At 63.1% G+C, this 230686-nt stretch carries 187 protein-coding genes, 1 other RNA gene and 1 pseudogene (2 of these 189 cut by a window edge); 118 read left to right on the top strand and 71 right to left on the bottom strand.

Annotated elements, in window-relative coordinates; genetic code table 11:
* From KOL99_RS06265 to KOL99_RS06255, 3 genes are all read right to left on the bottom strand, one after another.
* Positions 1 to 1764 carry the beginning of a nitrate reductase subunit alpha gene (locus KOL99_RS06265; RefSeq protein WP_216509625.1) on the bottom strand. Its footprint begins 1845 nt before the window's first position, so the window shows 1764 of its 3609 coding nt (coding positions 1-1764); its start codon is at positions 1762 to 1764; its stop codon lies off the left edge, out of view.
* Positions 1764 to 2588 carry a c-type cytochrome gene (locus tag KOL99_RS06260; RefSeq protein ID WP_216509624.1) on the bottom strand — a complete coding sequence of 275 codons (825 nt, stop codon included), beginning with the start codon at positions 2586 to 2588 and terminating at the stop codon, positions 1764 to 1766. The genes KOL99_RS06265 and KOL99_RS06260 overlap by 1 nt, the downstream gene beginning before the upstream one ends.
* A gap of 355 nt (positions 2589 to 2943) precedes the next feature.
* Positions 2944 to 4158 carry a molybdopterin molybdotransferase MoeA gene (locus tag KOL99_RS06255; protein ID WP_216509623.1) on the bottom strand — a complete coding sequence of 405 codons (1215 nt, stop codon included), beginning with the start codon at positions 4156 to 4158 and terminating at the stop codon, positions 2944 to 2946.
* Positions 4159 to 4339: 181 nt separating this feature from the next.
* Between KOL99_RS06255 and KOL99_RS06250 the strand changes: the two genes are divergently transcribed.
* Positions 4340 to 4846: a hypothetical protein gene (locus KOL99_RS06250; protein WP_216509622.1), complete on the top strand. Its 507-nt coding sequence runs from the start codon at positions 4340 to 4342 to the stop codon at positions 4844 to 4846.
* Positions 4847 to 5013: 167 nt separating this feature from the next.
* Here KOL99_RS06250 and KOL99_RS06245 read toward each other — a convergent pair whose 3' ends face one another.
* From KOL99_RS06245 to KOL99_RS06160, 18 genes are all read right to left on the bottom strand, one after another.
* Positions 5014 to 6366 (bottom strand): ATP-binding protein, encoded by a 1353-nt coding sequence (locus KOL99_RS06245; RefSeq protein ID WP_216509621.1) that lies wholly within the window; start codon positions 6364 to 6366, stop codon positions 5014 to 5016.
* Positions 6353 to 6982: a hypothetical protein gene (locus KOL99_RS06240; protein ID WP_216509620.1), complete on the bottom strand. Its 630-nt coding sequence runs from the start codon at positions 6980 to 6982 to the stop codon at positions 6353 to 6355. Before KOL99_RS06240 ends, KOL99_RS06245 begins: the two co-directional genes overlap by 14 nt.
* Positions 6979 to 10587, bottom strand: a complete 3609-nt coding sequence (locus KOL99_RS06235) for an eCIS core domain-containing protein (RefSeq protein WP_216509619.1) — start codon at positions 10585 to 10587, stop codon at positions 6979 to 6981. Before KOL99_RS06235 ends, KOL99_RS06240 begins: the two co-directional genes overlap by 4 nt.
* Before the next feature lie 10 nt (positions 10588 to 10597).
* Positions 10598 to 11986, bottom strand: coding sequence for a contractile injection system tape measure protein (locus KOL99_RS06230; RefSeq protein WP_216509618.1), 1389 nt, complete (start codon positions 11984 to 11986; stop codon positions 10598 to 10600).
* Between the two features lie 214 nt (positions 11987 to 12200).
* A complete protein-coding gene (locus tag KOL99_RS06225; protein ID WP_216509617.1) occupies positions 12201 to 16598 on the bottom strand; it encodes a hypothetical protein in 4398 nt (1465 codons plus the stop codon).
* A gap of 15 nt (positions 16599 to 16613) precedes the next feature.
* The gene (locus KOL99_RS06220; RefSeq protein WP_216509616.1) at positions 16614 to 20036 is read right to left on the bottom strand and encodes a hypothetical protein; all 3423 of its coding nucleotides are present in this window, start codon (positions 20034 to 20036) and stop codon (positions 16614 to 16616) included.
* A complete protein-coding gene (locus KOL99_RS06215) occupies positions 20033 to 23749 on the bottom strand; it encodes a baseplate J/gp47 family protein (protein ID WP_216509615.1) in 3717 nt (1238 codons plus the stop codon). The genes KOL99_RS06220 and KOL99_RS06215 overlap by 4 nt, the downstream gene beginning before the upstream one ends.
* 5 nt (positions 23750 to 23754) lie before the next feature.
* Positions 23755 to 24198, bottom strand: coding sequence for a GPW/gp25 family protein (locus KOL99_RS06210; protein ID WP_216509614.1), 444 nt, complete (start codon positions 24196 to 24198; stop codon positions 23755 to 23757).
* A gap of 3 nt (positions 24199 to 24201) precedes the next feature.
* Entirely contained in the window at positions 24202 to 24471 is a 270-nt protein-coding gene (locus KOL99_RS06205; RefSeq protein ID WP_216509613.1) for a PAAR domain-containing protein, read from the bottom strand.
* 197 nt (positions 24472 to 24668) lie between these two features.
* Positions 24669 to 26438, bottom strand: a complete 1770-nt coding sequence (gene vgrG, locus KOL99_RS06200) for a type VI secretion system tip protein VgrG (protein ID WP_216509612.1) — start codon at positions 26436 to 26438, stop codon at positions 24669 to 24671.
* A complete protein-coding gene (locus KOL99_RS06195) occupies positions 26435 to 27142 on the bottom strand; it encodes a CIS tube protein (protein WP_216509611.1) in 708 nt (235 codons plus the stop codon). The genes vgrG and KOL99_RS06195 overlap by 4 nt, the downstream gene beginning before the upstream one ends.
* On the bottom strand, positions 27142 to 27297 hold the full coding sequence (locus KOL99_RS06190; RefSeq protein WP_216509610.1) for a DUF5908 family protein: 156 nt from the start codon (positions 27295 to 27297) through the stop codon (positions 27142 to 27144). The genes KOL99_RS06195 and KOL99_RS06190 overlap by 1 nt, the downstream gene beginning before the upstream one ends.
* A 212-nt stretch (positions 27298 to 27509) precedes the next feature.
* The gene (locus KOL99_RS06185; RefSeq protein WP_216509609.1) at positions 27510 to 27947 is read right to left on the bottom strand and encodes a phage tail protein; all 438 of its coding nucleotides are present in this window, start codon (positions 27945 to 27947) and stop codon (positions 27510 to 27512) included.
* An 8-nt stretch (positions 27948 to 27955) separates the two neighbouring features.
* Positions 27956 to 28393, bottom strand: coding sequence for a phage tail protein (locus KOL99_RS06180; RefSeq protein WP_216509608.1), 438 nt, complete (start codon positions 28391 to 28393; stop codon positions 27956 to 27958).
* Positions 28394 to 28517: 124 nt separating this feature from the next.
* Positions 28518 to 29954, bottom strand: a complete 1437-nt coding sequence (locus tag KOL99_RS06175) for a phage tail sheath family protein (RefSeq protein ID WP_216509607.1) — start codon at positions 29952 to 29954, stop codon at positions 28518 to 28520.
* Positions 29955 to 30002: 48 nt separating this feature from the next.
* Positions 30003 to 30638, bottom strand: coding sequence for a DUF4255 domain-containing protein (locus KOL99_RS06170; RefSeq protein ID WP_216509606.1), 636 nt, complete (start codon positions 30636 to 30638; stop codon positions 30003 to 30005).
* Between the two features lie 550 nt (positions 30639 to 31188).
* The gene (locus KOL99_RS06165; RefSeq protein ID WP_216509605.1) at positions 31189 to 31386 is read right to left on the bottom strand and encodes a GSU3473 family protein; all 198 of its coding nucleotides are present in this window, start codon (positions 31384 to 31386) and stop codon (positions 31189 to 31191) included.
* A gap of 175 nt (positions 31387 to 31561) precedes the next feature.
* Entirely contained in the window at positions 31562 to 32971 is a 1410-nt protein-coding gene (locus KOL99_RS06160) for an ATP-binding protein (RefSeq protein WP_216509604.1), read from the bottom strand.
* Between the two features lie 187 nt (positions 32972 to 33158).
* On the opposite strand from KOL99_RS06160, the gene KOL99_RS06155 reads away from it, so the two are divergent.
* From KOL99_RS06155 to KOL99_RS06060, 20 genes are all read left to right on the top strand, one after another.
* The gene (locus tag KOL99_RS06155) at positions 33159 to 34631 is read left to right on the top strand and encodes a sigma-54 interaction domain-containing protein (protein WP_216509603.1); all 1473 of its coding nucleotides are present in this window, start codon (positions 33159 to 33161) and stop codon (positions 34629 to 34631) included.
* A gap of 639 nt (positions 34632 to 35270) precedes the next feature.
* Positions 35271 to 35465, top strand: coding sequence for a Flp family type IVb pilin (locus KOL99_RS06150; protein ID WP_236025852.1), 195 nt, complete (start codon positions 35271 to 35273; stop codon positions 35463 to 35465).
* Between the two features lie 200 nt (positions 35466 to 35665).
* A complete protein-coding gene (locus KOL99_RS06145) occupies positions 35666 to 36142 on the top strand; it encodes a TadE family protein (protein WP_216509602.1) in 477 nt (158 codons plus the stop codon).
* Between the two features lie 23 nt (positions 36143 to 36165).
* Positions 36166 to 37086 carry a Flp pilus assembly protein CpaB gene (cpaB, locus tag KOL99_RS06140; protein WP_216509601.1) on the top strand — a complete coding sequence of 307 codons (921 nt, stop codon included), beginning with the start codon at positions 36166 to 36168 and terminating at the stop codon, positions 37084 to 37086.
* A 35-nt stretch (positions 37087 to 37121) separates the two neighbouring features.
* The gene (locus KOL99_RS06135) at positions 37122 to 38567 is read left to right on the top strand and encodes a type II and III secretion system protein family protein (RefSeq protein WP_216509600.1); all 1446 of its coding nucleotides are present in this window, start codon (positions 37122 to 37124) and stop codon (positions 38565 to 38567) included.
* Positions 38546 to 39580 carry a pilus assembly protein TadG-related protein gene (locus KOL99_RS06130; protein WP_216509599.1) on the top strand — a complete coding sequence of 345 codons (1035 nt, stop codon included), beginning with the start codon at positions 38546 to 38548 and terminating at the stop codon, positions 39578 to 39580. The genes KOL99_RS06135 and KOL99_RS06130 overlap by 22 nt, the downstream gene beginning before the upstream one ends.
* Positions 39581 to 39616: 36 nt before the next feature.
* Positions 39617 to 40741: an AAA family ATPase gene (locus KOL99_RS06125; protein ID WP_216509598.1), complete on the top strand. Its 1125-nt coding sequence runs from the start codon at positions 39617 to 39619 to the stop codon at positions 40739 to 40741.
* A 26-nt stretch (positions 40742 to 40767) separates the two neighbouring features.
* The gene (locus tag KOL99_RS06120; RefSeq protein ID WP_216509597.1) at positions 40768 to 42072 is read left to right on the top strand and encodes a CpaF family protein; all 1305 of its coding nucleotides are present in this window, start codon (positions 40768 to 40770) and stop codon (positions 42070 to 42072) included.
* A gap of 11 nt (positions 42073 to 42083) precedes the next feature.
* Positions 42084 to 43049: a type II secretion system F family protein gene (locus KOL99_RS06115; RefSeq protein ID WP_216509596.1), complete on the top strand. Its 966-nt coding sequence runs from the start codon at positions 42084 to 42086 to the stop codon at positions 43047 to 43049.
* 9 nt (positions 43050 to 43058) lie between these two features.
* Entirely contained in the window at positions 43059 to 43970 is a 912-nt protein-coding gene (locus tag KOL99_RS06110; RefSeq protein ID WP_216509595.1) for a type II secretion system F family protein, read from the top strand.
* 287 nt (positions 43971 to 44257) lie between these two features.
* On the top strand, positions 44258 to 46120 hold the full coding sequence (locus KOL99_RS06105) for an Ig-like domain-containing protein (protein ID WP_216509594.1): 1863 nt from the start codon (positions 44258 to 44260) through the stop codon (positions 46118 to 46120).
* Positions 46121 to 46220: 100 nt separating this feature from the next.
* Entirely contained in the window at positions 46221 to 46826 is a 606-nt protein-coding gene (locus KOL99_RS06100; protein WP_216509593.1) for a porin family protein, read from the top strand.
* A 2-nt stretch (positions 46827 to 46828) separates the two neighbouring features.
* Positions 46829 to 47170 carry a DUF192 domain-containing protein gene (locus KOL99_RS06095; RefSeq protein WP_216509592.1) on the top strand — a complete coding sequence of 114 codons (342 nt, stop codon included), beginning with the start codon at positions 46829 to 46831 and terminating at the stop codon, positions 47168 to 47170.
* A gap of 85 nt (positions 47171 to 47255) precedes the next feature.
* On the top strand, positions 47256 to 48836 hold the full coding sequence (locus KOL99_RS06090) for a hypothetical protein (protein ID WP_236025850.1): 1581 nt from the start codon (positions 47256 to 47258) through the stop codon (positions 48834 to 48836).
* A 73-nt stretch (positions 48837 to 48909) separates the two neighbouring features.
* Positions 48910 to 51534, top strand: a complete 2625-nt coding sequence (locus tag KOL99_RS06085; RefSeq protein ID WP_216509591.1) for a hypothetical protein — start codon at positions 48910 to 48912, stop codon at positions 51532 to 51534.
* 20 nt (positions 51535 to 51554) lie between these two features.
* Positions 51555 to 53189 (top strand): DUF2079 domain-containing protein, encoded by a 1635-nt coding sequence (locus KOL99_RS06080; RefSeq protein ID WP_216509590.1) that lies wholly within the window; start codon positions 51555 to 51557, stop codon positions 53187 to 53189.
* Between the two features lie 18 nt (positions 53190 to 53207).
* Positions 53208 to 54089 (top strand): glycosyltransferase family 2 protein, encoded by an 882-nt coding sequence (locus tag KOL99_RS06075; protein ID WP_216509589.1) that lies wholly within the window; start codon positions 53208 to 53210, stop codon positions 54087 to 54089.
* 325 nt (positions 54090 to 54414) lie between these two features.
* The gene (locus KOL99_RS06070) at positions 54415 to 55077 is read left to right on the top strand and encodes a class I SAM-dependent methyltransferase (RefSeq protein ID WP_216509588.1); all 663 of its coding nucleotides are present in this window, start codon (positions 54415 to 54417) and stop codon (positions 55075 to 55077) included.
* On the top strand, positions 55070 to 55675 hold the full coding sequence (locus KOL99_RS06065; protein ID WP_216509587.1) for a class I SAM-dependent methyltransferase: 606 nt from the start codon (positions 55070 to 55072) through the stop codon (positions 55673 to 55675). Before KOL99_RS06070 ends, KOL99_RS06065 begins: the two co-directional genes overlap by 8 nt.
* A gap of 65 nt (positions 55676 to 55740) precedes the next feature.
* Positions 55741 to 56778, top strand: coding sequence for a glycosyltransferase family 2 protein (locus KOL99_RS06060; protein WP_216509586.1), 1038 nt, complete (start codon positions 55741 to 55743; stop codon positions 56776 to 56778).
* Here the strand turns inward: KOL99_RS06060 and KOL99_RS06055 are convergent.
* The gene (locus KOL99_RS06055) at positions 56762 to 57196 is read right to left on the bottom strand and encodes a PaaI family thioesterase (protein WP_216509585.1); all 435 of its coding nucleotides are present in this window, start codon (positions 57194 to 57196) and stop codon (positions 56762 to 56764) included. The genes KOL99_RS06060 and KOL99_RS06055 overlap by 17 nt on opposite strands.
* 465 nt (positions 57197 to 57661) lie before the next feature.
* Here KOL99_RS06055 and KOL99_RS06050 point away from each other — a divergent pair, with 465 nt between their 5' ends.
* From KOL99_RS06050 to KOL99_RS06035, 4 genes are all read left to right on the top strand, one after another.
* The gene (locus KOL99_RS06050; RefSeq protein WP_216509584.1) at positions 57662 to 59371 is read left to right on the top strand and encodes a 6-pyruvoyl-tetrahydropterin synthase-related protein; all 1710 of its coding nucleotides are present in this window, start codon (positions 57662 to 57664) and stop codon (positions 59369 to 59371) included.
* Complete coding sequence (locus KOL99_RS06045) at positions 59364 to 61139, top strand: hypothetical protein (RefSeq protein WP_216509583.1); 1776 nt, start codon at positions 59364 to 59366, stop codon at positions 61137 to 61139. Before KOL99_RS06050 ends, KOL99_RS06045 begins: the two co-directional genes overlap by 8 nt.
* A gap of 168 nt (positions 61140 to 61307) precedes the next feature.
* Positions 61308 to 61628, top strand: a complete 321-nt coding sequence (locus tag KOL99_RS06040; protein WP_216509582.1) for a hypothetical protein — start codon at positions 61308 to 61310, stop codon at positions 61626 to 61628.
* 157 nt (positions 61629 to 61785) lie between these two features.
* A complete protein-coding gene (locus tag KOL99_RS06035) occupies positions 61786 to 62439 on the top strand; it encodes a hypothetical protein (RefSeq protein ID WP_236025848.1) in 654 nt (217 codons plus the stop codon).
* 162 nt (positions 62440 to 62601) lie between these two features.
* Here the strand turns inward: KOL99_RS06035 and KOL99_RS06030 are convergent, their stop codons facing one another.
* The 3 genes from KOL99_RS06030 to KOL99_RS06020 all read right to left on the bottom strand — a co-directional run bounded on the left by KOL99_RS06030 (position 62602) and on the right by KOL99_RS06020 (position 63860).
* Entirely contained in the window at positions 62602 to 63030 is a 429-nt protein-coding gene (locus tag KOL99_RS06030) for a hypothetical protein (protein WP_216509581.1), read from the bottom strand.
* 70 nt (positions 63031 to 63100) lie between these two features.
* Positions 63101 to 63631: a GNAT family N-acetyltransferase gene (locus KOL99_RS06025; protein ID WP_236025847.1), complete on the bottom strand. Its 531-nt coding sequence runs from the start codon at positions 63629 to 63631 to the stop codon at positions 63101 to 63103.
* A gap of 88 nt (positions 63632 to 63719) precedes the next feature.
* Positions 63720 to 63860, bottom strand: coding sequence for an addiction module protein (locus KOL99_RS06020; protein ID WP_216510273.1), 141 nt, complete (start codon positions 63858 to 63860; stop codon positions 63720 to 63722).
* 310 nt (positions 63861 to 64170) lie between these two features.
* Here KOL99_RS06020 and KOL99_RS06015 point away from each other — a divergent pair, with 310 nt between their 5' ends.
* Complete coding sequence (locus KOL99_RS06015; protein ID WP_216509579.1) at positions 64171 to 64452, top strand: hypothetical protein; 282 nt, start codon at positions 64171 to 64173, stop codon at positions 64450 to 64452.
* Between the two features lie 280 nt (positions 64453 to 64732).
* Here KOL99_RS06015 and KOL99_RS06010 read toward each other — a convergent pair whose 3' ends face one another.
* The 3 genes from KOL99_RS06010 to KOL99_RS06000 all read right to left on the bottom strand — a co-directional run bounded on the left by KOL99_RS06010 (position 64733) and on the right by KOL99_RS06000 (position 66944).
* Positions 64733 to 65044: a nucleotidyltransferase domain-containing protein gene (locus tag KOL99_RS06010; RefSeq protein WP_216509578.1), complete on the bottom strand. Its 312-nt coding sequence runs from the start codon at positions 65042 to 65044 to the stop codon at positions 64733 to 64735.
* On the bottom strand, positions 65044 to 65466 hold the full coding sequence (locus KOL99_RS06005) for a nucleotidyltransferase substrate binding protein (protein WP_216509577.1): 423 nt from the start codon (positions 65464 to 65466) through the stop codon (positions 65044 to 65046). Before KOL99_RS06005 ends, KOL99_RS06010 begins: the two co-directional genes overlap by 1 nt.
* Before the next feature lie 101 nt (positions 65467 to 65567).
* Positions 65568 to 66944, bottom strand: coding sequence for a sigma-54-dependent transcriptional regulator (locus KOL99_RS06000; RefSeq protein ID WP_216509576.1), 1377 nt, complete (start codon positions 66942 to 66944; stop codon positions 65568 to 65570).
* 143 nt (positions 66945 to 67087) lie between these two features.
* On the opposite strand from KOL99_RS06000, the gene KOL99_RS05995 reads away from it, so the two are divergent.
* The 4 genes and pseudogenes from KOL99_RS05995 to KOL99_RS05980 all read left to right on the top strand — a co-directional run bounded on the left by KOL99_RS05995 (position 67088) and on the right by KOL99_RS05980 (position 70156).
* Positions 67088 to 67849, top strand: a complete 762-nt coding sequence (locus tag KOL99_RS05995; protein WP_216509575.1) for a slipin family protein — start codon at positions 67088 to 67090, stop codon at positions 67847 to 67849.
* 146 nt (positions 67850 to 67995) lie between these two features.
* Positions 67996 to 68490: pseudogene (locus tag KOL99_RS05990) on the top strand (class I SAM-dependent methyltransferase); the annotation flags it as partial.
* Between the two features lie 224 nt (positions 68491 to 68714).
* Entirely contained in the window at positions 68715 to 69518 is an 804-nt protein-coding gene (locus KOL99_RS05985; RefSeq protein ID WP_216509573.1) for a glycosyltransferase, read from the top strand.
* Positions 69519 to 69640: 122 nt separating this feature from the next.
* Positions 69641 to 70156: a ferritin gene (locus KOL99_RS05980; RefSeq protein ID WP_216509572.1), complete on the top strand. Its 516-nt coding sequence runs from the start codon at positions 69641 to 69643 to the stop codon at positions 70154 to 70156.
* Between the two features lie 184 nt (positions 70157 to 70340).
* Here the strand turns inward: KOL99_RS05980 and KOL99_RS05975 are convergent, their stop codons facing one another.
* On the bottom strand, positions 70341 to 71438 hold the full coding sequence (locus KOL99_RS05975) for a peptidylprolyl isomerase (protein ID WP_216509571.1): 1098 nt from the start codon (positions 71436 to 71438) through the stop codon (positions 70341 to 70343).
* Positions 71439 to 71630: 192 nt separating this feature from the next.
* Here KOL99_RS05975 and KOL99_RS05970 point away from each other — a divergent pair, with 192 nt between their 5' ends.
* On the top strand, positions 71631 to 71867 hold the full coding sequence (locus tag KOL99_RS05970; RefSeq protein WP_216509570.1) for a YtxH domain-containing protein: 237 nt from the start codon (positions 71631 to 71633) through the stop codon (positions 71865 to 71867).
* 43 nt (positions 71868 to 71910) lie between these two features.
* On the opposite strand, the gene ptsP is transcribed toward KOL99_RS05970, so the two are convergent.
* On the bottom strand, positions 71911 to 74253 hold the full coding sequence (gene ptsP / locus KOL99_RS05965; RefSeq protein ID WP_216509569.1) for a phosphoenolpyruvate--protein phosphotransferase: 2343 nt from the start codon (positions 74251 to 74253) through the stop codon (positions 71911 to 71913).
* A 162-nt stretch (positions 74254 to 74415) separates the two neighbouring features.
* On the opposite strand from ptsP, the gene KOL99_RS05960 reads away from it, so the two are divergent.
* The 10 genes from KOL99_RS05960 (at position 74416) to KOL99_RS05915 (ending at position 90160) form a co-directional block, all read left to right on the top strand.
* Positions 74416 to 75207 carry a tetratricopeptide repeat protein gene (locus tag KOL99_RS05960; protein ID WP_216509568.1) on the top strand — a complete coding sequence of 264 codons (792 nt, stop codon included), beginning with the start codon at positions 74416 to 74418 and terminating at the stop codon, positions 75205 to 75207.
* Between the two features lie 514 nt (positions 75208 to 75721).
* Positions 75722 to 76711, top strand: a complete 990-nt coding sequence (locus tag KOL99_RS05955; RefSeq protein ID WP_216509567.1) for a transporter — start codon at positions 75722 to 75724, stop codon at positions 76709 to 76711.
* 105 nt (positions 76712 to 76816) lie between these two features.
* Positions 76817 to 78391, top strand: coding sequence for a sigma-54 interaction domain-containing protein (locus tag KOL99_RS05950; RefSeq protein WP_216509566.1), 1575 nt, complete (start codon positions 76817 to 76819; stop codon positions 78389 to 78391).
* Between the two features lie 250 nt (positions 78392 to 78641).
* Positions 78642 to 78983: a hypothetical protein gene (locus tag KOL99_RS05945; RefSeq protein WP_216509565.1), complete on the top strand. Its 342-nt coding sequence runs from the start codon at positions 78642 to 78644 to the stop codon at positions 78981 to 78983.
* A 113-nt stretch (positions 78984 to 79096) separates the two neighbouring features.
* A complete protein-coding gene (locus KOL99_RS05940) occupies positions 79097 to 80116 on the top strand; it encodes a hypothetical protein (protein ID WP_216509564.1) in 1020 nt (339 codons plus the stop codon).
* A 105-nt stretch (positions 80117 to 80221) separates the two neighbouring features.
* Entirely contained in the window at positions 80222 to 80575 is a 354-nt protein-coding gene (locus tag KOL99_RS05935; RefSeq protein WP_216509563.1) for a hypothetical protein, read from the top strand.
* Between the two features lie 11 nt (positions 80576 to 80586).
* Entirely contained in the window at positions 80587 to 81288 is a 702-nt protein-coding gene (locus KOL99_RS05930) for a C39 family peptidase (protein ID WP_216509562.1), read from the top strand.
* Between the two features lie 29 nt (positions 81289 to 81317).
* A complete protein-coding gene (locus tag KOL99_RS05925) occupies positions 81318 to 81800 on the top strand; it encodes a hypothetical protein (protein ID WP_216509561.1) in 483 nt (160 codons plus the stop codon).
* Between the two features lie 218 nt (positions 81801 to 82018).
* The gene (locus KOL99_RS05920) at positions 82019 to 88891 is read left to right on the top strand and encodes a PKD domain-containing protein (protein WP_216509560.1); all 6873 of its coding nucleotides are present in this window, start codon (positions 82019 to 82021) and stop codon (positions 88889 to 88891) included.
* Positions 88892 to 88942: 51 nt separating this feature from the next.
* A complete protein-coding gene (locus tag KOL99_RS05915) occupies positions 88943 to 90160 on the top strand; it encodes a hypothetical protein (RefSeq protein ID WP_216509559.1) in 1218 nt (405 codons plus the stop codon).
* Between the two features lie 57 nt (positions 90161 to 90217).
* Here KOL99_RS05915 and KOL99_RS05910 read toward each other — a convergent pair whose 3' ends face one another.
* Positions 90218 to 91321 (bottom strand): NAD(P)-binding domain-containing protein, encoded by a 1104-nt coding sequence (locus KOL99_RS05910; RefSeq protein WP_216509558.1) that lies wholly within the window; start codon positions 91319 to 91321, stop codon positions 90218 to 90220.
* 167 nt (positions 91322 to 91488) lie between these two features.
* On the opposite strand from KOL99_RS05910, the gene KOL99_RS05905 reads away from it, so the two are divergent.
* Positions 91489 to 91845, top strand: coding sequence for a YtxH domain-containing protein (locus tag KOL99_RS05905; protein ID WP_216509557.1), 357 nt, complete (start codon positions 91489 to 91491; stop codon positions 91843 to 91845).
* Positions 91846 to 91939: 94 nt separating this feature from the next.
* Here KOL99_RS05905 and KOL99_RS05900 read toward each other — a convergent pair whose 3' ends face one another.
* Positions 91940 to 92830: a phosphoribosylaminoimidazolesuccinocarboxamide synthase gene (locus tag KOL99_RS05900; protein WP_216509556.1), complete on the bottom strand. Its 891-nt coding sequence runs from the start codon at positions 92828 to 92830 to the stop codon at positions 91940 to 91942.
* A 110-nt stretch (positions 92831 to 92940) separates the two neighbouring features.
* Positions 92941 to 94518, bottom strand: a complete 1578-nt coding sequence (locus KOL99_RS05895; RefSeq protein ID WP_216509555.1) for a peptidylprolyl isomerase — start codon at positions 94516 to 94518, stop codon at positions 92941 to 92943.
* A gap of 242 nt (positions 94519 to 94760) precedes the next feature.
* Here KOL99_RS05895 and KOL99_RS05890 point away from each other — a divergent pair, with 242 nt between their 5' ends.
* From KOL99_RS05890 to KOL99_RS05865, 6 genes are all read left to right on the top strand, one after another.
* Positions 94761 to 95804, top strand: a complete 1044-nt coding sequence (locus tag KOL99_RS05890; RefSeq protein ID WP_015720676.1) for a rod shape-determining protein — start codon at positions 94761 to 94763, stop codon at positions 95802 to 95804.
* A 42-nt stretch (positions 95805 to 95846) separates the two neighbouring features.
* The gene (locus KOL99_RS05885) at positions 95847 to 96860 is read left to right on the top strand and encodes a glycosyltransferase family 2 protein (protein ID WP_216509554.1); all 1014 of its coding nucleotides are present in this window, start codon (positions 95847 to 95849) and stop codon (positions 96858 to 96860) included.
* A gap of 37 nt (positions 96861 to 96897) precedes the next feature.
* Positions 96898 to 97467 (top strand): D-sedoheptulose 7-phosphate isomerase, encoded by a 570-nt coding sequence (locus KOL99_RS05880; RefSeq protein WP_216509553.1) that lies wholly within the window; start codon positions 96898 to 96900, stop codon positions 97465 to 97467.
* 42 nt (positions 97468 to 97509) lie between these two features.
* On the top strand, positions 97510 to 98094 hold the full coding sequence (gene gmhB / locus KOL99_RS05875) for a D-glycero-beta-D-manno-heptose 1,7-bisphosphate 7-phosphatase (protein WP_216509552.1): 585 nt from the start codon (positions 97510 to 97512) through the stop codon (positions 98092 to 98094).
* Between the two features lie 96 nt (positions 98095 to 98190).
* Positions 98191 to 100365, top strand: a complete 2175-nt coding sequence (locus KOL99_RS05870; protein ID WP_216509551.1) for a hypothetical protein — start codon at positions 98191 to 98193, stop codon at positions 100363 to 100365.
* Positions 100366 to 100368: 3 nt separating this feature from the next.
* The gene (locus KOL99_RS05865) at positions 100369 to 101127 is read left to right on the top strand and encodes a TSUP family transporter (protein WP_216509550.1); all 759 of its coding nucleotides are present in this window, start codon (positions 100369 to 100371) and stop codon (positions 101125 to 101127) included.
* Between the two features lie 333 nt (positions 101128 to 101460).
* On the opposite strand, the gene KOL99_RS05860 is transcribed toward KOL99_RS05865, so the two are convergent.
* Positions 101461 to 102129, bottom strand: a complete 669-nt coding sequence (locus tag KOL99_RS05860; protein ID WP_216509549.1) for a hypothetical protein — start codon at positions 102127 to 102129, stop codon at positions 101461 to 101463.
* 153 nt (positions 102130 to 102282) lie between these two features.
* On the opposite strand from KOL99_RS05860, the gene KOL99_RS05855 reads away from it, so the two are divergent.
* The 11 genes from KOL99_RS05855 (at position 102283) to KOL99_RS05805 (ending at position 118380) form a co-directional block, all read left to right on the top strand.
* The gene (locus tag KOL99_RS05855) at positions 102283 to 102486 is read left to right on the top strand and encodes a SlyX family protein (protein WP_216509548.1); all 204 of its coding nucleotides are present in this window, start codon (positions 102283 to 102285) and stop codon (positions 102484 to 102486) included.
* Positions 102487 to 102504: 18 nt separating this feature from the next.
* Positions 102505 to 103455, top strand: coding sequence for an aldo/keto reductase (locus KOL99_RS05850; protein ID WP_216509547.1), 951 nt, complete (start codon positions 102505 to 102507; stop codon positions 103453 to 103455).
* 52 nt (positions 103456 to 103507) lie between these two features.
* Positions 103508 to 104398, top strand: a complete 891-nt coding sequence (locus tag KOL99_RS05845; RefSeq protein ID WP_216509546.1) for a glycyl-radical enzyme activating protein — start codon at positions 103508 to 103510, stop codon at positions 104396 to 104398.
* A complete protein-coding gene (gene hypD / locus KOL99_RS05840; protein WP_216509545.1) occupies positions 104399 to 106759 on the top strand; it encodes a trans-4-hydroxy-L-proline dehydratase in 2361 nt (786 codons plus the stop codon).
* Positions 106760 to 106778: 19 nt separating this feature from the next.
* Positions 106779 to 106994, top strand: a complete 216-nt coding sequence (locus KOL99_RS05835; RefSeq protein ID WP_216509544.1) for a DUF1653 domain-containing protein — start codon at positions 106779 to 106781, stop codon at positions 106992 to 106994.
* A gap of 368 nt (positions 106995 to 107362) precedes the next feature.
* Positions 107363 to 108196, top strand: coding sequence for a CheR family methyltransferase (locus KOL99_RS05830; protein ID WP_216509543.1), 834 nt, complete (start codon positions 107363 to 107365; stop codon positions 108194 to 108196).
* Positions 108196 to 109326 (top strand): NrtA/SsuA/CpmA family ABC transporter substrate-binding protein, encoded by a 1131-nt coding sequence (locus tag KOL99_RS05825; RefSeq protein WP_216509542.1) that lies wholly within the window; start codon positions 108196 to 108198, stop codon positions 109324 to 109326. Before KOL99_RS05830 ends, KOL99_RS05825 begins: the two co-directional genes overlap by 1 nt.
* Entirely contained in the window at positions 109323 to 113429 is a 4107-nt protein-coding gene (locus tag KOL99_RS05820; RefSeq protein ID WP_216509541.1) for a response regulator, read from the top strand. The genes KOL99_RS05825 and KOL99_RS05820 overlap by 4 nt, the downstream gene beginning before the upstream one ends.
* 39 nt (positions 113430 to 113468) lie before the next feature.
* Entirely contained in the window at positions 113469 to 115457 is a 1989-nt protein-coding gene (locus KOL99_RS05815; protein WP_216509540.1) for a response regulator, read from the top strand.
* Positions 115458 to 115886: 429 nt separating this feature from the next.
* Positions 115887 to 117704, top strand: coding sequence for a chitobiase/beta-hexosaminidase C-terminal domain-containing protein (locus tag KOL99_RS05810; protein ID WP_216509539.1), 1818 nt, complete (start codon positions 115887 to 115889; stop codon positions 117702 to 117704).
* A 151-nt stretch (positions 117705 to 117855) separates the two neighbouring features.
* Positions 117856 to 118380, top strand: coding sequence for a hypothetical protein (locus KOL99_RS05805; RefSeq protein ID WP_216509538.1), 525 nt, complete (start codon positions 117856 to 117858; stop codon positions 118378 to 118380).
* A gap of 86 nt (positions 118381 to 118466) precedes the next feature.
* Here KOL99_RS05805 and KOL99_RS05800 read toward each other — a convergent pair whose 3' ends face one another.
* The 5 genes from KOL99_RS05800 to KOL99_RS05780 all read right to left on the bottom strand — a co-directional run bounded on the left by KOL99_RS05800 (position 118467) and on the right by KOL99_RS05780 (position 125846).
* On the bottom strand, positions 118467 to 119069 hold the full coding sequence (locus KOL99_RS05800; RefSeq protein ID WP_216509537.1) for a short chain dehydrogenase: 603 nt from the start codon (positions 119067 to 119069) through the stop codon (positions 118467 to 118469).
* A gap of 58 nt (positions 119070 to 119127) precedes the next feature.
* Entirely contained in the window at positions 119128 to 122124 is a 2997-nt protein-coding gene (locus KOL99_RS05795) for a BamA/TamA family outer membrane protein (protein WP_216509536.1), read from the bottom strand.
* 43 nt (positions 122125 to 122167) lie between these two features.
* Positions 122168 to 123832, bottom strand: coding sequence for a mucoidy inhibitor MuiA family protein (locus KOL99_RS05790; RefSeq protein WP_216509535.1), 1665 nt, complete (start codon positions 123830 to 123832; stop codon positions 122168 to 122170).
* 226 nt (positions 123833 to 124058) lie between these two features.
* Positions 124059 to 125378, bottom strand: a complete 1320-nt coding sequence (locus KOL99_RS05785; RefSeq protein ID WP_216509534.1) for a putative sensor domain DACNV-containing protein — start codon at positions 125376 to 125378, stop codon at positions 124059 to 124061.
* A gap of 30 nt (positions 125379 to 125408) precedes the next feature.
* On the bottom strand, positions 125409 to 125846 hold the full coding sequence (locus tag KOL99_RS05780) for a VOC family protein (protein WP_216509533.1): 438 nt from the start codon (positions 125844 to 125846) through the stop codon (positions 125409 to 125411).
* A 402-nt stretch (positions 125847 to 126248) separates the two neighbouring features.
* Here KOL99_RS05780 and KOL99_RS05775 point away from each other — a divergent pair, with 402 nt between their 5' ends.
* The 3 genes from KOL99_RS05775 (at position 126249) to KOL99_RS05765 (ending at position 129574) form a co-directional block, all read left to right on the top strand.
* Positions 126249 to 127052: a hypothetical protein gene (locus tag KOL99_RS05775; RefSeq protein ID WP_216509532.1), complete on the top strand. Its 804-nt coding sequence runs from the start codon at positions 126249 to 126251 to the stop codon at positions 127050 to 127052.
* A 48-nt stretch (positions 127053 to 127100) separates the two neighbouring features.
* The gene (locus tag KOL99_RS05770; protein WP_216509531.1) at positions 127101 to 128552 is read left to right on the top strand and encodes a DASS family sodium-coupled anion symporter; all 1452 of its coding nucleotides are present in this window, start codon (positions 127101 to 127103) and stop codon (positions 128550 to 128552) included.
* A gap of 107 nt (positions 128553 to 128659) precedes the next feature.
* Positions 128660 to 129574 carry a carbohydrate kinase family protein gene (locus tag KOL99_RS05765; RefSeq protein WP_216509530.1) on the top strand — a complete coding sequence of 305 codons (915 nt, stop codon included), beginning with the start codon at positions 128660 to 128662 and terminating at the stop codon, positions 129572 to 129574.
* Here KOL99_RS05765 and KOL99_RS05760 read toward each other — a convergent pair.
* From KOL99_RS05760 to KOL99_RS05725, 8 genes are all read right to left on the bottom strand, one after another.
* A complete protein-coding gene (locus KOL99_RS05760) occupies positions 129571 to 130446 on the bottom strand; it encodes an EamA family transporter (protein ID WP_216509529.1) in 876 nt (291 codons plus the stop codon). The genes KOL99_RS05765 and KOL99_RS05760 overlap by 4 nt on opposite strands.
* A 2-nt stretch (positions 130447 to 130448) precedes the next feature.
* Entirely contained in the window at positions 130449 to 131639 is a 1191-nt protein-coding gene (locus KOL99_RS05755) for an MFS transporter (RefSeq protein WP_328760078.1), read from the bottom strand.
* Positions 131640 to 131674: 35 nt separating this feature from the next.
* Entirely contained in the window at positions 131675 to 132922 is a 1248-nt protein-coding gene (locus tag KOL99_RS05750) for an MFS transporter (protein ID WP_216509528.1), read from the bottom strand.
* Positions 132923 to 132943: 21 nt separating this feature from the next.
* Entirely contained in the window at positions 132944 to 133327 is a 384-nt protein-coding gene (locus KOL99_RS05745; RefSeq protein WP_216509527.1) for a hypothetical protein, read from the bottom strand.
* Positions 133328 to 133480: 153 nt separating this feature from the next.
* The gene (locus tag KOL99_RS05740) at positions 133481 to 135169 is read right to left on the bottom strand and encodes a diguanylate cyclase (RefSeq protein ID WP_216509526.1); all 1689 of its coding nucleotides are present in this window, start codon (positions 135167 to 135169) and stop codon (positions 133481 to 133483) included.
* 116 nt (positions 135170 to 135285) lie between these two features.
* On the bottom strand, positions 135286 to 139410 hold the full coding sequence (locus KOL99_RS05735) for a DEAD/DEAH box helicase (protein ID WP_216509525.1): 4125 nt from the start codon (positions 139408 to 139410) through the stop codon (positions 135286 to 135288).
* A 98-nt stretch (positions 139411 to 139508) separates the two neighbouring features.
* The gene (locus tag KOL99_RS05730) at positions 139509 to 140390 is read right to left on the bottom strand and encodes a carbon-nitrogen hydrolase (protein ID WP_216509524.1); all 882 of its coding nucleotides are present in this window, start codon (positions 140388 to 140390) and stop codon (positions 139509 to 139511) included.
* Positions 140391 to 140523: 133 nt separating this feature from the next.
* Positions 140524 to 141552, bottom strand: a complete 1029-nt coding sequence (locus tag KOL99_RS05725) for an agmatine deiminase family protein (protein ID WP_328759825.1) — start codon at positions 141550 to 141552, stop codon at positions 140524 to 140526.
* Positions 141553 to 141724: 172 nt separating this feature from the next.
* Here KOL99_RS05725 and nudC point away from each other — a divergent pair, with 172 nt between their 5' ends.
* Positions 141725 to 142576, top strand: a complete 852-nt coding sequence (nudC, locus tag KOL99_RS05720) for an NAD(+) diphosphatase (RefSeq protein ID WP_216509522.1) — start codon at positions 141725 to 141727, stop codon at positions 142574 to 142576.
* Positions 142577 to 142963: 387 nt separating this feature from the next.
* The gene (locus KOL99_RS05715; RefSeq protein WP_236025841.1) at positions 142964 to 146347 is read left to right on the top strand and encodes a DEAD/DEAH box helicase; all 3384 of its coding nucleotides are present in this window, start codon (positions 142964 to 142966) and stop codon (positions 146345 to 146347) included.
* 119 nt (positions 146348 to 146466) lie between these two features.
* Here KOL99_RS05715 and KOL99_RS05710 read toward each other — a convergent pair whose 3' ends face one another.
* From KOL99_RS05710 to sfsA, 3 genes are all read right to left on the bottom strand, one after another.
* Positions 146467 to 146910, bottom strand: coding sequence for an ATP-binding protein (locus KOL99_RS05710; RefSeq protein WP_216509521.1), 444 nt, complete (start codon positions 146908 to 146910; stop codon positions 146467 to 146469).
* 96 nt (positions 146911 to 147006) lie between these two features.
* Entirely contained in the window at positions 147007 to 147462 is a 456-nt protein-coding gene (locus tag KOL99_RS05705) for a hypothetical protein (RefSeq protein WP_216509520.1), read from the bottom strand.
* Between the two features lie 56 nt (positions 147463 to 147518).
* Positions 147519 to 148214, bottom strand: a complete 696-nt coding sequence (sfsA, locus tag KOL99_RS05700; protein ID WP_216509519.1) for a DNA/RNA nuclease SfsA — start codon at positions 148212 to 148214, stop codon at positions 147519 to 147521.
* 198 nt (positions 148215 to 148412) lie between these two features.
* On the opposite strand from sfsA, the gene KOL99_RS05695 reads away from it, so the two are divergent.
* The 8 genes from KOL99_RS05695 (at position 148413) to KOL99_RS05660 (ending at position 155943) form a co-directional block, all read left to right on the top strand.
* Positions 148413 to 148787: a hypothetical protein gene (locus tag KOL99_RS05695; protein WP_216509518.1), complete on the top strand. Its 375-nt coding sequence runs from the start codon at positions 148413 to 148415 to the stop codon at positions 148785 to 148787.
* Positions 148788 to 148902: 115 nt separating this feature from the next.
* Complete coding sequence (rfbA, locus tag KOL99_RS05690; RefSeq protein ID WP_216509517.1) at positions 148903 to 149808, top strand: glucose-1-phosphate thymidylyltransferase RfbA; 906 nt, start codon at positions 148903 to 148905, stop codon at positions 149806 to 149808.
* Positions 149805 to 150293, top strand: coding sequence for a dTDP-4-dehydrorhamnose 3,5-epimerase family protein (locus tag KOL99_RS05685; RefSeq protein WP_216509516.1), 489 nt, complete (start codon positions 149805 to 149807; stop codon positions 150291 to 150293). The genes rfbA and KOL99_RS05685 overlap by 4 nt, the downstream gene beginning before the upstream one ends.
* Before the next feature lie 86 nt (positions 150294 to 150379).
* Positions 150380 to 151204 carry a rod shape-determining protein MreC gene (mreC, locus tag KOL99_RS05680; RefSeq protein WP_216509515.1) on the top strand — a complete coding sequence of 275 codons (825 nt, stop codon included), beginning with the start codon at positions 150380 to 150382 and terminating at the stop codon, positions 151202 to 151204.
* A 24-nt stretch (positions 151205 to 151228) separates the two neighbouring features.
* Complete coding sequence (mreD, locus tag KOL99_RS05675) at positions 151229 to 151711, top strand: rod shape-determining protein MreD (RefSeq protein WP_216510270.1); 483 nt, start codon at positions 151229 to 151231, stop codon at positions 151709 to 151711.
* Positions 151708 to 153675 (top strand): penicillin-binding protein 2, encoded by a 1968-nt coding sequence (mrdA, locus tag KOL99_RS05670; RefSeq protein WP_236025837.1) that lies wholly within the window; start codon positions 151708 to 151710, stop codon positions 153673 to 153675. The genes mreD and mrdA overlap by 4 nt, the downstream gene beginning before the upstream one ends.
* Complete coding sequence (gene rodA, locus KOL99_RS05665; protein ID WP_216509514.1) at positions 153665 to 154765, top strand: rod shape-determining protein RodA; 1101 nt, start codon at positions 153665 to 153667, stop codon at positions 154763 to 154765. Before mrdA ends, rodA begins: the two co-directional genes overlap by 11 nt.
* 35 nt (positions 154766 to 154800) lie before the next feature.
* A complete protein-coding gene (locus KOL99_RS05660) occupies positions 154801 to 155943 on the top strand; it encodes a tRNA-queuosine alpha-mannosyltransferase domain-containing protein (protein ID WP_216509513.1) in 1143 nt (380 codons plus the stop codon).
* A gap of 48 nt (positions 155944 to 155991) precedes the next feature.
* On the opposite strand, the gene KOL99_RS05655 is transcribed toward KOL99_RS05660, so the two are convergent.
* Positions 155992 to 156144 carry a hypothetical protein gene (locus KOL99_RS05655; protein WP_216509512.1) on the bottom strand — a complete coding sequence of 51 codons (153 nt, stop codon included), beginning with the start codon at positions 156142 to 156144 and terminating at the stop codon, positions 155992 to 155994.
* 451 nt (positions 156145 to 156595) lie between these two features.
* On the opposite strand from KOL99_RS05655, the gene amrS reads away from it, so the two are divergent.
* The 8 genes from amrS to KOL99_RS05615 all read left to right on the top strand — a co-directional run bounded on the left by amrS (position 156596) and on the right by KOL99_RS05615 (position 162059).
* Positions 156596 to 157609, top strand: a complete 1014-nt coding sequence (amrS, locus tag KOL99_RS05650; RefSeq protein WP_216509511.1) for an AmmeMemoRadiSam system radical SAM enzyme — start codon at positions 156596 to 156598, stop codon at positions 157607 to 157609.
* Positions 157600 to 158982, top strand: coding sequence for a PAS domain-containing sensor histidine kinase (locus KOL99_RS05645; protein WP_216509510.1), 1383 nt, complete (start codon positions 157600 to 157602; stop codon positions 158980 to 158982). The genes amrS and KOL99_RS05645 overlap by 10 nt, the downstream gene beginning before the upstream one ends.
* Positions 158983 to 159068: 86 nt before the next feature.
* Positions 159069 to 159716, top strand: a complete 648-nt coding sequence (locus KOL99_RS05640; protein WP_216509509.1) for a lysophospholipid acyltransferase family protein — start codon at positions 159069 to 159071, stop codon at positions 159714 to 159716.
* The gene (gene rnhA, locus KOL99_RS05635) at positions 159706 to 160152 is read left to right on the top strand and encodes a ribonuclease HI (protein ID WP_407931851.1); all 447 of its coding nucleotides are present in this window, start codon (positions 159706 to 159708) and stop codon (positions 160150 to 160152) included. Before KOL99_RS05640 ends, rnhA begins: the two co-directional genes overlap by 11 nt.
* A 28-nt stretch (positions 160153 to 160180) precedes the next feature.
* A complete protein-coding gene (locus tag KOL99_RS05630) occupies positions 160181 to 160495 on the top strand; it encodes an HNH endonuclease (protein ID WP_216509507.1) in 315 nt (104 codons plus the stop codon).
* 21 nt (positions 160496 to 160516) lie between these two features.
* On the top strand, positions 160517 to 161137 hold the full coding sequence (locus KOL99_RS05625) for an HAD family hydrolase (protein ID WP_216509506.1): 621 nt from the start codon (positions 160517 to 160519) through the stop codon (positions 161135 to 161137).
* An 18-nt stretch (positions 161138 to 161155) separates the two neighbouring features.
* Positions 161156 to 161608, top strand: coding sequence for a hypothetical protein (locus KOL99_RS05620; protein WP_216509505.1), 453 nt, complete (start codon positions 161156 to 161158; stop codon positions 161606 to 161608).
* A gap of 70 nt (positions 161609 to 161678) precedes the next feature.
* Positions 161679 to 162059, top strand: coding sequence for a VOC family protein (locus KOL99_RS05615; protein ID WP_216509504.1), 381 nt, complete (start codon positions 161679 to 161681; stop codon positions 162057 to 162059).
* Positions 162060 to 162265: 206 nt separating this feature from the next.
* Here the strand turns inward: KOL99_RS05615 and pfkA are convergent, their stop codons facing one another.
* The 3 genes from pfkA to KOL99_RS05600 form a co-directional block, all read right to left on the bottom strand.
* Positions 162266 to 163225 carry a 6-phosphofructokinase gene (gene pfkA / locus KOL99_RS05610; RefSeq protein WP_216509503.1) on the bottom strand — a complete coding sequence of 320 codons (960 nt, stop codon included), beginning with the start codon at positions 163223 to 163225 and terminating at the stop codon, positions 162266 to 162268.
* 99 nt (positions 163226 to 163324) lie between these two features.
* A complete protein-coding gene (locus KOL99_RS05605) occupies positions 163325 to 164593 on the bottom strand; it encodes a replication-associated recombination protein A (protein WP_236025835.1) in 1269 nt (422 codons plus the stop codon).
* Between the two features lie 51 nt (positions 164594 to 164644).
* The gene (locus KOL99_RS05600) at positions 164645 to 167140 is read right to left on the bottom strand and encodes a glycogen/starch/alpha-glucan phosphorylase (RefSeq protein ID WP_216509501.1); all 2496 of its coding nucleotides are present in this window, start codon (positions 167138 to 167140) and stop codon (positions 164645 to 164647) included.
* Between the two features lie 138 nt (positions 167141 to 167278).
* Here KOL99_RS05600 and KOL99_RS05595 point away from each other — a divergent pair, with 138 nt between their 5' ends.
* From KOL99_RS05595 to KOL99_RS05580, 4 genes are all read left to right on the top strand, one after another.
* Positions 167279 to 168145, top strand: a complete 867-nt coding sequence (locus KOL99_RS05595; RefSeq protein ID WP_216509500.1) for an NAD(+)/NADH kinase — start codon at positions 167279 to 167281, stop codon at positions 168143 to 168145.
* Positions 168146 to 169807 carry a DNA repair protein RecN gene (gene recN / locus KOL99_RS05590; protein WP_216509499.1) on the top strand — a complete coding sequence of 554 codons (1662 nt, stop codon included), beginning with the start codon at positions 168146 to 168148 and terminating at the stop codon, positions 169805 to 169807.
* Complete coding sequence (locus KOL99_RS05585) at positions 169804 to 170253, top strand: N-acetyltransferase (protein WP_216509498.1); 450 nt, start codon at positions 169804 to 169806, stop codon at positions 170251 to 170253. Before recN ends, KOL99_RS05585 begins: the two co-directional genes overlap by 4 nt.
* 126 nt (positions 170254 to 170379) lie before the next feature.
* Complete coding sequence (locus KOL99_RS05580) at positions 170380 to 171720, top strand: TldD/PmbA family protein (protein WP_216509497.1); 1341 nt, start codon at positions 170380 to 170382, stop codon at positions 171718 to 171720.
* A 42-nt stretch (positions 171721 to 171762) separates the two neighbouring features.
* Here the strand turns inward: KOL99_RS05580 and KOL99_RS05575 are convergent, their stop codons facing one another.
* The 4 genes from KOL99_RS05575 to KOL99_RS05560 form a co-directional block, all read right to left on the bottom strand.
* Complete coding sequence (locus tag KOL99_RS05575; protein WP_216509496.1) at positions 171763 to 172047, bottom strand: ArsR/SmtB family transcription factor; 285 nt, start codon at positions 172045 to 172047, stop codon at positions 171763 to 171765.
* A 63-nt stretch (positions 172048 to 172110) separates the two neighbouring features.
* Complete coding sequence (locus KOL99_RS05570; protein WP_216509495.1) at positions 172111 to 173097, bottom strand: ABC transporter ATP-binding protein; 987 nt, start codon at positions 173095 to 173097, stop codon at positions 172111 to 172113.
* On the bottom strand, positions 173094 to 174056 hold the full coding sequence (locus tag KOL99_RS05565; protein WP_216509494.1) for an ABC transporter ATP-binding protein: 963 nt from the start codon (positions 174054 to 174056) through the stop codon (positions 173094 to 173096). Before KOL99_RS05565 ends, KOL99_RS05570 begins: the two co-directional genes overlap by 4 nt.
* A gap of 91 nt (positions 174057 to 174147) precedes the next feature.
* Entirely contained in the window at positions 174148 to 176259 is a 2112-nt protein-coding gene (locus tag KOL99_RS05560) for an HD domain-containing phosphohydrolase (protein WP_216509493.1), read from the bottom strand.
* Between the two features lie 341 nt (positions 176260 to 176600).
* Between KOL99_RS05560 and KOL99_RS05555 the strand changes: the two genes are divergently transcribed.
* The 18 genes from KOL99_RS05555 (at position 176601) to KOL99_RS05470 (ending at position 197618) form a co-directional block, all read left to right on the top strand.
* Entirely contained in the window at positions 176601 to 177710 is a 1110-nt protein-coding gene (locus tag KOL99_RS05555) for a SpoIID/LytB domain-containing protein (protein WP_216509492.1), read from the top strand.
* 1 nt (position 177711) lies between these two features.
* The gene (queA, locus tag KOL99_RS05550; protein WP_216509491.1) at positions 177712 to 178737 is read left to right on the top strand and encodes a tRNA preQ1(34) S-adenosylmethionine ribosyltransferase-isomerase QueA; all 1026 of its coding nucleotides are present in this window, start codon (positions 177712 to 177714) and stop codon (positions 178735 to 178737) included.
* A gap of 175 nt (positions 178738 to 178912) precedes the next feature.
* The gene (gene tgt, locus KOL99_RS05545) at positions 178913 to 180040 is read left to right on the top strand and encodes a tRNA guanosine(34) transglycosylase Tgt (protein ID WP_216509490.1); all 1128 of its coding nucleotides are present in this window, start codon (positions 178913 to 178915) and stop codon (positions 180038 to 180040) included.
* 61 nt (positions 180041 to 180101) lie between these two features.
* A complete protein-coding gene (yajC, locus tag KOL99_RS05540; protein ID WP_183347036.1) occupies positions 180102 to 180428 on the top strand; it encodes a preprotein translocase subunit YajC in 327 nt (108 codons plus the stop codon).
* A gap of 36 nt (positions 180429 to 180464) precedes the next feature.
* Positions 180465 to 182063, top strand: a complete 1599-nt coding sequence (gene secD / locus KOL99_RS05535) for a protein translocase subunit SecD (protein WP_216509489.1) — start codon at positions 180465 to 180467, stop codon at positions 182061 to 182063.
* Positions 182064 to 182074: 11 nt separating this feature from the next.
* Positions 182075 to 182983, top strand: coding sequence for a protein translocase subunit SecF (gene secF / locus KOL99_RS05530; RefSeq protein WP_216509488.1), 909 nt, complete (start codon positions 182075 to 182077; stop codon positions 182981 to 182983).
* 9 nt (positions 182984 to 182992) lie between these two features.
* Complete coding sequence (locus KOL99_RS05525) at positions 182993 to 183568, top strand: tetratricopeptide repeat protein (protein WP_216509487.1); 576 nt, start codon at positions 182993 to 182995, stop codon at positions 183566 to 183568.
* Positions 183569 to 183795: 227 nt separating this feature from the next.
* Positions 183796 to 185514 carry a single-stranded-DNA-specific exonuclease RecJ gene (gene recJ / locus KOL99_RS05520; protein ID WP_216509486.1) on the top strand — a complete coding sequence of 573 codons (1719 nt, stop codon included), beginning with the start codon at positions 183796 to 183798 and terminating at the stop codon, positions 185512 to 185514.
* On the top strand, positions 185508 to 186407 hold the full coding sequence (locus KOL99_RS05515) for a cation diffusion facilitator family transporter (protein ID WP_216509485.1): 900 nt from the start codon (positions 185508 to 185510) through the stop codon (positions 186405 to 186407). Before recJ ends, KOL99_RS05515 begins: the two co-directional genes overlap by 7 nt.
* Positions 186408 to 186549: 142 nt before the next feature.
* Entirely contained in the window at positions 186550 to 187386 is an 837-nt protein-coding gene (locus KOL99_RS05510; protein WP_236025833.1) for a cytochrome c3 family protein, read from the top strand.
* A gap of 401 nt (positions 187387 to 187787) precedes the next feature.
* Positions 187788 to 189185, top strand: coding sequence for a serine hydrolase domain-containing protein (locus tag KOL99_RS05505; protein ID WP_216509483.1), 1398 nt, complete (start codon positions 187788 to 187790; stop codon positions 189183 to 189185).
* A 275-nt stretch (positions 189186 to 189460) separates the two neighbouring features.
* Positions 189461 to 190300, top strand: a complete 840-nt coding sequence (locus KOL99_RS05500) for a metallophosphoesterase family protein (protein ID WP_216509482.1) — start codon at positions 189461 to 189463, stop codon at positions 190298 to 190300.
* Positions 190297 to 191520 carry an amylo-alpha-1,6-glucosidase gene (locus KOL99_RS05495; protein WP_328759797.1) on the top strand — a complete coding sequence of 408 codons (1224 nt, stop codon included), beginning with the start codon at positions 190297 to 190299 and terminating at the stop codon, positions 191518 to 191520. Before KOL99_RS05500 ends, KOL99_RS05495 begins: the two co-directional genes overlap by 4 nt.
* 250 nt (positions 191521 to 191770) lie before the next feature.
* Entirely contained in the window at positions 191771 to 192355 is a 585-nt protein-coding gene (locus KOL99_RS05490) for a LemA family protein (protein ID WP_216509481.1), read from the top strand.
* A gap of 153 nt (positions 192356 to 192508) precedes the next feature.
* The gene (locus KOL99_RS05485; protein ID WP_216509480.1) at positions 192509 to 193369 is read left to right on the top strand and encodes a TPM domain-containing protein; all 861 of its coding nucleotides are present in this window, start codon (positions 192509 to 192511) and stop codon (positions 193367 to 193369) included.
* Positions 193369 to 194016 (top strand): TPM domain-containing protein, encoded by a 648-nt coding sequence (locus KOL99_RS05480; protein WP_216509479.1) that lies wholly within the window; start codon positions 193369 to 193371, stop codon positions 194014 to 194016. Before KOL99_RS05485 ends, KOL99_RS05480 begins: the two co-directional genes overlap by 1 nt.
* Positions 194017 to 194212: 196 nt before the next feature.
* The gene (locus KOL99_RS05475; protein WP_216509478.1) at positions 194213 to 195091 is read left to right on the top strand and encodes a response regulator; all 879 of its coding nucleotides are present in this window, start codon (positions 194213 to 194215) and stop codon (positions 195089 to 195091) included.
* Positions 195092 to 195308: 217 nt separating this feature from the next.
* Positions 195309 to 197618 (top strand): ATP-binding protein, encoded by a 2310-nt coding sequence (locus tag KOL99_RS05470; RefSeq protein WP_236025831.1) that lies wholly within the window; start codon positions 195309 to 195311, stop codon positions 197616 to 197618.
* Between the two features lie 144 nt (positions 197619 to 197762).
* Here the strand turns inward: KOL99_RS05470 and KOL99_RS05465 are convergent, their stop codons facing one another.
* From KOL99_RS05465 to KOL99_RS05455, 3 genes are all read right to left on the bottom strand, one after another.
* On the bottom strand, positions 197763 to 198248 hold the full coding sequence (locus KOL99_RS05465; protein WP_216509477.1) for a hypothetical protein: 486 nt from the start codon (positions 198246 to 198248) through the stop codon (positions 197763 to 197765).
* A gap of 210 nt (positions 198249 to 198458) precedes the next feature.
* Positions 198459 to 200393 (bottom strand): molecular chaperone HtpG, encoded by a 1935-nt coding sequence (gene htpG / locus KOL99_RS05460; RefSeq protein WP_216509476.1) that lies wholly within the window; start codon positions 200391 to 200393, stop codon positions 198459 to 198461.
* Between the two features lie 220 nt (positions 200394 to 200613).
* Complete coding sequence (locus KOL99_RS05455; RefSeq protein WP_216509475.1) at positions 200614 to 201675, bottom strand: 3'-5' exonuclease family protein; 1062 nt, start codon at positions 201673 to 201675, stop codon at positions 200614 to 200616.
* Positions 201676 to 201808: 133 nt separating this feature from the next.
* On the opposite strand from KOL99_RS05455, the gene trpE reads away from it, so the two are divergent.
* The 10 genes from trpE to serA all read left to right on the top strand — a co-directional run bounded on the left by trpE (position 201809) and on the right by serA (position 214893).
* Positions 201809 to 203284, top strand: a complete 1476-nt coding sequence (trpE, locus tag KOL99_RS05450) for an anthranilate synthase component I (RefSeq protein WP_216509474.1) — start codon at positions 201809 to 201811, stop codon at positions 203282 to 203284.
* Between the two features lie 392 nt (positions 203285 to 203676).
* The gene (locus KOL99_RS05445; protein ID WP_216509473.1) at positions 203677 to 205722 is read left to right on the top strand and encodes a response regulator; all 2046 of its coding nucleotides are present in this window, start codon (positions 203677 to 203679) and stop codon (positions 205720 to 205722) included.
* A 33-nt stretch (positions 205723 to 205755) separates the two neighbouring features.
* The gene (locus KOL99_RS05440) at positions 205756 to 207627 is read left to right on the top strand and encodes an ATP-binding protein (protein WP_216509472.1); all 1872 of its coding nucleotides are present in this window, start codon (positions 205756 to 205758) and stop codon (positions 207625 to 207627) included.
* A gap of 117 nt (positions 207628 to 207744) precedes the next feature.
* Positions 207745 to 208200, top strand: coding sequence for a response regulator (locus KOL99_RS05435; protein ID WP_216509471.1), 456 nt, complete (start codon positions 207745 to 207747; stop codon positions 208198 to 208200).
* A gap of 224 nt (positions 208201 to 208424) precedes the next feature.
* Entirely contained in the window at positions 208425 to 208997 is a 573-nt protein-coding gene (locus KOL99_RS05430) for an anthranilate synthase component II (protein WP_216509470.1), read from the top strand.
* Positions 208998 to 209131: 134 nt separating this feature from the next.
* Complete coding sequence (gene trpD / locus KOL99_RS05425) at positions 209132 to 210190, top strand: anthranilate phosphoribosyltransferase (protein ID WP_216509469.1); 1059 nt, start codon at positions 209132 to 209134, stop codon at positions 210188 to 210190.
* Between the two features lie 3 nt (positions 210191 to 210193).
* Positions 210194 to 210994, top strand: a complete 801-nt coding sequence (gene trpC / locus KOL99_RS05420; protein WP_216509468.1) for an indole-3-glycerol phosphate synthase TrpC — start codon at positions 210194 to 210196, stop codon at positions 210992 to 210994.
* A gap of 178 nt (positions 210995 to 211172) precedes the next feature.
* Positions 211173 to 212528 carry a TrpB-like pyridoxal phosphate-dependent enzyme gene (locus KOL99_RS05415; protein WP_216509467.1) on the top strand — a complete coding sequence of 452 codons (1356 nt, stop codon included), beginning with the start codon at positions 211173 to 211175 and terminating at the stop codon, positions 212526 to 212528.
* Positions 212529 to 212565: 37 nt separating this feature from the next.
* Positions 212566 to 213186 carry a phosphoribosylanthranilate isomerase gene (locus tag KOL99_RS05410; protein WP_216509466.1) on the top strand — a complete coding sequence of 207 codons (621 nt, stop codon included), beginning with the start codon at positions 212566 to 212568 and terminating at the stop codon, positions 213184 to 213186.
* A 108-nt stretch (positions 213187 to 213294) separates the two neighbouring features.
* Entirely contained in the window at positions 213295 to 214893 is a 1599-nt protein-coding gene (gene serA, locus KOL99_RS05405; RefSeq protein ID WP_216509465.1) for a phosphoglycerate dehydrogenase, read from the top strand.
* 218 nt (positions 214894 to 215111) lie between these two features.
* Here the strand turns inward: serA and KOL99_RS05400 are convergent, their stop codons facing one another.
* The 4 genes from KOL99_RS05400 to KOL99_RS05385 all read right to left on the bottom strand — a co-directional run bounded on the left by KOL99_RS05400 (position 215112) and on the right by KOL99_RS05385 (position 219018).
* The gene (locus KOL99_RS05400) at positions 215112 to 216179 is read right to left on the bottom strand and encodes a 3-deoxy-7-phosphoheptulonate synthase (RefSeq protein ID WP_216509464.1); all 1068 of its coding nucleotides are present in this window, start codon (positions 216177 to 216179) and stop codon (positions 215112 to 215114) included.
* Positions 216180 to 216330: 151 nt separating this feature from the next.
* Positions 216331 to 216963 carry a nicotinamidase gene (locus tag KOL99_RS05395; protein WP_216509463.1) on the bottom strand — a complete coding sequence of 211 codons (633 nt, stop codon included), beginning with the start codon at positions 216961 to 216963 and terminating at the stop codon, positions 216331 to 216333.
* Between the two features lie 45 nt (positions 216964 to 217008).
* Positions 217009 to 218439, bottom strand: coding sequence for a nicotinate phosphoribosyltransferase (locus tag KOL99_RS05390; protein ID WP_216509462.1), 1431 nt, complete (start codon positions 218437 to 218439; stop codon positions 217009 to 217011).
* Positions 218440 to 218451: 12 nt separating this feature from the next.
* The gene (locus tag KOL99_RS05385; protein WP_216509461.1) at positions 218452 to 219018 is read right to left on the bottom strand and encodes a tetratricopeptide repeat protein; all 567 of its coding nucleotides are present in this window, start codon (positions 219016 to 219018) and stop codon (positions 218452 to 218454) included.
* 175 nt (positions 219019 to 219193) lie between these two features.
* Here KOL99_RS05385 and KOL99_RS05380 point away from each other — a divergent pair, with 175 nt between their 5' ends.
* A complete protein-coding gene (locus KOL99_RS05380; RefSeq protein ID WP_216509460.1) occupies positions 219194 to 220036 on the top strand; it encodes an NAD-dependent epimerase/dehydratase family protein in 843 nt (280 codons plus the stop codon).
* Between the two features lie 2 nt (positions 220037 to 220038).
* Entirely contained in the window at positions 220039 to 220209 is a 171-nt protein-coding gene (locus KOL99_RS05375; protein WP_216510268.1) for an Hsp20/alpha crystallin family protein, read from the top strand.
* A gap of 489 nt (positions 220210 to 220698) precedes the next feature.
* Here KOL99_RS05375 and ssrS read toward each other — a convergent pair.
* The 5 genes from ssrS to KOL99_RS05350 form a co-directional block, all read right to left on the bottom strand.
* Positions 220699 to 220887: non-coding RNA, 6S RNA (gene ssrS / locus KOL99_RS05370), on the bottom strand.
* Between the two features lie 331 nt (positions 220888 to 221218).
* Positions 221219 to 222493: a Ni/Fe hydrogenase subunit alpha gene (locus KOL99_RS05365; RefSeq protein WP_216509459.1), complete on the bottom strand. Its 1275-nt coding sequence runs from the start codon at positions 222491 to 222493 to the stop codon at positions 221219 to 221221.
* On the bottom strand, positions 222477 to 223235 hold the full coding sequence (locus KOL99_RS05360) for an NADH-quinone oxidoreductase subunit B family protein (protein ID WP_216509458.1): 759 nt from the start codon (positions 223233 to 223235) through the stop codon (positions 222477 to 222479). Before KOL99_RS05360 ends, KOL99_RS05365 begins: the two co-directional genes overlap by 17 nt.
* On the bottom strand, positions 223232 to 224083 hold the full coding sequence (locus tag KOL99_RS05355) for an FAD/NAD(P)-binding protein (protein ID WP_216509457.1): 852 nt from the start codon (positions 224081 to 224083) through the stop codon (positions 223232 to 223234). The genes KOL99_RS05360 and KOL99_RS05355 overlap by 4 nt, the downstream gene beginning before the upstream one ends.
* Positions 224080 to 225045 (bottom strand): 4Fe-4S dicluster domain-containing protein, encoded by a 966-nt coding sequence (locus KOL99_RS05350; RefSeq protein ID WP_216509456.1) that lies wholly within the window; start codon positions 225043 to 225045, stop codon positions 224080 to 224082. Before KOL99_RS05350 ends, KOL99_RS05355 begins: the two co-directional genes overlap by 4 nt.
* A gap of 152 nt (positions 225046 to 225197) precedes the next feature.
* Between KOL99_RS05350 and KOL99_RS05345 the strand changes: the two genes are divergently transcribed.
* From KOL99_RS05345 to modC, 4 genes are all read left to right on the top strand, one after another.
* Positions 225198 to 225977 (top strand): tyrosine-protein phosphatase, encoded by a 780-nt coding sequence (locus KOL99_RS05345; protein ID WP_216509455.1) that lies wholly within the window; start codon positions 225198 to 225200, stop codon positions 225975 to 225977.
* A gap of 126 nt (positions 225978 to 226103) precedes the next feature.
* Positions 226104 to 227753, top strand: a complete 1650-nt coding sequence (locus KOL99_RS05340; RefSeq protein ID WP_236025829.1) for a methyl-accepting chemotaxis protein — start codon at positions 226104 to 226106, stop codon at positions 227751 to 227753.
* Positions 227754 to 228187: 434 nt separating this feature from the next.
* Positions 228188 to 228871 carry a molybdate ABC transporter permease subunit gene (gene modB, locus KOL99_RS05335; RefSeq protein ID WP_216509454.1) on the top strand — a complete coding sequence of 228 codons (684 nt, stop codon included), beginning with the start codon at positions 228188 to 228190 and terminating at the stop codon, positions 228869 to 228871.
* Between the two features lies 1 nt (position 228872).
* On the top strand, positions 228873 to 229931 hold the full coding sequence (gene modC, locus KOL99_RS05330) for a molybdenum ABC transporter ATP-binding protein (RefSeq protein ID WP_216509453.1): 1059 nt from the start codon (positions 228873 to 228875) through the stop codon (positions 229929 to 229931).
* Positions 229932 to 229945: 14 nt separating this feature from the next.
* Here the strand turns inward: modC and mnmA are convergent, their stop codons facing one another.
* Positions 229946 to 230686, bottom strand: the 3' portion of a protein-coding gene (gene mnmA / locus KOL99_RS05325; RefSeq protein WP_216509452.1) for a tRNA 2-thiouridine(34) synthase MnmA. Its footprint extends 330 nt past the window's final position; the window shows 741 of its 1071 coding nt (coding positions 331-1071); the start codon falls outside the window, past its right edge — the gene reads right to left on this strand; the stop codon is at positions 229946 to 229948.

Raw genomic sequence — 230686 nt, 5'->3', positions numbered from 1 at the left:
ATTCTGCAGCCGGCTCCCCTTGACCCAGTCCTGCGCCATGGCGATGGAGGTCCAGGGGGAGAGCGGCGCGACCTTCTCCTGGCCGACGTAGTGGGCGAGGCCCGCGCCGTTTCTGCCGACGCTCCCGGTCAGGATGAGCGCGGTGATGGCGGCGCGGTAGATCAGGTCGTTGTGGTACCAGTGGTTCACCCCGGCGCCGATGATGACCATGTTGCGTCCGCGGCTCTGTTCGCCGTTCTCTCCCCATTCACGCGCTATCTTGATCAGGGTCTGCGCGTCGATGCCCGTGTGCTTCTCCTGCCACTTCGGGGTGAAGGGGAGATCGGAGTCGTAGCCGTGCGGGTAGTCGCCGGAGAGCCCGCGGGAAACGCCGAACTGCGCCATGAGGAGATCGAACACCGTGGTGACCACGATCTCGCCGTCGGCGGTCTGCACGCGGCGCACCGGCACCTCGCGCAGCGCGTCCTTTTCACCCTCGAACCGGAACAGCACCTTGCGGCTCTCCTGCCCGAGGAAGGTGAGCGCCGGATCGATCTCCGCGCCGTCGACCACGTCCTTCATGTCCAGGTTCCACTGTCCCTCCTGTTTGCTCCAGCGCGAGCCGAGGCTGCCGTTGGGCACGCGCACCTCGCCGCTCTTGTCGGCGACGCACAGGCACCACTCCGCGTGCTCCAAGGAAGCCGAGCGTTCGAAGCGCGCCGCGCGCACCAGCTCCCCCTGCCGCCACACGGGGACCGGCTCCGCAGGTGCCGGTCCCCCTCCCGTCACCCCTTCCGGCGTAAGCTCGACCAGGAACGGGAAGTCCGTGTACCTGGTGACGTACTCCTCGAAGAAGGGGACCTGGCGCTCGGCGTAGAACTCCTTCAGGATCACGTGGTTCAGCGCCATCCAGAAGGCGCCGTCGTGCCCCTGCTCGACCGGGAGCCAGGCGTCGGCGAACTTGCTCGCCATGGAGTAGTCCGGCGACATCACCACCACCTTGGTGCCGCGGTAGCGCGCCTCGGTGAGGTAGTGGGCGTCGGGGGTGCGGGTCATCGGGACGTTGGAGCCGCACAGCACGATGTAGGAGGCGTTGTACCAGTCAGCCGACTCGTTCACGTCGGTCTGCTCGCCCCAGACCTGGGGCGAGGCGGGGGGCAGGTCGCAGTACCAGTCGTAGAAGCTCAGGGCGACGCCGCCGAAGAGCTGCAGGAAGCGGCTCCCCGCCGCGTAGCTGATCATGGACATGGCGGGGATGGGGGAGAAGCCGACCACCCGGTCCGGGCCGTGCTTCTTGGCCGTGTAGATGCTGGAGGCCGCGATGATCTCGGTGACGGTTTCCCAGTCGCCGCGCCTGAAGCCCCCCATGCCGCGCTGCCCGGTATAGGAGGCGCGGGACTCCGGATTCTCGACGATGCTGGCCCAGGCATGCACGGGGTCGGCGTGGGTCTTTTTCGCCTCGTTCCAGCGGTCCAGGAGCGCGCCGCGCAGGTAGGGGTGCTTCACGCGCAGCGGGCTGTAGAGGTACCAGGAGAAACTGATGCCGCGGGTGCAGCCGCGCGGCTCGTGGTTGGGGATGGTGCCGTCGAACTGCGGGTAGTCGTTCGCCTGCAGCTCCCAGCCGACGATACCGTCCTTCACGTGCACCATCCAGCTGCAGCCGCCGGTACAGTTCACGCCGTGGGTGGAGCGCACCACCTTGTCGTACTGGGCCCGGTTCCGGTACAGCTCCTCCCACTGGCGGTTGTGCGCCGAGCAGTCGTCCTTGATCCTGTCATGTGACATTACTTGGTTCTCCTCTTGAACAGCAGGACGGCGATCATGCAGATGGCGAAAAAGCCGAGACCGGCGGCGGGATACGGGTCGCTCGCGGGATGCTTCCTGGCGGCGGCGTCCTTGAACAGGGCGGTCAGCGCCGTGGCTTCCTCTTCAGTCAGCGGGCGCTCCGCGTAGATCTTCTTCATGACCGGGAAGCTGAGGCTCTTCAGCACGCCCCGCACGCCGGCTTCCCCCATCTTGCCGTACAGGTTGGTGAGGTCGGCCGCGAGCGCGCCGCCGTAGATGCCGGGATAGTCGAAACGGTGGCAGGAGACGCAGGGCGCCCCCCCCTTGGCGAAGCGCTGCTTCCCGGTGAAGAGGTCGCGGCCGGTGGCGAGCAGTTCCCTGGTCACCACGACTTCGGCAGGCTGCCGCGGGGGCTCGGCCTGGGCCGGTGCCGCGGGTGCGCCTTTATCGGAGCCGGCACCGGCGCTCGCGGGAGCGTTGCCACCTCCCAGGAACGCGACGATCTTCTCGGCATCGCCGCGGCTTACCCCCACGTTGGGCATCTCGAAGCCGTATTTCTTCACCAGTTCCGCCTGGGCGGGATCCTTCTCGGCGGTCAGCTTGCCGGGGTCGGTGATGAGCTTCACCAGCCACTCCGCGGGGTGCTTGGCGCCGACCCCCTTCAGGTCCGGTCCTCCGCCGTCTCCGCCGCCGATGGTGTGGCAGGAGGCACAGTGCTTGTCGAAGAGCTCTTTCCCCCCGTCGGCCCGGGCGGTCCCGGCAACGGCGGCTACCAGCATGATTGCGACAAACAAACGGATCGGCGTCAGCGGCGAGTGTGGCATGGACGTTCTCCTTCAGCTTCTGGCGTGTTGATACGCCCAGCTGCCGCGCCAGCGGCACCGCGGGACGATGTTGTAAACACTTCGGATAGAGGAGACTCTAGAACAGTAGTTTGTTAAGGTTCTTGACCTAAATCAAAAAAGTGGAGATGGCGTGGTCGTTAATGAGGTCTGGGCGGGACCGGCATTCATTATATCATCGAAGATGTATGTTGCAGGGTATGGGGCACGCGGGGTTGCGCTGGGAGAGGCCCCCGCGGTAGGGACAGGGGACAGGGGATGGTTAAAGGGGCAAGGGGGGGGAGGGTGCTTTTCCTGGCGGGAAGGGCAGGGGGAGGGGGCCATCCCGGAGAAGCCGTTATTCCCCCGGCAGGTTCATCTCGAAATTGCGGTCCAGCAGAATCACGTCGACCATGGCGCCGGCGGAAAAGGACGATTCCGGCGCAAGCTTCATAAGGCCGTTGCCGAGGATGAGGGAGGAAAGACGCCCGGAACTCTGGTTTCCCGTGGTGGAAACCAGGTAGCCGCCGTCGCGCCGCGACACGATGCCGCGCACGAGGTGCGGGCGGTTTCCCTTGTTGGCGGTCGCCTGCTGTAATTCGGCCTGGACCACCGGGCGCAAGACCCGGGTGTGCCCCATGGCCTTGAGCAGGGTAGGGCGCACGAACAGTTCGAAGGAGACCATGGCGGCAACCGGGTTGCCGGGAAGGGCGAAGATGGGTTTCCCCTGCAGGGTCGCGAAGGCCAGCGGCTTGCCGGGCTTCATGTTCACCTTCCAGAAACTGACGCTCCCCCCGAGCTCCTCGATGGCCGCCTTCACGAAATCGCGGTCGCCCACCGAGACCCCCCCGGTGACGACCAGGAAGTCGGCGTTCAGCCCGGCCCGGATCTTGTCGCAGGTGGCTTCCAGGGTGTCCTGGGCGATCCCCAGCAGTACCGGCTCCCCGCCGGCATCGAGCACCTGTGCGGCGAGGCTGTAGCTGTTGCTGTTGATGAGTTTGCCCGGCTCGGGCGTCGCGCCCGGTTCCAGCAGTTCGTCGCCGGTGGCGAGGATGGCGACGCGCGCGCGTCGGTGCACGGCGAGCGCGGTGCTCCCCATGGCCGACAGCATGCCGATCTCCTGCGGCCGCAACAGCGAACCTGCCGCAATGACGACGTCGCCGCGGGTTATGTCCTCGCCGCGCTGCCGTACGTGGTCGCCCGCCTTGACCTTGCCGCGCAGCACGATCCATGCGCCGTCCTCCTCGACGTCCTCGATGGGAACCACCGTGTCGCAGCCGGGAGGCAGCGGGGCGCCGGTCATGATGCGCACCGCTTCGCCCGGCGGGACCGGTTCGCTGCGCACCTCGCCGGCCGGAAGGAAGCCGCACACCTTGACCCGGTTGTCGACGACGCCGGCATGGAGAAAGGCGAAGCCGTCCATGGCTGAGTTGTCGGCTGCGGGGATGTCCCAGGGGGCGATGTGGTCCTGCGGGGTGATCCGGTTCAGTGCGTGGAAGACCGTGACCTGCTCTGTCTCCAGGGGGGCTACGTGGCTCAGGATGATCCGTTGCGCTTCTTCGATGCTGATCATGGCGACGTTGCCTCCCTCACAGGTTATTGCGGGTCCGGTGCGGTGTCGCATCGGTACAGGGGCGGTTGTATCAAAACCGGGGCGGCGACCGCAACACATTTCCGCCGCTTGACACGGGTTCGGCTCATTGTACATTTGCTCCGGATATTTCTACCGTTTCGCCAGGGGAGTACACGTCACCGTGGAAAAAATCAAAGTATGCGTCAACGACCTGATGCAGCAGGGGTACGTCTATTACCGTACCGAGCCTGTTGGTGAGAACTTTCATCCCGAGTTCAAACCGCAACTGACGCCGAAAGAAATGCTGGAGATGGGTGTCTTCGGCGGCAAGTACATGACCGACTGCCGGGACGAGTTTCCCAGGGATTGGTTCGCGAACGCGCGTCTTTGTCACGAGCGGCATGTGCCCGAGTACAACTTCTTCGGTGTCAACGCCTCAAAGCCGCTCTCCTACTGGCGCGAGAAGGGGTGGATCTACAGCGACGACCCGCGCGGCTGGTTCCAGTGGTACTGCCGCTACTTCATGGGGCGCCGCTGTCCCGACGACGCGCGCCAGATCAAGCGCTGGAAGGCGATGACCCGCCACATCGCCCAGATCAGGCACAACTGCCCCGAGGGGGTGCTCACCTGCCGCCGACGCCAGCGCCAGGCCTTGTTGCATTGGGCGTATGACAGCCGGAATATCTAAAACCTTGGGCGCATGATTATTCGCCCCTAAGGGACCGCGTGAAATGCTGGCTAGATCCCCCTCCCGTCCACGGTAGGGGCGAAAAATTTTCGCCCGCCTTTCATTCCCCCGCTGCATTCGCTCTTCCCGCCACCTGCCGCTGCATACCCCTTCCCTTCACGCCCTCCTCAAACCACCTTCCCCTCCTTCACATACTCGCGCAAAATCGCCGCCTCCAGCCGCTTCAAATCCAGCCGCCGCGTCCGGTCCGCCAGCACCTCCAGCGCGCAGTACTGCGTCACGTTCATGATCCCGGCGCCGGGCAACTCGTAGCGCGCCGCTATCTGCCGCCAATCGATCTCCGGCGCGATCTCCACCTGGGACGGAAAGGCGTTGCACCAGAGCCGGTAGCGCTCCTCCGGGCGAGGCATGGGGAAATGGATGATGCTCTGGAAGCGCCGCGCGAAGGCCGGATCGAGATGGTTGCGCTGGTTGGTCGCCAGGATCACCAGCCCGTGGTACTCTTCGATGCGCTGCAGCAGGTAGGACACCTCCTGGTTCGCGTACCGGTCGTGGGCGTCGCGCACGTCGGTCCTCTTGCCGAAGAGGGCGTCGGCCTCGTCGAAGAAGAGGATCCAGTCCTTGAACTCCGCCTTCTCGAACAAAAGCGCCAGGTTCTTCTCGGTCTCGCCGATGTACTTGGAGATCACCCGCGACAGGTCGATACGGAAGACGTCCTTGCCGGTGTATTTCCCCAACAGGGTCGCGGTCAGCGTCTTGCCGGTGCCTGGTGGCCCGTGGAAGAGCGCGCGGTAGCCGCGCTGCAGCTTGCGCCCCATCCCCCATTCCTCGACCAGGGTCCGGTTGTGGGTGATCCAGTTCTCGATTTCCCGGATCTGGCGCAGGGTGTCGGGATGGAGTACCAGGTCGTCCCACTCAAGCTCCGTCTCTATCGCCTGGGCGGGAAAGTCGGGGCCGAAGCGGGGCCTCCCCACCGTCCCGAGCGTGACCCACTCCACCAGCTCCGGATCGATGCAGAGCCGCCCGCTCATCACCGGCTCACCGGGGCGCACCTGGTCCAGCCACAGGATCCGTTTCTTCGCGAACCAGTGATCGCTGCTGAAGAAGCGCTGCACCTCGATCCGCTTCCTCACGTCATGCCCGGCCAGGATGAACTGCGCCGTTTCCCCCGTCGGAAGTATCGAGCGGTGGTCGGCTCCGGTCACGCCGCCGAATTCGGGAAGCTCGCCTCCCTCGGGGACCAGCCCCCCCAGGATCTTGTTGAAGAACCCGGGACGCAGGTGGGGCGCCAGGGCGATCATGACGACGGCGAACTCGTCCCGGGTAGGATCCTGGCTCTTGATGAACATCTCGATGGGGGAGTCCTCGCTGTAAAATTCAAGGGGCGGCGGGAGATACTCCTCGGCCTGCTCCAGCCGCACCTGGAGATAGCCGGTGACCAGCCGGGCGAGCCAGTCCAGGGCCAGCTCCAGGTTGATCACCTCGTCGCTTTGCTGTGGGTGATGACTATGATTGGGCATGGATCACGGCTCCTGATGACTGCAGGAACGAGAGCACCATCTCGGGGTACTCTCCGCGGAAAAATCTTTCATCCCCCGAGCCCAGGGCTGCCCTCAGATGGAACTCCCCGTTGCCGACCCGCACCACCTGGACGACCGGGTCGGGTGCGGAGACCTCCTTTCTCGCCGCTGTCAGCTCCTTGTCGTTGATCACCCTGCGGGCGGTCTCCTTCGCCTTGTTCTCGGCATCGAAGACGCCGACGGCAAGGCAGGAGAACGGTTCGAACTTGTAGCTCTCGACCTCGGGGGAGTAGTCGTCGATGTCATTGATGCCCAGGTATCCAAGCTTGAACGGCTTGATCGCGACCTGGACACGGAAATGGATGGTGACGCGCCAGACGAAGTCCCACGTGGACTCCCATCCCTCCTCGTCCCAGTACTCGCTGTAGTAGTTGCAGCGGTACGGCTTTATGCCCCATTTCAGCGGCTCCGCGCCTATGTCCAGCGCGCCGATGAGGGCGCCTATGAATCTCTCGGAGCCGCCTCCCACCTGGTCTGAATCGCCCCTGGTCAGGATGAAATCCACCACCGTGCCGTCTGCGCTTACCGAAGGGTGCCGCAGGTATAACATGCTCATTTTCGTCCCTCTCCCGGTCCGCGAAAATTTATGGTGACCGTCTTCTTGTAGCTCCCGGCGAGCTTGGCGCCCATGGAACTGTTCTCGCTGTAGGGAACCACCTCGAGTCCCTTGATATCATTGAAATAGTCTTTGCGTGCGTCCTGGTGAGTATCCCTGCCGTCGCTGTTCCAGTGGTCCACCACCGCCTGCTTCTTGTGGTCCACGGTGGGTGCCTCGTCGTAGGCCTTGGTCTTGTCCCAGTAGCGGTTCTTCCACCAGTACAACTTCGGGTTGGTCGGGTGCCGCAACTTGGCGGGATTGTTGACCCTCTCGTCGCGCCACTCGTAGACATCCTTGCGATAACTCTTGCCGTAAAAGCTGTCGCGGATCACTTCCTTGGTGTCGTACCCGTCGATCAACACGTACTTGTGCCCCTTGCGGGTGACCAGCGCCGACTTGTGCTTCCTGAGCCGCTTTCTCTTCGGCGTCCCCTTCTTCGGGTTGACGCTCGCCTGGATGGAGTCGTACACCTCGTCCTCGTCCGCCGGCGCCTCGACCAGTTCCAGCGCGGTCAGCTTGTACTTCGCCTTGATCGCCACCAGGGCGGAGGTGATCTCGGGGGCGTCCTTGTTCTCGTCCTCCAGGAGCTTGTTCGCCTCCGACAGGGCCGCCTCCAGGTCCGCCTGCTTCTGCGCCTCGGTCCGCACGTCCTTCTTGCCGTCCTTCGCGTCCTTGTCGATGTTCTTCCCTTTCAACTGGACCGGCTTGGCGCTTTTGCCCCCCGCCTTGGGCGTCACGATCCAGTTGTCCCCCTTGGCCTGGATATCGAAACTCACCCCTTTAACGGACGCCTTTATCTTGCCCAGTTCCGCGTCCAGCATGGCTCGGGTGAAGGGGCCGCCGGCTCGCAGCGTCCCGAGCGGCTTGGCGGCCGCCTGGAACGTCTTGGCGATATCCTTCTCCTTGGCAGACTTGGGATCGGGCTTGGCCGACTTCGTGCCTCCCGGAGGCGGCGCTCCCTTCTTGGTCGGCTTCGGCTCCGGTTTTTTTGGCGCCGGCTTCTTGGGCGGGATGGTGGGAGGAGGGATACTCCCGTCGTCCTTGAAGCTGCCGCTGCCGCTTCCCTTGCCGCCGGACTTCTCCGGCAGCTTATCGTCCACCATGCTGGTCATGAACTTGGAGGGATCGAACTCCGGCTTCTTGAGCTCGATCTCCGGCACCTGCCCCGAGCCGAGCACGTACTCCTTCACCACTGCGCTGATGCCGACCGGGTCCGCCAGCGGCCACTGTTTCGAGAACAGCGGCCAGGTCCACCTGTGGTCGGAGATGGGCGACCACCAGGGGGCCTCGAGGGCGATGAAGAAATCGCCGCCCAGGTCGAGCATGGGCTGGGCCACGATGTCCAGCGTCCCCCCCACGTAGAAGACGCCGGGGTCGCGGTAGCCGATGGTTGGCCTGGCGTCGGCGTAGGCCTGCAGCCCCACGTCCACCTGGATGCCGATCCCGAATTTAAGGTCGTGCGACGCGATCTCGATCCCGGCGCCCCCCTCGGCGCGCAGCCGCAGCCCGGCGTAGGCCGAGATGTTGAAGGAGGCGGAAATCTGGATGAACTTCTGCACCTCCGGGTCGGTCGAGTAGGTACCCAGGATCTCGATGTTGTAGATCTTGGCGGGGCCGAGCCGCGCCAGCGCCCAGAGGCTGATGTTGGCGAACAGGTTCAGGTCGCCGACCACCGGGATGCCGTAGTAGGCCTTGGCCTCGAACTTGACGATCTCCCGGTCGAAGTTCTTCTGGGGAAAGAGCGGGATCTCGCCGGGCGGCGCGATCTTGCTCACCACGGTCAAAAGCCCGCGGCCGTCGACCACCACCCAGACCGTTCCGGCGAACCACTGGGTCAGGTGGAACTGCAACTGCCCGGTGGCGGCGATGGCGCGGGTCTTGGCGTTGGGCTTGGGCGCCGGCACCGGCGGGGGAGGACCGGTCGCCACGATGTTCTCCTTGCCGCCCGCCGCGGCGATGGCGTCCTTGGCGAACTTGTTGGCCGACTCCATGTCGGTGGCGACGAAGGCCACTTCGCCGGAAAGCTTGTCGGCGTTGTAGCCGGCCTTGCCGCCGATATCCACCGTGCCGTCCGGCTTGTAGATGACTGTTCCCTGCCCGCTGAACGACTTGTGGTTCACCGCGAGGGTGAGCTGTCCGGCGAGGGGGCCCGTGCTGTTGTCGAGCTTCAACTCACCCTTCACCATCCCCTTCACGTCCACGGTCGCGCTGGCGTCGATCTTGGGCTTGGCGACGTTCTCGACGCTGAGGTTCAGGTTGGCGTCCAGGAAGCCGCCGATTTCCACCTTCACCCCCTCGACTCCCAGGGTGAGTTTCCCGGACTCGAAACGGTTGATCGGCCTGGGGAGCCTCTCCACCTTGAGGCCCAATCCCCCCAGGAGCTCCGAGTTTTTCTGCAGCGCCCGCAGCCACTCGTTGGTGTCGCCTCCCTTGGGTTTCAGCGAGGCGTAACCGTCCTTGATCTCGTTGTTGCGGATGGTGAAGTTGACGTGCATGCCGCCCAGTTGGTCGGTCCATGGGTTTTGCAGGGGCATGGTCCCCTTGCCGATGGAGTCGAGGTTCTTCTTGCTGTCCATGCGGACTTTGACCCGCCCCTCGCCGGTGAGCCCCTTGACGATGATCCGTACTTCCAGCCCGTTGCCCTTGGAGGCCTCGATCTCTTCTTTTACTTTCTCCGACGGTGCGAAGACCGCCGAAGACACGTCGACCAGTTCCGAGCTGGCCGGTCCCTCGGCGGCCGGAGTCGCCGCTTTTGGCGCGGCGGGGGCCGCCGCCCGCATGACGGCCGCTGCCTGCTCGTCGCGCCCTTCCCGGTGCGGGTTCCCCTGGCGGGCGAGCCCGGCGCCTTGCTGCTCGGTGTGGGCCAGCTCGTGGGCGATCAGCCGTTTCCCCTCGCTGGTTCCGGGGTGGTAAGCGTCGCGGGCGAAGAAGACGTGGTTGCCATAGGTGAAGGCGCGCGCCGAGAGATCCTCGGAGAGACCGGCGGCACGGTCGTCGTTGTGCACGCGGACGCTGCTGAAATCGCTGCCGAAACGCGGCTCCATGAAACTGCGCACCTCGCCTGGCAGCGGTTGCCCGCCGGACGCCCCCTCCTTGACCGCCGACTGCACCGCGTCGCTGACGGTGGGGGCAGGACCCGAATCGGCCCGGGCAATTTTTTCTTCCGGTGCGCCTTCCGCGGCGGCTTTTGCCTGTCTCCCCAGCCGCTCGTCGGCGCTCGCTTCCCTCTGCAGCCGCTCCTCCTGACGCTCGACTTTTTCGTCACGCTGGCGCCGGAGTTGCTCCTCGTTTGCCTGCCGAGGCGACTCCTCCTGCTGCCTGGGCAACTGCTCCCGCTGTCGATCCAAACGCTCCTGCTGCCGATCCAACCGCTCCGCTCCGGCTCCCGTCGGCTGCGCCATGCGCATGACCTGGTCCGCGCTGCGGTCCGCCTCCTGCTCCATTTTGTCGCCCGGTTTGCTGACCGTGAGCTTTCGTTGCACCGTCGGCGCGACGAAAGGCTGCCGCGACACCTGCGCCGCGGCGGTCGAACTGGAGGAAGACTTTTCCGCGCAGGATTTCATCGCCGCACCCCTAGTTCCACTCCACCCACAAAAGCTTCGGCATCCAGGGTAGTTTCACCATGGAGATGCTGAAGGGAAGCTGGTCCAGCAGTATGTCGTAGCTGTTCTTCTCGACCTGCAGCAGCCATTCGTCATTGCCGCGCAGGGTGAGCTTCGCCGGCCGCATCAGGAACGAGCCGCGCAGGCCGTCCACCGAGCTGTTGCGCAGAGCGCCCCAGTGTTTGAGCAGGGCCTGCAGCAGGGAGTCGCAGGTTTCCTTTCCCTGGTCCGCGAGCTCGATGTCCCGTGGGATCGAGGCATGAAGCGGCAGGTCGCACAACACCTTGGCCAGCGCCAGTCGGTACTCCGGCTGGTCCAGCGCCCCCGAAGCAAGGTAGTTTAGGACGGCGATGCCGCGCTCCGGCTCGATGATCCGGTTCTCCCGGCTGATCTCCAGTCTCTCGAAGAGTTGCCTCAGGTACGGGTGCAAGAGGACGATGCCGCCGTTGTCCACGTAGATGCCGTCCCGGCTCGCCTTATTCTGATGGTCAGCCGCATCCTCATCCCGCGCTGGAGCGTCTCTTTTTTGCGTCGTCACCTGGGCGCCCCTGGCCCCGGTAGGCGTCGTTCCCGGCCAGTGACGCGTGAGGGCGGCGTTGACCTCGGGGCTTTCTCTGATCGACAGGGGGAGCTCCAAGAAAGCGCGCGAGACGAGTTCATGCTCGGTGACATTGGCATGATGGGCGGCAGCGGAGAAGCCGTGTCGCCAGACCTGGTCCCGTATCGTGGCGAGGGAGGCCTCCGGCAGCGCGATGTCGGTCAATTGCTCCAGCACCGCGCCGACCCGCACCCCGACCTGCGGCGCCAAAAGCGGCAATAGCACGGCACGGAACTTCTCCGAGAATTGCAGCATCAGCCGCGTGCGCGCCTGCTCCTTCCGGAGCGGGATCAGTGCCTCTTCCAGCGCGATCACCACCGCATCATGGTGGTCACCACTCAGCCAGCATTCCAGCAGCGCCTGTTCCAGCTCCTTTCCCGCCGGGAGTTGAAACCACCAGGGGAGGGAGCCGTGTTCCAGGAAGTGCAGGAATACCTCCGTCAGCGCCTGCAGCGTGTTCCTGCGCCGGGAGTTCACGCGAGGCACGGCAAGTTCCTCGCGCAGCGTCTGTTGCAGCTCTTTTTGGACCGATTGGGCCAGCTCCTCTTCCAATCGTTCCAGGGGGATGGTGCCCGCGTCGATGACCAGTTTCTCCAGGAAAAGGTGTTCGTCCTCCGGCACCTGCTTGTTCAGGGTGACTTCGATGACCGGCAGCAGGTAGTCCTGGCAGAAGCGCTGCAGTCGCCGCTGCAAGCCCGCCGCCTCCGCCTCCGGCCCGTCGAACTCGACGTGCAGGTGCTGCTCGCGAATCACATGATCCATTGAGGACTCCAAACCTGACACCTTCCTGCCAACCCTCCCGAGGACGGTCAACGAGGGTGAGAACAAGCCGCACTTCCAGCTGATGCGTGGGCGAATGATTATGCGCCCCTACGGTTGACGAGGCATGTGGTGAGGGACGAATATTGCTCCTACAGACGAGGCATGTTGTGCCTTTGTAGGGGCGAATACGTATTCGCCCGCCTTTGGGACCACGCTACAAATCTCTCTTGGTACTCCCAAAGCACCCCTTGCGGGTGATCGCCGCCAGCAGCACCGGGCCTGCCACGCGCTGCACCTGCAGTTCCACCTTTTCCCCCTGGTAAAAGGGCTCGCTGCTGTTGGCAAGCGGCAGCTCCCACACCCACGCCACCACGTCCGCCGGCTGCAGGTTGCCGACTTTCCCCTGCAAGGTGAGGGAGTTGTCGCCACTTCGCGCCACCTCCATGTCCAGTTCCGGCTGCGGCCCGTCGCACAGTTTGTGGTAGTCCACCCGGGTGCACTGGTTGCGCTCGCTGCAGTCGAACGACGGCACCCTGGTTTCCTTGTTCAGACGCTGGTTCACGAACACGGCACCGTCGAAAAGCGCGCCGGCCGCGTCCGGCTCGTTGGTGTAGCGGATCAGCATGGAGAAGGCCGGGTTGGGCCGCGCATAGCTGTAGCGGAATTCGAGGTTGAAACGGTCGCAGGCGAAATACTCGATGAACAGGACGGCGAACGGGTAGGCGTCGCTGGGTTGATAGCTCAGGATCATGCGCCCCTGTGCCGCACCCGCCTGCTCCACCAGCGCCTGGTTGACCGCCTCGTTCAGCCCCTTCACGTAGCTTCCTATGGCATCGTTGAAGTTCTCGTTCAAATGCCCGGTGTCGGGGATCGGCAGCCCGTCGGTGCGCAGGTTGATGTCCCTGCCGTTGAAACGCAGCCGTACCGCGGGCTCCTGGCGGTAGTTCTCGTAGCGCGCATCGCCGAAGGGAGGCTGCACCCAGAGGCGGTAGGCGCAGCGGCGCGACTCTCCGCCGCAGGGGAGGTCGCAGGCCTGCTCGCAACTGTGCTGCACCTGGATGGCGGCGCTGCAGTTGTTGTGGTCGGTGACCGTGACCGAGAAGCTGTTGCCGCTGGGAATGGGATCGGTGCTGAAGAAATTGCCGGTGACCGGCTGGTTGTTGGCGGTAAAGGGTGGCGTGCCCCCTTCGATGCGGATGAAGGAGCGGAAGTTCGCGTTCCCCTCGCAGATGAAATCGGTCTCCCGGAGCACAAGTTGTGGCGCGATCACCACCGTCTGCGCTGCCGTGGCGGCGCCGGCGGCATCGTGGACGCTGACGTTGTGCCCCCCTACGCCGAGCTTGATCGGGCCGGTGAGGGGGGACGGCACCGCCGTATCCACCTGCACCTGGTAGGGGGCGGCGCCGCCGGTCGCGGTGATCTCGACCGAAGCCTGTCCGTCCGCCCCGGTGCACCCCGGCCTCGCGGTGAACGCCAGCGGCTTGACGCACGAATGCCGGAGGGTGACGGAGGCGCTGCAGTGGCGGGCATCGGTGATGTCGATTTCGATGTCGGTGTCCACCGGCAGGTTGCCGCTCGCGTACTCGGTTCCGTGCACCGTGCCGCGGTTGGCGCTGTAGGGGGGCGTGCCGCCGCTGATGGCGAAGAGGGCGACGTACTCGCCGGTGTCGCCGATGCAGTCGAACCTCGGCTCGCCCAGCACCAGGCGCGGCGGGATCTCGACGCTCTGCGGCGCCGACACCGTCGCCTCCTGATCCCGCAGGGAGATGGTGTGGCTCCCCGTGGCAAGCGCCAGAGCGCCTTCCAGCGGCTGGAAATCCTGCTGGTCAACCTTGACGCTGTAGGGGGCGACGCCACCGTCCGGAGTGACGGTCACCTCGGCCTGGTTATTGGCGTTGGTGCAGCCGACCTGCAGGGTGAAGCCCAGGGGGGGCGTCGGGAGCACGAACTGCACCGGAGCGCAGTCGGAGCAGCAGAGGTAGGGGAGGTAGAAGTCGGCGATGACGGTGCCGTCGGCAAGCTCCCCCACCGCCTGCTCGACGATGTCGCCGGCTGCCGGACGGGGCGGGCGGACCACCCCCGGGTCGGGCACGCGCCCGGTGAAGGCGCCCAGCACCAGCCGGATGTCCGGGTCCGCCGCCAGTTCGGGACGCGCGCCGATGCGGTCGAAGGCCTCCATCATGGCCGCCGGTTCCACCTCGGCGCACAGCGAGGTGGCGCCGGAGGGGGAGGTCATGGTGGTGACCCGGCCGGTCCCGATGCGGCTGTCGACGTTGAGCCGGTTGCGCAGGCCGCCCAGGTCGATGCCGCGGCCCGGGTTGAATATCCTGGGCGGCGCCTCGTGGTAGACCACGATGAAGGTCCCTCCGAGCGGCACCCCGGCCTTGTGCTGGATGCCGGGGTGGTCGCGCAGGAAGGTGCTCAGGTAGAGCTTCTGCTTCACCTCGCGGAGCCGGTCCTGGTATTGCCCTTCCAGCGCCTTGATCACGTCCAGGCGGCACTGGTACAGGATCGCCTCCAGCCGGTCGTCCAGGTCCTCCCAGCGCAGCAGGTTCACCGTGCCGTCGATGCTCCCCGCGGCGCCTTCCCGCTCCTTCGCCACGGCCTCGGTCACCCGCACCAGGTCCTGGTAGCGCTTCTCGAAGGAGGTCTCGTCGAGTTGCGCCAGGGTCGGGGTGAACTCGCCGTAGAGCTTCACCAGGTAGACGATCACGTAGAAGATGATCAGGTTCGATTGCCCGACGTTCTGGCTGTTCAGGAAATTGATGATGACGTTGGGGTCGATCTCCGGGACCGCGCCGCCGGGCTGGTTGGCGAGGAAATCTTCGAACAGGCGCCCAAGCGTCTGCGGCTGCACCAGGAAGTCCGGGGCGCACTGGGCCAGCAGGGAAAGCTGCGGTTTGACCGGCGTGGTGACCTTCGAGCGCGACTCGAAAGGGAGCGCATAAAAGTACTGTATCTCCAGGCAGATGAAGCAGGTCGATTCCGCCCTGACCGTCTCGTACAGCGCCTCCAGGTCCTGAAAGCGGCACGCGTCCTTGCTCGTGTCCACGGGCACGTTCTCGTCGAAGGCGCCGGTGCGCAGGGCGATCACCTCGATGGGGAGCCGGTAGCGCGACTTGAGGGTCAACAGCGTTGTCACGACCCCCTGGTAGTTCTTGCCCAGGTGCCCCTCGACGCGCAGGAAGTTGTAGGGTTCCAGGTCGTAGCGCAGCGCATGGGTCACGAAGGGGGGTGCCGGCGGCTGGTAGGAGTCGGAGCGGTACGCGAGGTTCTGGTTGGCCCGGTTGCGGCGCGTTTTGTCCGGGTCCCAGAGCCGGTACAGCGGGGGATCACCGTTAAACAGGTAGTAGTACGGGATCGCCTTGCCGGCAAGCGGCCCGTCCCCCAACGTGCTCGGGGTGATGCGGATGGAGCTGTCTCCCGGCAGGTGCGAGAAACCGGAGAGCGGCAAGACAGGCGCGTCGCTGAAGCGCGCCGCCATCTCCACCAGGCGCGCGAAGAGCTGCCCGAATTCCAAAAGCCGCCCCTCGCCGCCGGAGATGGCCGGGGAGGGCCAGAACGGGGTTCGGTACAGCTCGGGGGTACTCACCTTGTTCGGGAACAAAACCCCCAGCATCAGGTGACGCGGGAAGAGCATTTCCGGCGGACAGCAGACCGCGAACAGCTCCGCCCCCGTGCGGGAGAGGTCGCGCAGGGCGCGCGCGATGTCGTCGAAGAGGTCGTAGTAATACTGCAGGAATTTGACCTGCACCGTGGTGACCGGCACGTTGTCCAAAAAGCCGAAGCGGCCGGTGAAGCCGGCGAACGGGTTGTCCGGGTACTTCTGTTGCACGAGCGGCTTGAAGGCGTCGTAGGCGGCGCTCAGCGCGGCCGCCGTATGCTGCACCAGCTGCTCCGAGGCGAAGACGGCATGGAAGGCGTGGTAGACGTCCTGCGAGGTGGCGGGGGCGGTGTTGGGGACGTCGACCCGGGGCAGGTGCACCTCGGGGAGGTTCAGCCGCTTCAGGAGCACCTCGGCGAGCTCGGTCACACTCAGGCTGTCCTCGATGGCGTTGGCTTTGGCGATGATCTCCTTCAGGTCGTTGCTGCCGATCAGCAGCCGGCGCACCGTGATGGTGACCTCGCTCCCCTTGTCGTCGCAGTTGTTCATGCTGCAGTTGCGCAGCCCCTCCTTCTTCAGTTCCAGGAACAGGAGCACCGCCTTGTCGGCCAGGAAACCCTGCGGCGTCGTGATCGGCGTGGTGTCGGGCTCCCCGGCCGGGAACAGCTCCCAAAGCGGATACGGGTTGTCGTCCTTCATGAAGGGAGGGTAGGGGAGGTCGCTGGGGGGGAGGTACTGCCGGTAGCTCACCAGGGCCACGTCCTCCGGTTCCACGATCAGGTACCCCTGCGAGGTCACCCCGCACCCCTTGGTCAAAAGCACCGCGAGCCCACCGTCCGGGTCCTGGGACAGCGAGATCTCCAGCCCGCAGACGATGCCGATGCCGATCACGTCGGCGCGGGTGAGCCGCTCCTGCTCGTCCAGGTAGTCGAAGACCTGGTTCAAGTGGGTGGACGAAAGCACCTGGTTCGTCTCGAAAACCGGGAAGTTATCTTGTGAAGGTTTCATCGCGCAGCACCTCGATCAGCTTCCTAGAGCCGTGGTACCCAGACGGACCGGGTTTTTGTCGTTGCCCTCGTCGCAGTCGTGCAGCGTCGCAGGGGGATAGCTGTTGCTCAATGCGCCCAAAAGGTCGAGGACCACGCGCAACCGGTAGGAGACCTCGCTGTAGGCGTGATACCTCTCCTCGAGCAGGGCCCGGACCTGGTCCAGCGTCCCCGCCTGGAAGGTGAGTCCCGCGCACTCCTGCGGCAGTTCGATGGGGAAGGTGGGGAGCGGGGCGTCCGGGGTGAAGCTCCCGGAACGGAACAGGCCGTCCAGCCACTGGTAGAACTCCATCCCGAAGCTGGTGACAAGAGCGCGGGCGCAGGTGCAAAGCCGAGGGGACTGGCTCCGCCAGGTGCCTGTCCCCCTAGTTTTTGATGGGGACACCGAGAGCAGGTTCCGGGTCAGGATCGCCTCCACCCGCTCTTCCAGGCGCTCCTCCATCCAGTCGAAGGTGGCGTTCAGCTGGAGCCATGCGCACCAGGCCTTCTCGAAGCGCTGGTACTGCCATCCGTAGCGCGCGATGTACCCGAAGTGCGCCACCATGAGGGCCAGCACCTGCGACCAGAGCTCGAAGGGAAGCAGCACCACGCAGGCGATATCTTCCGGTTTCACCTTGGCGTCGAAGAGAATTTCCAGCTCCATTTTCAGCGTGTCGGCGTGGAAGTGCTCCAGGAACTTGTCCTGGTACCAGGCCTGGAATACCTGGGATAAGGCACGGTAGATGACAATGGCGCAGGCGCACGCCTCGTCGGCGCTGGGGGGAAGACCGTCCCCCTTGTGCCCGTCACGCTCCAAAAGGGAGGCGAGCTGCCCGAGCACGGGGTCGCAGGGATCCTCCACGTAGCCGTCGTTGCCCACCCAGCAGATCTTGGCCACCAGGTGTGACGGGACTTCCTGGCGGATGGCCCGGTCCGCGTAGCCGCGCATCTCCAGGTCGCCATGGAACGGGTCGAGCCAGCCGGGCATGACGAAGGTGAGCCGGAACGAGTAGGGATCCTCCGCGCCGCAGGTGGTGCAGGGCCCCTCGGTGCAGGCCGGGTAGAGGGCGTCGCCGGGAAACTTCGGGCGTAGCAGCAGGTGCTCCACCACGATCATGCGCCGGTCCAGCTCCGGGTAGCCAAGGAGCAGGGCGATGCGCCTCCTGATGCCGGGCTGGTTGTCCGGGTTGCACGGGTCGTGCTGGTAGTCGAACCCCTTGCCGCGGTCGTGGCTGATGCCCGGGTAGTCGGACAGGAAGGCGATCTTGTCCTTGATCAGCTGGTCCAGGGCGATGTCCTGCCCGAGGACCTTGACCAGCAACAGGCCGTACTCGCTGAACTCCTCGCCGAAGCGGGCCAGCAGGTGGTCCAGGAAGCGGTTGCGCCGCTCGCGGAATTCCTGCTCCGTCTCCAGCATCCCCTCCAGGATCGGCGCGGTCAGGCCGCTCACCAGCTCGGAGTACCCCTGGACCACGCTTTCGTCGAGTTGGGCTGCGAAGTAGGTCCGGCTCACGGCGGGGTCGAGGGAGAAGAGGTCGGCGCTGTGGGCGAGATGGGTGAAGGCATCGGCCAGGATCTGCTCGAACACCATCAGGAACGCCTTCATCTGGCGGGCCTGGGCCCGGCGTCGCGCCGAGGCGGTGGTGGAAAGCTGGTTGGGGCCGATGCCGTAGGTGAGCGGGAAGCTGTACTGTACCGGGAAATAGTCCTCCGGATCGCGGTAGGTCCCGGCGGGGATGTCGAGGTCGTTGGCGGCGCCGGGGTTCTTCAGGCGCTTGGCCTCGCCGCGCAGCAGGGTGAGCGTGTCCAGCGCCTCGTCCATCCGGGGGAGAAAGGGAAGCCCGTTCTTGTAGAAGAGAAAGCGCGAGGCGTTGCGGTACAGCCGCGGCAGGTGCTGACTGGACAGGTACACGAGCCAGTTGCCGCTTTTCTTGCCCGGATCGAAGATCGTTGTGCCGTCGCTTGCAAAGGCCGGGTCGTAGACCCCTTCGATGACGTTCCCCTCGGCATCGTAGGCGGTGAGCTGCAGCTGGTTCACCGCGATGACCCCGTCGATGTCCATGAGCCTGTTGATCAGGTCCGACACGCACAGAACCGACCTCAGCGTCGCGGCGTCGAGGTCCTCCTGTTTCAGGAAACCGCTGGCCAGTTCCGGTCCGTTGAAGATCTCCTCCACCGGCATCCCCTGGTCCAAAAGCTCCTGCAGCGTGTAGAAGGGGACCGGCGGGTTGAAGTAGCGCTCGATCTCGAACCAGATGCGCGCCTGCACCAGTTCGATGTCCGCTTCGGGCGCCACCTCGACGTCGGCGCACGCCGCCACCTCCTCGATGGCGATGACCTGCACCCGGCAATAATCCTCGTCCAGGTTGCGGTGCGCCATCAGCTCCTTCTTGGCCAACGCCACGGCGGCCGCCTTCAGGCGCTCCTTGCGCCGGTAACGCTGGATCGGGCCGTTGACCGAGCCTTCTTCGAGCATCGCTTTCAAGGCGGCGACGGTGAGGGCGTCGCGCGCGGCCGTGGTGCCGAGCAGCCGCAGGGCCGCGTGCAGGACGATTTTCCGCCCCGACGGGGTCACGGTAATCTCGAAGGTCGCGTAGAAGACGGTGCGCCAGTGCCCGCGCAGGTACTCGTTGCGCCCCTGCTCGTCGAGGGTGGGGTCGGTGAGAACGTCGTAGTTCCTGGTGGCTCCCAGCCGGATCAGTTTCAGGTCGATCGCTGCAGCGTTGCGGCCGGCGAAGGCGTCGTCGCTGTCCAGGAACAGTTGCCACTGATCCCGGTCGGCCAGCGACATCTCCTCGAAGCGCAGCTCCATGACGAGCGGGTGGCTCCCTCCGGTATCGGTCACTGCCACGCTCGCTTCCATCTTCCGGTCGTTCAGGTCCCCCGCGTCCGGGTCCGCCTCCAGCTCCAGCAGCGCCTCGTACAGCCCCAGCGGCCAGACCCGCAACGGCGTGCGCTCGACCAGTTCCGGCGTTTGGTAGGAGAGGGCAAGACCCTCCTCGCCGCACCAGGCGTAGTAGGCGGTATCACACGCGCACTCCTTGCAGACGATCCAGGCGTTTCTGACCGGCTCCAGGTCGATCAAAAGGCTCCGGAAATCGCTTTCCGTCCACGGGTTGACGGTGAGGATGGAGCGGGCCGTGAAGAAGGACTGGTTGGGGAAGGGGTGCTTCGGGTCGCCCGACGGCGTCGCGGGCGCAAGGATGTCCTTGATGTCCCAGCCGATTCGGTAGCCCAGGTCGGTGATGGCGTAGCACAGGGCCTCGTGGATGGCGATGCCCGAGTCGCTCTCGTTGTAGTCGGTCCAGAGCCGGCTCGCCATCTGTTCGATGAAGCCGATCCCCTCGCGGCGCAGCCGGTAGAAATCCTGCACCGGCCGCAATTGCGGCTTTGTGGCTATGGTAGCGGAGAGCCGGGTCATGGCGCGCACCTGCAGATTTCGGCCGGGGTGGAGGCGACGGCGGGGTCGATGAAGGCCACCTGGTGCGTTCGGGCCGAAACCAGGACCGATACCGCCTTGGAGCCGGAAGCCTCGTCCACCTCGTCGGTCCTCATGTTGTTGTGGTCATCCTGGTAGCTGTGGAAGAGCTGGAAGTCGGTGACGCAATCGACGCAGGGGAGATCCTCCAGGAAGTTGATCAGGACCGATTTGCGCACCCTGCCGCCGAAGCTCGGGCTGCCGCCGCCGGGAAAGGCCCAGGGGGAGAGAAAGCGGACCAGTTCGTCGGAGATCTTCCCCTCGAAGAAGGAGTAGTCCAGCCCCGGCTGCAGGCGCACCTTGCAGGCCACCCGGACCTCCTCGAACTGCGGGTTCTTCACGTGCAGCTTGACGAAACAGCAGGTGCGCCGCTGCAGGAACTGCGCGATCCGCTCCAGGAGCCCGAGACTGGTGTAGGGGCGCAGCGGGTCGCGCAGGTTCAGGAAGCGCTGGTTGGGAATGGTGACCACCGTAACGTGGCCGGGCGCCAGTTCGCGGTAGATGCCGGTGCCGCTTTGGTCCGGCTCGTACTGGGTGTGGTTCAGGCACTTGACCCGGTACACCTGCGGGAACGCCTCCAGGACCAGGCGTTCATAGTCCCACAGGGCGATGGCGCGGTCCTTGTGCCGCAGCCGTTCCGAGATGCGCGTGTAGAAGTCGCCGGGGGCTTCCTTGCCCCGCCCGCCGAATCCGGCAAACGGCTGGGCGATCCCCTTAACGGCAGCGTCGGGCTGGGCCAGCTTCGAGATGGTGCCGGCGGGGAGGGGAGTTGCGCTGAAGGCGGGGTCGTTGCCGCGGTCGGCGAAGGTCGCCTTGAGCGCCTGCGCCGCCACCATGACCAGGCGGCACACCGAGTCGGCGTTGCCGGCCACCGAGGCGCGCAGCCAGTGCATCCCGGAGGGGAGCACGCTGTTGTCGGCGGAAGCCTCGCGCGGCACCGAAAAGGTGATAATGCCGGAGTCGAGCAGTTCTCCGGTCGTATCGCTCACCTGGTCCTTCGCGAACGGGAGCCATTCGTTGTGACGCAGGTAGCTCCAGTTGAGGTGCGGCTTGGGTTTGACGGAGAGGGGATCCGCGCTCCCGTCAACCACCTGGAACAGCAGGGCGAGGTTTTGAGGCGGCTTCAGGTCGGTGACGCCGATGTAGAACTCCGCCTCGTGCTGCACCGGCTGTCCCTTGGGGAGCTTCAGGTCGTCGCGGTTGGCGTGTTTCATCTGGGGCAGCAGGTAGATGGCGGGGTCCACCGACGGCAGTACCGACTTCAGGTAACCGTGCTCTTCGGCGGTCCCGAAGGGGGCGACCGTGAAGAAACGTGCGCTGCGCCCCTGGAACTGGACCTGGTCCGCGCTGGTCAAGGAAACGTTTTGGCTCGCCGAATAATCCAGGCTCAGATCGGTAACCACCGGCCCCACCGGCGGTGTCGGCTTGGTGCCGTCATCGTTGGGGTCGGCATTGGTGACCCGCTTGATGTAGTCGATCAGCGCCTGCTCGTAGCTCGCCTGCCCGAAGTCGTCGGAAAGCCGCAGCCGGACGAAGCCGAAGCGGGAGTCGGTAGTGAACGGTTCGTTCTGCGTCGGGTCGGCTGCGTCCAGGTAGGGAGGGGCGTCGGCCGACTGCGGATCCCCCAGCAAGGTGAAGCTCGTGCCGGTCACCGAGGCCTGCACCGCCGTCCGGTACGGGTGCCAGGCACCTCCCTGCAGGTATTGCGTCACCGCGTTCACCGTCTTGCCGCCGTAGGGTGCCGGTGTGCTCTGCCAGGTCACTTGGAGCGACGCAGCGGTCAGCTTCTTCTGGAACAGCTCCTTCGATCCGATCACGAAGGACGCGTTGGCGACCGGCGACGGGCCGAAAGGCTGGAAGGGTTTGGAGGCGTCAACCGGCCCGAAGTCGTTGGCCAGCGCCGCCGCCTTCAGGTTGGCGACGTTCACGTCCAGTGCGAAGCCGGTGATGGTGACGTTCTCCAGCAGCGGGTAGGCGAATTTGCCGTCGTCCCGGTGTTTCAACTGCACCATGAGGACCGGCAGGTCGGTGTCGAAGTTGTAGCCGTGGATGTCGGTGGCGTAGGGGGCCACCGCCGGGTCGGCGCCGGAAAGGGCGAGCTCCAGCCGGAGCCCCCCGGTCGCCTGGCTGAACGACAGGGGCTCCCTGGCGAGCCACCCCTTGGCCGTGGTCAGGTAGCAGGTGACGTCGTTTTTGAAATCGCCCGATACCGGCACCGGCTGCTGCAAGGTGACCGTAATGCCGCGCTCACCCTGGGCCAGGAACAGGTAGTGCGACGCGACGGCGAAGCCGACCGTGGCGCGGGGCATGTCGATGGCGGCCAGCATGCCGTCCTGGTAGCGCTTGTTGTGGAAGGGGTGCCAGGACTTGTCCTGCGAGGTGAGCTCCGCTCCCTGGCCGTCGGCCGAATTGGCGACGGGCGAGGCGAACAGGCGTCCCTGGTCCTTGTCGCTCGGAACCAGGACGCCGACCTTCTCGGTGCCGTGCCGGTACAGCGTCTTCAGGTCGGCGACCTGGGCCTGGTTCGCCACGAATTCCTGGTCGGCGGCGTAAAAGGCGTCCTTGCCCGGGGCATCCTTGCCCGCCTTGAACAGCTCGCCGGACGGGAACAGCCGCGCCTCGACCTGCTTGGCCAGGTGCGCCAGCAGGTGTGCGTGCCCCGGTTGGGCAGGTTTTTCCTTGAGTTGCAGGATCTCCCGGTAGTAGAAGTCGAGGTGGCGCGCCGTGATCGTGTTGGCGGCGTCGCGCGCGTAGGCGAACAGGCGCAGGAACGCGAGGAAGAGGGCGTAGTGCGGCTGGTGATCGTCCCGTCCGGTCAGGCTTTGTTGCAGCGAGCGTTCCCCCTCGCTCGCCACCTTCGCGTACGCCTTGAGGAACTGGTCCAGGATCGAGGTGAACAGGTTATGGGTGGCGATGTGGTTGATGCGCTGGAAGGGCTCGATGCCGGTGCCGTAGACCGAGGCGTCCGGGGGGATGGCGCCGATGTAGGCGGCCCAGTCCGGCGCGCCGCCGGTGATCCAGTCCGTGCCGAGCCCCCCCTGGTACACCGCGCTGAACGGGACGGTGCTGGTACCGAACAGCTCCAGCCCCGGCTGCAGGTCCGCGATGAGGCGGTCCGTGTCCGGGGTGATGGCGAGGTCGGCCTTGTAGTAGGATATGAGCCGGTTCAGGGCCGGGGCGAGCTGGGTGACCACCAGGTTGCGCAGCATCCCCTTCAGCGCGATGTCGGCGGGAAGGGCGTCCTTGAGCCGGTCCAGTTCCCGCGCCAGGCTCCCGGCGCTGCTGAACAGGTAGCCGAGGCGGTCCTTCGCCTTGGTCTCATCCGAGCCGAATCCGAGGTCCTTCAGAAAGTCCAGGTACTCCTTGATCCTCTGGCGGTAGAGATCGACGTCCTGCACCGCCGCCAGCGCGAGCTGCACCGAGACGTCGCTGCCGAAGAACGGGGTCCAGTTGCCGTCGAAGGTATTGTCGGAATTGAAGTAGTTGAGAAAGGAGGCGTAGGCCTTGGCGAACACCATGCCGTGCGCCACGTCTCGCTGGTCCACCGGGGCGAAACCCGGGTCGAGGGGGAGGGCGAGGCGCTGGTCCTGGCTGGTGCCTTCCCGCACCGGTTTCAGCGCATCCCTGTTCTGTTTGCAGTCGGCGGTTCGCGGCATAGGGCCTAATAGCTTTCCGGCAGGAGGTTCACCGTCACCCCGAGGTCGAGGTCGGTCCCTTCCAGCTTGTAGTAGGGGAAGACGAAGTTGAAGCGCGAGTTGGTCGTCTTGACCCGGTAGGTGATCTCGATCAGGACCACCCCCTCCAGCTCGCGGGTGTCGTCCAGGGTGACGCTCTCCAGTTCGATGCGCGGCTCATGGTACAGGATGGCGGTCTCGATCTTGTCCGCCATCAGGGCCTTGGTGCCGGTGTCGAGGCTCTCGAAGATCAGGTCGTCCAGGTTGCATCCGTACTGCGGCAGCATGACCCGCTCCCCCTGCGAGGTGCTGAGCAGCGCCTGCAGGCTCGCCACGATGTCCGCCTCCTGCTCCAGCAGCACCACTCCCGGCAGGGTCTTGTCGAATTCGGGGGGGAAGGACCAGCCCCGTCCCAAAAAGTCGAGCTCCATCAGTCAGCCTCCGATCAGGACCGTGAGCGCGCAGGGGGGGAGGATGACTCCGCCGCCGGCGGTCTGGTCCGCCATGCGCGCCGCCGGCAGTCCGCCGATGAACACCGTTGTCGACCCCTTGATGATCACGTCCGCGCCGCAGGAGTCCCCCATGCGTGCCGCCGGCAGTCCCGCGATGAGCACGTTGGGCGCCCCCGGCGGGATGATCGGCGTCGGCACCCCCAGGGTGGCGGAGCTCACGATGAGGTCGGTGATGCGTGCGGCAGGAAGCATCTGATTTACTCCTTGCGGTCTGCACACTCCTCCCCCCGGAGGGAGAGGCTCGCGACTTCGGTCCAAATGCGGCAGCGCCGGTCCACACTCCTCCCCCCGGAGGGGGGAGGTTGGGAGGGGGGCTTTGCCTGCGTAAGCCGCTGCGCGCCCCCTCCCTGTCCCTCCCCCTCCTGGGGAGGGGACGCTGGTGCCTCGTCCTAATTGATCTGCACGATCCCCCCCTGGATCACCGTCTTGGCGCTTCCCTTGATGGTGGTGCTGGCGCCGGAGAGCTCGGTGCTGGCACTCCCCGCCGCCTTGAGCGCCATCTGCGCGCTGAGGTCCAGGTTGGAGCCGCACTCGATCTTCAGGTTCTTGGCCGCCTTCAGGGTGAGATCCTTGCTGCTCTCGATCCTCACCCCCTGGTCGTCCAGGGTGATCTTGTTGCCGTTTTGGTCCTGGATGATGACCCCTTTCTTGTCCTCGGCCAGGGTGAGCCGGTTCCCCTTGGGGGTCTCCAGTTGCACCACCTTGTTGTCGTCGTCGAAGGTGAGCTTCATCCTGGAGCGGCTCACGTACCCCTTGCGGTGGTTCTTGTCCTTGGCCGGCTCCGGCGCGGGCTTGGCAGAACTGTGGCACATCCCGAGCACCACCGGGTGACGGGGATCATCCCAGAGAAATCCAACCACCACCTCGTCGCCGATCTCGGGCCTGAAGAAGGTGCCGCGCCCCTTGCCCGCGTCGAGCGTGGCGAGCCGCGCCCAGATCCCTTCCTCGGCTTTGCTCACCAGCGGCAGGCGCACCTTGATGCGGTCCTCCCCCTGCGGATCCTTCTCCAGCACGGTGACCACCCCCATCTGCAGCCCCGTGACCGCCGGTATCAGCCCGGCCGCCGGCATCGGTCTCAGGTCGAAGCACTCCGCGAAGGTCTCCGTGGCGAGGCCGAACTGGACGTCGGTTTCCCAGTTGCCGTTGTCGACCAGGTGGCGCACTCCGGAGACGTACAACTTCCCCTGGAACCTCTCGCCGACACCGGTAAGCTCCATGACCGTGCCGGGCGCGACCGCCGCGAACCCCTGGAACCGGGCCCGCCCCCTCACCTGGGCCAGCCGCTCGGTCCTGAGCCTGCCGTCCGCCCAGGCCTGCAGCTCCGGTTGTCCCAGCTTCCCGCCGTGCCTCAGCTCGTGGGGCTCGCCGCCCAGGATGCCGGCCAGCTCCCCCGGAGCGAGGTTGCCGCTGGAGGAGCGCCCCGGTTCCTTCGCCTCGGCCTCGACGACCTGCTGCTCCGATGCGTTCCAGCTCTTGGCCACGATCCCCGTGCTCTGCCTGCGCGCATCGATGTCGGCATCGAGCTCCAGGAGCGTGCTGCCAAAGCCCACCGTGACCACCGCGTCACCGTCGGTCCCTGGCGTGTTGACCGTGATCTTGCCGTCGCTGGCGATCACCACCATGCCGTTGGCCTCAGCGCGCAAGAGCAGGAAATCCCAGTCGGTCGCGTTGTACTGCGTCACTTCCTTGAGGTCCGGCGTGGTGGCCTGGACGTCCTTTTGAAGCTGGTGGGCATCGACCACCTGCTCGATGACGTCGCTGTCCTTCATGTCCACGAAGTAGCGGCTTTTCAGGCCGACGCTCATCTTTACCGCCTCGTCCCGGCACTCCACGGTGAGGAGGCTGCCGCTTTTGCGCACGCTGATGCCGTGCTTGACCACGATCCCCTTGAACACGGTGTCGTTGTGCGAGCGGTAGCCGAGCTTGATCTCGATCTTCTTGCCCGGCACGAAGAGGTCGCTGTTGCTGGCCTGGAAAGTCGCCTTGGCCGCCTCGCCGTCGCGGATCTGGAGCGTTGCCGTGGGGATCCGGTTCACCTCCTTGCGGACCGCCACCGACAGCACGTGGTATTCCCCCGGGATCGCCGCTCCGTCCATGAGCAGTTCAACCGTGCAGACGTCCGGCGTCGCCGGCGTGGGGATGGTCGAACCGGTAGTCACGGCGTTGCGCCTTTCTTGTCCAGGGGCGGGAAGATGAGGCTCGTGTTCGGCGTAAGCTTCCTGAAGTTGTTGAGCCCGTTGATTTGCGCCACCTGCAGGTAGAACGTGGGATCGCCGTAGATCCGGTAGCAGAGTAGCGGCAGCGTGTCGCCCCCCGTTACCGTGCGCCGGTGGGTGAGGTCCGGGGAGGACTTGTCCTCCTTGCGGGCGCGCTTTTTCTCCTCGATGCTCTTCTTGAACTTCACCTTGGCGACGGTGCGGATCGGCTGCCCGTCCGGGTTGAACAGTTTGTGGGTCAGGGAGAGCTCGATGGCGCGGCCGGTGAAGACCAGGCTACCCCAGACCAGCTTCAGGTGGTAAGGCTCGTGCGACTTGCCTTGGTACCCGGTCAGCATCTTGCGCAACCGGTCCACGTCCTTGTTCACGCCGTCCTTGTTCTTTTTGCCGTCGATGATGCCGGTGTTGTCGAACAGGAACTCGAAGGTGAGTTCCTCGGGGAGGGTGAATTCGTACTTCGCCTGCGCGCCGCTGGTCCCCTGGCCCTGGCCGTCCGAGGTCTTCACCTTGTATTCCAGGGTGTAGCTCTCCGGGTTGATCAGCGCCTCGAAGGTCTCCTTCGCCTCCGCCTTGGTACCGCGCTCGGCCTCCTCGGAGGTATCGAAGGCGAGGATCAACAGCTTCTCCAGTTTGCCGTTATCCGCCATCAGCGTTCCGCCTTGTTTTTCAGTATCAATAGCACCTGTTCCACGCACTCGGAGACGATGGCGTCCCTCGCCCCCCCGTAACCCGTCCTGGCGGGCGGGGCGGGGGAGGTGGTAAGTGCAACCTTTATGTGCAGTTCCTTGATCTCGATGGGCATCGTGCTGCTTCCTTTTCGCTTATTTCGTTTTGCGGGCACGCTTCGCCTTCGAATGAAGGGGGCGTAAGTCAAGTGGTCAGTCTACGCTCCTCCCCCCGGAGGGGGGAGGCTGGGAGGGGGGAACTCTATCTGAGCCGCTGGCGCCCCCACCCTGACCCTCCCCCTCCGGGGGAGGGGAATGAAGCGACAACGAGAGGTGGCTCCTCGATGTGTCAGGCGACCGTGAAATACCGGTACGTCAACTCCAGCGTCTCGATCACCAGGGCGTTCTCCCCCGAGTTCAGGTCGCTCACCTGCCACTTCCTCGGGATCGCGTGCGACACCCGCCAGCTCTTCAGCGGCTCGCCCTTCTCGTTCATCAGGATCACGTTCAGGTCGGTGGGCTCGAAGTCGCGGTCCCGGAAGGCGCGCAGGAACCACTTGATCACCTCCGAATCGGTCAGCATGCCGCGCTTCAGCACCAGGTCCGCGTACTTGGTGCGCACCGGGAGCTTGTGGGTGAAGCGGTTCTCGCCCCCCTCCTTGTACTCCTCGGTGTCGTACTCCACCGAGAGCCCGGACACCATCTGGAAGCGGACGTCGTTCTTGTTCTTGCTGATGCCGAACTCGACCCGGAAGTAGAAGCCCCACGGAGGGTAGTAGTCCACCATGGCCGGCCCTAGACCTTCATCAGCTTGAGCCCTTCGTGGGCGATCTCGAGGGTCTCGATAGCCGCCTCGTTGGCGTCCGATTTGAGGTCCGGCGCGGTCACCTTGACCGGGAAGCAGCGGGTCGCGGTCCAGGCCGCCACCGGTTCGTGCTTCTCGTTCAACAGGCGGATGATGATGTCGCGCCTTTTCTCCACCCGCTCGTTGGCCACGTCCTCGAGCCAGGTGTTGTAGTCGAAGTCCTTCTCGAACTTGCCGCGCTTGAGGCTGATGTTGTTGTTTTTCACCAGGCCGGGCATGGCGATCTTGTTGAAGTCCCTGCTGTCGCTGTGCCGGTACTCTATCTTTTCCCGCTCCATGACCAGGCCGGTCACCTCGGTGAAGCTGATCTTGGCCCCGCCCCAGTCGACCTGGAAATGGAAGCGCGGTAACGGATACTCTTGCGCCATGTCGTCCTCCTTTATCGTGCTACTCAAAATTATCGTTCAGCAGGTTTCTCTTGCTCCTGAGCTCGTTGCTCCCTCTCCCTCCGGGAGAGGGTAATGAGGCCGAGAGGGCGAGAGGGCGAGATCTCTACGACTCAGCCATCTTGTGCGAGAACCTGAAGATGATGAACTCGGCGGGACGCACCGCGGCGAGCCCCACCTCCACGATCATGCGCCCCTCCAGGATGTCGATGGCGGTCATGGTCTTGCCAAGTCCGACCGCAACGAAGAAGGCGTGCTCCGGCTTCACCCCCTGCAGCGCCCCCTGGCGCCAGATCACGGTCAGGAAGTTCTCCACCATCCCCTGCACGCGCACCCAGGTGTTGGCGTCGTTGGCCTCGAAGACGAAGGGCTCCGTGGCCCGCTTCACCGACTCCTCCACGAAGTTGAAGAGCCGGCGCACGTTCACGTAACGCCACTCGTTGTCGTTGCCCGCCAGCGTCCTGGCCCCCCACACCAGGGTCCCCTTGCCGGTGAAGGCGCGGATCGCGTTCACCGACTTGCCCGCCACCGGGTCCACGTTCATCTGGTCCTGCTCCACGTTGGAGAACTGGATGCTTGGCTCAATCACCGAGTTGACGCTCACGTTGGCCGGTGCCTTCCAGACCCCGCGCGCGTTGTCCACAGCGGCGTAGATGCCGGCCATGGTGGAAGAGGGGGGGAGCCTGCACGCCATGTCGGTGATGGCGGCGCGGGCCTGCTCGTAGACCCGGTTGTTGGCCGCCTTCAGCGTGTCCAGCTTAACCGGAGCGGCTGCCGAGCCGTTGGTGGTGATGGTGACGTCGACGGTGCTGTCGTCGTACGCAAAGTCGAGGATGGTGTCGATGTTGGGCGCGTACACGGCACCGTACTTCAGGTTGTTGATCCCGATGCCGTTACTGCGGAAGTTGTTCACCGCATTCAAGAGGTTGGCGTTGGGGTCGGACAGGGAGATGGAGTCGCCGTGCAGGTCCATGATCACGAAGCGGTCCTTCAGGTCTTCGCACTGGGCCAGTGCGGCGTCGTGCAGGGCCTTGAAGTCGGCGATCGAGAGGCTTTGCGCCTCGGGGAAAACGATCAGGGTCGGCTCGTCCTTCTTCACCAGGGTGTCGAGACCCGCCTTCAGCTCGGCCTCCACCAGCGCTCCGCCGAAGGTAGCCTTGTAGGGGGCGACCGAGACGATGTAGCAGGGGCCGCCGCCGTTGGCGAAGAACATCTGCATGGCGTAGTACATGACGTGCTTGGAGCGGGCCGCCTCGGTGAGAGTCGCCGTGGCCTTCAGGTCGGTGGTGACGCCGCCCACCTGGGTCTCCTGCACGTCCACGTTGATGTCCTGCTCCTTCTGCGGGCCACCGAAGTACTTCTCGTACTCGACAAGGGAGGAGATGCGCGTCGGCTTCAAGGTAAGGTCGCCGGCAGTGACGTCGTCCGCCTTTTCCGTGTAGCCGATAAAGGCCGGGATCGCGGTTTCCACCGGGGCGACGGAAGGGGGAAACTTGGGGATCTCCTCGATGTAAACTCCCGGTGTCTTGTACAGTGTGGCCATTTTCGTCTCCCTCCTTTTGAGCTCACCGTGTTGATTGACTGGGGCCGGTTATACCGTCACCGCCGGTTTATGATGGATGTTGCGGTCAACCTCGAGGATCAGGCTTTCCTCCTTCTCCACGAAGGCGAACTGCAGGTCGAGCATGCGCATGACATAGAGGATGAAGGGGTACTGTTTGCCGCCCAGGGTGCCCCAGAGATGGTTCACCTCCTCCAGTGTCGGCGAATAGATGTCGAAGATCAGCTTGAAGGATTGCAACTGGTCCAGCGGGTTGATCGGGACACTCGACGTGGTGATCGAGGCCGGGTCGACCGTGGTCTCCGTGAAGACGTTTTTGAACTGGAAGAAGCGGATGGCACGTGAGAGCACGGACAGGGCGTTGACGTAATCGGCATGGGTCGCCGTCATCAGGATCAGGAAATTCAGGAATACCGGCGGGTTCTGGTAGCTTGCCTTCAAGGCCGCTTCGTCGCGGACGTAGTTGGGGAGGTTCTTCAGGGTCTTCTCTTCCTTGACGTTGACCGCCGAGAGGTACAGCTTGTCGCGGGATACGCTGCCGCTGCCGCCGCCGGTGGCGAAGATGTCGGAAACGTTGCCAAGGCTCACCGCGTCCACCGACCCATAGACGTCATGAAGATGCTTGTTCAGTTCGTTCATTATAATGGTCAGCGCGTGGGAGATCATGGTCCTCTCGTGGGGTCAGTGCGGTCCGGCGCGTAAAAGGAACGAAAGCAGGCGGATATCCCGCCCGCGAAAGCCGCAGGGGGCTCGCCGGCAACCGCGCACGGCGCCGGTTGACTACCACGCGCGGTAATGAAAGCATTGATTGGTCATTTATAATTAGTGTTAAATAATCTAGCGTGGTTTATCGAGGTGTCAACAATGGCGACAAAAAAAGGAACCCCGACGTCGGGCAGGCAGCCGTCCAAGGTCTGCGGGTGCAGCCAAAGTGCCCCTCGTTTGCGAAGGAATGCCGGTAATGAAGTATGTGTATCCACGAAGCGCTGCACGCGAATTAGAGTTCCCCACTTTGCGAAGGGGGGAGGGGGGATTTGCCTGCATCAGGTCAAGAGGAAAAGCTGAATGATAAGACGTTGAAAAATAAGATGGGGGGGGAGAGGGGGGGCGGTTCGGGAGGGGGCTGGATAGCAAACACCCCCCTGGCATCTGCCGCTGTGGCGGAGCCTTTACCTGGACGTTTGCGAGGAGATTCCGCGTCGTGGCGCTCGGGCGCTTAGGCGGCCTTGAGCGCGCGTCTGCGGTCGTAACCCTGGTACTGACCACCGTGGCCTCGGACCGGGTCGTGGTCGAGGCGGACGTAGCCGTCGGAGCGGAAGAACCCCTGGATCTTCCGATGCGTGATCAGGCCGTCGAGAAGGTAGTCGTGCACCTTTCCTGTCTGGAACTCGTCGTACACCACGCGTATCAACATCGTCCTCTCCCCCGCTGATGGCATCCTCTCATACAGAGATCGCATAGCATGGACAACCGGACAGGTGTGGATGACACTGGACGCCAATCGCTGTGTTACGAATCCCTCCAGGAACTGCTAAAGACAGAAATGGCAGCGCCGCTTGCAGGCAGATGCGCAGGACGGACTAATTCCGTCATGCCTCCATTTTAACAAAATAATTGGAACATGCCATCTCAATACTTTGCTTTGTCAGTCGGGCCGGCTGGTTGTTGTAGCGGGACTCGACGATGATCTGCTCTATGAGATCGCGCGGGTGACACGCGTTCGGCATGGCGCCGTACTGCTTGTAGCAGTAACTGATCAGGTAGTCGTACGCCTCCTGGCTGAAGGGGACCTCGTTGGCGCTGCAGACCTGCTTGAAGATCTTCTGGTACTCCGGTTCCGTGGGACGGTCTATCTCCACCTTGTACCTGATCCTGCGCAGGAACGCCTCGTCCAAAAGCTCGGTCGGGTCGAGGTTGGTGGCGAAGATGACCAGCATGTCGAAGGGGACGGCGAACTTCATGCCGGTGTGCAGGGTCATGAAGTCGATGTGCCGGTCCAGGGGGACGATCCAGCGGTTCAGGATGTCCCTGGGCTCGATTTGCTGCCTGCCGAAGTCGTCCAGGATGAAGATGCCGTTGTTGGCCTTCAACTGCAGCGAGGCCTCGTAGTACTTGGAGATCCGATTGAAGTCGAGGTCGAGCATGCGCATGGTCAGCTCGCCCCCCACCATGACCACGGGCCGGCGCACCAGTACCCAGCGCTGGTCCACGTGCTCCGGGAGCAGGGCCGGGGGGACCGGGATGTGGTTCACCGGGTCGAAGACGCTGATGATCTGCCCGCCGACATCGATGGCGTAGGGGACGTAGACGAAGTCGGTGGGGACGCGCCCGACCGCCTCGGCTATCGCCGTCTTGCCGTTGCCGGGAGGACCGTAGATGAAGACGGTCTTGCCGGAGGTGATCGCCGGCCCCAGGCGCCGGAACAGGTCCTCCCGGCAGACCAGGTGGGAAAAGGCCTCCCGCAACGTCTCGTCGCTTATGGTGACGCATTTCACGGTCTGCAGTTCCACCATGGTCTGGTACTCGTCCAGGGTGACCGGCGCGGGCCCCGCGTAACGGCACAGGTCCATGAGCTCCAGGCTCCGCTTCTGCCCCGCCTCGGTGACCTTGAAGGTGTAGGTGGCCGAGGCGTAGCTCGTGGCCCCCTTGATCTCCACGAACTTCTCCCGCTTCAACACCTCCAGCGCGCGGTTCACGATGGTGATGGGGAGCTTGATGCGGTCCACCACGTCCCCCATGCGGAACTCCCCCATGAAGACGATGTGCTTCAGGACCAGGTCGGTAATGAAGGAGAGGTCGAGCCCGGTGTCCTCCACGCACTTGGGTGGTGGAGGATTTCGTTGGTACTGCTTCTTGATGTCCTGCTCGGTGATGTGGCCCAGGGCGACCAGGTTGTGCCCGAGCCGCCCCCCCAGTCGGCGCTGCCGCTCCAGGGCCTCGTCAAGTTGCGCCTGGGTTATCACATTCTCCTTAACAAGTTTTTCACCCAATATAAGCATTATGCCTCCCGATCACTGTCATAAGAACTTCTTAGTGGTAAGATTTACCTCAAAAAGCTTGCATGTAAAGAAACATCGGGCATGCTTTGTCAGGAACGCTTTTTTTATTGTGTTTATTTTTACACATTAATCATACATATTTTATGCCTGACAGTCTAGGACAAACCCGGTGTCATCAGGAGGCGGCATGGGCAGACTTGATGTCAGAGTCCGAACGGATCTCGGCTCCACGGTCAGCTACCTTTCCCGGGAGGACAAGCCCCAGGAAAAGGTGACCGTGACGGAACTGAGCCTTTCCGGCGCTATGGTAACCGGTCTTTCCACCCAGCTAAGCGAACTGTTCGCCATAAGGCTCCCGCTGCCCGGCCTGGGCGATGTCGAGTTGCTGGCCAAGTTCGTGCGGCGCGGAAAAACGGGTTCGGCCATCCGTCTGTTCTACTCGGAGCAGGCAGCGATGCAGGCGCTTTGGGAACACATCAGGGGCAAGCTACCCCGGACCGACAACTGCCCCTACTGCGGCCACCCCGACGACTCAAGGGAAGGGTCCTGCGACAAGTGCAACCTCTACCTCGACTTCTCCAAGAAGAACTACCTGGAACGGCACATCGAGAACACCTTCGCCCAGCGCCTGAACATCCGGCTGAGCCGGCTCAACCTCGAGCACATCCAGAAGATCATCGATTTCGTCGACTCCAAGCTGCTGAAGATACAGCACCGCTCGCCCGATCGGGAGTTCGTCGGGGCGTCCCGGGAGATGCTCTCGGTTTTCTCCATGATCAGGAAGGTCGCCCCGACCGAGATGAGCGTGCTACTGCTTGGGGAGAGCGGGACCGGGAAGGAGCTCACGGCGAAGGCCCTGCACTCCCTGAGCACCAGAAAGGACGGACCATTCGTTGCCGTCAACTGCGCCGCCATTCCGGAATCCCTGTTGGAATCGGAGCTGTTCGGGTACAGCAAGGGGGCCTTCACCGGGGCCGATACGTCACGCAAGGGTAAGTTCGAGTACGCCGACGGCGGGACCCTCTTTCTGGACGAGATCGGCGACCTGCCCCAGAGCCTCCAGGCCAAGCTGCTCCGCTTCCTCGAGGACAGGCTGGTCCAGCCGGTAGGCTCCTCGGTTTCCAAGAAGATCGACGTGAGGATCGTCGCCGCAACTAACTGCGACCTGCACCGGTCGGTTTCGGAAGGGCGCTTCCGGACTGACCTCTTCTACAGGCTCAACTCCTTCACCATCAAGCTTCCACCCTTGCGGGAGAGGGGGGAGGACAAGGTGCGGCTGGCCAAGTACTTCCTGGCCAGGTTCTGCGAGGCCGAAAACAGGCCGGTCGGCTTTTCCGCCGATGCCCTGGAGGCTATTGAGGGGTATTCCTGGCCCGGAAACGTAAGGGAGCTCGAGAACAAGGTCAGGAGGGGTTTTTTGATGGCAAGCGGCAAGGACATCGGTGCCGCCTGCATGGAACTCGACCAGGTTGCCCCCTCGCCGGCGGCCCCCGTGGATTGCGGCTACAGGTCGGCTCCCTCCCAGAAGGAATACGTTGTCAAGGTGCTCGAGGACAACGACTACGTCATCGCCAAGGCTGCACGTCAGCTGAACATCAGCAGGCCCAGTATGTATGCCCTTATGAGGAAACACGGCATACAAGGGAAGCGGGCGAGCTGACGCGGCCCTGTTTACATTACATCGCAATCGCTTTACACCCCTTTACACTCCTTTACACCAGCTTTACACCGTCTTTACACCTTTGCTTTCCACCCCTTCATCTCGTCCTCGCCGGTGCGGGTCGGCACAACCATGCTAACGCTTTATGATTCCGGTGTGTTGCATTCTCCATGTGCGCCGTTAACTGAATGTGGCACAGTATGTGCTGTCTTTAATTCACTCACATACTGTCAACAATCTCCACATGGGCTATTAAAATTATAAGAAAATAATATTATTTTGACTTGCCGTGAATTGACAATATTTAATAACTGGATTACAAAATTCCAAACGGTGTAGCAGTCGGTTCCGGAACAATCAAAAGGAAAAGTCCATGCCCTGTTGTGAGAGAGTTCGAAATCGGCTGTGTCTTGTGCTGTGCGATGAAAAGGGGCAAGGGCTCGTTGAATACGCGCTGATACTGGTCCTGATAGCGATAGTCGTCTTCGCCATGGTTGCCGGCCTGGGCGTTAAACTCAGCAACACGTACGAGACGATCAACTCCAGCGTGGACAACGCAGGGAGATGACGGTTGGTTGCGGGAGGAATCACCAAATATAACGGGTGCGAAGCTAAGTACCCAAAAAAAGGAGACGTGTCATGACCAATTTATTGATGTCGCTGTATGTGAGACTTATGACCAGCATCGCCCCTCTGAAGAATGAAAAGGGGCAGGGCCTTGTCGAGTACGCACTTATCCTCGTGCTCATCGCCATCGTCGTCATAGCGATGGTCACTGGCATAGGCGGGAAGGCGAACACTGTCTTCAGTAAGGTGAACAGCGCTCTGAACTAAGACGGAAAAGTGGTATTCGCTTTACTGCATTCATTGGCCCGAAGGGTGGAGGGAGACGCTGTGTTTCTGAAAGGGTGAAATCACTCTGAAGCGCAGGGTCTCCTTTTTTTAATGCTTCAATGCTTGACATATTATTGTTTTTGTATAAAAAGATACCAATCAAAAGTGAAGTTGTGTTAGCACAAAATTAGGAAGATACAATGAAAGACCAAAAAGGTCAGGCGCTGGTCGAAGCTGCAATAATACTCCCCCTGGTGCTGTTACTGATCATGGGGCTCTTTGAGTTCGGCCGGGCCATGTTCCTGAAAAATACGTTGAACAACGCCGCCAGGGCCGGCGCGCGGACCGCCGTCGTGACGCCGAAGTACGACGCCACCACCCACCCAAACGGCATGTCCACCACCAATTCCAGCAAGAAGCTTCTCTGTACGGACAGCGAGTTCACCGGGCAAAACGGCCCTGTCTACCGGACCATCTGCAACAGCATCTACAACGGCATAATCAAGACCGACGTCACCGTCGACCTGACTATCACCGAACTTGAGAATCCAAGCGGTCTCAGTACGGGCGACAGCATAGACGTCAAGCTGACCTGGGACAAGTTCCAGCCCATTCTTCCCGTCTTGATTCCGATAACGAACACGATCGCCGGCGAAGCCTCAATGCGTTATGAGTAATCTGGTTATCTTCAGGAGGTGCTATGACACGACCCAAGGCAGTAATCGTAGTAGCGATTCTTGCTCTGGTATTTGCGGGCATTGCGGCGTGGCTTACTTTTCATTACCTGCAAAAGGAGATGGATAAGACCAAGGCGGTGCAGCCCCAGACGCTCGTCGTGGCCGCAGCTGACATCCCCATCGGGAGCGCCATCGCCGAGGCCCAGCTGAAGACCACCTCCTGGCCCAAGGACAGCATCCCCCCTGGGAGCAGCGCGGACCCGAAATCCCTCGTGGGTAGGGTAGCCATCCGCCCCATCTCCAACGGCGACGCGGTCACCGAGCAGAAGCTGAAGCCCAAAGCCGGCGGAGCCGGGACCGGCTTCATGACCTACATCGTTCCCGCAGGCCACCGCGCCACTACGGTAGCGGTGAACGAGGTGGCAGGTGTCGCAGGGTTCATCACGCCGAGCGACCGCGTCGATATCGTCCTAACCACCGCAATCCCCGGCCAGCCTACCGAAAACATCAGCAAGATCATCCTCCAGAACGTCCCGGTCCTCGCCACCGGCCAGATCACCGAGCAGAAGGAGGGGAAGCCGGTCATAGTGCCGACGGTGACACTCGATCTTACCCCCGAGGACTCCGAAAAGCTGGTCCTTGCCGGCTCCAAAGGCTCCTTGCAGCTGTTGCTCAGGAACATCGCCGATTCGGCACCCGTCGAAGCCAGGGGAGCCACCATTGCCAAGGTTTTAGCCGGCACGCCGGTTGCGGCCGCACAGGCGCCCGTCGTGGCTGCCGCACCGGTGAAGGCGGTGCAAAAGCGCCCCGCGCGCAAGAAGTCCGTCGCCCAGGCGCCGAAGGCAGCCGCACCGAAGGCGCAGGCCCCGGCCCCGCGTGCCGCCCATACCGTCACCCTGATAGACGGCGGCGTGCGCACCACGAAGGAGTTCGTGCTCCAGTAACCACTCGGCAGCAAACTCACGAATGAGGTGATTTGATGATAATCGTCCCGATGAAAAAACTGCTGCTTCCGACCTGGGCGTTGTTACTGATGCTTGCGTTCTCCACCTCCGCCACCGCGGGCGTTCCCCTCGAAGTGGGGCTCTACAAGAGCGTCCTGGTGGATTTCAAGGGGCAGAACAAGAAGATCGTGCTGGTTACCCTCGCCAACACCAACAAGGAGGCGAAGGACAAGGACGTGGAACAGATCGTATCCCTGCCCAAGGCCGGGGCGACGGACGCGGTTCCGGTCAGCGTGAGCAGGAAGAGGAGCTCCGACTCCGATACCGGCAACACCAACAAGTTCGTGGTCCCCGAGGTCCTCTCGGAGTACATCCTCAAGCTCGACGGCATCATGATCGGCAGCACCAGCATGATCATCTGGACCAAGGGGGAGGGGGACGAGAGGCCCGCGCCCACTTTCTTCGACCTCAAGGTGACCGGTGACCGCCAGGCCATCGAGAGCCAGTTGAAGGAGATGGCGCCCAACGAGACCATCGACGTGCAGTACGCCAACGACACGGTGGTGCTGTCGGGTAACGTGGCGAACGACCAGACCAAGGCCAAGGCTCTGGAGATCGCCAAGTCCTACGCTCCCAAGGTGATCAACAACGTGACGGTGAACTCGCCGCAGCAGGTGCTCCTAGAGGTCAAGGTGGCCCAGGTGGACAAGAGTTCCCTGAAGGAACTCGGTTTCAGCTTCCTGGTCAAGGGGAAGAGCGGCGAAGGCTTCTCCAACGTCATCGCCGGCCCCAACGGCAACATCGCGGGTACCGCTTCCGGCCTCGGCAACATCCCCTCGCTGGACACCTTCCAGGCCGGCGTCTCCTACTTCCCTGCAGGGATCGGCGCGGTCCTGAAGGCCTTGAGCTCCAAGGGGCACGCCAAGGTGCTCGCGGAGCCGAACCTCCTGGTCCGGAGCTCCCAGGAGGGGAACTTCCTCGCCGGGAGCAAGATCCCCATCGCCATCGTCGAGAGCACCAACGGCCAGGCAACGACCACCATCAAGTACGAACCGGTCGGCATCAGGATTAAGTTCAAGCCCGAGGTGATGGAAAACGGGATGATCTCCCTGAAGATCATGCCGGCAGAGGTGAGCAGCATCCAGGGCTTCCTCCCCATCAACGGCTACCCAATCATCGACAGCAGGACCATTGAGACGTCGGTCGAGTTGAGAGACGGCGAAAGCCTGGTTCTCGCCGGCCTCCTCCAGGAAGAAGAAATCAAGAACATGTCCAAGATCCCCCTTTTGGGCGACATCCCGATCCTTGGAGCGCTGTTTCGCACCAACAGCAAGGAGATCAAGGAAAAGGAGCTCGTGTTCTGCATCACGCCGAAGCTCGTGAAGGCCGCGGCGCCGGGGACCAGGACCGTGCTTCCGACGGACAGGAAGCTCACTCCTGAACAGGAGAAGGAACTGTCATGGATGCCTTTAGGAGAGTAGGAAAGGACCGCAGAGGTTTTGCCGTCGTCTACATCGCGTTGATGCTGGTCGTCCTCGTCGCCTTCGTCAGCCTCGCGGTCGACATGGGGTACATGTACGTCGCCAAGGGGCAGCTGCAAAACGCCGCCGACGCGGGCGCCCTTGCCGGCGCGGCCGTGAATCTTAAAGACCCCACCTCGGTACGACAGAAGGCTAAGCAGTTTGCCGCCACCAACAAGGCTGCCGGCGATGCGGTTACGATCACGGACGGAGACGTGACCATCGGCAACTGGAACTCGACGTTGACACCGCAATTCCTTGCCTCAAGAAATCCGTCCAATGCAGTGCGCGTCGTGGCAAGAAGGACCGAGGCTGGAGCCAGCGCCGCCGAACAAGGCCGGGTGCATACCTTTTTCGGGAGAATATTTGGCCTGCTTCAGGGGGGAGGGGAGGGGTGGTCTGAAATGACCGTGTCAGCCGAGGCGATTGCGTCGCGTCCACCGAGACCCACTATCCCCATCACCTTGTGCCAGACCGCCTGCACGGCTACAACGCCCGCTAAATTTTATTTCAGGCAAACAGGTTCGGGGGCGCCACCGGCAGAGTACACCATCGGCTGGACTGTTTTCCTGTTCGACTCCCAGCGGATGGATTCCCAGGACGTTATTGATTACATCCATGGAGTATTGAATCCTCCAGATGTTTGCAATGCCGCCATGTACACCACTAACGGGGCAAATATGAATCTGGTCAAGGAAGTGCAGGATGAGTTTATTGCACAAAAAGCTGCATCGGGTCTCCCCTATTGGGAGGTCATTGTACCCGTGGTTGACTCGGCGGTCGTAGGAGGAGTGACTGTACCGTCATGCCCACCCGGAGATCAACCGATCCCATATCCATTGACCAGGTATGCCATAGCCAGAATTACAGCTGTGGACTTGGCACCGGAGCCCGGACTGACTTTCAGTCTGCTTCAGTGCTACCCTTGCGGTGACCCGGCTCTCGTGGGTGGGTCGGCCGTGCTTGTTAAATAGTAATCACTGAAATGTCTGTATAAGGATTCTCCTTCTATGCCGCCACTTATAACACTAGTCATCATCGACAGCGACGCCTCCGCACGGGAATCCATCGAGGCGACCCTGAGGCCTTTCGCGGAAACGATCAGCATAGTGGGGTCGGCCGAAAGTCTCACCGCCGCCGTAAGGATCATGGAGCAGAGCGCCCCGCACGTGGTCATCCTGGAAGTGAACGACATCCAGCGCGGCATGCAGGAGGTTCAGTACATCACCTCTAGGTTCCCCCGGACCTCAGTGATCGTGAGCTCCGCGGAAAAGAGCTCCGACTGGATCCTGTCTCTCATGCGCGCGGGTGCAGTGGAGTACATGCTGCGCCCGGTGACCCAGGAGGAACTGAAGCAGGCCCTGCAGAAGGTCGGCCGCTTCTTCTTCGGCAAGTCCGAGGAGACCCCGAGGGGAAAGCTGATCTCGGTCTACTACCCCACCGGTGGGACCGGGACCACCACCGTCGCGGTCAACCTCGCCGCGAGCCTCGCCTCTGAGGGGACCAAGGTGGCGCTCGTCGACCTGAACCTCTTTTCCGGCGACGTCGGCACCTTCCTCGACGTCAACCCGACCTACACCTTAAGCAGCGTCACGAGCAACATCGACCGGCTGGACGCCAATTTCCTCATGACCGTGATGACGAGGCACTCCTCCGGGCCGTTCGTCCTGACCGAGCCGAACGAGGTGGATGACGCCATCTCCATCACCCCCGAGCAGGTGCACCGCATCCTCGAGTTCCTGCGCGGCGTCTTCACCTACGTGGTGGTGGACTGCGGCGGGCCGCTCGCCGGCTGCAACATGGCGATCTTCGAGTCCTCGGACCTGATCCTCTTCACCACGGCGCTCAGCCTCCCCGCGCTCAAAAACGCCAAGCGCTACCTCTCCGCCATGGAGAGAAAGGGGCTCAGAAAGGACCGGCTCAAATTGGTGGTGAACCGCTACCTCCCGAAGGCGGACATCCAGGTGAAGGACGCCGAGAAGGTGCTCGGCCACACCGTGTTCCAGACCATCCCGAACGAGTACATGGACGTGGTCGAGTCGATCAACAAGGGGGTCCCGGTGGTGAAGATGTCCCCCAAATCAGCGGTCAGCAAGGCGATCACGAACTTGGCCGAGCTCATCGTCAAGCTCTGATCCGATAACCATTACGAGGGCAGCCCATGACCCCTAACGATCCTTTCCGCCAGCCCGGCATCATGAAGGACCAGGAGTTCTTCCAGGATCTGAAAAGCCGTATTCACCGGCGTCTCATCGAGCGCCTCGATCTCGCCAAGCTCGACCTCCTGGGGAGCAGCGAACTGAACCGGGAGATCGGCTTCGTCATCGAGAACCTGATCATCGAGGAAGGGGTGCCGCTGAACCAGTTCGAGCGGGACCGCCTCGTGGTCGAGATCCAGCACGAGACCTTCGGCCTCGGCCCCCTGGAGCCCCTGCTCGCCGACAACAACGTCTCGGACATTCTGGTCAACAAGGCATCCCAGGTCTACGTCGAGCGCTTCGGCAAGCTCGTGAAGACCGACGTCTGCTTCAAGGACAACGCCCATCTGATGCAGATCATCGAGCGCATCGTCTCCAAGGTGGGGCGCCGCATCGACGAGTCCTCCCCCTACGTGGACGCGAGGCTCCCCGACGGCTCCCGCGTCAACGCCATCATCCCCCCGCTGGCCCTGGACGGCCCGGTGCTCTCGATTCGGCGCTTCGGCCAGGACCCTCTCCAGATGGACGACCTCCTGAGCCTCGGCACCCTGGACGCCAGGATGCAGCGGCTTTTGGAAGGGGCAGTGAAGACGAGGCTCAATATCCTCATCTCCGGCGGTACCGGCACCGGCAAGACCACCATGCTGAACGTCCTCTCCGCCTACATCCCGCACGACGAGCGCGTCGTCACCATCGAGGATTCGGCCGAGCTGCAGCTGAAGCAGGAGCACGTGGTCAGGCTGGAGACGCGCCCCCCGAACATCGAGGGGAGGGGAGAGGTGACCCAGCGCGACCTGGTGCGCAACGCCCTCAGGATGCGGCCGGACCGGATCGTCCTGGGCGAGATCCGCGGCGGCGAGGCGCTCGACATGCTGCAGGCCATGAACACCGGCCACGACGGCTCGATCTCCACCGTGCACGCCAACACCACCCGCGACGCCCTGGCCCGCATCGAGACCATGGTGCTCATGGCGGGGATGGACCTCCCCGAGCGCGCCATCAGGGAGCAGGTCGCCTCGGCGCTCAACGTCGTGGTGCAGCTGGTGCGCTTCTCCGACGGCACCAGGAAGGTGGTGAAGCTCTCCGAGGTGACCGGCATGGAGGGGAATACCATCGTCATGCACGATGTCTTCGTCTTCGATCAGAAGGGGATCGACAAGGAAGGGCGGGTGGTCGGCGAATACCGCGCCACCGGGGTGCGACCCATGTTCGCCGAGCGTTTCCGGGTCTACGGGTACGACCTGCCCCGCGATATCTTCGAGAACTAGGAGGGACGGAAGTGCTGGTACCGATCCTGATCATAACGTTTCTGGCCATGTTCTGTTTCTGTGTCGCCATCTATCTCGGCGTCGCCACGGTCAGAAACTCGCCCAAGTACCAGCTGAAAAGAAGGCTGCAACGCCTGGCGAGGGACAAGAGCGCGCAGGGGATGCCGGAGGACCTGAGGTCCGAGATCATCAGGGAGATCCCCCCGCTGGACCAGATCCTGGCCCGGCTGCCGCTGACCCGGGACCTGGACAAGAAGCTGGACCATGCGGGGCTCGACATCACCGCGTCCCGGTTCCTCATGGTGACCGGCGGCATCACGGTCTTCGCGCTGGTACTCATTCTCGTCGTGTGGAAATCGGTGCTTGTCGCCCTCGTCGTCGCGGTGCTGGTCTCCTTGGTCCCCTTCGCCTACCTGCAGTTCAAGATCAGGCAGCGCCTGGAAAGGTTCACCGAGTTCTTTCCCGACGCCCTCACCATGATCGCCCGCTCGCTGCGCGCCGGGCACTCGTTCAACAGCGCCATCCAGCTGGTCGGCGAGGAGATCGCCGACCCGGTGGGTGAGCTTTTCAAGACCGCCTACGAGCAGCAGTTGCTGGGCCTCAGGATCACCGAGACGCTGACCAACCTGAATGAGAGGATCGAAAGCCTCGACCTCAGGTTCTTCACCACGGCGATAGCGATCAACAACGACGTCGGCGGCAACCTCTCCGAAATTCTGGAGAACCTCGCCAAGACCATACGGGAGAGGCTGAAGATCAGGCGCCAGGTCCGGGTCTACACCGCGCAGGGAAGGATGACCGGCTACGTCCTCGGGGCGCTCCCCGTGGTCACCTTCATCCTCTTCAACGTGTTGAACCCGAAGTACGAGTCGGCGCTCTACAAGGAGACCAAGGGGCTCTACGTCCTGGCCCTCGCCATCGTGCTGCAGGTTGTGGGTCTGTTCGTCATCAGGAAGATCATCCGGATCAGGATATAGGGGAGCCTCATGCTTTACGCCATAACAGCGACCGTATTCCTCGCCATAGTGCTCCTGACCTCGGCGGCCATCTATCCCTACCTGTCCCGGCGCAGCGTGGTGCAGACGAGGCTCGAGAAGTTCGAACCGCAGGAAGTGAGCAAGGTCGAGTTGGTCCCCGAGGCGCCCAGGTGGTACGACCAGCTGAGCGAGATCGGCAAGGTCTTGAACCTCTCCTCCAAGGAGCGCAACAAGTACTCCAGGATGCTTGTCGCCGCCGGCTACAAAAAGGAAAGCGTCTATGTATTCTTCGGCGCGAAGATCCTTCTGACCTGCGCCCTCCCTGGACTCTACCTGTTTCTCTACGTCGTCTCCAAGGGGTTGGAATTCGACCGGCAGGTGATAATGGTGACGGCGATCCTGGCCATCATCGGCTACCTGGCGCCCAGCTACTGGCTCTACAACCAGTGCAACGAGCGGAAACTGAAGATTTTCCACACGCTCCCCGACATCCTCGACCTGATCACCGTCTGCGTCGACGCCGGCCTCAGCATGGACGCCGCGCTCATCAAGACCACCGAGACGCCGCAGTTCGCCAACGACCCGCTTGCCAAGGAGATCAAGGTGGCCACCATGGAAACCCGGGCGGGCAAACCAAGGATCGAGTCGTTGAAGGACATGGCGGAGCGGACCATGGTTGACGACGTCAGGGCGTTCGTCACCATGCTTTCCCAGACCGAGCGCTTCGGTACCAGCTTAAGCCAGGCCCTGAGCGTCCATTCCGAGTCGCTGCGCACCAAGAGAAGGCAGATGGCGGAGGAAGCCGCGGCCAAGACCACCATCAAGATGATCTTCCCCCTGATCCTGTTCGTCTTCCCGGCGCTCCTGGTCGTCATCCTCGGCCCGGCCTACGTCCAGATCAGCCACGTACTTTTAAAGTAGTCGAACCGGCAGAGGCCCCGTAAGGGGACAGCGCAGCAACAAAGGAGGCAGCACATGCAAATGGATTTCAACAGCATCGTCTTGCTCGTCATCGCGGTCGAACTGGCTCTCATCTATTCGAGGCTGGCGAAGAAGTAGCTCCATCGAAGGCGCGGTCAATTCGGGGGATCTACCGATTTGTCTCGCGCCGACACCTTTGGACGCTCCGAGAGCCGCTGCAAATGCTACTGCGGCTTTCCTGTGCTGAAGCATACGTGTAATGAATTCGTCATTATCGAGGAGGGAGCATGCGACGTATAATCTGGGCACTCGTTCTCTTGCCGGTCCTGGTCATGTCACTTGCAGGATGTGGCAGCAGTTCCAGCGGTAACCAAGACCCCTTTATCGGGAATCCAGGAGGACCGGTCGGCAACGCCATTCCGCCGTTCACTCTCACGCTGCTCCCTAGCAAATCTTCAGCACTAGCGAACGAGGAATTGATCGTCTCGGCAACCCTGCGAGATTCCGCGAACGCGCCTATCGCCAACCGGGCGGTGAATTTCACCATCTCGGCAGGACCGGCCACCGCCGTCACCACTTCTGCGCTGACAGATTCTAACGGCGTGGCATTGGCGTTCATAAGAGCCGGAACCACCAACGTCACCACCAACGTCATAGTGCAGGGAGCCGCGAACAGCGTTGTCGGCTACGGCAGTTTCCAGGTCTCTCCCGCCGATGCGAACCTCGTCAGCACCAGGCTGTCGCTCACGACGACCTCCTTCAGTGTCAGCCCCAACCAGGAGCAAGTGGTCACGGCAACGGCGAAGGATGGATCCAACAACCCCATCGCCAATAAACTGGTCACTTTCTCAGTGACGGCGGGGCCGGCAACCATGGTTATCGGCAGCGCAGTGACCGATTCAAACGGCCAGGCCGCTGCGATTGTGAAAGCCGGCGACTCTGCGGCCGTTGCCAACGTCATTGTCCAAGCTGTAGCCACCGTGAACGGTTCCGACATCACGGCGGTGATTCCTTTCCAGATAGTTCCCGTCACACTTTCGTCGGTCAACTACAAGATGACCATGACCCCCAGCAAACAGGTAGTGGACAACAACGAGGAATTCTATGTTACTGCGAATCTGAAGGATTCCGGCGGCAATCCCGTGGTGAACCAGACAGTGACCTTCAATGTCTCTGACGGTGAAGCTACTGTCCTAACCGGATTGGCCGTGACGGATTCACTCGGTACCGCGATTGCCAGGGTCCGGGCGGTAAGCACCGGTTCCACTTCTGCCGTGATTCTCCAGGCATCGGCAACGGTAAAAGAAACCATCGTCACCGCCGTCGCGCCGGTCCAAATTACCACCACACCGCTTTCAGCCTCCATCGTGAGGATGACCCTGACAAGCGACAAGCCTACCGTTGGTATCGGTACGGACGTCCTGTTGACGGCAACCGTGACGGACCTGCAGGCGCCTCCGAAGCCGATTCAGGCGACGCCGGTTTACTTCAAGGTGTTGGCGGGGCCGGCCAGCATAATCGACATGTCTGGGAACGTTGTGGCAACGGATGCCGAAGGAATGGTCAATACTGATTCCTCGGGCACAGCCGTCTTCCGGTTGCGCTCGGGTACGACCATTACCGGCTCGAGCATCATCGTGCAGTCGCGCACGCGGGTAAACGACGACATCGACATAATCGCGTACACAACGATCCAGATCGTGCGCCAGAACAGTTATGTTATCGACTTTGTAACGTCGAAGTCAGCCACAGATCCGGACGGCAATCTCAACACCCTCTCCGGCACGGTGGCAGCCGGTTATGTGGGGTTGGTCACCTTTAAGCAGTTGGTTCCGTTTGAGGTACTTGACAATAATGGTAACCCGATGCCAGGCGTCGACGTTACCATCGATCTGTACAATACCGGTCGCAATCCGGATACCGTGGTGACGCTGGTTCCGCCGCTGCCGGCCGTTCCCGCGCAGACCGTCACCATACGCACTGACGACCACGGCATTGGGATCTTCACCTGCAACGTCTCGCTGGCCGCACCGGGCGACGGACTCACCAATACCGAGTCCATCATTTACCGGGCATCCGCGAGTGTCGGAGGTGTTGCACTCTCCTCCTACGGCGGTTTCATCGTTACCCTAAAGCAGGAGAAGCCGTAAGCAGGGCTTGACTGAGTTTCCTCATAAGGGGAGCTGTGCCCGGTATGGCTCCCCGTAGTGTGGTATTTAATTATCCAACGGATCTTGATTGGGGGGGATGATGAGCAGAGTAGCAATCTTGGCATTCATAACGACCATACTGGCCGTGACCAACGTTTATGCCGCCGGCATTGACGGCCGGCTCGGCCTTACCGGCAAGCTCGGCTTTCAGATGCCGGTGCAGGACGACCTGATCAGCGGCACCACCAAGTCCCGCACCGGGTTCGCCGCGGGCGGCGGCCTCATCTACGGCCTCGGCAATAACTTCGCGGCCGAACTCGACATCACCCATGCGCCGTCCCTTGCTGTCGAAAACGGCGGGGGCAAAGTCGGGGAAGTCACCCTCACCGACATCTCGCTTGGGCTGCAGTACCGCTTCACCCCGGACCGGCAGCTGGTTCCCTACCTGGGGGCGGGTGTCGATTTCATCCAAGGGAGTTTCACCAACAACTTCGACGACAAGTTCGACCTCTCCTGGACCACCGGCGGGCACGTTAGCGCCGGTGTCGATTACTTCGTGACCAGGGGAGTCGCCTTCACAGCGGAACTGAAAGGGGTCTTCGCGCCCAAGGGGGATCTGAAGACGACCGCGTTGGAGTACGACCCCACCAGCTTCCTGGGCATGGTCGGCGTGCGGCTCTTCCTCCCCGAACACCCCTTCGACTGACCATGGAGGCGGTGGATCTCGATACCGGCAAGATGCTGGCCCGGGATGTTGACCTGGCCGAGAGCTTCTTCGGCCGGCTGAAAGGTCTCCTCGGGCGGCGCGAGCTGCCCGCCGGGAGAGGGCTATGGATCAAGCCCTGCAGCAGCGTGCACACCTTCGGGATGAGATTCACCATCGATGTGCTTTTCCTGGACCGGGACATGCGGGTGGTGGCCATGGCGAAGACGCTGCGCCCCAACCGCGTGTCCCCTTTTTGCTCTCAGGCCCACAGCGTGCTGGAACTGCCTGAGGGTGCCCTCGATACCGCTGTTACCGCGGTAGGAAACCGGATTCAGATTACGTGATGTTCCTCCCCCGAAAGCCCGCCAGGGCGTGGACCCGGTGATGACGGTAGCTGGAGAAGGTAGCGAACTGAAAAGGTGGCACGGATTGATCAAACCGAAAAGCGGCTCTTCCTTCCTGATTCCCTCCATCGGAGACTTCCTTTTCATCTCCGTATTTCTGCTCATGACCGTCCATTCCGGGAAGAACCTGCTCGGCGACGGCGATACCGGCTACCACGTCCGCGCCGGCGAGTACATGCTGAAGACCCATGCCATCCCCCGTTACGACATGTTCTCCTACCTTTCTCCGCCGCTCCCCTGGACCGCGCACGAATGGCTGTCCGAGGTTGTCATGGCGGTTATCCACGGTTTCTCCGGGCTGACCGGCGTAGTAACCTTCTACGCTTTCCTGATCGCGCTCACCTTCTACCTCCTGTTCAAGGTTGTCGATGCAACCCTCGACAACATCATTATTTCCATCCCCTTGGTCGTTCTGACCACTGCCGCATCGTGCATGCACTGGCTGGCGAGACCCCACATCATCTCCATGCTGTTCATGGTGATCTGGCACCGCCTGCTGGACCGCTTCCAGTACGAGGGCCGACAAAAAGGGCTCTACCTGCTGCCGGTCATCATGCTTCTTTGGGTCAACCTGCATGGAGGCTTCATGGGGGGCTTCATGCTGCTGGGGGTCTACCTGCTGGGCAACGGTCTCGACCTGGTGCTCAAAAAGGAGGGGGAGAGGAGGCCAAGCCTGGCGAAGTTGCGCGCCCTTGGCGTGGCCACAGCGCTGTGCCTGGTCGTCACCCTGGTGAACCCCTACGGCTTTCACATCCTGCTGTTCCCGTTCCAGTTGACGTCCTCCAAGGATCTCATGGACACGGTTTCGGAGTTTCTCTCGCCCAATTTCCACGAGAGTTACGTCAGGTGGTTCGAGGTCTACCTGCTGGGGCTGGTTGCCACCCTGGGCTTCTCCAAGGTGAAGCTGAACTTCATCGAGGCCGCCCTGGTGGTCCTTTTCCTCTACATGGCACTCTTCTCCGCCCGGTACATACCACTTTTCGTCATCGTGGTGACCCCTATCTGGGGTAAGCACCTGGATCAGATGCTCAAGGGATCCGATCTGAAACTGGCCAGTTTCCTCAAAACCCGGTCCCGCAACATTGCCGCCATCGATGCCAGGTCCTACGGCCATCTCTGGCCTGCTGTCGCTGTCTGCGCCGTGCTTGCCGCCATCTATGCGGGTACAATCGAGTTCGCCTTCAGCCCCGAAGTGAAGCCGGTAGCCGCGATCGATTTCCTCAAGAGGGAGAGGATCAGCGGCAACATGTTCAACAACGACGAATTCGGAGACTGCGTGATCTACAGCGCGGCCCCAATGTACAAGGTCTTCATCGACGGCAGGCTCGACATGTACGGCGCCACCAGGGTGAAGGAATACAAGAAGGTGACCAACTTCCAGCTGGGATGGGAAGGGGTATTGGACAAGTACCGCATCTCGTGGGTCTTCTTCGACGCCAACTCGCCGTTTTCCCGGTACCTGCAGGCAAACCCGGGGTGGAAGCTCATTTACGCGGATAAGGTTGCCAACATCTTCGTACGCAACGTGCCGCAGTACCAGTACCTCATCAGAAAGTACCCTTCGGTACGGCCGGTTCCTCAAAGCGACAAGGACGACAAGGCCTGACCGGAAGGGTGAAATGCCGGCCGGACGTAAGAAAGAGTCATCAAAGTGCTATAACGCCTACTTGGAATGAATTATGGAAGATTACGTCTTGCTGACTAGAAAGGTAAGCCGCTGCGAGATAGCCTGGTCCATCTTCGGTTCCCTGGCTGTGCATTCGTTGCTGTTCCTCGTTTTGACCTCATCGTCACTGTTCATTCCCCAGACCGGGACCAAGGCCCGGTTCGATATCCTCTGGTTTACCCCGTCGTCCCTGCCCATGGCCGCGTCCGCGACTCCTGATGAACAAAGCGCGCAACCACTAGCCCAGTCCGCAGCCGAAACGCTCCCGCGGCAGCCTGAAGCGCCGGTGAGCATGGAGGCACCGGTCGATGCCGCGGATGTGCCCGACGAACCTCAGGCGGAGCCTGCGCCCGACGCCATGACCGTTCCGGCATCCGCCAAGACTTCCCCCCCCCGACAAAACATGCCTCCGAAGGGACCGCGCCAGACCGCCGCCCTGGTCCCCGACGCCAAAGAGGACCAGGAAGAGGATGACGCTTCCGCGGAGGAAGAAGCCGCGCCTGAGCCTCAACCGGACCCGGCCGAGCAGGCCGCACGCGTGCAGGAGGAAGCGGAGCGCAAGCGGCAGGAGGCTTTGAAAGAGGAGCGGCAACGGCAGGCAGCCGAAGATGCCAAGCGACGCAAAGCCGCCGAAAAGGCGGAGGCTCAGCGCAAGGCGGCCGAGGCGGCGCAACTCAAGGCTGAGCAGGAGAAGGCGGCAAAAGAGAAGGCGGAACAGGAGCGGCTGGTAGCGGAAAAGGCGCGGCGGGAAAAACTTGCCCTCGAGCGGGAGCAGGCGGCCGCCGCGAAGGCGGAACTGCAGCGCCGGGCCGCCGAGGCGAAAAGGGCCGAACAGGAGCTGCGGGCCAAAAGACAGGCCGAGCTGGATCGCAAGGCTGCGGAGCGGTCACGGCAGGACAGGCTGTCGCGAGACAGGGATAAAGCCGCTGCGGAAAAAGTGGAAATGGAGCGCAGGGCGGCCGCGGAGCGCGCCCAGCAGGAACTGCAGGAAAGGATGGAAGCGGAGAGGGAGCGTGTCGCGCTCCAGCGCGCCGTGGCGGAAAAGCAGGCCAGGGAGCGGGCTTTGCTGGCTGCTGAAAAGGCCGAACAGGAGCGCGAGGCTGCTGCCGAGAGGAAGAGGGAGGCCGAACTCGCCGCGCAGGAGAGACGGCAGGCGGAACTGGAGAAAAAAGCGGCCCATCGCGCCGAGGCGGAAAGGCAGGCGCGCGAGCGGGAGCGGCTTGCTGCGGAGAAGGCTGAGCAGCGCCGCCAGGAGGCGGCCGAGAAAAAGCAGGTCGCCGAACAGGCGGCTCAGGAAAGGAAGAAGGCCGAACAGGACAAAAAGAGGGCGGACCTGGAGAAGAAGGCGGCGCAACGCGCCGAGGCGGAAAGGCTGGCACGCGAGCGGGAGCAACAGGCGGCGGAGAAGGCCGAGCAGCGCCGCCAGGCGGCGGCCGAGAAAAAGAAATTGGCCGAGCAGGTGGCGCAAGAGAAGAAGAAGGCCGAGCAGGAGAGGAAGAGGGCGGAACAGGAGAAAAAGGCGGACCAGCGCGCCGAGACGGAAAAGCAGGCGCGCGAGCGGGAGCAACAGGCGGCGGAGAAGGCCGAGCAACGCCGCCAGGCGGCGGCCGAGAAAAAGAGGCTCGCGGAGCAGGCTGCGGCTGAGAAAAAGAATCTCGCCCAGCAGGCTGCGGCTGAGAAAAAGAGGCTCGCCGAGCAGGCGGCACAGGAGAGGAAGAGGGCGGAACAGGAGAAAAAGGCCGCCCAGCGGGCCGAGGCGGAAAGGCTGGCGCGCGAGCGGGCAAAACTGGCAGCTCAGAAAGCGGAACAGGCGCGCCAGGCTGCGGCTGAAAAGCAAAGAGCGGAGCAGCAGAAAAGCAAAGACGAGCTGGAAAGAGTGGCGGCCGAGCGGGCACGGGCGGAACAGCTCGCGCGCGAGCGGGAACGGCTGGCGGCCCAAAAAGCGGAGGAAGCGCGTCAGGCCGCCGCCCAGGCGGCCAGGGACCGCGCGGCGGCGGAACGGACGCGTTTGGCAGCTTTAGCGAAAGCTGCGGTTCCGGGTGGGGCTGCGGGTGCTCCCCTTGCGGTGCCGAGTCCGGTACAGCCCGCGGCGAAGCAGGCGCCCAAGGAGACGGTTGGCCCGAAGCCGTCCGAGAAGCCGCCCGAAGAGAAGGGGATAGTGATCCCCTCCGTTCACGGCGACCTGAAGCTGGTAGTCTCCGGTGGGGGAGATCTCAAACTGACGGTGCTTTTCCGCGAATATCCCAAATCGAGAAGGAGCAGGCCGCTGACCCGCGCCGAAGCGAGACGCGAGCAGAAAATAATGCCCGTAGTGGTGAAGACGCCGGAGCACACCAAAGAGGCGATCGTCGAAAAGACCGGGGAAGGGATCTACACCTTCGTCGCCGAAGCGGAAGGTGGCGGGTCTGCGTCGGCGGGCTTCACCGTCAAGATAAAGGAGATGAGCAAAACCGCCGGCAAGACAAAGCAACTGGGGACGAAAAAGATCAGCGGCAAGGCTATCGTGACCAGGATCCTGATGCCGGAAGGAGTAGTCTGGGAGGACGATGCGGCCTTCACCGGCACCATGCAGGACTCGGAGGGTGTAACCAAGTTCAATGGGGAATCTGGACTTGTGTGGAAAGAGTATGTTCAATGAGTAGAGGACGTCCCTTACAAATGAAAGCGACCACTGCTTTGAAAGAAAAGGTTCCAATGCGCAGGGTACTGGCCGCCATCGTCTGCCTGTATTTCGTGCTGTTACTCATGATGGGATTATTTCGTAATTGGGGAAACATGAGTTCCCTGAACGACTTGGGGCTATTCGACCAAGCGGTATGGGGGACGCTACATGGTCAGTGGTTTCTTGACACAAATAACGCATTCGGCCGGCCGATAAATTGGCTTAGCTGTCATTTCAATTTGTTCTTGCTTCTGTTTGTTCCGCTTTACGCACTTTCACCCGCTACCGAATGGTTCGCAATTGCCCAGGCTTTTGCCCTATCTGTTGCTGCCTGGCCCGTCTTCCTCCTTGCAAAAAGTGTTCATAATTCCGAAAAGATAGGCATGCTCTGGGCCGTCATCTACCTTCTCAATCCTTTTCTGCTGAGTGCTGGGGCCTGGGACTTCCACCCGGTTACAATCGCCGTACCCTTTATCGCTGGAGCGCTACTGGCTGTGGAGAGAAAGGAATTCCGCCTGCTGATGATTTGCTGCTTCTGTCTCCTGCTGATTCAAGAGCAGTTGGGCCTCACGACGGCAGGCCTGGGTGCACTATGGGGGCTAAAACACCGTGATTGGAAGCGTGGGCTTTTTGTCATTTGTGTAGGGGGGCTGCATACCGTGCTGGTTCCGGGAATAATCATGCCTGCTCTTTCGCCCTCTGGCACTCATTCAATGATTGTAGATCCGGCGGGGCAGGATAGTCGATATGGCTGGCTTGGCTCAACATTCTCCGAGGTAATAGGCAATATTGTTTTTCATCCTTTTGTGATGCTCCGCAGAGTTTTTTCAACCCACGCGGCTTCCAGGTACTTTTCTTTCCTGGGGTTCCCATTCCTTGGGTTGTTTCTGGCCGCTCCACTCTGGCTTTTGCCTGCGATCGCTGATCTTGCTGCTAACACACTATCCGCGAATCACATGCCACGATCAGTCATGTCTTACCACAGCGTAACGCTGGTACCCATACTGACCGCCTCGGCGATTTATGGTGTCCGGCGGATCGCATTGCTGTTTGCTAACCGGATGGCGGCTGCTTTTATGACGACCTTATCCCTCATATTGACTGTGGCATCCTGTTATATCGTAGCTCCATTGCCACTGCCTGGAGCGCTTAATTTGTGGAAACCTGTCCAGTGGGCAAAGACTCCGGACCCCTATCTGAAACGGGTTCACGCCGTGATTCCCGAGCATGCCTCCCTAGCAGTGCAGGCAAACATAGGTCCTCATTTTACCCAGCGCCAATTGGTTTTTCGTTACCCATGCAAATTAGTTCAGCCAGACACAATTGTGCTGTGGCTTGACAGCCCCACTTACAACATTCTGCCTCACAACAGATACGCGATTGGTACAATTGCGCATCACTTGCAGATGGACCCTGCAGAGTACCTGGCGTCCGTAGAATGTTTACTGGATAACCCTGATTATGCAGTAAACCTATGGATTGAGCCTTGGCTGGTCGTCTCTCGAAGCTCCAAAACTAGAGTCAGCGATGAACCGGTCAGAAATAAATTGGTCAGTCTCCGTCACACCTGGAAAATCACCGCTGAAGCATATGCAACTGCTCTGCAAAAGGTTAAAACAGAACAGCCTTGAGAGACTGTATACTTTTAAATGTGCACCAAACGCTTTAGCAAATCGACAACCATGAGCCAAAAAACTTCATCATATGAAAAACGACCTCTTGTCTCTGTATGCTTGCCGATTTTCAATGGCGAGCGGTACGTTACAGAGGCAATCAATTCCGTCTTGGCCCAAAGTTATACCAACTTCGAGTTGCTCATCTTTGATGATTGTTCGACGGACTCAAGCTGCGTCGTTCACAATCGTTTTGATGACACCAGAATCCATTTTTCACGCAATAATGAGCGAATTGGGCCTGAGGGAAACTGGAACAGAGCATTGGCTGCAGCTTCCGGGAAATATGTGAAACTTTTTCATCAAGACGATCTTCTATCCTCTGACTGTCTGGCGATCGAGGTTGCGGCCTTGGAAAAAAATGCAGCTGCGGTCCTGGCTTTCTGCAGCCGTACTATCATCCGCCCCGACGGGACCCGCTTATTTGATCGGTCGGCACCCTGGCCTGAAGGTGAGGTTGACGGTAAGACAATTTTGCAGAGGTGCGTTCGATCAGGAACCAATGTGATCGGAGAGCCTAGTGCGGTGCTCTTTCGCGCTGATGTGGCCCGCAAGGTTGGAGGCTTTGATGGGCGGATCCCCTACGTAATTGATTTGGACTATTGGGTGCGGCTACTGGAATATGGGCCCGGTTACTGTTTAAAATCGCCTCTGGCCTGCTTCCGTATTTCTCCGACACAATGGAGCGCGATCATCGGTCGTAACCAGTACGCCCAATTCAAGGAATTCATGGAAAAAGTCGCGGCCACAGGTCGATTCGACATAGGGAGAATGGCAGTTCTAGGTGGAAGTGTGATGGCAGCCATGAATCAGATACTGAGGATGGTGGTTTACCGTCTTATGCTAGGTGGGGGCTGATCATTCAACGTAGGGTTGCTTTTCCAACCGAATCATATCAATACAGGGGCTTGTGGAAACGTAACTCCATTTCGTTTTTGGTCAGGAGTAAATGCTTATGGACATTTCAAGGTGTATAGCATGTGGTCAACCAGTGAAGGATCACTGGCTTGAGAGATGCGAGGACCTATACCTGTGTACGCCATATGTTGTGGACTACGGGGTGTGTGAAGGATGCCGGCTAGTTCAGCAAGTTCCGATACCGTGTGATACACGAACTTTCTATCCAGAAAGCTATCCTATGCACCATGAAAGGAGCTGGTTCTTTTCCCTCGCCCGGAGGGTCATGATTCGTAGGGTCTATTTTGAACCAAAGGAAAGTGCCGCTGGTGCTGTATTAATGGATTTCGGCTGCGGTGATGGTTCTTACCTCGAATCGATTCGTGATGATGTTGGTGAGATCATTGGTTTTGAGCCCGTCAGCGAGCAGGCAGAACGTGTACGTGAGCGGTTGGGATGTAAAGTCTATAACAGCATTGGTGAAGCAGAAGGTGATCTCAAAGAAAGAGTGGATGTAATCACAGCACATTTCGTCGTTGAGCACCTCACAGACCTACACTTGGTTTTCGGATTCTGGAGCAGGATTCTAAAGGATGGTGGCATTGTGCACATAGCTGTACCCAATATTAGATCTTGGGAAGCCCGGAAATTCAGAAAACATTGGCATGGGCTAGATGCCCCTCGTCATATAAGTTTCCCGGAGGGGGACAGTCTATCCATTCTAGCTAAATCTCACGGATTCCGCCTTGCGGACAGTCGATATGGTATCTTCCCGAATACCTGGGCGGGGAGTCTGGCCACGGTACTCGCCGGGCGATACCGGCATTCCCTCTTCCTGGCTTTCATGCCCCTATGTTACCTGCTCTCATGCCTGTTTCCCAACTCGACTACTGTATTCACATTGATTAAAAATGCGCGCTTTTCTCTTGAAGGATCAAGGCATGAATAGATTTTTTTTGTTTCTGATGCAGATTATCTTGACGGTTAAACGTAATTTATTGATCAAGCCCTTAATTCATAAAGACATGGTCTTAATTGCTGATTTTGGTTGCGGCCATTTCCCTAACAAACACGCCAACGTTCTCGTCGATCAAGCCGCAAGTGCGGATATTCAACGTGGTGGGTTCGGCATCCGGAAAAAAAAATCGTCAGTGTTTTATAATGTAGACCTCAATGTCTTCCCTTATCCCTTCGCTGATAAATATTTCGACTTCTTGATTTGTAGCCATGTTCTCGAGCATCTGGAAGATCCAGTTCGCACCTGCTCTGAATTATCTCGGATCGCTAAGGCTGGCTATATCGAAGTCCCGTACTATAGCGTAGACCTTTACATTCGAAATAACGACCCCATTCATAAATGGTTATGCGGATACGATCCAAGAAAGGAAATTATTCATTTTATAGAGCGTAACAAGTTTTTAGAAACTATGCGACCTCGCCAGATCAATATCCTATTAAGATTCTTGATGCAGCTTAAAAGCTTGTGCGTGGTGTGGAAAGACAATATCCAGGGAGACTACCTTAGCATCAATCCCTATTTTAAATAAACTGGACTGGCATCAAGAGTAAGTACCTAAAATTGATTTTTATTTGATTCCAAAGAGGGACAGCAATGACTACACGGCTTGCTATAGTTATGCCTTGCTACAATGAAGAAGAAGTCCTTCCTGAAAGCGGACGCCGTTTGGTGGAATTGTTAAACCGTCTACAAAACGACAACGTCATCGCGGCCGGAAGCCTAATCTGCTTTGTTGATGATGGCAGCACTGATCAAACCTGGGAAATAATACAGTCTTTAGCTTTGACAGAGTCACGGGTCTGCGGAATCAAACTGTCGTGCAACAGGGGGCACCAGAGCGCATTGCTTGCTGGCGTTTTGACGGTGGAAGGAGATGCGATAGTCACTATCGATGCTGACCTCCAGGATGATGTTAATGCCATCGAAGAGATGGTACGCAGATTCCAGCAAGGATTCGACATAGTCTATGGCGTCCGTAGATCCCGTGCGACTGATACCACATTCAAACGTTCATCGGCCCAAGCCTATTACAAACTCCTGCGCTTGATGGGAGCAAAGGTCGTCTATGGACACGCGGATTTCAGATTACTTGGAAGACGGGCTGTTGAAAGTCTGCGTGAGTATTCCGAGGTTAACCTTTTTCTCCGCGGAATTGTGCCGCAACTGGGGTTTCCTGCAACAGCCGTGTATTACGATCGCGTCAAGAGGTTTGCGGGGGTGTCGAAATATCCACTAAGGCGCATGTTGGGGTTGGCCATTGATGGTATTACATCTTTCAGCATTATGCCCCTGCGTCTAATTTCCGCCTTGGGTATCGTGGTCTGCTCATTGAGTATCGCCATGGTCGTCTGGGTCACCTACGGTCATTTTGTCCTCAATTCCACAATTCCGGGATGGGCCTCGTCCGTAATTCCGATCTATTTTCTCGGTGGCATACAGATGCTGAGCATCGGAGTCGTAGGGGAATACGTTGCCAAGGTCTATCTCGAGACTAAAAGGCGACCGCGCTATTTCATAGAACAAACAGTACGCGCAGCGTCCACCGAAGTCGGTCAACATGGCAGAATTTTTGAGCAGCAGGACGGCGACGGAAGCAGTGCCATTGAGGAACGGATCACACCGTTGCCTTGACGATGAAGAAGGCGCTGAACTCGGCCACCTTGGTGTCGCCGTTGAAGATCTCCGCTTCTCCCACGATCTTGCGCTCGTCTTTGGGGATGGCGCGGGCCACCGCGCGCACTGATCCCTCCCGCACCGCGGCGAAGAACTTCAGGTGCAGGTCTACCGTGACGAAGTCGGAGCCTTCGGGCAGGATGCTCTTTATGGCCATGGCAACGGCGGTGTCCGCCAGTGAGGTGATGGCACCGCCATGCATCAGTCCCACCCCCTGCGCCAGTTTCAGTTTGAACGGCATGGTAAGGACCGCCCGCCCGTCCTTGGCCTCTTCTACCTGCATGCCGAGGTACTCCTCGAAGGGGGCGCAGGCTATCCATCCGGGTAACTGGAACTGCTGGCCGCTGCTGTTCATTTCCTCGTCGTAGTTGTACATGGTTCGCCTCCGGGGTCAGAAGTTTTGGCTCATGCCGATATGATGGGACTGATATGGGAGAAGGAGCATCTCGCACCGCGCGGTATTGCCCGCGGCGCTGACTGGCTGGTAGTCGGAATCTGGTGCGTGTTTCAACGAAATACACTTACACGACGCCGACTATTATCAACTGCTTGTGGGCGGAGGGGCAAACCCGACCCTCTTCCCGAACGCCATGATCCGGTGCAGTACCGGCCGGGGTTACGGCTTCCCTATCCGCACAAAGTGGCGGACTTTTCGTGGCAGGAGCACGGCGCATACTACGACTACGTGCTGGTTCGCCAGGCGCCGCCGGAGGTCTATCTCCGGCTGGCCAGGTATTGTGATCTGTTCGCGAGGTCCGGCCCATGGGGGCTATTCAAGAACCGGACGGCTCGCAAGATACAAAACATCTCGCACCTTAGGCAACAATAATCTTCCAGCCTCATGGAACACCTGACCGGGAACCGCCTCAATATGCCGATCCTGCCAGTCACACTCAACGCTAAAGCCGGTTCCTGCGGGACTGCCACCGCTTGTCTGCTCATTGCGTTCACGGCGTTGTACTGCACCTTTCAGCCCGTGGTACGGATGGCCTTGCCGGTTTCACACGACATCGGTTTCCATCTCTTCCAGGCGGGCCAGTTCGCCGGCGCTCTCGGCAGCGGTACCATTATCCCGCATTGGCTAGGCGGGGCAAATAACGGCTACGGTAGTCCGAATTTCATCTTCTACTCGCCCCTGAGCTACTATTTCGCCGCGTCACTGAATTTGCTGGTCGGTTCTATCCCTGTCTCGATGGTAATAAGTACGTGGTCTGCTTTCTTCTTCTCGGGAATCGCCATGTCATGCGCCGCGGCGCGGCTGTCAGGCCGGGAAGGTGGTCTCTTTGCCGCCATTCTTTACCAGGTACTGCCGTTCCATCTTCTTGATCTTTATGCCCGCGGCACTTTTGCCGAGTTGTTCGCTTTCGCCTGGTTCCCCCTGGTTATCCTTTGTACGCACGGCATATTCACAGCCCCGGTAAAGCGGGCGTATTTTTCAGGATTGAGCCTGAGCTATGCCGGTCTGATACTGACCCACCTGGTATCCGGGTTTATCTTCACCTGGGTCCTTGGCGCATATCTCCTGTTCAATTACCATTTGCACAAGGATGGCAAGGCATTCCGCCTAGCTCTTTTCGCATTGGCCGTGGGGCTCGGGCTTTCGTCGTTCTACCTGCTTCCGGCCGTGTTGGAGCGCAGTTTCGTCCACATCGACTACATCGTGAAGTGCAGTGTCGGCGACTACAGGCAGAACTTCTTGTTCCTGCTCGACGGTCTCACGCAAGGGCTGCGCGATTTCAGGCTCATGCTTCACGCCGCGACCCTCCTGGAACTGGCCTTGTTCCTGGCGTTGGTACTGGCGCTTTCGCGAAACGTCAAAAAGAAGGACCTCTCGCAGCACTCCTTTTTCATCATGCTGTTCCTGATCGCCTTCTTTCTTACCATACCGCTGTCGCAACCGGTTTGGGGTCTGGTCCCCGGCTTGCCCACTTTGCAATTCCCGTGGCGCTGGATATCGATGATGGAGTTGTCGCTCTGTTTTTTACTCGGGAGGTTTATCTCATTGCGGGAGGCGGGTCCAGGGGCGGTCTCAGGCCGGTGGAGCAGGACCGTGTTCTACTGCCTGGGTGCCACCTTGCTGGTTTCGCTAGTCATCGTAGTCCGGAGCGACAAGACACATCCCAAAGATTACGCTGGCTATAGCGTGGCGCTGGAATATACGCCGAAAACCGTATCGGATCCCGACCAACTGCTGGCGCAAAAGCATGTGCGCGTTGTGACGCTTTCCGGCGTTGCCTCATCTGCGATAAGTAAATGGGACGCTGAACGAAGGAGCGTTGAGGTAAACGCCTTGACGCCCTCGATGCTCAGGATAGGGACTTCTTTCTACCCGGGTTGGGAGGCCGAAGTTGATGGTGTGAAGACACCGGTAGGGATCGAGAAGCAAAGCGGAGCGATGCTGGTCCGAGTGCCGCAGGGCAGGCACACCCTTACCCTGAACTTTGTCGACACGCCGGTCAGGCGCCTCGCGAAATACCTGTCGCTGCTATCACTGGCGACGCTTTTGCTCTATTGCCTCAGACAATATGTAATAGGCGGTTTCAATGACTGAGAAATCCACGCCAGCAGGCAGGCCGTACAATTCATCATTCGGTAGCAAAGGCAATCTCACCGTCTGGCTCGTCTCCGTATGTGTGATGGTCATCACTTCGATGCCCTATCTCTATGGTGAATTCTTGCGGGGTAGCCGGCCCGAATTCGGTTACTACTCCTGGTTCAACTACACTATCTCCGATCCTTGTGTCTACCTTTCCTGGATGCAGCAGGCGGCCGATGGGCACTTCTTTCATCGTAATTTATTCACGAACGAGTTCCAGCTAAACTACCAATTTAACCTGTTTTTTCTTTCCCTTGGCAGCATGGCGCGGATCACGGGTTTATCCACTATCGTGGTTTATCTGGTGGCCCGATTTCTCCTGGGTGTTTGTTTCCTGCGAGCTATCTGGTGGCTGGTCGGTCTTTTCCTTGAGGGGCGACAGTCCAAAATAAATGCTTTTCTTGTTGTTTGCTTTTCAGCGGGATTCGGATGGATCCCCGCATTCTGGCAATTGGATCGTCTGGGACCCGTGGATATCTGGCAGCCGGAGGCCATTTCATTCCTCAGTATTTACCTCTACCCCCTGTTTACAGTGTCCCTGCTTTTGATGGTCGGGATCGTCGGCTGGCTCATCACTGCAGAGCGCACCGGAGATCCTCGATACGCATTATTGGCAGGAATGTGCGGGCTTCTATTGGGGAATATTCATACTTACGATGTGATTCCAATTATGGCCGCATGGAACTGCTATCTGATCATACAGTTCGTAGTTGACCGCCGTATCGGTACCGGATCGTTGAAGAGGTGGGGTATTGTCAGCGGTCTAACCGCGGTTTCAACTGGTTACATGGTATGGCTTCTGAAAACAGAGCATGTATTTGCCAAACGCGTAGCTATAGAGACGTTGTCTCCGCCGCTTCTCATGTACTTGCTTGGATTCGGACCCGTTTTCATACTAGGCGTGGTTGGCGCGTTGAATCGTAGGAGGATGCCGGTATTCCGTACTGAACGTGTTGCGGCAAATTCGCTGGCATTTAATCCCCGGTGTTTTTTGGTGGTTTGGTTCATCGTTAACGTAGCGGTCTCATATCTCCCCGTGGCGTTTCAAAGAAAAATGATTATGGGCGCGCATCTGCCTCTCGCGATTCTTGCCGGCGCTGCACTTACCATGATGCTGACTCCTATTGGCCCAAATTGGAGAAGGATAGTGCTTTCTTGCATCATTATCTTTCTATCGTTATCAAATTTGCGTTTCGTTACCAACAGTATCGTTCTTCTCTCGAAGAATAAGGGATCGGAGAGGGGGGGGCGGGTGCGTCCTTTTCTTCTTGTGGGTGAAGTGAGTTCGCTTGACTGGGTTCGATCCAAGACACCACCTCAATCGGTCATCCAACCGCTCCCCTGGATTGCACTTGATCCATCGACAGGAAAATATGAAATTTTCGACTACACCTTGGCCTGTTTCACTCCGGGGTTGACTGGACATCCGGTCCACGCTGGTCACTGGGCTGAAACCCCGGATTTCATGAAGAAGATGGCTCTCTGGTCACGTTTCCTACAACCTGACACGTCGGAAGAGTGGCGGCGAGATTTTCTACGCTCAACAGGTGTGAAGTATGTGCTATTTAGCCAAAAAAGTATCGAATCAAGGGACCAAGATACTTACAAAGCCATTCTCGCACCTTTCCTCTCTGGGCAGCATCCTTCTCTGCGGATTATTCCAGAAGCGAGCAATCCAGACGTAAATGTTTACGAAGTTTCAAGCGGCCGTATATCCCTTTGAAGATGCATTTGGCGGTGAACTTTCCTTCGCATGAAAGAGCTTATCCGGCCCGTGCCCTGTGCAACCAAACATCTGAGTTAAAAAGTGTGAACTTTGGCGTCGTGCCCGTCATGTCGTCGTCGTATTTGTACACAGTGGTTTCCTCTATCTCAGAAATAGGAGTAGTTCATGAAGCTTAACCGAGTCCGTATGAAGTGGAAACTAAAATCGTTAGGGGCAGCCGTCATCTCTGTGGCCATCAGCGGGACGGCCCTTGCCGACACACTGGTCATCAAGTACGCCTCGGGGGAGAAACAGACCATCGAGCTGGCCGGGCACGCCAAAGATATTCAGGATATTACCGTCGGCGAGACCTCCGTTCCCCTCTCCGAAAAGGTAAGGGCACTCCTGCTCGGGAAGCAGTCCGCTCCCGCTGGCGGGAAGGAGTCGGCGGAAGCGCCAAAAAAGTCAGGCCCGAAGCTGAAATGGGCACCGCCGGTATCGGAGTGACCTGCCCCAAAGTGCGGCGCATATCCTGTAGTCGCACCGCAATGAAAAGACCTCGCTCTGTTGCTTGACATCCCGGAAGGTGCTCTATATCCTTTAGCACGATTAGTGTAGGTTAATCTTAACGGATAGCCAACGCACCACGGCAAAGGAGGCATCAATGGCCATGCAGAAGAGAATAAAGAGGGACTATCGTCGGCTTAGTCCTAAGGAGTTTCTTTCATTTACACAGAAGGTGCATCTCAGCCTGATTGGCAACAAGAACTATCCGGATTCGGTCTGGGGAGGCAATGCCGCGCTCCTGCAAAAGTTCGTCGAACTGGTTACGGCGCTGGCAACAGCCTACCGCCTGGCCAGTAATGGCGACCGGCTTCTGATCCGCGACCGGGACAAACTCATTGAAGAGATCATTGCCCTCCTCGATGAGATGGCCTCGTTCCTGGAGGCTGTGTCGATGCGGAACCCAGATGCCCTGTACACTACTGGATTCAACATCGCTCAAGAGCGTAGGACTTACCGCAGGACCAAGTTGCCTCTTGCCTCTCCCCCCGATTTCACTGTCACCAATTTAGGGGAACCGAGAAAAGCCATGGCTAGAGCAAGTTCATCGCCTGGCGCGTACAACCATGAGATTCATATCAATACCAAGGACCCTGCGAGCGAGTCGGATTGGTTCCACAAATCCATGTTCCCTGATGCCAAAAATATGCTCCTGGATGATCTTGAGCCGGGCAATACCTTCTTCAGGATGAGGCACCACGGTCCTGATGGCCCCGGGCCCTGGTCTTCGATCACCAGCGTCCTGATCTCTTGAATTCCCCCGGGAAACCTGCGAGGGTGCCGTCATGGCACCCTCCATTCACATCACCCCTCGTCTGGACTAACATCACCAACCATCTACCTGTGCCCCCTTAAGTTGGTCCCAGCGTCCCCAAACCACGATCTCCCCCTATCCAAGAAGCGCCAAACCGCACTATCAGGTGGCCAAATCCCGTAATTCCGGAGGCCTGATCCCCCTAACCAGGATGCCGCGCCCCCTAACCAGGATGCCGCGTCCCCTAACCAGGAGGTCGCGTCCCCTAACTAGGAGGTCGCGTCCCCTAACTAGGAGGTCGCGTCCCCTAACTAGGAGGTCGCGTCCCCTAACTAGGATGCCGCGTCCCCTAACTAGGAGGTCGCGTCCCCTAACTAGGATGCCGCGCCCCCTAACTAGGATGCCGCGCCCCCTAACTAGGAGGTCGCGTCCCCTAACTAGGATGTCGCGTCCCCTAACTAGGATGCCGCGTCCCCTAACTAGGATGCCGCGTCCCCTAACTAGGATGCCGCGTCCCCTAACTAGGATGCCGCGTCCCCTAACTAGGAGGTCGCGTTTCCTGGTGGTAGTCCTTGCTTCAGGGAAGGACACTGGCCATGGCAGCGGAAACCAGAGGAGGTGCCACCGACCTGATACACCTTCGGCAGGCCGGCGCGGTCAATCAGCCATCGATCGGATCGGCGGGTGTATCGAGCAACAACTGGTAGAAGGCGAGGTCGAGCCAGGCACCGAACTTGAAGCCGACTTGGGGGAGGGTGCCGACGTGCTTGAAGCCAAGCTGCTCATGCAGCGCGATACTTCCGGTGTTGGTCGCATCGATGCCGCCTATCATGGCATGCACCCCATTCTCCCTGGCCGCCGCTATCAACTCCTGCATCACCGCACGGCCCAGTCCATGCCCACGATGATCCTTGTGCACATATACCGAGTGTTCCACCGTGTATTTGAAAGCAGGAAAGGCACGGAAGGTGCCATAACTCCCGAACGCAAGCAACACCCCATCCCCGTCCTCGATACCGATAACCGGGAACCCGGCTGACTGTTTGCTCTCGAACCAGTTCTGCATGAATTGCCGTGTCCGCGGCTGGTACTCGTAGAGTGCGGTCGAGTGCACGATCGCGTCGTTGAATATTTCGAGTATCGCATCCACATGTCGCTCCAAGCTGCAGCGCACGGTGCTTTGTTCGTTCATCATGGTTCCTAGATCTTAAAGTTTTTTCCAGTACATCGGCTTTCGATGCATGTGCGCAATGGCTACAACGACAATTTCAACCTAACTTTCATGGCTTGTATTTTTCGAAAGCCTCGGATGCGGAGACGGAAGGGATTGTTCCAGCAAGGTAGCCTTCCCAGCGTTCAGTGGCTTCTTGTGCCCACTGCCCTTCAATTTCCTGGTCAGGCACGTCCAGTGATTGGAGCAGGTGGTGCCTAGATTAAATTAAAAGGCTGTATAAGTCAAAGAAGGATAGCTCGTTCTGTACATCGCCAAATGCTGACGCCCCCGAAAGGCGACAGGATCCGATCAATATCGGGAGGGAAAGGTGGACATCCCTAATTGTTCGATGTTTGCAGTGTGTTCGCCATTCGAATCTGAAAATCTCATGAATGCCGGGCGGGAACTATCAGTTGAGGCAGCTGTACCTGCTGTATGAAGAGAAGGAGACCCGGTAAAATCTGGTAAAATGTTTACCTGCTGCGATACCGCTGCAAAAACTGGAAAGGAGGAACACCATGGCGTATCTCGAGATCACGTTGAAGGTGTCCGATGAAAATCGGCCCGCCGCCGCTGAAGTGTACAAGAAGTACAAGGAACCATTCCTGAAGCAGATCAAGGGGGCGCAGTCGAAGCAACTGCTCGTCAGGGAGGAGGACGTCCAGGTTCTGCACGGTTTCGCCACTGTTGCCGATGCCAAAGCCTACCTCGAGAGCAAGCTCTTCACGAAAGATGTCGTGGAGGAACTCAGCCCGTACCTGCAAGACCAGCCCGAGGTTCGCATCTATGAAGTCATTTAAGTCCTGAGCAGTGCTTGTTCCCAATCCAATGACAAAAGGCACCTGGGCGTTGCCGGTGCCTTTTGTCATTTGGGTGCTGGGGTATGGGCTGTGGGCTGTGGGCGCTTATGCAAATTCAGCGGTCAGCATGGAATCTCCTATGGAGTTGTGTGCACTGGCCGGCAACAGGGGGTGAGGGAAAGGAAGAAGGAAGGGCAGGAGGGGCGAAAGGCTGCAGCGGCATGCCGAGGTGACGCATCTATTCGACCAGGGGGGGATGCTGAGCATGGCGGCACCGGTCTTAACTGGATGATCCTTGATAAAACAACACTCCGACCCGCTCGATATGATTCGTTAACTCCGCGTGATTCAGTCGGGCAAACAGGGAGAGGTCTATCTTGTAGGGCAATAAAAGGTCGTCAAGCTCTTCTGCAATGGAGCCGAGCTCGGACGTTGTGAGGAGTGTGCCGTAAAGGGTGAGGTCTATGTCGGACCCGGGCTTGAAATTGCCTTTCGCCCGTGATCCGTACAGGACGACCTTTTCGACACTGGGGTGACGGCTGAAAACATCGCAGATCTTTTCGATGGTCTCCTCGCTTAAGCCGTAGGGCATCAGTCGTCCTCGTCCGCAGCCAGCACAGTGAATTTTTCCGCCATCAGTTTAAATTGAGGGTAAAAGCGGGTAAGGACGTTGCCTACGATTTCCTCCGCCGTCTCTGGATTATAGGTGTGGGAACTGAGATTGCGAGCTTTTATCATGTCCATCCAGGCGGTACCGTCTTCTATGAGCCCGTTTTTGAAGGCCTCACGTGTCGCGTCTTTCGACCCGATGAGGCCGACAATTCCTTTCTCGTCCAGATAATCCTTCAGGACATTCCAGGCCAGCTCATGGGTGAACTCGAAGCCTTGAACCATGCCCTGTTCTTCCAGTTTGGTCAGTTGCCGTTCTTCCGCCAGTTGTACTGCCTCTGTCAAGATGTTCAGCGCCCTCAGGTAATTGTTGAAGCGCTGCTTCCAGCGAATACCTCCAGGCACGTCCGACTCCTTCTTTCAACGTTCGGGTTTTTCAATAGGTCTTTAGGGCGGTAGTGGGGCCGAGCGAAGAGCAGCAACAACAACGACAACTAACGGCGAGTCTACAGCGGCATACCCAGGCGGCGCATCTTTTCGACGAGGGTGGTGCGGTTGATGCTGAGCATGGCGGCGGCCCGGGCTTTGACGCCGCCGGACAACTGCAAGGCCTCGCCGATCATGCGCTTTTCGATCTCGCTGATGGCCTGCACCATGTCGATACCTGCCGGCGTGACGCTGACGGAGTGGGCGCCTTCCTGGTAGTTCTTGGCAATGTTGGCGGGAAGGTCGCGCAGGGTGATCACGTCGCCTTCGGTGAGGGCGACGATGCGCTCCATGATGTTCTCCAACTCGCGCACGTTGCCGTTCCACGGATACGCCTCCAACGCCTCGAGGGCCTCCTTGTCGAGGTGCATGGTGGGACGCTGCATGCTGCGGCAGTTCTTCTCCAGGAAATGACGGGTGAGGGGGAGGATGTCCTCGATGCGCTCACGCAGGGGCGGAATGAGGACGGGGATGACGTTAAGCCGGTAGAAGAGGTCCTCGCGGAAGTTGCCGCGCGCGACTTCCTCCTCGAGGTTCACGTTGGTGGCGGAGATGACGCGGACGTCGAGCTTGATCTGCTTGTTGGACCCGACCCGCTCGACTTCCTGCTCCTGGAGCACGCGCAAGAGCTTGGTCTGCAGGTGCATGGGGAGGGTGCCGATCTCGTCAAGGAAGATGGTGCCGTAGTTGGCGGCCTCGAATTTGCCGACCTTCTCCTTCACCGCGCCGGTGAAGGCCCCCTTCACATGGCCGAACAGCTCGCTCTCCAGGAGGTTCTCCGGGATGGCGGAACAGTTGACGGCGATGAAGGGCTTGTCCTTTCTATTGCCGTTGAAGTGGATCGCCTTGGCGACCAGCTCCTTGCCGGTGCCGGACTCCCCCAGGATGAGCACGGTGGAGTCGGTCTTGATGATCCTCTTCATGCGCGAGAAGAGCTGCTGCATGGCCTGCGAGTTGCCGATGATGTTGGCGAACTCGTACTTGTCCTGCAACTGCTTCTTCAGGTAGACGTTCTCGCTTAACAGCTGACCCTTCTCGACGGCCTTGTCGATGATGATGCGCAGCTCCTCGATGTTGAGGGGCTTGGTGATGTAGTCGTAGGCGCCTTTCTTCATCGCCTGCACGGCGGTCTCGGCGGAACCGTGGCCGGTGACCAGGATCACCTCGGTGCGCGGGGAATCCTGCTTCACCCGGGTCAGGATGTCGATGCCGTTCATGTCGGGCAGGAACAGGTCGCTGATGACGATGTCGAACGGCTCGCCGGCCAACTGGTCCAGCCCCTCCTTGCCACTGGAGCACCCCTTGATGGCGAACCCGCTCGCCTTGAGCAGGATGAGCATCGCCTCGCGGCTGCCGTCGTCGTCTTCTATGAGAAGTATTTTTATGGTGGGTTTCATTCGGTAGGTTCCCAGTGTTAGAGATTTCTTCAATAACATGGATGGCTGCATTTGGCAATACGCCAATTTGACGTAAAGCCTTGTTCCGATATACTTGGGCGGGTTTTTCTGCTTTTTAATAAGAGCTGTCCGCGGAGGGAATCATGAACGTGGTGAATGTGTTTCCGGTCCTGGTGGTCCTGTTCCTTGTCGTGGCATTTCTGGCCAACGCGATCCGCATTCTCCCCGAATACGAGCGAGGGGTTTTGTTCCGGCTCGGCCGGGTCAAGAAGGTGCGCGGGCCGGGCCTCGTGCTGATCATCCCGGGCATCGACCGCCTGGTGCGGGTCTCGCTGCGCATCGTCGCCATGGACGTCCCCTCCCAGGACGTGATCACCCACGACAACGTGACCGTCAAGGTTTCCGCGGTCGTCTACTTCCGCGTGGTGGACGCGGTGCGGGCGGTGGTCGAGATGGAGAACTACCTGTACGCGACCAGCCAGCTTTCCCAGACGACTCTCAGGAGCGTCCTGGGCCAGGTGGATCTCGACGAACTCCTCGCCAACCGGGAAAAGATCAACAAGGAACTCCAGGAGATCCTGGACCGGCAGACGGAGCCCTGGGGGGTGAAGGTCTCCACCGTCGAGGTGAAAAACATCGACCTGCCGCAGGAGATGCAGCGGGCCATCGCGCGACAGGCCGAGGCGGAGCGCGAACGGCGCGCCAAGGTCATCCACGCCGAGGGCGAGCTGCAGGCTTCCGAGAAGCTGGCCCAGGCGGCGCAGGTGATGGCCAACGAGCCGATGTCGCTGCAGTTGCGCTACCTGCAGACGCTGACGGAGATTGCGGCGGAGAAGAATTCCACCACGATCTTCCCGGTGCCCATCGACCTGATCAAGATATTCATGGAGCGGACGGGGAAATAGGATCCCTTCCCCCCGACCCTCTCCCGGGAGGAGAGGGGAGTCTGGACGTATCGAGGAGCAGTGGCCCGCAACCGTTGACTATGCACTGGCGATGTGAGACATTGGCGCCATCTTAACTGGACTGACAAGGGCATGGTTACGGCGGCATGGACCTGAAAGAGGCACAGGCGGGGCAGCACACGAGGCACCCATGGGAAACCGCCCGAGTGGAGGCGCTGCGCGACATCCTCTCGGAGCACCTGACCGCGGGAATGCGCATCCTCGATATTGGCTGCGGCGACGGTTTCGTTGCCGAGACTCTGTTCAGGGATGTCGCTGGCCGTGCCATCACAGCGGTGGACAGTAACCTTTCCCCGCGACAACTGGCGGAGTTCGCGGCGACCAAGGCGGGTATCACCTTCCGGAAGGAACTGCCGGAGGAGGGGGGCTTCGACCTGGTCCTTCTTTTGGACGTGCTCGAGCATATCGAGGATGACGGTCCCTTCCTCCACGGCGTGGTGCGGCGGCACCTCGCTCCCGCCGGCCTGGTCCTGATCACCGTGCCGGCCTTTCAGGGCATCTTCAGCGGACATGACGTCTTTCTCGGCCACTACCGCCGCTACAGCCTGCCGCAACTGGTGCGGGTCGCCGAGGCCGCCGGGCTGACGGTGCGTCGTTCCGGTTACCTGTTCGCATCCCTGCTGCTGCCGAAGCTGGTGCTCTTCAAACTGCTCAAAGCCGCCGACGCCTCCGAAGGGGTAGGGGGGTGGCGCGGAGGCGCGCTGATCACCTCTATGCTCCACCTGGCGCTGAAACTGGACAACAAGATGCTCTTTGCCGCGGGGCGCCTGGGATTAAAGATTCCCGGCCTCACAGGATGGGTGCTGTGCGAAAAACACGGATCGTAGTCCCCTGTTACAACGAAGCGCAGCGCCTTACCCCGCAGGCTTTCCTCGCCGCCCTGCACAGCGACCCCTCCTTGTCCTTCCTCTTCGTGAACGACGGCAGTACGGACGCCACCTCGGCGATACTGAAATCGATGAGGGATAGCTTTCCCGCCCAGGTCGATGTGCTCGATCTGGAGAGGAACTGCGGCAAGGCCGAGGCGGTCCGGCGCGGGATGCTCGAGGCGAGCGACGGGCCCTTCGATTACGTCGGCTACTGGGACGCCGATCTGGCCACGCCGCTCGAGGTCATCGCGGATTTTCGAAAGGTGCTGGAAGAGCGCCAGGTCGACGCGGTGCTTGGCTCGCGCGTGCGCCTTTTGGGGAGAAGGATCAGGCGCAGGCCGCTCAGGCACTACCTGGGCCGGATCTTCGCCACCTGCGCCTCCTTGCTCCTCGGCATGAACGTCTACGATACCCAGTGCGGCGCCAAGATCTTCCGCAATTCCACCGCGCTCAAGATGGTCTTCTCCGCCCCCTTCAAGGTGAGGTGGACCTTCGACGTCGAGATGCTGGCCCGCTTTCCCCTGGTGCTTGAGTGCTCCAGCGACGAGGTGAGCGCCAACTGGGTGGAGATCCCGCTGCAGGAATGGCGCGACGTCAAGGGGTCCAAGGTTCGCGGCGCCGATTACCTGACGGCCCTCACCGAGTTCGCCACCTTGCTGCTCTATCTGAAGACTCCCGCCGCAAGGATCTACAAACGCCATCTCCAGGGGGAGAGCCGCCCCGTCGATTCCCGTACCTGAGACCTGTCCTCCTCGCGTATACCTCGCTTGCCAACGGCACAGCCTTGGGTAACATAGTATCTGGACCCACGAAGAATGCTGTTCCAGACTATCTGCCATTTGATCTAAAGGAGGAAAACCCGATGCTGACCCAAAAGCTGGGCGCCGCTCTCAACAAACAGCTCAACAACGAACTTTATTCCGCCTATCTCTACCTCTCCATGTCTTCCTATGCCTCTTCCATCGGACTCAAAGGAAGCGCCAACTGGTTCATGGTCCAGTACCAGGAAGAGATGGTTCACGCCATGAAGTTTTACAATTACATCAACAGCCGCGGCGAGCACGTGAAGCTGCAGGCCATCGCCGCGCCGCCGGCGGAGTTCAAGAACCTTTTGGACATGTTCGAGCAGACCCTGAAGCACGAGCTCACCATCACGGCCTCCATCAACGAGCTTACCGACCTCGCCCTGTCCGAGAAGGACCACGCCACCAACATCTTCCTGCAGTGGTTCGTCACCGAGCAGATCGAGGAGGAGGAGAACGACCGGGATATCATCGGGAAGCTGAAGCTGATCGGGGACAACGGGCAGGGACTGTTGATGCTCGATACCGAGCTGGCGGCGAGGGTGTTCGTACCGCCGCCGACGACGGCGGCATAGGCCAAGGCCAAGGCAAATCCCCCCTGTCCCCCCATCGCACGGGGGGCGTGAGTTCGCGAGGGGCACTTCGTGGCAACGTAGCAGGCGCTTTCCGGACTCCGTTGGGGATGGAGGCGTAAATCCAGAACGAAAAAAGGGCCCGTATCGACGGGCCCTTTTTTGTTGCAGCAACGGAGGTGCGGGACTAGTTCTTCTCGATCTTCGCGGTCTTCTTCAACTGCTCGACGAGGCTCGACACTTCCTGCTGCACTTTCTGCTTTTTCAGGAAGTCGGCTATCTTGTCCTTCACGTTCTCGAACTTCTCGGCGCCGGCTTCCTGCTTGTCGGTGACCTTGATGATGTGGTAACCGAACTCGGACTCGACCACGCCACTCACTTCGCCGGTCTTCAACGCGAAGGCGGCTTTCTCGAAGGCGGGAACCATCTCCCCGCGACCGAAGGCGCCCAGGTCGCCTCCCTGGCTCGCGGAGGGGCAGGAGGACTCGGCCTTGGCGACGGCGGCGAAATCCTCGCCGGCCTTCACCCGCTTGAGCAGGGCCTCGGCCCGCTCTTTGGCGCGCTTGCGCTCCTCGGGGGTCGCCTTGGCGTCGGCACCCACCAGGATGTGGCTGGCGCGAACGGCCTCGGGCTGCTTGAAGTAGGCGTCCTTGTTATCCTCGTAGAACTTCCTCGCTTCGGCGTCGGTGGCCGCCGCCTTGGCGGTGAACTGCTGTTCGATGAAGTTGTTGATGACGATGTCCTTGCGGGTGAAGTCTTTCATGTCCTGCATGGTCATGTCGACGCTCTTGAGCGCCTCGATGAACTCCTGGTCGGTCTTGAACTTGGCCCGGTTCACGGACACCTTGTCGGCGATCTGCTTGTCCAGGTCGGGGATTTCGAGCTTTTTCGCCTCCTGGTACAGAAGCTCAACCGAGGTGAGCTGGTCCAGCACGGCGGCCTCGGCTTCCTTCTGGGCCTCGGGCGCCAGGGGCTGCTTCACCTGGCTTTGGGCCAGCATGACCTTGAGGGCGCGGTCCATGTCCAGCTTGGTGATCACGGATCCGTTGACGCGCAGCACCGCGATGTTGGCGGGGTGCTGCGACTGCTGGGACTGCTCGCGCAGCTGCTGCTCCTTGGCGAGTTCGGCGGCCTCTTTGAGCGGGTCCTTGCCCTGGTCTTTGGCAGCTTCTTTGGCCGCTTCCTTAACGGGTTCCTTAACGGGTTCCTGCGCGGCTGCGGGAAGCGTCAAGGCCAATAAGAGGGCTGCAGCGACGGGCACAGAGGATTTCTTGAAGGAAAACATGTACATCTCCTTTGAGATTATTTACCGACGGATAGTAGCATCTAATGCGGTTCAATTCAAATCAGAAAACCGGATGACGGGAAAAGCGTCTTTATTTGTTGTTGGGGGTTTTATTGCGCTGCGGAATGTGATAAGAATGACTGCACATTTTTCTCCGGTTACAACTTCCAGAACCAAAAAGGAGCATACGACATGTCGAAGAAAAGCGAACAGGCCGCTCTGCTGGCCTTCCTGGCCGGAGCCGCGGTAGCCGCGGGTGCCGCTCTCCTCTTTACCCCGAAAACCGGTCGCGAGGTCCGCGAGAAGCTGGGCGAAGCGAAAGACGAGGCGATGGACAAGCTGAAAGGGTGCGTGCGCAACGCGAAGCTGCGTTCCAGGAAGAACGGCTCCGATCAGATGAACTACGACGGCGGCGACTGCTGGATATAGACCAAAAAGGCCGGGCTCCCCATGGGACCCGGCCTTCGTTTTTCTAAAGCCCCAGTTCCCGCTGGGTCGCTTCCAGGTATTCCCGTATCGCCTGGGCGCTCTCCATGCCGAGCACCCGGTCGCCGATCTCCCGCGCCTTTTGCAGGCTTATGCGACGTACCGCCTCCTTCACCCGGGGGATGTTGGGCGCCGACAGGCTGAAGCTGCGCAGGCCAAGCCCCATGAGCAGTATCGCGTTGATCGGCTCTCCCGCCATCTCGCCGCACAGCGACGCCGGTTTCCCCGCGTCCGCCGCGGCAACCGCCACCTTCTTGATCGAACGGAGCACCGCCGGATGGTACGGGTCGTACCATTTCCTCACCCTGGGGTTGTTCCTGTCGCAGGCGAGGGTGTACTGGATGAGGTCGTTGGTGCCGATGCTCAGGTAGTCCACCTCTTTCACCAGCATGTCGGCCACGAGCACAGCCGCCGGCAACTCCACCATCACCCCAAGCCCGATCTCCCCGTCGAAGCCGCGCCCCTCGCGGGTCAGTTCGTCCTTCACCTGCTCCAGGATCGCCTTGATGCGCCGCACCTCGTCCACTCCCGAGATCATCGGGAACATCACGTTGCACTTCCCCGACGTGGAGGCGATCAGTATGGCGGCCAGCTGCTCCCTCAGGATGTCCTCCCGGTCCAGCGACAGGCGCATGGAGCGCCACCCCAGGAACGGGTTGTCCTCCTTGGGGTGCGGGAAGTAGGATAGCCCCTTGTCGCCGCCGATGTCGAGGGTCCGTATGTGCACCGGCAGCCCGGGGAACCCTTCCAGCACCTTGCGGTACACCGACGCCTGCACCTGGCGCGTCGGGAGCGAGGCGCGGGTCATGAAGGGGAACTCGGTGCGGTACAGGCCGACCCCCTCGGCCCCGTGCAGGTGGGCCACCTTCAGGTCGCTTAAAAGGCCGATGTTGGCCAGGAGGGTGATGGTGCAGCCGTCGGGGGTGCGGGCGGGGAGGTCGCGGATCTCCTCCAGGGCGCGCTGCTTCTGGTCGAACTCCCCCTGCAGCCGCACGTACTCCTGTTTGACGCCCTGGTCCGGGTTTATGTAGACGCAGCCGGAGTTGCCGTCGACCACCACCTCGCTCCTGACGCCGACCCGCTGCAAGAGCCCCTCCACGCCGAAGACGGCGGGGATGCCGAGGGCGCGCGCCATGATGGCGGAGTGGGCGTTCTGGTTTCCCTTCTCGGTGGCGATGCCGATCACCTTGCCGTGGTCCATGATGGCGAGGTCGGAGGGGAGCAGTTCGCGCGCCACGATGATGCGCTCGTCGCGCAGGCGCTCGCGGTGCTTGCTGTGGCCGTTCAGGGCGTCGCAGATCCTGCGGCCGATGTCCTCCATGTCGGCGGAGCGCTCGCGCAGGTAAGGGTCCTCCATCCTGGCGAAGGCGGAGACGTAGGCCTCCACCACCTGGTTCACCGCGCGGTGCGCGCCGAGTCCCTCCTCGATGAGGGCGGTGATCTTGGCGATGAAACCGCGGTCCTCGAGGATCATCAGGTGGCTGTGGAAGATGGACGCGTCCGCCTCGGAGAGGAGCTCCCCCATCCTCTTTTCCATGTAGATGGTGTGGATGCGGGCCTTCTCCAGGGCCTGCTGAAACATGTTGAGCTCTTCCGCGCGCGGCCGGGCCCGCTCCAGCACAGCCTCCTCGCTGGCGCCCCTGTGGTGCAGGATGGAGACCTTGCCCAGGGCGAAGCCGGGGGAGATGCCGATGCCGGTCAGGGCGGCTGCGGAGGGGGACTTGCGCGACGGGCGGCCTCCCTCCTTGAGGACGCCGCTTTTCTTGAGGCGGTCCACCTCGGCGGCGTAGAAGGCGCGCTCCTCCTCCTTCTTGCGCACGGAGTCGAGCAGTTTGGCGTTGGAGACGATGCTGGAGATCTGCCAGGCGATGGTGGAGACGGCGCTGATCTCCTGGGGGGTGAAGGTCCTGGCCTCGCGGTTCTGGATGACCAGGACCCCCATGGGGGTGTCGCGCTCGAAGAAGGGGACACCGAGGAAGGAAAGGACCTTCTCCTCCTTGGTCTTCCTGAAGTACTTGTAGCGGGGGTGCCGGGGGGCGTTGTCGGTGGCGACCACGCCGCGCTGCTCAAGGACGAGGCCGGTGAGCCCCTCCGAGATCTTCATGGTGATGCCGACCGAGAGCCTGGAAAGACCACGGGTCGCGTGCAGCCTCAGCGTCTCGCCATCCTCCTCCAGGAGGTAGATGGAGCAGACGTCAGAGGACATCCTCTTAGCCACCAGGTTAACGATGTTGTCCAGAGTCTCCTGCAGATCGTGGGATTGGAGAATCAGCGCGCTGATGTCCTCCAACGTCCTCAGTCCCAGTTGCTCACCAGCCTCCTCTGGCATTGCCATCCCCTTTGCGTGTGATTGCCGCAGTATAGATGAGAAAAATGATATGTGAAAGCTTTTAATGCATTTTTAGTCGGTCTTAAGTTGGCAAAGGGGTGGCTTCTCTGTTATAGTGTGCGCCAATGAAATCCGATTGGAGTCGTGGAGGAGGCAATGGCAATGGCAACAACTTTTGATGAAAAGCTGGCAAACGGCATAGCGCAGATGGAGTCCGGCGAATACGCCCAGGCCATCGAGGCATTCAAGGGTTGCATCGCGCTGGAGCCCCAGAACGCGGAGGGGTACTTCTACCTCGGCGAGGCGTACTCCGAAGCCGGGCACGTCGATGACGCCATCGCCGCGCTCAAGAAGGGGCTGGAGCTGGCGCCGGAGGACCTGGACGGCCTGACCGCGCTGGGCGACGTCTACTTCGAGTCGGGCAAGCACAAGGACGCCCTGGCCTGCTACCGCAAGGTGACCGAGCTGCAGCCCAAGGATTGCGACGGCTACGTCAGCATGGGGCTCGTCTACAACGCCATGGAGCGTGCCGACGACGCGCTGAAGGCCTTCGAGAGGGCGCTGGAGCTCGATCCGGGCAACGTCTTCGCCTTGAACGCCATGGGGGACCTCTACTACGGCCTGGGCGAAAACGAGAAGGCGATCGCGGCCTACCACAAGGGAATCGAGATCGACCCCACCGACGCCACCGCCCGTTTCAACCTGGGCGAGCTCTACTACGACATGGACGACCTGGAGGCGGCCGAGCGCGAGACGCTGGAGGCGATCCGCCTCGACCCGGAATTCACCATGAGCTACCTGACCCTGGGCAACATCTGCATCGACCAGGACCGCACCGCGGACGCCATCAAGCACTTCGAGAACTACCTGAAGCGGGAACACTCGCCGCAGGCAAGGGAGATGATCGCGGAGGTCAAGGCGGTCATCGAGGGGCTCAAGGAGGAGATGAAGTAACGAAGGCGCCGCTTTTTCACACGGGAGATTGCCGGTAACGCTTCTCCCGGAAAAAACCCTTATCCCGTCGGCCTGCGTGGCCGCCGGGATTTTTTTGTGCGCCGCGTCCGAAAGGATGCCTGCGCGCGTCCCCGCTCCCCGTTGGGGGATCCCGTGCCGGTCCTCTGGCATTGTGCGCACGCCACCAACCTCGCGCCACGACGACACGATACAGGCGGTGGATAAAAAAGAAAATGTTAAGCAATAAAACTTAACATACAGGATTGCTTTTTCGCATCGAAAGAGAAGTGTCTACTGTTGTCTCTGTTACTATTTTACACATTTACACTGTCTTTACACTAAGTGTAAAGTGTGAATTTTATGTGTCAGTGTGCCTTGACATATAATAAATTAATGGAAATATATCTCGCAGACGGTCACTTGTGCAAAGGAAAGGAATGCTATGAGTCGACTAGTGAGATCTCTGTCATTACTGATTGCTTTCGCAGTGCTGCTGTCAACCTCTACCGAGGCAATGAGCGAGGAACAGCGCGCCGCACCGGAGGGGAAGGGCGCGGGGAGCCAGCTTCCAGCCCAACCTGTCGGGGTCAAGCCTCAGGACGAGAAGCCGGCCGTGGACGGCGCCGCGCTTTTCGAACAGGGGGGGGCGCTCACTCCGCGCGGCCAGCTCGTCTTCGAGCCCTCCTTCCAGTACTCCCACTCTTCGACCAACCTCGTCTCGGTGGTCGGCTATACCATAATCCCTTCCATCACGGTCGGCCTCATCAACATCAAGAACGTTGAAAGCAACACCCTCGTCGGAGCGCTGGGGCTGCGCTACGGGCTTACCAGCAGGCTGGAGGGGGAGGTCAAGATCCCTTACGTCTATCGGACCGAGTCCACCTCGACCGACTCGGCCGGCACCGGCGGACAAAACGTCACGAGCGTTTTCACGGCCGACGGCAACGATCTCGGGGACATTGAATTCGGCCTGCGCTACCAGCTGAACCGCACCGGACCGTCCTACTGGCTGCTCGGGTTGCGGGTGAAGTCGAACACGGGCAAGGACCCCTTCGAAATGCCGGTGGACCAGGCCACCGGCTTTTACACCCGGCTCCCGACCGGTTCGGGCTTTTGGGGCATCCAGCCCGGACTTACCCTCATCGTTCCCTCCGATCCGGCCGTCTTCTTCGGCAGCGTGAGCTACATGGCCAACATTCCCCGCAGCATCCCCGGCGTCGGCGACGTCGATCCCGGGGATATCGTGGACGCCAATTTCGGCCTGGGTTTCGCCCTCAACGACAAGACCTCGATCAGCCTCGGCTACGATCACAGCATCGTCGGCCGGGTGAAGCGCAACGAGAGCTACCTTCCCGGGACCATGGTAACCCAGTTGGGGACTCTGCTCATCGGCTTTTCCTACCGGGCGAGCGACAGGATGAGCTACGTGTTCTCCCTGGGCGCGGGACTCACCCAGGCGGCGCCCGACGTGCAACTGACCGTAAAGGTACCCTTCAACCTCTGACCGTGGGACAGCGCGGGGGGGATCGCCGGCTGTCGCGGCAGAGGCGGAGGCGAGCGAAGGCGGCGAGATGGCCGACACGCCAGCCGGGAAACAGGAGAAACAGTAATGCCGCGCATGGACATACGCATCAAGACCCGCTTGAGCGGCCGTGCCGTCTATTTTTCAGGCAAGCGCCGCGTGGAAGAGGCGGTCGTTGTGAACGAGCTCAGCCTGAGCAGCGCCATGGTGAGCGGCATGGGGCCCATCTCGGAGGAGGGATGCACCCTCAACATCAACCTCCCCCCCCACACCCGGGTGGAGCTCCCCGCGCACCCGTTGCGCAGTTCGCACAAGAGCACGGTGTTCAGGCTCTATTTCCCTGAAAAGCAGGCGTATGACGCGATCTGGTCCTTTCTCAGGAAGCAGACCCCGGTAAACGGCAGCTGCCCGTACTGCGGCGGGGAGTTGCAGAACGATCGCACCCTGTGCGGCGCCTGCCGTACTCCTCTGGACGTCATGGATAGCGGATACCTGGAGCGCCACCTGCATGCCACGTTCCTGGCCCGACTGGAGAGCAGACTTTCCCGCTGCGACGGGGGACTTCTGCTGCGCCTGCTAACCACCGTTGACCAGAGCATCATCGGGGCATCCCCCGGTTGCGGCAACGACGAATTCGTCGGGACCGCCCCGGCCCTGCGGGAAGTCTTTGCCACCATACGCAAGGCCGCCTGCACCGACATGAACATCCTGATCCTCGGGGAAAGCGGCACCGGCAAGGAACTTACCGCCCAGGCCATTCACGAAAGGAGTCAGCGCCGGGACCAGTTGATGGTAGTGGTGAACTGCGCGGCCATCCCCGAACAGTTGCTGGAGAGCGAGCTGTTCGGTTACGAAAAAGGAGCCTTCACCGGCGCCTACGCGAGGAAGGCGGGACGCTTCGAGTTGGCCGACCGGGGCACCATATTCCTGGACGAGATCGGCGAACTCCCCGCGCCGCTCCAGGCCAAGCTTTTGCGCTTTCTCGAAGACCACACCGTGGAGCGTGTCGGGGGTAAGCGCGGCACCCACGTGGACGTCCGCATCATCGCAGCGACCAACTGCAACCTGGCCGCCATGGTGGACCAGGGTACCTTTCGACGCGACCTCTATTACCGTCTGAACACGATCAGCATAACGCTCCCCCCCTTGCGCGAGCGCGGAGACGACATCATCCTTCTGGCCAAGTACTTCTTCCAGCGTTTCGGCGCCATGGAACAAAGCGGACTGCAAGGCTTCTCTCCCGCGGCGCTTGCCGCAATCAGCGCCTACGACTGGCCCGGCAACGTGAGGGAGCTTATCAACAAGGTGCGGCGTGCACTGGTGATGGCCAGCGGCAAGGCGATCGAGCCCGAGGATTTGGAGCTGGCGAGGGTCGCCCCCTTCGTGCGCAACAAGCAGCCCTACGCACTGGCTGACAGCCGCGAACAGATCATCGATGTTCTTGAGCAAACCGGCTACTGCGTCACCCGTGCCGCACGCGTGCTCGGGGTAAGCAGGCCCACCCTTTACGCGTCCATGCGTCGCCACGGCATCGACCCCAACGGCCCCCACACCGACCCCGGCGTCCCCCACACCGATCCCGGCGTCCCCCACACCGATCCCCCCCACACCGAGCCCGGCAGCTCCCACAACGCGGCGCCCATCCCCTTCTCCCTTTCCTGAGCTGATCGGCCCGGCTCTTCCGCCGGTCCCCACTCCCTCCGGGGGGGCGCGCCCCCCCCTTACACCCTTTACACTCAAGTCCCTGAAATTACGTATTAACCACACGTAGTGTAAAAAAGAGTGTCCTACTCCCTTTTACAAAACCGTGCCCGCTTTGCCCCGTAAGTAGCCGTAATCTCGTCTGAAAATTCCTGGCACGGAGCGTGCTATACATGGGTGTGGATTCACGAGGTACGTAGCGGAGGTGATCATGAAACGATTCATGCTGATCATTGCCCTGCTGCTGCCGACGGCAGCGGCCCGCGCGGAGATGACGCCGACCGGTTCTGCGGCCACGACGGACCAGGTCGCATCGCCCCCCCGTGAGGAACGGGCCCCAGTTTCGCAAGGGGGAGCCGCAAGGGGAGCGTTTGCCGCCAAGCAGCAGGGTTTCAACCAACTGGAGGGGGCGCCGTTGCCGGCGGAGGAACTGAACGCGGTGCACGGGCGTTACCTGCTGGGTGGAGCGCCACTGCAACCCTCGCTGCAGCTAAGCGACGTGAAGCTGTGGGACGAGGGGAGGGCGGTCGCCCGGTCACAGCAGCGGCACTGAGATGTCTCATAGAAGATGCAGCAGAAGGTTTTACGCCGGGGCCATGGCCCGGCGGGAAGAGGTGCACTTAGTAGGCCATTCCAATGCAGTCAACACACGAAAAGGAGGAAGTCATGAAATCACGTATCGTCGCCATCCTGGCCGCAGCAGCAGTGGTATCCCTTTCCAGCTTCGCCTACGCCATAGATGCTTCCAACGACGGCGCTTTGGGCGCTGCCGTCGCCGTGGATGGCAGCAGCGCAACCAGCAGCACCAGCAACAGCAATACCTTGAGCTCTACCGACAGCGTCTCCGTCAATAAGGAAAACGGCAATACCATCGCCTCGGGCAACACCGCCACCAAGACGGTGACCGTCACCCCGACCGACAACTCCACCACCAACAAGGAATCGTTCAACACCTTCACGAAGACCGAGACGGAGAACCTGAACCTCAACAAGGAGTCCGGCAACTCGATCGCTTCGGGCAACAGCGCCACCAAGACGGTGACCATCACCCCGACCGACAACTCGGTCAACACCAAGGGATCGTACAACACCTCCACCGAGACCGAGAACGTGAATGTCAACAAGGAGTCCGGCAACTCGATCGCCTCGGGCAACAGCGCAACCAAGACGGTGACCATCACCCCGACCGACAACTCGGTCAACACCAAGGATTCCAACAACACCGATAACTCGGTTTCCAACAAGGAGTCCGGCAATACCGTCGCCTCGGGCAACTCAAAGACCGAGAACGAGGAATCCTTCAACACCACCAACGTGACTAGAAGCGATAACCGCAACTTCAGCAAAACCGAGACCGAGACCAACAACGAGACCGAAATCAAGGACTCCTACAATGCCGTGTCGGTCAACAAGTCCGAAAGCGCGACCGACAGCCATGATCTCAGCATCACCATCGGCGACGTGGCCGTAGCCGTGTCGAGCACCCAGCTCGAGGGCGCCGTTTCCGCCAACTCCGTCGACCTTGGCAAGCGCGCCTACATCACCACCGGCAACAACGACATCTCCGGCTCCGCTTTCCAGAGCGCAGCGGGGATCACCACCGTGACCCAGAACAGCGGCATGAATTCCCTGATCCAGCCTTCGATAAACGTTCAGTCGAACCTCAGCCTGAACCCGGGGCAGTAACAGGGGGGCGGACCTGCCGCCACATAGAGGAGCGGGCCCCGGTACGAACCGGGGCCCGTACTGCGTACCCGACGGGCTCATCGCGGCCCAAGAAAGGAAACGGCCATGATACGCAAGCACATCGTTACCTTTGCAGTGATGCTTGGCATGGCCTTCGCCCCGCCGGTTGTCGCCTCGGAAATCGGGCAGGCTGATCTGGGCGCGCCGCTTGCCGAGGGCGCCATGGCCCAGCAGACCGGGCGACAAGGGGTGCAGGTCGAAGAGATGGTGAACACGATCAACAGTTCCGAGTCGAGCGCCACTGTGGCGAGCAACCTGCTCACTTCGTCCGGAACCGGTACCAACGTGGTCGGCGACAACGCGTTCGGCGCCACCAACGGGGTCGCGACCATTATCCAGAACACGGGCAATCAGAACGTGATCCAGAGTTCTTTCATCCTCAACCTGAGCGTACGCTGACCGGAGGCGCCATGCCACGTTCCGCTATCAAGACTGCGCTGCTTTTTGCCGCCGTGCTCCAGGTGGCGCCCACGCCGGGCATGGCAGGAAGCGTCGCCGTGCCCGGCGCGTTCCTTGGCAACGTCAACGTCCCCGTGACCAGCGTGAAGGAGCTCCGCTTCAAAAGGACCGTGCAGCAGCAGTACGATTTCAGCTGCGGTTCGGCGGCCCTCGCCACCCTTTTGACCTACCACTACGAGGACCGGGTCAGTGAGGACCAAGTGTTCGTCGCCATGTTCGAAAACGGCGACAAGGAAAAGATCCGCCGCGAGGGGTTTTCCCTGCTCGACATGAAAAAGTACCTGGAGCGGCGCGGCTACCAGGCCGACGGCTACCGCATCACGCTGGACAAACTGGAAAAGGTGGGGATTCCCGCCATCGCCTTGGTCAACATCCGGGGGTACCGGCACTTCATCGTTTTGAAGGGGGTCACCAAAGGCGAAGTGCTTCTGGGGGACCCGGCGCAGGGCGCACGAACGGTGCCGCGCGGTGAGTTCGAGCGGTGGTGGAATGGCCTGGTGTTCCTGGTGCGCAGTCACAAGGACCTGGCGAGCCGGCACTTCAACGAACCGGGCGAGTGGCCGGCAAGGAGGATGTTGGCGGGGGTGGAACCGCTTACGACTGCACAGTTGCTGGATCCGACTCTTTTCCTGACGGCACGCAGAGGTTTTTGAGCGGTCGGTACGCTTAAAGGGGTAACACCATGAAAACCAAAGGGATCATCCTGGTAACGTCCGTGGCGCTGCTGTTCGCTTCCCGGGCCGGGGCGGAACCGGCGCAAGAAACGATGGCGGCGCCCGCCGTGGCCGAGGCTGAGCTCGCGGCAAGCCGGGGCGGCTTTTTCGGCCAGGACGGCCTCCTCGTCTCGTTCGGCATCGAGCGCGCGGTCTACGTCAACGGCGTCCTGAGCGCATCCAGCAGTTTCAACTTCTCATCCGCCGGCGCCATGAAAAGCGGCGCGGGGACCACCCTGGTGCAGATCGGGCCGGAGGGGAGCAACCTCTTCCACGCTGCGCAGGGAACGGGTTCGCTTCCCGGAGGGTTGGCGGTAATCCAGAACACGCTCGACAGGCAGGTGATCAGCAACCATCTGGCCATCAACGCCCAGCTCGCGAACATGTCGATCTTCCGCGACATAAGCCTTCAGTCGGCGCTGCGGCAGCAGATGATCAACGCCGTAAGGTAGTAGTCTTGCCTCCTGCCGGTGCGAACCGGCCGGACCGGCGCCGTACCAAGCTATTATTGCGGCACCCTGCGCTAAACGGCCCGCGCGGGACCCGTTCAGCGTAAGGCTGCCGATGCAGCTTGCTACGCAGTCCTGCACCAAACAGTGCGCAGGTCGCGTAGTTTTCCTGTTTTTGCCGTACGCCTCGATGCGATTTCCGGGACAGGAGGGTTGACAAGATGCACTACGGCTACGTGCGTATGCTGGCGGGAGCGCTGATGCTGGCCTTCCTTTTTGCGACCCCTGTCTCAGCGTGGGCCGCAGTGACCATCGATCCCCTTTCTTCTCCCTATTTGAACGCGAGCCTCACGGTCACCGGCACCTGTGCGGAGGGGGCAACCGTCACCCTCGACGTCCCGGGAGCGGTGGTCGGTCCGGTCAGCTATCCCTCTCCGGCCGCCTGGGGAGCAGTCGTTTCGGGCCTGACCGATGGCAGTCATACCATCACGGCTACCAGCGATAAGGACGATCCGGCCTCTGCGAGCGCCGAGATCTACGTCGACGCGAACGCCCCCGTCCTTACCGTCTCCACCCTCCCCGGCGGAGCCGTCACCAACGTTTCCCTTCTGAACATCGCAGGTAGTGCGACCGACGCGGCGAGCGCTCCGGCAGTGGTGACCATAAACGGTGACGCCGTTCAGGTCCAGCCCGACGGCGCCTTCAGCGGCGCGGTCACCCTCGTCAGCGGCCCCAACACCATAGCCGTGGTTGCCACCGACCAGGTGGGCAACAGCGTGACCGACAGCAGGGTGATCCGGCTCGACCTGTCGGCACCGCACCTTACCATCACCTCGCCGGCCGACAACGTCGTCACCTCGCAGGGGGGCGTCACGGTCGCCGGCAACGTCGACGAGGAATCGGTGGTGACGGTCACCCTCGGCGCCGGGAGCCCCCAGGGTGCCGAGCAGGACGGCACCTTGTTTTCCGCCGCCGTCACCCTCGAACACGGGCTCAACACCATCACCGTCACCGCGACCGACCTGGCTGGAAACAGCGCGGTCGCCAAGCGAAGCGTCCTGTTCGACGGCAGCATGCCGAACCTGCAGGTGACCCAGCCACCCCAGGATAAGAGCACCAACAGCAGGACACCGGTCATCGCCGGGAGTGCGAGCGATCCCGACAGCGCCGTTTCGGTGACCATCGCGGCGGGGGGGCAGAACTACTCCCCCAGCGTGGCTGGCGGTTCCTTCAGCCAGCAGCTTTCGCTGGGGGGGGACGGCTCCTACCCTGTGACGGTAACCTGCGCGGACCAGGCCGGGAACCAGGCGACGGTGGTGCGGACCCTGCTCCTGGACACGTCGGCTCCGGCGATAACGGCGGTCACGACGACAGCTGCGGCGGGACGCTACGGCGCAGGGGCCCTGATCCCCCTCACGCTCTCGTTCAGCGAAGCCGTTACCTCCTCGGGGCTGACCCTCACCCTGTCGAGCGGCGGCAATGCGAGCTGCGGCGCCCTGGCGGGGGTGACGAGTTGCACCGCGGTCTACACCGTCGCAGCCGGAGAGATGAGCGCGGGGCTTGATGTCGCCTCCGTCAGCGGCGCACTCCTCGACGGCGCCGGCAACCAGGCGACCGATCCGCCGGTCAGCGCCCAGGCCAACCTGAGCGCCTCGAAGATCGTGATCATCGACACGGACGCGCCGACGGCCAGCATCACCGGGCATCCTGCTGATCCGACGGTGTTGCGAAGCGCCACCTTCACCTTCACCAGCGACGAGGCCGGCTCAAGTTTCGCCTGCAGCCTGGACGCGGGGGCATTCGCCTCCTGTGACTCGCCGGTGGCGCTCGACCTTTCCGGGAGCCCGGACGGCCGGCACACCTTCGCGGTGAGGGGCGTCGACCTCACCGGCAACATCGGCGCCGCGGCCAGCTGGAGCTGGACCATCGACACGGCGCCTCCCGCTGTGTCGGTGGCCCCCGGGCAAACGCGCTCGGCGAGCTACCTGCAGACCGCCACGGCCACCGACGGCTCAGCGGTCGCAGTGCAGTGGAGCATGGTGCAAGGGAGCGGCAACATCACCTTTGGCGCTCCAAACTCCCTGCAGACCGACGTAGTCGCCACCAAGGACGGCGGCTACGTGCTGCGCCTGACCGCTACCGACGCCGCGGGCAACGTCGCCTTCGCGGATACCTCCCTTGTTTGGGACACGACCCTCCCCGCGGTGAGCGCCGGGGCGGGGCGCACCGCCGGGAGCGCCTTCACCCAGGTGGGGAGCGTCTCCGACGCCACGGCGACGACGCTTTCCTGGAGTAGGGTGAGCGGGCCGGGGACGGTGAGCTTCGGCTCCCCGTCGGCCGCCAGCACGACGGTTTCGATGGATCAGGACGGCAGCTACCTGCTTCGCCTGACGGCAACCGACGCCGCGGGAAACGGCGCCTCTTCGGATGTGACGGTGGTGTGGGACACGACCCTTCCCGCGGTGAGCGCCGGGGCGGGGCGCACCGCCGGGAGCGCTTTCACCCAGGTGGGGAGCGTCTCCGATGCCACGGCGACGACTCTTTCCTGGAGCAAGGTGAGCGGGCCGGGGACGGTGAGCTTCGGCTCGCCGTCGGCCGCCAGCACGACGGTTTCGATGGATCAGGACGGCAGCTACCTGCTCCGCCTGACGGCGACCGACGCCGCGGGAAACGGCGCCTCTTCCGATGTGACGGTGGTGTGGGACACGACCCTCCCCGCAGTGAGCGCCGGGGCGGGGCGCACCGCCGGGAGCGCCTTCACCCAGGTGGGGAGCGTCTCCGACGCCACGGCGACGACGCTTTCCTGGAGCAGGGTGAGCGGACCGGGTGCGGTGAGCTTCGGCTCCCCGTCGGCCGCCAGCACGACGGTTTCGATGGATCAGGACGGCAGCTACCTGCTCCGCCTGACGGCAACCGACGCCGCGGGAAACGGCGCCTCTTCCGATGTGACGGTGGTGTGGGACACGACCCTCCCCGCGGTGAGCGCCGGGGCGGGGCGCACCGCCGGGAGCGCCTTCACCCAGGTGGGGAGCGTTTCCGACGCCACGGCGACGACGCTTTCCTGGAGCAGGGTGAGCGGACCGGGGACGGTGAGCTTCGGCTCCCCGTCGGCCGCCACCACGACGGTTTCGATGGATCAGGACGGCAGCTACCTGCTTCGCCTGACGGCAACCGACGCCGCGGGAAACGGCGCCTCTTCCGATGTGACGGTGGTATGGGACAGCACCCCCCCATCCGTAAGTGCAGGTACCAGCCGCACGGCCAACGCTCCATTCGTTCAGACCGGGAGCGTCTCGGACGCAACCGCTACGACCCTTTCCTGGAGCAAGGTGAGCGGACCGGGTGCCGTCGCCATCAATTCCCCGTCCGCCGCCAGCACAACGGTGTCTATGGATAAGGACGGCAGCTACCTGCTCCGCCTGACGGCAACCGACGCTTCAGGGAACAGCGCCTCTTCAGAAGTTACCTTAATCTGGGACACCACGCTCCCCACGGTCAGCGCGGGGACTCCCCGCACCGCCGGGAGCGCCTTCACCCAGGTGGGGAGCGTCTCCGACGCCACGGCGACGACGCTTTCCTGGAGTAGGGTGAGCGGGCCGGGGACGGTGAGCTTCGGCTCCCCGTCGGCCGCCAGCACGGCAGTTTCGATGGATAAGGACGGCAGCTACCTGCTTCGCCTGACGGCAACCGACGCCGCGGGAAACGGCGCCTCTTCGGATGTGACGGTGGTATGGGACAGCACCCCCCCATCCGTAAGTGCAGGTACCAGCCGCACGGCCAACGCCCCATTCGTTCAGACCGGGAGCGTCTCGGACGCAACCGCTACGACCCTTTCCTGGAGCAAGGTGAGCGGACCGGGGACGGTGAGCTTCGGTTCCCCGTCAGCCGCCGGCACGACGGTATCGATGGATAGGGACGGCAGCTACCTGCTCCGCCTGACGGCAACCGACGCTTCAGGGAACAGCGCCTCCGCGGACGTTACCTTAATCTGGGACACCACGCTCCCGACGGTCAGCGCGGGGACGACACGCACGGCCAACAGCGCCTTCACCCAAACAGGGAGCGTGTCCGACGCCACCGGAATCACGCTTTCCTGGAGCCAGGAGAGCGGGCCGGGCACGGTTAGTTTCGGTTCCTCCGCCAGTGCCAGCACGACGATATCTATGGATAAGGACGGAAGCTATACGCTCCGGCTGACTGCAACCGACGGCGGCGGCAATAGGGCCTACGGCGAAGTCATCATCGTCTGGGATACGACGCTGCCGGCAGTCGGGGCCGGAACAGGGCGCACCGCGGGGATCGCCTTCACCCAGACTGGGACCGTATCCGACGCGACGTCCACCACGCTTTCCTGGAGCAAGGTGAGCGGGCCGGGGACGGTCAGCTTCGGCTCACCGTCCGCCGCCGGCACGACGGTATCCATGGACAGGGACGGCAGTTACCTGATCCGTCTGACCGCGACCGACGCCGCGGGAAACAGCGCCTCATCCGATGTTGCACTGGTATGGGACACCACGTCCCCGACGGTCAGTGCCGGCCCGGCGCATGCCGCAAACAGCGCGTTCAGCCAGACCGGGAGCGTGTCTGACGCGACGGCTACCTTGCTTTCCTGGAGCAAGGTGAGCGGACCGGGGACGGTCGTCTTTAGCTCTCCCGCCTCGGCCAGCACCACGGTCTCCATGGATCTTGACGGGGTCTACCTGGTGCGCCTTACCGCCATCGACGAAGCCTTGAACAGCGCGTCTGCCGATGTCACCCTCACCTGGGACACCACTTTGCCTAAGGTGGACGCGGGGGGGAGCCGGGTGAGTAACGCCCCTTACACCCCCGCTGCAGCCGTAAGCGACGCGAATCCCTCCACTTACAGCTGGCAGCAACTTTCCGGGCCCGGGACGGTCGCCTTCTCCGACCCCGCTGCCCTGACACCGAACATTTCCGCCAGCGTAGACGGCAGCTATACCCTGCGGCTCACCGCAACCGACGCGGCCGGCAACAGCGCCTCCTCGGACTGCTCCATGGTATGGGACACCACACGTCCCGCGGTCAGCGCAGGAGTGGGGCGCACAGCCAACGCCCCCTTCCTGCAAAGCGGAAACGTCGCCGACGCCACTGCAGCCACCCTTGCCTGGAGCAAGGTCAGCGGGCCCGGTTCCGTCACCTTCGATCCGCCGTCAGGAGCAAGCTCCACGGTTGCCATCGACCGGGACGGCGCCTACGTGCTCCGGCTTACCGCCGTCGATGCGGCCGGCAACGGCAGCACCGGCGACGTCGCCGTAACCTGGGACACCACCGCGCCTTATCTGGTCCAGCCGGTGCCTGTCACTACCGCTACCGCGGTAGACCTCACGGTAAACGCAAGCGATGCCACGCCGATGGTCTACCGGTGGCAGCAGCTATCCGGGCCGGGAACGGTGACCCTCGGAGCGCCGGGGAGCGCTACTACGAACGCCAGCGCCGACCAGGACGGCGTCTACCTGCTGCAATTCGCCGCGACCGACGCCGCCGGGAACAGCAGCATGATCGAGGTCTCCTTTACCTGGGATACCACGGCGCCCCAGGTAGTGGCAGGCGGCAGCCGCGTCGTCAATGCGCCCTTCATCCCGGCCGCCACGGCCAGCGACGCAACCCCGCTCACCTACCGTTGGGAGCAGCTTTCCGGGCCGGGCAACATCGCCTTTTCGGATGGGACCGCCTTGTCGCCGCAGATATCGGCCACCGCGGACGGTAGCTACTCGCTGCGCATCACCGCAACCGATGCGGCCGGTAACCGCTCCAGTGACACGCTGGCGCTGCTTTGGACCACGCAACTGCCGCTGGTAAGCGCAGGGCCCAGCAGCGCCCATAATGCCACCTTTACCCAGTACGGCTTTGCCAGCGGCACCACGCAGCTTACCTTCCGCTGGAGCCAGGCAAGCGGGCCGGGCACGGTTTCCTTCGGTTCTCCGGACTCTCTCGCCACCACGGTGAGCGCGGACCAGGAGGGCACCTATCTGCTCAGGCTTACCAGCATCGACCAGGCCGGCAACGTTTCTACCAGCGATGCCACGCTGATCTGGGATCTGGCCTCGCCGTCGCTCTCCGTCGCTCTCCCCCCCGATCACAGCTACACGAGCATGCAGCAGTTTACGGTTTCAGGCAGGGTCGTCGACCCCCTGAGCGGGGTCCAGTCGCTGCAGTTAAACGGCACCAGTCTGGCGGTAGACGCCGAGGGGAACTTCAGCAAAACCATCGAACTTACCTCCGGCACCAACGTGATAACGGTGGTTGCCATCGACCTTGCGGGGAACGCGAGCCACTCGACGAGCAGCGTGGTCCTCGATCAGGCAGTGCCGGTCATCGCGCTCACCGCACCGGCGTCTGACGAATACAAGACCAACAAGTCACAGCTCATGATCACCGGGAGCGTCGATCACGATTGCATCCTTGGCATCCATGTCTCCGGCCCTTCCGGCGCCCGCGACTTCACCGCCTCTGTGCTTGCCGGCTCGCTGTTCAGCCAGCTCTTGGACAACCTGGCAGTCGGGGTAACCACCATTACGCTCACGGCCACCACGCAGGCGAACCTCTCGTCGACCCGCGTCATCACCGTGACCCACGAGACGGAGGCGCCCACCCTGACCCTGACCTCACCGTCGGGCGACGTGCGGCCGGGGCAGAACTCTCTTGTGGTGTCGGGGACGGCAACGGACACGGTGACGTCGGTAAGGGTCACCATAGCGGTCAACGGACAGTTCTATACCCCGCCGGTGGTGGATGGCGCGTTCAGTCAGACCATCCCGCTCACAACCAAAGGGCTCTATCCCGTGACGGTGACTGCCACTAACGAGGCTGGTGGAGCCACGGTTGTCACCAGGAGGGTCATTTACGCCACACCGACGGGCGACCTGAACGCCGACGGAAAGACCGACATAAGCGACGCCCTGCTGGCCCTGCAGGTCTCAGTCGGCATGCGCCCGCAGTTGGACGGCTTCCTGGTCTCGGGGGACCTGGCCCCCCTGGTGGGGGGCGCGTCCGCCCCCGACTGGAGCATAGACATAGGAGACGCTGTGCTGATCCTGCGCATCATCGTCGGATCCCTGGCACCGCCGGCCTAGTGCGGGCAGGGGTGGGGCTGCAAGCGAAAATATATACAGGGGAGGGGCGGCATGGGAAAAAGTTTGAGTGTGTTCGCACTGCTGGTGGTGGGGGTGACGGCTCTACTTTCGGGATGCGGCGCGGGCGGTTTCCAGGGGCCGGACAACAACACGGGCGGCAGTACTGTCCCGAATGCAGTCCTGAAGCGGGTTGGCGGTACCGCCTCCAAGGGGATCATTGAGAACGGTACGGTCGACGTCTATGCCCTGGCGAGCAACGGCACGGTCGGGAAGCGGCTGGGGGGGGCCGTCACCAACGCCTTCGGCCAGTACACGACCAGTGTCAACATCACCGGGGCCGCGCTCTTCACCGTATCGGGGGGGAGTTACCTCGACGAAGCCACGGGGCAACCGCGCACCATTCCGGCGGCAGCACCCCTCAGGGCAGCGACCACGACCGTTTCGGGCACCATGCAGGTTGCCATCACCCCCCTGACGGAGCTCGCGGTGCGCGCGGCCGGGACGCCGCTTGTAGCCACCCGTATCGACAGCGCGAACAAGCTCATCTCCAAGCTGTTCAAGGTCGACGTTCTGACCACGCAGCCCATCGCCGCCACTGCGAGCGATTTCGCCGAGGTCGGCACCGGGCAGGAGCAGAAGGACTACGCCCTGGCGCTGGCAGCATTCTCCCAGATGGTGCGCGACTATTACGGGGGGAGCCTGGATGCCTGTCTGGCTGCGTACGGCGCGGATCTCGCTGGGGACAGTGCCCTTTCTCCCGACCTGGGGCAGCGCTTCCAGAGCTCCCTGTCGGCATACCTCGCCTCGCCGCTGAACGAAACGGGTGTGACCGATGCCTCGGCCACCAATCTTGCCAATGCCGGCGGCGGCACCATGATCCTGCATCTGGCGACGGCAGGCACCCTGGCGCCGGGGGCATCCATCTACGGCATCACGGTGCGGCTTTCCCTGCCACCGGGGGTGTCGGTCAAGGTCACGGACTTCGTATACCGGCAGGCGGACGCACGGGCCGTAGTGGCGAGCGGCGTCTTCCCCACGGATCTCTACACCATCGGGGTATTTCAGCCGGCCAACCAGGCGGCGCCGGCGACGCTCACGGTCTCCATACCCCAGGCAACGGGTTCGCCTACAGGGGAGTTTCTGACCGTGGTCTGTGACCTCCCCGTGGGGGTCAGCTACCTTCCCTCGGATTTCGGGGTGCTCTCATTCAAGGCTGTGGATAAAAACGGCGCGGAGATCGCGGGACTGCAGGTGGAGATCAGCCAGTGACAACGGCTTGACTCCCGATGGGGGAAAGGGGAGCCGGCCGGCTCCCCTTGGTACACCTTATTTCTTTATCTTCTTCATAATCGCCTCGACGACGTGGTGGGCGTCGTTGACGGCGGTGTAGATCAGGTTCGGGTGCCGCTCCTCCTGGATGGCGCCCTGGTTGATGCGCATATACGAGGGGGAGATGGCGCCGCCGATCACGTAGACCCCCTTCCGGGTGGATTCGAAGTCGGCGGTAAGGAGCAACAACCGGTCCCCTTCCTTGGCCACCTGGCAGACGCCCTCGGCGCAGGCGATGGTCTGCACGCCGATCTTGTCGTAGATGGAGGTGGGGCCCTGGCTGCCGATGCAGGCGATGACGTTCTTCATCGGGAAACTCATGGCGTGGTAGCGCTCGATCCCTCCGGCCATCTTGTCCTCGCTGACCCTGATCACCAGGCGGTCCACGCCCTCGTCGTCCACCTCGCCGATCCTCGGGGTGGCGCCGGGCAGGAGCCTGATGTTGCCCCCCAGGAGGATCTCCTCGCCCAGGCGCTGCGCCGTCTCCTTGTTGACGTCGAAGGTCTCGGCCACGTGCGCCCAGTACACGGGTTCCTTGTCGTTGGCGTTCCTCTTCTCCTTAAGGATGGAGATGATCACGTCGGCGGCGGAATTTCCCCCACCGATCACCAGGGTGCGCACCCCGATGTACTTCTTGGGGTCGTCGAGGCTCTTGGCGACCATCTTGGCGTCACCGTACACCGATAATTCCTTGGGGATGGAACTGCCGAAGGCGAGCAGCACCTTCTTCGCCTGGAAGGTTCCCCGGGAGGTGTGCACCTTCAGGTAATCGCGCCCCTCCTCGATGTTCTCGAACTGGGTTTCGGTCAGTACGTTGAGCCCCTCGTGCTGGACGAAGTGCTGCACGTACTGGATGTATTTCTCCACGGTGACCGGTTTGTCGGGCGGACGCAGTTCCTCGACCAGGAAGGGCTCCGGGTTCTCCTTGGGCTTGGAGGGATAGACGTTCTTCCCTTCCGGATAGGTGTTGGCAATGCCCTGGAAAATGGACTTGCCTCCCTCGATCAGGAGGTGGGACAGGCCGTTCTTGTGACACAAGTAAGCGGCGGCCACGCCACCGGGGCCTCCGCCGACGATAAGTACATCGTATTTCTGATCCATGGTGCTCCTCGCGGGTCTGTCACTGGGTGTTCTATAACGGTACAACTATACACGCTTAACCGGGTGCTTCCTAGCAATAATGAGAAGCGCGCTTGGCAAAGAGGCGGCATCGGGTAGTATAGGGAGGCAGTCCGAAAAAAAACAACGCTGGCGAAGGAGGAGGGGCTATGGCCGAAAGAGATAACAAGGTGATGGTTGGGGCGATGCTGCTCCTGGCCGGAGGGATCATCGGGGCGGGGGTTGCGCTCATGTACGCGCCGCAAAGCGGCGAGAAAACCCGCAAGGAGCTCGGCCGCTACGCCAAGAAGGCGCGCCGCAAAGGTGAAGACGCGCTGGAGGCGGTGGAGGATTTCACCGAGCAGGTAGGGGAGATGGCCGAGGCGGTCGGCGAGCGAGCCTCCGAGATCCTCGACCGCGGCAAGGACATGGCCTACAGCGCAAAGAAGGGGCTTCTGAAGGCCCTGGAGGATGGCGAGGCAAGGCTTATGAAAGAGCGGTCGCGCTTGGCCAAGTTGATAGGGTAGGGCGTCGGGCGAGCGGCAACGTTCGCAAGAAAAAGGCCCCGCATCGTGATCGGTGCGGGGCCTTTCTTTGTCTTAGTCTTTGTCTTAGCCTGCCTTAAATCCCCTTGCCGGTCAGCTTCACCAGCGCTTCCATGTACTTCTCGCCGGTTTTCCTGACGATCTCTTCCGGAAGGGGCGGCGCCGGAGCGGTCTTGCCCCAGTCCAGGGTCTCCAGGTAGTCACGCAGGAACTGCTTGTCGAAGGAGGGCTGCGGGCCGCCCGGCTGGTAGCTCTCCTTGGGCCAGAAGCGGCTGGAGTCCGGGGTCATGCACTCGTCGATGATGATCAGCTCGCCGTCGTGGATGCCATACTCGAACTTGGTGTCGGCGATGATGATCCCTTTCTGGTCGGCCAGGTCGCGCGCCTTCTCGTAGATCTTCAGCGTCACCTCGCGCACCTTCTCGGAGATCTCCTTGCCGCAGATCTCGCACATCTGCTCGAAGGAGATGTTCTCGTCGTGGGTGCCGAGCTCGGCCTTGGTGGAGGGGGTGAAGATCGGCTGGGGCAGGCGGTCGCTTTCCTTGAGACCCTCGGGGAGCTTGATGCCGCAGATGGCGCCGGTCTGCTGGTAGTCCTTCCAGCCGGAGCCGGAGATGTAGCCGCGCACGATGCACTCGGCGGCCAGCGGCTGGGCCTTCTTCACCCACATGGAACGGCCGGCCAGGACGTCCGCGTAGGGCTGGCACTCAGCGGGGAAATCGGCCACATCGGTGGAGATGATGTGGTTCTTGATGATGTCTTCCATTTGGCGAAACCAGTAGGCGGAGATCTGGGTCAGGACGTACCCCTTGTTGGGAATTCCCTCGTTCATGATGACGTCGAAGGCGGAGATCCTGTCGGTGGTGACGATGAGCAGCGTCTCTCCGAGGTCGTAGATGTCGCGCACCTTCCCGCGTGCGGCAAGTTTGAGGCCGGGGAAGTCAGTGTTGAGTACCGGTGTTGTCATTGGTGCATTCTCCTTTTATTCGCCGTGAGCGTGAAAAGTTAAAGGTGAAGAGTGCACCTGCACCCTCCACCTCGCACTTGTAAGCTGTGTTTCCTTCCCTGCTGCCGGTGTTAGTCCTGGATCACCAGCGGGTTGATGTCGATCTTCGCCTTGGCGCGCAGTTCCTTGACCCACTTGTCCAGGGCCTCCTGCTGCTTCTTGGGGAGCAGGGCGGCCTTGATGGTGCCGGAGTCCTTGGCAAGGCCGGTAAGCGGCGCCTCGGTGCGGGACTTGAGCGCCACGGCGTACCAGCGGTCACCCACCTTGAAGGGCTGCTTGGCGGCCTGGTTGGGGGTGTTCAGGGTGAAGGCGGCCTCCATCAGTTCCGGGGAGGTGCCGATGGTCGGCACGGCGCCGGTGGGGGCGTAGCCGAAGCTGCCGGTCTCCTTGGCGGCGCCGCCCTTGGCGAGCTGCCCGAGCGCTTCCTCGGCCTTCTTCTTGGCCAGGTCGGCAGCCTTGACTTCGACCGCCTTGGCCTCGACCGCGCCCTTGATCTGGGCCAGCGGCGGCACGGCGGCAGCCTTTTTGTCCAGCACCTTGATCAGGTAGATCCCTTTAGCGGTCTCGACCGGGCCGCCCAGTTCACCCTGCTTCAGGGCGAAGGCGCGCGCGACCACCTCGCTCTCGCCGGCAAGCGACGCCACCGGCGCCTTGGCGGTGAAAAGCGGAGTCTTCTCGACCTTGCCCCCCAGGGAGGCGGCGGCCCCGTCGAGGTCGCCGCTGGTCTTGAACTTGTTGACCGCGGCGGCGGCCTTCTCGTAGGCTTCCTTGGCCGCCTTCTGCTTCTGGGCGTCGGCGGTGGCCTTGTCCTTCACCTCCGCGAAGGGAAGGATGCCCCCTTTGCCCTGGTAGCGGTCGATGTTCTTCTGGTAGTAGGTCTGCACCTCTTCCGGGGTGACGCTCACGTTGCCCGCGGCCTGGGCCGGGTTGACCACGGTGTAGGCGACGGAGACCTGCTCGGGGGTCTTGAACTCGTTCTGGTGGTCCTGCAGGTAGCTGGTGAGCTCCTGGTCGGTCAGCTTGATGCTCCCCTTGACGTCGGCGGGGGAGAAGGAGACGTAGGCGAGGTTCACCTTGTCGTTTTGCTTCTTGTAGGCTTCCTTGACCTCGGCGTCGGTCACCGTGGCGGACCCTTTGATCTTGTTGCGGGTCTTCTGCAGCACCATCTCCTGCTCCTGGGACTCCTCGAAGTCCTTGGGGGTGATGCGGTTGGCCTTCAGGGTCTGCTGGTAGACACCGAAGTCGAAGGCGCCGTTTTTCTGGAAGGCCGGGACCTTGGCGATCTCGGCGGCGACCTCGTCCTTCTTGACCTTGATCCCCATCTTCTTGGACTCGTCCAGGATGAGGACGTTGTCGATCAGGGTGTCGATGGTCAGTTTCTTGATCCCCATCTGCTTCTCGAGCTCAGGGGTGAGGGTACGGCCGTAGATCTGCTCGTAGAGGCCGCGGGTGCGGTAGTAGCTCTTCTGGAATTCCTCCAGGGATATCTTGGTGCCGTTGACCGTCGCCGCATAGCTCTTGCCACCCCGCCCGTCACTGCCGCCCTTGCCCCAGACCAGGAAGATGGTCCCTATGAAAGAGAGAACGATGACGATGAATACGACTTTGATGACAATGGACTGCTTGTACTTCCTCATTACGCCTAGCATTCCGGTTCGGCTCCTTTGCGCTCATAAGAATTGAGTCTAATTCATAATCAAGAGTTGCGAATGATAATATACTTTAATCGCAAAAGCAACGGTAGAATGAAGCAGTATACTGAGCTCGCCCTGTCCGGCGTGAGTCATGGCACGGGTTTTCTTTGTTGCAAGGGTGCGTACCATTTGCTATATTTCCTCCTTTGACGCCGGGCAGGGGCCCGGTTATTGCGCTAAACCAAAGGAGTTCATGCATGCTCAAGATTTTCGATGCCCTTTTCGGCATGTTTTCTAACGACCTCGCCATCGACCTCGGCACCGCCAATACCCTCGTCTACCTCAAGGGGAAAGGGATCGTGGTGCGCGAGCCTTCCGTGGTGGCGGTCCAGAAGATGCCAAACGGCCAGCAGAAGGTGCTCGCCGTAGGGATGGAGGCAAAGAAGATGCTCGGTCGCACCCCCGGCACCATCACGGCGATCCGGCCGATGAAGGACGGGGTCATCGCCGACTTCGACATCACCGAGGAGATGCTGCGCTACTTCATTCATAAGGTGCACAACCGCAAGACCCTGGTCCGTCCCAGGATCGTCATCTGCGTCCCTTCCGGGATCACCCAGGTGGAGAAACGCGCGGTGAAGGAAAGCGCCGAGTCCGCCGGCGCCCGCGAGGTGTACCTGATCGAGGAGCCGATGGCGGCCGCGATCGGCGCGGGTCTTCCCATCACCGAGGCATCCGGCAACATGATCGTCGACATCGGCGGCGGCACCACCGAGGTCGCCGTGATCTCCCTGGCCGGCATCGTCTACACCAAGAGCGTCCGGGTGGGGGGCGACAAGATGGACGAGGCGATCGTCCAGTACATCAAGCGCAAGTACAACCTGCTGATCGGCGACCGCATGGCCGAACTGATCAAGATCGAGATCGGCGAGGCGTACCCGGGCACCCAGCTTTTGCACATGGAGGTCAAGGGGCGCGACCTGGTGTCCGGCATCCCCAAGACCACCGAGATCGATTCCAACGAGATCCGCGAGGCGCTCTCCGAGCCGGTCACCGCCATCGTCGACGCGGTGCGCAACTGCCTGGAGCGGACCCCGCCCGAACTGGCGGCCGACCTGGTCGACAAGGGGATCGTGCTGGCCGGCGGCGGCGCCCTGTTGCGGAACCTCGACGTGCTGCTGCGCGAGGAGACCGGGCTTCCGGTCGTCACCGCCGAGGACCCGCTCTCCTGCGTCGTGCTCGGCTCCGGGAAGGTGCTTGACGAGCTCGCGCTGCTGCGCAACGTCGCGGTAAGCTCCTAGTTTCCTGTTCTCACATCCGCCGTTTCTGTCCGAGGGATTCCCATGACCGACGCTGTCATAGACGTCATCATACCCGTTTGGAACCGGCCCGATGAGACTCGAAACTGCCTGGTCAACCTGATCAACCACACCCCGAACGCCCGCCTCATCATCGTTGATTACGGCTCCGATCGCGACACCGAGAGGATGTTGCAGGAGTTCGCGGACGGGCTGGACGAGCGCGCGCTTTTGATGCGCGACGACAGCAACATCGGGTTCGTGCGCGCCGCCAACCGCGGTTTCGAGAGCTCAACGGCCCCGTTTCTGGCCCTTTTGCGCAACACCAGCATAGTCACCGCCCGCTGGCTCGACCCGCTGCTGCAGTTCGCCGAGGGGCACCCGGATGCGGGTATCCTGCTTCCCTGCCTCGACCCGGGCGAGCCGTGCGAGGGGCCGTGCGAGGTCGCCAGCGGCTCCTTCGCCGCCATGGTGGTCCGTCGCGAGCTGTACCTTGAGACCGGCGGCTTCGACGAACACCTGGACGGCGGGGCCTGGTGCCTCAAGGACTTCACCCGGCGCGCCTGCGCCAAGGGGTACTTCACCTGGCTGGTGCCGGGGCCGGCGGTGAGCCACCAGGAGGAGGTGCCGCTGGGATCGGAACTGAGGCGCCGGGAGACCCTGCAGCGGAGCATGACCGCGTTCCGCGACCGCTGGGGCGAGGGGGGGAGTTACCTCCTGCATGTCCCCAAGGGGGTCGAACTGGACCTCCTGCGCCAGAAACTGGAATGGCTGGTCCAGGGGGCTCGTCACGGCGACAGCTACACCGTGCTGCTCCCCCACGCGCTGAGCCAGGCGGCCCGGCAGTCGGGCCTTAGCTGCCTGCACGAGAACGTGAAGCTGGTGCCGCTGCCCCGCCTCTCCTGGGACGGCATGAAGCGCCGCCTCTACGAGAAGCTGATCGCCCAGCATCCCGGTACCCTGCCGGTCACGGCGGTGGACGGGCTTCCCTTCCCCTGGAGCGAGCGCTACCTCTCGTTCTCCGAGCTCGCCGAGCGCATCCAGGGGCGCGCTCACTAAGTATGGCCGTGGCGTCCCCGCGGCACGCGGAGGGTTGATGAAAGAAGAGATCAAGGCGCAGCTCCAGGCCCACGCCCAGGTCATAGCGGCGCTCGAAAGGGACCTCTGTCCGTCCCTGGAGAGCGCCGTTTCGCTTTTGGCCACGGCGCTTCGCGACGGCAGGAAGCTGCTGGTCTTCGGTAACGGCGGCTCCGCGGCGGACGCGCAGCATTTCGCGGCCGAGATCGTGGGGCGCTTCAAGCTCGAGCGGCGCGCGCTCCCGGCGCTGGCGCTCAGCACCGACACCTCGATACTGACCGCGGTGGGCAACGACTACGGTTTCGACCGGATCTTCTCCCGCCAGGTCGAGGCGCACGCCAATCCCGGCGACGTGCTGGTCGGGATCTCCACCAGCGGCAACTCGGCCAACGTGCAGCTGGCGCTGGAGGCGGGGCAGAGGATCGGCTGCCGCACCCTGGCCCTTCTGGGCAGGGACGGCGGGAGCATCAGGAACGTCGCGGAGCTCTCCCTCGTGGTGCCGAGCCACGATACGCCCAGGATCCAGGAGGGGCACATCACCATGATCCACATCCTGTGCGACCTGGTGGAGCGGGAACTTTTCTCATGACGGTGCGGCGGGACTAGGGCAGCGGGAAAGGCCAGGGGTATCATGGGCAAGCGGCGCGCGGTTTTCCTCGACAGGGACGGAACCATCAACGAAGAAGTGCAGTACCTGTGCAGGGTCGAGGAGTTCCGGCTCATCCCCGGGGTCCCCTACGCCCTGCAGCGGTTGAAAGACGCCGGTTTTCTCCTGGTGGTGGTGACCAACCAGTCCGGCATCGGCCGCGGCCTCTACGACGAGGCGGCGCTGCAGGCGATCCACGACCGCATGCACGAGGAGCTGGGCGATTTCGGCATCACCATCGACGCCTGCTACTTCTGTCCGCACCACCCCGAGCACGGCGTCGGCGACTACCGTGTGGAGTGCACCTGCCGCAAGCCCCAGCCGGGGATGCTGGAGCAGGCGGCGGAGGACCTGGACATCGACCTGTCCCGCTCCTACATGATCGGCGACAAGCTGGGCGACATCGAGGCGGGCATCAACGCCGGCTGCGTCTCGCTCATGGTGCGCACCGGCTACGGCGCGGCCGACGCCGCGAGGCTCCCCGCCGGGGTCCGCGCCTACGACGACCTGCAGGCCGCCGTGGAGGCGATTTTCGCCGCCGAGGGGAAGGGGAAGCGCAAGAGGCGCTGAACCGGCGCCGCGGAAGGGACGAACGGCCTTCTTTCAGCGGCCGCTACCGACCGGTCCCCGTACCGGCGGGAGCGGCCTTTTTCACGAGGAGCGGGCATGAAGCCGTACCACCAGATCTTTCCCGATGCGGCCGGGGCCACCATGACCCTGGAACTGCTCTCGCAGAGCGGACGGATCCCCAAGGGGAGCTACGCCTTCATCGAGTGCTACTGCACCAGCCCCGGCTGCGACTGCCGCCGGGTCACCTTCCTGGTGCTGGACCAGAAGCAGCGGCAAAAGGCGATGATCTGTCTGGGCTTTGACGGCGACGGTCCCTTTTCCGGCCCCTACCTGGACGGCTCCGGCTACCAGGTCCCCTACGCCCCCGAACTCCTCGATTTCTGCGTGCACACCCTGAACTCCCGCCCGGACTGGGTGGCGCAGATGTACCGGCGCTACGGCGAGGTGCGTGAACTGATCGACGGCACCCCCTATCACGGCAGGGCCTTTCCGCTTCCCGGCGACCTCTTTTACCGCGCCATGCCCGCTCCCGACCTGGAAGCCATGCTGAACGAATCGGTCCGGCACGGCGCCGCTTCCTGCTGCCCGCGCCCTCCTCGCACCGCAACGGTCGAGCCTTCCGGGATGGCGCGCCTCGTGGATCTCTACGCGCGGGCCGGGGTGAGCGCCCCAATCTCCATCCTATTGAGCCTGCAGGACGAACTGCACCGCCACCTGCTGGCCGATCCGCTGGCCGTCGAGGAACTGGCGGCGCTGCTCGCGGCGCTTGGGCGTGCGGAGCCGGTCGACCACGACCGCCTCTCGGCCGCGCTCAGGATCCTCACCCTCGCCCTGGAGTTCTACCAGGTGGAGACGGCCGGGGGGCGCGCGGGAGCGCGGCAGCAGATGCAAAGGCTGCAAAGCGCCCTCGCGCTGCGCGTGTACCGGGAACGAAGCAGCATGGAGCTGCGTCTCATGGTGACCGACATCCTGGCTCGCGGGCGCTTGAACCTGATCCCGGAGTTGCGGGCGATCTGCGCGCCGGGGGAGGGGGAGGCGGTGCCGCGCGTCGACCTGAGGGCCGCCTCGGGGGAGGAGTTCCTCGCCGGCGTGCTGAGGCATTTCGCCTCGGCCGGGGTGTCCTGCCCGTTCGCCGGCGCCCAGGAGATGCTGGAACTGTTCGCGGTGAGCGACCCGGAACTGCGCCCGGGGCTGACCTGGGAACTTTTGACCGCCGACGCACCGTTTCCGCGCGAGATCGCCGCGCTGCTCATCTTCAACGCCGACCCGGAGCTTTCCCGCGAGGTGGCGCGCATGCTGGTCTCGGTGGCGGGGGCGACGCTGACGCCGGACACGCTGCGCCGCCTGATCATGGCGCGCAACTGGTTTCCCGAGCCGACCCGCGGCATCGTGGACCAGACCATCAACAACGCCCGCAGGGCCCGCGTCCCGTGCGCCCACCTGGAGCCCGCCAGCGAGGAGATCGTGTACGCCAGCTGCCTGGACGGCTCGGGGGGGCAGGTCTTCCACGTCATCGTCGCCGACCAGGCCGCCTATGCCGGCTGCACCTTCGCGCTGCGGCAGGGACGCGGGATCGTGGACTGCACCGTGATCCGGCTGGAGACCCGCAGGGACCGCGAGGACTTCATCCGGGACGCCCGCAGCCAGCGCTGCTGCCTGCACTCCACCGGGGAGTACCTCGACCTGCGCCTGGGGATGGCCATCGCGGCGGAGACCGAGGCGGGGAGGGTCCCCGGGCACTGGCTGGTACGGGCAGCCGAGCTGCTCGGGCGCGACCACTGGAAGGGGTGCCGCCCCGAGCCGGAGGAGCTGTTACGGCAGTTGGGCGAGGAGTTGGCGGGCGAAGGGACGTCCCCGGACGAGCCGAGCCCCGAGCTCCTGGCCATGGAGGAATCGGGCCAGTGGCACCGTTACCGCGCCCTGTTCGGAAGCTGGAAGGTGGAGGGGAGCGCGGTGGAGCGCGTCATCGAGGCCGCCTGCGGCGGCAACGGGGCGGTCAGGGGCGCGCTGGCCCTGGAGCGGGTGTGCGACCAGGTCCTGGAACAGCAGCGTCCGGTCCTCCTGGAGCGGCTGGTGCTGGAAGCGCTCTGGCTCAAGGCGGCAGGAGGGGAAGCCCCCATACCCTGGCGGCACATGTATCACGTGGCGCGGGCGGTAGCCGACCCGACCATAGCATTGAAGGAGATTCCATTGGCAGTATCCATAGCACGACAAAGTTACACGGCGTACCGCAAACGCAACGACAACAGCAGGCAGGGGAGTGGCAGTTAGTTTATGGAGATTTCACCGGTTCTTTTTCCCGTCCTGTTCCTTACCGGCGCAGTTGCCGGTTGCATCGACGCCATCGCCGGCGGTGGCGGCCTCATCACTATCCCGGTCCTGCTCGGCCTCGGGCTGCCGCCCCAGGCGGCGCTGGGCACCAACAAGCTCCAGGCCAGTTTCGGGTCGTGCAGCGCCATGGCGCACTTCGTCAAGGCCGGCACGGTCAACCTGCGCGACGCGCTCCCCGGTGTCATCTGGACCACCGTCGGCGCCATCCTCGGCTCCTACACGGTGCAGCAGATCGACCCGGGCTTTCTGAAGAAGTGCATCCCGTTTCTGCTGCTCGCCATTCTCTGCTACACCGTATTCACCCCGAAACTCGGCGCCGAGGAGGTGCATCCGCGTCTGCCGCGCAGGCTCTTCTACGCGGTGGCGGGGCTCGGGCTCGGCTTCTACGACGGCTTCCTCGGTCCGGGAACCGGCTCCTTCTGGGTGATCGCCATCATGCTCGGGCTCGGCTTCGACATGCGCAAGGGGACCGGGTACACCAAGCTCTTCAACTTCGTGAGCAACATCGTCTCGCTGGTGGTCTTCGTGGCCGGGGGGCACGTGCTGTTCGGGGCGGGGCTCTTGATGGGGGCGGGGCAGGCGTTTGGCGCACGCGTCGGCGCCAGGCTGGTCATCCACAAGGGGACCCGGTTCGTCAGGCCGGTGTTCATCTGCTCGGTGCTGGCGGTGACGGCGAAGCTGTTTTGGGATAGCTACCGGTAATGCTCGGGGGCGGGGGCGGCAACGGCGGGTGGACGGGGCGGCGCAGCCGCCATTAGGACCGGTCGTGGCAACCGCAGGTGGACTGGACCGGCGCAGCCGTCACTAGGACCGGTCGTGGCAGCCGCAGGTGGACTGGACCGGCGCAGCCGTCACTAGGACCGGTCGTGGCAGCCGCAGGTGGACTGGACCCGGCGCAGCCGTCACTAGAACCGGTCGTGGCAGCCGCAGGTGGACGACGTGGACCCGGTGGACCCAGTGGACAAAAGTGGACGGGGAACTCATAAAACCGGCGGAAAAACAGCTGTGCGGCTGCCGCCGGGGACAGCTTTTCTGCTAAATCTCGCGGAGGTTGCCGGCTTCGGTCTCGGCTCCCAGGTCGCGGGCATTCAACTCCTGCTCCAAATGACCTAACAACTCTCCTACTTGCCGCACATACTCCTGCGGCACACTCTCCAAAAGACGCAACGCGTTGTCCAACCGCTTCGCGGCCGAAACGGCGGCCTTCAAGGGGACCACGGGGTTGGGCTCTTCACGCAACGCGGCCACTTCCTTGAACTTCTTCAACACGGTCGGATGACTCTTGTCATCCTCCACCACCCTTTTCCTCAAATCGCCATACTCTTCGGCGGAAAAACCCTTTTCCTCCTTGGCCTGACGCAACAGATCTATGGACCTGAAATCGGGAAGAGGACGCAACTCCTCGCGCCGATCCAATAACTGCGGCTCTTCCTTCTCCATGAACCGGTAGGCCATGGTCAACTTCTCGGCGGTGCCCCGCTTGATGCGTATCTCCTGCACACAGTACTCTTCAAAGGTCCCGTAACCCCACTCACGAAAACGACCCCTCTTGCTGACGTCCAACAGCTTCTCGCCCAACTCCACCCACGAGGACTTGAACCGCTTCGCCTTGTCCAACACCTCGTACCGGTCGCTCCCCGGCTCCAGATGCTGCATGATCGACTCGATGTGACGCTCGCTGCTCGACTTCGGTGTTTCCTGCATCGCTACCTCCATTGCCCCACACTTCACGTGCCCGGAACAGTCAGCGAAATTATCAGAATCCGTCCGGTTTTTGAAGTTTTTTATCTTGGCTATAACACTGAATCGGGTTAAACTTTTGCCTGCTTCACAACCAGGCACAACAAGGAGCGCACTATGGAACAGCGTCTGACTGACATGGAGATGCTGATCATGCACCAGGGTCACATCATCGACCAACTGAACGAGGTGGTCACGGGACACCAGGCCCTCATCGACCAGCTCACCAAGGAATTGAAGATCATCAAGGAACACCTGCGCGGCATGAGCGCTTCCGAAAACAGGCTTCCCTCCGAAGAAGAGCCGCCGCCCCATTACTAACCCCGGAACAGGAACCACATGAAGAAAGTCAGTCTCGGTAGTACCGGTCTCAGCATCAATCCCCTCGTTTTCGGCACCCTTCCGCTTGGCCCCCTGCAGGCTTCGCTTTCTCCCGAAGAGGGGGGACGCCTGATCCGCTACGCCCTGGAACGGGGCGTGAACCTCCTGGACACCGCCGAACTGTACCAGACCTACCCGCACATCCGCGCGGCGCTCACGGGCTTCACCGGCGAGTGCCTCATCGCCTCCAAGACGCACGCCAACACGGCGCAGGCGGCGCGCGGCCACGTGGAGCGGGCGCTCACCGAGCTGGGGGTGGAGCGGCTGGACATCGTGCACCTGCACGGCGCCAGGGTCGCGGACCCGTTCGTCGAGCGCCCCGAGGTGATCGAGACGCTCATCAGGATGAAGGAGGAGGGGAAGATCGCCCACGTGGGACTCTCCTCGCACTTCGTGAGCGCCATGGAGAAGTCGGTGCTGCACCCGGAGATCGAGGTGGTGCATCCCCTCATCAACCGTACCGGCATGGGGATCATCGACGGGACGCAAGAGGAGATGGCCGCTGCCATCGCGGCCTGCGCCGCGGCGGGGAAGGGGGTCTACGCCATGAAGGCGCTGGCCGGGGGGAACCTCATTTCCACCGCCCGCGAGAGCCTGCGCTTCGTGCTGGGGCTCGCCGGGGTGCACGGCATCGCCCTGGGGATGCTGTCGGAGGCCGAGGTCGACGGCAACCTGGCGCTCTTCCAGGAGGGGCGCGCCGACGATACGCTTTGGAACACGCTGGAAGGGAGGCGCCGCAAGCTCACCATCATGGAGGCCTTCTGCAAGGGGTGCGGCGCCTGCGTGCCGGCCTGCACCAACAACGCCCTGGCCATGGTGGAGGGGAAGGCGAAGGTGGACGACGAGACCTGCATCCTGTGCGGGTACTGCGGGGCGGCGTGCCCGGAATTCATGATTAGGGTGGTGTAGCTGGCAGCGGTGGCACTATGGGAATGATGGGAAGCATGGGAATGATGGGATTATGAAGAGCGGCATCATTTTTAACGTGCAACGCTACTCGCTGCACGACGGACCGGGCATCCGCACGACGGTGTTCCTCAAGGGGTGCCCGGCGCGCTGCTGGTGGTGCCATAACCCGGAAAGCCAAAGCTTTTCCCCTCAAACGGCCTGGTCCCAAAACCGCTGCATCTCCTGCGACGCTTGCCTGCTGGCCTGCCACGAGGGGCTGCAACCGCGCGAGGCCTGCCGGGCCTGCGGGGATTGCACCGAGGCCTGCCCCACCGGGGCTCGCGAACTGCTCGGCTCACAAACGACGGTCGACGAGGTGCTGCAAACCATCCTCAAGGACCGCATGTTCTTCGAGGATTCACGAGGCGGGGTCACCTTCTCGGGGGGGGAACCGCTCTGCCAGCCTGCCTTCCTGAAATCCCTCCTCAGCGCCTGCCGCGGCCACGACATCCATACCGCCGTCGATACGGCGGCGCTCTGCCCGCCCGAGACGCTCATCGACATCGCCCCGCTGGTGGACCTCTTCCTCTTCGACCTCAAGTGCGCCGACGACGCGCTGCACTTGAAGGGAACTGGCCTCGGCAACGGCCGCATCCTCGACAACCTGGCTCAACTGGGACGGGTGCACCACAACATCTGGATCCGGATCCCGGTGATCCCGGGCTTCAACGACTCTCTCCGGGAAATGGAGGCGCTGGCCGACCACGCGGCACGGGCCGCCGGGGTGCGCCAGGTCTGGCTGCTCCCCTACCACGGCAGCTGGGCCGCGAAACCCGCCCGCCTGGGACAGGAGCCGTCCGCCGAGGCTGCGGCGACGCACACGCCCGCACCGGATACCATGGCAGATTTCGCCCGGCTCTTCAAAACCCGGGGATTGGACACGCAGATAGGAGGGGGAACCTAGATGACCGGAAGAACGAAACGCCTGCGCCAGGAAAGCCTTGCCGCCGAGCCCGCCATTTCCGCGGAACGCGCGCTGCTGCTCACGGAGTTTTACCGTGACAACGAGGGACGCTGGTCCGTGCCGGTCATGCGCGCCAAGTCCTTCCTCTACCTCTGCGAGAAGAAGACCATCTGCATCGGGGAGGGCGAACTCGTGGTCGGGGAGAGGGGACCGGCCCCGAAGCTGGTGTCGACCTATCCGGAACTGACCTGCCACTCCGTCGAGGACCTGCGCATCCTCAACTCGCGCGAGCTGACCTCCTACCGGGTCGACGACGCCTGCCTGAAGGCCTACCAGGAGACGGTGATCCCGTACTGGGGCACCCGCAGCCTGCGCGACAAGATCTTCGACGCGCTCCCCGAGGAATGGCACCAGGCCTACCGCTACGGCATCTTCACCGAGTTCATGGAACAGCGCGCCCCGGGGCACACCGTGCTGGACGACAAGATCTACCGCAAGGGGCTGCTCGACTTCAAAAAGGAGATCGCGCAGGCGATCGAGGCGCTCGACTTCGCCACGGACGCCGATGCCTGGGCCCGCCGGGAACAGCTGGTCGCCATGGACATCTCCTGCGACGCCGTCATCCTCTTCGCGGAACGCCACGCCAAGCTCGCCGAGAGCATGGCGGCCGCCTGCACCGATCCCGCCCGCAAGCAGGAGCTTTTGAAGATCGCCGCCAACTGCCGCTGGGTCCCGGCGCACGCCCCGAGCGATTTCTGGGAGGCGCTGCAGTCCTACTGGTTCTGCCACCTGGCCGTCATTACCGAACTGAATGGCTGGGACGCCTTCAGCCCGGGACATCTGGACCAGCACCTGCTCCCGTTCTACCAGGCCGAGCTCGGCACGGGGACGCTGACCAGGGAGGGCGCCCGGGAGCTCTTGGAGTGCTTCTTCGTCAAGTTCAACAACCACCCCTCGCCACCGAAGGTCGGGGTCACGGCGGCGGAGAGCGGCACCTACACCGACTTCGCCAACATCAACCTGGGGGGACTCCTCCCGGACGGTTCGGACGGCTCAAACGAGGTGTCGCACCTGCTGCTCGAGGTGATCGACGAGATGCACCTGCTGCAGCCTTCCAGTAACGTGCAGCTGTCGCGCAAGTCACCGGACGCCTTCCTGAAGCACACCCTGCAGGTGGTGCGCAGCGGCTATGGCTTTCCCTCCATCTTCAACGCCGACGCGGTGGTCGAGGAACAGCTGCGCCAGGGGAAAAGCCTGGTGGACGCCCGCGCCGGCGGCTGCAGCGGCTGCGTCGAGGTGGGCGCCTTCGGCAAGGAGGCCTACATCCTGACCGGTTACTTCAACCTGGTGAAGATGCTGGAGCTCGCCCTGCACGACGGCGTCGACCCGCTGACCGGGGTGCAACTGGGGCCGAAGACCGGCAGCGCCGAGAGCTTCAAAAGCTTCGGTGAGCTCTTCGAGGCCTTCCGCGCCCAGCTCTCCCACTTCCTGGACATAAAGATCCGCGGCAACCGGCTCATCGAGATGATCTACGCCTCGCAGATGCCGGCTCCCTTCCTGTCGGTCCTGACCGACGACTGCATCAGCCGGGGCGTCGATTACAACGCCGGGGGCGCCCGCTACAACAACAGCTTCATCCAGGGGGTGGGGATCGGCAGCATCACCGACGCGCTCTCCGCCATCAAGGACCACGTTTTCGAGCGCGAAACCCTCTCCCTGCCGGAACTGGTGGCGAAACTGGACGCGGATTTCGCGGGCGACGAGCCGCTCCGGCAGCGCCTTTGGAACAAGACCCGCAAGTACGGCAACGACGACGATTACGCCGACGACCTGATGCGACTGGTCTTCGACGCCTTCTTCCACGAGGTGGACGGCAGGCCCAACACCAAGAACGGCGTGTACCGGATCGAGATGCTCCCCACGACGTGCCACGTCTACTTCGGTTCCGTCACCGGTGCCACCCCGGACGGGCGCCGGCGCGGCACCCCGCTCTCCGAGGGGATCTCACCCGTGCAGGGGGCGGACCGCCGCGGCCCGACCGCCGTGATCCGCTCCGCCGGGAAGATGGACCATATCAGAAGCGGCGGCACCCTGTTGAACATGAAGTTCTCCCCGACGCTCCTCTCCGACGCGAGCGGCCTGGACGGCGTGGCCAGCCTGGTGCGGAGCTACTTCCGGATGGACGGGCACCACGTCCAGTTCAACGTGGTCAACGTGGAAACCCTGAAAAGGGCGCAGGCGAACCCCTCGGAATACCGCGACCTCATCGTGCGCGTCGCCGGGTACAGCGATTACTTCTGCGACCTGTCGGCCGACCTGCAAAACGAGATCATCACCCGGACCGAGCACAGCTCGTTCTAGAAGCCCACGGGAGGAAGCCATGGCCGTAGCACCGGGACGTTACCGTCACTACAAAGGGAAGTTCTACGAGGTGATCGGCACGGCCAGGCACAGCGAGACCGACGAGCTCATGGTCGTGTACCGTCCCCTCTACGGCGAGGGGGGGCTGTGGGTGCGTCCCGAGGCGATGTTCCTGGAGACGGTGCTGGTCGATGGGGAGCCGGTTCTCCGGTTCACCCCTTGTCCCGCTGATTGAAGATGGGGAAGCCGCCGGTTTTGGCTGTGATGGCGGCTTCCCCCACCCGACCCACTCCCGCACGTGGAGTGGCGCTGTAAGCACCCCGCACTTAATCGCAAGCAGGACTGTTGAACCCTCCTGTTTTGTCCCCCACGGGGACAGTCATAGACCTTTCCCTGTCTTCCCACCACTGGCACAGGTTGTCCCTTTTGTGAGTATATGCAAATGCAACGCTTTAGTGTTTTTTTGCCAAGTTGATTCTAATTGACTTATTATAGTGAAAAGTGTAATTGGAAATTACCTATTATAAACCTCAAGTTCTCAGAGACTGTGCCGACCAGTCCAATATGACGTTTGAGGCTCAGCATTCTTCCTGGAGGGCCTGTTTGGGTGAGACGGTAGCCCATATACTTAGTTTTCTCACCGAATTTTTCGGCGAAGACTTCCAGTCGTATTCCCAGTCCCTTGCCGAGAAACGCATCGCGGAACGGGTGAAGCAGCTGCGACTATCCGGGGTGGAGGAGTATCGCCAGCTCCTGCGGCGCGACCCCGGCGAGCCGGCGTACCTGTCCCGCATGCTGCGCATCAGGTTCAGCAGCTTCTTCCGGGATACGCTGCAGTTCGAGCTGTTAAGGTCGCAGATCATGGCCAGCCTGCTACCGGCCTCACCGGGCGGGTTCCTGCGGGCGTGGTCCGCGGCCTGCGCCGGCGGAGAGGAAGCCTGCTCGCTGGGCATCATCATCGACGAGACCCTGCAACTTATGGACGTGCGCCCCAAGGTGCAGATCTTCGCCACCGACGTTGCCGAGGACGCACTGGAGGAGGGGCGCGCCGGGTACTACACAGCGGGAACCCTGGGCGGCGTCACCCTGCGGCAACTGAACACCTACTTCACGCCCGACGGCAACGGCTACCGGATCTCGCCCGAGATCCTGTCCATGATCAGCTACTGCCGCCACGACCTGCTCGACCCCCATACCTTCGCCCCGCCCGAATCGCTCTTTGGCGGCTTCGACCTCATCTCCTGCCGCAACTTTCTCATGTACCTCGACCCGCAGGCGTACCTGAGGGTGTTCGACAACCTCTTCCGCGCCCTCAATCCGGGCGGGGTGCTGCTCCTGGGCAAGGCGGAAGCGGTCCCCGAGCGCTACCACCAGCACCTGGTGCGGATCTTCGAATGCGGCAACCTGTACCGCAAACAGCAGGCCGGGAGGAACTGATGCGCACCCTGGTGAGATGCCTGGCGGCAACCCTTCTGTTCCTCACGTTCCTGTGCGGCTGTTCCGGCAAGAAGAGTGACGAGGCCCGGACCGTGCAGAAAACGGCGCAGAGGTACGCCGGCTATGCCTTCGGCGGCGACCAGGTCATCGACCTTGGGTCGCAGCCCTTGACCCTCCCCGAGGGGGCCGTGGCGGAACTGATCTCCCGCGACGCCGTCCTCGCCTCCCAACTGGCCGCCGACGGTTTTTCGGTGCGGGTGCACCCCTTCTTCAAGGGTAAGGACATCTCGGAGTACCTCACCTCGGGGCAACTCCAGGGTGGCATTTTCGCCGACATGCCCGCCCTGACCGCCGCGGCCACCGGCAACTATGTCAGTGTCGCGCTCCTGAAGCAGGGTGCGGCAAGCATCGTTTCGAGAAAGGCGATGTTAGCGCGCGGCCTCAAGGGCAAGCGGGTGGCGACCGGCCTCGGTTCGGCCGCCCACTTCACCCTTTTGACCGCGCTGCAAAACGAGGGGCTGACTGAAAAAGACATCGAGCTGGTTCCGATGGAGGTAAGCGAGATGTCCCAGGCGCTGGCGGAGGGGAAAATCGACGCCTTCAGCGCCTGGGAGCCCACGCCGACCCTGGCCTTCGCGGCCCACCCTGAATTCCACCTGGTGCACAAAGGGGTCAGCTACGGCTTTCTCTGCCTGCGCCGGGACTTCGTGCGCAGCCACCCGGCCCAGGCCCGCGAAATCGCCGGCGCCGTCGCCCGTGCCTGCGCGTGGATGCGCGCGCCCAAAGAGCTGGAAAGGACCACCGGCTGGACCGCGGCATCGGCCGGCAGGCTGCAGGGGGCGCCCTACCAGGTCACCGGGCGGGCGATGACCACCATCATCCGCAACGACCTTCTCAACGTCCCCGGGGCGCCGCGCATCCCCGCCGCGCTGCTGAGCGAGGACGGTCTCCTCTACAACAAATTCACCTTCCTGAAGCGGATTGGCATGATTCCGGAGACGACACCCTGGGCCACGGTGCGCGACTCTTTTGACATTGAAATGATGCGGCAGGTCGTGGCCGAGGGCGACAGGCTCGCCCTGCAACGATTCGACTACCGCGATTCTGAACGACCGGATGGTGCTCAATGAAAAGGATGCTCTTGCCGACGCTGAAAGGGCGTCTGGCTTTCTGGTTCACCACGATCTGCCTGGTTCCCCTGGCGGTGCTCACTACCGGCATCTACTGGCAGCGGGTCCAACTCGCCACCGCGCTGATGCTGGACAAGCTCTCCGCGGTCACGGCGCTGCGCCAGGACCAGATCAACTCCACGCTGGACAACCTGATCAGCGATGTCTCGACGCTCGGGTCGGGGAAATCGGTGCTGCTCGCGGCGCGGACGCTTGCGGCGAACCCCTCCACCTGGTCCGGTCCCGTGGCGTTGGACAGCCTGCAACTGCTGCGCGGCTACCGCGACGAGTACGAACCGGTCGCCGACGTTTCCATCGTCGCCGAGAACGGCATCATCCTGCTCAGCACCGACCAGGGGAGGAGGGGGAGCCGCATCGCCAGGCCCGAGATGGTCGCCACCGCCCTGAACGACTCCGCCCCCGTGATCGGCGACGCTTACCTCCTGGGGACCGAGGTGAACGCCAGCCTGGACATCGCCGCACCGGTCAAGCGGGTCGGCGCCGGGGGCATGAAGGCGGCGGTGGTGGTGCGCTACAACCTGCGCAAACTCCTCCTCGGCATGCTGGAAAACAGTACCGGGATGGGCAAGACCGGCGAGGTGGTGCTGGTCGACCGCAACGTGCGCCCCCTGATCGAACTGCGTGGCGTTCCCAACGCGGTGCTCAAGGTGAAGCTGACCGGGAAGCCGGCGCTATTGGCGGCCGGCGGCCAAAGCGGCATCGCCCAGACCACCGACTACCGCGGCGTCAGCGTGCTCTCCGCCTACTCCCACATTCCGCGCACCGGGTGGGGCCTCGTCTGCAAACAGGACGCGGGCGAGGTGTTCGCGCCGATCAGGCAGGCTCTCTTCTTCACCTACGGCATGGCCGCGCTCATCTCCATCCTGGCCTGGTTCTTCGCCCTCAAGCTGGCCCGAGGCATCAGCGCCCCGCTGGTGAAACTCTCCGAGGCAGCCACGGAACTCGGCGCCGGCCACTACGAGGCGCGCATCGAGCCGGAGGGGACCAAGGAGCAGATCTCGCTGGCGGGCTCCTTCAACACCATGGCGGAGACGCTGCAGATGAAGATGGCAGCGCAGCAGGGGCTGGCCCGGCTCTCCGAACACCTGGTCGACGTGGTCAGCCTGGAGAATTTCTTCAAGAAACTGCTCCCCGTCTTCGTCGAGGTGACCGGCGCCAGGATGGCGACGGCCTTCGTGCAGGAGGGGGACGGCGACCACTTCGCCCCGGTGCACGCCATCGGCGCCGACTCTGCCCGGATGCGCCGCTACAGCCGCTCCCAGCTCGAGGGGGAACTGGGCATCCTGCTCACCTCGCGCACGATCTCGCGTTTCGCGCCCGCCCCGGGCGGCGCGGGTCTCCGCTTCGTGACCCCCTTCGGCGAGGTCGTGCCCGCGGAACTGGTCACCGTGCCGGTCGAGGCGGACGGGGAGCTGCGCGCCTTCGTGTCCCTGGCCTGCGAGCACCCCTTCCCGCCCTGGGTGCACGACACCCTGGAGATGGTCCGGGTGCCGCTGGGATCAGCGTTCTCCCGCGTGGTCGCGGCCGAGGACGTGCGCCGGCTCGCCTCGGAACTCGCGGTGAAGAACGCGGAGCTGGTGCAGCAGTCCGAGGAGCTGGTGCAGCAATCCACCGAGCTCGCGCAGCAGTCCGACGAGCTCGCGCGCCGCAACCGGGTCCTGGACCAGCAAAAGCAGCTCCTCGAGGAGGCGACGCGCCTTAAGAGCGAGTTCCTCTCCAACATGAGCCACGAGCTGCGCACCCCGCTCAACTCGGTGCTGGCGCTGTCCCGCGTACTGGGGGTGCAGGCGGCCCAGCGCCTCAGCGAGGAGGAGCGCGGCTACCTCGGCATCATCGAGAAAAACGGCAAGCACCTGCTCTCCCTGATCAACGACATCCTCGACCTGGCCAAGATCGAGTCCGGGCACCAGGACCTCTTCATGGAGTCGGTCGACCCGGCCAAGGTGGCGGGGGAGGTGGTGGACAGCCTCGCGGTGCTGGCCCGGGAGAAGGGAATCGCCCTCTCGCTCTTTGCGGACGGGCCCCTCCCCCAGATGCGTATCGACGTCAAGAAGCTGCGCCAGATGCTGCAGAACCTGGTGGGGAACGCGGTCAAATTCACCGCCAAGGGCTCGGTGACGGTGGGGCTGTCGGCGCGGGCGGGAGAGATCTTCTTCGAGGTGAAGGACACCGGCATCGGCATCGCGCCCCAGTACCTGGAGAGCATCTTCCAGGAGTTCCGCCAGGCCGACGGCTCCACCTCGCGCTCCTACGAGGGAACCGGCCTCGGCCTCGCCATCGTGAAGAAGAGCGCCCTGCTCCTGGGGGGGGACGTCGCGGTCGCCAGCGAGCCGGGGCGGGGCTCGGTCTTCACCCTGCGTCTCCCGGTCGACCGCGCCGGGGGGGACGGGGTGGTACGCGCCGTCTCCGCCGCGACCGCGCCGGAGCGGGGATGGCCGCCGCCGCAGGCGCCGGGAAGATCGGTGCTGGTGGTGGACGACGACCCGGAGGCGGTCTCCCTCATCACCACCCACCTGGGGCAGGCCGGTTACGGCACCCTGAGCGCCCTGAACGGCCCCGACGCCCTGAGACTCGCGCGCGCCAACCGTCCCTTCGCCATCACCCTCGACATCATGATGCCGGAGATGGATGGGTGGGAGGTCATGAGGGAACTCAAGGAACATCCCGACACTGCCGATATACCGGTTATGATCATCTCCCTCTCCGAGGACCGCGCCACCGGCATCGCCCTGGGAGCGATCGGGGTGATCAGCAAGCCGGTCGGCAAGGAGGAGCTCATGGAGGCCTTCGCCCGGCTGACCGGGGCGGGGTGCCGGCTGGTGCTGGTGGTGGACGACAACGAGTACGACCGCTGCTTCCTGGCGTCGTTGTTCAAGGAGAAGGGGCTCGACGTGCTCCTGGCCGAGAGCGGTCCGCAGGCGCTCGAGCTGGCCGTTGCCGACCATCCCGACCTGATCACCCTGGACCTCCTCATGCCCGGCATGGACGGCGCCGCCGTCTTGGACCGGCTCAGGGCCAACGCGTCCACCGCCGATATCCCGGTGGTGGTGATCACCTCGAAGGAACTCTCCCACGTCGAGCTGCAGCGTCTCTCCAGCGGGGTGAGCGCGATCATTTCCAAGAGCGGCCTCGATCGCCAGACGGTGCTCGACGAACTGGTCAGGAGCCTTGGGCGCCTGGGATGGCGGCTGCCCCAGCGCAATGAGAGCCACGGGGCGAGGATCCTGATCGTCGAGGACAGCGAGGCCGCGACGGTACAGCTTCGCTTCGCACTGGAGTCCGCGGGGTATCGTGTCGACGCCGTTTCCGGCGGCAGGTACGCGCTCACCTATCTGAAGTCCCACGTCCCCGACGGGATCGTGCTCGACCTGATGATGCCCGAGGTGGACGGCTTCCAGGTGCTGGAGGCGGTTCGTACCAGCAGCCTCACCGCCGAGGTGCCGGTGATGGTGATGACGGCGAAGACGCTCTCCCCCGGAGAGTACGACCGGCTCAGGGAACTGAAGGTGCACCAGCTGGTGCAGAAGGGGGATGTCGAGCTCCAGGTGCTCCTGCAGCGGGTTTACGAGATGCTTGGGAGCGTGGACCTGTTCCGCCCCGGAAAGGGGGTGGCTTCCCTCCCGGGGAGCGTGCCGGCGCCAAAGCCCCCCACGTGGGCAGGGGACGGTTCGCTGCTCGTGGTCGAGGATAACCCCGACAATCTGGTCACGCTGAAGGCGGCGCTGGGAGGGAAGTACCGCATCGTCGAGGCCTGCGACGGGGCGGCCGGCCTCGAAGCCGCCAGGAACGGCTCCCCGTCCCTGGTCCTTTTGGACATGCACCTGCCGGTACTGGACGGTTTCGCCGTCCTGGCAAGGCTCAAGGAGGATCCGGCCACGGCGGCCATCCCGGTGGTGGCGCTGACGGCGAGCGCCATGGCTGGAGACCGCGAAAAGGTGCTGGCTGCGGGGTGCGCGGCCTACCTTTCCAAGCCCTACCAGCCCGAGGAATTGCAGGAACTGGTGGCGACCTTCGTCGCTCCCGGGGGGGCGAACCCGCTGTAGAATGCGCTGTTGTGGATATCCCGAAAGGATCAAGTGAGCATGAAGCTTCTCGCCATCGACGACAACCAGGACAACCTTCTCACCCTGAGCGCGCTGCTGAAGGCCTTCCTGCCCGAGGCGCAGCTGATCACGTCGCAGTCGGCGCAGGACGGCATTCGCCGGGCCGGCATGGAGGCGCCGGACGCGATCCTGCTCGACATCCAGATGCCGGGCATGGACGGCTTCGAGGCCGCGCGGCGCCTGAAGGGATCCGCTGCCACCCAGCACATTCCGATCATCCTGGTCACCGCCCACAGAAGCGACTCCGCCTGCCGGGTCCAGGGTCTCGAGTGCGGCGCCGACGCCTTCCTCTCAAAGCCCTTCGACGAGGCGGAACTGGTGGCCCAGATCAGGGCGATGGTCAGGATCAAGCGCTCAGAGGACGCCCTGCGCCAGGAGCGCGACTCACTCGAGGCGCTGGTGCAAAGACGAACCGCGCAGCTTTCGCAGGCGAACGTCGAACTCAAGGAGAACCTGGAGCGGCTGGCGCAGAGCGAGGCACGTTATTCGCGCGCCGTGCGCGGCACCAGCGACGGGCTTTGGGACTGGGACCTGGTCAGCAACGACTACTACTACTCCCCGCGCTGGAAGGAACTGCTCGGGTACGCGGACGACGAGCTGGAAAACCGCCCGGAGACCTTCTTCACCCGGCTGCACCCCGACGACCTTGCCCCGGCCCAGGACTCCCTGTGCGCGCACTTCCTGGGGCAGTCGCCCTTCGACCTGGAACTGAGGCTGAGGACCCGGGGGGGGGAGTACCTCAGGGTACGCTGTCGCGGGCAGGCGGAGTGGGACGACGCCGGGGATCCGCTGCGGATGTCGGGGGTGATAACCGACGTGACCGAGCGGCAGCTGATGGAGGAGCAGCTGCGCCAGGCCCAGAAGATGGAGGCGATTGGCCAGCTGGCCGGCGGGGTCGCCCACGATTTCAACAACGTCCTCACCGTCATCGCCGGCTACGCCAATATCCTCAAGATGGACCTCCCCGCCGACAGCGCCAACTACGGCCTGGCCGACCAGATCGCGGCGGCGGCCGAGCGCGCCGCGCAATTGACCCGCGGGCTGCTCGCCTTCAGCCGCAAGCAGGCCATCGCGCCACAACGCTGCGACCTGGGCGAGATCGTGCTCCGGGTCGAACAGTTCCTGGGGCGCGTGATCGGGGAGGACATACAGCTGAGGACGGAGATCCTGCCCGAGCCGCTGCCCGTGCAGGTCGATCTCGCCCAGATCGAGCAGGTGCTGATCAACCTGGCGGCGAACGCGCGCGACGCCATGCCCGGCGGCGGGGTCTTCACCATAGCCACCGGGCTGCGCGACGGCAACGGTCGCGGCTACGGCGACCCGGCCGGACCGCACGCGGTCATCATCGTGGCCGACAGCGGCGAGGGGATGGACGACGAAACCAGCCGGAGGATCTTCGAGCCCTTCTTCACGACCAAGGAGGTTGGGAAGGGGACCGGCCTGGGCATGGCCATCGTGTACGGCATCGTGCAGCAGCACAAGGGGAACATCAAGGTCAGCAGCAAGCCGGGCGAGGGGACCGTGTTCACCATCGAGATCCCCCTGGTGGAGGGTGGGGCGGCGCTGCAATCGGTGCTCGCCCCGCAGCCTTCGCCCCGCAACGGCACCGAGACCATCCTGGTCGCCGAGGACGATCCCAACGTGCGCAGCCTGGTGGACATGGTGCTGACCAGGCACGGCTACCAGGTGATTCTGGCGCAGGACGGCGAGGAGGTCATCCACCGCTTCGCGGCGCAGCAGGAGGGGATCGAACTGGTGCTGATGGATATCATCATGCCTAGGAAGAACGGCATCGAGGCCTACGCGGAAATCAAGAAGATCCAACCTGAGGCGAAGGTCCTGTTCACCTCGGGGTACACCGCCGACTTCATCCAGAGCCGCGGCATGGAAGAGGGGGTCGAGCTGATCATGAAGCCGGTGCAGCCGATGGAACTGCTGCGCAGGGTGAGGGAGGTGCTGGAGCGTTAAATGCCCCACCGCGATAAGCGTTGCTGACATTAGAATAATCTATTCTTATTTATTTTCGCATGAATTGTGCGGAAATATGGCCGGGTGATCTGCTGTAGTTTGCCCGGCTAACAGTGTGACATTGAGTTGTTTTTGCTAAATCCATCCTCACGACCGGGGGTGGATTTTTTGTTTTGTATGCGAATAATGCGATTTTTGAGTGGAACGGATGATGCTCTCATTGGGGTTAACTGCTCATTGGATGGGTGAAACTCCCAATTGCAAAGGCAGCGGCGAGACAGGTAAAGCACTGATATCTATGCAATTTAGTGTTACAAAAATCTGCCGGGCCCTGGCGTCGACGACTTCATACCGTTTTGAAAGCTGAGTGGTTTACCCCAATGGGTGGGATAAATCCCTCAGCATCACCCAAAAGGAGGTAGTACAAAGATGAGAAAACTATTCGCTGCACTCACCTGTATCGCATTGGTTTTGGTGATGGCCGTACCGGCGGCTTTCGCCGGTAAACCGGCTGACACGACGCCGCCGGTTACAACAGCGTCGCCCCTGGGCGGGACCTACAGCGGTTCCGTTGCCGTCACGCTGACCCGCAACGAGGCTGGCACCACCTACTACACCACCAACGGCACCACCCCGACCACCGCTTCACCCATCTACAGTGCACCGCTGAACTTCACCGCTACCACGACCTTGAAGTATTTCTCCAAGGACACCGCCGGCAACACCGAGACCGTGAAGACCCAGGTCTACACCATCACCGTTGCCACCACCACCCACGCTACCCTGACCTGGAGCGGCTACAGCATGTGCAGCTCCTGTCACTCCAGCCAGGCGCAGGCCATGTACCAGAGCGTACACTATCAGTGGAAAGGCTCCGCGGCCGAGATGACCACCGGCCCGGCCACCCAGGGCAAGATGGACGCCGTTGACGGTTCCTCCGCGCTGAACGCCTACTGCATCAACATCCAGGGCAACTGGGGCCCCTGCGGCGCCTGCCACGCCGGTACCGGCGCCAAGCCGGTGGCGACCAGCAACCCGACCACTGCCCAACTCGCTTCCATCGACTGCCTCATGTGCCACGCCGATGCCACCAACGCTCCCTACAGCCGCGTGCGTAACGCCACCACCGGCCTCTTCGAGCCGGCTGCCGGCCTCGACATGAACCTCGTAGTGCAGAAGGCCGGCAAGCCGACCCGCAAAAACTGCCTCGGTTGCCACGCCAAGGCGGGCGGCGGCGACGCCGTGAAGCGCGGCGACATTGCCCTTGCCTCCGGCACCACCTCCGATGTGCTGTACGACACCCACATGGCTATGGGCAACGGCGGCAACATCCAGTGCCAGGGCTGCCACACCTACACCAGCCACCGTGTCGCCGGCCGTGGCACCGACCTGCGCCCCGAGGACAGCACCGTGGAAATGTCCTGCGCCACCAGCCTTTGCCACTCGACCAAAACCAGCCTGACCACCAGCCACACCACCTATGACACCAGCCACCATGTCGGTCGTGTAGCCTGCCAGGCCTGCCACCTCCCCAAATATGCCAAAAACGCCAACGACACCGCCAACACCGAGGCCACCGAGACCAACCGCAACTGGCAGGTGGCGGAGTGGAACGCAACGCTCAGCCGCTACGAGCCGATGCCGACCAAGGCCAACGACCTGCTGCCCAAGTACGCCTTCTGGAACGGCACCAGCTGGGGCAACAACGCCTTCAACGCTGCCGTCCTCGACACCGCGACCAGCGCATACAAGATCTCCCGTCCGAACGGCGCTATCAACGACCCCGTCGGCACCAAGCTGTTCCCCTTCAAGTACAAGACCGCCAACCAGGCCCTGGCCAATGGCAAGATCGTGCCCATTTCCACCGCCACCTTCTTCGCCACCGGCAACTACGATCAGGCTGTGAAAGACGGCTTGGTCTACATTGGCCTGCCGAGCACCACCCCTTACACCACCGTCACCACCGACGAACTGCAGCTCTTGAACCACCAGATTCCGCCTGCGACCGGCAACGTCCTTGCCTGCGCTGATTGCCACGGCACGACCACCCGCGTCAACCTTCCGGCCCTCGGCTACGCCCTCAAGGCTGCCGAAACCACGGTCTGCGTGCAGTGCCATGCGCTGAGAAGCAACAAAGGGTGGTCCTCCATCCATAGCGGCCACGTAGGCTCCAGGATGATCGACTGCTCCATGTGCCACAACTTCTCCCGCGCCACCGAGCGTAACCTGAAAATAGGCGTCATGTAGCATCCTTGCAGTATTTCCGGGGCGGCCGAAAGGCCGCCCCTTCCCATGGCTTCCCTTTTTACCTGTTCATTTGCGGCGGCACTCGACTCCGCCTTCCAGCAGTGCCCGGAGAGGGGGCTGCGATCCCAGTTTTTCCATAAGGGGGCTCACGATGCATCACTTCGTTACACGTCTGTTGTCGTACCTGCTGTTGGCAAGCCTCTGCATCGCTGTTTCCGGCCCGGCCAGGGCTGCGGGTCCGGATGGCTACTCGGTCGAAATAGCCGACGTGGGGAAGAGCGCCGATTTTGCGGCGACCCTGAAAGGGAAGGGGTACACCGCGGTGGTCCCGACCAAGAACATGTGGGTGACCGACCCGCAGAACAACTGCGCCGTTTGGATCGGCAAGAACGTGCCGCTCGAGATGCTGCGCGCGGTGCTCCCCGAGGCGATGCGGTTCAACCCCTACCTGAAGTTCTTCTACATCGTCGGGGACCGGGGTGAAAAACCGCCGCAGGCGGTCGACAGCACCATTCACGTCGGAGGGAGTATCGAGGCTGCCCTGGTGAAGAAGTTGAACATCATCGATCAGCAGGAGATGCTCTCAGCATTGGGGAAGGCGACCACCCTGGAGGATCTGCACCGCTACCTGCACGAGAAAAACAAGCCCAAACCGGAAGAGAAGCCGGCCTCGTAGCGAGGCCCGGGACAGGCGAATGAAAAACGGCCGCATCCTTTTCAGGACCGGCCGTCTTTGTTGTTACCCCTCTTGCCTACGCCCAGTTACATGAAGTCCTTGGCGTTGATTACGAGGCCGCTGCGGGTCCCGTGAATGCTGGCCCAGTAGGCCTGGGCCACCTGCTGCGCAGGCATCCCCCCGGAGCTGTCCATCCCCAGCGCCTCCAGGGTCTCCTTCACCCACGGGGGGCTCACCGCGTTGATCCTGATGCCGCGCGGCAGCTCGAGCGCCGCGGCCCGCACGAAACCTTCCAACCCTGCGTTGACCATGCTGATCGAGGTGCTCCCGGGCATGGGCTGGTGGCTCAACACCCCGCTGGTGAGGGTGAAGGAGCCGTTGTCGTTGATGTAATTCATCCCGATGCGAACCAGGTTCACCTGCCCCATCAGTTTCCCCGAGAGGCCGGTCTGGAAGTCTTCGTCGGATAGTTCCTGCAGGGGACCGAAGCGGGCGACCCCGGCCGCGCAAGCCAGGGCGTCGAACGGCCCCACCTCCCGGAACATGTTCTCTATGGAATCCTTCCTGGACATGTCGACCAGATGATCGCCGCTTTTGGATGCGACCTTGATCACTTCGTGTTCGGTCGCCAGAAGCTTCGCCACCGCCTTGCCGATGGTCCCCGTCGCTCCCACCACTATGATCCTCATAAGCCTGTCCTCCCGTATTGGCGCTATGGCGTCCCCGGACTCGACGGGCGAAGCCCCTCTAGAGGCCGAGGTACAGCGTGAAGTATATCTGATCTTCTCCGCCTTTGTTGAAGCCGTGGGCGAATCCGAGCGCCGGGGTCACCTTGGCCCAGTATCCCAGGGTAAGGTCGGCGCGCAGCTCCACCCCGGCGCCCACCCGGGTCTCGTCGGCGTGAAATGATCTCCGGTCGTCCCAGACCTGGCCGGCGTCGGCAAAGAGGGCGCAGTGGAGTTTCTCCGCGAAGGCCGGGACGGTGCCGACCCCGTGCAGCGGGTACATGATGGGAGCGCGGTACTCGACGGTGCCGGTGGCGACGTATTTCCCCGCCATGGAGCGCAAGGGGTAGCCGCGCAGCGGGAACTTGTTCAGGTCGGAAGGGGGACCTCCCAACTGGAACGCCTGCTGGCCGTACTGGAGGTCGCCATCTGCGAAGGCGCCGGCCAGGCGCAGGTAGATCACCTGGTGCCGGGGCGACTTGATCGGAAGGCGCAGGTACTCCTGGTAGGTGGCGCTGTACTCGGAGAGGTTGATGTCGCTGCCGAGGTCGCGCGAGTAGTGGCGATACAGCAGCGAGACGCGCCTTCCTTCCTCGGAACTGACCGAGTAGGGGTACTTGAGCACGTTGTCGAAATCGATGCCGGCGAAGACGTTGTCCCGGCGCCCCTGGAAAACGGGGACGCCGTAGAGGGTGCCGTTGGGCTGGAGGGTGCTGAGCGCCTTCTGGTCCACGATTTCGTAACCGGCCAGCAGGCGGTAGTGGGACTCGAGCCGGTTGATCGGGATGGAGGCCTCAAGCGAGACGCCCTGGTTCAGCTCCCAGTAGTCGTTGCCGTTTTGGTACAGGTCCGCGTACAGGAAAGGCTCGGCATGCGCCCGAAGGGTCAGGGTGGGGTAGAAGACGTCGTTGCTGTAGAGCAGGCTGTAGTACCCCCTCTTGCGCTCGCCGCTGTAGGCGGCGCTCACGGCGTAGCTGTGGTAGCCCAGGACGTCGGCCCCGGCGGTGAAGGCGCCTACCGCGACGCCGTCAGGGCCGTCGGCGTAGAGGCGGGGGAGCCAGAAGCGTGGGGCGAGGGTGGGGAGGGGGGTGTAGTCGACTGCTGAAGCCTGGGAGGACTGGGAAGGCTCAACAGGCGAAGGGGCAGCGGCGGCTGCGGCCGGTTTCGACGCGGCCGACTGCGAGGCGCTGTCCGACTGCGAGGCGCTGGCCAGCTGCGGGGCGGCGGCGGGAAGGGCGCGGGTCAGGGGGAGGGCGGGGCCACGCTGTTCACTCCACTGACTGCGGTCGATCCGGAGTTGGGCGATCTTGAAACCACGGGAGGTGTACTTGGCAACGAGCAGCCGGCTTCCGTCGGGAGCGGGCTCGGGCTGCAGCGCGCCGGTCAAAAGGTGGGTCACCTGGTAACTCTTCCGCTCGCGCAGATCGTAGGCGAAGACGTTGAACACGCCGGTCTCGTCGGAGACGTAATAGATGACGGAATTGTCGGCGGCCCAGGCGGGATAGGCAATGGTGTTCCCTGCGCTGAAAAGGGGACGGTCCGACTTGTCGACGAGATCGTACATCCTGAGGCTGCTGGTCCCGGCGTTGTCGGTGAGGACGTAGCAGATGGCACGACCATCGGGCGAGAAGCGCGGGCCCGAGACGCGTCCCTCGGGGTAGGCGGTCAGCGCCTGCGGCGCGACTTTGTCTCCCCGGGCATCGGCAGAGAGCAACACCAGGTTCTGGCTGCCGCGGTTGCTCGCAACGGCGGCGAAGAGCTTGCCGTCGGGCGAAACCTGGACCTCCCCAAGGCGCTGCCCGTCGGTGAGACGGGTGCTGCGGTTACTGGCGAGGTCGTAGACGTAGAGATCCTGGTACAGGTTGAAGCCCCGGTTCACCTCGGCCTGGGTGAAATAGACGCTCCTGCCGTCGGGCGACCAGCTCAGGCTGCCGTCGGACAGCTGGCGCCTAAACGCCGCCACTTTCTGGCCGGAGGCGTCGGTGACGACCACGGAGGTGTGGTCATGCGGGTCGCGCCGGGTGAAGGCGATACGGCTGCCGTCGGGCGAGAAGCGCGGCGATACCAGGTTCTCCCCGTCGTCGTAGATGGTGGTCAGCGGGGTGAAGGACTGCTTGGACAGGACGGCGATGCGTCGGGACTGCTCGCCCTTGAGCGACGCGATCATGTCCTGGTACACCTCGCGGTAGCTCTTCCCCTCGAAGTTGGTCTTGGCCGGCCTGGTGATGGTGTAGGGGAAGCGCCCGGCGTGGGCCAGGGCGAGCTTGCCGGCGACGTCGTCGCCGTAAGTTTCGGCGAGGTAGCGCTGCAGGCGGTAGCCGTAGATGTAGGGGAGGTGTCCGGAGGGCCAGTTGGGCATGTCCCCGTTGATCTGGTCCACCGTGGGAAGGTTCTCCTCGGCGACGGCGGTCCGGAAGATCATGTCGTAGTAACTGCTCTTGCCGCGCCCCTGGCCGGTGTACTTGGTCTCCGCCCAGGTCGCCATCCCTTCGTGCCACCAGCGCGGCAGGAAGGTGTTGGGAGGGGCGGTCGCCAGGAACAGCACGGCGGAGAGCGGGTCCATCCAGGGGAGCGGCTTGCCGAAGATGGAGCGGGTCACCTTGGAGTAGCCCCGCGCCGGGTCTGCGGAAACGATGTGCGCGTACTCGTGGGTGAACAGCATCTTGAGCCAATCGTCGTACTCCCCGAGCGTCGAGGAGAGGGTGGGGGGGACCACCTGGAGATAGATGGTGTTGTAGGGGACGGTGATGGCCAGGCCGTTGGTGAAGTCGCTGTCGTCGATCAGCACCACCTGGGTCTTTTCGGCCGGCTGCCACTGGAACTCCCGGGTCAGCTTGGCGTGGATCTCCTCGGCCATCCCGGCCGCCTTACGCGCCACCCCTTCGAGCCCCTGGTGGTAGTGGATGGCGAAGTGCTCGGTTCTAACGGTGGAGTACCGGAACGAGGTATCGAATTTCGCGGCATGAGAGACGGATACCAGGCATAGCAGCGCGACGACGGCAAGACAGAGCGATTTCATGCAGTTCCTTTGCAAAAAGCTGGTAGTTGCAGGGCGGCGGGGGCTACTCGAGCCCGACGAGTTCCCGCCCCTTGGGATATTCGATCACGAGCTCGTAAGAGACCCTCTTCTTCTCCGACGGTGCCAGCTCGACCTTCCACACGATGGTCCCGTCTTCCTTGGTCTCCGCCGGTTTGGGCGAGGCATCCTCGACGGCGACCTTGATCTCGGCGTTGCCCGGCAGCGGCTGCTGGTCCCTGAGGGACACGGTGACCGGGCGCTGTTTGAAGTTCTCAAGCTCCATGGTCACGTGGTAGGTGACGCCGCTGCCGCCCAGGATGCCGCCTTTCTTCTTGACCCGCGCCACCTCGCGTTTCACCTTCACCTGGTCGTCGCTTCCGAAGTAAAGGTCGAACTCTTCACCGGAAGCGACCGTCTTCAGGTTGCTTTTGCCGACAAAAGTGGCGTCGTTGAAGATGCTCGCCTCACCGGCCAAAAGCGGGTAGGGGGTGCGGTTGACCACGGTGGATTTCAGGTAGACCCGGGGGGAGAGCTTGGGCACGGTCACGTATTCGGCGGCGACGGGGACGGCCTGCGCGGCGATCACGCTGGTCGCGCGGGTGCCGTCTGCGGGGACGTCCACCGGCTGCGCCACCTGGAACTGGACCGAGGTCTGTCCCTGGGCGGCCTCCGCCGGCACGAAGCCCGCCGGTTCCATGCGGTCCTCCGCCGGGGCGCCGGCGAAGGTGCTCTCGCGCATGGGCGCCGGGGCAGGGGCCGCCGCGCCGAGTTCCATCTTGCCGCGCGCCAGGTACGGCATGGGACGCGGGGGTTCGTAAAACGAGATGTGCCACGGCGTCAGTTCGGGGGCGCCACCGCCGGCGGCGGGACTCGCGGTGGAGAGGGTCAGCTTCACCTGCGGCCAGTTCTCGCCGGTTTTCTGCCAGACCTGGGCGCGGTAGGTGAGGAGGGCATCCTTCCCGTCGGCGGCGAGCCGCACGTCGTAGGCGGGGACCCAGCTGGCCTGGGCGACCAGGTAGCTGAGGTCGAGATCGAACCTCATGTCGCGCTCCGCCTCGATGGCTACCTGGACCGAGCGCACCTCCGTCGTGGGCTCCGCCCGGTACTGCTCCAGTTCCTTCCTCAATGCCGCGATCTGCTCCAGGAGCGGCTTCTTCGCGGCCTCGGCGTCGTAGAGTTCCTCCTCGATCTTGCCGGTGTTGTCACCCACGAAACGGACCGCTTCGGAGAGTTCCGTCGCGGTGGGCTTGCCGGCGGAGAGTTCCCTGGAGATCCGCTCCCCCCAGCCGACCCGGATGGAGTCAACGAAGGCCCGCTGGGCGGCGAGCGCCTTGCGCCGGGCCTCGATCGCTTCCACCTTCCGGTTGAGCCTGGTGATCTCGTCCTCGAGTTCGCGCACCCGCTGGTCCTTGCTCCGGTCGAGGAAGACGTTCTTCACGGTGATCCCGACGATGCGCGCGGGTCCGGTTCCTCTCCCCTCGGCCCTGAGCGATTCCTGCGCCATGAGGCGGGGCAGGTTTTCCAGGGTGATGAGGTTGGTACCGGCCTTGAGCGCGACGCCGGCCTGGCGGGTCACCTGGGCGCTGTCGGAGAAGACGGTCACGGCAGTGATCCGGGAGGGTGCCGTCAGGGTGGCGTTCGGCGCCGCGAGGGCGAGGGACGAGCCAAGGAGCAGCAACAGGGAGAAGGGGAGCATCCTCATTTTCATAGGAACCTCGGGTGTTCTTTCAAGCATTGTTTAAGTCCCCCTTTGCGAAGGGGGATTTAGGGGGATTTGCTTTTGATTTTGGAGAGGCAAATCCCCCCTGTCCCCCCTTCGCAAAGGGGGGACGCAGGTTCACAGGCGGCGGTTGGCAGTCAACATCGCCTAGCTTCCCCTGCATTCTGTGAGGAGCAGTGTACAAGCAGGGGGCGGCAACGATCGTTGTTTAAGGTCATTTCTTCTTGGACGCGTAGCTGTAGTACTTCAGCTTGATGTTCTCCCACATCACCAGCCGCTCGCCCAGCAGGGTCATGACGCGGACCTCGCCGTCCTGCGAGATCACGAAGCCGAGACTGCCGGGGTTCTGGCAGCAGTAGCGCATCATGGAGCGGTGCCTGGTCCCGAAGTGGTTGTAGTTGACCGGGCGCAGCTTCGCCTCACTGCCGAAGCGGTCGGTGGCGACGAAGACCTGGTCCGGCTCCTGCCAGTTCTTGATCTCGACGCCGTAGCCGCGCACCACCAGGTTGGGGTCCATCACCACCAGTCCGTCCACCCGCGTCAGCAGGGCGATGAACCAGATCACGCCGTCGATCTCGTTCTTGTTGGCCCGCAACTCCTTCTCCAGGCGCCGCAACTGCTGAAACTGGTCCGTTGCGAGTTCTTTGGGCCGGGTTTCGCCGTGGCCGAGCAGGTGCCGCTCCAGGTAGTCCGACTTTATCTTGGTGACGGCATTGGACTGCAGCGAGGTGGGCAGGCGGTCGTAGTTGATGCCGTACTTTACGTTGAGGTCGTCCGGCGTGGTCCGCGGCGTGATCAGGATGGCGCCGCCGTTCTTGATTTTCTGGATCCGGAGCAGGATACGGCACAGCACCGAGATCCACTGTTGGGCGTGCAGCTCGTCGCCGGCACCGGGCGTCTGGTAGATGTCGTCGGGGATGTGGCTGCGCACCCCCGCCAGGAACCGGTGGATCCCCGGCGTCAGCAGCTCGCGCACCGGCCCCTCGCGGAACACGTCGAGCGAATGGCGGATCACCTCGTTTACCCTCAGTTCCGCCACTTTCTCGTAGCGCATGTAGACCGCGATGATGCCGATCCCCTCGACGCTGGCCTGGAACACCCCCGGTCGTTCCACCTCGACCTCGGCGGAGCGGTTCAGGAACTTGTGGAAGCGGTTTTGCTGGTCGACGAGCCCCCAGATGTAGAGCTGGTCCAGTTGGTCGGGCCAGATCACGAACGAGGAGGTGCGCAGGTCGGTGGACTTGGCGATCTTGACCACGTTGGAGACGGTGAAGGGGATCGGGTCGGCGAAGGGGATGTAGCTCCAGCGGTCGCGCGCCGGGTTGCGCGGAGGCTTCGGGTCGGGCTGGCTCGGATCGAGAAAGACCATGTGGAACAGTACCGGCTCCGACTCCTCGGTGCGGAGGCTGGAGTAGTACATGGTCTCCATCAGCTCGGTGATGACCTGGTCATCCGGTACCGCGGCCTTGCGCTTGCGCAGTTCGGTGCAGACGAATTCGGCCAGGTGGCGCGGGGTCTTGTTCTTGATGGACATGGCCGGCGGGTGCCCTCGTGGTTGGTATCGTTACGGCGTCGGGTACTGGGCGAGTTCCAGCAGTATCCCTTCAGGCCCGTGGAAGTAGATCAGTTTTTTCCCGGTCTTTTGCCAGACCTGCACCTCGCCGATGAACTGCACGCCATGATCGCGCAGCCGCACCACCTCGGCTTCTATGTCGGTGACGGCGAAGGCAAGGTGGCGCAGGCCGATGCGGTTGGCGATGCCGGTCCCGGCATCGGGTTCGCCGCCGGCGTCGAACTGCAGTAGTTCGATGGAGAGGTCGGATCCCGCGTGGTGCAGGGCGGTGAACTTTCCTCCCGCGCAGCGCACGCCGGTCAGCTTCTCGAGGAAGTCGGTGTCGAGGCCGGAACTGATGCCGGGGGTGAAGCCGAGGAGCGCGAAGAAGGCGGTGGCGGCTTCCAGGTCGCGTACCACGATGTTGAGATGATCGATGCGAGAAATCATGAGAGCCTTGTCGGCCGCCGCAGGTGCGGCAGCGGGTGAGTGGATAGTTAATGAGGATAGCAAGCTTTCAGCGACGCGCAACGTAGTGGTTCCACCGGCTTAGGTCGGGGCGCTCTCCGTTCACGGGCACACTTTCTATAGCGCGTCCGTGACGGCAAGTCAATGAGAATGGATTCAACTTCACCGTACCCATCTTCCCGCGTCGATGCAGAGGGGTAACGTCGACCCGCCACCCCCCGTGTGTCAGGCTAATTACAAATAAATCCAGTAGCTTGTAATACTCTAGTATGATGATGGGTAATAGGATTAATTTTGTTGACTGTTTTGGTTAATTTACGTATGGTGGCTAAAATCGCACCGGGTCGTGTTGTATTTTTTTGTTGCCGGAGGGAGTGATCACCCATGAGGATAGACCAGAAAAAAATACGGGAGCTTGTGGCGCGCACCTCCCCGTATTCCGCCGACCAATTGCGGCGGGAAGAGAACGTCTTCTACGTGGGGGGGAACCTGCCGGAGCGACAGACCATCGAGACGCTGTACGACAGCCACTACCAGAGTAACGCGGCGCTGTTCCACCTCAGCTTCGGCGACGAGGAGCACTTCGCCAACGCCGAAAGCCTCGCCCGCATGATCAAGAAGAATTTCTCGGCGCACCTGGTGGGGAGGATCGATTTCAGCCCCTCGCCGGTGCTCATCGAGCGCGCCTACGCCGCCGGCGTGGACATTCTCGACATCCCGCTGCACGCCTATGACCATGCCCGCTCCGCCCAGCATGGCCGGCAACCCGAGGAGCGTTTGCGCTCCCTCGAGCACGCCCGCGCCGTCTTCCCGCGCTGGTCGGTGGTGGCGTCGCTGACCGCAGGGATCGAACCGGCCGGGGACACGGTCGCCGGTATCGATGCCCTGCTGGAGCGGGAAATCGTGCCGCTGGTGCAGCTAAGCGAGGAGTCGGCGTCGCTGCCGCCCGAGCATCTGACCCGGGTCTTCAACCACCTGCAGCGTGGCTGGCAGCAAAAGCGCGTGCTGCTCAAGCCCCTTTTGCCGCTCATCTTTCTCACCTCCCCCTTTGTGCCGGCCGCGCCCAAGGGGATGCTGCGCGGCTTCATCGACAGCATCGAGGACCGCAGGCTCCTGGCGAGTTCCGATCTCAGGCGCTTGCTGCGCGTGAAAGAAGTGGCAGAATCTTACGAATCCTCCGGGCTCTAATTAGGAACCGGGCCACTGCACTATAACCAAGAGGGCACCCCGCAACAGATGGAACCAAAGCACTTCCTGGAAAAACCGCTCAAAATCGACAACCGCCCCCTTTGGCTCATCGTGCTCGACCGCACCGCGCGCTACCAGGTCATGGCCGCGGTCGCCCTCGTGATCGGGGTCCTGATCCGCCTGGCGCCGCCGGAAGGGCTCTCCGTCGAGGGGTACCGCTCGCTGGTGCTCTTCGGCGCGACCGTCTTCTTCTGGATCTCGGGGCTGCTTCCCATCGCGGTGACCGCGCTCCTCTCCATGGTGATGCTGCCGCTTCTGGGCATCATGGACGCCAAGAAAACCTACTCCATGTTCGGCAACGAGTCGGTGTTCTTCATCCTGGGCGCCTTCATCCTCGCCGCCGCGCTGACCGGGACCGGCATCTCAGCCCGGATCGCGCGGGCCATGCTGGCCAGGTTCGGCAAGACGCCGGCCCGGCTCGCCCTGACCGTCTTTTTGCTGTCCGCCTTTCTCTCCTTCATCATGAGCGAGCACGCCGTCGCGGCCATGCTTTTCCCGGTGGTGACCGAACTGGCGACCGCCTTGAGGCTCGAGAAGGGCAAGAGCAGCTTCGGGCGCCTGCTGTTCATGTCCATGGCCTGGGGGTGCATCATCGGCGGCATCGCCACCTTCCTGGGCGGGGCCCGCGCGCCGCTCGCGGCCGGGCTGCTCAAGGAGGCGACCGGGCTTCATTTCTCCTTCATCGAGTGGTCCACCGCCGCCTGCATGATCGTGCTGCCGCTATTGGTCCTGGGGTTCGTCATCCTGCTCAAGTTCTTTCCGCCCGACCTTGAGGACGTTGCAGTGGGACTCAAATTCCTCAACCGCAAGCGCCTGGAAATGGGGAAGATCAGCTATGACGAGATGCTCACCGCGCTGGTCATGGTGATCACGGTCGGCTGCTGGATGTTCCTCGGGGAAAAGACCGGTCTCGCCGCCATCGCCATCCTTGGGGCTGCGGCCCTCTTCACCTTCAAGGTGGTCTCCTGGCAGATGATCGAGGAGTACGTCAACTGGGGCATCATCCTCATGTACGGCGGCACCATCGCGCTCGCCTCCGCCCTGGAGAAGACCGGCGCCGCGGTCTGGGTCGTGAAAAAGGGGATGGGGGACCACGCGCACGCGCCGCTCGCGGTGATCGCGGTCATCTCCCTCGTGGCCATCCTGGTCACCGAGTGCATCAGCCACGCCGCCGTCGTGGCGATCCTGATGCCGGTGGGGATGGGGTTGTGCCAGACCACGGGCATGGACCCCAAGGTGATGACGCTCTCCATCGCGCTCCCGGCTGGGCTTGCCTACTGCCTCCCCATGGGCACCCCGGCCACGGCCATCGCCTACGCCTCCGGGTATCTCAAAAGCCGCGACATCATCGTGGCGGGCGCCGTGGTGATGGCCATCTCGTGGCTGCTGTTCATGGGATCGGTCGTGTTCGTCTGGCCCATGCTCGGGCTGAAGATCTAAGAGGAAAGGATGATATCCAAGAAAACCAAATACGGCCTCGGCAGGGAATTCCGGCACAGCACATCCCCGCAAAGGGGGCAGGGCATTCACCTGCAAAAGGCGGCGTTATGAACTACGACGTGGTCGGACTTGGCGTTTGCACCATGGACCTGCTCATGGTGGTGGATGAACTGCCGGGAGGGGAACTGGTGCAGCGGGCGCACGACTCGGCGCTGGCGGGAGGAGGACCGGTGGCCACCGCGCTGGTCACCCTGGCACGGCTGGGCGCGCGCACGGCGATGCTGGACCTGGTCGGCGGCGACCTCATCGGCCGCATGATCGTGGCGGAATTGGACGCGGCGGGGGTCGATACCTCGGCCATGGCGATAGACGCCGGCAGTACCTCCTCACAGGCGGCGGTCCTGGTCCGGAAAAGGGACGGGGCCCGCGCCATCACCTTCGCGCCGGGAACCTCGGGCGAACTCCCACCGGGGCAACTGAACGAAGAGATGATCCGCGCCGCGAAGATCCTGCACCTGAATGGGCGGCACTGGCAGGCGTGCCTCCGGGCGGCCCAGATCGCCAGGGAAGCCGGCGTGGTGGTCTCCTTCGACGGGGGCTCCCACCGCTATCGAGCCGAGCACCTCGAGCTGTTGCCGCTGGTCGATGTCTGCATCGTCGCCGAGGAGTACGCCGCGAGCTGCACCGGGGCATCTGCACCGGAACGGGGCGCGGAGGCGCTGTTACGGTACGGCCCCAAGGTGGTCGCCGTCACCAGCGGGACACGGGGGAGCCATGTCGTCTCGGCTGACGGGGAGTCCTTTCACCAGCCCGCCTGTCCGGTGGACCGGGTGGTCGACACCACCGGCGCCGGGGACGCCTACCATGGCGGCTTTCTCTTCGGCCTCGCCCGGGGGCTCTCCCTGAAAGAATCGGCCCGCTACGCCTCGGCCGTGGGCGCCCTGAACACGCGGGCCCTGGGCGGCCGTGCCGCTCTGCCCGCCCTGTCTCAACTCGATGAATTCCTCGACCATCGCGGCTAGCGCCTTGTTGGCGCCGGCCGCTGTCCCGCCCAGATACTCCACAAGACCAGCATCCCACCCACAATCTGCAGGGGCGTGAGGCTCTGCCCCAGCACCAGGAATCCCAGCGCCGTCGCCATCACCGGGCTCAACAACCCCAGCAGGGAGACCGCCGACGGCTGCAGCCGCCGTATCCCCCAGAAAAAGATCATGTACGTGATGCCGGTGCCCAGGATGCCAAGGTAGGCGTAGCCGATGACGTTCTTGACGGTCAGGCCCGCGAGCGGCTCCTCGAAGAGAATCGCGAAGGGGAGCAGGAACAATCCGCCAAAGACCAGTTGCCACCCGGTGAAGGCGGCGATGGGCAGGGGCGTCGCAGCCCAGCGCTTGGTGAGGACCGTGCCGAGGGCCATGCAGGCCGCGCCAGCAAACGCCGCCGTGATGCCGATCGCGTCCAACCGCGCGGCCGGGGTGAGGACCAGGAGGGCCACGCCGACCAGGCCGGTGCCCGCCGCGAGCCAGGCCAGGCGCGCGGGCGTGCTGCCCAGAAGGGGTCGGGAGAGCACGATGACCGCCAGCGGCTGGGTAGCGATCACGGTGGCGGCAACCCCGCCGGGAAGGCGGTAGGCGGCGATGAAGAGCAGCGCCTGGAACACGCCGATGTTCAAAAGGCCCAGGAACAACAGCCGCCCCCACCACGCTCCCATGGGCGCCCGGCGCTGCAGGGCGATCATGACCAGGCCGATGGGGAGCACCCGCAACAGTGCCGCGGTGAGCGGGTGGTTGGGGGGAAGCAGCTGGGTGGTCACGATGTAGGTGCTCCCCCAGATGCAGGGGGCGATCGCCGTGACGAGGGAGGTCCGCAAAAGGTGCCGGTTCTGGTCGGTTGCCATGGTCACTCCACCCTTTCCCGGGGCGGCGGCAGGAGCAGCGCGGAAACCGTGGCCACGGTGGTCAAAAGGCCACAGATGAGGTAGGGGGTGGTGAACGCCCCGGAGGCCTTGGCGATGATGCCGGCGCCGGCGGGGCCGATCACCTGGCCCACGCCGAAGAAGATGGTGATGGTGGCGAAGGCGGCCGAGGCGCGGCTCAGCCCCAGGTACTCCCCGACGGCCGCCGCCATGATGGCGGGGATGGCGAAGACGGCGGAGCCGTAGAGGATCAGCGACACGATGAGCCCCGCCGTGCCCGCTTTCCCGCCCGCCAGCAGGTAGGCAACGCTCTGCACGGCGAAGACCAGCGCGAGGCCGCGCTTTCTGCCGATCTTGTCGGAAAGGGTGCCGAAGCCGATGCCGGAGAAGAAGCTGAAGAAGCCGACCCAGGACCAGTAGAGCCCCGCCCGCGCTTGCGAGAGGCCATACTCCTTGACCATGGTGGTCACGATGAAGGTGCCGTACACCATGAAGGTGACGCCGAAAACAAGGTAGAGCATGCCGAGGTGGCAGAGCACCCTGCCGTCCCCCTTGTGCTCGTGGTGCAGGAACTGCTCGGGCGATGGCTCCACCTTGCGCCCCACCGGCTCCAAGCCGAGGTCGGCGGGGTGGTTGCGCAAGAAAAGCGCCGCGACACCGGAGGCGACCAGGCAGATGACGCCCAGCACGATCCAGCCGCTGCGCCACCCCAGGGCGCCGTAGGTGCGGTTCAAAAAGGGGATCAGGAACCCGGCCAGGATGATGCCGATGCCGTTGCCGGCGATGACCAGCCCCGCCGCCTTGCCGCGCTGCTCGCTGCGGAACCAGTAGGTCACCAGCGCCATGAGCGGGATGTTGGTGAAGCCGCTCCCCAGGCCGACCAGGGCGTAGAGGGCGATGATGGGGACAAGGGAGGAGCAAGCGCCGATCGCCATCATGCCGGCCGCGATGATGAGGAGGCCGAGGGCGGCCATGCGGCGTGGCTTGAGGCGTTTCATCAGCCGCGGCGCGGCCAGCACCGAGAGGAGGTAGCCCACGAAGTTGCCGGTGCCGATGAAGCCCATGCGGTCGTAGGTAAGCCCGAGGCCTGCCTGCATCCCGGGAAGCATCACGGAATAGGCGTAACGCGCCAGTCCGAAGCAGGAGAAAAGGCCGAGCGCCGCCGTGGCGACGATGATCCAGCCGTAATGTATGCGCCCTGGCGACCCGGTCAGATGAACTCCTCGAAGTAGTCGAGATCCTTGTGGAAGGTCTCCTGCAGCCGCGACAGCGAGAAGAGCGCGATGGCCAGGGTGAGGACGCCGACCACGATGGCGCCGGTCTCGATGCCGAGGCTCCTGCGGGCGACCTGGAACAGCATGGTGATGGGAATGGTCATGCCGCGCACGAAGTTGGGGACCGAGGTGGCGACGGTTGCGCGCAGGTTGGTGCCGAACTGCTCGGCGGCGACGGTGACGAAGATGGCCCAGTAGCCGATGCCGAAGCCGAGCAGGCAGCAGATCGCGTAAAAGGAGCCGGCGCTTACGCCGCCCGCGGAGAAGTAGACCGCGACCGCGGCGACGGTGATGAGCAGGAACAGGAGCACCACCTTCTTGCGGCTCTTAAGCAGCTGGCTCAGCACACCGCTGGCCAGGTCTCCGCCGACCAGGCCCAGGTAGCAGTACATGACCGCGTTCCCCGCGCTCACCGCCCCCTGCACGCTGAGCACCTTGGCGAATTCCGGCGAGAAGGTGATCAGTACCCCGACCACGAACCAGGAGGGGAGGCCGATCAGGATCGAATGCAGGAAGCGCCCGAACCGGTCCCGGGAGGTGAAGAGGGCCAGGAAGTTCCCCTTGGACATCTCACGTGACTCCATCCCCTTGAACATGCCCGATTCCGCCACGCTGAGCCTGAGCACGAGGAGCATGAGGCCGAGCACCCCGCCGATGACGAAGGCGGTGCGCCAGTCGAACTGCTTGGCGACGAAGTTCGCGAGTATCGCGCCGGAGACGCCGACCGTGGCGACGATCATGGTGCCGTACCCCCTGATGGAGCGGTGCAGCACCTCGGAGACCAGCGTGATGCCGGCGCCGAGCTCACCGGCCAGACCCACGCCTGCCAGGAAGCGGAGCAGGGCGTAGGCCTCGATCGAGTGCACCGTGGCGTTGGCAAGGTTCGCCAGCGAATAGATGAAGATCGAGCCGAACATGATCTTCAGGCGCCCCTTGCGGTCCCCGAGGATCCCCCAGAGGATGCCGCCGAGCAGCATGCCGGCCATCTGCATGTTGAGCAGGAAGACCCCCTGGTCGATCAGTTCCTGTCCCGCCAGCCCGATCCCCTTCAGGCTCGGCACCCTCACGATGCTGAAAAGAACCAGGTCGTAGATGTCGACGAAGTAGCCCAGGGCGGCCACGATCACGGGGAGGCCCAGTACCTGCCGCAGCGTGGTCGCGGGTTGTTGGCTCGTTGAAGTCATGCTGATCTCCAATGGTGTGTATTAACGCTCGTGGCAGGAGGTCTCGGCGGCGTCGGGGAGGGTGGAGAGCGGTTGCAGAGCCAGGGCCGCCGCGGAGCCCGCCTGGTCCGCGGGAATCTCGAAGATGCCGATGCGTCCGTCGGGAGCGCCGCAGACCGCCGGGTACATCCTGCCGTCCACGCCGCAGGCGGTTCGGTTGACGGTGATGCCAGCCTTGCGCAGCTGCTGTTCGAGTTCGGCGACACTCTTGCCGCCGCCGGTACATTGCAGGGAGCCGAGCGGCACGTAGTACCTGGTGCCGGAGGGGGGCGGGTCCTTGAGGCGGCACCTGCACCCCGCGAGCAGCGTGCAGGCGAGGAGCAGGGACACGATCCGGCCTGCTTCCGCACGGCGATGTACGTGCATGAGATCCTCCATGGGATGCCCTTAAGAATTTGCTCTTAATACACCGGGCACCGCTGCAAAGTCAATGAGAATAGAGGCTGGGAAACGATGGGAGGTGCGGCCGGTACGGTGGGGCGGTGCCGGTGGGCAACACGAGCGGTGGCGGCGGAGGAGCTAGTCCTGTGAATCGGGGTCGGTGTGACCTGCAAGGAGGGTGCAGCTCCCGATGACGCAGTCGCGCCCCTTTTCCTTCGCTTCGTAGAGCGCCTCGTCGGCCGCGGCCAACAACTGCTGGATGGTGTCTCCGTCCGACGGGAACACGGAGATCCCGGCGGAGATGGTGACGTGCCCCAGGTGCTGTCGTCCCATGACCAGCTGCAGCGCTTTTACCGAGTTCCTGATACGGTTGCAGATCTCCAGGGCGATGTCACAGTCCGCCTCGGGAAGAATCAGCGTGAACTCCTCGCCTCCGAAGCGGCAGGCGATGTCGCTGTCGCGCACGTTTTTCTGCAGCAACAGGCCGACTTCCTTCAGGACGTGGTCGCCCGCCTCGTGGCCGAAGGTATCGTTGAAGGTCTTGAAATGGTCCACGTCCATCATGACCACGCTGAGCGGCTGGTTGGTCCTGGTCGCTCGGCTGATCTCCCGCAGCAGCGACTCTTCCATGTGGCGCCGGTTCAAAAGGCCGGTCAACGGGTCGCGGATGGAGAGCTCGCGCAGCTGTTCGCGCAGTTGCAGGCTCCGGACGGCGAGGGCGACCTGTTCCGCGAAAGCCGCAGCCTTGAGCCGCTTCCTTAACAGGAAGTCGGGATCGGCGTTCTGCAAGAAGCTCAGGTGGAGCGTTCCCAGCGTTTCGTGATGCGCGGCCAGCGGGATGCACAGGTGCGACGTCGCGCTCTCCATCTCGACGTGCTGGCATCTGACGTCGGAGGCAGCGGCGCTCAGGTGGGCCTGGCCGAGCCTCATGGCCCAGCATTGGTCCGGGGTGAAGGGGTCGCTGTCGGCGGCTCCCCAGGTCGCGGCGTCGGTCATCAGCGTCCTCGACGGGTTGATCAGGAAAATCCCTCCCGAATCCTTGGGAAAGAACTTCTCTCCGTAGCAGGAGAGGATGCCGCGCGCCTCCTCGAAATTGGAGCAGGATTGCAGCATCTGGCTCATGCTGCTCAGGTCGGAGATGTCCCTGTTGGCGGCCTGAAGGTCGTCGGCGGCGATCAGGTGGCTGCGCGACTCGTGGCGGGCGATGTAGTAGCTGAGGCTCAACAGGATGATGGCTATGGAGATCCCCGAGAGAAAGACAACGGTGAGGACGAGGAGGGTACTGCGCTCCTTGTTGCGTCGCTCGCCCAGCAGCGTCTTTTCCTGGTTTTTGATCTCGTCGATCCCGGTCCGTATCGAGGTCATCAGGGCGGTGCCTTCTTCGGTCAGTTGCGCCTGGAGGGCGGCCCGGAACCCGGTCCGGTCGTACTGGGCCATGGAAATCTTGAAGATGGCGAGCTTCCTGTCGATCTGTTCGCCCAGCCTGGCCAGCCGCTGCTGCTGGCCTTGGTTGTCTACCGTGAGGTCCTTGACCTCCTTCAGGTTTTCCTGCGCCTGTTGGGCGAAAAATTCGCAGCGGGATTTCTGCTGCACGTTGCCGGTCAGAATGTATCCGCGTCGGCTGCTTTCCGCCTGCAGTAACGAGTTGCTGAGGGTGTCCACGGACATGATGACTTCGTAGGTGTGGTCGGTCAGCTTGTTGGACTGGGTCAGTTCATCCCTGATGTAATAGGAGAGGAAAAGCATCACGGTCAGCAGCAGTAACGCCGCCGAAAAAGTGAGGTCGATGGTTCTGATCCTGTTGTGGGCGTGGTTTAGGTAGCTCACGTAACCTGCCTCTTCTCTGTTATGAGGGAACAGGTTGATTATATGCGAAGGCGGGAGAATGGGAAGTCTTGAATCGGATGATGTGGTGACAGGCCCGGAGTGTCACACGCGCCGAACTACGAGCCGATGCGCAACAGCGCCAGGAGCTCTTCGACGGTTACCTTGCCGGAGAGGTCGCTCTCGTCGAGCAGGCTGTCGGCGAGGCCGCGTTTTTGCTGGTGCAGGCCGACGATCTGCTCCTCGATGGTCCCCTTGGCGACCAGGCGGTAGATGGTGACCGGGCGCTGCTGCCCGATGCGGTGGGCCCGGTCCGAGGCCTGGTCCTCGACCGCCGGGTTCCACCAGGGATCCATGTGGATGACATAGTCCGCCGCGGTCAGGTTGAGCCCCACGCCGCCGGCCTTGAGGCTGATCAAAAAGAGGTCGCCCGAGCCCGCCTGGAAGGCGTCGACGCGCTCTTTGCGCACCGGCGCGGGGGTGCTGCCGTCCAGGTACTGGTAGGATATGCCGGCGCCGTCCAGGTAGTTGCGGATGATCTCCAGGTGCCCCACGAACTGGCTGAAGACCAGCGCCTTGTGGCGGTTCTCCCTCAATTCGTCGACGATCTCGGCGAAGGCGGCGAGCTTGGCGCTCGGGATGGTGCTGTCGGGGAGCACCAGGCGCGGGTTGCAGCAGGCGCGGCGCAGCCTCATGATCTCGGCCAGGATCTTCAGGTGCAACTCGGCCTTACCCTCCACCTTGTCGACGCCCGCCAGGTTGTCCAGGGCGCTCTTCCTGATCGCCTCGTAGAGCGCGGCCTCCTCCATCCCCAGTTCGACCGGGATGGTGATCTCGGTCCGGGGCGGGAGTTCCTCGAGCACCTGGTTCTTGGTGCGGCGCAGGATGAAGGGCTGGATCAGACGCTTGAGCCGCTGGCGCGCCTTCTTGTCCTCGCTTTTCTCGATGGGGGAGGCGTACCTCACGTTGAACTGCTTCAGCGAACCGAGAAGCCCGGGATTGATGAAGCGGAACACGTTCCAGAGCTCGCCCAGGTGGTTTTCGATGGGGGTGCCGGTGGCGACCATCTTGAATTTCCCCTGCAGCTTCATGGCGGCCTGGCTCCTCTTGGTCGCCATGTTCTTGATGGCCTGCGCCTCGTCCAGCACGATGGCCTGCCAGGAGACCGCCTCCAAGAGTTCCGCGTCCTGCTGCAAGAGTCCGTAGCTGCAGATGACCAGGTCGAGCGGCTTGAGCGCACGCAGCAGGTCGGACCGCTTCGGCCCGCCGTAGACGATGCGGTTCAGGGTCGGCGCGAAGCGGGCGGTCTCGCTGTCCCAGTTCAGGCAGACCGAGGTGGGGGCGACCACCAGGGACGGCCCTTGCGGCGCCATGCTGAGAATCTGGGCCAGCGCCTGGACCGTCTTCCCAAGCCCCATGTCGTCGGCGAGGCAGGCGCCCACCCCCCAGTAGGCGAGCCGGTTCAGCCAGTTGAACCCCTCCACCTGGTAGCCGCGCAGCTCCGCCTGCAACGTGGCCGGCAACTGCGGCCGGAACGATTCCGCCTCGCGCAGCCTTTGCACCTGGTCGCGCCAGTACCGGTCAGCCTGGAATTCTCCCGCTGCCGCGGCGAAGTCCTCGAACAGGGAAGCGGCGAGGGGATGGAAGCGGAAGGCGGCGCCGCTTGGGTCGGCGCAGGCGGCGAGGTCGTCCAAGTAGCGCCGCAGTTGCGAGGAGAGGGCGATGAACTCGCCGTCACCCAACTCCACGAAGCGCCCCTGCGCGTTGCGGGCAAGGTCCACCAGTTGGCGCAGGTCGAGCGCCAGTTCCTCGTTGACGTTCACTTCGCCGGCGAGCTCGAAGTAGTCCTTCGCCTGCCTCACGGAAAGCTTGCACTGTCCGGGGGTAACCGTCTGTTTTATCTTGAAGCGCGCCCCCTGCGGCCAGGAGACCCGGGCCGATTCGCCCAGCGACTGCAACTGGATCAAAAGCTCCAGCGCGCTCTCCGTTGCCGGCACCAGCCACTCCCCCTCGTTCTCGTCGCTCTCGGCCAGCGCGGTGAGCTGGGCGAGGGCAGCGGCGGCGCGCTCCTCCTCGAGCTTCAGGTCGCGCCTGCACTGCAGCCGTTTCCCGTTGACCTCGGCGAGCACGGTCTCGCCGCCCGCACCCGGGCGGAAGTAGGGACCGGCATCGGAGAAGGGGCGCACCAGGACCTGCAGCCGCAGCCCGGCCTGGTACGGGAGCAGGTGGAAATGCGGCGTGGCGTCGCCGTCGAGCTGCCCGGCGGAAGCGACGTCGATGTCGGAGTGCACGGTGAGCACCGCTGCCAGCGAATTGATGGCCGCGAGCGCCTGGTTCTTGGCCCGGGTGGGGACCTTGAGGCCGGCACCGATGATGGCGGCGATCTTCTTGTACTCGCTCTTGGCCTGGAACACCTTGATCCGGGTCGGTGTCTCTTTTTGGAGGTAGAGCTTCTGGTCCTGCTGGAAGGGGGGGAAGAACTGCAGCTGCAGGAACGCTCCCTCGGAGGTCAGCTGGATTTCAGGTTCGCCGTGCACCAGTTCCAGCCGGACCGAGGCGCCGGCATCGAGGTAGACGTGCGGGTGGCCGATCATGAGCGGCACCGCCTGGTCCTGATCGAGCACGTAGCTCTCCCGGTTATAGAAGCCGGTGCCGCGCTCCTTCTTGATGCAGCCGCAGATGAGGCGGTCCTGGGCGCTGAGATAATCGAGGCTCTCCGCGTCTTCCACAAGCCGCTTGAGCGAGACGTTGCGCCCGGCGCTCCACTTGCCGCTGGGCGCCTGCTTCTGTTCCCTCGGACTGATCTGGAAGAAGCCGCGCATTTCCTCGAAGTGCCAGATCAGGCGCGACTGCGGCACGTCCGCGTCGACCGCCTCTTCGCCGTTTAGTCGCAGCAGGGCCGAGATGGCGCTTTGCCAGGACTCGACCGGGGCGAGGGCGCGGTACAGGGGGATCGGCGCCTTTTCGGGCGCGGGGTCCTCAGCAGTAGCCGCACCCGCCTGCTCGATCTCGCGGGCGAACCAGCTGTGTCCCGAATCCTTTAAGCGCTGCACCAGGGTTGCCTGCTTGCGTGCCTCGGCGGGGCGCTGATCGCTGGCGCACCAGTAGAGCGCCATCAGCCGGAACAGCGCATGCAGCGGGCTTTGGGCGGGGCGCTGCAGGGACGCCTCCAGATACTCCTTGCTGCTGCGCCCTCCCTGACGTTCCGCGATCACCCCGTGCAGGACGTGGTACACCTCCTGGTCCGGCCACTCCCTCTTGGCGGTGATGAAGCTGCACAGTTCCGCCGCTTCCTCGAGCTGTTTCGTCTCCTGCGTGGCGAGGAGGGCCAGGATGAAAAAGGGGCCGGTGCCGTTATCGAGATAGGCCTTTCTCTTCCCCGTCTCCTTGCGCAGGGCGGCCAGGGCGGCTCGGAACAACTCCACGGAGCGGCCGTAAAGGCCGCGCTGCAGCGCGCAGCAGGCGAGCACCGCGATCTGGATCGAACTGCAGCGCTCGGCTGCGGCGGCTTCGGCCTCGGCGGCGCGATCCCGCGACAACAGCTCAAGGCAGTAGACGTCGAGCAAAAACGGTGGAGAGTCGGGGCGGGCGCTCAATTCGGCGAGCACGCGAAACGGTGCGTCAGCAGCGGTAAGGGATTCCCGGGCGAAGGAGAGGTGCGCCACCAGTGCCGCCCCCTGCAGAATGACGGGGAGGGAACGGAACCAGTTCTCGTCGAAGGGGTGGAAGCAGACCGCGTCCAACGGGTGGCAGCGCTGGGCCTCGTAGGGGAACTGGCGCAGGTAGCGTTCCGCCGCTTCCAGGGCGGCGCGGGCGTCTTTCCGGTAGACGCCGATGCGCACGTCGCGCATGGCGTGGGTCGAGAGCCGATAGAAGTTGCTCCCCCAGTTGGAAACCATGGGGATCTCGGCGAGGATGGTGCGGACCATGGTCTCGAACCTTCCCTCGTCGATGGCCATGAGCGTGGCGGCGTGCGCGACGTCCGTGGAGCAGGAAATGCCTTCGCCGCTGTGACGAATCAGGCCCTGGTTCTTCAGTTCTTCCAGCAGATCGGCGAGGACCAGGCCGGTGTAGCTGCGGCCCGGAGGGGCGGGCAGCCCCGTCTTCTTGACGATGTTGAGCAGTACGTGCTTGGAGAGCGGTGCGTGGATGACGGAGAGAAGCTGGACGAGCGCCGACTGTTCGGGCGTGCAGCGGGCCAGGAGGTCATGCGGCTGGGGGTGTGGTGTGCTGGGATGGGCCACCTGATGGACCTCTCGTAGCGTTATGAGGGTGAGCGGCACCCTCACCCCCGCCCCTCTCCCGGTGGGCGAGGGGGGGAGGGCAAGGGGGGGGTACGCTGCTAGTCGCGGTAGCGCTTGACGAGATCGCCGTAGGCGTCGATGCGGCGGTCGCGCAGGAAGGGCCAGATGCGGCGCACATCCTCGCTGCGGCGCATGTCGAGATCAACCACCAGGAGTTCCTCTTCCTCGCCGGCGCGAACCAGGAACTCCCCCTGCGGCCCCGCCGCGAAACTGGAACCCCAGAACTTGATGCCGGCGCCGGCGCCGCTCGGGTCGGCCTCGAAACCGACCCGGTTCACGCTGACCACCGGGATGCCATTGGCTACCGCATGGGCGCGCTGCACGGTGACCCAGGCGTCGAGCTGACGCTGCTGCTCGGCCGCTTCGTCGCGCGGGTCCCAACCGATGGCGGTCGGGTAGATGAGGAGGTCGGCGCCGGCAAGCGCCATCAGGCGCGCCGCTTCTGGGTACCACTGGTCCCAGCAGACCAGGACGCCCAGCTTGCCGACCGAGGTCTGGATCGGCTCGAAGCCGAGGTCGCCCGGGGTGAAATAGAACTTCTCGTAGAAAGCCGGGTCGTCCGGGATGTGCATCTTGCGGTACGTGCCGGCGATGGAGCCGTCCTTCTCCAGCACCACCGCGGTATTGTGGTACAGACCCGGTGCGCGGCGCTCGAAAAGCGAGGTCACGATGACGACGCCCAGTTCGCGGGCCAGCGCGCCGAAGTGGGCGGTGGAGGGACCGGGGATGGTCTCGGCGAGGTCGAAACAGGCGGTGTCTTCGGTCTGGCAGAAGTAGCTGCCGGTGTGCAGTTCCTGGAGCAGCACGAGTTGCGCTCCCTGGGCGGCGGCCTCGCGGATCCTCGCGGTGGTGGCGGCCACCATCTCGTCGCGCCCCGCCTTCAGCGCCTGCTGCACAAGGGCTACTTTGAGTTTGGTCATGTTCTTCTCCGTCGATCTGTACCGGTGGTGCTGTTGAGGGGGGCGAATGATCATTCGCCCCTACAGTATTTCGTAACTACCAGGGGCGGATCCCACAATTCACGCGTCCGAATCATTCGCCCAGCTTCTCGCCCTATTTGAGCGTCCCCTTGGGAAGCTGCATGGTCACGCAATGCAGCGAGCCGTGCTGCAGGATGAGCGGGAGGCAGTCGATCCCGATGATCTCGTAGCCGGGAAACGCCTCTCCGACGGCGACCAGCGCCGCGGCGTCGTGCTTGTCCTGGTAGGTCGGCACCAGCACCGCCCCGTTGATCACCAGGAAGTTGGCGTAGGTGGCCGGAAGCCTCTGTCCCTCCTCGTCGTAGACCGCGCTCGGCCAGGGGAGGGGGATGGCGCGGTACGGGCGGCCGCCACGGGTACGGAAGGCGAGGATTTCCTCCTCCATGGCCTTCAGCGCCGGGTAGTGCTCGTCCTCCGGGTCGTCGCAGCGCACGTAGGCGATGGTGTCGTCCGGGCAGATGCGCGCCAGGGTGTCGACGTGGGAGTCGGTGTCGTCGCCGGCCAGGTAGCCATTGGACAACCACAGGAAGCGGTCGCTGCCGAACAGGCCATGCAACTCCTCCTCCAGCTCCTCGCGGGTCAGGTGCGGGTTGCGGTTGTCGTTCATCAGGCATTCCTCGGTGGTGAGGATGGTCCCTTTGCCGTCGCTCTCGATGCTGCCCCCTTCGAGGATCAGGCCGACGGTCTCGAGGGGCGCGTGCCAGACGCCCTGCGCCTGCAGCGTCTTGTTGATGCGGTTGTCCAGGTCGGAGGGGAACTTGAGCCCCCAGCCGTTGAAGCCGAAGTTAAGGAGCCTCGGCGCGCCGTCCTCCAGCACCGTGATCGGCCCGAAGTCGCGAGCCCAGGTGTCGTTGCTCTCGATCGGGAGGATGCGGACTTGCTCCAGGTCGGCGCCCGCTGACTGCAACTCCTCGCGCACCATGTCGGGATCGTCGGCGGCGACCACCACCTGCTCGAACTGGCTGATGGCGCTCACGATCGCGGCGAACACGGGCCGGACCTGGTCCAGGTAGGGGAGCCAGTCGCTCTTTTCGTGCGGCCATGCCATCAGCACGCCGTCCTGGAGTTCCCACTCCGCGGGTAATCTTCTGTTTCGAGTCACTGTATCTCCTGCTTCGGCCGCGCCGCGGCCGGTATTGGCGAACGAAAAAAGTAACATAGCGTGCGAAGCCAATCAAGTTAAATGGTTTGAAAGAAAAGGGGGATTGCTTCCTCGGTCGGTTCCTGTATTATGCACGCCAGCACGGCAACCACCCCGCTACAGGAGTCGAAGCATGGCATATCCCGAAACCGTCAACCTCCCGTTCAACGGCGAGATCATCAGGACCAGGTTCACCCAGCTGAAGCCGGACGCCTCCAGCGCGGACGGCCCCGGTTACTGGGTTTTGCTGCAGGGGGACGCGCTTTTGCTGCGCGACGGCGACTTGCATCGCGGCGAACTTCCCGAGCCGCTGGCCGACGGCGGGCAGGCGCTGCGCTTCGGCGAGTGGGATGGCGCCCCGGTGCGGCTTTTCACCCTTGCCAAGGGAGACGAGGTGCCGCGGGGGCTGCAGGCCGTCCCGTGGACCGAGCTTCCCGACCAGCTCGCCACCCTGTACGGTGTCGCGAGACAGATCCTCTACTGGGAGAAGTTGAGCCGCCACTGTTCGCGATGCGGCAGCGGCGACATGATGCGCATCGCCCCCACCTGGGGCAAGCGCTGCGGCGGCTGCGGCCACGAACACTACCCGCACATCCACCCCTGCGTCATCGTGCTGATCAGGCGCGGCGACGAATTCCTGTTGGCCCGCAAGCCGGAGTGGGCGGCCGGGCGCTACAGCCTGGTGGCCGGTTTCGTCGATTTCGGCGAGTCGCTGGAGGAGTGCGTGGTGCGCGAGGTGTTCGAGGAGACCGGGCTGAAGGTCACCGACATCCGTTACGTCGGGAGCCAGAACTGGCCCTTCCCGAGCCAGCTCATGGCCGGGTTCGTTGCGAGCTACGAGTCGGGCGAGATCGCGGTCGAGGCGGACGAGCTCGAGGACGCCCAGTGGTTCACCAGGGAGCGCATGCCGCCCGCGCTTCCGCCCAAGCGCAGCATCGCCCGTTATATCATTGACAACTTCGCGCTGAAAGATCCGGCCGGATAAAAAAATAATTAAAGTCCTGGGATGTGGGGCCGATAGTGATTATTAACACCCCGGAACACACTCCTGGGTCTCCTTTTTAGGGGGGCGGATCGAGACCGCCCCCCATTTTTTTGCCAAGTGTGCACGATTCCCTCACCCTAGCCCTCTCCCAGGGGGAGAGGGGATTGTGAAGCCTCTGTGAAAATCACGATTGTTTCGTTCTCTGGCACCCTCACCCCGTTCCCCCCTTTGCCCTTCCGCCCGCCCCCGTTATCCCTTCTCCCCGCTGATTCCACGGTCCGCTGCCGGGTTTTAATCGATTCCTGCGCATGGTGCTGTTGTGTTTAGCGTCTCTTTCTGCTAACTTGAACGATCCGTTATTCGCTGACCCTTGCTGGGAGAGACGACTTGATCGACATCACGGCCATCCCCCTGCTGCGGCACCTTTTCCAGATGCCGGCGGCGGGCATATACGCACTGGCGGACAAGGTGCACCTCTTCAACGGCTTCGAGCTGTGCAAGAGGAAGCCGGTCCGCGGGCTGAGCTGGCACAAGGACGGCAGCGTCCTCGAGGTCGAGCTGCGCGACGCCGAGGTCTCGTGCCGCGTCTCGTTGTCCCTGGCGGCGGGCGAGTTCTCCAGCGCCTGCGACTGCGGCGCCTGGAGCCCCCACGGTCGCTGTCCCCACCTGGTCGCCGCCCTGGCTACCCTCAAAAAAGCCCTCGCGCCCGCGTCCTTTCCCATGCTGCAACTTCCCAGCGACTACCTGCAGGAGATCCGCGCCGCCCTCTCCACGGCGCCGGTACAGGGTGTGGAAAGTGACGAGGGGGCGCCGATAACCGAGAGCGGCTACGCCCTGGTGCTCGACCGGGAGCAGGGGGCGTTGCGCATGCGCCTCATGCTGGACCAGGTCCCGGTCGCCCTCTACGACGCCGCGCTCCCCGCCTCGATCCGCGAGTTCCTGCGGCTGTTGCAGTCCTCGGCGCTGCGGGGGCGCGCCGTCGAAGAGTTCCTGTCCCGGTTCCGCGGCAGGTTCCCCATTCTCTACCACGCCCCGGATGGCCCGCTGCCGCTGTTTTTCGATCCGTCGCTGCAGCGCACCGTTTTGCTGCACCTCGACCTGCACCAGGAACAGATCGTTGCCAGGCTCTCCCTCGAGGACGGCGCAGCCGTCGAGGGAGAGGACGCCTTCATACACCAGGGGTATCATTTCGACCTCAGGCGCAGGGTCATCCATAAGGTTGACGATACCGCCTCCCGCCTCTACGCTGAGCTCGCGCAGCGACTGGCGCAGGCACAGCCGGACCAGGCCGTGCCCGAGGATGACGGCACCCTCCGCTTTCCCGCCGCCGGCTTCAACGCCGTCCACTTCGATCTCGGCGCCAGCGGTGAAGAACTGGCCCGGCGAGTCGTCTTCTCCCGGTCCGGCCTCACGGTGGCACCCAAGCCGCTCGAGCCGCGATATCGGCTCAACATCGTGGAACTGGCCGAAACCTCCTCGCTGGCGGCGGAAGGGGTCACCGACGGCATAACGTTCTCACTTTCTTCCGCGGCTTTCCGCTTTTTCAACGCGACCGGGCGGGCGGTCTCCCCCCAACCGCTCAAGGCGAAGAAACGGGTCGCCGCCATCATCAGGGCCTGTTTCGCCGCGCTGGGTGCCGCGAACCTCGCCGAGCGCGACCGGCTGGTGCGCCAGGCGCTGGAAGGCGCGGAGTTCTACAAACGCGGAGTCCGGTCCGATGCACGCACGGTCATCAACGATTTCTGTCAGCAGGCGCTGCAACCGACCACCATGCTGCAGATCTCCGAGGCTGGGGATTGGCTCGCGGTGACCGTTGCCGTCGAGCGCCAGGGACGGCTGCTCGAACTTCTGGCCGAGCATTTCGGCTTCGATATCTTCTGGCAGGCGGAAGGGGCGGGGCGCTTCCAGCTGGAACGAAAGGTCCTCATGCGGCATCTCTCGGACCTGAAGAGCGCGCTGGCGGCGGAAGGCTTCGCCCTGGCGCTGGCCGGGGAGGAACTGCAGACCGCCTCCTGGACCTTTACCCTGGACGCCACCCGTTCCAGCATCGACTGGTTCGAGCTGCGCCCCGAGATCCGGGCCGACGGGGAACTGGTCGACGAGGCGGAGCTGCTGGACGCCTTGCAAGGGGGGGGCGTCTTCCGCAGGGGCAACTCCCTGTTCGTGCTGGACCCTTTGACCTGCAACACCCTGGCGCTCTTCGCGCCTCACGCCAAGCGCGAGGTGGTGCGGGTGCCGCGCCTGCAGATTCTCGACTGGATCACGCTCAGGAGAAACGGCGTCCGGGTGCTCCTTTCCCCCGAGGACGAACAGATTTACGACAGCCTGACCCGGTTCGAGAGCATCCCGCGGCGCCCGCCGCCGGCAGAGCTGAAGGCGACCCTGCGCAACTACCAGCTCGAGGGATACAGCTGGCTCGCCTTTTTGTACGAGCACCGTTTCGGCGCCTGCCTGGCCGACGACATGGGGCTCGGCAAGACTATACAGGCCATCGCGCTCCTGGCCGGACTGAAGGAAGGGGGCATCGCCTCGCAGCTTCCGCCCGAGGTGCCGCACCTCGTGGTGGTCCCCCCGACCCTTATCTTCAACTGGGAGAGCGAACTGGCCCGGTTCTACCCGGCGCTCAAGGTGGGGGTCTACCGCGGCCAGGGGCGCCGCGCCGAGTTCGCCGGGTTCGACCTGGTGCTGACCAGCTACGGCGTCATCCAGCGCGACATCGAGCTCTTGAGCGAGATTCCCTTCCACGTCATCGTTTTCGACGAGGCGCAGGCGGTGAAGAACATCCACGCCGAGACCACCGGCGCGGTGCGCAGGCTCAAGGGGCGGTTCAAGGTGACCCTGACCGGCACGCCGGTGGAAAACCACCTGGGCGAGTACTTCTCGGTGATGGACCTGGCCCTGCCCGGTCTCCTGGGTCCCTACGAACAGTTCCGCCGGCAGATGGGGCGCGAGGGGGGCGAGTTCCTCGAAACGCTGATCAGGCGCACGCACCCGTTCATCCTAAGGCGCTCCAAGGACATGATCGCCGCCGAGCTCCCCCCCAAGGTGGAGACCGACATCTACCTGGAGATGAGCCCGAGGCAGAAGGCGCTCTACGCCCGCACGGTGACCGAGGTCCGCGAGACGGTGGCCCGTGCCTACAGCTCCAACTCGGCCGGCCAGGCGCGCATCATCGCCCTCACCGCCATCCTCAAGCTGCGCCAGATCTGCCTCTGCTCCCGTCTCGTCCTCCCGGATGCCGCCGATCGCTCCCCCAAGGTGGAATTCCTGGTCGACCAGTTGCACGAGCTTTTCGCTGAAGGGCACAGCGTGCTGGTGTTCTCGCAGTTCACCTCGTTTTTGGATATCGTGCAGCAGGGACTGGCCCAGCGCGGCATCGTCTCCTCGCGCCTGGACGGCTCCACCCCGGTGTCACGGAGAAAGGAGCTGGTGCAGAACTTCCAGGACTCGGCTGAGCCGGGCGTGTTTCTGCTGAGCCTGAAGGCCGGGGGGAGGGGGCTCAACCTCACCCGCGCCTCCTACGTCTTCCACCTCGACCCGTGGTGGAACCCGGCGGTGGAGAGCCAGGCCTCCGACCGCGCCCACAGAATCGGCCAGAAGCGGCAGGTCACCATCACCAGGCTCCTGATGCGGCACTCCATCGAGGAGAAGATGATGGAGCTCAAGAAGCGCAAGCTGAAGCTGTACCGCGCGCTCCTCGAGGACGCGGAAAACGAAGGAGCCGTGGCGATCGGGCGCGAGGACTTCGAGTTCTTGCTGGGGCAGGGGTGAGGCTTAGGGGCTAGGGCTGGGGTGCTGAGCTGCTTGCGGGGCTGAGCTATGCGGGGCTATGCGGGTTAGGCGGGTTAGGCGGGTTAGGCGGGTTAGGCGGGTTAGGCGGGTTAGGCGGGTTAGGCCTGGGGCTGGGTGAAGTAACGGCAGAAGTAGAGGGTGTTCCTGCCGTTTTTGGAACTGTAGCTGACCTCGTCCATCAGGGTCTCGATGATGAAAAGCCCCATGCCGTTCTCGGGGATGGAGCCGATCACCTCCGGATCGAACTCAAGGCTTCTCGGGGCGAACTCCTCGATGGCCTTCCCCTCGTCGGAAACCTCGAAGGAGATGCGGTCGTGGTGCAGGGTGATGGCGGTGTCGACCCGATACCCTTCCTGGCGCCGGTAGGCATGGGTGATGGCGTTGTTGAGAGCCTCCACCACGCAGACTTCCATCTCGCCGTAAGCTTCCTCCTTGAGGGGCGAGCAGGCGCAGACGCCACGCACCGCGTGTCCGACCAGGGCCACATCGCAGAGCCTGCTTTCGATGCTGAGATAGAGGGTCTTGCTTGGTTTATTGATCACGCTGTCCCGCTTTCGCCGGTTGTCCGGTGTTTCGGCTGCTGCGTTGCCGCGCCCGCTATGGAGGCCGGCAGTTTCGTCGGTTTCCGGGCGTCTCTTCTACTCGTGGCTGGGTCCTTCCGGTTCCGTCCAGGCCACCCATGACTGCGACACGGAAAGCTGTTTCAGGAATTCGGCGGCGAAGAGGAACTCCCCCTCCGGCGCCGGCACGTTGATGCTCTCCTCGCCGCGCTGGATGGAGAAGGCGTACCCTTTCTTGCCGTTACGCTGATAGCTCTCCACGTTCAGCTTGGTCACGGTCTCGCCCTGGGGCGTTTCGAAGCGGTGGGTGAAGGTCGCCTTGCCTCCCGTCCCCTGTAGCTCCGCGATCTTTCTGGAGACCTCGAAGGCCTCGCACGGCTCGGCCACGAACCGGATGTGGGGCTGGCCGGTGGCCAACCGGAAGAACCGGAACGCGACGCGCCCCTCCTCGGGCTTGCCGTTTTGCCTCTTTTCGCTGGGAGCTATTTCGACGCCGGTCTGCTTGGCGAAGATGGTTAGTTTAGGTGTTCTCATTGGTCCCCCGGGACAGCGGTTATAACTTTAGCGTCCTTCCCAAGGATGTCAATAATCTACAGGAGTACCGGCACCGAGTGGCTTAGGCGCACCTCGCTTTCGGTGACACTCGCCTGGTAGGCGAGCAGTTCCACCCCGGCACGCGACGCCTCCCGCAACAGTGCGCCGTAGGCCGGATCGATGGCGTCGGCGGGAGAAAGGGCGTCGCCGTCGCCACGCTGCACCACGAACAGGTTCACGGCGCGGTGTCCCTGGCGCACCATCTCCATCAGCTCGCGCAGGTGCTTCTGCCCCCGCGTGCTCACCGCGTCCGGGAAGAGGGCGCAGCGCTCCCGCACCAGGGTCACGTTCTTTGTCTCCACGTAGCACAGGCCGCGCTCCCCGGAGAGCAGCAGGTCGATCCTGCTCCCGGTGCCGTACGGGACCTCCAGCTTGATCCTCTCATAGCCGGAAAGCTCGGTGATGGTGCCGTCGAGGATCGCCTCCCGGGCCAGGAGGTTGGGGAGCATGGTATTGATCCCGACCCAGACCCCGTCGGCCCGCACCAGTTCCCAGCTGTGGGGGTACTTCCGGCCCGGGTTGCCGCTCACCGAGAGGAGGACGCGGTTGCCGGGGAGGGCGCACCCCATCATGCTCCCGGTGTTGGGGGTGTGCGCGGTGACCACGGTGCCGTCATCGAGTTCGACGTCGGCGAGAAAGCGTTGGTAACGGCGGATCAGGGTGCCTTGGTAGAGCGGCTGCGGCAGTTTCATGGTGCATCCTTTGGGACGGCGGTTTGGCCTTTATGGCAGGCGCCCGACTGTACCCGGAAGAGCCTGCCGCTGTCCAGTTAGAATTGGTTGCGGCCGGTGACGGGCGCTGGAGAAAACTATTGATCTGGTTAGCCATTCTGCTAAACTCAGGTGCTGGATCGCCCGCGGCCCGAACACGGCGGGGCAGGGAGGATGACCATGGCGAAAGGGGCGCAGCAAAACCGCGAGCATCTGGCGGCGGTGCAGCTCTTGGGCAAGACCATCAGCAAAAGAGCCGGCTTTCGTTGCGAATGGTGCGAAGGGGACCAGGAATTGCGCCTCTGGGAGTACCAGCCCGACCAGGAACCAAGCGAGGAGAACCTCGCGCTCCTGTGCCATTCGTGCCGCGAGCTGGTTGGCCTCAAGAACCCCGATCCCCGGCGGCTGCGCTCGCTCAGGAACGCGCTCTGGAGCCAGATTCCGGCCGTCGCCGAGGGGGTGGCCGTCGTGCTGGCCCGCTGCAAGGAACCCTGGGTCAGGGAGGCGATCGAGGAGAGCTTCATCGACCAGGGGCTCAAGGATCGTTTGCTGTAGGGTGACTTCACCCGCCGGGGCCCGCCCGCAGGGGATAATCTGTTTGACGCAGGGCACGACGGTGTGGTAGTAAAAATCCTTTGTTAATGTTATTTTTTGCTGTGGAAAGGGTGTTATGTCACAAGGGATAAAGAAGGGAATCTTGCTGGCCGGCGGCGCCGGGAGCAGGCTCTACCCGCTGACCATGGTGGCCAGCAAGCAGTTGCAGCCGGTGTACGACAAGCCGATGATCTATTACCCGCTGGCCACGCTCATGATGGCGGGTATCTCGGACATCCTGATCATCTCCACCCCGCAGGACACCCCCCGATTCGAGGCGCTCTTGGGAGACGGCTCGCGCTGGGGCATCCGCCTGAGCTACGCGGTGCAGCCCGAGCCCAAGGGGATCGCGCAGGCCTTCCTGATCGGCGAGGAATTCATCGCCGGTGACCCGGTCTGCCTGATCCTTGGCGACAACATCTTCTACGGCAAGATGGAGTTGGACCGCCTGGTGGCCGAGTTCAGCACCGGCGCGAAGATCTTCGGCTACTACGTGCAGGACCCCGAGCGCTATGGGGTGGTCGAGTTCGACAAGAGTGGGCGGGTGCTCGATATCGTTGAGAAACCGACCGCCCCGAAGTCGAACTACGCCGTTCCCGGCCTCTACCTCTACGACGCGCGCGTGGTCGAGATCGCCAAGGCGCTCAAGCCGTCGCCGCGCGGGGAGCTGGAGATCACCGACATCAACAAGGTCTACCTGGGGCGCGGCGAGTTGATGGTCGAGCGTCTGGGGCGCGGCATCGCCTGGCTCGACACCGGAACGCACCAAAGCCTTCTGGAGGCCTCGCACTTCATCGGCACGCTCGAGGCCAGGCAGGGGCTGAAGATCGCCTGCCTGGAGGAAATCGCCCTGCGCATGGGGTACCTCGACTGCAAGGCGATGGCCCGGGTCATAGACGAAACACCGAAATCCTCGTACCGCGACTATCTGCTGCGGGTTTACAGCGAGACGGAACTTTGCGGCGGAGGTACCAACCAGTGAGCGCGGTGCAGCAATTCAACAAGGGACGCATCCACGATGTAACCTGCAAGCCCCTCAAGAAATTTCTGGACGAGAGGGGATGGCTCACCGAGCTGTTCCGCTCCGACGAACTCGATCCGGAGGTCATGCCGGTCATGTCCTACATCTCGATGACGCAGCCGGGAGTGGCCCGCGGGCCGCACGAGCATGTCGATCAGACGGACTACTTCTGCTTCCTGGGCCCCTCGAACTTCAAGGTCTACCTCTGGGACACGCGCCCCGATTCCCCCAGCTTCGGGGTGAAGCAGGTGTTGTACGCCGGTGTGGACGCCCCGAGCATGGTGATGGTCCCCCCGGGCGTGGTGCATGCCTATCGCAACATCGGCACCGAGAACGGTATCGTCTTCAACGCGCCCAACCGCCTGTTCGCCGGTCCCGGCAAGAGCGAGAAGGTGGACGAGATACGGCACGAGGAATTGGTGGACTCCCCCTTCCTGCTGGACTGACGCGGCTGGTCACACCCCGGACAACTTGTTGCAATCATTTTATTTTCACTAGGGGGCACAGAGCCCCCTAACCATTTTTGAGGCCGATGAAAAACCTTCTGATTCGCTACCGGCGCTTCCTGATGACCGCCCTGCTACTGCTGGCGGCCTTCCTGACGTACGCCCTGAACCTTAGAAACCGGGAACACGCCAATCCCGTGGAGCGCACCGTGATGGGCATCACCGCGCCGGTCGCTGGATCGGCCGCCAGCGCGACCGGTTTTCTGAGCGACATCTGGAACAACTACATCGACCTGATCGACGTGCGGCGCGAGAACATCGAGCTCAGAAAGAGCGTGAAACGGCTCAACGCCCGCATCATCGCCGACAACGAGGCGGTCGCCGCCACCATGCGGCTGAAGCAGCTCCTTGATCTCAAGGAGAGCGTCGCCGTCCCCTCACTGGCCGTTTCGGTCATCGGCGAGGACAGCTCGGCCTGGTTCAAGACCCTCGTGGTCGACCGCGGCAGCGCCGACGGACTGCTGGAGGGGATGCCGGTGGTGGCCATAGGCGGGGTGGTGGGACGCCTGGTAAAGGTGGCGCCGCACTCGTCCCGGGTGCTGCTGTTGACCGACCACGCCAGCGCCATCGCGGCAATCGTGCAGCGCTCCCGCGCCCGCGGTGTCGTGCGCGGCGCCGGTGGTGGGCGCTGCTCCCTGGAGTTCACCGTCAAGGACGAGGACGTCAAGGTCGGCGACACCGTGATCAGCTCCGGCATCGGCGGGGTCTTCCCCAAGGGGCTTCCCATCGGGGAGGTCACCATGGTGAAAAAGGGGGAGTACGGCGTGTTCCAGACCATCGAGGTGCGCCCGCTGGTCAACATCGGGAAGCTGGAAGAGGCGCTGGTGCTGGTCAGGCAGCGCGATGAATAGGGTTCTTCAACAGGGGTCATGTCAGTGATCGCCTATCTTAAAATAGCGGCGGTGGTCATCGCCGCGCTTTTGCTGCAGATGACGCTCCTCCCCAGGTACCTGCTGGACCCTTTCCAGCCCAACCTCATCATCATCCTGGTGGTCTACCTGGGACTCAAGCTGCCGCACCGGTTCGCCGGCGTCGCCGTCTTCGCCCTGGGGCTTCTCCAGGACAGCTTCAGCGGCATCTACCTGGGGCTGCACGCCTTCTCCTATCTCTGCATCTACACCCTTTTGTCCGAACTCGCCGACCGGCTCTACACGGATAACCGTGCCCTGTTCGTCCTGGTCGTTTTTATCGCTACCATCATGAGTGCACTTTTGAACCTCTTGCTGCTTCTGGTCTTCTCGGTCGGTAACGGCCTGTACGCCTCGCTCTTGCCCGCGCTCTTGCCGCAGGCCCTCATCAACGCGCTGATCGCCTCCGTGGTTTCCGGGATGAGGCTCCCGGTCGAGGAGGTCCGATGAAGACGCTCAACAACATCCTTCCCGACGACGACGGGGGCGGCCGCCGCATCATCGGCCTGTCCCTTGGTGCCTGCGCCATGTTCTTCCTGCTGTTGGCCAGGCTCTGGTACCTGCAGGTGATCAGCGCCGAAGACCTGATCGACCAGTCCGAGAACAACCGGCTCCGCTTCGTCCCGGTGGCGGCCCCGCGCGGCGCGATCCTGGACCGTAACGGTAAGGTGCTGGTTTCCAACACCCCTTCCTTCTCGGTCGCGGTCATCCCGCAGGACGTGAAGAACAAGGACCAGCTGATCGACAACCTGGCCCACTACCTGAACCTGGATCGCAAGGAGATCGAGACCAAGTGGAACAAGGGGCAGGGGAGGGCGAAGTACTATCCCCTGGTGGTCGCCTCCGGGATCACCCGCGACCAGATGGAATTCCTCGAGGAGAACCGCCTCGCCCTCTCCGGGGTCAACATCGAGATGAAGCCGATCCGGGCCTACGCCAACGGCTCGCTGGCCTCGCACCTTTTGGGCTACCTGGGGGAGGTTTCCGAGGACGAGCTCAACTCGGAACGCTACCGCGACTACAACGCGGGGGACTACATCGGCAAAAGCGGCATCGAGCGGAGCTGGGAGTCGTACCTGCACGGCACCGACGGCGGCCGCCAGATCGAGGTGGACGCGCGCGGCCGCTTCCTGCGTACCGTCGCCGAGACCGGTTCGAGTGTCGGCAACACGGTCATGCTGACCATCGACCTGGAGATGCAGAAGGCCGCCGAGCAGGCCCTGGGAGACCAGGCGGGCGCCGCCGTGGCCATGGACGTGAACACCGGCGAGATCCTCGCCTTCGTCTCCAGCCCCGATTTCGACCCGGCCCTCTTCACCGGCCGCATGCCTCCCGACGTCTGGAAGAAATACCTCGACGACGAGCGCCACCCCCTGGAGAACAAGGCCCTCAAGGGGATGTACCCCCCCGGCTCCACCTTCAAGATCGTCACCGCCATCGCCGGGCTGGAAGAGGGGCTGATCGACGAGCACACCACGGTCCAGTGCTCAGGCTCCTACAAGTTCGGCAACTCCACCTTCCGCTGCTGGGAGCACAAGGGGCACGGCACCGTCGATCTGAAACGGTCGTTGCGGGAATCCTGCGACGTCTACTACTACAAGCTCGCCGAGCGCCTCGGCGTGGACCGCATCGCCAAGTACGCCAAGCTTCTCGGGCTCGGGGCGCCGCTCGGCATCGGCCTTGAGAGCGAAAAGGCCGGGGTGATCCCGACCCAGGAATGGAAGCTCAAGCGCTTCGGCAAGAAGTGGTATTCCGGCGAGACCCTTCCGGTCGGCATCGGCCAGGGGTACGTGCTCACCACGCCGGTGCAGCTCGCCTCCATGATCGCCACCGTGGCCAACGAGGGGATCATCTACCGTCCCCACCTGGTGAAGCGGGTGGTTGATGCCGACGGCAAGGTGTTGCAGGACTTCGCGCCGCAGATCCTGTCCCGGCCGGGCCTGAAACCCGCCACCTACCGCCTCGTCAAGGAGGGGCTCCTCGCCGTCGTCAACGAGCCGCACGGCACCGGCGGCAGTGCTAGGCTGTGGGAGGTCAAGGTGGCGGGCAAGACCGGTTCGTCCCAGGTGGTCAAGTTGCGCGACAGCAAAGGGGGGGTGCCGTATCGCTTCCGCGATCATGCGCTGTTCGTCTCCTTTGCCCCCTTTGAGAAACCGGAAATCGGGGTCGCCGTCATCGTCGAGCACGGCGAGCACGGCGGTTCGGCGGCTGCGCCGGTGGCCGGCAAAATCCTGCGCTCCTACTTCGAAGGGAAGGGCGTCATCAAGAAGCCGGTTCCCAAGGCCGTCCCCAAGGAAGAAGAGGGGGGGCTAGGGGTGGCCGAACCCGATGACCCCGGCCAAGCAACGACCAAACCCGCCCCGGCCGCAGGGAACGCCGCGGGTACCGACAAACGAGGCAGAGATGTTCGATAGACGGCTATTCACCAACTTCGACTGGACCCTTTTGGGGGTGGTGCTCCTCATCACCGCCTTCGGGGTGATCAACATATACAGTGCCTCGTCCTCATACCGGGACGTCGGCACGCCCTACTACCTGAAGCAGCTCTACTGGATCGTGGCGGGACTGGGGTTGTGCCTCACCGTCTGCAGCCTCGACTACCACATGCTCGAGGACTTCGCCTACTGGCTCTACGGCGGCGTGCTGGTCCTGCTGGTGCTGGTGCTGGTGGCGGGGAAGACCTCCATGGGGGCGACCCGCTGGATCAACCTCGGCTTTTTCAACATGCAGCCCTCCGAGCCGATGAAGATCGTCATCATCATGACCTTCGCCCGCTTTTTCAGCCGCTACCCCGTTTTCAAGGGGCTGACCTTGAAGGAGCTTTTTCAGCCGCTCTTGCTGTTGGGCATTCCCGCCGTGCTGATCATGAAACAGCCGGACCTCGGGACCGCCATCCTGGTCTCCCTCATCGCCGGCACCATGCTTCTCTTCGTCGGGGTGCGTTGGTCCGCCCTCGCCACCATCTTCGCCGCCGCCGTTCCCACCGTGGTGATCGCCTGGCAGTTCCTGCTCCACGACTACCAGAAAAAGCGCATCTACAACTTCCTCAACCCCGACCTCGACCCGCTGGGGAGCGGCTACCACATCATCCAGAGCAAGATCGCCGTCGGCTCCGGCGCCACCTTCGGCAAGGGGTTCATGCAGGGGACCCAGTCCCAGCTCCGCTTCCTGCCCGAGCAGCACACCGACTTCGCCTTCTCGGTCTTCGCCGAGGAATGGGGCTTTCTGGGCTGCCTGCTGATGCTCACCCTGTACCTGTTCCTGATCCTTTGGGGGCTCGGTATCGCCAAGCGCTGCAACGACCGTTTCGGGTCGCTGCTCGCCGTCGGGGTGACCGCCATGCTCTTCTGGCACATCGCCATCAACATGGGGATGGTGATCGGGCTGATGCCGGTGGTCGGGGTGCCGCTTCCCTTCTTCTCCTACGGGGGGACCTCCATGGTCACCTCGATGGTCGGGGTGGGGATCCTGCTCAACATCAGCATGCGGCGCTTCATGTTCTAACCCCCCGGCCCTTTCCCGGCCCCAATAGGAGCGCCATGCACATCGCCCTCGTCGAGCCCTACTGCACCGGCTCCCACGCCGCCTGGGCCACCGAGTATGCTGCCCATTCCAGCCACCAGGTGGATCTCCTCACCCTGGCTGGCCGCAACTGGAAGTGGCGCATGCACGGCGGCGCGGTCTCCCTCGCCGGCCGCTTTCTCGCCGCGGGGAAAAAACCCGACCTCATCCTCGCCACGGACATGCTCGACCTGACCACCTTCCTGGCGCTGACCAGGCCGCTTAGCGACCGCTGCCCGTGCGCCATCTACTTCCACGAGAACCAGCTCACCTATCCCTGGTCCCCCGGCGACCCGGACCTGGGGGAGCAGCGCGACCTGCACTACGCCTTCATCAATTACGTGAGCGCGCTGGCCGCCGACGCGGTCCTCTTCAACTCCCGCTACCACATGGACTCCTTCCTCGGGGAGCTCCCCAACTTCTTGAAACGCTTCCCCGACGCTGTGGACCTCTCGACCGTCGACCGGATCCGGCGCAAGAGCCGTGTGCTCCCCCTGGGGCTGGACCTCGGCAGGCTCGAGCGCTTCCGTCCCCACGAGCGGCCAGACCGCGAGATACCGCTTCTGCTTTGGAACCATCGCTGGGAATACGACAAGGCGCCGGAGGAGTTTTTCGAGGCCCTGTACCGGCTCGCCGAGGAGGGGGTGGCGTTTCGGGTGGCGGTGCTTGGGGAGTCGTTCGGGCGGGTTCCCGCCGTCTTCAAGCAGGCGAGGGAACGGCTCGGCGCGCGCGTCGTTGCGTGGGGCTATCAGAAGAGCTTCGCCGACTACGCCCAGTGGCTGTGGCGCGCGGACATCCTGCCGGTGACCTCGCGGCAGGAGTTCTTCGGCGCGAGCGTGGTGCAGGCGCTCTACTGCGGCTGCCATGCGCTGCTGCCGGACCGGCTCGCCTATCCCGAGCACGTGCCTCACCGCAGCGTGAGGGAGGTGCTCTATGGCGACCAGGAGCCGCTGGTGGATCGGCTGAGGGCGCTGCTGACCGGAGCCGGCACATCGTCAGTGAACCTGGGCGAACACGTGGCGCGCTACGATTGGGCGACAATGGCCCGGGTCTACGATGACTTCTTTTCAGATTTGGTTGAAGGTGCGGATGGAGTGGTGCCGGAGGTCGCTCTCGGCTAGCGGGGTGGGATTGCGGAGGGGGGGCGCCGAAGGCGCCCCCGTTCCCGTTTAGGCGGCTTGCTTGCTGACGGTGATGATCTGGGAGGATTTCTCGAGCCAGACGGTACCGCAGGAGTTGCATTCCAGGAGGTCTTTCGCGTAACCGTCGGAATGCATGTCGATCTCGATTCCTACTTTGTTGTCACAATGCGGGCATTTCATGTTTTGTTTCTCCCCAAGGCGGTAATTTATGATTTTGACAATATATAGAACGCCTCGTGTTGGTCAAGTACTAATTTTTCGAAAAAGTCACCTAAAACAGTAGTTTAGCTTTTGTGCCACACCTGGATCTTGAGCCTTCATTTTAAAACATTTCATTTTTTCCCGCCGTATCGTCACGGATTCTTCGTTGTAAGTTGTCGGTTTTAGAATACATTTCCCACTATCAAACAAAGGTATGCTCTTGTCTCGGTTTTGGGTTTACCTTTGCGTAAAATGATAGGGTTCCCGAAAAAAAAAATCGCACTCGAATTCGTGGAACGACGGTTTGCCGGAATGTATACGGCATTTGCGTCCGCAGCGCATCTCCCTAAATTTCCGCTGGAATTTTTTTTCGGCAAATGCTATATTTGCGCCCGCTAATTTACCCCCCAGGCTCAATCGGAGGTGCGGCATGAAAGAGGCCATGTTCTACCAAAAGCTCGATGGGGAGCGCGTACGCTGCGGGCTGTGCCGTTTCGGCTGCCTGATCGGTTCAGGTCAGCGCGGCCGCTGCCGGGTGCGGGAGAACCGTGACGGCGTGCTGTACACCCTGGTCTACGGCAACCTGGTCGCCGAGCACGTCGATCCCATCGAAAAGAAGCCGCTTTTCCATCTCCTGCCGGGGAGCCGCTCCTACTCCGTGGCGACCGTCGGCTGCAATTTCAGATGCCTGCACTGCCAGAACTACACCATCGCCCAGCCTGACCAGGTGGCCGTCGAGCGCTCCGGCACTTTCGTGGAACCTGCGACCGTGGTGGAGCGCGCCCTCGCCACGGGGTGCCGCTCCATCGCCTACACCTACACCGAGCCCACCATCTTCTTCGAGTACGCCTACGAGACCGCGCGGTTGGCCAAGGCGGCCGGGCTCAAGAACATATTCGTCACCAACGGCTACATAACCAGCGACGCCCTGGCCGCCATCGCCCCCTACCTCGACGCCGCCAACATCGACCTCAAGGGCTTCACCGAATCGTTCTATCGCGAGGTGGTGGGGGCCTCCCTCGGCGAGGTCCTGGACTGTGTCCGGGACTACAAGCGGCACGGTATCTGGGTCGAGCTCACCACCCTGGTGATACCCAACCGCAACGACTCCGAAACCGAGCTGCGCGACCTCGCCCGCTTCATCGTGACCGAGGTGGGAGCGGAGACGCCGTGGCACGTGACCCAGTTCTACCCGACCCACCGCCTCACCGACCAGCCGCGCACGCCGGTGGAGACCCTGCGCGCCGCCAGGCGCATCGGTCAGGAGGCGGGGCTACGCTACGTGTACGAGGGGAACGTGCCGGGCGAGGGGGGAGAAAACAGTTATTGCTCTTTCTGTGGCGCCCTGCTAATTAAGAGGCTCGGCTACCTGGTGGAAAAGAATCTTCTCTGCAATGGAACCTGTCCCGGCTGCGGGGCTGTCATCGAGGGTGTATGGACGTAACGCGGCGGATGGCCCGATGGGCCAAGCTCTCCGAACCGGGGCTCATCTCTTTTCTTTTTCAGATACTCCTTGGGGCGCTGCTCGTTCTGGTCTTCTGGGTGGTCGACGGGCTGCTCGATTACCTGCTCTTTGGCGGAAGGCCCCTGGCGGATTTCCTGCTGGCCTCGGACAGCCACGAGGATTTCGCCCTGGTCCTCTTCCTTGTTTGCGGCCTGCTGCTCTACAGCCGCCGCGCGCACCGCAATGAAGCCGCTTTGGAACAAGCGCTGCAGGCTGCGCTGGAGGAGGCCGAGCGAGAGCGGGCCAAGATGGAGGGGATTTTCGAAGCGCTGGGCGAGGCGGTATCCATCCAGGACCCCGATCTCAAGGTCCTCTATCAGAACCCGGCACACCAGCGCATGACCGGCCCCTACGTCGGCCGTTACTGCTACGAGGCGTACCGCAAGGAGAGCGTCCCCTGCGCCGGGTGCCACCTCCTGGCCTCCTTCCAGGACGGCAAGGTGCACCGCGCCGAGCTGGGGCCTGAAGTCTCCGCCACCGGCGGCTACGTCGAGTTGATCGGGTCGTCCCTCAAGGGGAGCGACGGCAAGCCGCATTACGGCATCGAGATCGTGCGCGACATCACCGCGCGCAAGCTCGCCGAGGAGGAAACCGCCGCCCTCAACGCCGCCCTGACCCACCAGGCCGCTGAACTGCAGCAGGCCAACCAGGAGCTTGAAGCGTTCTGTCACGCCATTTCCCACGACATGCGCGCGCCGCTCACCCGGGTGTACAGCTCGGCGCAGGAACTGCGCGGGTACCGCGGGCAACTGGACGATAACGGCCGTTTCTTCGTCGACCTGGTCCACGACGGCTGCATCCAGATGGAGGCGCTGCTCGACTCGCTCATGGTGCTCTGCCGGGTCACCGAGGTTGAACTTGCCTGTGCCACCTTCGACCTGGTCCCCGTCGCCTGCGAGATAGCCGCGCAACTGCGCCAGGATCAGCCCGGCCACCACGTTTCCTTCCTCACGCCCGAGCGGCTCATGGTGCACGGCGACCCCCAGCTGTTGCGCGTGGTGCTGGAGAACCTTCTCTCCAACGCCTGGAAATACAGCAACAAGGTCGAAGCTCCGGTGGTGGAACTCGGTTCGGTCGCCACCGGGCAGGGGGAGGGCACCTTCTTCATCCGGGACAACGGGGCCGGCTTCGACAGTGCCCGCGCCGGCCAGCTTTTCCAGCCCTTCAAGAGACTGCACACCTATCGTGACTTCCCCGGCACCGGCCTTGGGCTTGCCACCGTGCGCCGCATCGTGCGCCGTCACAACGGGCGGGTGTGGGGTGAAGGAGTGCCCGGGCGCGGGGCGACCTTCTACGTCATGCTGCCCGGGTGACGCGGAAACGGTTGCCCCGGGATCGCCATTCATGCTATACATCAGCTTTCTTCCAGTAAAATCCACGTAATGAAGAGGTTTTCTTCTTGAAGGTTTCACTGCTACGTCGCTTCTGGGTTACGTTCTCCATCTGGGTAATCGGCAGCTACGCCTCCTTACTGAACCGGTTCCGCGTCGAGGGAGCCCAGCACATCCCCGCCAACGGGGGGGTCCTGATCGCCTCCAACCACATCTCCGCCTACGACACGGTTTTTCTCCCCTGGGCCGTCATCCGCGAACATCCGCTGCAGATGCTCTGGGCTCCCGCCAAGGAGGAGCTCTTCGCCGGGTTCATGGGGCTCGTCTACCGCTCCTGGGGGGCCTTCCCGGTCCGGCGCGGCCGCGACGTGCGCGCTGGGAAGCAGATCAACGCCCTTTTGGCCGACCAGAAGGTGATGCTTTTTCCGGAGGGGACCCGGCACAAGGACGGCGTGCTCGGCAAGGGGAACCGCGGCGTGGGCAAGATCATCTACGACACGCGGCCGCACGTGATCCCGACGGCGCTGATCGGCATCAACCGCTGGAAATTTCCCGGCGTGGGGCTCGAGGGGGGGGTGGTTTTCGGAGCTCCCCTCGATTTCAGCGACCTGTACCAACTCGAGGACTGCAAGGAGACCCACCAGTTGATCGTCGATCGTGTCATGGATGCCATCGCCTCGCTCTTGCAGCAGGGGGGAGGTCCGCATGCGGGTTGAGATCTTCTGCGACGGCGCCTGCAGCGGCAACCCGGGGGTCGGCGGCTGGGGGAGCATCCTGCGCTACGGCGACAAGGTGAAGGAACTTTCCGGCGCCGAGGGTGAGACCACCAACAACCGGATGGAGATGAGCGCCGCCATCCAGGCGCTGGAGGCTCTGACCCGTCCCTGCGAGGTGGTGGTCACCACGGATTCACAGTACCTTGCCAAGGGGATGACCGAGTGGCTTCCCGGCTGGGTCAAAAGAGGGTGGGTGAACTCCAAGAAGGAGCCGGTGCTGAACCGCGACCTCTGGGAGAAGCTCCTGGCCCTCGCCAAGACGCACCGGATCACCTGGGTCTGGGTGCGCGGCCACAACGGCCATGTGGAAAACGAGCGTTGCGACGAACTGGCGCGGGCTGCCATCGACAGCTACCGTGCCGGCGCGGGCAGGTGAGGGGGGCAGTCCCCGATACGAGGATGTAGTGGATTACTTTATCATCGAGGTCTCCGAGGAGGAGGTCAGGCGCGAGCGTGAGAAGGCGCGCGAACTGCGGCGCGGCCAGTGGTGGAAAAACCGGGTGGCCAAAGGGGTCTGCCACTGGTGCCAGGGGAAATTCCCCCCCGGGGAGCTTTCCATGGACCACATCGTTCCGGTCATTCGCGGCGGCAAGTCCGCCAAGGGGAACGTGGTCCCCTGCTGCAAGGAATGCAACAACAAGAAGAAGCACATGCTCCCCATCGAGTGGCAGGAATACCTGGACGGCATGGGGCGTGACGGCGGCGCCGAGCCCAGCTGAGGCCGCCGCGGAGATAAAGTTTTGAGCCAGAAAATCAAGGCGGTCATTTACGACTGCGACGGCGTGCTGTTCGATTCCTTCGAGGCGAACTACGCCTTTTATCACCTGGTGCTGGATCGCTTCGGCAAGCCCGCGCTCGATCGCGGCGACCTCGATACCATGCGCATCCTGCATACCTACTGCAACAAGGACGTGCTCGAATACCTGTTCGCCGGCGACAGCCGCATGGACGAGGTGCGCGCCTTTTCCGCCAGCATCGATTACCGCAAGCTCTTTCCGCTCATGGTCATGGAGCAGGGGCTGCGCGAGACCCTGGACGCCTTGAAGGGGCGGGTGGAGCTGGCGGTCTGCACCAACCGCGCGAGCTCGATGGATATCCTGCTCGAGTCCTTCGGGCTGGACGGCTACTTCAGCTGCGTCATGACCGCCGGGCGCGTCAAGAACCCCAAGCCGCACCCCGAGCCGCTCTTCAAGGTGCTGGAGCACTATGGCCTCGCGCCCGAGGAGGCCCTCTTCGTCGGGGACTCGGACGTCGACCGCCGCGCCGCCGAGGGGGCCGGCGTCCCCTTCGTGGCCTACCGGGGCGAGCTCGAGGCCGCCGCGAGGATAGATAGACACCAGGATCTGCTGTTACTGCTTTAGACACCGGAGGGTTGATCGATGGAGCCTGTGCCGCAGGAAGATGCAGAAAAGCTGTTCAGCCGCGCCCTCGCCGCCTTTTCCGCCGGTGAATACCAGGCGGCCCTGGCCCAGCTGGAGCGGGCTCTGAAGCTGGAAGACAACCCTTTGCTCTACTCCTACCTCGGCTTGTGCATCGCCAAGGAGCGGGGGCAGGTGAAAAAGGGAGCCGAGCTCTGCCAGGCTTCCCTCGATCTCGAGCCGGAGAACCCGGCGCATTACCTGAACCTGGCCCGGGTGCACCAGGTCGCCCGTGACAAGTGCCAGGCCCTGGACGTCCTCAGGAAGGGGATGGCGGTCGGCGGCAGCGAAGAGATCGTGGCCCTGCTGGCCGTCCTCGGCACCCGGAAGCCCCCGCCACTCCCTTTCCTGTCCCGCGACCACTTCCTGAACAAGTGGCTCGGCATCGGGCTCTCTCGCCTTGGCCTGCGCTAGGGCGCAAAAGTTTCGATCGGTAGTATACTTTTCCTCGTTTGCCGATCCGAAGCGCGAGGGGGGGTGCCAGATGACCGATCGATTCAGGGAGCAGGGTGCTTTTAGCTGGTTCGAACTGACCACGGAAGACGTAGCCGCGGCACAGTCCTTCTACGGCAGATTGTTCGGCTGGAGTACGGAGCGCTGGGACGGGGAAGGGGACTACACCCTGATCAAGGTCGGCGGCAAGGAGGTCGCGGGGATGGCGCCTGCGGGACCGGGGCACCGCAAGCCGTTGGGGTGGGGAGTGTACGTGACGGTCACCGACGTGGACCAGACCGCCGCCAAGGCCGAGGAGCTGGGCGGCAAGGTGCTGGTTCCCCCCACCGATATCCCGCGTGTCGGTCGTTTCTGCGTGCTCCAGGATCCCCAGGGAGCCGTGCTGACCGCGATCACCTACTGCCGCCCGTAAAGGCGACCACCACGAAGATAAGAGGCCGCGCCCGGAATTTCCGGTGCGCGGCCTTTTCTTTTTCATCTTCCGCCAGTCCCCTCTCCCCCTGGGAGAGGGTGCCCGATGGGCTGGTGAGGGATGGTCTAGGCCGGCTGCTTCCCTCACCCTGACCCTCTCCCCAGGGGGGGAGGGGGGTATGGACACGGGCCGATACCCCGCTTGGTCTAGATCCCTAAAATCATGGAGAGGTCGTGCAGCTGGTCCTGCTGCGTCTTCTCGCTGACCACCACCGTCTCCAGCGGGGTAGAGCAGATGTCGCCGCAGCAAAGCCCGACCATCTTGCCCTTTTCCCCGGCGAGCAGCTGCTCGACGGCGGCATGGCCGAAGCGGCTCCCCAGCAGCCGGTCGAAGACCGAGGGCGCGCCGCCGCGCTGGTAGTGCCCGAGGACGGTCACGCGGGTCTCGAAGCCGATGGCGTCCTTGATGTTGTCGGCGATGTTCTGGGCGCGGCCGGCCCCTTCGGCCAGGATGATGATGGCGTTGCTGCGCCCCTCCTCGTAGCGTTTCCTGAGCTGGTTGCAGAGGTCGGCTATGTCGCACTCAACCTCGGGGATGATGGCGTACTCGGCGCCGGTGGCGATGGCGCTCATGCTGGCCAGGTACCCCGAGTTCCTTCCCATCACCTCGATGACGAAGGCGCGGTCGTGCGAGCTGGCCGTGTCCTTGATGCAGTCGACCGCATAGATGATGTTGTTCAAGGCGGTGTCGACGCCGAGGGCCATGTCGGTGTAGGCGATGTCGTTGTCGATGCTGGCGGGAATCCCCATTACCGGCACTCCCATGCGGTGCAGGGCGAGCGCGCCGTTCAAGGAACCGTCCCCGCCGATCACCACAAGCCCCTCGACCCCGAGGTCCTGCAGGTGCCGCACCGCCTTCTCCCGGCCGAGCACGGTGCGGAACTCCTCGCTCCTGGCCGACTGCAGGAAGGTGCCGCCGCGGTGCAGGATACCGGCCACTTCCCTCGTGGTCATCTCCAGCAGGTCCCCCTTCAAAAGCCCCGCGTACCCCTTCCTGAAACCGACCACCTGCACGCCATGCCCGAGCGCGGTGCGGGTCGCGCTCCTGATCGCCGCGTTCATGCCGGAGCAGTCTCCGCCGCTGGTGAGAATCCCGATCTTCTTCATGCTCTGACTCCGCTGGAGGTTGTACCGCCCATGCCGCCCGCGCCCCTGGCGCAAGGCAAGCTTGAATATATCATGGGGTATTGCATTTTCAACAACGCCTTAACGCTCGGGATCATTCGCCTTTTCCCGCTGCCCACGGATCCAGGCCATGCGCTCGCGGATACTTTTTTCGTAGCCGCTCTCTTTTGGGGCGTAGAAACGCCGGCCCGAGAGCTGCTCGGGGAGGAACCCCTGTGTCACGATGCCGTCCTTGTAGTCGTGGGGGTAGAGGTACCCCTTGCCGTAGCCCAGCCCCTTCATGAGCTTGGTCGGAGCGTTCCTGATCTGCATCGGCACCGGGAGCCCTCCCGACTTCCTCACCTCGGCCATGGCGTCGTTGATCCCCATGTAGCTCGCGTTGGACTTGGGCGCGGTGGCGAGGTAGGTGACCGCCTGCCCCAGGATGATCCTTCCCTCCGGCATCCCGACCAGGCGGAAGGCCTCCAGGGCGGAGACCGCCATCTGCAGCCCGCGCGGGTCGGCGTTGCCCACGTCCTCGGAGGCGAAGATGACCATGCGGCGCAGGATGAAGATCGGGTCCTCGCCCGCTTCCAGCATGCGCGCGAGCCAATAGAGCGCCGCGTCGGGGTCGGAGCCCCGCATGGACTTTATGAAGGCGGAGATGACGTTGTAGTGCTCCTCGCCACCCTTGTCGTAGAGCAGGGGCTTCTTCTGGGTCGCCTCGCGGGCGGTTTCCAGGGAGATGTCCCCTTCCCGCGCCAGGCGGGCGGCCGTCTCCAGGGTGTTGAGCGCGATGCGCGCGTCGCCGCCGGCCTGCTCGGCCATGAAGGAGAGGGCGTCCTCCGACGCGGTGAGCTCGAACTCGCCGAGCCCACGCTCCCAGTCGGTCAGGGCGTTCACCAGGATCTGCCGGATGTCCTCGTCGGCGAGCGGGTTCAAGACCAGCACCTTGCAGCGCGACAACAGCGGCGCGATCACCTCGAAGGAGGGATTCTCCGTCGTGGCGCCGATCATGGTGAAGGTGCCGCGCTCGACGTAGGGGAGGAAGGCGTCCTGCTGGCTCTTGTTGAAGCGGTGGATCTCGTCCACGAAAAGGATGGTCCGCTTCCCCTGGAACTTCAGGATGTCCTCGGCTTCCTTCACCACCTCGCGGATCTCCTTGATGCCGCTCATGATGGCCGAGAAGAAGATGAAGTGGCTCTTGGTGGCGCCCGCGATGATGCGGGCCAGGGTGGTCTTGCCGGAGCCCGGGGGGCCCCAGAAGATGAGAGAGGTGACCCGGTCGGTTTCGATCAGGCTTCTCAGGAGCTTTCCTTCGCCAAGAAGGTGCCCCTGTCCCAGGTACTCGGAGATGGTGCGGGGCCGCATGCGTTCTGCAAGCGGCGCGAATCGTTCGTCAGTTCCGTTGAAAAGATCCAATCAATGCCTCTGTAGTTCCACGGCCCCCGGGAGGATGTCGACCGGCTTGATGCCCCAGATTTCGCGGGCGTACTGGTCGATGGTCCTGTCGCTGGAGAACTTGCCCATGCCGGCGCAGTTGAGTATCGCGCGGCGCGCCCACTCGTCGGGCTGCTTGAACAGTTCGGCGACCTGTCCCTGGCAGGCGACATAGGATGCGTAGTCGGCAAGGAGCATGTAGTGGTCGCCCAGGTTCAAAAGCGAGTCGGTGAGCGGGGTGAATAGTTCGGGAGCCCAGGGGGAGAAGAAGCCGGAGGCTATCATGTCCAGTACCCGCTTGAGTTCCCGGTTGCCGTTGTAGTATTCCCGCGGGTTGTAGCCGCGCGTACGCAGCTGCGACACCTCGGCCGCGGTCATGCCGAAGATGAAGATGTTGTCGCGCCCGACCTCCTCCATGATCTCGATGTTGGCGCCGTCGAGGGTGCCGATGGTGAGGGCGCCGTTTAGGGCGAACTTCATGTTGCCGGTGCCGGAAGCCTCGGTGCCGGCGGTCGAGATCTGCTCGGAGAGGTCGGAGGCGGGGAAGATCTTCTCCGCCAGCGACACGCTGTAGTTGGCCAGGAAGACCACCTTGATCCGCCCCGCCACGTCCGGGTCCTGGTTCACCACCGCGGCCACGGCGTTGATGAGCCGGATGATCAGCTTGGCGGCAGCGTAGGCGGGCGCCGCCTTGCCGGCGAAGATGAAGGTGCGCGGCACCACGCGGGCGGCGGGGTTGTCCTTGATCCGGTTGAAGAGCGTGATGATGTGCAGGACGTTCAACAGCTGCCGCTTGTACTCGTGCAGCCGTTTCACCTGCACGTCGAAGAGCGAGTCGGGGTCGACGTCGATGTCGTTGTGCTGCTTGATGTAGCGGCACAGTCCCTCCTTGTTGCTCTTTTTCACCTGGCGCCAGCGCCCGAGGAACTCCGGGTCGCCCGCGATGGCGGAGAGCTTCTCCAGCTCGAAGAGGTTCCTGGTCCAGCCGCCGCCGATGTACTCGTCGATCAGGGCGGAGAGCGTGGGGTTGGACATCTTGAGCCAGCGCCTCTGGGTGATGCCGTTGGTCTTGTTGTTGAAGCGCTCGGGATACATCTCGTAGAAGTCGCGGAACAGCTCGTTCTTGAGGATCTCGGTGTGCAGCGCGGCGACGCCGTTCACCGAGTGGCTCCCCACGATGGCGAGGTGCGCCATGCGGATCTTTCTTTCCCAGTGCTCCTCCACGATCGACATCCTGGCCGGGCGCTCGGGCTCGTCGGGGAACCGCTCCCGGATCTCCTTCAGGAAGCGCTCGTTGATCTCGTAGATGATCTGCAGGTGCCTGGGCAGGATCTGCTCGAAGAACCAGACCGGCCACTGCTCCAGCGCCTCGGGGAGGATGGTGTGGTTGGTGTAGGCGAAGGTCTTCTTGGTGATGTCCCAGGCCTCCTCCCAGTCGACCCCCTCCACGTCCATGAGGACGCGCATCAGTTCGGGAATCGCGAGGGTGGGGTGGGTGTCGTTCAGCTGAATGGCCACCTTGTCGGGCAGAAGCCGCATGTCCTGGTGCTTCTTCTTGAAGCGGTAGATGACGTCGTGCACGGTGGCCGAGGCGAGGAAGTATTCCTGCTTGAAGCGGAGCTCCTTCCCCTCCACCACGTTGTCGGCGGGGTAGAGCACCTTGGAGATGGTCTCCGACTGCATCTTCTTTTCCACCGCGCGGATGTAGTTCCCCTCGTTGAAGAACTTCAGGTCGAACTCGCGGCTGGACTTGGCGCTCCAGAGCCTCAACGTGTTGACACTGTGGGTCTGGTAGCCCGGGATCGGCGTGTCGTAGGCCATGGCCATGACGTCGTCGGTGTCGATCCACTCGCGCACGAGCTTGCCGTTTTGGTCGACGGTGGAGATGACTCGCCCGTAGAACTTCACCGTGTGCAGGTGTTCCTGCCGGTCCAGTTCCCAAGGGTTGCGGTAACGCAGCCAGTTGTCGGGAATCTCCAGCTGGGCGCCATCCACGATGTGCTGGCGGAAGATGCCGTATTCGTAGCGGATGCCGTAGCCGTAGGCGGGGATGGACATGGTGGCCATGGAGTCGAGGAAGCAGGCGGCGAGCCGCCCGAGACCGCCGTTGCCGAGTCCCGCGTCCTGCTCCTCGTTGACGATCTGGTCGAAGTCGTTGCCAAGCGAGGTGATGGCGTCCTTGAAGTCCTCCCAAAGCCCCAGGTTGATGAGGCTGTTGGAAAGGGTCCGGCCCATCAGGAACTCCATCGACATGTAGTAGACTCTCTTGTTGTCGGAGTTATAGTAGGCCTGCTGCGTGTCGAGCCAGCGCTCAACGAGGTGATCGCGGACGGCATAGGCGAGGGCGTTGAACCTGTCATAAGCGGTAGCCGAGTATTTATCTTTTCCCAGTGTGTATTCGAGATGTTCGAGAAAGGACTTGATAATGAGCATTTGCTTGTCAAGTTCTTCGTTCATGCCGATCTGCTCTTCAGTCATGAGTCACCCTGCATCTGCACGTAGTTATTGTGGGAAAGGTCTCTGCGGGACTACTCGGGGTGCGCCAGTTTTCCGTTGGACATGATACACCAACTGTGCTAGTAAATCCTAGATTACAGTACAAGTAAAGGGCTCGTGATGAAAAAAATCGCCATTTTCGCGAAAGTGCACGATCCGCGCTGCCTGGGGGTCGCCGAGGAGCTGATCGAGTGGCTGGCGACGCGCGGTGTGACCGCCCACGTCGAGGAGCACCTCTCCCGGAGGCTCAGGCGCACCACGCTCGCCGAGAGTGCGGAAAGCTCCGAGATCTCGCGCGACGCCGACCTGGTCGTGGTGCTCGGCGGCGATGGCACCCTGATCGCGGCCGCCCGCCTGATCGGCGAGCAGGACGTCCCGATCCTGGCGGTCAACCTGGGGAGCCTCGGTTTTCTCACCGAGATCACCCTGGACGAGCTCTACCCGTCGATGGAGCGCTGCCTGGCCGGCGACTTCGAGGTGACCGAGCGCATGATGCTCCTGGCGAGCGTCGAGCGCGCCGGCGAGGTGGTCGAGCTGCATCGCGTGCTCAACGACGTGGTCATCAACAAGGGGGCCCTGGCCAGGATCATCGACATGGAGACCTCGGTGACTGGGCGCTACCTGACCACCTTCAAGGCCGACGGCCTGATCATATCGACCCCGACCGGTTCGACCGGCTACTCGCTTTCCGCGAACGGCCCGATCCTGCACCCCGAGCTTGAGTGCATCTCGATCACTCCCATCTGCCCGCACACGCTCACCAACCGCCCGCTGGTGGTGGACGCCGCCGCGCAGATCGCCATCAAGCTGAACTACGCCCCGGACGAGTCCGTGTTCCTCACCCTGGACGGGCAGGTGGGGATGAAGCTCCTCTCCGGCGACGTGGTGCAGATCCGGAAGGCCCCCCACGTGACCCGCCTGATCCAGTCCCGCAGCAAGGACTACTTCGAGGTGCTCCGCACCAAGCTCAAATGGGGTGAACGCTAAGTGCTCAGAGAGCTGCAGATAACCAACCTCGCCATCATCGACAAGCTGCACGTGGAGTTCAGTCCCGGGCTCAACATCCTGACCGGCGAGACCGGCGCGGGGAAGTCGATCATCATCGACGCGGTCAACCTGATCCTCGGTGGACGCGGCAGCGCCGACCTGATCCGCTCCGGCGCCAAGGAGGCCTCGGTGGAGGCGCTCTTCGACCTCTCCGGGCGCGAGGCGCTGCTGGGTGCGCTCGCCGAGGCCGGAATCGAGTGCGACGGTGAACTGCTGGTGCGGCGCGTGGTCGCTCCAGGCGGCAAGAGCCGCGTCTTCATCGGCGGGGGGCTCGCCACCACGTCGCTCCTCGCCGAGATCTGCCGCAACCTGATCAACATCTACGGCCAGCACGACGCGCAGAGCCTTTTGAAAACCGAGCAGCACCTGCTTCTTCTGGACGGGTACTCAGGCGCCCTTTCCCTGCGCGCCGCGTTCGGCGCCTGCTACGAGGAGTGCCAGGCCGCGAAACATGAGCTGCAGGCGCTCGAGGCTGGGGAGCGCGAGGCGGCCCGAAGGCTCGACCTGCTGGCCTTCCAGAGTAACGAGATCGCCGAGGCGAAGCTCGCCCCCGGTGAAGAGGAGGAACTGGCCGAGGAGCGTGCCCGGCTCGCACACAGCGAGAAGCTGATGGGCGCATCCCAGGGCGCCTTCGACGCCCTCTACGGCGGCGACGCGCCGATCCTCGGCAACCTCTCCGGTATCATCGCCGGGGTCGCCGACGCCGGGCGCATCGACCCGGCGCTTGCCCCGGTCACCGAGTCGCTCCAGGCCGCCTACGCCCAGCTCGAGGACGCCTCGCTCACCCTGCGGGACTACGCCGCCAGGGTCGAGTCGGACCCGGCCCGGCTGGAGGAGATCGAGGACCGGCTCGACGCCATCGGCCGCCTCAAGAAGAAGTACGGCGCCAGTATCGAGGAGATCCTCGACTACCAGCGCCAGGTGGACCAGGAACTGTCGGTGCTCTCAAACCTGGAGGGGGCGCGCGGCGAACTGCAGGCGCGCATCGCGCAACTGGAGCGGGAACTGGCCGTTCTGGGCGCCAAGCTCAGCGCGGCGCGTGAGGACGGCGCCAAGAGGCTCAAACAGGGGATGGAGCGCGAGCTGGCCGAGTTGGCCATGAAACACGCCGTCTTCGAGACCTCCTTCGAGAAGAGCGCCGAGGCGAGGAGCTACGGCTTCGAGCGTGCCGAATTCCTCTTCTCCCCGAATCCCGGCGAGCCTCCCAAGCCGCTGGCCAAGATCGCCTCCGGCGGCGAGCTCTCCAGGCTCATGCTGGCCTTGAAGCAGCTTCATCCCGATTCCGAGGTTCCCACCCTCATCTTCGACGAGGTGGACACCGGCATCGGCGGTGCGACCTCGGCCCTGGTGGGCGAGAAGCTGAAGCGGGTGGCCCGCGAGCAGCAGGTGCTGGCCATCACCCATCTGCCCCAGGTGGCCGCCTTCGCCGACCGGCACCTGAAGGTCGAGAAGAAGGTCGCCGACGGACGTACCGCCACCGGCGTGGAACTCCTGGAAGGGGAGGAGCGGGTGGCCGAGGTGGCGCGCATGCTTTCCGGCGCGCGCGTGACCGAAAAGACCCTGGAACACGCCAGGGAGTTGATTCAGGAGGCAGTCAGATGATCAGAAAGGCCAGGATTGGCGACGTAAAGGACATTCAGAAACTTTTGACCAACTTCGCGAGCCGCGGCGAGATGCTCTCCCGCTCGCTTTCCGAGCTGTACGAGGCGTTACGCGACTTCTATGTTTTCGAGGAGGACGGGCAGTTGCTCGGCACCTCCGCGCTGCACATCGTCTGGGAGGACCTGGCCGAGGTACGTTCGGTCGCGGTCGCCGAGAGCGTCGGGCGGCGCGGCATCGGCAGCCAGGTGGTGGGGGCCTGCATTGAGGAGGCGCGTGCCCTGGGGCTCAAGAAGCTTTTCTGCCTCACCTACAAGCCCGACTTCTTCGCCAAGTTCGGCTTCAAGATCGCCGACAAGTCCGAGTTGCCGCACAAGGTCTGGGGGGACTGCATCAAGTGCGTCAAGTTCCCCGACTGCGACGAGATCGCCATGATTCTGGAGCTGTAGGGGCGAATAATCATTCGCCCCCCTTCCTGGCGCCTCCACCTCTCTTGCCATCGGCACCGGTCGGGGCGCCGGCGGTTGGGCAAGTAATTACTTGCCCCTACAGCACCCAAAATTTTCGAGGCACCAATGGATCTGACACGACACGCGGACGCGGTTGAGCGCCTGCTCAAGGGGAGGCGGATCGACGGCTACGAGATCGCCGTCGCCGGCTCGCGCGACCTCGCCATAGAGGTGAAACAGGGAACGGTGGACGCCTTCCGCGTGGCGGAACCCTTCGGGGTATCGCTGCGGCTGCTGGCCGGCCACGGCATGGGTTTCTCCTACTCGACCGCCCTCGACGACGCCTCCCTGGAACGCATGGTGGAGGGGGCGCTGGTCGCGGCCCAGATGCAAAGCCCCGACGAACACCACACCTTCGCCGAACCCTGCGCCTCCTACCCCGATACCCCCTGGCTCTTCGATCCCTCGCTTCCCGCCGTCGACGAGTCGCTCAAGGTCGCCCGCGTTATGGAGCTGGAGCGCCTCGTGCTCGACGTCGATCCCCGGGTCAAGCGGGTGCGCAAATGCAGCTACGGCGAGTCGGTCTACCATTCCCTGGTCCGCAATTCCCTCGGCCTCAACGCCGCCTACAGCGGTACCTACAACAGCTGCAGCGTCTCGGCCGTGGCGGAGTCCGACGGCGACGCCCAGACCGGCTGGGATTTCGCCTTCTCCCCCTCCTTCGCGGGCATCGACCTGGCGACGGTGGCGGTCGGGGCGGGGCGCAAGGCGACCGGCCTTCTCGGCGCGCGCACGCTTGCCACCATGCGTTGCCAGGCGGTACTGGACAACCGCGTGGCAGCGGACCTGCTCGACGTGCTGGCCGGCTCCTTCCTCGCCGAGAACGTGCACAAGGGGAAGTCGCTTCTGGCCGGCAGGGTAGGGGAGCGGCTCTTCCCGGACCTCGTCTCGGTCCGCGACAACGGCCTTCTCCCCGACGGCATGGGAAGCGCCCCCTGCGACGGCGAGGGGGTGCCGCAGCGGGACACCCCGCTGGTGGTGGCGGGCGTATTGCGGGGCTACCTGTACGACAGCTACTGGGGCGGGCGCCTCGGCGCGCGCTCGACGGGCAACGCCGTACGCGCCGGCATCAAGTCCGCCCCGAAGGTCGGCATTCACAACCTCCACGTCGAGCCTGGCGCTGCGGATCTCGCGACGCTGCTGGCGGGGGTGCGTAACGGGGTGTTCATCACCGAGGTGATGGGGATGCACACCGCCAACGCGATCTCGGGTGACTTCTCGGTTGGTGCTGCCGGCTTTTACGTGGAGGATGGAGAGGTCAGGTACCCGGTCAAGGGGCTCGCCCTGGCGGGAAACCTGCTGGAATTGTTCGGAAGGGTGGACCTGGTGGGAAACGACCTGCGTTTCTTCGGCTCGACGGGATCCCCCTCGTTGAGGATCGCCGAGCTCGACGTCAGCGGAACCTAGGACCGCCCCGGGCGGGTGCGGTCCCTCAACCTGCCGCTTCTTTTAGGACTCCGCGTCCAGAATCTCGATCAGCCTGCGCACGAACGGGCTCACCACGGCGTAGTGCACCTCGACCCCGTCGCGGGTCCCCTCGATGATCCCCTTGTTCTTCAACAGCGCCAGGTGCTGCGACACGGTCGCCTGCGGCAGCCCCAGGCACTCCCAGATGTGCTTCACGTTGCACTCCTGCGTGCAAAGCCCTGCCACTATCTTCAGGCGGATCGGGTGCCCGAGCACCTTCAGCATTTCCGCTTCTTTTCCGTAATCTTTGGTCTTGTCAAATGCCAACTTGGTATCCTCCGGTTTGGGCTAAAGATAATCTATATATGCTAATAGCAATTGTCAACTGAATTACTTTGCTTCCTTGAGGAAGATTTCCTCGCTGAAGTGGCAGGCCGCCCGCTGTCCCGGCACTTTTTCCAGGAGTTCCGGCCGTTTCTCGCCGCACACCGGCCGGGCGTACGGGCAGCGCGGGTGGAAGGGGCATCCGCTGGGGGGCGAGACCGGCGAGGGGAGCTCCCCCTTGGCGATCACGTGCCGGGTCCTCTTCTTCGGGTCGATGCTCGGGATCGCCGAGAGCAGCGCCTCCGTATAGGGGTGCAGGGGGCGGTTCAGCACCTGGTCCCGGCTGCCGGTTTCCACGATGCGACCAAGGTACATGATCGCCACCCGGTCGCTCAGGTGTCGCAGCACCGAGAGGTCGTGGGTGATGAACAGGAAGGAGAGTCCCAGGTCCTTTTTCACGTCCTGCAGCAGGTTGATGATCTGGGCCTGGATGGAGAGGTCGAGCGCGGACACCGGCTCGTCGGCGATGATGAGCCTCGGGGAGACGGCCAGGGCGCGCGCGATGCCGATACGCTGGCGCTGACCGCCGGAGAACTCGTGCGGGAAGCGCATCATGTGCTCGGGGGAGAGTCCCACCCGCCGGAGCAGCTCCGCCACCTTGTCGCGCCGCCCGTCGCCGTCGCCGATGCGATGGATCTCCAGGGGCTCGCCCACGATCTCCGCGACCCGCATGCGCGGGTTCAGCGAGGAGAAGGGGTCCTGGAACACCATCTGCACCTCTTTGCGGTACTGGGCCAGCTCGGCCTTGCTCATGCGCGCCAACTCGCGCCCCTCGTACTTGATGCTCCCCGAGGTGGGCGGGATGAGCCCGGTCAAAAGCCTCGCCACCGTCGACTTGCCGCAGCCGGACTCGCCGGCCAGTCCCAGCGTCTCGCCCGGGTGGAGCTCGAGGTCGACGCCGGCCACGGCGGTGAGGATCCGCTTCTCGGCGAACATTCCACCCCGGACCGGGTACTGCTTAACCAGGTTTTCGGCGGTCAGAAGCGGCATCATGGTACCTTCCGGCAGCGCACCAGGTGCCCCGGCGCCGCCTCGCTCATTTCAATGGTTTCCCTGCCGCAGGCGTCGTCGCCGATCGGGCAGCGCTCCCTGAAGGGGCAGCCGGCCAGGTCGCCGCGCAGGTCGGGGACCCCTCCCGCGAAGGTGGCGAGCTTCTCCCCGGGCGTTCCGAACTCCGGCAGCGAGGCGAGGAGCCCCCTGGTGTAGGGGTGCAAGGGGGTGGCGAACAGCTCGGCGGTGGGCGCGCTCTCCACGATCTCCCCGGCGTACATGATGGCGGTCCGGTGGGCGCGCTCGGCCACGATGCCGAGGTTGTGGGTGATGAGGATGAGACCCATGCGCTTTTGCGCCATGAGCCGGTCCAAAAGTTCCAATATCTGCGCCTGGATGGTCACGTCGAGCGCCGTGGTCGGCTCGTCCGCGATGACCAGTTCCGGGGAGCAGGCGAGCGCCATGGCGATCATGACGCGCTGGCGCATGCCGCCGGAGAGCTGGTGCGGGTAGTCCCGGACCCGGTCCTTGGCCGCGGGAATGCCTACCTGGGTCAAGAGTTCGACCGCCTCGCGCGCGGCCGCCTCGCCGCTTAAGCCGCGGTGGATCCTGAGTCCCTCGGCCACCTGGTAGCCGACGGTGAAGACCGGGTTCAGCGAGGTCATCGGGTCCTGGAACACCATGGCGATCCGGTTCCCCCTGATCTCGCGCATGCGCTCCTCGGAGAGCGCGAGCAGGTCCTCCCCCTTGAAGCGGATGGAACCGGCGACGATGCGTCCCGGCGGCGGTACCAGTCGCAACACGGAGGCCGCGGTGATGCTCTTGCCGCAGCCCGACTCGCCCACGAGGGCCAGCGTCTCGCCCGCCTCGACGGTGAGGTCTACACCGCGCACGGCCTTGAGCACGCCGGTTTTCAGGCGGAACTCGGTGCGCAGTCCTGTGATTTCTAGAAGTGCCGGCACTGGTGCTCCCGGTGCCCCTGGGGGCACAAAAAGGGCGCGGACCGGCTCTGCCGGCCGCGCTGCAAAGGTTTAACTTATACCATTATTCGGATTACTGGGCAATGCAGGAGTGAGGCGTGCTACCGGGCTTGGGCTGGGGGGGCACCACGTGCAGCCCCGGGTACTCCTCGCGCTGCGGCAGGAAATTGGGCGTCTTCAGGAGCTTGATGAAAATGGGGACCAGCTCCGGGTCGAACTGGGTTCCGGCGTTCTCGGCGAGCTCCTGGATGGCGACCTCGAGCTTGAGCGCCTTGCGGTAGGGGCGGTCCGAGGTCATGGCGTCGAAGCTGTCCGCGATGGCCAGGATGCGGGACTCCAAAAGCAGCTCCTGCCCGGTCAGGCGGTTGGGGTAGCCCTTGCCGTCGTAGCGCTCGTGGTGCTGGCCGATGCACAGGCGCACGTCGTGCAGGAACTCGATCGGCTCCAGGATTTTCATGCCGATGGTGGGGTGCTGCTGCAGCTCGGCGACGTCAGCGTTGGTGAGCGTCTCCTCCTTGTGCAACAGGGAGAGGTCGATGCCGATCTTGCCGATGTCGTGCAGGATGGCGGCCCGCTCGATCACCTTGAGGCGGTTGGCGGGAAGCTCGAGCTTGCGGGCCAGGGCCAGCGAGAAGCGGGTAACTCGCTCGGAGTGGCCGCGGGTGTAGCTGTCGGAAGCCTCGATGGCGGAGACCAGCGCCTGGATGGTGTTCAGGTAGGTCTTTTGCTGCTCGTCGTAGAGCATGGCGTTCTTGATGGCGATGGAGGCCTGGGCCGCGATGGTGGAAAGAAGCTCCAGTTCCTCGTGGTTGTAGACCGTGTTGTTCTGCTTGTTGACCACGGTCAGCGTGCCGATGATCTCGTCCTTCACCATGAGCGGGGCACAGATCAGGGTCCTTCTCTCGAAGCCCAGGGGGCTCACCCGGTCGAACTCGGGGGTCTGGGCGATGTCGGTGATGAGGAGCGGCTTGCTGTTCTGGATCACCCAGCTGGAAACGCTGGAGGGTTTCATGGGGACGCGCAGGTACTGCGGGTTGGGATCGCGGTAGCCGACCAGGTTGGTGATGCGCAGTTCGCCGTGCTCGGCGTCGTAGAGGACCACGTAGCCGACCTGGGCCTGCAGCGTGTCCATGGTGGTCTTCACCACCAGCTGGTACAGGTCCTCCACCTCGATGGTGGAGTTGATGGCCAGCCCCAGGCGGTACAGGGTGGAGAGTTTCGCCACCGCCTTCTCGAGGTTGGTGTTCTTGTCCTCGAGTTCGCCGGCCAGGTCGGCGATCTTGTAGTTCGCCTCCTCGATCTCCTCGATGCGCTCCTCGAGGGTGACGTTCAGGTTCTCGATCTCGCGGATCTGCTCCTCGAGCCGGCCGTTCATCAGGTGGGTCTCGCGGTGGTGGGCCAATTTTTCCTGGGCGCGCGCCAGTTCCCGCTCGTGATGTACGGTGGATTCCATGAGGTTGGCGATGGTGCCGACCATGTGGTTGAAGCTGTTGCCCAGCGAGTGCATCTCCTGGCTGGAGGTGAGGCTGATCTCCTGGTCGAATTCGCCGCGCTCCACCTTTTCCATGCAGCGCATCAGCGTGCGGATCGGGCGCTCGACGTAGATCACCAGGAAGATGAAGATGGTCGCAACGGTGAGTAGCACCAGGGCGATGGCGGAGACGATGGCGAGCTCGCGCTCACGGGAGATGAAACTGTTCATGTACCCCAGGGAGAGCTTGATCTCCAGGAGCCCCAGGGTTTCCTTGCTGGCGGGGTGGCACTTGTAGCACTGCGGCGCGTTGAAGATACGCGCGTAGGAGAGGAAGACCCCTTCTTCCGGAAGCAGGGAAAGGTTGCGGTTGGGAAGCTTCTGCCGCCCGAGTGCCGGGATCCTGTTGCCGATCTCGTCGCGGTCGGCGGAATTGAGGATTTTACCTTCGGAGTCCACGATCCTGATGGACTTGACGAACTCGCGGGATTTGATCCTGGCGAAGATGCTGGCGACCTCGTCGGAACGGCCGGAAAGCATGGCGTTGGCGACGGAGCTCTTGATGGTCTCGATCAAGACCGACGTGTTCCTGTTGGCAATCTCGTGCAGCATTTCCTTCTGCTGACGGTAATTGTGGTAGGCGACGGTGGAGATGACGACGACCAGTATCGCGGCGACCAGGGTGAGGATCTTGGTTTTAAGGGAGTTGCACATACAGCTCCGTACGGTGGTGCAGATCACGCTAAATGGCTATGTCCTACAGCGATATAGCCTTTTTTTGTACTTCTGGCAACACTTATTTGGGATTTTCAGCTCCGCGTCGCTGCCGCCAAACCATCTGATCTCGACATCTTAGCTTCACCGGTGTCTCGGATCCCCTCCGGATCGCGCCGTCCGGGACCCTTGTTTAATGAGAAACCAAGCAAATCGCTTGCCAATTGTGTAGCTGAGCCGGCTCTGATTAGAACGACAAAATTATTGACTTTGCGGGCGGTTCCATGGTTTATATCTAGGGCTTTTACGGGGACGGTTAAACCCATGTGTATACGGAATTGATGAGCTGCTTCAGGACGTTGATCATAGTAATCATCTGCCTCGCCGCCGGAGGGAGTGCCGCGGCGATGCGACCGGAGATGGTGCGGGTGGCCCTGTTCAAGGGTGCCGAGACCCTCAGGATCGACGGCGACGGCGTGCTCCTGACCGACGGCCGCGGGGAACCGCTCCGGGTGGAGATGCCGCTTGAGGTGCGTCGCTCCGGAAGCGGGCTCAGCGTTAACGGCAAGAGCGTGAACCGGCTGGTCGCCTCAGCGTTCTCGCGCATCTCGGTGAACGGCAAGGGGTATCGCGCCCTGGTCGAGGTGTCCGCCGCCGACAAGGGGCTCCTGGTGGTGAACGAACTGCCGCTCGAGGAGTACCTGGTCGGCCTGATCAACTGCGAGATCAGCTCCGCCTGGCCCATCGAGGCCATCAAGGCCCAGGCCGTCATCGCGCGCTCGTACGCCGTCTACCAGATGCAGGCCCGCCGCGGCCAGAGCTACCAGCTCGAGTCGAGCGTGATGGACCAGGTCTACGAGGGGGCGGATGTCGAGGACAGCCGCGCCGCCTACGGGGTCCGGGAGACCGCCGGAGAGGTCCTTACCTACGACGGCAAGACCATCCAGGCCTTCTACCATTCCAACTGCGCCGGGCACACCGAGTCCTCCAAGAACGTGTGGGGGCTCTCCATCCCGTACCTCCAGGGCGTTCCCTGCCGCTACTGCGGCGAGTCCAACCCCATCAGATGGGAGCTGAACCTCCCCATGAGAAAGGCGGAGGCCTCGCTGCGGGGCGCCGGCTTCCAGGTGGCGGGACTCAGGGAACTGCGGGTGCGCGGCAGGAACCAAAGCGGCAGGGTGCAGGACGTGGTCGCCGAATGCTCCAGGGGGAGCGTGGTCATCCCGGCGGTGGCCTTCAGGAAGGCGCTGGGGTACGGCACCGTGAAGAGCACCAACTTCGAGCTGCGCGGCGGCCGCGACGAGGTGCAGGTGGTGGGGACCGGTTCCGGTCACGGCGTCGGCCTGTGCCAGTGGGGCGCCAAGGGGCGCGCCAACGAAGGGTTCGACTACCGCGAAATACTTTCTTACTACTATCCCGGCGTCAGGCTCTCCGGCGGGTACGGACGATAGCATGCGCCTTTCCGATTTCGATTACGAACTCCCGCCGGAGCTGATCGCCCAGCACCCGGCAAGCCGCAGGGACGCCTCCCGGCTGTTGACCCTGGAGCGCGCCACCGGCGCGATCGGCGAGAGCACGGTGGCCGCCATCGCGGCGCAGTTTGGCCCCGGCGACCTCCTGGTGTTGAACGACACCCGCGTCATCCCGGCCCGGCTCAAGGGGCACAAGGAGAGCGGCGGCGCCGTCGAGGTATTCCTGGTGCGCCGCGTTCCCGGCGCGGACGAGGTGTGGAGCTGTCTGATCAAGGCCTCCAAGTCCCCCGGCGCCGGCACCCGCATCATCCTCCCCGGCGGGGTCACGGCGACCGTCGTCTCCCGGGATGCCGGCGAGTGGCGGGTCCGCTTCGAGGGGTGCGACGATTTCATGGCGTGGCTGGAAGGGGCGGGGAGCATGCCGCTTCCCCCGTACATAAAGCGCACCCCCGAAGGGGAGGACCTGGAGCGCTACCAGACCGTGTTTGCGCGCGAGAGAGGGGCCGTGGCCGCCCCGACCGCCGGACTGCACTTCACCCCGGAGATCCTGGCTGAGATCCGGGGTCGCGGCGTGGAGATCGCGCCGCTCACCCTGCACGTGGGGCTTGGGACCTTCATGCCGGTTCGTGTGGAGGACCTGTCCCAGCACACCATGCACCGGGAGCTGTACCGGATCCCGCACGACACCGCGGAGGCCATCCGCCGCACCAAGGCGTCCGGGGGGAGGGTGATCGCGCTCGGAACCACGTCGATGCGGGCCCTGGAGCATGCCGCCGCCTCCGGCGAGCTGGAGGCGGGGGAGCGCGAGGCGGACATCTTCATCCTGCCCGGATACCGGTTCCGGGTGGTTGATGCGTTGATAACGAATTTTCATCTCCCCAAATCGACACTATTTATGTTAGTGTGCGCTTTCGCCGGGAAGGAGTTGATGACCGAGGCCTACGCCGAAGCGGTAAGAAGGCGCTTCAGGTTCTTCAGCTACGGCGACGCGATGTTCATCGGCTGAGACGGAAGTATGTGGACGGGCGAAAGATTGTTCGCCCCTACCGTGAATCCCCGGTGCATAGGGGCGAAGAAGCCGTGTGTAGGGGCGAATAAATATTCGCCCAGCCGGCCTCGGCGCCAGGGAAGGCCTCGTGCCGACGTAACAGGATCATAAAAAGACGTAACAGGAACATTTATTGTCAGCCATATCGTTTGAACTCATCAAGAAAGACCCGGGCTGCGCGGCCCGTTTAGGCTCTCTGACAACCACGCACGGCAGGATCGAAACCCCGATATTCATGCCGGTCGGCACCCAGGCCACGGTGAAGGCGATGACCCCGGAGGAGCTGGTCGAGGTGGGGTCGCAGATCATCCTTGCCAACACCTACCACCTCTACCTGCGCCCCGGCCACGAGCTGGTCGGGCGGCTGGGGGGGCTGCACCGCTTCATGCACTGGGACCGCCCCATGCTGACCGACTCCGGCGGCTTCCAGGTCTTCTCGCTCGGCGAGCTCAGAAAGATCTCCGAGGAGGGGGTCAAGTTCCGCTCCCACATCGACGGCTCGCGGCACTTCATCTCCCCCGAGGTCTCCATCGCGATCCAGGAGGCGCTGGGCGCCGACATCGCCATGTGCTTCGACGAATGCCCCCCGTATCCGGCCGAACGCTCCTACGTGCAAAAGTCGCTGGAATTGACCACCCGCTGGGCCAAGCGCTGCAAGGACGCGCACAGCCGCCCCGACCAGGCGCTCTTCGGCATCGTGCAGGGGGGGATGCACCCGGACCTGCGGCGCGAGAGCGCGCGCCAGATCACCGACATCGGCTTCGACGGCTACGCGCTGGGCGGTCTCTCGGTGGGCGAGGAGAAGGAAGTCATGCACGGCATGATGCAGGAGTGCAGCGACATCCTCCCGGAGAACTCGCCGCGCTACATCATGGGGATCGGCGCTCCCGAGGACCTGGTCGAGGCGGTCTACAACGGCTTCGACATGTTCGACTGCGTCATGCCGACCAGGAACGCCCGAAACGGGGCACTCTTCACCAGTTTCGGCAGGATCAACATCAAGGCGGCCATCTACGCCGAGGACCAGGGTCCCATCGACCCCGCCTGCGACTGCTACGTCTGCCGCAACTATTCCAGGGCCTACCTGAGGCACCTGTACCGCAGCCAGGAGATCCTCGCCTCGCGGTTGAACAGCTGGCACAACCTGCACTTCTACCTGAACCTGATGAAGCGGGTGCGGGCGGCGATCGCCGAGGGCGAGTTCGTCAAGTTTCGGCGGGAATTCTACGCCGCGAGGCAGCCGGACCGTATGGCGAGTTGAGGCATTACCCGAAATTATCACTGTCAATAAGGGATGGAAATACAACCCAGGAGGTAACTAAATGTTAGGTTTGGCGTTTGCAATGGCTGCTCCCGCGCAGGGCGGCGCGCCGGCGGGCGGAGGGATGATGGCGCAGTTCCAGGGGCTTATCCCCCTGGTGTTCATGTTCGCCATCTTCTACTTTCTGCTCATCAGGCCGCAGCAGAAAAAGGCCAAGGAGCACAGGGCGCTTTTGGACGCGCTCAAGAAAGGCGACCAGGTCGTCACCGCCGGCGGCATGCACGGCAAGGTGACCGCGCTGGACGACCAGGTGGTAACCCTGGAAATCGCCCCCGGTGTCAACGTCAGGATCAACAAGGGGTACATTGCGTCTGTTAAGCAGGACTAGTGCATTGATCGAATTTTTCCGAAAGGAGCTTTTCCCATGAAGGGTTATACCTGGCGCATCTCTCTTATCCTCATTTTCATCATTGCCTCGTGCGTCTACCTGACGCCGACCTTGGTCGACACGCTCCCCAAATGGTGGAGCGGCCTGCTCCCCAAGGACAAGATCCACCTGGGTCTTGACCTGCAGGGGGGCACCCACCTGGTCATGGAGGTCGAGACCCAAAAGGCCGTGGAAGGGTCCCTGGACCTCATCGCCACCGACCTCGAGGACTCCCTGACCTCTCAGAACCTGCGCTTCAAGAAGATCGGGCGCCTGGGCGGCGACAAGGTGCAGCTCACCCTGTATGACCGCGGCTCCGCCGACAAGGTGCAGGCGCTGATCAAGAAGAAGTACCCCGACCTCGAGACCCTGCCGGTCTTCGACGAGGGTGGCTTCGTCAACATGCAGCTGCGCATCAACGAGAAAGAGGCCCAGGTCAGGAAGGACCGCGCCGTGGCGCAGGCCCTTGAGACCATCCGCAACAGGATTGACCAGTTCGGCGTCTCCGAGCCGGTGATCCAGCGCGAAGGTCTGAACAACATCGTCGTGCAGCTCCCCGGCATCAAGGATCCCAAGCGCGCCATCGAGCTGATCGGCAAGACCGCGCGTCTCGAGTTCAAGCTCGTGGACGAGACCGTGAACGCGGCCACCGCGGCCGCCGGCTCCCTTCCCGAGGACGACGAGCTCCTCTTCGAGAAGAGGACCGATCCCCAGACCGGCGCCGTCTCCGAGACCCCGCTGGTCGTGAAGAAGAAGGCCATCATCACCGGCGAGCTTTTGACCGACGCCCAGATCAGGATCGATTCGCAGTACAACCAGCCTTACGTAGCCATCGAGTTCAACTCCACCGGCGCGCGCCTGTTCGACCAGGTCACCGCCGCCAACGTGGGCAAGCGCTTCGCCATCGTGCTGGACAGCAACATCTACTCGGCACCGGTGATCCGCGAGAGGATCTCGGGCGGTTCCGCGCAGATCTCCGGTTCCTTCACCGAGAAGGAGGCCGCCGACCTCGCCATCGTGCTGCGCGCCGGTTCGCTTCCCGCTCCGGTCAAGATCCTGCAGAACGTCACCGTCGGTCCTTCCCTTGGTCGCGACTCCATCCACAAGGGGCTCATGGCCGGCCTGATCGGCGTCCTGCTCGTCGTCAGCTTCATGGCGCTGTACTACAAGCTCTCCGGCATGGTCGCCAACCTCGGTATGGTGCTGAACATCCTGTTCCTGATGGGCGCGCTTTCCGCGCTGGGGGCCACGCTGACCCTGCCGGGCATCGCCGCTATCGTTCTTTTGGTCGGTATGTCGGTCGACTCCAACGTCCTCATCTTCGAGAGGATCAGGGAGGAGCTGCGTCTGGGCAAGACGCCGCACGCGGCGCTCGACGCCGGCTACGACAAGGCGTTTCTCACCATCATGGACTCTCACGTGACCGCCCTGATCACCGCGGCGGTGCTGTTCCAGTTCGGCACCGGCCCGGTCAAGGGCTTCGCTGTCTCGCTGAGCCTCGGTATCATCATCAACCTGTTCACGTCGCTCGTCGCCACCAAGGTGCTCTTTGACGCCTTCCTCGACCGCGTCCACGTGAAGCGACTCAGCGTATAAGGGGGAGACCAATGGAACTTATCAAGAAGACCAACATAGATTTCATCGGGATGAGGAAGATCTCCTTCCTCGCCTCCGGCATCATGGCCATCATCGGCATCCTGGGCATCATCGCCATCGCCCGCGGCACCGCCAACATGGGTATCGACTTCTCCGGCGGCACCGAGATGCAGATCAAGTTTGCCCAGGCGGCAACCAGCCAGTCCATCCGCGACGCCCTCGCCAAGGCCGGCATCAAGGAGGTGGAACTGCAGGAGATCACCGGCGGTAACCAGGTGCTGGTGAAGATGCACAAGTCCACCGGCAAGTCCGCCGACCAGGTCGCCGACGCGCTCAAGGCCGGCATCCCGGGCAACACCTTCTCCGTGGAGAGCTCCACCGAGATCGGTCCCTCCATCGGCGAGAAGCTGAAGCAGGACACCCTGGTGGCCGTGGCGCTCTCCATGCTGGGGATCATCCTCTACATCGCCTGGCGCTTCGACTTCAAGTTCGGCGTGGGCGCGGTGGTGGCAACCATGCACGACGTGCTTGCCATGATCGCCGTGTTCTACGTGATGCACCGCGAGGTCAACATCCTCTTCATCACCGCGGTCCTCACCATCGCCGGCTACTCGCTCACCGATACCGTCGTCGTCTTCGACCGTATCCGCGAGAACATGCACAAGAGCCTCAAAGACCCGATGATCACCATCTTCAACAGGAGCATCAACGAGACCCTGTCTCGTACCATCATCACCTCGGTCACCACCTTCCTCGCCGCGGTCTCCCTGTTCCTCTTCGGCGGAGAGGTGATCCACGACTTCGCCTTCGCGCTGGTCGTGGGCGTCGTGGTGGCGACCTACTCTTCCATCTTCGTGGCGAGCCCCATCGTCGCGCTGTGGGAGAAGCACGCCGTCGAAACCAAGGCCGAAGCCGCCTAAGGAGGTTTTGTGAGCAAGGAGAACGTACTTACCATAGTGGTAGCGCTGATCGTGGGTCTCTTGGGTGGCTACCTGATCTTCAATATCGCCGGGCAGAACAAGGAACCCCAGGTCGCCATGAGCGTGCCGCAGGGTGCCGGTTCGCCGACCGATTACCAGCGGCGCATCGTCGAGGCCGAGAAGATCGTGGCGCAGGACCCCAAGAACCTGCAGGCCTGGATCCAGCTCGGCAACGACTACTTCGATACCGACCAGGCCCAGAAGGCGGTCAACGCCTACGGCAAAGCCCTGGAGCTCGATCCGAACAACCTCAACGTGATGACCGACCAGGGGATCATGTACCGGAAGATCGGCTGGTACGACAAGGCGATCGCCAACTTCGAGAAGGCGCAGTCGATCGACCCCAAGCACCTGCAAAGCCTCTACAACCTGGGTGTGGTCTACCTCCAGGATCTGAAGCAGCCGGACAAGGCCAAGGAGATCTGGACCAAGTACCTCCAGTTCGATTCGACCAGCCCCACGGCCCAGCAGATCAAGAACGACATGGCCGGCATGAACCAGATGCCGACATCGTTCAAGAAGTAACAGCACGGCAACAGCAACAGAAAAACCCGCTTCGGCGGGTTTTTTTTTGCTGGCTCATTGGAGAAGTAAGGTAACGGTGGCTGCAGTTTCCCGCCTTCGCCGACCGAAGCGCTGCGGCGCGCAGGCCCGTCAAGGGAGGGGGCGTTGGCTTGCAGCACATTAGATTCGCGGGGGGCTGCTCCTTATGCTATGATTGCACCCTGATTTTTTACGATACCGGAGGAGGGATGAAACCAGTCACCCATAGAAGCTGGCGGGCCAGGGAGGCCGATGCCGAGGCGGTAGCCGGCCTGACGCGCGCCGGTGTCGCGCCGCTTCTGGCGCGCCTTTTGGTCCACCGCGGCGTCAGCGTTCCCGACGACGCCGACGGATACCTGAACCCGGTGCTTTCCCGGCTGCACGACCCGTCCACCCTCGCCGGCATGACGCAGGCCGTGGAGCGGCTGGTCCGTGCCCTCAAAGCCGGGGAGCGCGTCTGCGTGCACGGCGATTACGACGTGGACGGGGTCACCTCCTGCGCGGTGCTCATCAGCTTCTTCCAGAGGATCGGTCTCGACTGCTGCCACTACATTCCCAAGCGTCTCACCGAGGGGTACGGGCTCTCCGCACAGGGGGTGACCGCCGCGGTCAACGCCGGGGCCCGGGTGCTGGTGACCGTCGACTGCGGCATCACCGCGGTGGCCGAGGCGAGGCTCTGCCGCGAGTCCGGGATCGATCTCATCGTTACCGACCACCACTCTCCGGGCGAGGAGCTTCCCGACGCCTGCGCCGTCATCAATCCGCTGCAGCCCGATTGCCCCTTTCCCTTCAAGTCCCTGGCCGGTGTCGGGGTCGCCTTCCACCTGGTTGTGGCGTTGCGCGCCCGGTTGCGGGCGGACGGCCATTTCGCACCGGGAAGCGAGCCCGACCTCAGGGAATACCTGGACCTGGTCGCGCTGGGCACCATAGCGGACGTGGTGCCCCTGCTGGGCATCAACCGGGTGCTGGTCAGCTACGGCTTAAAGCAGCTTGGCGCCGGTACCCGCGTCGGCATCGAGGCGCTCAAGGAGGTGGCAGGCGTCACCGGCGAGGTCGGCTGCGGCGCGGTCGGTTTTCGCCTCGCGCCGCGCATCAACGCGGCCGGCAGACTGGAGGACGCCGCGCTCGGGCTGGAGCTGCTGCTTTGCCGCGATCCGAGCCGCGCCAAGGAGATCGCGCGCGAACTGGACGATGCCAATGCCGAGCGCCAGGCGCTCGAGCGGGCCACCTTCGAGGAGGCCCGCGCCATGCTGGAGCAGGGGGCCTGCAGCGGCAGAAAGAGCATCGTGCTCGGTTCTGATGAATGGCATCCCGGCGTGATCGGCATCGTCGCCTCCCGCATCGTGGAACTCTTTCACCGACCGGTGATCCTCTTCGCCTTCGACGGGGAGACCGGCCGGGGATCGGGGCGCAGCATCTCGCGGTTCCACCTCCTGGACGCCATCAAGGAGTGCGCCGATCTCCTGCTGCGTTTCGGTGGGCACAGCCACGCGGCCGGTCTCTCCATCGCGCAGGACGAGCTGGAGCGCTTCGCACTGCGCTTCGACGAGGCGGCCCAGGAGGCGCTCGACGCCGAGGCCCTCACGCCCACGCTCGCCTTCGACCTGGAGCTTTCCTCCGGGGAAATCACCGCGGACCTGGTGCGGCAGCTGGAGCGGATGAAGCCGTTCGGCATGGGGAACCCCGAGCCCCTGTTCGTCCTCAAGGGGGCGGAGGTGCTGGAAAGCCGCGTGCTCAAGGGTGGGCACCTGAAACTCAGGGTAGGGCAGGGGGGCAAGAGCTTCGACGCCATCGGCTTCGGTCTCGCCGAGGCGGGCCTGCCGCAGGGGAGGGTCGATCTTCTATTCGCGCCGGCCATCAACGTCTGGAACGGCAGGAGTTCGTTGCAGCTCACCGTGAAGGACCTGCGCCAGGAGGGAACGTGCTGAGGAGTGATCGCTTCAATCGGGCCGACCGCGTCATCCGCATCGGCTTTTGGGCCAACGCCGTCTTGATGGTCTTGAAGCTCGCCGCCGGCCATTACGGCCGCTCCGACGCGGTCTTCGCCGACGGCGTGGAGAGCGCCTGCGACTTCATCGCCATCGGCATGACGCTGATCGCCCTTAAGGTCGGGCGCAAGCCGTACGACTCGGACCACCCCTACGGCCACGGCAAGGTGGAAAGCCTCTCCGCCATCTTCGTTTCCCTGGTCATCGCCGCGACCGGCGCCTGGATTCTCTACGGCTCCGTCACCACCATGCTGCAGGGGCACTACGCCGCCCCGGCGCTGGTGGCCGTTTTGGCCGCGGCCGGCACCATCGTGGCCAAGGAGACGCTCTACCGCTACTCCATGAACGTGGGGGGGAGCCTGGGGAGCCCGGCGCTCCTTGCCATCGCCAAGGACCACAGAAAGGACGCCATCACCTCGGTCGCCACCTTGATCGGCGTCGGGGGCGCCTATTTCGGCGTCGGGATCATGGACCCCATCGCGGCCGGTCTCACCTCGTTCTTCATCTTCCACATCGGCTACCACACCTTCCGCACCTCCGCCCACGAGCTCATGGACGGCCAGCCCGAGCAGTCCCTGCTGGACGCCATCACCCAGATAGCGAGCGCCGTCGAGGGGGTGGACCAGGTGCACGAGATCAGGGCGCGCCACTCCGGGCAGTACCTTATCGTGGACCTGAAGCTGGACATGCCCGCGGAGATGACCGTGAAACGCTCCCATGACATTGCCACCGAGGTCAAACGGCGCATCTTCGACCATTTCACCAACGTGGGTGACGTGATGATACACATAAACCCCTCGGACGAACCTCACGAAGACCTGATCCGCCTTTAGCGCATCTCTTTGTTCCTTCCCGTCGCCGTATCCTGTCTTTCCGCCGCGTGATTTTAATCACAACTCTCTTGACAGACAGTCGTCATAGGTAGTATTAAGACCAGTCGATTGTTGTGAATACACTGTTATTTTGGGAGGAATGATGAAAAAGAGTACCCTGTCGCTGCTCGTCGCGACCTTGATTCTCGTCGCTTCCACGGCCTTCGCCGCCAAGATGGCGACCGTGGACATCCCCGAAAAGCCGGAGATGTACGCGACGGCCCCGGCCGCGCTTACCCCGCAGCAATGTGCCCAGTGCCACACCGGCGCGTTCAACGGGCTCAAAAGCGCCGGCGGCAAGCACCGCTTCGACTGCCAGGCCTGCCACACCGTGATCCACGCCTACAACCCGAAGAAGGCCAACTATGACGACGTGATGCCGAAGTGCGCGTCCTGCCACACCGACATCCACGGCCCGGCCAACAAGGATTGCGCGAGCTGCCACAACAACCCGCACACCCCGCGCAAGGTGGCCATGACCCAGAGGCTCGCCACCACCTGCGCCACCTGCCACGCGGACGAGAAGGCCGAGCTGGTCAAGTTCCCGAGCAAGCACACCAACGTCTCCTGCGACCGCTGCCACACCTCGCACGGCTTCAAGCCGTCCTGCTTCATGTGCCACAAGCCGCACTTCAAGGACCAGCCGATCGAAGCCTGCGCCAAGTGCCACTCCGTGCACAAGCCGAAGCAGGTGACCTACCAGGGCACCGACTGGAACCAGACCTGTGCGTCCTGCCACAGCAAGGTTGCCAACAAGCTGTTCAACTCCAAGGCCCGTCACTCCAAGGTGGCCTGCGCTTCCTGCCACAAGGCGAAGCACGGTTACATCCCGCAGTGCACCGAGTGCCACAAGGCTCCGCATCCGCAGTCGATCCTGACCCGGTTCCCCAACTGCCTGGGCTGCCACCTCGACGTCCACGACCTGCCCAGCATGAAGTAAGCGTGACACCCGCTTGAACCAGAAGGCCCCGGGAGAAATCTCGGGGCCTTTTTTTATCCTTTGTCGTGGAGAGTCTCCAGCATGCTGCACACCCTGAACCCGGTCGGTGCTGGTTCCCCCTGACCTGGCGGGAGGGGGTGAACAAAGATCTCTTGCATCCCTTCCCGCACTCACAGTAGACTGCTTTGGGTCTTTTCAGTATTTCTCACGGCGGATCGAGGGTTTGGCTGGCGAAATAGTGACCTCCGTCACAAAAGTTATCCGGCCACTCCTGTATCCTAGCTCCTGTCGTGCTCACCGGACGCCAGCGTTTCTCCCCTCACCACCACGCTGCTCCACCTGAACATCAACCGCAGTCCTCACTGGCAATCTGTGGCGACACAGATCTCAAAAGGAAGCTCGTGCGCGTTATTCTCCTGATACTCCTGGTATTCCCCCTTCTGGCTCCCGTCAAAGCCCACGCCATGGTTGACCCCGCGACCTCCGCCGCGGTCTCGACCGCCAACCTCGATCTCCTTTTGGAACGGGCCATGTCCGAAAACCTCATCGCCGGCGGCGTCGTCGTCGTGGGCAACCACGAGGGAATCCTGGCCACCGCCGCCCGCGGCCAGCTCAGCGCCGTTGCGGGCGCCCCCGCCATCACCGACCGGACCCTCTTCGACGTCGCCTCGCTCACCAAAGTGATCGCCACGACCCCCGCCGTGGTCAAGCTGCTGGACGAGGGGCGCATCTCCCTGACCGACACGCTTTCCCGCTGGTTTCCCGAGCTTGCCGGCACCGACAAGGGGAACATCACCGTCCTGCACCTGATGACCCATACCTCCGGGCTCTCCGACGTGATGGTGGGGCAGGGGGGCTCGGTGGAGGGGCTGGTCCGCAAGGTCGCGACGCAGCACTTCCGCGGCGCCGGCTCCGGCTTCGAGTATGCCGACATCAACTTCATCCTGCTCGGGGAACTGGTGCACCGGGTTTCCGGCGAGAGGCTGGACAAGTTCTGCCGCGAGCAGATCTACGAGCCGCTGGGGACCCGCGACACCTCCTTCCTCCCTTCCCGGGACGGCAATGACATCGCCCCCACCTCCGGCACGCAGGGTGGCGTGGTCCAGGACGAGAACGCTCGTCGCCTGGGCGGGGTGGCCGGCCACGCCGGTCTCTTCAGCTCCGCCTACGACCTTGCGCGCTACGCCCGGCTCATCCTCGGTCGCGGCACCCTGGACGGCACCCGCATCCTTTCCGAGCAGGCGGTGGCCCAGATGACCACCCCCTACGCCTGTAACAACGGCAGGATCAAACGCGCCCTGGGGTGGGACGTGGCCTCGCCGTTCTCGGCGCCCAAAGGCACCTACTTCTCCGACGCCTCCTTCGGCCATACCGGCTACAGCGGTTCCTCGATCTGGATCGATCCCCAGCAGGACGTGTTCGTCATCATGCTGACCAGGCGCGTCGACTACCGCAACGTGCACAACTTCAACCAGCTGCGCAGGAACGTCTCCACCTACGCCGCCGCCGACCTCAAAGGAGTGGCCGGCGAGTTGGCCCCCGTGGCCGAGGTGGAGAAGATCAAGGCGCAGGTGATCCTTGCCTCCGCCGCCGTCATCAACGAACCGCGCCGCCACAGGGTCGCCTCGCTCAAATGGCGTGACGACCGTCGCGCCGCCAAGTGCTCGGTGAAGCCTGGGCGTCGCGTCCTGCAGGCCCGCGCCGGTCACCGCTTCGGCAAGGTCAGCAAGGTCGCCAGGAACGACGCCGGCAAGACGCGCGCGGCAGCCAAGAAGCATCGCTCGCTCGCCAGAAGCTGAGCCATTCTCTGAAACGTCCAGGTTAATCTCATCGCCCCTGCGAACTTTGTTGCCTGCCGTCTTAAATTGTGGTAGCATCCGCAACATTAGTGTTTGTAAATGTTTCCATGGGGGCTCAGTCATGCTTGATGATGATCTCGGACTCGACTTGGGGATTCTCTGCCGCTGCTGTGACTGTCGATCGTTCCGGCTGCCTGACACGACGGGCCTCTCGGACCGGCAGATAGCCAGTATCGAGAGGCTCTGCAAACTGTGCATCGAGAGTAACAAACAGTATGTCGCCAACAGCTAACCCACCCAAAGGCCGGGGCGCGACGCGTTTCGCGCAGCGCCTCGGCCTCCTGCTGCTCATCACCCAGTCCCTCGTCTGCGCCGCCGGCGCCGAAACCCTTTTCCAACGCTCCACCGCCCGTTTCCAGGCCAGGGCCCGCCAGGCCTCCGCCGAAGAGTACACCTTCGTGGTCCTCGGTGACAGCCGCTCCAACGATGCCGTCTTCAAGAAGGCGCTGCAGGTGGCCGCCCGGTTCCAGCCGCTTTTCATCCTGCACGGCGGCGACTATTCCACCGAGGGTGGCGACGAGGAGACCAGGCATTTCCTGACCCTGCTGGACCGGCACGCCGCTGGCTTTCCGGTCTTCGTCGTGCACGGCAACCATGAGAACCCCCAGGTCTTCGAGCGGGAGATCGGCCCCTCGCACTTCGCCGTGCAGGACCAGAGGCTCGGGCTCAAGGTGGTGGTGCTGGACGACAGTGACGATGCGCTGCCCGCCGCCGAGCTTTCCTACCTGGCAAAGGAACTCACCTCGGCTCCCGGCGCCACCTTCGTCGCCATGCACGTTCCCCCCGAAACCAGGCGCTGGCGCGGCCACACCTTCACCAAGGGGGCCGCGGAACTGGAGCGGCTGGTTGCCGCGTCTCCCGCCGTGCAGGGCCTGTTCTTCGCGCATTCGCATCTCTACGACCGCAGCGTGTTCGGCGGCGTGCCCGCGTTCATCTCCGGCGGGGCCGGCGCGCCCCTGGTCTGGATGAGCCGTTACGGTGAGCGGGTCTACCACATCATCGTGGTCAGGGTGAAAAACGGCAGGGCGAGCTTCCAGATGGTGCCGCTCACGTGACCGCCGGTCGGGTGAGCGCCGGGGATACCGCGGCGGCGCTGGGTGACCAGGCCGACCTTCTGGAGCGGTGTTACCGGGAGGCGGTCGATCTCCTGCGGGAAAACTCCACCCCGGCCGGCATCCTCGCCTCGGCGCCAACTCCGAAATCATCCGGACGCAACTACGACTCCATCTTCGGCCGCGACGCCGCCATCTGCTCCCTCGGCATGGCCCTTTGCGGTGACGCCGAGCTGCTCACGGCGGCGGAGGCCGGACTGCTCACCCTGGCGCGGCACCAGGCGCGTAACGGCCAGATCCCCAAGTTCGTCAAGCCCGAACTCGCCGAGGTTGATTTCTGGTACGCGGGATGCGTGGACGCCACCCTCTGGTGGCTCATCGCCGTCCACTTCCTTGACCGGGCGGCGCCTCAGCTTGGCCTGGCCGAACGCCTCTCCGCCAACGCGGTGCGCGCCTTCAACTGGCTCGAGTGCCAGGAGCACCAGGGGTGGTACCTGCTGCAGCAAAACGACTGCTCCGACTGGGCCGACATCATGCCGCGCTCGGGCTTCGTCCTCTACACCAACGCCCTCTGGTACTGGGCCAAGAGGCTCTACCACCATCCCACCGCCCGGGACACCCGGCGGTTCGCCAGGCTCCTCTTCGATCCCTTAGACAATACCGTTCCGGACCAGAAGCGGATCCGGCTCATGCGCCACTACATCCGCAACAACTGCCGTCCCGCCCCCTTTCTGCTGAGCTACGTGAACTTCTCCTTCTGGGGAGAGGAGATCGACATCTTCGGCAACATCCTCGCCTACCTCACCGGGCTCGGGGCTCCCTCCGACGCCGGCAAGATGGTCGCCGGCGTCACCGCGCTGCGCGCCAACGATCCGCACCCGGTGCGGGTGGTGGGAGCGCCGATTGCCGTCGGGTCGCCGCGCTGGCGCCCGTACATGGGACGGCACCGCCAGAACCTCCCCTGGCAGTATCATAACGGCGGCGCATGGCCGTTCGTGGGCGGCTTCTGGGTCATGCTCCTGGCGGCGCTGGGAGAGCGTTCGCTGGCGCGCGCCGAGCTGGTGAAAGTCGCACTCAGCTGCAGGGTTAACGGGTGGGAGTTCAACGAGTGGTTTCAGGGGCAAACCGGGGAGCCGATGGGGATGCCCCGGCAGTCGTGGAACGCCGCTCTCTATATCCTCGCTTACCATACAGTCATCAAGGGTGTGCGCGTCTTTTCTTAAAGGCGAACAGGTGATGCCGAAACAGTCGCGTCCAGATCACTGAAGACCCGTGCCAGGCGTCGGCCGAGGCGTTATGGACGTGTTCAGGTCATGTCCTCATTGTATCCTTGGTTGCGACTGTTTCTTTCGCTCGCAGCTTGTTCTTCCCCAGCCTCTCTGCCAGCTTTTCCTTCTTTTTATCCTTTAATGGGTGACAATTGCCCAAGTGATGATTATTATTTTGCACATGCCACTCAAGGAGGATGAGATCATGAAACGCTTGTCGTTATTGTTACTGTCTCTGTTCACCCTCGCCGCACTGTCCGGTTGCGGCTACAACACCATGCAGGCCAAGGAAGAGGCCGTTTTCGCCGCCTGGGGCGACGTCGAGGCTTCCTACCAGCGCCGCGCCGACCTGGTGCCGAACCTGGTCGAAGTCGTCAAGGGGTACGCAAAGCATGAGGCCGACACCCTGAAGGCCGTCACCGAGGCCCGCGCCAAGGTCGGCTCCATGCAGGTTTCCAAGGACGCCATCAACGATCCCAAGACCATGCAGAACTTCCAGCAGGCCCAGTCCCAGTTGAGCGGCGCCCTGTCCCGCCTCATGGTCGTGGTGGAACGCTACCCGGACCTGAAGGCGAACCAGAACTTCATGGACCTGCAGAACCAGCTGGAGGGGACTGAGAACCGGATCAACGTGGCGCGCGTGCGCTACAACCAGGCGGTGCAGGACTTCAACACCACCATCAGGACCTTCCCCAACTCGCTCACCAACTCCATGATGCTGCACCTGCAGCGCAAGGAGCCGTTCAAGGCGGAAGAGGGTGCCAAGGTGGCGCCCAAGATCAAGTTCTAAGGGACAGGTCAAGGTTGAGGTTGAGGTTAAGTAACTGCAAAAGGTTCTGCGAGGTTGAGGTTGAGTAGCTGCAAATGCTGACTGCCGGCTGAGAAGTCTTGGCCACGGTTTCTCAACCTCAACCTTAACCTCAACCTGCCTTTGAGGGCGGTCATGAAAAAGCTGTTTTTCATCCTGGTATTGATTCTGTCCGTCCAAGTCTGCGCCGCGGCCGAGGTCCCCCCCCTGCGCAGCCACGTGAACGACTACGCCTCGATGCTCTCGCCGCAAATGGCGCAGCAGTTGGAATCCGAACTTACCGCCTTCGAGCAGAGCGATTCCACCCAGGTCGCGATCCTCACCATCCCGAGCCTGGAGGGGGAGGTGCTGGAGCAGTACGCCATCAAGGTGGTGGAGAAGTGGCAACTGGGGCAAAAGGGCAAGGACAACGGCGCGCTGCTCCTGGTGGTCAAAAACGACCGCAAGATCCGCATCGAAGTGGGGCGTGGCCTGGAAGGGAAACTGACCGACCTCATGTCGGGACGCATCATCCGCAACGAGATCACCCCCGCCTTCAAGCGCGGGGACTTCGACCAGGGGATTTCACGAGGCGTGGACGCCATCATGGCGACGGTGCGCGGCGAGTACCAGGCCCAGTCGACCGACCTGCGCCACGGCAAGAGGGGGGCTCCCCCGATACTGACCCTGCTCCTCTTCGTCCTGGTCGCCTCGGTCTTCCTGGGTGGAATATCGCGCTTCCTGGGCGGGGTCGCCGGTGCCGTCGGCCTCCCCATCGCCGCCTTCATCTCCTTTTCCGGGATGTCCATGCTCCTCTTGGGAGTGCTGGCGGTGGTCGGCTTCCTGGCCGGTCTCTTCATCGCGTTCCTCTTTTCCTCCGGAGGACGCGGCGGGTTCATGGGCGGCCCCCCCTTTTTCGGGGGCTTCGGAGGAGGCGGCTTTGGCGGCGGCGGTGGAGGAGGATTCTCGGGCGGTGGTGGCGACTTCGGCGGTGGCGGCGCCTCGGGAGACTGGTAATGGACCTTTCGCACAAATCGTTAGCTCACGACTTCTTCAGCCAGGCCGACAAGGAGGCCATCAGGCAGGCGGTGGCCCGCGCGGAGGCCCTCTCCAGCGGCGAGATCGCCACCATGGTGGTTTCCGAGAGCGACCGCTACCGCGAGGCGGAGGCGCTGGGAGCGCTACTTCTGTCCGGCTTCGTCTGCGTGGTGATCGCCGTGCTTACCCACCATGTCACCATCTGGACCTACATCCCCGTGGTGTTCCTGCTCTATTTCCCGGTGCTCCTCTTTCTGCGGCGCTTCCCGCGCTTCAAGCTCTCTTTCGTCGGGCCCAGACGGCTGGCCGAGGCGGTGAGCGAAAGGGCGCTGGTGGCGTTCTACCAGCAGGGACTGTATCGGACCCGCGGGGAAACCGGTATCCTCATCTTCATCTCGCTTCTTGAGCGCAAGGTCTGGATCGTCGGCGACCGCGGCATCAACGAGAAGATCGCACCGGGGTACTGGAAGAGCCTGGCCGAGCGACTGGCGCAGGGGTTGCGGGCCGGGCGCGGCGCGCAGGCGGTCTGCGAGGTGATCGCGGCCTGCGGCAGCGAACTCGAGCGGCATTTTCCGCGTGGGAAAGACGACCGCAACGAGCTTTCCGACGAGATCATCATTTCTTGATCATCTTTTCGCCGATCCTGCCGATAATGTCATTGACATTCCACCGGTTCCGCTTTCATTATTGAAATTCGCGCGCGCGTGCCGCGCCGGTTCCGGACCGGCTGTGGCCCCGCGGCGGCCGTACCAGTTCCCGTTTTTCGAAACAAAAAGCAGCAGCCCGGCACGGTGGCAACACCGCGCGCAGGAGAAGCTTCGCATGACCGCAGATATCAAACCGATGACCGCACCGCAACCAACCCGCAAACCGCTCGGCGAGATCTTCGTCGAGCGGGGCTTGCTGACCAGGTCCTCCGTGGATCGTCTCATCGCCCACGCCAAGAGCAAGAACATCCGCCTGGGCGAGCTGCTGGAGGTGATCGGCCTGGTTACCCCGGAGGAACTTGCCGAGGCGCTGGCGATCCAGTACCGCGTCAGGAAAATCGTCGATTTCGCCAAGTACAACTATCCCCCCAACGTGCTCAAGCTGATCCCGCTGGAGATGGCGGTCAAGCACAGCATCTTCCCGCTCAAGCTCGATGACGGGCGCCTGGGGCTTGCCGTCGCCGACCCGACCACCGACCAGCTCTTCGCCGCCATCGCGGCCCAGCACAACCTGAAGCTGGTCCTCTACGTCTCCACGCGGCTCGAGATCAACCGGGCCATCGCGCGGCACTACCTGGGGCAGACCATCGCCGGGCCCGCCAGCAAGTCGATCCTCCTGGTCGAGGACGACCAGCTCTCCCGCGAGATGGTCGCCAAGATTCTGACCCGACAGGGGTACGCCGTGGAGACCGCCATCGACGGCATGGACGCCTTCAGCAAAATCTTCACCCTGAAGCCCAAACTGGTGATCACCGACAAGGTCATGCCCAAGCTCGGCGGGTACGAGTTCCTGTTCGCCATCAAGAACATCCCCGAGTTCCGTTACATGCCCGTGATCCTCATGACCGCCGCCGCCACCCCCGACGAAGAGAAGGAGGCCCTGGAGAAGGGATTCTTCGACTTCGTGCTCAAGCCGGTCAAGGAGATCGGCCTGCTCACCCGGGTGAAGCGGGCCTTCGCCAGCCGCGACGCGCTTTACGGCAAGACCGCCTGAACACCCCTCGTTCCCTCGTGCCGACCTGATCTCCGGACGCTCCCACCGCGGGAGCGGCCGGCTTCTCCTCCCCCGAATCCCGCCCCCCTGGAGAGTTGCTCTTTCCGCTAATGAATTTGCCGTCTCGCGCCGAATAGAGACGGGAAGCCGCGTAGACGCCTTGCCCGCTTCCGCACCGGAACTTCCGGAACCTTGTTCCGGGCGACCTGGAGAACAAATGCCACAACGAAACACCATGCCACAGACCCCCTCGGTCCCCGTCACGGCAGGCGCCAGGCCCGGTGCCGCCGGGCCGGCGGCACCGGGTCCCGACAGTATCGTTTGCTACGGCGCGGCCCTGATGCCGTGCGATGTTTTCCTCGGCTGGCTTCCCGTGTCGATGCGCCTTCCGGTCACGCTGACGCTCCTCGTGGTCGCTGTCGTCGTGGTCCGCATGGTGCGGCAGAAGAACAAGAGGCACCGCCAGGTCGAGGATGAACTGCGCAGCGCCAAGGAGGAACTCGAGCTCAGGGTCGCCGCGAGAACCGAGGCGTTGCACCGCGCCAACGAGCAGTTGAAAGAGGAACTCACGGTGCGGGCGCGGGTCGAGGAGGAACTTCGCCAGGGGCGCAACATGTTGGCCCAGATCATCGATACCATCCCGCAGTTCGTCTTCTGGAAGGATAGAAACAGCGTCTACGAGGGGTGCAACGTCGTCTTCGCCCGGGCGGCCGGTCTGGAGCGCCCCGAGCTGATCCGCGGCAAGAGCGATTACGATCTTCCCTGGCTTCGGGAGGAGAGCGACGCCTATCGCAGCGACGACCGCAGCGTCATGGACAGCAACAGCGCCAAGTGCCACATCATCGAGCAGCAGTTGCAGGCGAACGGGGAGCGCTACTGGGTAGATACCACCAAGGTCCCCCTCTGCGACGAAACCGGAAGCGTGGTCGGCATCCTCGGGGTGTACGACAACATCACCGAGAGAAAAGCGGTCGAAGAGGCACGCGACCGGGCTCTGGCGATGCTCGAATCGCTGCTGGATTCCTCACCCACCGGGATCCTCGTCTACGACGGCGAGAGCGGCGCCTGCGTCAAGGCCAACCAGGCCATCGCCAACATGGTGGGGGGGACCGTCGAGAAGCTGCTGAGCCAGAATTTCCGCAGTATCGCCTCCTTCAAGGAGACCGGCATCTACGAGCTGGGCGAACTGGTCCTGACCGACGGTCAGACCAGGAACAAGGAGGTCGCCATCAGTACCTCCTTCGGCCGTAGCCTCCAGGTGGAGGTGTTCCTGTCCCGCTTCGAAGTCGAGGGGACGCACCACCTGATGTTTATTTCCGTGGACATGACCGAGCGAAAGCAGCTCGAGGAGGAGAAACGCCTGATCGAGGGGCAGATGCTCCACGTACAGAAGCTGGAGAGCCTGGGTGTCCTCGCCGGCGGCATCGCCCACGATTTCAACAACATCCTCATGGTGGTGCTGGGGAACGCGGACCTGGCGTTGCTGCGCGTTCCGCCCGACTCTCCGGCCTGTGAAAACCTGGTCCAGATCGAGCAGGCTGCCAGCCGCGCGGCCGACCTGGCGCGCCAGATGCTCGCCTACTCCGGCAAGGGTAAGTTCGTCATCGAGAAGCTGGACCTGACCCGGGTGGTGCGGGAAATGGCGTCGATGCTCGAGGTCTCCATCTCGAAGAAGGCCCTGCTGCGCTACGACTTCGCCCCCGACCTGCCGGCCATCAGCGGCGACGCCACGCAACTGCGCCAGGTGATCCTCAACCTCGTCATCAACGCCTCCGAGGCCATCGGTGACGGCACGGGCGTGATCTCGATCAGCACCCGGCGCACCGAGTGCGATCGCGCCTACCTCTCCGAATCGTGGATCGACGACCGGCTCCCGGAGGGGTGCTACGTGGTGCTGGAGGTTTCGGACACGGGGTGTGGTATCGACCGCGAGGTGATCTCCAAGATCTTCGATCCCTTCTTCACCACCAAGTTCACCGGGCGCGGCCTGGGCATGGCCGCGGTCCTCGGCATCGTGCGCGCCCACAACGGGGCCATCAAGGTCTATAGTGAGAAGGGGAAGGGGAGCGCCTTCAGGCTCCTGCTACCCTGCGTTGCCGGGGAGGCCGACCGACCCGAGCCGCCTGCCCGGCAGCAGCTTTGGCGCGGCAGCGGCACGGTACTGCTGGCGGACGACGAGGAAAGCATCCGGGTGCTGGGGAGCGACATGCTCAAGGCGCTGGGGTTCAACGTGCGGCTCGCCAGCGACGGGCGCGAGGCCGTGGAACTGTTCAAGGCGGGAATGGACGACATCGCCTGCGTCCTGCTCGACCTGACCATGCCCAACCTTGACGGGGAGCAGACCTTCCGGGCGCTGCGCGCGCTCAAGCCCGACGTCAAGGTGATCATGTCCAGCGGCTACAACGAGCAGGAGGTGAGCCTAAAACTTGCGGGAGCTGGACTTTCCGGGTTCATCCAGAAGCCTTACAAGGTGGCCGAGATGAGCAAGAAGCTCTCGGAGGTGCTGGGAGGGGAGGGGAGCGGGTGAGGCCAGCAAATCCGGAAACGGTGGCACCTTACCCCACCCCCAACCCCCTTTCCGCAAGGGGAGGGGGCAAGGAGCTCAAACGCACTACAAAAGGGGCGGCCCTGTATGGGCCGCCCCTTTTTGTTAATTATGTTAGGACCGGGGCTAGCGGATGTAGCCGTTGCTGTAGGTGGCGACCCTGAGCGGCTTGGCCTCCTTGAAGAGGACGCGGATCACGTCCCCCTTGCGGGCATAGCGGGGCTCACCCTTGCAGTCGGCGAAGACGTTGGAGAGCTTCGCGCCGGCGCTGGTCACGTCGATGAAGCGGATGGCGCCGACCCCGGAGGTCTCGCCGGTGTCCGCCAGCACGAGCACCGCGTCCGACTTGGCCTGCTGGAACACCCTGACCAGTTCGGGGATCGGTTTGCCGACCGTCTCGTCGACTTCTTCCGAGATGATCTTGTCGTTCAAGAGGTACTGGATCTTCTTGTAGTCGGCCTTCACGCCGTTGCCCTCAATGGGGGTGCCCTGACGGTCGAAAGCGACGATGGAGATCTTACCGTAGCGGGTATCGAGGTCCTGGGCCAGGACGAGGCTTGAAGAGACCAAAACGAGCAGTAAAGCCGCCACTGGGGCGAAAAGTCCTTTCATCTGATTCCTCCTTTTGCATTCAAAGCATTGCACGAACATTTCCTGCCATGGTCTTCCCATGTCGTTGTAGGAATATATAAATTAAAATTTTAAAGCTGTAAATTGCAAAAACTAATGAGCGGATCAAAAAGTGTTGATTTTGTGAGTCTAAACACAAAAAAGCCGGGAGAATTTGACTTCTCCCGGCTCATGAAGCGTTGAAATCCGGCGTTACTTACCGCTGGCCACCATCAGTTCGCTGACCAGCTTGGTGAAGCGCAGCGGGTCCTTGATCGGAGATCCCTCGGTCAGCAGGGCCTGGTCGAAGAGGAGCTCGCTGTAGTCGGCGAGCTTGGGATTGTTCTTGTCCTTTTCGAACATGGCGGTCATGACCTGCATGATCTGGTGCTCGGGGTTCAACTCGAGGATCCGCTTTCCTTCCGGGACCTCCTGGTTCATCGCCTTCAGGATCTTCTCCATGTTGGCGTTGAGCCCCATCTCGTCGGCCACCAGGCAGCAGGCGCTCTCGGTGAGGCGGGAGGAGAGGCGGACCTCCTTGACGCGGTCCTTAAGGGTCTCCTGGATGTACTCCATGACGCCGCCGAACTCCTTCTTGGCCTCCTCCTTCTTAGCCTCCTTCTCTTTCTTTTCCTCCTCGGTGTCGAGCTCGAGGTCGCCCCTGTCGATCGCCTTCAGGTGCTTCTCCTGGTACTCGTGCACCGCCTGCACCACCCACTCGTCGACCGGGTCGGTCATGTAGAGGACCTCGTAGTCCTTCTTGCGCAGGGCCTCCATGTACGGGGAGTTCTCCACCGACTCGCGCGACATGCCGGTGATGAAGTAGATCTCCTTCTGCCCTTCGGGCATGCGCTCGACGTACTCCTTGAGCGAGACGAATTTCCCTTTCTCGGTCTTGGAGCTTTCGAAGAGGAGCAGGTCCTGCAGCTTCTCCTTGTTGGCGTAGTCGAAGTGGATCCCTTCCTTGAGCACCGGGCCGAACTCGCCGTAGAACTTCAGGTAGTCCTCGATGTTCTTCTCCTTCATGTCGGAGAGGGTGGAGAGAATCTTGCCCACCAGCGACTTCTGGATGCGCTTGATCTGCACGTCCTCCTGCAGGATCTCGCGGGATACGTTGAGCGGTAGGTCGGCGGAGTCGACGACCCCCTTGATGAAGCGCAGGTAGTCCGGCAGGAGCGCCTCGCAGTTGTCGGTGATGTAGACCCGCTTCACGTAGAGGTGCACGCCCTTTTTATGGTCGCGCAGGAACAGGTCGAACGGCTTGTGCGACGGGATGTAGACGATGGCCTTGAACTCGCTGACACCTTCCGCGGAGTAGTGGATGGTAGAGAGCGGCTTGTCGTAGTCGTGGGAGATGTGCTTGTAGAACTCCTCGTACTCCTCCTCGGTGATCTCGCTCTTCGGGCGGGTCCAGATCGCCTTCATCGAGTTCAGGGTCTCCTCGGTGGTCTTGTCGATGGTGCCGCCACCCTCGATGACGTTACCCTCGGCGTCTTTCACCGGCTCTGAGCGGGTGACGTCCATCACGACCGGGTACTGCACGTAGTCGGAGTACTTCTTGACGATGGAGCGGATCTTCCACTCGTCCAGGAACTCCTTCATGTCGTCTTTCATGTGCAGCACGATCTCGGTGCCGCGGGTCTCCTTCTCGCACTCCTCGATGGAGTAGGAGCCGTCGCCGGTGGACTCCCAGCGGCAGCCGTACTGCTTCTCGCCGGCGCGGCGCGTGGTGAGGACCACCTTGTCCGCGACCATGAACGAGGCGTAGAAGCCGACGCCGAACTGGCCGATCAGCTCCGGGTTGTCGGCGAGGTTCTGTTCCTTCAAGGCGGCGACGAAGTTCTTGGTGCCCGATTTGGCGATGGTGCCTATGTTGTCGGCGACCTCGTCCATGCTCATGCCGATGCCGTTGTCGGTGATGGTGAGGGTGCCGGCTTCCTTGTCCGCGTGCAGCTTGATCTTCCAGTCCGCGTTTCCTTCCAGCAGTTCCATGTTGGAGTGGGACTCGAACTTTATCTTGTCAATGGCGTCAGACGCGTTGGAGATGAGCTCCCGGAGGAAGATTTCCTTGTTGGAGTAGAGGGAGTGGATCACCAGGTCCAAAAGCTGCTGGACCTCGGTCTCGAACTTCTTGACGGTTTTGGCCATGTCTGGGTGGTCTCCTTTGGTCTTAGTGAATGGTCGGTGGAACATAATCACGGAGATGGGGAATTTCAAGGGGGAGCGGCTAAGAAAACTGTAGGGGCGAATAATCATTCGCCCGCCTTTGGTTTCACCGTGTACCCCCGCGCTAGGAATATCTCGAGGCACCGGCGCTGGGCGAATAATTATTCGCCCCTACAAGGAAGGCCGCCCGGGATGTGTGGTCTTAAAGCTTCAGATACTGTTTGAGAATGGCGGGGTGCAGGTGCTCCTTCATGACCTCCCAGGCCTCGCGCAGGGCCTCCGCGTCGTGCAGGGCGTGGTGCGGCGGGAACTCGTTGTAGGCCTCGGCGTGGGCCTTTTGCAACAGCTCGAACAGGCCGGGAAAACTCTCGCTGTAGTAGTGGATCGGGGCGGGGTAGAGGTTCTTGGGGAAGGCATCGTGCAACAGGTCCACCATGAGCACCCAGTCGAATCCCGGGGCGTCGCACACCACCCGTACCGGTACGGCGAAGGAGAGAAGCCACTCGGCGAGCCTGCGCCTGGCGTAGCTCCGTTCCTGGAAAAAATCCCCGCCCGTCAGCTGCGGCAGCACGTTCTCGTGGACGAACGGCGAACACCCATCGGGGCTCCAGCCGTTGGCGAGCTCGGCGTAGAAGCTCTCGCCGCTCTCCGACACCAGCGCGATGCTGATCAGCTGCGGGTAGTCGAAGCCGGTGAACTCGGTGTCCAGGAACAAGAGCAGCGGTTCACCCGCGGCGAGCTCCGGCGAGATGGGAGCCGATTTCGCCTTCTGCGGCTTGCGCTTCCTGGCGTGCGCCGGGCAGAGGGTCTTGGCGAAGCCGTGCCCCACCTGCAGCGAGCCCGGCGCCCCGCACTCGGAGCAGATGGCGGTCGCCTTGTGCTCGGTGTCCTTGGCCAGTTCCTGCACGATGAGCGAGCGGGACCCGATCCTCACGAAGAGGCCGCCGAGCCTCTCTTCCGCCTTGAAGTGGCCGATCTTGGGCATGGCCAGGTGTTCCATGGCCTCGATGGCGGTACAGAGGTCCCACACCAGCGGATACCAGCCGGGGCCGCAGCGCACGCTGCCTGAGGGGGGGGTGAGGTAACGCGGGAATCGGGAGACCAGCTTTTCCAGCGCGATCTCCCCCTCGGGCTTTACCCACTTTTCCCAGGAGAGGAACATCTTCTCGGTGGTGCGCTTGAAGCGGACGATGAGGTCCACCACCTTCAAGGCGAAGGCGAAATAGCGCTCCCTTATTATGACCAGTGGCTTCGGCGTTTTCATTAGTTCTTGATTCTACCAGACTCCCCCTTTCTTGACACCCTTTCATCGTTATGTTACTAAGGTCGGGCCAAAACTCGTTTCCCGGCAAGGGGATAGCCCTACCTAACACCTCGCAAGCCCAAAAAGGAGCCTCATGTACTGCCCCGATTTCGCGACGTTCCAGACCCTGTCCGCACAAGGCAACCTGATCCCGGTCTACCGGGAGATCCTAGCCGACCTGGATACCCCGGTGGGGGCATTCAAGAAGATCGATGATGGCCGCTTCGGATTCCTGCTGGAGAGTATCGAGGGTGGCGAGAAGTGGGGGCGCTACACCTTCCTTGGTTCCTCGCCGGCGGTGGTCATCCGCGGCAAGGACAACTGGGTCGAGATCGTGGAGGGGGGCGAGGTGCGCCGCATGGAGGTATCCGACCCCCTGAACTACGTCCGTGATTACATGGCGCGCTACCAGCCGGTCGAGGTGGCGGGGATCCCGAGGTTCTTCGGCGGCGCGGTCGGCTACCTGGGCTACGACGCGGTGCGCCACTTCGAGAGCCTGCCGGACCAGAATCCGAGCCTCATCAACACCTACGACGCCTATTTCATCATCACCGATACCATCGTCATCTTCGACAGCCTGAGCCAGAAGATCAAGGTGGTCTCCAACGCGCACCTGGACGGGAGCAGCACCCCGGAGGCGGCCTACGCCGAGGCGGTGGGGAAGGTCGAGGGGCTGATCGAGCGCCTCAAGAAGCCGCTCCCCGCGACTGAGAAAAAGCCGGCGCTTGGGAAGGTGGCGCTTACCTCCAACGTGAAGCGCGAGGAGTTCGAATCGTGGGTGACCCGCGCCAAGGAGTACGTACGAAGCGGCGACATCATCCAGGTGGTGCTGTCCCAACGCTTCTCCGGCGATCTCACCGTGGATCCCTTCGACATCTACCGCGTGCTGCGGACGCTGAACCCTTCTCCCTACATGTTCTTCCTGCGCCTGGACGAGACCATGGTGGTCGGCGCCTCCCCGGAGGTCATGGTGCGCAAGGAGGGGCAACTGGTGGAACTGCGCCCCATCGCCGGCACCCGCCCGCGCGGCGCGACCCCGGCTGTCGACGAGGAGCTGGCGCAGGACCTCCTGGCCGATCCCAAGGAGTGCGCCGAGCACGTCATGCTGGTCGACCTGGGCCGAAACGACCTGGGGCGCGTCTGCGAGATCGGCAGCGTCAAGGTCTCCGAGCTGATGGTGATCGAGCGTTACTCGCACGTGATGCACATCGTCTCCAACGTGCAGGGGGAACTGGCGCCCGGGCACGATGCCTTCGACGTGGTGCGCGCCACCTTCCCGGCGGGTACCCTGTCCGGCGCGCCCAAGGTGAGGGCCATGGAGATCATCGACGAGCTGGAAGGGGTGCGGCGCGAGGTCTACGGCGGCGCGGTCGGTTACTTCTCGTTCTCGGGGAACATGGACATGGCCATCGCCATCAGGACCCTGGTCATCAAGGACGGCAAGGTCCACCTGCAGGCCGGCGCCGGCATCGTCGCGGACTCGGACCCGGCGGCCGAGTACGTGGAGACCGTCAACAAGGCCAAGGCCGTGGTCAAGGCCATCGAAATGGCCGAGCGGGGCCTCGACTAGACCTTTTGCCGCGATCGAAGCAAGGCGGGGGCGCCCTTTCCGGGCGCCCCTTTGTATTCGCGTTCCGTTTCGAGGCGACCAAGGCCCGGTGCCCGGGCCACTGTCACCACCGGCAGTTCAACCCGTATCTGTTAATTACCTTGCCTGATCCATCTCTTCTTCTCAATCTCGCCCTGTTTGTCGCAGTCACAGCGGGTTTCGCTGACAGTCCGTCGAGTAAATTTAAAATATTTAATACCAAAAATATCATGTCCGGGCAGACTAACGGGAAAATTTGAGTAAACTTCTCTCGATCGATTGTTTGAGCCGAGCTTCTAACTGTTTAGGCTCTCACTGTGATGTTCAGTGTGGCCCACCCCGTGTGCCAGACCGAAGATGCAGGAGTTTAATCTATGTCCTTCGTTACTCCAGTCAAGAAGATCCTCGTTGTGGAGGATGACGACGCCCACGCGGAGCTGATCCGGCGGGGCTTCAGCGACCTGTCCGGCCAGTACGAGCTGACCGTCGCCGTCACGGTGAAGGAGGCGGTGGAACGCATCCGCAGCAGGGATTACGACATCGTCATCACCGATTACCTCCTTCCCGACGGCAAGGGTGGGGACCTGGTGGCGCACTCCGCGGACATAGCGCCGGTGGTGATGATGACCTCGCACGGCAGCGAGCAGGTGGCGGTGGAGGCGATGAAATCCGGCGCCATCGACTACGTGGTGAAGATGCCGGAGGTCTTCGACGCCATGCCGCGCATCGTGGAGCGGGCCTTGCGGGAATGGGACCACATGCTGGAGCACAAGCGTGCGGAAGAGGCCCTCAGGCTGCAAAGCCACCGGCTCGAACACGAGGTCGCCGAACGGCAGCTGGCCCAGGAGGCCCTGCAGGAGCAGGCGCTACTCCTCAAAAACGAGATCGCGGAGCGAAAGCTCGCCCAGGAGACCCTGCGCCTGAGCGAGGAGAAATTCCACAAGGCCTTTGACAGCGCGCCGCTCATCATGGTGATCACCGACATGGAGGAGGGAGTCTTCCTCGACGTGAATCGCAAGTTCGTGGAACTTTCCGGCTACAGCCGCGAGGAGGTGCTCGGACGCACCTCCACCTCGCTGGGCTGGATCAGCCCGCTCGACCGCAAGGCCTTGATCGACAAGCTCCAGGTGGAGGGACACGTAGCCGGGACGGTGGTGACCCTGCACGCCAAGGACGGCAGGACCCTGAAGGGGGAATACTACTGCCAACGGATCACCGTGGACGGGTGCGAGCGCTTTCTAGCCATCGCCCTTGATATCACCGAAAGGGTGAAGCTCGAGGAGCAGCTGCGTCACTCGCAGAAGCTGGAAGCGGTCGGTGTCCTGGCCGGCGGGGTGGCCCACGACTTCAACAACATCCTCACCGTGATCGGCGGCTACTGCGAACTGCTCAAGCTGGACCTCCCCCCGGAGAACCCCGCGCGGGACAAGGTCATGCAGATCTCGGCCGCCGCGGACCGCGCCGCAAACCTGACCCGCAGCCTGCTCGCCTTCAGCCGCAAAGGCGAGGTTAAGGCCGCTCCCGCCAACCTGAACGACATCGTCAAAGGGGTGGAGAAGTTCCTGCAGCGGATCATCGGCGAGGATATCGCCCTGACCACCTCGTTGGCAGAGGGGGCACTCTGGGCCGTGGTGGACAGCGGGCAAATCGAGCAGGTGCTGATGAACCTGGCGGCCAATGCCCGCGACGCAATGCCCAAGGGGGGGAGGCTCTTCGTGGAGACGGAGCGCCACGAGATAGACCCGGCGTTTGTGCAGGCCCACGGCTTCGGTACCCCCGGGCAGTACGCCCTGCTCACCATCTCCGATACCGGGCAGGGGATGGACGAGGCCACCCGCAAGAAGATCTTCGATCCCTTCTTCACCACCAAGGTGGTGGGCAAGGGGACCGGGCTGGGGCTCGCCATCGTCTACGGCATCATCGCGCAGCACAAGGGATTCGTGAACGTCTACAGCGAGCCCGGCATCGGCAGCACCTTCAGGATCTACCTCCCCGCCATCGACGCCTCAGAGCCCGAAAAGAGCCAGCCGGCGGTCGACACCGACGTGCGGGGCACCGAGACGATACTGGTCGCGGAGGACGACCTGCACGTTCTCGACCTGGTTTCCTCCATCCTGAAACAGTACGGCTACCAGATCATCCATGCCGCCAACGGCCTGGAGGCGGTGCAGCGGTTCAAGGAGAACCCCGATATCAAGCTGGTGCTCATGGACATCATCATGCCGGTCATGAACGGCAAGGAAGCGGCGGAGACCATCAGGGAGTATCAGCCAAAGGCGCGTATCCTGTTCACCAGCGGCTACACGGCCGACATCATCCGCAGCAGGAGCGACCTCGACGAGGGGGCCGAGCTGGTCATGAAGCCGGTGAAACCGATGGCGCTCTTGAAAAAGGTCCGGGAGATGCTGGACCGTCCTTAGCCGGACGGCGACTGCGACAAGAGGAAGCCCCGCATGGTCACCCAGGTCAACAAGATCCGTCGCTTCACCCTGGCCCTGATGTTGTTTTGGAGCGCGGGTATCGCCTTTTCCTTTTACTGGTTCTACCGTGACGAGCAGCGCACGGTGGTCGCCATCGCCCGGGCCGAGGCGCGCGCCACCTACGAGAAAGATACCCTGTATCGGCGCTGGGCCACCAAGCATGGCGGCGTGTATGTCCCCACCTCCGAGCTAAGCCCGGCCAACCCCTATCTCACGCACGTCCAGGAGCGCGACGTCACCACCCCTTCGGGCAAGGCGCTGACACTGGTGAATCCCGCCTACATGACCCGGCAGGTGTTCGAGCTGGCCGACAGCCAGAACAACCTGGTGCGCGGTCACATCACGAGCCTCAATCCCATCCGCCCCGAGAACAAGCCGGACCCTTGGGAGGCCAAGGCCCTGCGCCAGTTCGAGACCGGGGTGAAGGAGGTGAGCGAGGTCCAGGAGATGGGCGGACGCCCGTACATGCGGCTGATGCGCCCTTTCGTGACCGAAGCCGCCTGTCTCAAATGCCATGCCGCCCAGGGGTACCGCGTCGGCGACATCAGGGGTGGGGTCAGCGCATCGGTGCCGCTGGAGGCGAACTCGGCCATGATGGGCGAGGTGATGACCGGGGCGGCGGTGAGCTACGGGATGATCTGGCTCCTGGGGCTTGGGCTGATCGGGACCGGGGGGCGCGTTCTTAGCCGCAGCGCACGTGCCATCGAGGAGCGCGAGGAGCGCTACCGGACGGTGGCGGACTACACGGAGGGATGGGAGTACTGGCAGGGGCCCGATCACTCGTTCCGCTACGTATCCCCATCGTGCCAGGAGCTTTCCGGCTACAGCAGGGCGGAGTTCTACGCCGACCCCGAACTGCTGCACCGGATCGTTCATCCTGATGACCTGGCGAGCTACGAGCGGCACGTTCGGGACTCCTTTTGCGGGACCCCCACCCCCATCGACTTCCGCATCATCAGGAAGGACGGCGAGATCCGCTGGATCGCTCACGTCTGCCGGCTGGTCTACACGTCGGGCGGCGCCGCGAACGGGATTCGCGGCAGCAACCGCGACATCACCGATCGCAAGACCGCCGACCAAGCGCTGCGCGAGCAGGCCCTGCTGTTGGAGAAGGAAGTGCGCGAACGCATGGAGCGGGAAGCCGAACTCGAGGCGAAGAACGCCGAACTGGAGCGCTTCACCTACACGGTTTCCCACGACCTGAAAAGCCCGCTCATCACCATCAAGGGATTCGCCGGCGCCGTGTTGAAGGACATTGAGGGAGGCAACCTGCAGCGGCTGGACGGCGACGTGCGCCGCATCATGGGTGCCGCCGACAAGATGTCGGCCCTTTTGAGCGACCTCCTGGAGCTCTCCCGCATCGGCCGCATCGTCAATGCGCCGTCTCTGATCGACATGAACGTGCTGGCGAACGAAGTGCTTGGTCAGCTTTCGGGGCCGATCCAGCAGGCGGGGGTGGAGGTGGCGCTGCAGCCCGGCCTGCCCAAGGTGTGGGGGGATCAGCCCCGCATCGGCGAGGTGTTGCAGAACCTGGTGGAGAACGCGGTCAAGTACAAGGGGGAACAGCAGAAGCCGCGCATCGAGATCGGGGCGCGCCAGGGGGCGGCAGGTGTCGTGTTCACGGTGCGTGACAACGGCATCGGGGTCCCCGCCCAGTACCACGAGACCATCTTCGGTCTCTTCAACCAGCTGGACGCGCGCTCCGAGGGGACCGGGATCGGCCTCGCCCTGGCGCGGCGCATCGTGGAATTTCATGGCGGCAAGCTGTGGGTCGAGTCTGACGGGGTAGGGCAGGGGAGCACTTTCTGCTTTACCCTTGGCACCCGCCCCCCTGAACCGACTTGAACAGGGATAAAGGGGATAAAGGCACTTTGAAGGATGGGTGTTTTTAGCAATCCCTTTTATCCGCAGTTATCCCTGTTAAAGGTTTCCGTTCTCGGATCTTCTTGAAAGGAGCGAAATATGATAGAAGGCGAACCGTTGTGCATCCTGCTGGTTGAGGACAACCCGGACCACGCCGAGCTGGCCATCCGCAACCTGAGCGATGCCGGGCTGGTCAACCGCCTGTTCCACGTCGAGGACGGCGAGGCTGCCCTCGACTACCTCAACAACCGCGGCAGGTACGCCGATCAGGACGCCTACCCGCGCCCGCACCTGGTGCTCCTGGACCTGCGGCTTCCCAAGGTGGACGGTATCGAGGTGCTGAAGCAGGTGAAGGCGTCGGAGCAGCTGAAATCGATCCCGGTGGTGATACTGACCACCTCCGCCGCGGAGCGCGACCTTGCCCAGGCCTATAACCACTACGCCAACAGCTACCTCACCAAGCCCGTCGACTTCGACTCCTTCAGCAGCCTGCTGCGCGATCTCGGCTTCTACTGGCTGGCCTGGAACAGGCGTCCGTCGAGCCAGCCTCGGTAAATATTCTTTTGGGGAGGGTAAATATTTCCTCCCCTGCAGCTGGGGTAATGCCGTTTTTGCCCACCGTGGCCTCCGCATCTCCTCCCTTTTTGTGCTTTTCCTGTCGGATTTTCTTGAGTTTTTGCCGCAAAACCTATATATTTCCAGCTTTCCAATTAACAGCAAAAGGGTGGGGTTCCGGTCGCTTTTTCGACCTGTTTCCCGATGCCAGCGGGTTCCCAGCTATGCTCCTGATGATCGACAATTACGACTCCTTCACCTACAACATCGTCCAGTACCTGGGTGAGCTGGGTGAGGTGGTCAAGGTTTTCCGCAACGACAAGATCACCATCGCCGAGATCGAGGCGCTCGCACCCGACCGCATCGTGATCTCCCCCGGCCCCTGTTCCCCGGAGGAGGCCGGCATCTCGGTCGAGGTGGTGCGTCACTTCGCCGGCAAGATCCCCATCCTCGGGGTCTGCCTGGGGCACCAGTCCATCGGCTATGCCTTTGGCGGCAACATCGTCAAGAGCGCCACGCTGATGCACGGCAAGACCTCGCCGATCCTGCACGACGGCAAGGGGCTCTTCGAGGGGCTCCCCAACCCGTTCGCCGCGACCCGTTACCACTCCCTGATCGTGGAGCGCGACACGCTGCCGGCCGAGCTGGAGGTCACCGCCTGGGTCGCCGAGGGTGAGATCATGGGGATGCGCCATCGCTCGCTTCCCATCTGGGGGGTGCAGTTCCACCCGGAGTCGATCCTCACCGAGGGGGGGATGGATCTTTTGCGCAACTTCCTGAAGATGTCCCGGCAGTAAAACCCGAAGCCTGAACACAGAGGTCACCGAGAAGAAGGACTGACAATTTACTCTGTGCCCTCTGAGCTCCTCTGAGTCCTCTGTGGTTGGCTTTGCCTTTTTGTCTCTTTGAATTCCGTTTGGAAGGAGCTGCTATGATTCGTAGGGCCATTGCACGTGTTGTGGAGCGGGAGAACCTGAGCGAGGCGGATATGATCGAGGTGATGGACCAGATCATGTCCGGCGGGGCCACACCGGCCCAGATCGCGTCCTTCATCACCGCACTCAGGATGAAAGGCGAGACGGTTGACGAGATCACCGGCGCCGCGCGTGTCATGCGCGACCGGGCCCTGCCCATCCGGGTCGGCAGGAGCGTCCTCGGCATCGACCGCGACGACATCAACCTCGACCGGGAGACCATCCTCGACACCTGCGGTACCGGTGGCTCCGGTACCAACTCCTTCAACATCTCCACCACCGTCGCCTTCATCGTTTCCGCCTGCGGCGTCAAGGTCGCCAAGCACGGCAACCGCGCCGTCTCCTCCTCCTGCGGCTCCGCCGACGTGCTGGAGGCGCTGGGGGTCAACCTCGACGTTACCCCCGAAACCGTCGAGAGGTGCATCTCCGAGATCGGCATCGGCTTTCTCTTCGCCCCCGCGCTGCACGGCGCCATGAAGCACGCCATCGGTCCCCGCCGCGAGATCGGCGTCCGCACCATCTTCAACATCCTGGGCCCGCTCACCAATCCCGCTAGCGCCGACTGCCAGGTGCTCGGCGTCTACCGCGAAGAACTGGTCGAGAAGCTGGCGCTGGTCCTCAAAAAGCTCGGCTGCCGCCGCGGCTACGTGGTGCACGGCTGTGACGGCATGGACGAGGTGACGCTGACCGGCGAGAGCACCATCGGCGAGGTCAGTGCCGACGGCGTCAAGGTCTACAAGGTCACCCCGGAACAGTTCGGCCTGGAGCGCGCACCGCTTAGCGAGCTGCACGGCGGCGACGCCCAGGGTAACGCCGTCATCGTGCGTGACATCCTGGCCGGCAAGGACGGCGCCAAGCGCCGCATCGTCCTTTTGAACGCCGCCTTCGCCCTCCTTGCTACCGGCAAGGTGGCCGACGTCCAGGAAGGGATCAGGCTCGCCGCCGAGACCATCGACTCGGGACGCGGGCTGCAGCAACTGGAGCGGCTGGTCGCGCTTACCAACGAGGTGCAATAGCAGATGACCCAGGTACCCGACGTACTCCGGAAGATTGTCGACTACAAGCAGGGCGAGCTCGAAGAGGCCATGCGGGCGGTTCCGCTCAACGAGATCATGGACCGCCTGGCCGACCTCGAAGACACCCCCCGCGGCTTCCAGAATGCCATCCTCAACTCCCTTGGCTCCGGCTGGACCCCCATCATCGCGGAAGTCAAAAAGGGCTCGCCCTCCAAGGGGCTGATCCGCGCCGACTTCGATCCGCTGCAGATCGCCGTCACCTACCAGGACAACGGCGCCACCTGTCTCTCGGTGCTCACCGACGAGCACTTCTTCCTGGGGCACCTGAGCTACCTGGCGCTGATCCGCGAGCAGGTCTCGCTGCCGCTTTTGCGCAAGGATTTCATCTTCGATCCTTACCAGATCTACCAGGCCCGCGCCGCCGGCGCCGACGCCATCCTCCTCATCGCCGCCATGCTCGACGTGCCGCAGCTGCGCGACTTCCACTGTCTCGCCAAGGAGCTCTCCATGGACGTGCTCCTCGAGGTGCACGACGAGAAGGAACTGGAGATGGCGCTGCAGACCGACTGCAGCATGATCGGCATCAACAACCGCGACCTGCGCACCTTCAAGGTCGACATCGCGACCTCGGAACGCCTGGCGGCCCAGATCCCCGCCGGCAGGATCATCGTCGCCGAGAGCGGCATCAACACCCGGGACGAGATCGTGCGCCTCACCGGGAAGGGGCTGCACGCCTTCCTGATCGGCGAGTCCATGATGCGCGAGCCCGACGTAGGCGCGAAGCTGTCCGAACTGCTGGGGTAGAGGCGCCGCGCCCTCCGCAAACGTTCTTTGGCTGAATGCGGGCACCATAGACAATGTTGCTGCCAAACGCCGCACTAGAACTGGCGTCCCCCCCTTTGCGAAGGGTGGACAGGGGATTTGCTTCTCTGCCCGAAAGATTCCACTAAAATGCAATGTTCCAACTGACAAAGGAGTGGCTATGAATACCAAGTTCTTGCTTGACGAATCCCGCATCCCGAAACAGTGGTACAACATTATCCCCGACATGCCGGGACCGCTGGAGCCGGTCATCAACCCGATGACGCTGAAGCCGGTCACCCCGGAGGACATGACCCCGATCTTCCCGATGTCGCTCATCGAGCAGGAGATGTCGAACCAGCGCTGGATCGACATTCCCGACGAGGTACGCGAGAAGTACCGGATCTGGCGTCCGTCGCCGCTGTTCAGGGCGCACAGGCTGGAGCAGGCGCTGCAGACCCCGGCGAAGATCTACTACAAGTACGAGGGCGTTTCGCCGGCGGGCTCGCACAAGCCCAACAGCGCCATCCCGCAGGCCTGGTACAACAAGCAGGCCGGCATCCGCAGGCTCGCCACCGAGACCGGCGCCGGGCAGTGGGGGAGCTCCCTGGCCCTGGCCTGCTCCATGTTCGGCCTGGAGTGCACCATCTACATGGTGAAGGTCTCCTGCACGCAGAAGCCGTACCGCAAGAGCATGATGCAGCTTTGGGGCGCGACCGTGATCCCGTCGCCGTCCGAGTTCACCAACGCCGGGCGCGGCATCCTGGCCCACGACCCGGACAACCTGGGGAGCCTCGGCATCGCCATCTCCGAGGCCGTCGAGGACGCCGCCACCCATGACGACACCAACTACGCGCTCGGGAGCGTCCTGAACCACGTCTGCCTGCACCAGACCGTGATCGGCCTGGAGGCGAAGGAGCAGATGGCGCTGGCCCAGGATTACCCGGACGTGGTCATCGCCTGCTGCGGCGGCGGTTCCAATTTCGCGGGCCTTGCTTTCCCGTTCCTGATGGACCGCGCCAACGGCAAGAAGGTGCGCTGCCTGGCCGTCGAGCCCGCCTCCTGTCCGACCCTCACCAAGGGTGTGTACGCCTTCGATTACGGCGACACCGCGAAACTCGCGCCCATCACCAAGATGTACACCCTGGGGCACGACTTCATGCCGCCGGGGATTCACGCGGGTGGCCTTCGTTACCACGGCGAGTCCGCGCTCATCTCGCAGCTCTACCACGCCGGCGAGATCGAGGCGAAGTCGTACAAGCAAAACGCCTGCTTCGAGGGGGCGCTCCTCTTCGCCAGGACCGAGGGGATCGTCCCGGCGCCGGAGTCTTCCCACGCCTTGCGCGCCGCCATCGACGAGGCGGTGTTCGCCAAGGAAGAGGGGAGGGAGAAGACCATTCTCTTCGGTCTCTCCGGTCACGGCCAACTCGATATGGGCGCCTACGACGCCTACCTCTCCGGCCGGCTCGAGGACTTCGAGTACCCCGAGGAGTTGATCCGCCAATCCCTGGAGCGGCTTCCCAAGGTGAGCCTGTAAGGGAAGGCAAGTTGAGTAATTCTAAGGGTATACGCGCATGACAAAGGTGAAGATTTGTGGCATAACATCCGTGGACGATGCTCTCATGGCCGTCGATGCCGGTGCCGACGCGCTGGGTTTCGTGTTCTTCGACAAGTCCCCCCGCTTCATCGGTGAGGAGGCCGCGCAGAAGATCATCGCGAAGCTCCCCCCCTTCGTCCAGGTGGTAGGCCTTTTTGTCAACGCAGATATCAACGTGGTCAACAGCACTGCGGACTGCTGTGGCCTCGACATCGTGCAACTGCACGGTGAGGAAAGCCCCGAGTACTGCCGTCTGGTCAACCGCAGGGTGATGAAGGCCTTCCGCGTACGCGGGCCGGAGAGCCTGACCCCGTTATCCGAGTACCACGTTTCCGCCTACCTGCTCGACGCCTATTCGCCCCACGCCTACGGGGGGACCGGCGAGGTGTTCGACTGGGACTGCGCCGTCGCCGCCAAGGAACAGGGCCGCATCGTACTGGCCGGCGGGCTCACCCCCGACAACATAGCGGAAGCGGTGCTGCGGGTGGGACCCTACGGGGTGGACGTCTCCAGCGGCGTCGAGGCGTCCCCCGGCAAGAAGGATCCCGACAAGGTGCGCCGCTTCATCCAGTTGGCCAAGCACCCGCACCCGGTCTGATGCCGGAAAAGAACGAGGAACGACAGACTTAGAAGCGAATGTAATAAATACGTACAACGGTGAACGTTGAACGCAGAACCGGTTTCCAACCCAAACAAAGGAGTGGCAATGAAGATTATCGTAACCGATGAGGTGGCTCAGGAAGGACTGGCGATTTTGCAGCGCGACCCGCGCGTGCAGATGGACATCAAGCTGGGACTCAAGAAGGAGGAGCTTTACTCGATCATTGGTGATTACGACGTTATCATCACCAGAAGCGGTACCACCGTGGACAAGCCCCTGCTCGACGCGGCGACCAACCTGAAGCTCGTCGCCCGTGCCGGCGTCGGCGTCGACAACGTCGACGTGGACTACGCCTCCGCCAAGGGCGTCATCGTGGTCAACGCACCCTTCGGCAACACCAACAGCGCGGCCGAGCACGCCATGGCGCTTTTGCTTTCTTTCTGCCGTAATGTAACCAAGGCCAACGGCTCCCTCAAGGGGGGCGCCTGGAAACGCGCTCCGTTCACCGGCTTCGAGCTGAAGGGGAGGACCGCCGGCGTCATCGGTCTGGGCAAGGTCGGCGGCCGCGTCGCCACCCGCCTCAAGGCCTTCGAATGCGAAGTCCTCGCCTGCGACCCGTACATCGCCGAGAAGCGCGCCCATGACCTGGGCGTGAAGCTGGTCACCCTCGACGAGATCATCAAGAACTGCGACATCATCACCGTCCACACCCCGCTCACCAGCGAGACCCAGAACATGATCGGCAAGAAGGAACTGGCCGCCATGAAGGACGGCGTCATCATCATCAACGCGGCACGCGGCGGCATCATCAACGAGGAGGCGATGCTGGAAGCTCTCGACTCCGGTCGCGTCGCCGGCGCCGCCTTCGACGTCTGGAGCCAGGAACCGCCCGACTCCGAGATCCTCAAGAAGCTGATCGGCCATGAGAAGATGGTCGTCACCCCGCACCTGGGCGCCAACACCTTCGAGGCGCAGGTGAACGTCGCCGTCGACGTGGCCAAGGAAATCCTGCGCTACATGGACGAGCAGCCGATCGAGAACGCCATCAACATCCCCAAGTTCGACGCTTCCCTCATGGGGCAGATGCGTCCGTACCTAAACCTGGTGAACGTGCTGGCGGACTTCATCATCCAGCTGGCCGACACCAACCTGAACAAGATCACCTTCACCTACACCGGCGGCCTGGCGCAGTACGACTGCACCCCGATCACCGTGTGCGGCCTGGCGTCCCTCTTGAACCGCAGGGTCGAGCAGGAAGTGAACATGGTCAACGCGCAGCTCGTGGCCGACAACATGGGCATCGTGATCGAAGAGGTGAAGTCCACCCAGTCCGAGGACTTCTCCAACCTGATCACGGTCACCATCGAGGGCCCCGGCGAGAAGCGTCTCATCTCCGGCACCGTCTTCGAGGGCGTTCCGCGCATCGTCAAGCTGCGTGACTACCAGATGGATTTCCGTCCGGAAGAGCACATGCTGCTTCTGGCCTACGGCGACCGTCCGGGCATCATCGGCAAGATCGGCACCATCCTCGGCAAGCACGAGATCAACATCGCCGCCATGAACCTCGGCCGTCGCGAGAAGAAGGGCGAGGCGATGGTCATCCTCTCCCTCGACTCCGCCGTTCCCGCGGGCGTGGTGGAAGAGGTGAGGGAAGCCACCGAGGCGACCTTCGTGAAGCCGCTCTACCTGGTCACCGCGAAGTAAGGCAGGACAGAAAAGCAGGAAAAGAAAAGGCCCCCGGCGCAAGCTCGGGGGCCTTTTTCATTGTTCGACAACCACTGTAGGGGCGAATAATCATTCGCCCCCGTTAAACGCGCCACCATGGCGGTTGATCCCCGGGAGGACATCCTCGGGGCACCGGTGCCGGGCGAATGGTTATTCGCCCCTACAGCGTCGTTTCCTCGGTGTCCTCTGCTACGGGGTTACGCGATCTTCCTCCCGCCGCACGCCTTCAGCCTCTGGTGCGCTTCGCGCAGCGCCTTCTCGGTGGTTTCCCAGCTGATGCAGCTGTCGGTGATGGAGACGCCGTAGGTCAGCTCGGCGAGGTTCTTCGGCAGCGGCTGGTTTCCTTCCTTCAGGTAGCTTTCGATCATCACCCCGGAGATGGAACGGTTGCCGGCCACGATCTGGTCGACCACGCTTTTCAGCACCTCGGGCTGGCGCTCGTACTTCTTCTCGGAGTTGCCGTGGCTGCAGTCCACCATCAGGGTCGGATTGAGCCCCGCCTTGGAGAGCATCTCCTCGGATTTGGCGATATCCTCGGGCGAGTAGTTCGGCTTCTTGTTGCCGCCACGCAGCACCATGTGCACGTCGGGGTTGCCGGTAGTCTGCAGAATGGAGGTGAGGCCGTCGCGGTTGATGCCCAAAAAGCTGTGCGGGTGCAGCGCGGCCTTCATGGCGTCGATGGCGATCTGCAGGTTGCCGTCGGTGCCGTTTTTGAAGCCGATGGGGAAGGAGAGGCCGCTGGCCATCTCGCGGTGGGTCTGGGACTCGGTGGTTCTCGCGCCGATGGCGCCCCAGGAAAGGAGATCCGCCAGGTACTCCGGCGTGATGGGATCGAGCATCTCGGTCGCCACGGGGAGCCCCATCTCGGTCACCTTGCACAGGAGGTCGCGGGCGATGCCCAGTCCCTTGGAGATGAGGTGGGTGCCGTCCATGCCCGGATCGTTGATGAGCCCTTTCCACCCGACGGTGGTGCGCGGCTTCTCGAAGTAGACGCGCATGATCAGGAGGAGCTCCTCGGAAACCTCCTTGGCGAGGGCGGCGAGCTTCTCGGCGTACTCCAGGGCGCCCTTCGGGTCATGGATGGAGCAGGGGCCGACCACGACCATGAGCCGCTTGTCCTCGCCCCTCAATATCTTGGAGATGGCCGCGCGGCTTTCGCTCACGCAGGCGCTGGACTGCAACGAGATCGGAAAGACCTGTCTCAGATCGCTCGGTGCAATGATCGGGGTGATGCTTTTTACCTTGAGATTGTTCGTCTTAATCATCGTAGGCTCCCGCGCTAGCAGTTTTTAATGTGGCGTAATCTAGCGCGTTTCCAATACGGTGTCAAAAAAAAATGCCCCGTCGGCACTGAATTTTGCCGGGAGCATATTTTTGTATGGCGGAGGTATAAAAATCGCCGCGAAAACTCGGTGATTATCCGGTTCTGGCGGGGGGGCGCGCTTCACCTTCGGCCTGCAAGGCGCTGCGCACCGATGGGAAGGTCGCCTGGCCGGCGCCGGCGGCCAGCATCTCTGTCAGCGCGCGTTCCGAGTCGCCCGGCTGTACCTCCACGCCGCGTATCGCATCGGTCAGCACCGTCACCGCGAACCCCTCTTTGAGCGCGTCCAGCACCGACTCCTTCACGCAGTAATCGGTGGCCAGCCCCCCGACGCAGAGGCGGTCCAGTTCCATGCGCCGCAGCAGCATGCCGAACGGCGTCCCGTTTTCGGTGACTCCCTGCAGGGCTGAGTAACCGTTGTCCCAGTTGGACATCCCCTTGGAGATGACGATGGTCCCTTCCGGGAATTTGAGCCCGGGGTGGAAATCCGCCCCGGGAGTTCCCTGCACGCAGTGGGTCGGCCAGATCCCTCCTTGCTCCCTGAAGTGCTTGCTCCGCTCAGGGTGCCAGTCCCGCGACGCGAAGATGGGTGCGCTTCTCTGGTTGAAGAGCTCCACGTAACGGTTCAGCGGTTGCACCACCAGGTCGCCGTCAGGGACCGGCAGGGCGCCTCCGGGGCAGAAGTCGAGCTGGACGTCGACGATGAGAAGGGCGGCTCTGCGTTGCATCGCGTGCCTCCTTTGCCGGTATCAGCCGCTGCGCGGCCTCCGGCGCTAGCTACGGTATTTACCCTGGATCTGATTCATCAGCTTCAGGCGCAGCGTGTTGACGCCGGAGCTTATGGAAACCTTGTAGATGTGCGGGTTCACCAGGCGCAAGCATCCTTCCGGCAGGAGCTTCAACTGCTCGCAGGCGAGGTCAGCGCTGCTATCCAGGTCGGGCGCCGGGGCGCACCTGGCGCCGCTTTTCATCACCGGACGCCGCATGTCCACCAGCCGCGCCTGGGCCGGAATCCGGACGTGCTGCAACGGGTTGGCCGGGTCGAAGACCAGCGCTCCCGGCAGGATCTCCTCGTCCTGCAACGCGATCAGGTCCTGGATGAAGGATCCGTCGGGGGCGAGGGCGCGCAGCACCTTCTTGCGATCGGGGAGCGTCGCCTTGGCTACGTCGCTGGTGAGCTTGAGTTTCGGTTCGCCGTCCAGGTACACCAGCTTGTACACCCCCCCCAGGGCGCCGCCACCTTCGCCGGCGCAGGTGGCCAGTCGCGTGCCGACACCGTAGATGTCGATCCTGCTCCCCTCCCGGCGCATCGACTCGATCACGTTTTCGTCGAGCTCGTTGGAGGCGACGATCTTGACGTCCGGGAAGCCGGCCTCGTCGAACGCGGCGCGGACCTGGCGGGAGAGGTAGGCGAGGTCCCCTGAGTCGATGCGGACGCCGACCAGGTCGTGGCCGCGCTCCCTGAGTTCACCTGCCACGGTGAGCGCGTTGGGAAGACCGGATTTCAAGGTGTCGTAGGTGTCGATCAGGAGGACGCAACTGTCCGGGAACTCGTTGGCGTAGGTGCGGAAGGCGGTGAGCTCGTCGGGGAAGGCCATGATCCAGCTGTGGGCGTGGGTGCCGCGCACGGGGATGCCGTAGCGCATCCCTGCCAGCACGTTGCTGGTGGAGCGCACCCCGCCGATGAAGGCGCCCCGCGCCCCTGAGAGCCCGCCGTCAGGCCCCTGTGCGCGGCGCAGCCCGAACTCGAGCACGGTGGCGTCGCCGGCCGCGAGCTTGATGCGGGCGGCCTTGGTGGCGGCCAGGGTCTGGAAGTTGATGATGTTCAAGAGAGCCGTCTCGACGAACTGCGCCTCGGCGAGCCCCCCCTCGACAGTGAGCAGCGGTTCTCCCCCGAAGACCACGGTTCCCTCGGGGGGCGCGGTGATGTCGCCACTGAAACGGAAGTCCGAGAGGTAGGAGAGAAAGGCCGGCTTGAAGATCTTCAGGTTCTCCAGGTAGGCGAGTTCCTCCCCGCTGAAGGAGAGCTCTTCGAGGTAGGAGAGGGCGGTGTCGAGCCCGGCGAAGACGGCGTAACCGCCGCGAAAGGGGTTGTGCCTGAAGAAGAGGTCGAAGGCGGCGGGTCGTTCGTGCATCCCCTGGTCATGGTATCCCGCCAGCATGGTGAGTTCGTACAAGTCGGTAAGTAACGGCGAATAACGCATGGCGCCCTCCCTTCATTTTCCGGCACCCTGAATTATCGCATGTCGTAGTTTTTCCGCCAGTTCCGGATCCACGATTTTCAGTGACAGGTACTCACCCTGTGCCTTTTCCGCTTCATTGAGCAGCAGGTGTGTCAGTCCCAGCTTGTACAGCGCATTGGCATTGCCGGGCCACAGCTTCAGCAAAGAGGCGTAAGCTTCCGCCGCGTCCTCGTAACGATCGGCTCTGAAACAGACCTCGCCAAGGTTTGAATAGGCAAGTGCCAGGGAATTATCCAGCAGTACCGACTTTTTGAGCGAGACGATGGCGCGGTCGTAGTCGCCGCTCAGCGCCTGGGTCGTTCCCAGGTTGAGCCAGGCCAGCGCGTTGCTGGGGGCCAGTGCCACGCTCCTGCTGAACGCCTCGGTGGCCTCGCGGTAGTTCCCCTCGCTGTTCAGCTCGACCCCCGCCTGGAACCAGTCGTCGGCCTCCAGGTATTCCTCCTGTTCGATGTGGACCGGCTGGGGCATGGGCATCAGCGCCCCCGAGGCAAGTCCTGTGAACAGCAGCAGCGCAACGCAGGTACCGGTGCGGTGTCTCATGGGTTCCTCCGCCAAAAGCAAAACCATAGCATATTAAAATTTATTTACAAAATAGTGGCGGAGGCGGAGGCGGGCCAGCCGGGCTTTTTTGCTGACATCGCGGCGGGCTTTCTGGTAGAAAGGGAAGGCTGCGGCTGCTGTCGCGGCGCAACTCCATGTCGAGAAGGGACCACATATGCAACCATTATTGATCGTCGGATGCGGTGCTGTCGGCCGACGGGTAGCCGCACTCGCGCTGGCGCGGGGGATTGATGTCCACACCTTCAACAGGGGTGAGGCGCCGCTGGCAGGGGTGCGCCACCACAGCGGGAATCTCGATGAGCCTGATACGCTGGCGGGGCTCCCCACCCGCGGCGCCGGGGTCATCTACCTCGCGCCGCCGCCGGGTGGCGGCCACGAAGATACCAGGATGCGCAACTTCCTCGCCAGCATCGCCCCTGGCGACGAGCCCGTCAAGGTAGTCTATATCAGCACCAGCGGCGTCTACGGCGGGGGAAGCGAGGTGGTGACCGAGGAGACGGTGCCCGATCCGCAGACCGCGCGCGGCAAGAGGCGCCTGCACGCCGAACGCCTGCTGCAGGCCTGGGGGCGCGAGCGCGGGGTTCCCGTGGTCGTACTGAGGGTCACCGCCATTTACGCGGCCGACCGCCTGCCGGTCACCCAGCTCACCACCGGGCAGCCGGTTCTCCTGGAAGAGGAATGCCTCCCCAGCAACAGGATCCACGCCGACGACCTTTCCCGCATCTGCCTCGCGGCCCTGGAGCGCGGCAAGGACGGCGCCGTCTTCAACGTGAGCGACGGCCACCCCAGCACCATGACCGCCTACTTCAACGCCGCGGCCGACAAGCTCGGGCTCCCGAGGCCCCGGCAGGTGACCATGGCCGAGGCGCGCCAGCTCATGACCCCGCTCATGATCTCGTATTTTTCCGAGGGGCGTATCGTCGATAGCGGCAAGATGCTGAAGGAACTGGGGATCACCCTCCTTTACCCCAACCTGGAGGCCGGCCTAAAAGGGTAAGTATCCGCCGGCTGGAGCGCTCCTACGGCTCGTTCATCAGGACCTGTCGCCTGCCGGTCGCTACCATCACCGATACCGCCAAGGCGAGCTTCAAGGACGGCATCCTCGAGGGACGGGTGCTGAAAAAGACTGAGGCGATCTCGGACCGGGTTAAGAAGCTCAATGTCGAATGATCCGGAAAGGCTGTTGAGGCATGGGGAAGGGCGTGGCGTCAGTCACGCCCATTTTTTATCGCGATAAATGCAGCTGCTCAAAAAGTAGGCAAAACGCTATCATTAGTGATCGGCACGTCGGTCTTTTTGATGACGGGGGTGGTTACCCACAGAGTTATCCACAGAAGTTGTGGAAGATGTGTGACATTTTTTATCGCAAGAATATAACTACTTAGATAATAACCTGATCCGCCCGGTCCGCCTTTATCGTCCCGGTGCTAGAGCGGGGGCGCGGACACTAAAAAAGGCCCATGGGGTCCATGGGCCTTTTCCCTGCATTGGCGTTAGATCGGGGCACTTTCTACCAATCCGTCGGTTAAGCTTCGCGTCCGTGCTGCGTGGTCGGTGCCTCCCCGCAGTACGTACCGGTCTGCTTTCCTTTTTCAAGCGTAGCCGCCTGGCGGATGAGATAAGTCGCTTTCAGCGTTGTCCCGACTAACGCCAATTTTAATTTGCTCCGGAATACCGCCACGAGGAAGATTGGATTACTGACCTGTGCCGCAACATACCCCGGTAAGACGCTTCAGGCTTCCCTCTGCCTTGTTGAGGGCTTGCTCACCACGACTGAAACCAGGGACATCTTGAAAAAAAAGGTAGTCAGGGACCCAAGCGGATGCGCAACGAGTATTCCAGAGCCGCTCGCATTCACATGCGTAAGCATGACCCAAGTCTAGCAACCCGTTTATGACTGTCAAGGCGGACATGAGATTAATTTCATCTGATCTAACATGTTGATAAATAGTAACTTTGTTTCGTTTGTCAGCGGGGTAAAGCGGCTGTCATTTCGCCCGTTTCGCGGGGTTCAGTGACCTATGCCGCAAGCCTGTCTGACCACTTTTCCTGATTGTTGGTATGACAGTTGCCCTTCCTTTTTCTGATAACTGAAGGGTGGCGGGTGCAACGAAAGTTGCCACAAAGAGGCGCGCGAGGCTTGCGAGGTAGTGTGGTCGTGGTATAGCCTGTCGCGCTGCTAGAGTGACAGGACATGGACGGAGCAGGAGATGCAGGGGTCGTAACAGCGGATCAGCCGCTCCAGCGCTGTGGTCATGCGGCTGGTCTCTTCCCCCTCCATGCCGCGTGCCAGCGCCTCCAGGTCCCGGGCTAGGGCGCCCTGGTTCAAGGCGGTGGGAGTGATCACGTCGGCGCCGGTGCAGATGCCTCTCCCGTCGAACGAGTAGCTATGGATGAGGACGCCCCGGGGAGCCTCGCCGGCCGCGCACCCCGTCCCCGCGCGGGGGGATGGTTCCGCAGCAGCCTCGCTCCTTGCGCCGAGCTCGATCAGGCGGTCGAGCAGACGCAACGCCCGCTCGGTCGCGTGGCACATCTCGATGGCCTGGGCCAGGTTGTTGCCGCGCATGTCCTTGCCCGCCAGTTCGTGCTTATGGCCGGCGAACAGGGCCGCGGCGCCCGCCTCAAGCCCGGTGGCATCCAGGTTCAACCGTGCCAGGGAGCCGACCGTGGCGTGCTTGCCGAAGACTCTGGAGAGCTTCGCGTTGGAATGGCCGACGACCGTCTCCTCGATGTGGCGCCGGTAGTCCCGCACCGGAAAGGAGCTGCCGTCGCTCATGCGGAGGAGTTGGGCGCCCAGCGGGTTGTCTGCCGGTTGGAGGGCGATGTATTCCGGCTCGGGGAGGTCGGGGAAGGGAAAGGGGGTGCTGAAGAGGCGATGAGCCTCCTGCGCCGCCGGCAGCACCTTGGCAAGCTCGTCCCTCAGCCGCACCAACTCCTTTTTGCCCAGGGCGCGCCCCAGGCCGCCCAACCGGATGTTGACGGGGTGGATCAGCCGGCCTCCCACCGTTTCAAGAATCTGGTTTCCCGCCTTCTTGACCGCCAGCCCCGTTTTCAGCAGGTCCGGCGCCACCTGGGCCAGTTCTGCCACCCCTCTCACCCCGAGCAGGTCTGGTAGCACCAGGCAGTACAGGTGCAGCGCGTGATCCTGGATCATGCCTGCCTGCAGCATGAGATCCCGGGTCAGGGTGGTCACCTCGGAGACCTCGACCCCCAAGGCGTCCTCAACCGCGAGGAGCGCGGTCACCTTGTGCACCGTTGAGCAAAGCGAGCAGATGCGGCAGACGATATCCGGCACCTCGGCGTAGCTTTTGCCCAGTAGCAGCGCCTCGAAGAGCCGGGGCGAATCGTCGAAGTGCAGCTCGACCCGCTCCACCCGGCAACCCTCCCGGAACACCCGGACGCTGCCGTGACCTTCCAGCCTGGTCAGAGGCGCTATCTCAACTACGCTGCCCATAATTCCACTCCGGTTTGAAACGGCTCATTCTACGTTCGATCTCATCCCGCCCGAAGCCCCGCTCCAGGAGCAGTTCCAGCTCCTGGGCCACGTTCGCCTCGCGCACCGGTCCCCGGCACCCCTCGCAGACGATCCCGGTGGCGGGGCAGCGCGCGTTGCATCCCCCCTGCACCACGGGTCCCAGGCAGAGCTGCCCCTTTTCCAGTAACAGGCAGAGATTCTCCCGGCTGCGGCACTCGGTGCAGACCGGGTAGGAAGGTGCAGGAGGCAGAGTCCCGGCAGCAAGGGCGGCCACCATCGCCACGATGTCGCACGTTTCCGGGGGGCAGCCGGTGATGGTCGCGTCCACGCTGACGAAGTTGCCCAAGGGCACCGGCGGGAAGCTGTCCGGCAGCTTGTTGCCGGTGCCGAACACGCTTTGCAGCAGATCGACCCTGGCGCTGACCCTGTTGTTCATGGCGGCGACGCCGCCGAACAGGGCGCAGGTGCCGTAGGCGACCAAGAGCCTGCTGGCGTTTCTCAGCTTGAACAGGAGCTCAAGGTCCTTCGGGGTGGAGACTGCCCCCTCCACGATGGCGGCGTCGAAGCTCGCCTCGTCGAGGTCCCCGCTTTCAGCCAGCGGAAAGTAGATGAGCTCGCAGCGCTCCAGCAGTTCGGGAAGCTCGTCCTCGCAGTTCAACAGGGTGAGCTGACATCCGGAACAGGCGGTTAGCCCGGTTATGGCGAGTTTCAAACGTTTCACAGCGCCTCCGGTATCCCTTTGAGGTCACTGGCCCGGAATACGGGGCCGTCCAGGCAGCAAAGTTTCTGTCCCAGGGCGCAGTGGCAGCAGCGACCGATCCCGCAACGCATCCGGCGCTCCAGGCTGAGCAGGATCCGTTCCGCGTGGACGCCGGCCCGCTCCAGGTCGGCAACCAGGCAGCGGTACAGGGGAGGGGGGCCGCAGACCGCTGCATAGGTAGTGGCGGCGTCGAACCGGAACCCCTTGAGCAGGTCGGGCAAGAGCCCGACGGCGCAGGAGTAGCCGCCGTCCAGCGTCTCCGGCGCGAAATCCACGGTCAGGTAGAGGCGCAACCCGCCTGCGGCGGCCAGCGCCGCGAGCTCCTCCCGGAACAGCATGAGTCTTGGCTGCTTCGCCCCGTACATGAGGGTAATGTCTCCGTAGCTGTCCCTTTGCCGCAGAAGGTGCATGAGCAGCGAGCGCAACGGCGCGATCCCGAGCCCGCCGGCCAGGAGCAGGACCGGGCGGCCCGCCATCTCCTTAAGCGGGAAGCCGCTGCCGAACGGGCCGCGAAGCCCAAGCGTGGCGCCAGGCTGGAGCTCGTGCAGCAGTTCGGTCACGTGCCCCACGCGGCGCACGCACAATTCCAGCGTTCCTTCCGGGGTGGGAAGATCCGCCGGTGAAATGGGGATTTCTCCGGCGCCGGGAACGGAGAGCTGCACGAATTGCCCGGGAACGAACGAGAAGAGTTGCGCGAGCGCACCCTCATCGGGGGCGATCCGGAACAGCGCGGTGTCCTCGGAAAGGTCACGGCGCTCGATCAGGTGTGCCGCGAAGGGGACGTGTTGCGAGTGTGGCTGCTGGTTCATGGCTGCACCCGTTTCGGCGTTACGGTGAGTTCACGCAGGTCGATGTCTACCGGGCAGACCTCCTTGCACCGGCCGCAACCGACGCAGGAGCTGATTCCCTGCAGCGGCGTGAAGCCGCAGTACTTGTGCAGGAAGCGAAAGCGCAGCCGGTCCAGACGGTCCGGCCGGAAGTTGGCGCCGGCGACCTCGCCGTGGGTGACGAACAGGCAGTTGTCCCACTCCCTGATGCGCGCGGCGCCCCCGGAAAGGGTGGGGTACTCGCGCACGTCGAAACAGTAGCAGGTGGGACAGCAGACCGAACAGGCCCCGCAAGAGACGCAGGTGGAGGCGAACTTTTGCCAAAGCGGATGGTCGGAGAAGCGCAGCTCCGGGTCCTGCGGCGGGAAACAGGGGCCGGAGAAGCGCGGCGGCGGCAGGGGCGGCCCTTGCTCCAGCAGGTGATCCGCCGCCGACACCACCGCCCGTCCCCTGGCGCTGTGACAGGCGAGATGGAAACCTTCCCCGGAGGCGCCCAGGAAGAGATCGCAGGCGGTGGACTCCCTTTCTTCCGGGCAAAAGCAGAAATCGTCGGGCTCACAGGAGACGCCGACCAGCGTGAGGCGGGACCGGCGTGCCGAGTAACCGGGGTCGGCCGCGTCGGCCAGGAAAACGCGATCGAGGTAGGCGATTCCTTCTAGGTCGCAACTGTGAACGCCGAACAGGACGAGGTCTTTCGCGCCGGAGTGTCCCTCGCGGTAGCTGCCAGTCGCGTTGTGGAGGATCTCCTCCCTGAAGGGGAGCAGGTATTTCTTGGGGGGGATCTGGGTGCGGTGGTAGTCGAGGCGCAGCTCGGCAGGGTCGTCCAGGGGGGAGAACCGGTATACCCCGCTCTCGGAGATGGTGGGGGCGTGCAGTTCGCCGAAGAGGCGCAGCGTCTCCAGGAACTGGACCAGTCGTGTCATTTTCAGGAAGTTCTTTTCCACAGCCCCTCCTCGCACAAAGGATAATTCTACCGGGGGCGCAGCTGATGGCAAGGTGCGACGAGGGATTCACTTTCTTGAAAAGAGTTACGGTAAGAGTATTGTAATGTTTCCGTTCTTTGACTTCGCTCCTCACAGGTGTTACAGAATGTTTCATGGGTTCCGACTACACCGATTATCATTGTCATTTGCTGCCGGCGCTTGATGATGGCGCTGTCGACTTGAGAGAGTCGCTGGACATGGCGCGCACACTCTCAAGCTTTGGCTTCGCCACGGTACACTGTACCCCGCACCTGATCCGAGGCGGTTATGAGAACGAGCCGGCACGCGTCGTCCGCGCCGTTGATCTCATGCAGAGGCGGCTCGATGATGAGGGTATACCGCTGCGCCTGGTGCCGGGCAACGAGCACTACCTGGACCAGCACCTTCCCGGTATGCTTCCGGGCGCGCTGAGGGCGGGGAACTCGCGCTACCTGCTGGTTGAAGTACCCTTCCATGCCGGTCCCGAACTGCTGCGTCCCATGGTGCAGACCTTCTCCACCTACGGCCTCGCCCCGCTCATCGCCCATCCCGAGCGCTGCCACGCCTTCGATCCTTCCCGAAAGGGAGGCGGCTTGCGGGGCGCGCTATCCCTGGTGCTTGGCATCGAGCCCGAGCAGCACCTGGGGGACTCGGAAGTCGTCGAGCTGAAGCGGCTCGGCTGCAGGTTCCAAGGCAACCTGGGGAGCTTCGCCGGGTACTACGGCTATGAGGTCCGCGAACGCGCCCTGCTGTTTCTCAGGCACGGCCTGTACTCCTGTCTTGGCACCGACGCCCACAGCGGCGACAAGCTGTGGGAGATGCTGGTCGCAGGGTACGCCGTGGTTGAAGCGGTGCTTGGCGAAGCGGACACCCGGGAGCTGCTGCGTGGCACCCATCTTGCCAACGGCGCCTGATTTTATCCAACTCCCGCCTTCAATTCGACCCGCTGCGGTCAAATCCCTTTGAACCCTCAAGCTGCACGCGGACCTGCCGATATTGATAGGGTTGCATTTGCAACCATCCCTTCTTAGAGGTGTGCGATGAGGCAATCCTCCATCTCCCGGTTCAGCGTGTTGCAGCAAATAGTCTTTCTGGCGCTTGTCTGCGTGGTCGGTCTCACCTTCGTTTCCGTCACCGCGTACTCCATCATCAACCGCGTCAAGGTGAACGGGCCGATCTACAACGAGCTCGTGCAGGGCAAGGACCTGGTCGCCGACATCCTGCCCCCGCCCGAGTACATCATCGAGTCGTACCTGGTGGTGCTCCAGGCCGCGCGGGAGACCGACCAGGGCAAGGTTCGGGCCCTGCAGGACTCCTTCAAGAAGCTCAAGGGGGAATATGACGAGCGTCACGCCTACTGGGGCAAGGAGCTCAAGGACGGCGAGGAGAAGCGGCTCATCGGGGAGACCTCCTACCGTCCCGCGATGCAGTTTTACCAGGTCGCGCAGTCCGAGTTCTTTCCGGCGCTACTCTCCGGCGACCAGGCCAAGGCAAGCCAGGCGGTGGCGACGCTGGCGGGGCTTTACGAACAACACCGCGCGAGCATCGACAAACTGGTCCAGTTGACCAACGCCAACGGCACGGCCCTCGAGAAGAGCACGGGGGCCGAACTCAGCCGCTCCACCGCGCTGCTCGTCGCGCTCTGCCTCGCCGTCACCCTGGGCTGTCTCGTTTTGAGCGCGTTCATCATCAGGAACATCCACGGCACCTTCCTTGCCTGCACCTCGGTCATGGACCGCATCGCCGAGGGGGACCTGTCGGTCGAGGTCTCCGTGCAGGGTGGCGGGAGTGTCAGAAGCATGATGATCAGCCTGAAAACGATGGTGGACCGTTTCAGCGAGGTGATGCGTCAGCTCCATGCCACCTCCGCGACCCTGGTCGGCGCCGCCGACCAGCTGTCGGTAGCCTCCGAGCAGATCGCCGGCAACGCCGGGCACGCGGCCACCGAAGCGGTCACCATGGCCACCGCGAGCGAAGAGATGGCGGCCACCTCGCACGAGATCTCGCGCAACTGCCAGCACGCCGCCGAGAACTCGCGCTGCACGAGCAGCATCGCCGAGACCGGCGTAACGGTGGTCGCCGGCACCATCACCGTGATGGAGCAGATCGCCGAGCGGGTCAAGGGGCTGTCCGGGACCGTGGAGCAGTTGGGGCAGCGCAGCGATCAAATTGGCCAGATCATCGGCACCATCGAGGATATCGCCGACCAGACCAACCTCCTGGCCCTGAACGCCGCCATCGAGGCCGCGCGCGCCGGCGAACAGGGGCGCGGCTTCGCCGTGGTGGCCGACGAGGTGCGGGCGCTCGCCGAGCGGACGACCCGGGCCACCCGCGAGATCGGCGACATGATCAAGACCATTCAGCAGGAGACCAGGGGGGTGGTGGTCGCCATGGAGGAGGGGGTGCACGAGGTGGAGGCCGGCACCACCGAGGCGACCAAGTCGAGCGCCGCGTTGCGCGAGATCCTGGACCAGGTCAACATCGTCGCCGGCGAGATCGTGCAGATTGCCCAGGCCGCCGAGGAGCAGACGGCTACCACCGGGATGATCAGCGGCAACATCAGGCAGATCACCGATCTCGTGCAGGGGACCGCCGAAGGTTCTCACCAATGCGCCGGGCAGGCCGCCCAGCTCACCGTCTGCGTCAAGGACCTTGAGCGGATCATGAACCAGTTCAAGCTGGCCGTTTAACCGGATCTTGGTTGCCGGAAAAGGAGAGGGCGCCCGTCCCCACGGCCGCCCTCTCTCTATTTTTGAAAGCTGTGTCCGGGTCAACTGCTGCTGGCAACGTTGATTTGATTAGTCCACTAAGCCCTGTACTTGGCCTCACCCTTCCTTGCTTTACCAAGGTTCACCCGGGAATTCCGTGGACCCGATCTGCTGTCCACCAAGAGAGCACGAGAAGCCGCGTCCCCCCCTTTTTGACGGGGAGACAGAGGGGATTTGCCTTTGGTTTCTGCCTGCAACTAAACCGAACCTGCCCCGAATTTCAGCAGTTCGGCCTCGACCGGCTGCGCTTTTCCCAAAGCGTCTCCCCTTGAATCGCCCATTTCCGCGCCACTTGCGGCGTTTACCGTATCTGGAACAAAACCTGCTACCGGGATGGCATCACAGCGAGGTGAACCATGCCCGTCCTGAGCAGTACCGATTTCGATGCCATTGTCCTCTCCATCAAAGTCGCCCTCACCGCGACCCTGCTCAGTCTTCCCTTCGGCTTTCTCTACGCCTACCTGATGACCTTCTTCAAGTTCAGGGCCAAGGTGCTGCTCGAAGTACTGGTGAACCTCCCGCTTACGTTGCCGCCGGTGGTCATGGGGTACCTGCTCCTCCTCGCCCTCGGCAAGAACGGTTGGTTCGCCCCCCTGTTGGATTTCCTCGGGGTGCGCCTCATCTTCACCTGGAAGGCCGCCGTGCTGGCTTCCGCGCTGGTCGGATTCCCTTTGCTGGTGCGCTCCATCCGTCTCGCCATGGAATCGATCGACGGTCGCCTGATCCAGGCATCGCGCACGCTGGGGGCCGGTTCCCTCGACTCGCTGCTGACCGTGATCCTTCCCCTGTCCCGCACCGGTCTCGTCGCCGGCTCGTCGCTCATGTTCGCCCGCAGCATGGGTGAGTTCGGCGCGACCATCATCGTCGCCGGCAACATCCCCGGGGTCACCCGCACCATCCCGCTCGCCATCTACGACTACGCGGGCTCACCGGACGGCGAGCCCGCGGCGCTGGTATTGTGCGTTGTGGCCATCGCCCTTTCCGTGCTGGTGCTGCTGGTTCACGAGAGTCTCACCAGGAAACTCGCCAGGAGGCAATGACATGGAACTGAGTATGGCGGTATCCAAGCGGTTCCCCGGCTCCTTCGAGCTGAAGACGGACTTCACGGTCGCCGGAGAGCAGGTAGGCGTTTTCGGAGTGTCCGGGAGCGGCAAATCCACTCTCGTCGGCCTCATCGCCGGGCTCCTCGAACCGGACCGAGGGGAGATCGTCCTCGACGGCGACTGCCTGTTCAATAGCGAGCGGGGCATCAACCTGCCGCCGCAGCAGCGCAGGGTCGCCATCGTTTTCCAGGACAGCTGCCTCTTTCCGCACCTCAGCGTGGAGGCGAACCTCCTCTACGGTTATCGGCGCTGCCCGGCCCGGCACCGTCAGATCGACGTCAAGAGCCTGGTGTCCGTGCTTCAGCTGGACGGTCTGCTCGACCGCGGCGTGAACCGGCTCTCGGGCGGGGAGAAACAGAGGGTTGCGCTTGGCCGCGCCATCCTGGCCAACCCGCGCCTGCTGCTTATGGACGAGTCGCTGTCCGCCCTCGACGACGCCCTCAAGCTGCAGATCATCCACTACTTGAAACGCGCCAGTGAAAAGTTCCGGATTCCCTATCTTTTTATTTCACATTCCCTGCTGGAGGTACGGCTGCTGACCGACCAGGTGCTGGCCATGGGTGGGGGGAGGGTGCTCGGGCAGACCACGCCGGAGCAACTGGCCCGTGAGCGGATGGGGCAGAGCCAGGTGGGCTACATCAACCTGCTGCAGGTGGAGAAGTTGCGCAAGATGGGGGGGCTGTACGTGTACCGGTGGGGGATGGAGGAACTTTTCGTCTCGGCTGGGGATGACGAGGCTATGGCGGTGTTCGAGCTCTCCTCCAGGGATATCATCCTGTTCACCAGGCACCCCGAGGCGGTGAGCGCGCGCAACCTCCTCAAGTGCACCGTGATGGACACCTTCCCCTCGGGGAACAAGGTGGGGGTGGAACTGCGCTGCGGCCACGAGACGCTGATCGCGGAAGTCGTGGTGCAGGCCGCCGACGACCTCGCCATCCAGGCGCGCAACGAGGTCTACGCCGTGATCAAGGCATCGTCCTTCCGCCGCCTGAGCTGAACCGTGACGGCACTCTAGAGGATCCAGCCGCCGCCGACCACCATGTCTCCGTCGTAGAGCACCACGGCCTGCCCGGGGGTGACACCGGCCTGCGGGGCGTCGAAGTCGACGCGCAGCCTGCCGTCACGGCACAGTTCGGCGCGGCACGGCACCGGCTGCTGCCGATAACGGATGCTGCAGGCGCCGCGGAAGGTCCCGGTGACGGGCGCGTCGGTCCACGTGAGTTGCTCGGCCATGAGGAAGTCATTACGCAAATCCTCTTTCGGACCGACGACCACCCTCGCGTTGGCGGTATCGATGCCGGTGACGTAGAGCGGCTCCTTCCAGGCGATGCCCAGTCCGCGCCGCTGTCCCACGGTGTAGCGGTGGATGCCGTCGTGGCGCCCAAGCGGCGTGCCGTCACGGTCGACGATCTCGCCCGCGCGCGGGGTGACGCCGCTTTCTTCCAGGAACCGCACGTAGTCGTTGTCCGGGATGAAGCAGATCTCCTGGCTCTCCTGCTTTTGCGCCACGGGAAGATTGAAGCGTGCGGCGAGCTGCCGCACCTCGGGTTTTTCCAGGTGTCCCACCGGAAAGATGGTGCGGGCGAGCTGCCGCTGGTTCATGCCGAAAAGGAAGTAGGTCTGGTCCTTGCGGGGATCGAGACCCTTGCGTAGCCGGTAGGTGCCGCAGGCGTCGGGCTCGATGCGGGCGTAGTGGCCGGTGGCGAGGAGGTCTGCGTCGAAGGAGGCGGTCATCTCCAGGAGCAGTCCGAA

Source organism: Geomonas azotofigens (assembly GCF_018919395.1).
Classification (GTDB): domain Bacteria; phylum Desulfobacterota; class Desulfuromonadia; order Geobacterales; family Geobacteraceae; genus Geomonas; species Geomonas azotofigens.
The sequence above is the reverse complement of the archived record's forward strand: the minus strand, read 5'-3'. Positions and strand labels throughout refer to the sequence as shown.

Coding starts and splice junctions, on each gene's coding strand:
- KOL99_RS06260 (WP_216509624.1), bottom strand. CDS start 2,588: ATGCCACACTCGCCGCTGACGCCGATCCGTTTGTTTGTCGCAATCATG.
- KOL99_RS06255 (WP_216509623.1), bottom strand. CDS start 4,158: ATGATCAGCATCGAAGAAGCGCAACGGATCATCCTGAGCCACGTAGCC.
- KOL99_RS06245 (WP_216509621.1), bottom strand. CDS start 6,366: ATGCCCAATCATAGTCATCACCCACAGCAAAGCGACGAGGTGATCAAC.
- KOL99_RS06240 (WP_216509620.1), bottom strand. CDS start 6,982: ATGAGCATGTTATACCTGCGGCACCCTTCGGTAAGCGCAGACGGCACG.
- KOL99_RS06235 (WP_216509619.1), bottom strand. CDS start 10,587: ATGAAATCCTGCGCGGAAAAGTCTTCCTCCAGTTCGACCGCCGCGGCG.
- KOL99_RS06230 (WP_216509618.1), bottom strand. CDS start 11,986: ATGGATCATGTGATTCGCGAGCAGCACCTGCACGTCGAGTTCGACGGG.
- KOL99_RS06225 (WP_216509617.1), bottom strand. CDS start 16,598: ATGAAACCTTCACAAGATAACTTCCCGGTTTTCGAGACGAACCAGGTG.
- KOL99_RS06220 (WP_216509616.1), bottom strand. CDS start 20,036: ATGACCCGGCTCTCCGCTACCATAGCCACAAAGCCGCAATTGCGGCCG.
- KOL99_RS06215 (WP_216509615.1), bottom strand. CDS start 23,749: ATGCCGCGAACCGCCGACTGCAAACAGAACAGGGATGCGCTGAAACCG.
- KOL99_RS06210 (WP_216509614.1), bottom strand. CDS start 24,198: ATGGAGCTCGACTTTTTGGGACGGGGCTGGTCCTTCCCCCCCGAATTC.
- KOL99_RS06205 (WP_216509613.1), bottom strand. CDS start 24,471: ATGCTTCCTGCCGCACGCATCACCGACCTCATCGTGAGCTCCGCCACC.
- KOL99_RS06195 (WP_216509611.1), bottom strand. CDS start 27,142: ATGGCGGATAACGGCAAACTGGAGAAGCTGTTGATCCTCGCCTTCGAT.
- KOL99_RS06190 (WP_216509610.1), bottom strand. CDS start 27,297: ATGCCCATCGAGATCAAGGAACTGCACATAAAGGTTGCACTTACCACC.
- KOL99_RS06185 (WP_216509609.1), bottom strand. CDS start 27,947: ATGGTGGACTACTACCCTCCGTGGGGCTTCTACTTCCGGGTCGAGTTC.
- KOL99_RS06180 (WP_216509608.1), bottom strand. CDS start 28,393: ATGGCGCAAGAGTATCCGTTACCGCGCTTCCATTTCCAGGTCGACTGG.
- KOL99_RS06175 (WP_216509607.1), bottom strand. CDS start 29,954: ATGGCCACACTGTACAAGACACCGGGAGTTTACATCGAGGAGATCCCC.
- KOL99_RS06170 (WP_216509606.1), bottom strand. CDS start 30,638: ATGATCTCCCACGCGCTGACCATTATAATGAACGAACTGAACAAGCAT.
- KOL99_RS06165 (WP_216509605.1), bottom strand. CDS start 31,386: ATGTTGATACGCGTGGTGTACGACGAGTTCCAGACAGGAAAGGTGCAC.
- KOL99_RS06160 (WP_216509604.1), bottom strand. CDS start 32,971: ATGCTTATATTGGGTGAAAAACTTGTTAAGGAGAATGTGATAACCCAG.
- KOL99_RS06155 (WP_216509603.1), top strand. CDS start 33,159: ATGGGCAGACTTGATGTCAGAGTCCGAACGGATCTCGGCTCCACGGTC.
- KOL99_RS06150 (WP_236025852.1), top strand. CDS start 35,271: ATGACCAATTTATTGATGTCGCTGTATGTGAGACTTATGACCAGCATC.
- KOL99_RS06145 (WP_216509602.1), top strand. CDS start 35,666: ATGAAAGACCAAAAAGGTCAGGCGCTGGTCGAAGCTGCAATAATACTC.
- cpaB (WP_216509601.1), top strand. CDS start 36,166: ATGACACGACCCAAGGCAGTAATCGTAGTAGCGATTCTTGCTCTGGTA.
- KOL99_RS06135 (WP_216509600.1), top strand. CDS start 37,122: ATGATAATCGTCCCGATGAAAAAACTGCTGCTTCCGACCTGGGCGTTG.
- KOL99_RS06130 (WP_216509599.1), top strand. CDS start 38,546: ATGGATGCCTTTAGGAGAGTAGGAAAGGACCGCAGAGGTTTTGCCGTC.
- KOL99_RS06125 (WP_216509598.1), top strand. CDS start 39,617: ATGCCGCCACTTATAACACTAGTCATCATCGACAGCGACGCCTCCGCA.
- KOL99_RS06120 (WP_216509597.1), top strand. CDS start 40,768: ATGACCCCTAACGATCCTTTCCGCCAGCCCGGCATCATGAAGGACCAG.
- KOL99_RS06110 (WP_216509595.1), top strand. CDS start 43,059: ATGCTTTACGCCATAACAGCGACCGTATTCCTCGCCATAGTGCTCCTG.
- KOL99_RS06105 (WP_216509594.1), top strand. CDS start 44,258: ATGCGACGTATAATCTGGGCACTCGTTCTCTTGCCGGTCCTGGTCATG.
- KOL99_RS06100 (WP_216509593.1), top strand. CDS start 46,221: ATGAGCAGAGTAGCAATCTTGGCATTCATAACGACCATACTGGCCGTG.
- KOL99_RS06095 (WP_216509592.1), top strand. CDS start 46,829: ATGGAGGCGGTGGATCTCGATACCGGCAAGATGCTGGCCCGGGATGTT.
- KOL99_RS06085 (WP_216509591.1), top strand. CDS start 48,910: ATGGAAGATTACGTCTTGCTGACTAGAAAGGTAAGCCGCTGCGAGATA.
- KOL99_RS06080 (WP_216509590.1), top strand. CDS start 51,555: ATGAAAGCGACCACTGCTTTGAAAGAAAAGGTTCCAATGCGCAGGGTA.
- KOL99_RS06075 (WP_216509589.1), top strand. CDS start 53,208: ATGTGCACCAAACGCTTTAGCAAATCGACAACCATGAGCCAAAAAACT.
- KOL99_RS06070 (WP_216509588.1), top strand. CDS start 54,415: ATGATTCGTAGGGTCTATTTTGAACCAAAGGAAAGTGCCGCTGGTGCT.
- KOL99_RS06065 (WP_216509587.1), top strand. CDS start 55,070: ATGAATAGATTTTTTTTGTTTCTGATGCAGATTATCTTGACGGTTAAA.
- KOL99_RS06060 (WP_216509586.1), top strand. CDS start 55,741: ATGACTACACGGCTTGCTATAGTTATGCCTTGCTACAATGAAGAAGAA.
- KOL99_RS06055 (WP_216509585.1), bottom strand. CDS start 57,196: ATGTACAACTACGACGAGGAAATGAACAGCAGCGGCCAGCAGTTCCAG.
- KOL99_RS06050 (WP_216509584.1), top strand. CDS start 57,662: ATGGAACACCTGACCGGGAACCGCCTCAATATGCCGATCCTGCCAGTC.
- KOL99_RS06045 (WP_216509583.1), top strand. CDS start 59,364: ATGACTGAGAAATCCACGCCAGCAGGCAGGCCGTACAATTCATCATTC.
- KOL99_RS06040 (WP_216509582.1), top strand. CDS start 61,308: ATGAAGCTTAACCGAGTCCGTATGAAGTGGAAACTAAAATCGTTAGGG.
- KOL99_RS06035 (WP_236025848.1), top strand. CDS start 61,786: ATGGCCATGCAGAAGAGAATAAAGAGGGACTATCGTCGGCTTAGTCCT.
- KOL99_RS06025 (WP_236025847.1), bottom strand. CDS start 63,631: ATGAACGAACAAAGCACCGTGCGCTGCAGCTTGGAGCGACATGTGGAT.
- KOL99_RS06015 (WP_216509579.1), top strand. CDS start 64,171: ATGGCGTATCTCGAGATCACGTTGAAGGTGTCCGATGAAAATCGGCCC.
- KOL99_RS06010 (WP_216509578.1), bottom strand. CDS start 65,044: ATGCCCTACGGCTTAAGCGAGGAGACCATCGAAAAGATCTGCGATGTT.
- KOL99_RS06000 (WP_216509576.1), bottom strand. CDS start 66,944: ATGAAACCCACCATAAAAATACTTCTCATAGAAGACGACGACGGCAGC.
- KOL99_RS05995 (WP_216509575.1), top strand. CDS start 67,088: ATGAACGTGGTGAATGTGTTTCCGGTCCTGGTGGTCCTGTTCCTTGTC.
- KOL99_RS05980 (WP_216509572.1), top strand. CDS start 69,641: ATGCTGACCCAAAAGCTGGGCGCCGCTCTCAACAAACAGCTCAACAAC.
- KOL99_RS05975 (WP_216509571.1), bottom strand. CDS start 71,438: ATGTTTTCCTTCAAGAAATCCTCTGTGCCCGTCGCTGCAGCCCTCTTA.
- KOL99_RS05970 (WP_216509570.1), top strand. CDS start 71,631: ATGTCGAAGAAAAGCGAACAGGCCGCTCTGCTGGCCTTCCTGGCCGGA.
- ptsP (WP_216509569.1), bottom strand. CDS start 74,253: ATGCCAGAGGAGGCTGGTGAGCAACTGGGACTGAGGACGTTGGAGGAC.
- KOL99_RS05960 (WP_216509568.1), top strand. CDS start 74,416: ATGGCAACAACTTTTGATGAAAAGCTGGCAAACGGCATAGCGCAGATG.
- KOL99_RS05955 (WP_216509567.1), top strand. CDS start 75,722: ATGAGCGAGGAACAGCGCGCCGCACCGGAGGGGAAGGGCGCGGGGAGC.
- KOL99_RS05950 (WP_216509566.1), top strand. CDS start 76,817: ATGCCGCGCATGGACATACGCATCAAGACCCGCTTGAGCGGCCGTGCC.
- KOL99_RS05945 (WP_216509565.1), top strand. CDS start 78,642: ATGAAACGATTCATGCTGATCATTGCCCTGCTGCTGCCGACGGCAGCG.
- KOL99_RS05940 (WP_216509564.1), top strand. CDS start 79,097: ATGAAATCACGTATCGTCGCCATCCTGGCCGCAGCAGCAGTGGTATCC.
- KOL99_RS05935 (WP_216509563.1), top strand. CDS start 80,222: ATGATACGCAAGCACATCGTTACCTTTGCAGTGATGCTTGGCATGGCC.
- KOL99_RS05930 (WP_216509562.1), top strand. CDS start 80,587: ATGCCACGTTCCGCTATCAAGACTGCGCTGCTTTTTGCCGCCGTGCTC.
- KOL99_RS05925 (WP_216509561.1), top strand. CDS start 81,318: ATGAAAACCAAAGGGATCATCCTGGTAACGTCCGTGGCGCTGCTGTTC.
- KOL99_RS05920 (WP_216509560.1), top strand. CDS start 82,019: ATGCACTACGGCTACGTGCGTATGCTGGCGGGAGCGCTGATGCTGGCC.
- KOL99_RS05915 (WP_216509559.1), top strand. CDS start 88,943: ATGGGAAAAAGTTTGAGTGTGTTCGCACTGCTGGTGGTGGGGGTGACG.
- KOL99_RS05910 (WP_216509558.1), bottom strand. CDS start 91,321: ATGGATCAGAAATACGATGTACTTATCGTCGGCGGAGGCCCCGGTGGC.
- KOL99_RS05905 (WP_216509557.1), top strand. CDS start 91,489: ATGGCCGAAAGAGATAACAAGGTGATGGTTGGGGCGATGCTGCTCCTG.
- KOL99_RS05900 (WP_216509556.1), bottom strand. CDS start 92,830: ATGACAACACCGGTACTCAACACTGACTTCCCCGGCCTCAAACTTGCC.
- KOL99_RS05895 (WP_216509555.1), bottom strand. CDS start 94,518: ATGCTAGGCGTAATGAGGAAGTACAAGCAGTCCATTGTCATCAAAGTC.
- KOL99_RS05890 (WP_015720676.1), top strand. CDS start 94,761: ATGCTCAAGATTTTCGATGCCCTTTTCGGCATGTTTTCTAACGACCTC.
- KOL99_RS05885 (WP_216509554.1), top strand. CDS start 95,847: ATGACCGACGCTGTCATAGACGTCATCATACCCGTTTGGAACCGGCCC.
- KOL99_RS05880 (WP_216509553.1), top strand. CDS start 96,898: ATGAAAGAAGAGATCAAGGCGCAGCTCCAGGCCCACGCCCAGGTCATA.
- gmhB (WP_216509552.1), top strand. CDS start 97,510: ATGGGCAAGCGGCGCGCGGTTTTCCTCGACAGGGACGGAACCATCAAC.
- KOL99_RS05870 (WP_216509551.1), top strand. CDS start 98,191: ATGAAGCCGTACCACCAGATCTTTCCCGATGCGGCCGGGGCCACCATG.
- KOL99_RS05865 (WP_216509550.1), top strand. CDS start 100,369: ATGGAGATTTCACCGGTTCTTTTTCCCGTCCTGTTCCTTACCGGCGCA.
- KOL99_RS05860 (WP_216509549.1), bottom strand. CDS start 102,129: ATGCAGGAAACACCGAAGTCGAGCAGCGAGCGTCACATCGAGTCGATC.
- KOL99_RS05855 (WP_216509548.1), top strand. CDS start 102,283: ATGGAACAGCGTCTGACTGACATGGAGATGCTGATCATGCACCAGGGT.
- KOL99_RS05850 (WP_216509547.1), top strand. CDS start 102,505: ATGAAGAAAGTCAGTCTCGGTAGTACCGGTCTCAGCATCAATCCCCTC.
- KOL99_RS05845 (WP_216509546.1), top strand. CDS start 103,508: ATGAAGAGCGGCATCATTTTTAACGTGCAACGCTACTCGCTGCACGAC.
- hypD (WP_216509545.1), top strand. CDS start 104,399: ATGACCGGAAGAACGAAACGCCTGCGCCAGGAAAGCCTTGCCGCCGAG.
- KOL99_RS05835 (WP_216509544.1), top strand. CDS start 106,779: ATGGCCGTAGCACCGGGACGTTACCGTCACTACAAAGGGAAGTTCTAC.
- KOL99_RS05825 (WP_216509542.1), top strand. CDS start 108,196: ATGCGCACCCTGGTGAGATGCCTGGCGGCAACCCTTCTGTTCCTCACG.
- KOL99_RS05820 (WP_216509541.1), top strand. CDS start 109,323: ATGAAAAGGATGCTCTTGCCGACGCTGAAAGGGCGTCTGGCTTTCTGG.
- KOL99_RS05815 (WP_216509540.1), top strand. CDS start 113,469: ATGAAGCTTCTCGCCATCGACGACAACCAGGACAACCTTCTCACCCTG.
- KOL99_RS05810 (WP_216509539.1), top strand. CDS start 115,887: ATGAGAAAACTATTCGCTGCACTCACCTGTATCGCATTGGTTTTGGTG.
- KOL99_RS05805 (WP_216509538.1), top strand. CDS start 117,856: ATGCATCACTTCGTTACACGTCTGTTGTCGTACCTGCTGTTGGCAAGC.
- KOL99_RS05800 (WP_216509537.1), bottom strand. CDS start 119,069: ATGAGGATCATAGTGGTGGGAGCGACGGGGACCATCGGCAAGGCGGTG.
- KOL99_RS05795 (WP_216509536.1), bottom strand. CDS start 122,124: ATGAAATCGCTCTGTCTTGCCGTCGTCGCGCTGCTATGCCTGGTATCC.
- KOL99_RS05790 (WP_216509535.1), bottom strand. CDS start 123,832: ATGAAAATGAGGATGCTCCCCTTCTCCCTGTTGCTGCTCCTTGGCTCG.
- KOL99_RS05785 (WP_216509534.1), bottom strand. CDS start 125,378: ATGTCCATCAAGAACAAGACCCCGCGCCACCTGGCCGAATTCGTCTGC.
- KOL99_RS05780 (WP_216509533.1), bottom strand. CDS start 125,846: ATGATTTCTCGCATCGATCATCTCAACATCGTGGTACGCGACCTGGAA.
- KOL99_RS05775 (WP_216509532.1), top strand. CDS start 126,249: ATGAGGATAGACCAGAAAAAAATACGGGAGCTTGTGGCGCGCACCTCC.
- KOL99_RS05770 (WP_216509531.1), top strand. CDS start 127,101: ATGGAACCAAAGCACTTCCTGGAAAAACCGCTCAAAATCGACAACCGC.
- KOL99_RS05765 (WP_216509530.1), top strand. CDS start 128,660: ATGAACTACGACGTGGTCGGACTTGGCGTTTGCACCATGGACCTGCTC.
- KOL99_RS05760 (WP_216509529.1), bottom strand. CDS start 130,446: ATGGCAACCGACCAGAACCGGCACCTTTTGCGGACCTCCCTCGTCACG.
- KOL99_RS05750 (WP_216509528.1), bottom strand. CDS start 132,922: ATGACTTCAACGAGCCAACAACCCGCGACCACGCTGCGGCAGGTACTG.
- KOL99_RS05745 (WP_216509527.1), bottom strand. CDS start 133,327: ATGCACGTACATCGCCGTGCGGAAGCAGGCCGGATCGTGTCCCTGCTC.
- KOL99_RS05730 (WP_216509524.1), bottom strand. CDS start 140,390: ATGACCAAACTCAAAGTAGCCCTTGTGCAGCAGGCGCTGAAGGCGGGG.
- nudC (WP_216509522.1), top strand. CDS start 141,725: ATGGCATATCCCGAAACCGTCAACCTCCCGTTCAACGGCGAGATCATC.
- KOL99_RS05705 (WP_216509520.1), bottom strand. CDS start 147,462: ATGAGAACACCTAAACTAACCATCTTCGCCAAGCAGACCGGCGTCGAA.
- sfsA (WP_216509519.1), bottom strand. CDS start 148,214: ATGAAACTGCCGCAGCCGCTCTACCAAGGCACCCTGATCCGCCGTTAC.
- KOL99_RS05695 (WP_216509518.1), top strand. CDS start 148,413: ATGGCGAAAGGGGCGCAGCAAAACCGCGAGCATCTGGCGGCGGTGCAG.
- rfbA (WP_216509517.1), top strand. CDS start 148,903: ATGTCACAAGGGATAAAGAAGGGAATCTTGCTGGCCGGCGGCGCCGGG.
- mreC (WP_216509515.1), top strand. CDS start 150,380: ATGAAAAACCTTCTGATTCGCTACCGGCGCTTCCTGATGACCGCCCTG.
- mrdA (WP_236025837.1), top strand. CDS start 151,708: ATGAAGACGCTCAACAACATCCTTCCCGACGACGACGGGGGCGGCCGC.
- rodA (WP_216509514.1), top strand. CDS start 153,665: ATGTTCGATAGACGGCTATTCACCAACTTCGACTGGACCCTTTTGGGG.
- KOL99_RS05660 (WP_216509513.1), top strand. CDS start 154,801: ATGCACATCGCCCTCGTCGAGCCCTACTGCACCGGCTCCCACGCCGCC.
- KOL99_RS05655 (WP_216509512.1), bottom strand. CDS start 156,144: ATGAAATGCCCGCATTGTGACAACAAAGTAGGAATCGAGATCGACATG.
- amrS (WP_216509511.1), top strand. CDS start 156,596: ATGAAAGAGGCCATGTTCTACCAAAAGCTCGATGGGGAGCGCGTACGC.
- KOL99_RS05645 (WP_216509510.1), top strand. CDS start 157,600: ATGGACGTAACGCGGCGGATGGCCCGATGGGCCAAGCTCTCCGAACCG.
- rnhA (WP_407931851.1), top strand. CDS start 159,706: ATGCGGGTTGAGATCTTCTGCGACGGCGCCTGCAGCGGCAACCCGGGG.
- KOL99_RS05620 (WP_216509505.1), top strand. CDS start 161,156: ATGGAGCCTGTGCCGCAGGAAGATGCAGAAAAGCTGTTCAGCCGCGCC.
- KOL99_RS05615 (WP_216509504.1), top strand. CDS start 161,679: ATGACCGATCGATTCAGGGAGCAGGGTGCTTTTAGCTGGTTCGAACTG.
- pfkA (WP_216509503.1), bottom strand. CDS start 163,225: ATGAAGAAGATCGGGATTCTCACCAGCGGCGGAGACTGCTCCGGCATG.
- KOL99_RS05605 (WP_236025835.1), bottom strand. CDS start 164,593: ATGCGGCCCCGCACCATCTCCGAGTACCTGGGACAGGGGCACCTTCTT.
- KOL99_RS05600 (WP_216509501.1), bottom strand. CDS start 167,140: ATGACTGAAGAGCAGATCGGCATGAACGAAGAACTTGACAAGCAAATG.
- KOL99_RS05595 (WP_216509500.1), top strand. CDS start 167,279: ATGAAAAAAATCGCCATTTTCGCGAAAGTGCACGATCCGCGCTGCCTG.
- KOL99_RS05585 (WP_216509498.1), top strand. CDS start 169,804: ATGATCAGAAAGGCCAGGATTGGCGACGTAAAGGACATTCAGAAACTT.
- KOL99_RS05580 (WP_216509497.1), top strand. CDS start 170,380: ATGGATCTGACACGACACGCGGACGCGGTTGAGCGCCTGCTCAAGGGG.
- KOL99_RS05570 (WP_216509495.1), bottom strand. CDS start 173,097: ATGATGCCGCTTCTGACCGCCGAAAACCTGGTTAAGCAGTACCCGGTC.
- KOL99_RS05560 (WP_216509493.1), bottom strand. CDS start 176,259: ATGTGCAACTCCCTTAAAACCAAGATCCTCACCCTGGTCGCCGCGATA.
- KOL99_RS05555 (WP_216509492.1), top strand. CDS start 176,601: ATGAGCTGCTTCAGGACGTTGATCATAGTAATCATCTGCCTCGCCGCC.
- queA (WP_216509491.1), top strand. CDS start 177,712: ATGCGCCTTTCCGATTTCGATTACGAACTCCCGCCGGAGCTGATCGCC.
- yajC (WP_183347036.1), top strand. CDS start 180,102: ATGTTAGGTTTGGCGTTTGCAATGGCTGCTCCCGCGCAGGGCGGCGCG.
- secD (WP_216509489.1), top strand. CDS start 180,465: ATGAAGGGTTATACCTGGCGCATCTCTCTTATCCTCATTTTCATCATT.
- secF (WP_216509488.1), top strand. CDS start 182,075: ATGGAACTTATCAAGAAGACCAACATAGATTTCATCGGGATGAGGAAG.
- recJ (WP_216509486.1), top strand. CDS start 183,796: ATGAAACCAGTCACCCATAGAAGCTGGCGGGCCAGGGAGGCCGATGCC.
- KOL99_RS05510 (WP_236025833.1), top strand. CDS start 186,550: ATGAAAAAGAGTACCCTGTCGCTGCTCGTCGCGACCTTGATTCTCGTC.
- KOL99_RS05500 (WP_216509482.1), top strand. CDS start 189,461: ATGTCGCCAACAGCTAACCCACCCAAAGGCCGGGGCGCGACGCGTTTC.
- KOL99_RS05490 (WP_216509481.1), top strand. CDS start 191,771: ATGAAACGCTTGTCGTTATTGTTACTGTCTCTGTTCACCCTCGCCGCA.
- KOL99_RS05485 (WP_216509480.1), top strand. CDS start 192,509: ATGAAAAAGCTGTTTTTCATCCTGGTATTGATTCTGTCCGTCCAAGTC.
- KOL99_RS05480 (WP_216509479.1), top strand. CDS start 193,369: ATGGACCTTTCGCACAAATCGTTAGCTCACGACTTCTTCAGCCAGGCC.
- KOL99_RS05475 (WP_216509478.1), top strand. CDS start 194,213: ATGACCGCAGATATCAAACCGATGACCGCACCGCAACCAACCCGCAAA.
- KOL99_RS05470 (WP_236025831.1), top strand. CDS start 195,309: ATGCCACAACGAAACACCATGCCACAGACCCCCTCGGTCCCCGTCACG.
- KOL99_RS05465 (WP_216509477.1), bottom strand. CDS start 198,248: ATGAAAGGACTTTTCGCCCCAGTGGCGGCTTTACTGCTCGTTTTGGTC.
- htpG (WP_216509476.1), bottom strand. CDS start 200,393: ATGGCCAAAACCGTCAAGAAGTTCGAGACCGAGGTCCAGCAGCTTTTG.
- KOL99_RS05455 (WP_216509475.1), bottom strand. CDS start 201,675: ATGAAAACGCCGAAGCCACTGGTCATAATAAGGGAGCGCTATTTCGCC.
- trpE (WP_216509474.1), top strand. CDS start 201,809: ATGTACTGCCCCGATTTCGCGACGTTCCAGACCCTGTCCGCACAAGGC.
- KOL99_RS05445 (WP_216509473.1), top strand. CDS start 203,677: ATGTCCTTCGTTACTCCAGTCAAGAAGATCCTCGTTGTGGAGGATGAC.
- KOL99_RS05440 (WP_216509472.1), top strand. CDS start 205,756: ATGGTCACCCAGGTCAACAAGATCCGTCGCTTCACCCTGGCCCTGATG.
- KOL99_RS05435 (WP_216509471.1), top strand. CDS start 207,745: ATGATAGAAGGCGAACCGTTGTGCATCCTGCTGGTTGAGGACAACCCG.
- KOL99_RS05430 (WP_216509470.1), top strand. CDS start 208,425: ATGCTCCTGATGATCGACAATTACGACTCCTTCACCTACAACATCGTC.
- trpD (WP_216509469.1), top strand. CDS start 209,132: ATGATTCGTAGGGCCATTGCACGTGTTGTGGAGCGGGAGAACCTGAGC.
- trpC (WP_216509468.1), top strand. CDS start 210,194: ATGACCCAGGTACCCGACGTACTCCGGAAGATTGTCGACTACAAGCAG.
- KOL99_RS05415 (WP_216509467.1), top strand. CDS start 211,173: ATGAATACCAAGTTCTTGCTTGACGAATCCCGCATCCCGAAACAGTGG.
- KOL99_RS05410 (WP_216509466.1), top strand. CDS start 212,566: ATGACAAAGGTGAAGATTTGTGGCATAACATCCGTGGACGATGCTCTC.
- serA (WP_216509465.1), top strand. CDS start 213,295: ATGAAGATTATCGTAACCGATGAGGTGGCTCAGGAAGGACTGGCGATT.
- KOL99_RS05400 (WP_216509464.1), bottom strand. CDS start 216,179: ATGATTAAGACGAACAATCTCAAGGTAAAAAGCATCACCCCGATCATT.
- KOL99_RS05395 (WP_216509463.1), bottom strand. CDS start 216,963: ATGCAACGCAGAGCCGCCCTTCTCATCGTCGACGTCCAGCTCGACTTC.
- KOL99_RS05390 (WP_216509462.1), bottom strand. CDS start 218,439: ATGCGTTATTCGCCGTTACTTACCGACTTGTACGAACTCACCATGCTG.
- KOL99_RS05385 (WP_216509461.1), bottom strand. CDS start 219,018: ATGAGACACCGCACCGGTACCTGCGTTGCGCTGCTGCTGTTCACAGGA.
- KOL99_RS05380 (WP_216509460.1), top strand. CDS start 219,194: ATGCAACCATTATTGATCGTCGGATGCGGTGCTGTCGGCCGACGGGTA.
- KOL99_RS05365 (WP_216509459.1), bottom strand. CDS start 222,493: ATGGGCAGCGTAGTTGAGATAGCGCCTCTGACCAGGCTGGAAGGTCAC.
- KOL99_RS05355 (WP_216509457.1), bottom strand. CDS start 224,083: ATGAACCAGCAGCCACACTCGCAACACGTCCCCTTCGCGGCACACCTG.
- KOL99_RS05345 (WP_216509455.1), top strand. CDS start 225,198: ATGGGTTCCGACTACACCGATTATCATTGTCATTTGCTGCCGGCGCTT.
- KOL99_RS05340 (WP_236025829.1), top strand. CDS start 226,104: ATGAGGCAATCCTCCATCTCCCGGTTCAGCGTGTTGCAGCAAATAGTC.
- modB (WP_216509454.1), top strand. CDS start 228,188: ATGCCCGTCCTGAGCAGTACCGATTTCGATGCCATTGTCCTCTCCATC.
- modC (WP_216509453.1), top strand. CDS start 228,873: ATGGAACTGAGTATGGCGGTATCCAAGCGGTTCCCCGGCTCCTTCGAG.